Raw genomic sequence first — 230,686 nt, forward strand, 5'->3', positions numbered from 1 at the left:
GGCGTAAGCTCCGTTTGTATCTTCACCTGATACAAGAAGCGTTACTTTTTCATCAAGAAAATGAAATGTATTTTGATCGTGTGGCGTACGGTGAAAAGCGTTTGTTAGCTGGTTATGAGTTGCTGTCATCCTTTTATCTCCTTTAAAAACATATTTTGAGATTATTGTATACTAATATGAACGTTTTATGTGTGGAATAATAGCTAAAAAGAATTATCTATTTACATTTATTATATTTTTGTAGTTCTATTGTTATTTATTGTGAATTTTTAATAGAATTCCCTCTATCCATTTTCCAAAACTAACCAGTATGCTAACATAAAGATAGAATTTCTAAATGGATAAGTGATATATGAGATGTAAAAGGAGAGTTTCGATGAAGTTGTTTAAAGATGCGTCTAAACGAGAGCATCAAAATTGGAATAAAGCTGTGTCGGCAGGTTTTTATATACTTTTATTGCTGCTGTTTGTGAACGTAATAATGTATACCTATAAAGGTGCCGAGTTAGTGTCGTCATTTTTGATGTTTTGGACAGGGATCGTTGTGACGTTTGGCTATCAGTTTATTTTAAATAGAAAAAGTGAGAAAAAATGAAAAAACAGCCTTGGCACCGTTCAGAAAAATTTCTGATGCTGCTGTGCTTTTTTGCGCCACCCATTGGTTATGTAGCGGTGGTGATGAATAAGAAAAAGCTAAGCCGAGAACAGTGGCTGAGTAACTTAACGGTAGCGACTATTATCATGTCCATATGGCTGCTGAAGTTTTTACCGCATCAGTGGGGAATCATTATTTTGTTAACGGGAGTCGGAATTTACTGGTATCACCGAATGTTGAAGAAGTTTAAGAAGTAGCAGCAGGGATAAAGAAAGTTAAATTTTACGCATTGATATTTTGACAAAAGAAGTTAAAATATTATAGTAATACAAATTTGTTCTACCCATGTAAATAAAAGTATTTATTTGCTGTGTTTTATAATTTAGTTAAGAATAGAGCCAACCAAAGCGGTTGGTTTTTTGCATGAGTTCATTCTTTTTTTGTGGAAATTGAAGAAGAGTATCCGATGTAAAGCTAGAGCATATAGGCAGGTTTTAAAACTGTCGGATCAGTTCTTTAAACAGGAGGCCATCACTAGTGTCGATAAAGAAAAAGTTGTCCGTATTCTTTACTTTGCTGGTATTGTGTATTCTACTAGCGAATAACACCTTGCACTACATTCGATCAAAAAATAGATTAACAGAGTTTAATCAACGGGAAATCACGCTGGTCACAGAAGAAATTGCGTACGAAGTCGAAAATTCTAAAAATAGTGCCTCCTATATGGAAGATCGGATGGCACAGGAATTACGAACGGCTTCGATTGCGATTCAACAGTCTTTGCCCGCTGATTATCATGACGTCAGCAATGACGAGTTAAAACAGTTGGCTAAAAAACTGAGGGTATCTCATATTACATTATTAGCACCCGTAGAAGGTGATATTATAGGCGTAAAATCTTCTGATCCTAAGGAAATCAATATGTCTACAAAAGAGTGGGGCTATTGGTATACATCTTTTCAGCAGCTTCTTTCTCAGCAGCCGGTCACGACAACAAAAGGATTGACTTTACCTCACTATTGGAGCGGGCCGATTGAAGTAGCTTCTAGCAACCCTAATCACATTGACAAATGGGGTTATTATTACGACGGGTCTACTAATTACATTATTGATCCTTATTTCCGGGATCAGCACGTCCTCGATTTTGAAAAAAGGTTTGGCCCTACGAACGTGATGAACCGCTTTACAGAAAATCTTGAAGGCGTTCTTGAACTAACGGCTTTTAACCCGAAAAACTTCGGAAAAAGAAATCAAAACGTATATTTAAACGGCAATAAATATATTAGAATAAAAGATCAGCCGATTTGGTACGGAACGTACACGTATCGAAATACCGAACGTGATAAAAAGTCCATTCAAAAGGCCTTGGAAACGGGAAAATCACAAAGCTATACTGCTGAAATCAACCATAAAAAAGTATTAAAAACATTGGTACCGATTAAAGAAAAAAACTCTCCAGCTTACGTGATAGGTGTAGTGTATGACTACGGACTTATTAAAAAAGAGCTGCAGCAAGAATTAATCAAACATTTACTGCTGTCTCTTCCGTTTATCTTTATTGTCCTTATTATCAGCTTTGTTTTCTCTACATCCATTACGCGGCCGATTAAACATATTATGGAGCACGTAAATCAAATCGCCAAAGGAAATTTTGGCAAGGTGCTGAATGTAAGAAGAAAAGATGAGCTGGGAGGACTTGTAGCAAACATCAACCACCTTTCTCACTTTTTAAAAACATATGTAGACGATTTAAAGAAAAGTCAGGAAGAAAGTGAGTATCATGCGTACCACGACTTTTTGACAGGATTGCCGAATAGAAGATATTTTAAAGAAGAATTAAACAGGCGCTTAATTGAGTCGAAGGAAAAGTCCATTCGTCACGTAGCCGTGTTATTTATGGATATAGACCGGTTTAAAGATATCAATGATACGCTAGGGCACTCAAAAGGAGATCAGCTTATACAGCTGATAGCTAACCGTATTAAAGAATGTCTGCCTTCTGCTAACAGCTTTCTTACAAGGCAAGGAGGAGACGAGTTTGTCATTTTATTCAGTGATTTTACACCGGAAGAAGTTCAAGGTATCACCGAGAAAATCATGGCGTATGTTCAACAACCCTGCTACATTAACAATGATGAAGTGTTCGTCAGTATAAGCAGCGGGTTAAGCTTTTATCCGGAGCACTCTACGAATTTGGACACGCTTATTACGTATGCAGATGTCGCCATGTATGCTTCAAAAAGACAAGGCGGCAGTAAAGTAAGTATTTATCATGATTCATTAAATCAAAAACAAGCTGAAAAAGTTCACATCGAAACGCGCTTGCGAAAAGCGATTCAAAAAGGTGACATTGACGTTTACTATCAGCCGAAAATAGAAGCAACGCGCAATGTAATTACCGGCGTAGAAGCATTAGTTCGCTGGAATGACGCAGAGCTTGGGTTTGTTTCTCCAGAAGCGTTTATCCCTATCGCAGAAGAAGCAGGTTTGATTCAGTCTCTATGGGAAGTTGTCATGAAGAAAGCTTGTTCTCAAGTCAGTAAATGGAACAAGGACCGAAACGAAAAAATGACGCTAGCAGTTAACTTTTCTCCCCGGCAATTCCAGGATCCGATTGTGTTGGTTAAGGAAATACAGCAATTTCTTTCGCTCCATAGATTTGATCCTACATGGTTTGAAATGGAAATTACGGAAAGTACATTGCTGATGAACGCGGAAGAAACAATTAAAGCTTTACATCTGTTAAAGAAATATGGTATATCAATTTCTATCGATGATTTTGGAACCGGATATTCTTCATTGAGCTATTTAAAAAAATTACCAATCGATTGTTTGAAAATCGACCGGTCTTTTATCCAGGATATTCAAGAAGATTACAGCAACAGTGAAATTGCGCAGGCGATTATCAGCTTATCTCAAAGCTTAAAGCTGCAGGTAATCGCAGAAGGTGTAGAAGGAGAATATCAAAAAGCGTTTTTAATGAAAAATGGCTGTGATCATATGCAGGGGTACTTATTTAGCAAGCCTCTGGCTGCAGAAGATTTTGAAGCAGCATTTTTAAATAGCTGAAGCAAAACCATCATTTGAAAATAAACTTACTAAGAAAAGGGAAGAGGACATAAAGAGATGGCACTTAGTACACAAAATTTAATTGCTCAAAAATTTTTAGAAACACTAGGAACAAATTCAACTGAAGTAGATAAAAAAATCGGTCAAGCTGACACATTTATGAATGCAGTGAAAGAACTGATTGATTTATGCGGAGATAATCCGGAAAGAGACGGCCTTGAAGAGACGCCGTACCGCGTGTTAAAGGCGTTTTTAGAATACACGGAAGGCTACAGAGAAGACCCGAAAGCTCATTTAGAAAAAACATTTGATGTGAACCACAACGAATTGGTGTTAATAAGAGACATTGAATTTCACTCAATGTGTGAACATCACTTTGCGCCGTTCTTTGGCGTTGCACACGTTGGGTATATACCGGATAAAAAAATTACAGGTTTATCTAAAATTGCTCGTACGGTAGAAGGATATGCAAAAAGATTTCAAGTTCAAGAACGTCTAACAAATGAAATTGCAGATGCAATCGAAGAAGTGTTAGAGCCGAAAGGAGTGATGGTGATTATTGAAGCAAAGCATATGTGCATGTGCGGAAGAGGAATTAAAAAGTCTTCAGCTTCTACAGCCACTTCATCCGTTCGAGGAACATTTATGGAAAAACCAGAGGTTCGAGGAGAATTTTTATCTCTTTTACAGCGACAAATGTAAAGAAACACAAAGCCATATAAGCTGAGAAGCAGAAGCGAGGTGAGCTGTATGCAACATGTTGACGTACTGATTATTGGCGGAGGGCCCGCTGGCATCTCTGCTGCCGTGTGGTGTAAAAGGCTAGGCGTTGAGTGCTTGCTTCTTGAAGAGCAGGCACAGTTAGGCGGACAGCTGTTTACGATTTATAATGAGATTATTGATTATCCCGGAATACAAGCGGAAAATGGAATTGAGATGCAGCGTAAAATGGTTCAGCATTTTATTGATATGGACTGCTTATATGAAGCGAATACAAAAGTAATTTCCATTGACGAACGTTCTAAAACAGTAAAAGTAAAGCAGCAAGAAACGGAAAAGGAAATTGGCTATACGTATCTTATTTTAGCAACGGGCTCTAGTCAGCGAAAGCTGGGAGTGCCGGGTGAACAGCAAATGATTGACCGAGGAGAAGTATACTCTGCTTCAGCAGACGGAGAACGGTTAACAGGTAAAAGGGTTGCTCTCATTGGCGGAGGAGACCGGGCGTTTGAAGGAGCACATCTTTTAGCATCAAAAGCAAAAGAAGTATATCTGATTCATCGTTCTACGCATTTTAAAGCAAGAGAACAATACGTTGAAAAAGTGCTTTCCGACCCCGGTGTTAAAGTGATGACAGACACAGAAGTGACCGCTATCTACGGAAAGCATCGCGTCACATCAATTGATTTAAAGAGTAAAAACAGTGACAGTGAGAATTTATTGGTAGACGCAGTGCTGATCAGACTAGGCGTAGCGCCTAATGTTGAACTTATTAAAGAAAAAGTCACGACTACACAAAGCGGGCTCATCGTCATCAATGAAGTGCATCAAAGCAGCAATCCATCTATTTATGCCATTGGAGACGCCTGCACGACTCCCTTGTTTTCTAGTATCAGTTCTTCAGCCGGTCAAGGAGCGATTGTAGCCAAGCATTTATCGAGTCTTTTGAAAAAGTCATAATATCAAAAAGCATCTATCAAATCGATAGATGCTTTTTTACGTAATATAGTAAAAGAAACATAGAAGAAGTACGTTAACAGGCAGACAAATCGTTTGGAAAAAAGCAATGTAGTTTTTCGGAGCGGCGCTGATTCTTTTTACTAAAATACACTCGGTAATGAAATTAAAAAGAACCATGATAGAAGCGACCGTTATATATGCCCAGACGTTCTGCTGAAACAAACGAGTAAAAAGAGGTGAGAAAAGAAGCAGAAAAGCAGCGGTTTGAAAGGAACCTCTAGAAAATAAATCATGGTTTTTAGCACTTTGCGTCACGCTATCCCTCCTTTATATGTTTTATTTTACCAAATGAAAAAGACTTTAAAAACCTTTTCGACTATCTTTACCTGAGATGTTCCTCATTTGGGGAAAGTAGGGTAAAATATATGTCAAATGTAACTTATTCTACTAGTATAGAAGAAATAGATAAAAGGAGGCAGCATGAGACCTTGCCAGATAAAAACACGGAGAAGGAGCAGTCGATCATGATCATGAAACATCTTGATCGTTTGAACACGCAGCTTTTAAAAGAATACAGTGAAGGTATTTTTTTTATCAACTGTGAAGGGGATATCATGTTTAGCAACGAGGCAGCCTTCAAGCTAACAGGAAACGAACACAAACAAAAAAGCCAGCAGCTGACAGCTCTTATACATAAGTCGAAACAACAGCAGGCACAAGAGCTTTTTCAACGTGCTTTAAAAGGAGAAAAAGTTCATTTTTCAACGACAATCAATCATAAAACAAAAAAAGAACTTCATTTATATATTACGCTCATTCCTATTATCGTAAATGAGCAAGTTGCGGGTGTTTACGCCATATGCCGAGATGATTCAAAAGAGCAGGAGCGCTCTAATCACATTTCTCAATTAGAAACACATTTGAAAATGGAGCAAAAGCTAGCGAATGTAGGAAGCTGGTATTACGACGTGACGGAAGATAAAAGCTATTGGTCACCTCAGCTGTACAATATTTACGGATTAAATCCTGGTCAGCTCTTTACTCCTTCTTTTAAAGATGTTCTTCAATTTATTAAAGAATGTGACCAAAAAAGATTACAAAAAGCAGTTACAGAGGCACTTTTAACGGGAGAAAGCTATAAAATTGAATACGCGCTGATGCGGCCAAACGGTGAAGAACGTACGGTGTTTGAGCAAGCGGATGCATTAGCAGACGAGCAAGGAAACGTCATACAGCTGATTGGCGTTGTTCATGATATTACCGAATCAAAAGTGATTACGAATGAATTAAAACAAAAAGAACAGCAGTTTCAAACGATTTATAACAATTTGGATGCCGGAATATGGTCCGTTGATGTGCAGCGCAATAAAATGATTGTATGTTCAAACGGTGTTAGCAGTATTTACGGAGAAGATGCGATTAAATTTTTAGAAGATAGAGATCTGTGGGAAAGTTTTGTTCACCCTGACGATAAACCAGCTGTGGAAAAAGCGCAGCATCAGCTGCAAAAAGGAAAAACGATTCGCCAGCAGTATCGGATTTATACAAAAACAGGAGAGATGAAGTGGGTAAAAGATCGATGCATTCCAACACTTGATGAGAACGGTAAGCTGGTACGCATAGACGGGATTGTTGAAGATATTACCGCAGAAAAAAAGTACATGGATCAAGTTGAATATCTTGCGACTCATGATCATGTAACAAACTTGCCGAATCGAAGAAAGTTTGAAAAGAAATTAAAAAATTTCATTCGGCAAATGAAAAAAGAAAAAGATTCATTAGCGGTCTTTTATCTAGGACTGAATCGCTTCAAGCATATTAATGACACATTAGGCCACGACGTAGGCGATCGCTTGCTGCAGTCTATCGCCAGTCGGTTAAAAAAGTTCGTAACGCCAGATGTGATGCTAGCTAGAGTAGGAGAAGACGAGCTTGCGATTTGTTTTTTATCTCTTGCACATATAAATGAATGTCAAAAACTAGCCGCAGCTCTTTTTCAAGAAATCGAAAAAGAAATTACGATTGACGACTTTTCTCTGTACGTCACAGCCAGTATCGGAATCAGTATCTACCCGCATGACGGTGAAGATGTGAAAACCTTATTGACGAATGCCAACCTTGCTATGCGCCGTGCAAAAGAAATTGGGCGAAGCGACTGGCAGCTGTATTCGCCGTTAATGGACAGCGAGACGTATAAAAGCTATCATCTGGAAAAAGGACTGCGGAACGCACTTCTGCAAGATGAGTTTTTTATTGAATATCAGCCAAAGGTTCATACAAACAGCAGAGAGATTGATAGCATCGAAGCGTTAATTCGCTGGAATCACCCGGAATGGGGGCGCGTATCACCAGAAGACTTTATTCCATTAGCGGAAGAAACTCATTTAATTATTGAACTCGGCGACTGGGTGATCGAGAACGTCTGCAAGCAGCTGCAGCAGTGGGAAAATCAAGGATTACAAACCGTGCCCGTTTCGATCAACGTCTCGTCTAAACATTTGCTGAAACGAGGGTTTGTAGAGCACGTTCAACAAACGTTAGCTCACTACAACATCGACCCTTCATTTATTGAATTTGAAGTAACGGAAAGCTCTATTATTCAGTATGAAGAACACGTAAAAAAAGTCATGGACGAATTAAAGAAAATCGGCGTAACGTTTGCTTTAGATGATTTTGGCACCGGCTTTTCTTCGCTATCACATTTAAAAGACTTCGAATTTAACACGTTAAAAATCGATAAAACGTTTATTCAACATGCGACCGATAAAGGAAAGCAGCAGGCGATTACAAAAAGCATTTTGTACTTAGCTCATGCTCTTAATATGAAAGTAATCGCAGAAGGCGTTGAAACAAAAGAGCAGCTCGCTTTTTTACAAAAGCACGAATGTTCCTTTATTCAAGGCTACATTGTTAGTCAGCCGGCTGCTCCTCAAAAAATCGCCGACTATTTAAAGAAACGATTTCTATAAAAAAAGTGATGTCTCTGTCGAGACATCACTTTTTTACGCTTGAATAGGTTTTCGAAGCGTCCAAATTTGGTAAAACATATAAAGAGACTGATAGATGGTCAAATACGTCAGCAGAATCCAGCCGTTAATTAAGTACGGATAAATAGCTTGCTGTACGGGAGGGCTCGTTAAGTAATCACGGAAATAGATGCACAGGACAACAATCATGCCTGTAAACGCAAAGCCTGTTAAAATGCCTTGCCCTAATTTACTACGCGTCTTCCCGTTTTCTGCGTTGTATTGATTCGCCCATCCGTCTTTTTTATTCGCCGCAAGCCTTTCCATCCATACTTGACCAAACGTAATCAAGTTCACCCATAAATAAATTTCCGGACTAATCAAAAGGCCGGCCAGTATTACATCAATCGGCCTGTGCATCGGCGTTTTGACAGCGAGCATAATATTTAACACAGAAGCTAACGCGATTGGAATGATCCAAAGCCACGACCAGTAAAATTGATCGGTCGCAAGCGCAGCCGATAACAATACAATAAACAGCAGGCGAATAAGTAAATCACACAGCGTTTTGATCTGTGAACGCCATAGCTTTCCTTTATGCTTGGTTCTGACGTCCAAGTTTCCGTTTGTTAGTAAATCCACGGTCCCGGACTTCCATTTATTACGCTGTTCACGGTACGTATGATAGCTTCTCATCGAGTCCACAAAGCAGCGAGCGCCTGGACTGATTAACGTTTTCCAGTTGGATTTTTGCAGCTGCCACGTCAGCAGCATATCTTCAACGTCGCTGTCATTTTGCCAAGGACCGTCAAGCTTATTTTCTTCCACTATATTTTGAAGCGCTTCAGGGCGAAACAGCGTAGCCTGGCCGCCAAGTACGTACGTGCTTCCGCCGTGATACTGAAGATCCAGCAGCCAGCTTGCCATATCCTGCTTCTGCTGATGCGTCCACCACCGGGCTATCGGTCCGCCGTACTCGCCGCTTGCAAGCTTTTCCTCGTAGTGCACATCATCTTTTGAAAGCGAGCTTTTCTTTTTAGGCATTCTCATCGTATATTTTGCCATCACGCCGCCGATGTTTCGCGACGTCATCAAATCTTCCCATAAATTAATGAGTGCTTTTGGAGCCAAGCGGCTGTCTGCATCCATCCCTAAAATCGCTTTAATCGACTCTTTATACAGCTGCTGATATTTCGTCAGCGTCGTATTATATAAATCCAGTGTATCTCCATATATCTTTTTCCAAGCCGTATTTAACGCGCCGACTTTTCGTTGTTTATTGCCTTCAGTGACCAGTACCTTTACATTTAAATCAAATTCATCTCCGGCCAGCTCCGCTTTTTCTTTCGTGCGGTCCGTACAGTTATCTGCAATCACAAATACATCGAGCTCCACATTATTTGGAAGAAGCTGATCGCCTAAACCTGCCAAGCAGTCGCGAATTGATTTTTCTTCATTGTGCGCCGGAATAAAAGCCACGATGCGCGGCCTCATATACGAAGCTCCAATACTTCCAGTAACGACACGCTGATTGTTCATGTTTTCCTTTACCCCCTGATATATCAGGAAACCCAGCTATCCTAGTCCTAAAGACCTTAGACCTGAAGTTTTGCGTCCCAGCCTTTCGACTGGTTTGCCTTTAACTGAACAAGTTAAGTTCACTACTCTTTGTTTTCTTTAAAGAACGAAATATCTAAAATGATACTATATAACGAATATCTTTTTAGATTTTACCATAAAAATAGGTTGAATTACCCTAAAAAAGATTCGACAAATTTCGATAATATATTAGAAAAACAATTGTATAAGTAACTTTAATAAAGTCAGGAAGTAGGGATTGATAGTTAAAAGAAGTGGTTTTAGGAACGTGGAGTCTTGGCTATTGTTTTTAACAAAAATATTCCTCATATTATTTTAAACCTGATTCATACTTTAGTAGAAGAAAAACAAGGTTTGCACAGTCTTGTCCGCGATATTGACATGCTAATACAGATGTTGGAACCTGATTTAAGCAGCGGGAGGATGGATAAAGACAATTACCTTTATATCACTGCAACGTATGAATACTAGAAATAATAAATTAAATGATTTATATGATCATATCCATTCGAAGCTTGATGGCTTGTCAGAGAGTGAAAGACAAAGCGAGATGTTTTTCTAGAGGTAGCGCCTTTTTGAACATCATGGGTTGATTCTTAAATCATAGGTGTTGAGTAATTTATATCTGTAAAAAAACATACTAGTTTTATAGTTAGATAGATTAAAAAGACAGGATAGATGTCTATCCTGTCTTTTTTACTATTTACTTATTTAACGTATGTAAAAATTCACTTAATTTTTTTCTGTTTGAAACTTAAATGAATAACCAAAAGAAATCGGCTGTTTGCCTCCGTTTAATCTCTTTGGAAAACGTTTTAAAGCTGTGCTATGGATTTTTCCATCACTTTGACTTAAGTCAATATCAAATGAAAGAGGGCTTACTGCAAGGTTTATCTCTTTTGTTGGCAGTAAATATACAATATCTTCAGTCTCTTGATGCTGATATTCAAGCCCTTTTGTTGTTTCGTTTGTTAGTGTGAAGTTATGAGTTTCGAAAATGTGTTGGAGATTGTGCATGAGTAGGGCTCCTGTCTTTTTAGTAATTATGCATATTTTACAAGAATTTGAGAGATTTTTAAAGAAGAGATTAGTAAAGTATTTTTTAAATAGTAACTAAACAAAATCTAAGCCTAGCAACAGGATCAATAAAATTCTAAAAGAAAATGAACGGAGAATATAAACAACTTATCTCCTTTGTCGATATATAGTATGAACATATTTCCTAGAGGTATATGTTTGATTACTGTCACTCCTCGCTTAATCATTCAGTAAGCGAGAAACTTCTTGAATACAAGGATGTAATTAAGAAGTAAAACAATTATATGGAGGTAAAGGAAAATGAGAATTAATCACAATATTACAGCACTTAACACGTATCGTCAGTTTAACAATGCAAACAATGCCCAATCAAAATCAATGGAGAAGTTGTCTTCGGGGATGCGTATTAATAGTGCTAAAGATGACGCAGCAGGTCTTGCTATTTCAGAAAAAATGCGTGGGCAAATTCGTGGATTAGAAATGGCTGGGAAAAACTCACAAGATGGTATTTCTTTAATTCAAACTGCTGAAGGAGCGTTAAATGAAACTCATGATATCCTTCAACGTATGCGTGAACTTGCTGTTCAAGGAGGTAATGACACAAACGTAACTGCTGACCGTCAAGCGATTCAAGATGAGTTAGGTCAAATGATGTCTGAAATTGACAGAATTTCAAGTACTACTGAATTTAATAAGCAAAATTTGCTTGGTGGGTCCTTTTCAGGTACTCTCCAAATTGGTGCCAACAGTGGGCAAGTTATTAACCTTCAGATTTCTGCAATGAATACTGCTGGATTAAGTTTGTCTACTTCAATTATATCTATTACAAATAATGCAGGAGCTAGTACAGCTATCAATGCATTAGATAATGCGATTTCACGCGTTTCTACACAACGTTCTAAATTAGGTGCGATGCAAAATCGTTTAGAACATACCATTAACAATTTAGGCACTGCTCAAGAAAATATTACATCTGCTGAGTCACGAGTTAGGGATGTAGACATGGCTAAAGAAATGATGGAACAAACTAAAAATTCTATTCTATCTCAAGCTTCTCAAGCAATGTTGGCTCAGGCAAATCAACAGCCACAAAGTGTTTTGCAATTATTACGATAAAATAATAATATCCTTAAAGAAATATCGTGCTTTTTATATACAAGCACGATGTTTTCATTAAGGTTATTATTTATATAGGAGATGATTAGAGTGCACCCTTTTCTTTCATTGTGCATGATTGTAAAGAATGAAGAGAAAGTAATAGATAGATGTTTGTCTTCAGTAGCTCATTTAGTAGATGAAATAATAATAGTAGATACGGGATCAAATGATAAGACTAAAAAAATTGTTCAACAATTTACTGAGCATGTATATGATTTTGTGTGGGAAGATGATTTTTCTGCAGCAAGAAACTTTGCAGCATCCAAAGCTAGTGGAAAATGGTTAATTGTGTTGGATGCTGATGAATATGTAGATGAAGAAAACTTCAGAGAGTTTATTAAAGAAATTAAAGATGATAAAGATAAATTTGATACGTATGAAATAAAAATATTAAATTTCGCCGGACAACGAGGGGAAACATTACTTCAAAATTACCATCATAGAGTTTATAAAAATAATGGTGAGATTATTTACTATAGAAAAATCCATGAACAGTTTACACATGTTTATAAAGATAATAACTTTACTAGTAAAAGATCTTCACTTGTAATTTTTCATTCTGGTTATCTCAACAATACGGTTCAAGAAAAAGATAAACAACAACGCAATAAACAATTATTAGACAGAGAGTTATTAAGGGGGAAAAACAAAGCTTTCGATTACTATAATTTAGGTAATGAATACTTTTCCCTCCAAGATTATTCAATAGCATTGGAATGCTACAAAAAGTCTTATCAATTACAGAGTGATTTTAGAGTTTTGTGGGTCTCTTCTACGTTGATGCAAATTGTCAATTGCCTTATTCATCAACAACGTTATAACGATGCCCTGACGGTAATCTATGATGCTGAACAAGTGTACTCTGAGACACCAGAATTTCAATATTTAAAGGGAGAAATTTATTATTTAAAAGGTCAAATAGAAGATGCAAAGCTTGTTTTTAATTATCTCTTAAATAATCAAAAAAAATATAATAATGTAATTTTAAGGCCAGACTGGAAAGATCAAATGCCTTACAAGAGATTGGGTGAAATATCTTTATACGAAAACAACTATGAGGAAGCTATTTATAATTATATTAGTGTATTAAATATCAATAAATACTGTAAATTAAGTATTGAAAAAGTCTTGTTTTTGCTAAATAAATTTCATTCAAACGAAGAAATATCTAATTTTCTAGAAAACAACCAATTAATAGATGAAATGAACATAATAGATTATGTCAAAATATGCTTTGATTTAGGTAATCCTGAATTAAGCATTCTTCTTTTAAAAGGTACTAAAAATGATTTCTCTGTGTTATATAAAGTGGCAGAAATAAAAAAGATTGCTTTAGGTCGTACAGGAAACTTATATGATTTTACAGGCTCAATAAATGAACACTTCATTCAAGAACTTAATAAATCAGGGTGGTTAAATATTATAGATATATTTACTTTGAATGAATACTTAGAAGAGTCGTTTGATTCGGAATGGAATTTAAATGTCTTCAAACAAGATCCAAATTTCGAAATATTATTTAATTTGAAAGATAATAGCCTTGCCTATAACAGAATAGACGAGGGAGTGTTTATAGTCTTTTTTAGAATCTTTACTGCTTATAAAAGGTTTGACTATGTTAATTTACTATTAAAATATGCAACCAATTTATCAGCACATCTTACTCCTGCTATTGCGGCTATTTTATATGAAAATGGATTTAAAGTAGAAGGGTTACAATTATATGAAAAAGGAAATTGGGATACATTTAGTAAAGAAGATTTTCTAAACATTATTTCTAGTTTATTAGAGACGGAAAATGAACTCGGTGCATCTCAGGTGGCTGAATATGCAAGAGCTTTATATCCAGATGACTTTAGATTTTATAAAGTTATTTTAGAATACCCTACTAACGAAGATACGGTCTCGCAGATATTACCAGTTGTTTCTCAAAGGTTCCCAAAAAGTACGTATATGGAAAAATACTATATTTGATATTAATATTAAGTTTGAATTTAATTCCGATGATTTAAAAGATTATAAAAGTGGATGTGTGAAAAATGTTAATTGATATTGTACTCGTATACGCTGCAGGACGTGGGGGTCTAGAAGATGTTATTACCAATGTAAGTAGAGAATTAAAATGTAAAGGACATAAAGTAAGAGTTTTTCAAGCTTATCCCCCAGAGCATAGAGAATGGGAAAGAAACTTGCCAGAAATTCACTACTATAGTTCCAAGAAGAATTCATCAGAAGAGACCCTAGCTTCGTTAGCTAAAGGATATAGTAAGGCTCTAAGTCGTTATGGCACCCCGGATATTATATTAGCAACACATGCTCCAAGCTTGAGTTTTATTTGCAGAGAAGCAGTTGCAAATGTAGAAGGAGTTATGCCGCCTATTATCTCTTGGTTGCATGGTCCTCCAGAATATTTTGGTAACGAGGAATTATTGAGATATAGTGATGCTCATTTAGCCATTTCTACACAAATAGGTGAAAGTATTAAAAACTATATTTATCCAGAAATTCCGGTCTATTATGTTGGAAATCCAGTTTCTTTGGATGAAACCAAAGAGATAAAGGTAGTAGATAATGCAATACATTTGTTCTATATCGGGAGAATGCACCAACATCAAAAAAGGTTAGATATTTTATTTAAGGCACTAAGTAAGTTTAAATATGATTGGAAGTTGACTTGTATAGGTCAAGGTCCTGATGAAGAAGCTATAAAAAAATTAGCAACACAACTTGGTATAGAGATGAATATAGAATGGTTGGGTTGGAAAGATAATCCTTGGGAATATGTTAAAGAAGCTACAGCTTTAGTACTATCCTCAGATTATGAGGGATTTAGTATAGTAATGCTAGAGTCGTTGGGGAGAGGGTTGCCTGTAATTTCTACTAACTGTAGCGGTGCTGTAGATATTATTGATGACGGTGAAAATGGATTTTTATTTCCTATAGGTGATTATGATGGATTGACTGAAATTCTCAATAAAATTATAGAGAAAACGGTTGAACATCCTTCTTCTGAAAAATGTAGGCGCTCTGTTCAAAAATTTAAACCTAACGTAGTAACCAACAACATAGAGATGGTATTATCCTACTTTTTCTACAATGGAAATAAGGAATTAGATGGAATTCAAAATTACCTAGTTAAAGATCAAATGTATTCACATACTCACACTGCAGGAGCATTATTTAATACACTAATTAGCGGTGTAGAGTATTTAGGTACAACTCAAAGAGAAGTAGATTTTAAGTACTTGAAACAATTTTTTACTCTTTCTTTTCTAGATCAGCTTCAATTTGATACCGAAGATAATACAAAGGCTCTTGTGTGTTATCCGAAAATTACTATGTTAAATTATAAACTCTCCAAAGCTGTTATTAATTTTACATTGCTAAATGAAGTAATAGATCAAGAGGGTTTCTTTACGGAACGAATAAATTATAACGCAAAATTAATAAATGAGAATGGCTATTGGAAAATAAATCAATTACAACTTGAAGAAGCCGCCCTTCCTCAAGTAAGTGAGAGATTGCCCAAGAATCTAATAAAGAAAGTACTGTTAGTGAGTACGAACAATAGCGGTTCATCTAATACTGTGGCACTGTATAAGCAAATCCCTCAAGATGTTCTCCAACGTTTTGATGTGGAACTGTTCACACAAGAAAATACAGATGCATATATACAGAAAGTTCAATCTGCAGATATCTTAGTTCTTACAGAAGCAAATGTATTACAAGATAAAAATTATTATAATCCTTCTCAAATAATTATTGACTTATGGCATGGATTTCCTTTAAAAGCTATGGGATATGCTGCCAAAAATGAACCCTACAAAAACAATATAACGGATAGATGGCAACATATTAATTATGTGGGCTCTTATTCACAAATGTTTAATGAATTAATGACTAAATGTTTTCAAGTGGATAAGGGTATATTTAAAATTACAGGGATGCCAAGAAATGATTTTTTATTTAAAGACATCACGTCAAATGTAAAAAAACTTTTTAATAAAGAATTAAACCTATCTATTAATGGAAGAAAAAAAATAGCTTTTTTTCTTCCAACCTACAGGCATGTAGCTTTTAATAATAGGAAAGATACTTCCTTAAACAGGAACAACCTTTTTGGATTTAATGAGTTAAATTCTACAGAACTAAATCATTTTTTGGAAAAAAACGATTTAGAATTAGTGGTTAAACTACACCCTGTAGATAAGGAAAATTTAAGAGATCAAATAAGTACTAGTAAAAATATTCATTTTTTAACGGATGAAATGTTAAGAAAATATAGTTTAGATTTATACGAAGTTTTGAATGTTTCTGATTTGTTAATTACAGATTATTCTTCAGTATATTTTGATTACTTGTTAACGAAAAAACCTATTTTATTTATTTCTGTAGATATTGAAGAATACATTAAAAATAGAGGGTTTATTATATCTGAATATGAAAAATGGATGCCTGGACCGAAAGTAAAAGATCAGAAAAGTTTTGAAAGAAATATAATTCAATTATTAGAGGATGTTAGTTTTTATCAAATGGAAAGAGAGTGGGTTTTAGAACAAATACACTTTTATAAAGATGCACAGTCTTCTCAAAGGGTATGGGATTTTATAAGCAATATAGCAACATCAATTTGATGTTTTGGAGGGCTAAAAGAATTGAAAATTTCTTTGGCAATGATTGTGAAAAATGAAGAAAGGTTCATTAAAAGATGTTTAGATAGTGTAAAAAGCCTTGTAGATGAAATTATAGTGGTAGATACAGGTTCTACTGATAATACTTTATATATTATTCAAGAATATTCAAGCGTTAAGTTATTTCATCATACTTGGAATAATAATTTTTCTACAGCACGAAATTTTTCATTAAGTCAGTGTTCAGGAGATTATGTTTTAGTATTAGATGCTGATGAATATGTTTCAGTGGGAGATAGGCAAGAACTAGAGATTATAATGAAATCTAATGTCATAGGGAGAATGAAGATTTGTAGTCCTTTTAAAAAAGAAGGGCAAACTTTTACGTCGAACTCCTATGTATCAAGATTTTTTCCTAAAGAACTAAAGTATAAGGGTATTATTCACGAGCAACTTGATAGTGATTTATCTAGACAAAAAATGAACTTTGAGATAGAACATAGTGGTTACATGGACGTTCGAAAAGACCAACGTAATATTCCTTTGTTACTTAAAGCGTTAGAACAGGAACCTAAAGATTCATACTACATGTTCCAATTAGGAAAAGAGTATCGAATAGTTGAAAATTATGAGCGTGCTTTCCATATATTAAATGAATCATATTCTTTACTAACGGGTGAAGAAGAGTATTATACCGATCTAGTTGTTGAGTTTATTTACAGTGGTAAAGAGATTCAAAATAATTCTATAAGTAAGAGAATCTTAGGAGTTATTGAAGATAATGAAGAACATTTGAAAAAAGTTGCGGACTTTCATTTCGCAAAGGGTTTATTCTTTCTAGATTACAGTTTGAAGTTGCGTAATAGAGGATTTGCATATCTACCTGCTATCGAACAGAGTTTTTTAAAGTGTTTACAATTAGAGAATAGTAGTCATGTTGAAAGTGTAGTTGGAACAGGAAGCTTTTTAGCAGCCTATAATTTGGGTGTGTTTTATGAAGTGATAGGAAAAATAGATGAGGCGGAAAAATATTATCTACTATCGTTTGAAAGAGGTTATATCCCTGCTCAAAAAAGACTGAATGTGTTGAAGGTATCGAAATGAAGAAAGGCTGTATTCTTTCTAGTTTTATAATATCTACTTCTAGGATAAAGTAAAAATGATTTATGAATATGAAGAGGGGTAGACATGATGAAAAAAGTAATTACTTATGGAACTTTTGATTTGATTCATAAAGGGCATATAAACTTGCTGAAAAAATGTAAAGAAATGGGGGGATATGTAGTTGTAGGTCTTTCTACTGATGAATTTAATACATATAAAAATAAAACAGCGTGCTATTCTTATAAGCACAGGAAGTATATTCTCGAAGCTATTAAATATGTGGATGAAGTAATAGCTGAAGACTGCTGGGAACAAAAAATAGATGACGTTATTAAGTATAATATAGATTTATTTGTAATGGGGGACGATTGGAAAGGGAAGTTTGATTTTTTAATACCTTATTGTGAAGTGAAATATGTTCCTAGAACAATTGGTATCTCAACTACTGAGATAAAAACTAAAATTGAAAATAACCTCTCTAATATTAAATGAAGATCTGGTTTGAGAAATACTAAAACACAAGTTCTTGACTGTTAGACAAGAACTTGTGTTTTGTCATCAATTAAACCTACTTCAACAATTCCAAAACCCCTTGAGGCATTTTCAAGGATTGAGATAGCATAGCCTGTGAACTTTGCGTTAAGATGGCGGTTTTTGTTTGTTCCATTAGCTCTTTTGCCATATCTATATCTCGAATTCGTGATTCTGAATTAGTTAAGTTAACAGAATAGGTATTAACGTTTGTCATGATATGTTGGAGAGCATTTTGATAGCTGCCAAATTTAGAACGAGCAGTTGAAATAGTCTGCATAGCTTGGTCGATTGAATCGATTGCTGTTTGAGCTTCTGCTGTAGATAGGACATTGAGTTCTTGAATTCCAAGGGTTTTAGTCCTTGCATCTGTCAATTCTACTTTGAATAGGTCTTTAGCATTTGCGCCGACTTGAAAGGAAAGTGTAGGCATATCATCATCTTCTATAAAGGAACCTGCTGATTCACCGATTGTGTCTCCAATAACGGTACTAATTTCTGTTCCCCAAGTTGGTGAAGAAAGGTCTACAAATTTTCCATCGGTACTTTGGACAACAGCATCTAAAGGAGCGGTACCGGAATATTTTTGATACACACCGTGTACGTGAATGCCTTTTCCTTGCAGATTAGCTAATGTAGAGGACAGAAATACAGAATCATCAGCAGTTTCATTGGTAACAAAAACAACATGTTTCGTTTGAGCTCCGTTTTCCTTATATCTAAAATCATAATTGTCAGCAGCCGTGTTAAGAGCGGTCATCGCATTTTCAGTTCCTCCTCTGTTAGTAGAAGCTAAGCGTAAAATTTCATTTGAAATTTCTTCTTGGTTAGAAGACCATTTACTGCCGTTAAAATCACTGAGTAAAAACTCGTCATCCGTATACTCCACAATTCCCATTCTAATATCTGAAACGCCTCGCCCACTAATACTAGTGATTAAGCCGCTGAAATTATTAGCAATCGTCGTTTGAATGCCCGCCATACTAGCCGTATTGTCTACGACGAAGACAATATCAGCCTTTCCGCTGCCCGGAGTTCCTGGTTTAGAAATTACAGGGGGGCGCAATACTTTCTGTGTATTAAATTCCGTGTTGGTTGCAATTTCATCAATTCCGCTAATTAACTGTGAAACTTCATTTTGAATAGCTTGTCTGTCTTCAGCTGTGTATGTAGCGTTTGAAGCTTGAACAGCTAACTCACGAAGCCTAAGAAGATTCGGATCAGCAATCTGGCTAAGGCCGCCTTCAGCTGTTTGAATTAATGAAATCCCATCTAAAATATTTCGATCAGCTTGGTCCAAGCCGCGAATTTGGCTTCGCATTTTTTCTGAAATAGATAGTCCGGCAGCATCATCCGCAGCTTTGTTGATACGCAAACCAGATGAAAGCTTCTCCATAGAAGTTTGATTTTTTTTTATTTGTTTATTGTATACATTTAACGCTACAATATTGTTCATAATTCTCATAAAGTTCATCGCATTCACTTTAATATAGGCATATAAATATTACTTTTTATAAAAAAATAAACATTTTATGTAATTAAATGATTCATAATACCTAGTTAGTACGAAAGTAAAATTTAATTACTAAACTACTGAGATATTACAGTCTAAGAAGAAGGGAATACAATTGAAAGATAAAGGTTTTCGAAAGCTACTCCTACACATTTAAGCGTCTAAAATAATGGAAGCTAATATCCCAAGAAATAAAAAAACGAATCTTTTCCAATAGAATAAGGTCCGTTTCTACAAGGATATTTTTAATGCGTAGCTCCACCAGAAACCACAACATCCTCCTCAACCAAAATTGTCGTCTTCACCACGCTAAGCAGTCCCTCCACAATCAAATCCAACGACATACTCGCTTTCCCTGGATGATTCACACCTTGTTCAGGAAGGTAAGGAATATGAACAAATCCACCTTTAATACAGCAGTTTTGAATCATGTTCATGAGTCCGTAAAACACGTGGTTACAGACAAACGTTCCAGCAGTTTGAGAGACGCTGCTTGGAATGCCAGCTTGGCGCAGGTTTTCGACAGCTGCTTTGATGGGCAGTGTCGAAAAGTATGCGGCGGGGCCGTTTTGGATAATAGGACGATCAATGGGCTGCTGGCCAATGTTGTCAGGAATTCGCGCGTCGTCTACGTTAATCGCAACGCGTTCGACCGTAATTCCTTCTCGGCCGCCGGCTTGTCCAACGCAAATGACGATGGAAGGGCTAATTTCTTCTATATACGTATGAAGCTTTGCGATTGATTCACCAAACACAGTAGGAAGAGGCTTAGCAATAATGTGATAGCCTTCAACAGCTACACCGTCCAAAGCCTTTACAGCTTCTAAGGACGGGTTAATACTTTCACCTTCAAATGGTTCAAAGCCAGTTAGTAATACAGTTGTCATTCTACTAGTCTCCTTTAAAAGTGATATACAAGGTAGTACATTAATAGCGTATTCACAACAAAAACGGATAAAGCAATTGGCACTTGAGCTTTAATCACGGCGTTTTTATCTTTTAATTCAAGCAGCATGGCAGGTACGATGTTAAAGTTGGCTGCCATTGGCGTAAGAAGCGTGCCGCAGTACCCAGCAAACATGCCGAGCGCTGCCATAATGGCTGGATTTCCGCCGTGCATATGTACAATCAGCGGAAGTCCAATACCTCCAGTGATAACGGCAAACGCAGCAAAGGCATTTCCCATGACAATCGTAAATAGCAGCATTCCTAGACAATAAGCCAGCACAGCCACAAACGCATAGTTAGTCGGAAGAACATCACTTACAATATCTGAAACGACTGTTCCAACGCCTGATTTTGAAAAGATGCCGCCAAGAGCTGCGAGCATTTGCGGTAAAATAACTGCCCAGCCAACTGCTTGAAGCAAGCGGCTTCCTTCTTTAACAGGCACGTCCATTTTTGCTTTGGTGACGCCCATTGAAGCAATAAAAGCAATGACAGCTGCGATTGCCAGTGAAATTAACGTGACTTTTTCTGGGTCAATTAAAGCCCAGTTTCCAAATTTAATTTTGCCAAAAAGAAGGGTACCAATAATCGTAAAAATAGGAATAAATAAAGCCGGTAAAAAGATTTTGTTTTTTAATCGCTGTGCGTGAGCCACTCGTTCTTCAGCAGGCGTTTCGGCTTCATTAGACTTAGTTACACGATTAAATGAAGCAAGCAGCACCATGATAATGACCAAACATCCTACATAAAAAGGCGGAATCACGTTGCCAAATAAAAACGTAATGGAAAACAGCGCCCAGAATAGAGAAGATCCTAAACGATTAGGATGGTTGTGATCGCGTGCGATTCGAATCGCGATAAAAGCGACAATAATACCTAGTAAGTAGTAAATCGTATCAAGCGTCAGGATGCTTTTCATTTAACTCGCCTCCGTCTTTGAAGATGATGTTGGTTTGTGCTTCGTCATTTTTTTGTGAATTCTTCGGTCTAATTGACGGAAGCGAATGGCACTGATCAGCAGTGCTGCGATAGCTGTTGGAATACCCCAAAGAGCCATATCCCAGACGTCAACGCGAATACCTACAGAGTCAAAGAATCCTTTCATTAAAAGAATTCCACCCGTTGCGATAAAGATATCTTCACCGAAAAACCAGCCCGTATTTTCAGCAGCTGCTGCGTGAGCGCGAATATCTTCTTTTACTTTAGGCGGAAGCTCTCCGTACTTGGCACGAGCTGCGCCTTCAGACATAGGTGCAACTAAAGGCCGCACGGATTGAGCATGTCCTCCGATATTTAAGCCGACTGCGGCTGAGACTTCACGGATAAAAAGATATATAAGTAAAACATTTCCAGAAGAAGCGTTTTTAGCTTTTTTGATCAATACTTCCGCTTGTTCCTTTAACCCGTATTTTTCTAACACGCCGAATATAGGAAGAGTCAGTAAAATAGCCATAGACATATAGCGGTTATCTACAAAGAACTGACCGAACATCGTAATCACTTCATGCAGTGACAAGCCTGACACAAGGCCCGTCACAATGCCTGCGACGATCACTACAAGCAGCGTGTTTAGACGAAATAAAAACCCCACTGCCACTAGCAAAACCCCAATTAATTTCAACATAAAAAATCTCCCTCCAGTATGTATAGACCGTGCTGCAAAGTCACCTTCATTGCTTTTCTAAAAAAACAAAGATGTTTTGAGTATAAACAATTCTGAAAATTAAAACAAGATACTTAAAGCACAAAATTATTTAAACAGTAAAACAAAAACAACTGGCTGTTAAAGGCCGCTTGCTGTCTACTTGACTAGAAATTCATAATTTTGTAGAAAAAAGAAGTTTAAAAATGGAAATTAAAGGGTTTTGTACTAATGAGGGGATACTTTTTTAAAGAAAAAAACGATATACATATTGAATAAAAATGAATAAATAGTAAAATGATAACTGGATTTCTAAAATAAATCTATCCAGTATGAATATTCCTTCTAGTGGATTAGTAAAAAATAGAGAGAAAGAACTACCTATTTGTCTGATAATCAGAGTATTTCTTTGGAATATAAGGTAAATAGTTGTGTTGGCTGGTGAAAGAAGGGGCATGTATTGTCATGTAGGCAATACACGAAATTACATAGTTAGGTGGAATGATATGCTTTTGTCAGTAGTAGTACCTTGCTTTAACGAAGGTAGTAACGTTCATTCATTTTATGAATATACGACCAATATTTTAGCAAGGGAAGATTTTCAGTATGAATTGGTTTTTGTGAATGATGGAAGCTCGGATGATACGCTTAGCTGCTTAAAAGAACTTTCAGATAGATACGAGGAAGTGTCTTATATTTCATTCAGCAGAAACTTTGGAAAAGAAGCGGCAATGCTGGCTGGGCTGCAGTACGCAGAAGGAGATGCGGTCGTTTTAATGGATGGAGATTTACAGCATCCTCCAGAATTAATTCCACAAATGGTTCATTATTATAGCAAAGGCTATCATCAAGTCATTGCTAAGCGGAATCGAAAAGGAGATGCGGTCATTAAGTCCTCTTTGTCTAAGCTGTATTATAAAATGATGAATAAGTTTGTTGATGTTTCCTTGGTGAATGGAGTGGGAGATTTTCGTCTTTTAAGCAGAAAAGCGCTGAATGCCTTGCTTTCTTTAAATGAGTATAACCGGTTTTCAAAAGGATTGTTTTCATGGATCGGATTTAAAGAATACACGATTAACTATGAAAATGTCGTTAGAGAAGAAGGCGAAAGCAAATGGACGTTTAGTAAATTATTAAACTATGGAATTGACGGGGTAATTTCATTTAATAATAAGCCGCTGCGCGCATCGATTTATATGGGAATGGGTGTAACGGTTCTCGGGTTTATATACGTTCTGACAATGCTTGTGAAAATTTTATTTGCAGGGATTGACGTCCCAGGCTATTTTACATTAATATCCGCTATTTTAATTATTGGCGGCTTGCAGCTGACGTTTTTAGGCATTATCGGGGAATATATTGGACGCATTTACTATGAGTCTAAAAAACGCCCGCACTATATTATTGAAGAGGAGACAATGACGGCAAAACATGAAAATCATCAAAAGTGGCATACCCATGCTTAATGCTCAGTTTATACGTTTTGTGATTGTAGGATTTTTAAATACATTTAATTACTACGTGATTTATTTGATTTGTAATTATCTTTTTCATTTTGAATACTTAGTTTCGCATATTATTGGATTTGTGATTAGTATGATTGGCTCGTTCTTTTTAAATTCTTATTTTACATACAAGATTAAACCGACGCTAGCGCAGTTTTTTCAATTTCCTTTAACCTATGTAGTAAACATCACGGTATCAACTAGCGCACTCTATTTATTGGTTGATTTAATGCATATGAACGAAACCGTATCGCCTATTTTGGCTTCGGTTATTGCTATTCCTTTTACGTTTGTTATTTCAAAAAAAATCTTAGTTCAAAAAGCATAGAGTAGTAGAAATCTGACAAAGGGCGTCTTTTTGTCAGATTTTTATATGCAGTGTTCACTTTGGCTAAAAATAAAAGGCAGGTAACGCAGTTATGTTTGATCGAAAGAAAATTGGGATGCACGTTGTGGCGGCTGTCATCTTTATGCTGACCATCTTTAGCGTGTATTTTTATTTCTACTTATCCGAAGGTTATATGACCACACGGAATACGGATGCAACGGTTCAACTGCTGTTCTTTCGTTATTTTTTACATGAACAGTTTTTACATGGCGATTTCTTTTGGTCATGGAAGTACGGTTTAGGAGGAGATGTGTTTGCCAATTTCAGCTATTATTATTCAACGTCCGTCTTTTTCCTTCTTACTTTATTTCTAAAATTAGATACGTTAAAAGATGTCCTAGCGTTAAATACAATCATCAGCGCATTAAAGCTTTTTTGTGCCATGATGTTTATGTATGCTTTGCTTCAATACAATAAGCGTTCGTACACGGCTTCCATTGTAGGAGCAATGATTTACGGAGGCTCTAGCTTTTTTGCCGGCTATTCCAACCGGTTTGATTTTATGGCAGAAGCATTTGTGTGGCTGCCGCTGTTGATTCTTTCATATGACCGCTTAGTGGATCAAGGTAAAAAAGGGCTGTTCATTTTTGCAGTATTTGTCGTGATAACGACGAACTTTTACTTTGGCTTTATGAGCAGCGTGTATTTAAATATTTATGCCGTATTCAAATATTTTTTAGCTTCGTCATCTTATTCGTTTAAAAGCTTTGTAAAGTATTATATAACGCTCATTAAATACTATATTGTTGGGTTTTTACTTTCAGCTTTTGCGTTTATTCCAACCGTATATGCATTTCTGCATGCAGGTCGATTTGATAAAGAGTATGATATTCCGCTATTTTATACAAACATTTTTTATCATAATGTGGTGTATAACTTCTTTTATCCTTACTCGGCTTCGCAAACGCTTGGAATGTCGATTGTTGGGTTGATTGCTATTTTGTTAAGCGTACTGTATATCAAACAAAAAGAAATGCTGATTCGAGTATGCTTATTACTCTTTATGATTGGACTGTATTTCTTTCCGTATGCTTATTCATTCTTTAACGGTTTGTCGGCTATGCAGCCAAGATGGATTTACATGCTGATTTTTACCTGTGGAATGGTAGCGGCATATGCAATTGACTATGATAAAAAAGGATCGAAAGTACGAACGGTTTATTTACTGCTTCTTCTTCTGGGCTTTTTATGGTACACAACCTACGTACCATCACCAAAAGAGCTTCCGAACGATGGAGTTGAGATTGTTTTTTTTATAATTGTACTGTTCGCTTTTTTACTTCGTTTTCAATTAAAAAAAGCTGTCTTTTTTGTATGCGTAACAGCCGTTGCTATTGGCAGTATCGGATATAACAACTTTATGATGTTTACGCAGGATCTAGGAGACGTGCTTGCTCAAAAAGAGTCAACGCTTCAAACGTTTTCAGGAAGCGGATATGACAGTGAAACGGATCAAGAAGTTATTAACTACATTACCCAAAGAGATGATTCGTTTTATCGCGTGATGTGGAATCAAATTAATAAAGAAAATATTCCGTTGTATTATAATTATCATGGATTCAGCAGCTATCAAAGTCTGATTCCAGATAATGTTCACAGCTTCTTTAAAGAAACGTATAATATTGCGCAAATGGACTCACCAAGCCGGTACAGTAATTTAGATCAGCGCCTGTATGTAGAAACAGCGCTTATGAACAAATATTATATCGTTAAAAGCGGTGATGCTTTCCAGCCGTACGGTTTTACGTTACTAAAAGAGTTAAACGGATATAAAATTTATAAAAATGATCATTTCCTTCCTATTGGATTTATGTACAATCAAGCAGTTTCGACAAATCAATTTAATGAATTGAATGAAGTACAAAAAGATCAGCTGATGTTAAAAGCTGCAGTAGTTGAAAAGCAAGGGAACTTACCGCAGTTTGATTTGAAAAAGCTTAAAAGCAAACAGCTGTTTGAAGGAATGGAAAATGTAAAGCTTGAAAATATCGATAAAAACGGAAATGTGTACACAGCACGCGACAATGCAGTTATGCGAATTCCGTTAACGACAAAAGAAACAGGTTCAGGCGAAACGATTCTTAAAATGACCTTTAAAAACCTTACAACAGGTTCGTTAAACTTAGTGATTAACGGAAGAAATTTTGAAAAACGTTCGGTCAATAACATTTATTCATATCCAAAAGACAGCTATGCATTTAATATTCAAAATGCCCAGCGTAACGGAGAAATTACAATTGGGCTATCACCTGGGCGGTATGAGTTTGACGATATGCAAGTGCTTTTTAACTCCTATAAAAACTATGCAGCATCAGTTGATGAGTTAAAACAGTCTGCGCTTCAACATGTGAAGTATGATGAAAACTCTCTGCAAGGTGACATACATGCTAAAAAAGCAGGGATGTTATTTCTATCCGTTCCATACAGCAAAGGCTGGCATCTAAAAGTAGATGGAAAAGATGCTGACTTTGAACAAGTGAACGGAACATTTATCGGAGTGCGTGTACCTAAAGGGAATCATGAAATTTCGATGAAGTATACAACGCCTTATTTTAAAGAATCGCTGACAGTTTCACTTCTAACAGCCGCAGCAATAGGAATTGTTTTCTTTGTTAAACGAAGAAGAAAAGACAACAATGCTATAGCAGAAAATGAAGTTGCTTGATAAATAATAATGTTTGCCAAAAAAGGCTTCGGAACTAAGTTCCGAAGCCTTTTTAACAGAAATCAAACCCAATACCTGGGATACTGCCGATCTTGAAATAAATTGTTATACACGGTAGAAATCAATACAACTACACACGCACAAATCATAATAATACCTAAATATCCCCAGCCTGCTTGAGTATTAATGGCTACAATCGCGCTAGCTGCAGCGGGAGGATGAACGGTTTTAGTAAGAATCATTAAAATAAGAACGAAGGCAAGCACAATCGCTATGGTGATTAGACTTCGATGAAATAAGCTCCAAATAATAAGTGCAGAAACGGTTGCGAGCAAGTGCCCTCCAAGCACGTGGCGCGGCTGTGATAAAGGACCTTTGTGCGCCCCAAAAACAAGCACGCAGCTCGCGCCAATCGGAGCAAGAGCCATTGGATAACCAAGCGCTAGTGCAATCGCGCTGCTGATGATAATCGCAATTAAGCCTCCAATAGAAGAAACAACCGCGTCTCTATAATTGATTTTCGGTTCTTCTTTTAGTTCTCCTTTCATCTTTTTAGCATAAGAGCTTAAGTAAGACAGAAAGGGGCTTTTTGTTTGAGCAAAACTTTTTTCAATCTGCATTTCTTCTTTCCTTTCTCCTTTGTAAGTAAAAGTTGTTTGTCAAGTTGTATGTCAGAACATCTGCTATATTAAGTTAGTTTATAAGAAAACATGGATTACTGGAAGAGGAAAAATGTCTTTTTTTATTGGAAATACTTTTTATGAACAAAAAAAGGTGGGATAAGCGGTAGAAGGGTCTCTATGTGCAGTAAGAGTAAGAGAGATGTATAATAAACCTAGAGGTGACTAAATTATGTATCTAATAGACTACCATCATCACACGAACAATTCATTTGACTCCCAGGCAGTCATGAAAGAAGTGTGCGAACAAGCTGTAAAAAATGGCATAAACGAAATTTGTTTTACCGAGCACTTTTCATTAAATCCATTAGCGCCAACATACGGTCATATGGATTTTGATAAATATGAACGAGAACTAGTAGAATGCAGAGATCAATTTCAAGGCCAGCTAGTGATTAAAAAAGGAATTGAAATTTGTGAACCGCACTATTTAAAAGAGAAGTATCAGGAAACGATGAAGCAAGAGAACTTTGATTTTATATTAGGGTCGGTCCATAACATTAATAATATCAAGCTTCGTAAACATTTGGAGCTAAACGATAAAGAAGCGATTTACCGCGCTTATTTTAATGAAATGTATAAGCTAGTAAGTGAAGCGGATATTGATGTATTGGCTCATTTAGATTTAATGAAGCGCTATGCGTTTGAACAGTACGGCATTTACGACTTTCATCAATTCAAAGATATTCTTGCAGATATTTTGAAAAAAGCAATTGATCGTAATATCGGAATTGAAATCAACACTTCAGGTATAAGAGGGAAGCTGGGCGAAGCATTGCCGGCACTTGAAGTTGTTGGACTGTACCGCGATTTAGGCGGAGAAATCTTAACGATTGGATCTGATTCACACTTTGCTGAAACCGTAGGAGCTCATATGAAAGAAGCGGTTGAAATGGCGAAACAGTGCGGATTTACGGAGATTTATACATTTGATGAGCGTCAGCCAAAAGGAATTCGTATTTAATAGAAGCGGATTTTACTTTCTTCTAGAATAATAATAACTGAAAAAAGCACGCTCTGATTAGAGCGTGCTTTTTTAATTTAGTTCCGCTTAAGCTCCGACAAAAATCTCCGGACTTCTTCGATAGTCAGCCCCAGCGCGCGAGCTGATTCCATAAGACTTACCCACTCTTGATCGATTGACAGTACATGTTCTTTTTTCATTACGACTCATCCACCCTTTGCCAGGGAACCCAGCTATCGTAGCCAAAAGCGGCCTTAGACCTGAAGCTTTGCGTCACTATTTTTCAATAGTTTTGCCCTTATCTGGATAATTTGTAATAGTATTCTTAGTATACAGTTATTTTACAAAATAATATTTGTAAAAGATGTCGAAATAGGTCGATTACAACAAAAAAATTAAACGTTTATGAATGGATCTATCAGTTTGTTTTACGGAACTTTAAATAATACTGAAATTCAATAAATTCTTCTTTGGTCATGCCGTCTTGAATGGCTCGCTCAATTAAATGCAGCCACTCTAAATTGAGGGATGGCTTTGAAGTTAGAGCTGCACAGCTGATGTCTCCTTCGATTAATTCGTCAATCGTTGTATGAAGAGAAGACGCGATTTTATCAAGCATTTGAAGGGAAGGATTATTATTTAACCCTTTTTCTAAATGAGATAAATATGATTTTGAAATATGGGCTTCCTCAGCTAAGCGTGTAATAGAATACCCTTTTTTTAGTCGCAAATTCTTAATCTTTTTCCCTATCACATTCAGTTCATCCTCTGCTTATGGATTTTTTGTTCATTATAACGCATAAATGTCCATTTTGTGTAGATATAAATATAAATTTAATAATATATTGTTCTTTATAAAGAATAAAATAGGTTAAAATACCTATTCTTGATACGGGTATATCATGCTATACTTCACTTACAAATTGTTCTTTATTAAGAATATTTGTCGATTAATCACCTTTTTATTCGCTATAGTGAACGTTTCATATAGTATGCTAGCACTATTTAAGATGAGCACTGTACGATGAAGGGATGACATCATTTATTACATTTTGGATAGGAGATTACATGGAAAAAAGATATGTAGAACTTGATGCGTTAAGAGGATTAGCAGCTCTTTTTGTTGTGATAAATCATTATCTCATGATTTATCCAAGCTTCAGTGAGTATAGGTATGACGGTGATTCTTCTTTTTTACTGTCCATGGTAAAAGAGAGTCCGCTGCGGCTATTGTTCAGCAGTGGAAATGAATCAGTTGTTTTGTTTTTTGTCTTAAGCGGATTTGTTTTAGCACTGCCGTTTTATGGCCGTTCTTCTTTTCGATATGAAAACTATCTTGTAAGAAGAATTTGCCGAATTTATCTTCCTTACTTGTTTGCAGTGTGTGTGGCTATTCTATGTAAAATCTTATTTAGTCAAGGCGGGATCTCACAGGTAAGCCACTGGTTTAATAACTCATGGATCACAAACGAGTCGCCAAGTTTACTTCTTCAGCACTTCTTTTTAATTGGCACATTTAACACAGATGCTTACAACAATGTTATTTGGTCGCTTGTTCATGAAATGAGAATTTCAATTATTTTTCCTCTTTTAATGATTCTTTTGCTGCGAATGGATGCAAAAAAAATCGTAATGCTATTGTTTTTCGTGTTTGTTTCATCATCAGCGCTATTACTGCTTAATCAATCAAACTTAGAACCTACGAACTTCCTGCTTTCTTATCATTATTTGCTTTTATTCGCCGCGGGTGCAGTTACGGCGAAATACCGAGACTTTTTTATTCAACTTTATCTGAAAATTGGCACATTTAAAAAGGGTCTTATCGTTCTGATTGCATTTACCTGTTATTTATCTGAAGGCATTATGGGGAATTACGCGATCACCAATAACTTTTTATGCCGCAATCTGGCAGTGATGGTAGGCAGCTGTATGTTTATTATTATCGCTTTAGCATCGCCGACAGCTTCAAAGGTTTTACGCACAGGAGTGCTGTCGTTTCTAGGTAAAGTTTCGTACAGCTTATATTTAACTCATCTCATTGTGCTGTTTTCGTTGATGTATTTGTTACACGGGCTTTTGCCGTACTGGAGCATTTTAAGCATTTGTTTCCTTTTATCACTGGCGATGGCTTCCGTCACGTATCATTTTGTTGAAAAGCCTTCCAGCAGATTAGGAAAATTCCTCACAAGAAACAAAGTTGTTTTCGGCGGAGCAGTGAGTCGTAAGTAACAGAGAGATAAAGCGTATGGAGGTGAGTTTACGATGCAAGATAAAATTCAGCTAAAGGATTTTTTTCGAATTTTAAAAAGAAGATGGCTTACGATGCTTTTAGTCATAGTCATTACGAGTATGAGCATCACAACTATCTGTTTCTATCTATTAAAACCTACGTATCAAGCATCTACTCAAGTACTTGTTAATCAAGCAACATCTAAGAATGTAGATGAAATTGCTAATATTACGCAGCTGAATACCCAATTAATTTCTTCGTATATCGATTTTATTAAAAGTCCGATGATCATAAACGGTGTAAAAGACGAATTAAATTTAACTATTTCTAATAAAAAGCTGAGTGAACAAATTACGATTGATCATAACGAAAATTCTCAATTTGTCACGATTACCGTAAGAAACGAGAATTCGAAAACAGTAAGTGAAATCGCAAATAAAGTAGCTCTTCTTTCAAAAGATCAAGCGATGAAGTTAATGAAAGGAAGCAACATTCAAGTATTAACCGAGCCGTCGCAGAGCCTTAAAGTATTCCCAAAGCCGCTGCCGGTTGCAGCTATTACTATATTGGTCAGTCTGTTGGTAGGAATAGCGGGAGCGATGCTAAGAGAATATCTTGATAGCACAGTTCGAAATGAACAAGATATTCAAGAACTTATCGGACTTCCGGTTATTGGACATATCGAGCTGGAGCCTCGAAAAATGAAGCGAAATCAAAAGCAAGGCAGTGATCAGGAAAAGGCAAGGAGGGAGAACCTTGAGTTTTAAACAAAAAAAGTATCCATTTTCACTGTATCAAGATGCCAAAACGATTAACCAAACAAATATGATTCGAAAAAATGTTGAGGTGCTGCTGAATAATGAAGTCAAATGCCTGACAATCACATCAGCGGAAGTGAACGATAAAAAGCCGCTTATAACGGCAAAGCTAGGGATTTCATTTGCCGAACAAGGGAAAAACGTTCTTCTTATTGATGGAAACGTACATTGTCCTTCTCTTCATCAGCTCTTTGACCTTGGAAGTTCAGAAGGGTTAACGGATGTGTTAGTAAACGGGAAAGGCCGTCATGTACCGATTAAACAAACGTCATACAAAGGACTGGACGTACTTCCGGCCGGATCTCACTTTCGAAACGCATCCACACTATTTGTTTCCAAGTATTTTGATGAGCTCATAAAAAGATGGAAAGAAGAATACGATTTGATTCTTTTTGAAACGCCTCAGTTTTTAGAAGAGACGGATTCTCATATTCTTGCAGCAAAATGCGATGCAACCATGCTCATTGTGGAAGAGCGCAAAACGAAAGCAGATGCCGTTGTTAAAACGAAAAATATGCTGGAGAAAGCGCGCATTCATGTGCTAGGCGTTATTTGGAGTCCGTCTCACTAGCTCCTCATTTTATATAGAAGGAAGTGAAACGATGAATCAAATTGTCTCGAAAACGATCGGTGATTCCGATGTGCTAAAAAAAGAATTTCCGCTTTTTTACTCGTTGTGTAAACGCGTATGTGATATTGCAATTTCGCTTATGGCACTTGTGGTATTACTGCCTGTTATTTTGTTATTTGCGCTCATTGTGATGATTGAAACACCGGGTTCACCTTTCTTTCTTCAAGAGCGTTTAGGTCAAAGAGGCAGACCATTTACCATCATGAAGCTGCGTTCGATGTACAGTGACGCGGAAAAAAACGGAGCGCAGTGGGCGGTTAAAAATGACAGCCGCGTTACCAAAGTAGGAAAGCTGATTCGCCAAACGCGAATCGATGAACTGCCTCAGCTGTGGAATGTATTAAAAGGTGATATGTCGATTGTAGGGCCCCGACCTGAAAGAGCCGTATTTATAGAAGAATTCCAAAAAACACTTCCTTCGTTTAGCCAGCGGCTTGCTGTTAAGCCGGGACTAACAGGCTGGGCGCAAATTAACGGAGGATATGAGCTAACGCCAGCAGAAAAGCTGAAGCTCGATCTTTACTACATTCAACATACGACTATACGGTTTGACGTGAAGATTATGATAAAAACGCTAAGAGTCATTGTAACAGGAGACGGATCAAGATAGGAGAGGGATAACATGAAAAGAGTATTAGTTACAGGCGGATGCGGTTTTATTGGATCCCATATGGCAGAGCTTCTTTATCAAAATGGATTTGAAGTAAAGGTCATTGACAATCTATCAACGGGGAAAATAGCAAACTTAGAAAATCGAGGCATTTCTTTTCACTACGGAGATATTGTGAGTGAAGAATTAGATAAAGTATTTGCCGAGTTTAAACCTCATTATGTTGTTCACCAAGCGGCTCAAGTGAGCGTGGCTCATTCCGTTACTAATTTTCATCATGATGCCAATGTTAATATTCAAGGAACGATCAACATTATTAATGCATGCAAAAAGTACGGAGCTGAAAAAATCATTTTTGCTTCATCAGCTGCCGTGTACGGAAATACGAACGTTACTCCCATTACGCTTGCTCACCCAACGAGTCCAGCTTCACCGTACGGACTGTCAAAGTTTACGTCTGAAGAATATCTTAAGCTTGCTAAACAGCTGTATGATATTGACTACGTCATTCTTCGCTACAGCAACGTGTATGGCCCACGGCAAAATTCACAGGGCGAAGGTGGCGTAATTTCAATCTTTTTTGACCGGTTTGTTACGAACCAGCAGCCGATTATTTACGGAAGCGGCCGTCAAACAAGAGATTTTATTTACGTGGAAGACGTGAGCCAGGCATGTTTACGTGCCATTCAGTATGAAGGATGCGGCACGTTTAATATTTCCAATAACAGCAGCATCAGCATCAACGAACTCTTTTTTACGATGAAAAGCATATCCGGCAGTCACTTAACACCTGCTTATCACAGCGTGCGTGAAGGTGATATTGCAGACAGCAGACTGTGCAACAAAGAAAGCATCAAAGTATTAAAGTGGTCGCCTGCTTTTACGTTTGAAAAAGGATTAGCTAAAACGTATGACTACTATCACGAAACGCTAGCTCAGCGATTTGCTAAAACGATGGAGTAAAAGGGATGTATGAAGAAAAACTCTATTTGGAAAAACATTGTTCACTTATTTATTAGTACCGTTGTATCACGATTGTTAAATGCAGCTGCGCTTATTGTGCTGGCACAGTATTTAAGCGCAGCTAGTTACGGCAGCTTCAGCGTAGCGCTAGCTTTTGCGATGATATTAGGCTACTTTACCGACGTTGGTTTAAGCAATACGGTGCTTCGCGAAGGGTCTAAAAAGCAAGCGGACGTGGATCATCTTTTGTCATCGTATGTGAAAATGAGAATTTTGCTTTTGCTTGCGACGTTTGCAGGGGCGTATATAGTGATTTCCTTGTTTTATCACGAAGCATCACTTGTAAAAATGATGTACTACTTGATTGTGCCGATGGTAACAGGCCTTGCAATGCAAAGCATCGGGATTACGTATTTCCAGCTTACTGAACAAATGCATCACTTAGGAGCTATTCGAATCTATTCAGCTCTTTTGCTGGTGGTTCTGCTGACGGTTGGAATGCTGATGCATACAAGCGCGTTTTTTATTTCGTTTTTGTTTGGCTTTTCCTATCTTTTAGCCGGAGTGTACGGACTGTGGATGGTGGGGAAAAGAGTATCGTTTAATTTTAAAAAGAAAATTCAACGCGGGCTGCTAAAAAATATCGGCTCATTTATTGTAAGCGGACTGCTGATTATGCTGCTGCCGCAGCTTGGTCCAATCGTATTAGAAAATACAATTCCACTTGCAGCCGTCGGCGTGTTTGCCGTTGCCTATCGTATTCCATCGGCACTGTATCAAGTTCCAGGAATTGTGGCGGGTGCTTTTTATCCAGTATTGTTTCGTCATTACAATCATCAGCAGGCGGACAAACATCTAGAGTTAAATATTCTGCAAGTGAAGCTTATGAGTTTAGTAGGAATGCTAACGGCGCTTCCTTTTTATCATTTATCCGATTTGGCCGTGTCGTTATTGTTTGGAGATAAATGGGCTACAGCCGGAGATGCGTTAAAGTGGCTGTCGCTGATGCTGATTTTCCAAGGCTTAAGCGTAGCACTAGCAGACGGCTTAACAACAAAAGGACTTCAAGGAAGAAGAACGGGCGTTCAGCTCGTTTCTGTTGTATCGGGAATTGCTTTTTACTACTTTTTAAGCTCTGCTTATTCTGTGATAGGAGCCGTGTATGCTGCGCTTTTAATTGAAGGAATTTTATTTATCGGCTGCTGGTTATGTAATCCGGAAAGACTGATCATCATGCGTAAAACCTTTCCGATTTTTGTTTGTTTATTTGGCAGTACGATTGTATTTACCCCGCTGCTATTTTCACAGCACCCGTTTATTGCGCTGTGTGTAAACATGCTCCTTGTGTTTGTATTAACGCTGCTAGATAAAGAGATTAGAAATCAAGCGTTAGGCTACCTGCAAAAAAACAAACCAGTAAACGTAGAGAACAGAAAGGAGGCGCAAAATGGATAGTGTATATATACAAAATCGAAAACCGACCGTTTTGTTTTGCCTTTTTGTTCTCGTTACGTTAAGCAAATATAACGTCAATATTGGTTTTGCATTAAAGCCGTACATGATTTTTCTATTTGCACTTCTGCTGCTGAGCTTTGCTTCTTTTTACGTTTATAAACTTCAGGCGTATGAAGTGCTGCTGCTTTTATTTTATCTTTTTTACTGTATGACCGGAGCGTTTTCTCTGTACCCAGAAGCGAGTCTTCGTATTATGCTAGGCGTTTTGCTTATCCTTGCCTGCTACTTTTTAATGAAATATGTGATAGCAGAGTTTCATAGCGGCAGCATCAAACGTGCGTTAACTGGGGCCGGCATTCTTTTTAACGGCGTGAGCTTGCTGCTCTACATTGCGGGTCTTCAAGCCGTTCATTTTCAATTTGCCTCCGAAGTAGAAATTATTAAATGGGGCGTGATGATTGACCGCAGCTATCCCCGTTTGATTGGCGTACTGGATGACCCTAATATTTATGTATTTTATAATACGCTGTTTTTTACTTACTTTTTAACGAATAGCGATAGTACTAAAAATAAAGTAGGACTTTTACTGAGCACATTAGCCAGCGTGTTAACGTTTTCCCGTGGGGGATTAATTGCTATGGTCGCTGTGTTGATTCTGTATTTGCTCATTACTCGTTCGCTTAACAGTCTCAAAACAGTTCTTTCGTTTGTGTTTTTATTTGGTGTACTTGCTCTTATCGCTCATTTTATGACGAATTTTAACGTGTTCACCATTTTAACCGAACGAGCTGATGATTTTTTACATGACGGAGGAAGCGGAAGGTTTTCGCTGTGGAGCCGGGCATTTGAGTTTTTTTCCTCGCATCCATTTGCCGGAATCGGCGCTTTTAACTTTTCAGAGTATAACTTGTTTTACTACGGCGAAGCGCTGTACGTTCATAATACATTTTTAGAGATTTTATCAGAGACGGGTATGATTGGCTTTTGCTTATATTTTAGCTTTTTGCTTCTTGTGTTGCTTCAGCTTTTAAAACAAAAAATTCATAAACAAGAGCCGTACTTATTTTTAACGTTTGTTGGTTTTTTGCTTCAAATGATGTCGCTTTCGTTAATTGTAAATGAGCTGTTCTTTTTATACTTAGCGCTGCTGTCAGGCTATTTACGAAATCACCAAAGTGAGGAGAGTGCAAAATGAATAACTTCAAATCTCAACCGGATCAGCCCCTCGTTTCAATTGTTACACCTGCCTATAACTGCGCAGCCTTTATTTCATCCACCATAAAATCCGTTCAGCAGCAAACCTACCTCAACTGGGAGCTGCTTGTAATTGACGACTGTTCGACAGATGAAACGGCTGAAGTAGTAAGGGAATTCAGTAGAAAAGATCAACGCATTCAGCTGCTTCAGCTTACAAAAAATTCAGGAGCCGCAGCGGCACGCAACGAAGGTATAAGCGCAGCAAGCGGAAGATTCCTTGCTTTTTTAGACGGCGATGATCTATGGAATAGGAAAAAACTTGCAAAACAAGTGGCCTTTATGCTTGAAAAAAACTGCGCTTTTTCCTATACGGGCTACAGCATTATCAATGAAAAAGGTGAAAAAACAGGTGTTGAAGTAAACGTTCCGAAAAGTGTTGACTATAGAATGCTAGCGGGTAACACCATTATCGGCTGTTTGACAGTGATGCTTGATAAAAAACAAATTTCAGAGATTTTAATGCCAAACATTCAGCCGGAAGACACGGCGCTTTGGCTGTCGCTGCTGAGAAAAGGCTATACAGCATACGGTCTTCAAGAGTCACTTGCTTATTATCGTCTTGTATCTCACTCTGTTTCTAGCAACAAGCTGAAAGCAGCGACAAGGTATTGGAAGCTACTGCGCAAACAAGAGCGGCTGCCGCTATGGAAAAGCGCCACTTATTTTGTCCAGTACAGCGTGAATGCGTACGCTAAAAGCAAAAACCTCTCAAAATCGTAAAGGATGTGAAGTCTTGAAAAACGTACTTTTAATCACGGATAAATTGATTACAGGAGGAGCAGAAACGTATTTTTGCAAGCTCGAAAATCAGTTGAATCATCCAGACATTACCGTATACACAGCAGCTGCGATGGGAGAACTGTACAGCAAAATTCAATATAAAAAACGGTTTACGCCTTTAAGCAGAAAAAATCATCTTCACAATCTTTATGTGCTTTGGAAAAAAGTGCGAACGTGTAAAATTGACATCATTCATGCCAACAGCCTGCGTATGGTGATGTATGCAGTGTGCGTAAATCGAGTGCTGCGAAAAAAAGTAAAAATACTTTATACAAAGCATAATGTAACGGTGCTTGAACAAAAAGCAAAGGGTCTATTTTGTAAACTCGTAAACTCTTTTGTGCATGGAGTAATTACCGTCAGCCGCTTTGAACAAGAACAGTTGATGAACCTCGGCGTAAATAGCGGTAAAGTAACAACGATTTATAACGGAGTGGATTTGAATCAGTTTGTATTTAAAGAAAAGTCTGCTTCACTTGATTGCCATATTGGCCTGTTGGCACGAGCTTCAAAAGAAAAAAATCACGAGCTGTTTATCGAAATTGCCTCACTGCTGAAAGGTAACGAACATATGAAGTTTCATATCGGAGGAGGAGGTCCTGAGCTGCAACGGATTCAAGAGCTTATTCACCAGCAAGGCTTATCTGAAAAGATAAAGATATGGGGAGAAGTAGAAGACCCAGAAGCATTTATTACAAAAATGGATATGCTTCTGTTAACTTCTCATCGTGAAGTCTTTCCAATGGTTGTTTTAGAAGCAATGGCCGTTGGTACACCGATGATTTCAATTGATGTAGGAGGGGTGAAAGAAGCAATAGCAGACGGAGACACGGGCTATTTGATCCCCACTTATTCACCTCAAGCATTTGCTGAGAAAATCACTGAGCTATACGCCGAGCAAGAACAAAAGCAGCGTTTTGCTAAAGGAGCAAGAGAAAAAGTCGAGCAGCACTTTACGTCGAGTCAAATGATTGCGTCCACTGCTAATCAATACGTAAACGTGAGCGGAAAAAGCTTCTAACACGGAAGCTTTTTTTCTATGGAAACAGTGAACCACAGGTAGTCAAAACGCATAAAGTAATAGAAGCAGTACATGCTTTACAGCTGCTGAGAAAGCGAGATGAATTTAATGGAAAACTGCAGTGAAGAAAGAATAGTCGACGCCGCTTGTTTTGGTGTAAAAAGAGACGGCGTGACGGATGATGCACCTGCGATACAGCAAGCAATTGATTACGCAGCAAGCAACAAATTATCACGAGTATTATTAACAGGAGACTATACGTACGCCATCGCATCACCACTTGTGATTAAACCGTCTATTTCGTTTGAAATGGACAGCGGAACCAAACTTAAAGTAACGGGAAATTATCATGTATTTACCCTTCAAAAAGATGCCTCCATTTCAGGTGGAACCGTTGAAGTGACCGATCCATCATTTACCTCTTCGGTCATTTACCTTCACGGATCGCAGCAATTAGAAACAGGAAACAAAACGACGATAAGCAACATCAGCATGATTAATACGTCAGGTGCTTATAATGGAAAAGGCATTTATTTTTACTGCCAGAAAGCGTGGGACTTTATCAGCTTTGTGAACGTATCGTTTGTACACCTTCGTAACTTTGAAAGGGGCGTGCTGCTGCAAACTGAAAAAATCACCAACATCAATACGCCTGCATGGATCAACGCGAATAACTTTAGCTATTTATCGATTGACGGCTGTCAGTATGGAATTGACGTAGCCGGTATCAGTGACGTGCCGTATGAAACGTCAGGAAACAGCTTTGTTCATTTTCAAATGCAGTGCCGCAGCCAAACAAAACGAGCAATTAAATGTTCAGGTGCTTACAATACGTTTGAAGGGCATATTTGGGATACGTATTTAATGAACGGAGGAGAACCGCCCGTAGAATTTACGAGCATCTCACATCGAAATCAGCTTGCCTCTAATCTTTTATCCACATCAATTTTAAACAACGGACAGTATAATGACATTACGTCTCCTTTTGAACAAACCCGAAATATATTTGCGCCAGGTCTTCCAGGAAAACCTGATATCATCGGCAATCAAGACGATATTTTCGTACAAGCTGATAAAAAATATACCGTCAAACAAATTGCTGGAAAAGCCCCTTACGGAGGTAGCATCAGCAACTGCTTCAGCTTAATTGATGAACAAAGCATGAATTACCTCGACGTGCCGGCTTCAGCTCCCGTTGTGATTGAAATGGACTTTACTGCAAATCCAATTAAAATGCTAAATATGGCCGGCGTTTCATTTGGGTGGGGTGAGTCACCTAAAAATATTAAATTTGAATATCTAACAGCACTAGACGGCGCGTGGACAACGGCAAAAGACGTAAAAAACAACTTAGGAAACACGGTAACGGCAGAAGTGCGAGCCAATACGCTGTATAAAATGAGACTTACGCTAAGCGAATATACAAAAGACCACAAGCGTTTTCGAATTAACCGTATATTCGGTACGTCTTCTATGATGCCAGGTTCCTCTTGGGTGGCAACGTCCGGAAGCAAAATGTATGGAAACCTGGAGTTTCAACAAGGAAACAGCCTGATCCTTAAATCTCCTGACGGACAAAGCTGGAAGCTAAGCGTTGATAACACAGGGAAAGTCTCCGGAACAAAAATCTAAGTAGAGAAATTATTTTGAAACCAGCTTCTTTTTACGAGAAGCTATTTTTTATGCCGATAAAAAGTCACGAGCGTACTATGGATAGAACAGCCCCTATGACCGATAGATATAAAGAAGTGTAAAAGTGAAAGCAGAAGAATACATCAGCGAAAAGGGGAAATGTTATGGGGGCATTACGAAATCTGAGTATCTATCGAAAGCTGCTAGTCATGGTTATCATTTCAACAATTTCACTTATTGCAGTCGCCGTGATCAGCTATTTTTACACACAGCGAATTGCTGACAGCTCGGAGTCTATGTACAATGACCGCCTGCAGCCAATCAGGCAGTTAGGGCAAATTCGTACGAATAACCGAGCAATCGATGCCAATACGCTTGAAATGATTTTATCGAAAGATGAAAACTATCAGCGTAAGCGTCTCGATGAAATTCAAGAAAAAGAAGCTGAAAATAACAAGCTTATCGAACAGTATAAAAAGACATTTTTGCTAGATAGTGAAAAAGAAAAACTGGCTCTATACGAAGAAAATATAGGTAACTTAACACAAGCAAGAAGTGAAGCCATACAGCTTGCTCAAGATGAAAAAGGAGACGAAGCCTATAACGTTTTTTCTAAACAAATCGTCACCCTGCGTACAACCATAAATAACACGCTAGATGATCTTCAGACGATAAACAACGAGGAAGCAAAAAGCATTTATCAAAAAAATAAGCAAAGCGTAAAATCAGCCGTTACTACTCTTTTACTCGTCAGCGCGTTGGTCATCCTACTTACAATAGGGATTGGACTTCTGATTGCACGCATGATTACAAAGCCGTTAAACGATATTAAAAACCTCATGGAAACAGCAAAAGACGGGGATTTTCAAGTGCAAGGCACGTATGAATCTCAAGATGAAATTGGCTTACTTACAGCATCATTCAATAAAATGATTGGCGGATTAAAAGAAATGATCATGTCCGTTGGAAACATTTCATCAACGGTTGCCGCTTCTTCAGAAGAACTAAGCGCGAGCGCAGAACAAAACAACAGTGCCATTGAACATATTTCAAGCATTACTGAAAAATTAGCCTCAGGATCTCACCATCAAGTGAATCAAATTCAAGAAAGCTCCACCATTATTCACCGCATTACGAACCAAACATCAGAAGTTGTTGAAAACGTCGAGCAAATCACTAAGCGAGCACTCGACACGGCTGCGATTTCAAATAGCGGAACAGCGACCGTTGAAACAGCAGCCAAACAAATGAAATCAATCAACGAAAATGTCACTGAACTCTCATCTGTTTTTCAAGGCCTTAGCGAACACTCAGCGAAAATTAGTCAAATTAACGATGTCATTACAGCCATTGCCGATCAAACGAATCTGCTTGCTTTAAACGCAGCTATTGAAGCAGCAAGAGCAGGAGATCACGGAAAAGGCTTTGCCGTTGTGGCAAGTGAAGTACGTAAACTAGCAGAAGGCTCATCCAACTCAGCGAATCAAATTAAAGATCTAGTTGCACTCATTCAAAGCGAAACAGCTCGAACTTTGCAGTCGATGACAACCACAACCAAAGAAGTAAAAGAAGGCCTAGCAGTAGTTGAACAAGCGGGTACATCATTTATGCAAATTAACGAAGCTGTACAGCACGTAGTGAATCAAATTCAGCAAATCGGAAGCGCTATTCACAATTTAGCCAAAGATACACATGAAGTCCAGCAGGCGATTCATGAAGTCAACGGTATCGCTGAAGAAGCGGCAGCCGGCACGCAAAACGTATCAGCTACAACGGAAGAACAGCTTGCTTCCATGGAGGAAATTGCTTCATCGGCGATGGATTTAGCCAATATGTCAGAGGAACTGCAAGAATTGATTGCGAGATTTAAAGTTTGAGGGAATTTAAAGGTTTGGAAGCTTCCAAAGCCAAGGGCAAAACTGAAGTAGAAAGATTCAGTAAAAAATAAATTGAGACTAGTAAGACTATCTGTAGCTAATTTCATACATGAAAAAAAGTCTGGTTCTCATTGAGAACCAGACTTTTTTTCGGTTTTATTATCAAGCAAGATATAAAGATATCTCTAGCATTATAGCATGAACAAAGGACAATAGTCATTAAAATATGGAAAATAAATAAAAATATCTTTATTAGATTTTAAAATGATTGTCGCAATTCACTGATGATAGGCAACAAGTCGAATAAATGAAGATAAAGTACTGGAAAATTTAAGGGTTTGCCCGATATTAGAAAAGATGCCTGTAGATTTATATAGTACTAGAAAAGTAGTAAAAGTAAGGAGAGCAGCCAATGAAAAACATGATGAGAATCCTGGTAGCAATCGCTATCATTGTAGTTCCCTTAACGGTTTTTTCGACAGCAGAAGCCGCAGGAACAGAACCCCTTGTATCGGTAGAATTAAGGAACTACTTAGGCAATAAAAGCAGTATTACAATTCACCCCTCAGCATTGTATCGTCTTAAAGATGAGGATGTAACTCTGCAAGCAAATAAAGATTATGAAGTAAAAGCAGAAGGGACGAATGTGGTGCTATATCAGGAAGGGGGAAAGTTAGGAGAGTTTTCTAGCTTTGAAGTTACGCCTTCTACCTATGACGCAAAACTTACTATTAACGGTATGTCTTATTTAGGGGATATAAAGTTTACAAATGAAAGCAGTAAGTATGTTCGCCCTGTCAATACTCTTCCTATAGAAGATTATTTAAAAGGTGTAGTGGGAAAAGAGCTGTATTGGTCTTTTAAAACGGATACGTTTAAAGCTCAAGCAGTAGCAGCAAGGACGTATGTACTTAGTCTTAAGAAATCAGTAATTAACGATACGACAAATTTCCAAGTATACGGAGGCGACTATTGGGATGAACGTATCGGAAAGGCTGTAGATGATACATTCGGACAAGTACTGACATATAAGGGGAGTATTATAAACTCGGTATATTCTTCAAGTAACGGAGGGATTATTCAATCTAATACAAATGTCTGGGGAACTCCAGTTAATACATATTCTCAAGTAAAAGATGATCCTTATGATCCACAAAAAGTATGGACCAAAACGGTTCGGAAAAAACAAATTGATTTATCAGGAAAAGATTTAAAAAAACCAGAAGAATGGTGGAGCAAAACAAAAGAAGCTGATACAGAAATGACCAATCGTCTTAAAGACAAAATGGCGGCTGGAGAACTAAAAGGAAAAGATATTAAGATTACAAGCATTCCAAAAATTAATTTCTACGCTCCTGACTCAGCCAATCGTGTAACAAAAGGCGATATCAGTGTTAAATATATTGTGAAAAATGAGTTTGATAAGAACGGGAATATTGAAGAGAAGCAATGGGATTTAATCGGCAGTTCAGCTGGAACAATCAATTATCTTATTACTGAAGGAGGTATTGGAAGTAAATATGTGACAGATATTAATGATGATGGAACTTCTATTATCATTAAAGGAAAAGGGTTTGGACATGGGATAGGTATGAGTCAATTTGGTGCTGACGCCATGGCTACTGGAGAAAAAAATTATCAAGAAATTCTCGCATTTTATTATCCTACGACTCTTCTAACAAGCGCTTATGACATAGCTTACCCAAGGGTATATAAAGTACTGCCTAATGCCCCAGAAGTAAACGACATCATATCAGAAGATAATAAGGTGATGGGAAAAGCAGCGCCTGGAAGTATTGTGTATGTGAAAAAAGGATCAACGTTGTTAGGGCGTAGTATAGTATCCAACCAAGGTACATATTCTGTATCTATACAGCCGCAGGCAGCTAAAACTAAAGTGGGTGTAGTGATTAAAGATAGTGTAGGATACAGTGCTTATACGTATAAAACAGTTATACAAAAAGTAACAAAACCAGAAGCACCAACCATTAACAAAATCTATGATCAAGATACCTCGGTCAGCGGAACAGCTGAAGCAAACAGTATCGTATATGTAAAAAAAGGGTCAACAGTTCTGGGAAGAGGAGTAGCAACCAAGGAAGGAACATATAGCATTGCCATAGCATCTCAACCCCCTAATACGAAAATAGGTGTAACGGTGAAAAATAGCGCTGGGTATAGTGACTATACGTACATGACTATTTTAAAAACTGTTCAAAAACCAGCTGCTCCCGTTATTCATACAGTAACTGACCAAGATACATATGTAACGGGGACAGCTGAAGCAAATAGTGTTGTATATGTAAAAAAAGGATCCACAGTGCTGGGAAGAGGAGTAGCAACCAAGCAAGGAACGTATAGTATTGCCATAGCACCTCAACCCGCTAATACGAAAATAGGTGTAACGGTGAAAAATAGCGCTGGATATAGTACGTATACCTACAGTACAGTAGTGATAAAATATAAAGCGCCTAATGCTCCAGCTGTCAGCGATATTACGGATGAATCCACAGGTGTGACAGGAACGACCGAAGCAGGAAGTCGTGTATATGTTAAAGCAGGTGCAAATGTAATTGGAACAGGCACTGCGAATAGTAAAGGGGCATTTAGCATTACGATTCCAAAGCAAGCAGTGAATACGAAAATAGGTGTAACGGCAAAAGGAAAAGGCGGATATAGTCCTTACACTTACAAAACGGTGGTATCTTCTAGTCCTTCAGCTCCTAGTGTAAACCGTGTTTTCAGTCTGGCAAAAACAGTGTCAGGTACAACAGAACCTAAAAGTGTTGTCTATATCAAAAAAGGATCTGAGCTAATTGGAAGAGGCGTAGCAGATAGCAAAGGTTCTTTTAATATAGCTATTACACCGCAGGCAGCTAAGACGAAAATCAGTATCATTATTAAAAATCCAAACGGTAAATACAGCCCGTATCGTATTGTGACGATCGGTTAATAAAAAAGCGGACGCATTTAAACTATAAATACGTCCGCTTTTTACTTATTCAGCTTTATAAGAGAAAGTAAGGGGATGAAAAATCTCCATATATCAAGAGAAAAAACAAATTTTTTTCTCCATTTTTTCTTGATTGAGATAGAATAGAAAGAGAATCTACTAATACATAGGGACTAAAGTATTCAGCTGCAATGAGGGTATTCAGCTGATGAACAAGAGGAGTTACGAATGAAACTATCGACTACTGATCTAACAATTGAACTTAAAAACTTTTATCAGCTTCTAGTTACATGCCACGGAGAACACAAACATACAAAAATGTCTTATTACTTAATCAAAGATCAAGAAGTCATTGAAAAGATACCGTATTCTAGAAATCATTCACATACGTTTAACTTACATGAACGAGGAAGATATAGAGTAAAAGTCTTTATCCGTAATGCTGAAGGAGAACGTACAATAAAAAACAGCGAAGATTTTCGCTATAAAGATTTTGAAACGAAAGACCACCCGGTATACCAACAGAAAATTTATTCCATCGTAGGTGTCCACCGAAACGCAGCTTTTATTAAACTATTGATGGAAAAGCACAACCAAATTAGAAGTTTTATTGATCCGACCAATCAATACTGCGGCCAAACTTTTTTTGATCTTCCAGTTGAAAGTCTTGAAGACATTAAAGGGAAAAACGTTATGTTAATTGCGTTAGAAGGTCTTGAACTAGACGATTATCAAACTGAGAGCTACACCTTAAAAGTAAGTGAAACAAATATACTGACAAATAACTTACATCGCTTCTTAGCAATGGATCTCTACAAGTTATCCAGAACCTTTTACGAAAATGGCCTAACAAAAGGAGCGGAATATGTAAAAGACTTTATTCGTCATAAATTCAACTCTTATATTCCATACACGGCAGAAATAGGAGAAGGGACAAAACTAGGCTATGGCGGCATTGGAGTTGTGATCCAAAAATCAGCGAAAATCGGAAAAAACTGCACTATCTCACAAAATGTAACCATAGGCTCGCGCGGAAAGCAGCCGATTATTGGAGATAATGTATATATTGCTCCTGGGGCAATTTGTATTGGAGGCACGATTGGAGATAATGTTGTAGTAGGAGCTAATGCAGTAGTGACAAAAGATATTCCAAGCAACTGTGTCGTAGCGGGAGTGCCTGCTCAGATTATTAGTACGGATATGGAAAAGTACGAGAAATATGTAAAAAAAGAATAGCGGGAACCAAAAAAGATCTCTAAATTCTAGAGATCTTTTTGTATTTATAAAGCAAAAACAAAAATAGCGCCCCGCCAAAGGAGTCAATAGCTACATCAATAATTCGCCCGTCGCGTCCAATAATAAACGCTTGGTGCACTTCGTCTAAGAAAGCAAAGCAAGCGAGTAAACCCCAGGCTTTTACATATCTCCAAGAACTTTTTTTCAAATTCCAGTAAAATAATAGCGCTAATAAGCCGAAAAAAGAAATATGAGCAATTTTACGTAAAATAAACTCTAAATCAAATCCGTATGTATAAGACGTATAAAATTCACTGCCGGGGTGTAACACAGACCAAAGAGTGGCTTTATGATTCCAGACTGAAGCATTGCTCCATGAGTTTGGGTCCGTCACTTGAAGATGAGGCGTGTGGGAAAAATGAGAAATAGCAAGTATCATTGCAACAACACAAATTCTTTTTAATATCATACAAAAAATTCCTTTTATTTTTAGGTTTATCTTCATATCGTAAGAGAAAAGCAGGGAAAATGCAAGAAATATCCTTAAGTGTCTTTCTTCTTATATAAAATTAAGATATTTTCATATAGAAATATTTATTATTCTCACTATTTGTGACAGAAGTTCTAACAACTTGCTAAATATAGAAAAAAGTAAGACTATCAACATTTAACGACATAAAAAGGTCTTTTGAGGCGAAAATATTATCTTTTCATTCAAAAAACTTGTTGTATCGCAAATTTCGACAAAAAATCTTATCCCTCTTTTCCTATTTTTGTGATAACATTAATTTTGCCATTGTGTCATAAGTTATGGGTCTAATGGCTATTTAAAAAAACGTATAGAAAAAACTGAGAATAGATAAGATGAATGAACTATAAAAATCATTGTAGATAAACGTCCCAAACCCTTAGAAACTTGTTGAAATTAAAGACAAGTTTTTAATTTTTTCTAATACAGGATGAATATTCAAAAATAGTAATATAAAGAGCAATATATGGTGATGTCTCTTCTGCCACTATCAAAGGAGGCACTCGACTGCACTGTGGGTAGAAAAGTACCTTAGACGCGTTCGTTGTCAGGAGTGTGGTGTGAGGTGGGGTTAAATGCCCTAATTAATTTATAAGCATTTACCAATGCGCTGTTGATGCAGCTTGTTCGTAAGTGCTTACAAAAAATATATATAAATAGGAAGAAACAAGGAGTGAATGACGATGAAAAAAATTAAAAAAGCTATTATTCCAGCTGCTGGACTCGGCACCCGCTTTTTACCAGCAACGAAAGCCATGCCAAAAGAAATGCTTCCAATCGTTGATAAACCAACTATTCAATATATCGTCGAAGAAGCGGTTCAATCAGGTATTGAAGATATCATCATCGTAACCGGAAAAGGAAAACGCGCGATTGAAGACCATTTTGATTATGCTCCAGAACTTGAAAATAATTTAGTCGAGAAAGAAAAGTTTGATATTTTAGAAAAAGTGCGTCAATCTTCAAATGTAGATATTCACTACATTCGTCAAAAAGAACCGAAAGGATTAGGTCACGCCGTATGGTGTGCGCGTAACTTTATTGGCGATGAACCATTTGCCGTGTTGTTAGGCGATGATATTGTCCAAGCAGAAACACCTTGTCTTCGTCAATTAATGAATGAATATGAACAAACTCTTTCGTCCGTAATAGGTGTGCAAACAGTCCCTGACACTCAAACGCATCGCTACGGCATCGTCGATCCAATTTCAAACGACGGTCGTCGTCACCAAGTGAATACATTTGTAGAAAAGCCAGCCGCAGGTACAGCACCTTCCAACCTAGCAATTATGGGGCGCTACGTGTTCACACCTGAAATCTTTAAGTTCTTAGAAGAACAAGAAGTCGGAGCAGGCGGTGAAATTCAATTAACCGATGCCATTCAAAAGCTAAATGAAATTCAGCGTGTATTTGCGTATGATTTTGAAGGTAAACGTTATGACGTTGGGGAGAAATTAGGGTTTATTGAAACGACGATTGAAGTTGCATTACAACATCCGGATTTAAAAGAAGATTTGTTGAGAATTATGAAAAATTTAGTGGTCCAAGAAGCAAAACATATAGCCATTATTAAATAAAATAGATGTTTTAAACTTTAATTTAAATATCTAATTCAAGGGTGTAACTATTATGTCCTTTTTTTAGATATTTTTCACGATAAAATTTCACATGAGGAAGGTGTCAAATTGAGCTACTCCAAACGAGTGTCGTTGCTAATAGGAATGGATTCATTTATCGTCCTATTTTCAATATTTATTGGATATTATATTTTAAACCCTTACTTTAACATTTACACACTTCAAATGTTGACAATCAGTTCTTTGACTTTATTAGTAAGCCATCATGTATTTGCATTTATTTATCACTTATACCACAAGGCTTGGGAATATGCTAGTGTGGGAGAACTTGTAGCCGTTGTAAAAGCTGTAACATTCTCGATAGGAACGGCAGCAATTGTTCAGTTTCTAGTAAATAGTGATATATACATTCGTGTTTTGTTTATCACATGGCTTCTACATATGTGCCTTATTGGAGGTTCTCGATTTTCCTGGAGAATGGTGAGAGGACGTCTTATTAAGTCAGTTATAGAAAAAGAAAGTGCGCTTATTGTTGGGGCAGGGTCTGCGGGAACTATGCTTGTTCGTCAATTGCTAAAGCATAATGAAAGTGAACTAAAACCAATTGCTTTTGTAGATGATGATGTTGCAAAACAAAAGCTTGAGATTTTTGGAGTTACAGTGCTTGGCAAAACAGAAGATATCCCTGAGGTTGTAGAAAAAAAGGGAATTGGCCATATTATTATTGCAATACCGTCACTTAATAAACTTGAGATTCAAAGGATTTATCAAGAGTGTAGTAAAACAAAAGCTCAAATAAAGATTATGCCGATGATAGAAGATATCATTACAGGAAAAGTATCTGTTAATCAATTTCGGGATGTACAGGTTGAAGACTTATTAGGAAGAGATCCTGTAGAACTTGATATTCAAGGTATATCTAAGAAGTTAACTGGAAAAACAATTCTCGTTACGGGAGCCGGAGGTTCAATCGGATCAGAGATTTGCCGACAAGTGAGCAAGTTCAAACCGAAAAAAATATTACTTCTGGGTCATGGAGAAAACTCAATTTATTCTATCGATATGGAGTTGAGAAATCGATTCAAGGGTAAGTTTGAAATCATTCCTATTATTGCTGATATTCAAGATCGCCAGCGGATTTTTGATGTAATGGACAAATACAGGCCAGATGTAGTCTATCATGCTGCTGCTCATAAACATGTTCCTTTAATGGAATATAACCCTAAGGAAGCTGTAAAAAATAATGTAATTGGTACAAAAAACGTAGCAGAGGCGGCTGATACATTTTCAGTTAGTAACTTCGTGCTTGTTTCGTCAGATAAAGCGGTTAACCCTACAAACGTTATGGGTTCTACCAAGCGGATTGCAGAAATGGTGATTCAAGAACTAGATAAGCATAGCCAGACAAAATTTGTAGCGGTTCGTTTTGGCAACGTTCTAGGTAGCCGTGGCAGCGTAATTCCTTTATTTAAAAAACAAATCCAATCGGGCGGACCTATTACAGTTACGCATCCCGAAATGACAAGGTATTTTATGACAATTCCCGAGGCGTCTAGACTTGTTATGCAAGCTGGGACGCTTGCTCGTGGAGGAGAAATTTTTGTATTAGATATGGGTGAACCCGTTAAAATTGTAGATTTAGCAAAGAATCTAATTAAACTTTCAGGTTATAAAGAAGAAGAGGTTGGAATTAAATACTCAGGAATTCGACCTGGAGAGAAAATGTATGAAGAGCTTCTAGGAAAAGATGAAGTACATGATGAGGCTATTTTTCCTAAGATTTTTATTGGGAAATCTGTAGAGGTGGACTTTTCTCGAGTTTCAACCTTGGTTGACAATTACAATGTCTATGATACAGAGTATACTAGGGATTATGTACTGAATTTAGCGAACGATCGTGAAAGTTTGCTTGTACAAAGTATGAATTAGAGTATTTCTTTGTTATAAAAGAAGGTAGTTTTATCTTTAATAAGATAAGGAGTAAAATATTGTGGCTAAACTATTAATTTTAGGTGCAGGTGGTCATGGGAAAGTAGTATCTGAAATTGCTCAGCTTATGAAACAATGGGAAGAAATCAGTTTTCTAGATGATAGAGAAGATATTTCAGAAGTATTAGGCATTCCTATAGTAGGTAAGTTAACTGACCTACCTACACTAAGGAGTGAATATGAATATGCATTTGTGGCTATCGGTAGCAATAGTGCTAGGCTTAAGTGGGCAAAAAAATTAATTCAACAGGATTTTAAAATACCAATCCTTATTCATCCCTCTAGTACAGTAAGTGTGAAAAGTTCTATAGAAGAAGGAACTGTAATCATGGCGGGATCAGTAATAAATCCAGATGCGAGAATCGGTAGAAGCTGTATCATTAATACAGCTTCTACAATTGACCATGACTGCATATTACAAGATGGTGTTCATACATCTCCTGGTACTCATCTTGGTGGTAGTGTAAAAGTCGGGGAGCGAACGTGGATTTGTATTGGAGCTTCTATTATAAATAATATTAATATTGGCTGTGATTCTGTTATAGCAGCTGGGGCAGTTGTAATTAAAGATATACCAAGCAATGTTCTAGTAGCGGGTGTACCAGCAGTTATAAAGAAATAGTTTTATTAATTGCGATGTAGTAAAACAAACTAAAAAACACCTTACAAAGGAAGGAAGTCCTTAATATGCAAGATAGAATTTTTCTTTCTTCTCCTCATATGAGTGAAGAAGGATATGAAATGGAATATGTAAAAGAAGCTTTTGATACGAACTGGATTGCTCCTCTTGGAGAAAATGTAAATAAGTTTGAAGAAGAGTTAGCAAATAAAGTAGGTTCTAAATCAGCAGCAGCTTTGTCTTCAGGAACAGCAGCCATCCACTTAGCTTTAAAAGCAGCTGAGGTAGAAGCTGGCGATATTGTTTTTTGTCCAACGCTCACTTTTTCAGCTACCGCAAATCCAATAATTTATCAACATGCTACTCCTGTTTTCATTGATAGCAATGAAGAAACATGGAATATGTGTCCTGAAGCGTTAGAGGAAGCTTTTGCAAAGTATCCTACCGTAAAAGCTGTTATTGTTGTGCACCTATATGGACTATCGGCGGATATGGATAAAATTATGGAAATTTGTAATAAACATAATGTACCAGTTATTGAAGATGCGGCTGAAAGTTTAGGGACTTATTATAAAGGTCAACATACAGGTACCTTTGGCGACTATGGTATCTTCTCTTTTAATGGAAATAAAATTATCACAACTTCTGGCGGGGGAATGCTTGTCTCCAACAATGAAGAAAAAATCTCAAAGGCTCGTTTCTGGGCTACACAGAGTCGTGACCAAGCAAGACATTATCAACACAGTGAATTGGGCTTTAACTATCGTATGAGTAATGTTGTTGCAGGTATTGGTCGAGGTCAATTAAAGGTTCTAGATCAACGTGTAGAGAAAAAAAGAGAAATTTTCTCTTATTATAAAGCACAATTAGAAGGTCTCGAAGGAATAAAATTTATGCCCAGCAACGAATGGGATGAACCGAACTATTGGTTAAGCAGTATGACTTTGAACGGCAAAGTGAGACCTCTTGATGTTATGGAGGCGTTAGAAAAAGAGAATATTGAGTCAAGACCTGTTTGGAAGCCAATGCATATGCAGCCATTCTTTGAAAAATACGATTTTGTTGGTCAAGGTATTGCAGAGAAGTTATTTAAAAATGGTTTGTGTTTACCTAGTGATACCAAAATGACTTTAGATGATTTAAGAAGAATAACAGGAATTATTAGACGTTTATGGATATTATAGTTAAAATTCCACTTTTGATAATTTAAGGTTAAAGCGTAATGTATAATATTTCTTAAATATAATAGCTAAGTTGTTGTAATTTCCTGTTCGAAATTGAATTTTTTATAATGGTCAATACTATAAAGAGTAATCAAATTATTTCTCGTGTTTAGAGCAAAATAATTTAATAATTGATATTTATACATAATATCCCGTTAAAGTTTTAAGTAATGATTAAATAAGGATGATTAAATGAATGGAAAATTAGATTCTTTAATAAGGAAAGTCTTTGGTGTTTTCTTAGGGTCCACAGTCTTCATGGCATCACAATTCTTAATAATTGTAGTACTAGCAAAATTAGGATCTCCTCGAGAAGTAGGGGAGTTTGGTTTAGCAGTAGCTATTACAGGTCCAATATATATGTTTTTTTCTATGCAATTAAGAAGTATGTATGTAACTGATAGAGATCAAAAATACAAGTTTATGGATTATATGTCTCTGTGTCTTGTTAATGCTACTATAGCTCTGGTAGTAACTGTTTTATGTGTATTAAATAAATCTTCTGAAATGGTATTTTTGGTCTTGTTATATTCAATAGCTAAATTTTTACAAACATTAGGAGAAATCATATATGGCAAGATGCAAAGAGAGGAGAAACTTGTACTAGTAGGGGTATCTAATTGTTTAAAGGGCATAGTATCCCTATTTTTTTTCAGTATTATTTTCTATGTAACAAGAGAATTAGTTTTTGCAACTCTAGGAATTGTTATTTCTTGGTTTTTGGTACTATACTTTTATGATTTACCTAAAAGTAATCTTGAAAGAACGACTCAGCTATTTAAAGGGTTAATAAATATTAAATTTCATAATATGAAGAACCTATGGATTTTAGCTCTTCCTTTAGGTTTGATCTCTCTTCTGTATTCTTTCAATACTAATATAACTAGATATTTCGTAACTTACTATTTTGATGAAACTGCTTTAGGTTATTTTACTGCATGTGCATATTTAATGATGATAGGTAACACATTTATTGGTGCTGTGGGTCAAACGTTAAGTTCTAGAATGGCGACTTATTATAATATCTCAACAAGCAATAACAAGTTTAATAAATTACTAATCTCTATGGTTCTGTTTGGTTTATTAATAGGAGTTCTCACTACAATACTAACTAGTTTTTTAGGTAGTGATATATTAACAATCTTTTATGGTAGCGAGTATAGTCATTATTCTATATTGTTAACATTATTAATGAGTGCCACAATTATACGCTATCCAGCAGAATTCATAGGCTATGCTACTATTGCATCAAGAACATATAAATTTGAAGTACCTATGTTAATTATAATGTTGATTAGTAGTGTAATAAGTAGTTGGAAACTAATACCTTTAATGGGTCTCAACGGAGCAGCTTTTTCAATATTACTTTCTTCATTAATAGCAGCCATAGGAAGAGTAGTTATTATTATTAGGGCAAATAAATTAAAAGCGAGTGGTAAAATATATGAACAAACTAAACACATCAGTTAGATATTCAAAGGTACCGTCTGAATATTTATTAGGACCTTTATTAATGCTTCTAATTCTTTCTGTTAGTGTATTTTATATTATAGAGAATAATTACAGTAATATTCTTATAATTATTCCTATTATGATTACTTTCATCTTTCTTGTTCCAAGGCTTTCGTTAATCATAGTAGGCAAACGGCCCCCCTTTGATGTTTGGTCTATATTTACTTACACTGCTCTTTTAGTTTTTATCTACTCTCCTTTATATCATTTAATCGCAGGGAGACCTATTGCTAAAAATTTGCCTTATGACATGACAGAATTGATTTTTTATATAGCATGGACTTGTGTACCAATAATTCCTCTCTTTTATTTAGGATCCTTATTAGTAAAAAAGAAATCCGACTATATTAAACATAGTTATGAAAAAGAACCTATTAATAAATTTATTAATATAGGGATATTCTATATCCTTACAGGCATGTGTGCTAATATAGCTATCATGATTGCCGGGGGAATACCACTCGTAGCAGGTACGTTATTCGTATTAAAAGATTTCTTTAGTGTAGGACTACTTTTGGTTTATTATGGAGTTATAAAAAAACTAACAAATAAAGGAATAAAAGATAAAAAAAAGCATCAAGTATTATGTTTTATTTCATTAATAATCATAATATTTTTAATTTCCTATTTTAATTTAGAAAGGGGAAGTAGGTTTTTTATCTTAATATATGCTTTTTGGGGATTGCATATATATTCAACTCATGTGGCAAAGGTAAATATGGCTAAAATTTTAATAATAATTGTTCTGTTGATACCATTACTTACTCAATACAAGTTGTATAAGTATACAGATTATGATAGTCAATATGTTTTAGATTCTAACTATAGATCCCAAATACAAGAGCAATATAGTCAGTTAACACCTACTTATACTCTAGCTACTGATTTAGGAAGATATTATATTTGGATGTTATATTATCAAGAACTACAGCCAGGTGGAAACATTGATTATCAGTATGGAAAAACATATTTAGATGCCATTCTCACAATGTTTCCAAAATGGATTGTAAAAAATAAGCCACCAGGGATGATTGAACTCTCTCATGATGCTGAATCAGGAAGAGGGTACTATAAAGCCTATCATCCTAGCACTGCTAAAATAGGAGGATTTTGGGCGGAATCTTATGTTAATTTTGGCATAATAGGAGTATGGCTTATGGCCATTGTAGGAGGATATATCTTAGGTCTTTTAGATAAAATAATCAAAGCTAGAAGCTTAGGATACATTACCCCTGTTTTAGCAGGGTTAATAGCTACTTTCGGTTCGGAAATTTTACTTCAAGATTCTAGATTAATTCTTTGGCATTTATCTAAATACGTAGTTACCGTAATTCCTCTAATTGTATTACTAAAATTAAAGACGAGAAGAAAAGGAGAGGCAATATGAAGACAATTTTTGCAATAAGCTCAAAGTACTACATGAATAGAGGGGAAGTTTGGACAACAACTTCATATAACAATGACATGTGGAGAGAATATTTGCAAAACTTTTCTGAAATTCACGTACTAGCTCCAATTATAGAAGTAGATCAATTACCTAAAGGTTGTAAATTAGCAACCATGCCCAATGTGAAGTTTGTAGACTCTTCGGCTTTACATAAAAAAGAATTATCTGGAATTACAAGGTTGTTTAGGATGGTGAAAGAAATTGTTAGGAGTGTGGACTGTGGAATTTTGCATAGTCCATGTTTTGAAGCTGAGCTAGCCTATCGTGCTTTGAAAAAATATAAAAAACCATATATTGTAGAAAATCGTGGAGAACAATCTATGCATGCGGGATTTTTGAAAGCTAAACATCTTCCTTTCCCTAACACCATAGCCAGTGTATTTAAAAAGATGCATTTAAACCACTTGGAAAAAAGTTATGGATGTATTTATGTTTCTGAAACTCTTCGTGAACGTTATTATCCGAAAAATGCTATTCAATCAGCAGTAATTAGTGATTTAAGACTTCCAGACCACTTTATAAAGGAAGCTAGGGAATGGGGAACTTCACCTCATGTATTTAAAATAATTAACGTTGGAAACCTTAGCCCTTATAAAGACCAAGCAACTTTATTGAGGGCTATAAAAGTATTGAAGGAAAAAGGAATAAACAACATTGAGTTACACTTAGTTGGTAAAGGACCATTAAGAGAAGAATTACAAACACAAGCCGAGCAAATGAATATTAAAGATAATGTAATTTTTCATGGTTTTGTTCCCTGGGGTGAAGAGCTGTTTTCTTTATATGATAAAAGTGATTTATTTGTTTTATCTTCGTTAACTGAGGGAATGCCGCGTGTAGTACTAGAATCACTTGCAAGAGGATTACCAGTTGTATCTACTGAAGTCTCAGGCTCAATAGAAGTATTGCCTGAACAATGTATTGTACCAGTAGGAGACTATAAAGAGTTAGCAAATACAATTTCAAAACTAGTTAATTCACCTGACATACTCACCCAACTTTCAGAAGAAGGGGTTAAAATGATGCAAAGTTTTACAGAAACTAGACTTCTAAAAAGGAAAGTGAAATTCTTTTCTGAATTTAGAGAATTAGTAGGAGGTAATTAAGGTGTCTAATCCTTTTATTAGTGTGGTTATTCCAAGTTATAATCCAGGTAAGTTGCTGAATGAAGCTATAAAAAGTATACACATGCAAACTTATAGAAATTACGAAATAATCATTATAGATGATGGGTCAACGGATGGAACAAGAGAATGGTTAGAAAATAATGCAGATAATCTTAAAGTTAAATATATGTTTCAGAGTAATGCTGGAGCAGCTGCGGCCAGAAATAAGGGCGTAGATCTAGCAAAAGGAGATTATATAGCATTTTTGGATGCTGACGACATCTGGTTACCTACAAAGTTAGAATTACAGGTTAAATCTTTAAATAAAGGTAAAGATGAATGTTTGTTATCCTTTACAAACGGATTTGTAGTAAAAGGAGAAGAAACGTTACAAATAATAATGGATAATTTAAAAGATAAAGATAAGCCAACAGAGTTATTTGATTTATATGCAAAACCTCCTGTAAAGGTGGATTTTAACTGGAATTTCAAGATTCATTCTATACCTACTAGTAGCATATTAGTGTCTAGATCTTTGTTCCAAGATGTAGGTGGGTTTCCACATCTTATTCAAGGAGAGGACTTTGTGCTTTTGCAATTAGTATTAAGTAAAACAAATGCTGTTTGCTTACACCAACCACTGATGGGATATAGATCTCATAGCAATAATAGTAGTTCATCTTTAAAGAAAAGTAACTTTAGGCAAAGAATGAGTAAAATTTCCAATAAAGATAAAGCAAGAATAGAGTTATATAATCTATTATTAAAATCTACAAATGTACCACCAGTCCTTAAAAATTACAGATATTCACCGTTTATTGTAAGGTTTCTGAAGCTGCTTCTTTGGAGGTTTTCTTACGGAACCAACAAAGGCAAAATAAAGAAGGATTTTATTAGATATGTAACTGGAAAGGGAGTTTGATTTTTGAGGGGCAGAGACAAAGCACAAAAATATAAAATAGTACTAAACTTTATGACATTTTTCTTTAAGCTCTTTCCTAAGAAATTTAGATATGTTTTTCTATCGATGTTTCGTAATACTTCTGGCTCCTTGGGGCTTGCACTAAGATTTAGTTTATTTAAGACTCTTTGCAAAGATTGTGGAGAGAATATAATGATTTCACCTGGTTCGTACTTTTTTAATTTGGAGAATATATCGTTAGGAGACAATATAAGTATTCATCCTTTATGTTACATTGACGGATACGGCGGTTTAATAATAGGTAATGATGTATCAATTGCTCATAATTGCTCATTAATCACTTTTGAACATGACTACCTATCAGGAGGTATTATTAGGGATAATCCAGTAAAGGGAAATAGAATTATTCTAGGTACTAACATTTGGGTAGGATGTGGCGTGAGGGTTCTTTCTGGATCTTGTATAGATAATAATACTGTGATAGGAGCAGGAGCAGTAGTGAGAGGTGAATTGGGAAAAAACGGTCTTTACGCTGGGGTACCTGTGAAAAAGATTAAACAGGTACCTTAGGATATGGTTGTTCTTCATGAAAAAAATATGTTAAAGATGGGGGTTTAAAAAGAATTGATTAAAGTTGCACATGTTTGTACCTCAGCTGTAAGTCATAAAATTTTAGTTGATAAATTAGATTTATTGATGGAAAAAGGGTATGAAGTTTATTTGATTTCTTCTAATGAAGGATTGAATAAAGAATACATAAGACATAGTAAAATAAAATTTCGGTACATAGATATGAACCGAAAAATTAATCCAATAGATGATATTAAATCAATTACTCACTTATCTAAATTATTTAAAAAAGAAAAATTTGATGTAGTCCATACTCATACAGCTAAAGCAGGAATTTTAGGAAGGGTGGCAGCATCTATAGCTAAAATCCCCTTAATTATTCATACAAGTCACGGTCTACCTTTTTATGAGGGGCAACCTAGGCTCAAATATAAATTATATAGTTCTTATGAAAGATTAGGAGCGAAATTCTCCCACGCTCTCGCATCACAAAATGAAGAGGATATTAGTAAGATAAAAGGGTATGCGTCGAATAAACCAGTGTTTTATGAAGGTAATGGTATAGATATAAATAAGCTAGATACTATAAATACAGATATTAATGATTCTATTCTTGATGAATATAGAAAAAAATATAATATTGATATAGATACTAAGGTAATATTTATGGGGGCGAGGTTTGAACCAATAAAAGACCATGAGATGTTAATAAAAGCCTTAAGTTTTTTTAAAAAAAACACCAAACAGAAGTTTGTGTGTTTACTAGCTGGTGAAGGACCTCTAAGAAGATATATAGAGGAAAAAATTAATACTTATAATCTAAAAGATGAGGTCAAAATAATTGGCTTTCAAAAAAATGTGTACCCATTAATTAAAATGTCGGATATTATTTGTCTAACATCTAAGAAGGAAGGTATACCGAGAATAATTATGGAATCCATGAGTTTCCGTAAACCGGTTGTAGCTACCAATGTACTTGGGACTAAAGAATTGGTAAGTCATAATAGTAGCGGAATATTAGTTGAATATGGGGACTCAAAAGGTATGGCCGAAGCAATCGAAAAGGTCTTTGAAAGTAACACATTAGCAAAAGAATTTGGTTTGCAAGGAAGGAATATTATTACTAATAAGTTCACCGAGCAAATAGTAGTAAACAGGATAGACAAAATCTATAAAAAAATGCTAAAGGAAAACTAAGTTTATTACCACGTATATAATTTAGAAATAATAAAGTTTTAGGTTTAAGGAGGAAAAATATTGAAACGCTTCTTTGACTTCTTTATTTCATTATTAATGATTTTAGCACTGTCACCAATTATTTTAATTGTGGCAGTTCTTATAAAAATTAAATTAGGATCACCTATTATCTTCAAACAGGAAAGACCCGGAATAAATGCTAAATCATTCTATATATATAAATTTCGTTCAATGAACGATAAAAGAGATAATAGAGGAATACTATTGCCTGATCATCTAAGAATCACACCGTTCGGTAATCTATTAAGGAAATTAAGTCTCGATGAACTTCCACAGTTATTTAACGTCTTAAAAGGAGATATTAGTTTAGTAGGACCTAGGCCTTTACTAATGGAGTATATAGAACTTTATACTGTTTATCAAGCTAGAAGACACGAGGTTAGACCGGGTATAACAGGATGGGCGCAAGTAAATGGTCGTAACTCTATATCATGGGAAGAAAAATTCGAGTTAGATGTCTGGTATGTTGATAACCATTCATTTTGGCTAGATATAAAAATATTAATGTTAACGGTAGTTAAAGTTTTTAAAAGGGAAGGTATAAATCAAACAAATCGTGTGACAATAGATAAGTTCAAAGGTACAAAACAAAATAATACTTTCTGAAAAAATATATAATTATAATTTTATTTATTATAGTAATAAAGAAAAATAAAGGCCAGTAAGATTTTAAAGATAACTTAACTTGAAAATGGTATAATAGGGACTTTATTACAATTTATGTTGATTGAGTTAGGCTCAAATATAAATATTTAATAATTAGTAAAGGGAGGAGAAATAATGTATAAGATAGCTGTGGCGGGAACAGGTTACGTTGGCTTAGTAGCAGGCGTATGTTTTGCTGAAATGGGCCATCAAGTAAATTGTGTAGATATTGATCAAAATAAGGTAGAGTTAATGAAATCAGGTATTTCACCTATCTATGAAGCAGACTTACAGCACTTGATGATAAAGAATTATGAAGAAGGAAACCTTAACTACACAACAGATTATCAGTCCGCTTATAAAGATGCAGATGCTATTTTTATCGGTGTAGGAACTCCAGAACAACCAGATGGATCAGCTAACCTTTCTTATATTGCAACTGTTGCAAGACAAATTGCTGAATCAGTAGAAAGGAATTGCTTAGTCGTGGTAAAATCCACCGTCCCAGTTGGAACAAATGATAAAGTAGAACAATTTATCCAAGACTTCTTAATTAATGATGTGAGAGTAGAAGTTGCCTCAAACCCGGAATTCTTAGCTCAAGGATCTGCTGTACATGATACTCTTCATGCGGAGAGGATTATCATCGGAACAGAAAGTAAATGGGCTGAAGAACTTTTACAAGACATCTATAAACCATTTAATCTTCCAATTGTCTCAGTAAACAGAAGGTCGGCTGAGATGATTAAGTATGCTTCAAATGACTTTTTAGCATTAAAAATTTCTTATATGAATGATATTGCGAACCTTTGTGAGTTAGTAGGAGCTGATATTCAAGACGTTGCTAAAGGAATGAGCTTTGATAAACGTATTGGTAGCAAGTTTCTAAATGCAGGTATTGGATTTGGTGGATCATGCTTTCCTAAAGATACAAAAGCATTAGATTACCTAGCAAAGCAAAATGGTTACGAGCTAAAAACAGTACAAGCTGCTATTGATGTAAATAAAGAGCAAAAGACAATGCTTTATAAAAAAGCAAGTCGTCGACTTATTACATTTAATGGTCTAAAAGTTGCTATATTAGGTCTAACGTTCAAACCGGGAACAGACGATTTACGCGAAGCCGCTTCTCTTGAGAATATACCTTTATTATTAGAGCAAGGTGCAGACATTTATGCGTTCGATCCCGTTGGAGCAGCCAACTTTGCGAGAGTACATCCTGAAGGTCGCCATACAGAAGGAAATATTACTTATGTGTCTAATATAGAAGAGGCAATCAAAGATGCCAATGTTTGTTTCATTTTTACAGAGTGGGGTGAAGTAAAAGAAGTTAAACCAAGTATGTATAAGGAACTAATGCGAACTCCATTAGTTTATGATGGACGAAATATCTACAGTATAGGTGAAATGGAACAAGCACAAGTAGAGTATCATTCTATTGGAAGAAAAATAGTAGAAAGACAAAACATGAAGGAGCCAAACCAACGTGAGTTACAATCAATTAGATCTTAGTAAAACATATCTTATTACAGGAGCAGCGGGATTTATTGGCTACTTCTTATCAAAGAAATTACTAGAGCAAGGATGTACAGTTATTGGAATTGATAATGTTAATGACTACTATGATGTAAAGCTTAAACATACTCGTCTTGAGCAATTGGAGCCGTACGATAAATTTAAGTTCCTAAAAATAGATATTTCAGACAAAGAAGCTCTTACAAATGTGTTTAAAGAATATAAACCAGAAATTGTTGTAAACTTAGCTGCTCAAGCAGGTGTGCGATACTCAATTGAAAACCCTAGTGTGTATATGCAAAGTAATGTTATTGGTTTCTACAATATCCTTGAGGCATGCAGACAATATCCAGTAGATCATCTAGTTTACGCTTCTTCAAGTTCTGTGTATGGTTCTAATAAGAAAGTTCCATTTGAAGAAAGTGATTTTGTTGATCATCCAGTATCACTCTATGCAGCAACTAAGAAATCTAATGAACTAATGGCTCATACTTATAGTCACTTATATAACATTCCAGCTACAGGGCTTCGATTCTTCACAGTATATGGTCCATTGGGACGACCAGACATGGCTTACTTTGGGTTTGCAAATAAGTTTTTTGTAAATGAGCCAATTAAAATTTTTAATAACGGTGATTTCGAGAGAGACCTATATAGAGATTTCACCTATATTGATGATATTGTAGAAGGAATTGAACGTTTACTTCCTAACCCTTCAAATGGAGAAAACAACGCTCCTCATAAAGTGTTTAATATCGGAAATAATAATCCAGAGAAATTAATGATTTTTATCGAAACTTTGGAAAAATGTTTAAGTAAATCCCTAGGCAGAGAGGTAGTATTTGAGAAAATATTTGAGCCTATTAAGCCTGGAGATGTTCCGGCTACATATGCATCGACAGAGTTGTTGCAAAGTGCTGTAGGATTCAAGCCAGAAACTTCAATAGAAGAGGGATTGCAAAAATTCTCCGATTGGTATGTAAACTATTATGTTAGAAAATAAACGTTGAAATTGAAAGGTGCCCCAATTTAATTAAATAAGGTAGCATAATAAAACTAAATAATTTTATTATGTTGTCGATATAAAAATAGTAAAGAGAATAAAAGAACTGTAAATTTTTAGTTGTAATATACAAAAACCCATAGTGAAAACAACTTTTGTCAATTATAATAAAAAGTATACAGGTTTTTAGAAGTTATTAAGTTCGGAGGTCAACTATGGAAGAGACAATTAATTTGCGAGAGTTGTTTACAGTGCTTCGTAAGCGTCTTTGGCTTATTGTACTGATTACAATTATCGCTGCAACCGTAAGTGGAGTCATTAGCTTTTTTGTGCTAACTCCTGTGTATCAATCGAAAACACAGATCTTAATTAATCAAGCGAAAAGCGATGAACAGTTGTTATATAATACGCAGGCCGTTCAAACAAACGTGCAGCTGATTAACACTTATAATGATATTATTACAAGTCCAGCTATTCTAGATAAAGTAATTAAAGAATTAACACTTAATGTATCTGCCCAAAGCTTAAGCAGTCAAATCCAAGTAACAAGTTCTCAGAACTCTCAGGTAGCACAGATTGTCGTACAAGATACAAGTGCAAAACGTGCAGCTCAAATTGCCAATACAACGGCTTCTGTTTTCCAAAAGCAAGTGCCTAAGCTTATGAATGTAGACAATGTTAAAGTGCTGTCAAAAGCAACGGTTGGTGAAAGTGCTAGTCCGATTAAACCTCAGCCGCTTTTAAACATTGCGATTGCGATCGTAGTTGGTTTAATGGTAGGTATCGGGTTGTCATTCTTACTTGAATACTTAGACAATACGTTAAAAACGGAGCAAGATATTGAAAATATTCTAGGACTTCCTGTGATTGGAGTCGTCACGAATATTAAGGATGTGCCTAAGCCATCAAACGTATCGCGACCAGATGTAGCTGCTCGCGTACCGCAAAGAGGTGAAACGTATGGCTCGTAAAAACAAAGCTCAAAAAAATGATAAAATGCTGACGTTAAAAAGACGTTTGCTTGCTCATAATAGCCCAAAAGATCCGGTAGCGGAACAGTACCGTACGATTCGTACAAATATTCAGTTCTCAAACGTTGATCAAGATATTAAGACTATTGTTGTTACATCGAGCGGTGCTGAAGAAGGGAAGTCCACAACGACTTCCAATCTAGCAACGGTTTATGCACAGCAAGGGTTAAACGTATTACTCATTGACGCTGATTTACGTAAACCAACAGGTCATTACACGTTCCGTTTGGAAAATCACATTGGTCTTACGAATGTATTAACTCGTCAATCTACGTTAGCGCAAGCGGTTCAAGAGTCAGAAATTCCTCATCTTTCTGTTTTAACAAGCGGTCCTATTCCACCGAATCCATCTGAACTGTTAGCATCTGCTCAGATGGCCGAGTTGTTAAAAGAAATGAAGAAACAGTTTGATATGGTTATTTTTGATACGCCGCCAATTTTAGCTGTGGCCGATGCGCAGATTTTAGCGAATCAAGTAGACGGCACGATTTTGGTTGTCAGTAGCGGTAAAACAGAGAAAGACGCTGCGTTAAAATCGAAAGAGCTGTTAAGCAATGCGCAAGGCAAATTGCTTGGAGTTGTGTTAAATAACCGCAAAGTAGAAGAAGGCAACTACTATTACTATTACGGTACCAATTAATCGAAGCCTCCTCGCTAGCATGTGCTAGCGAGGAGGCTTTTTGGCGTATTTTTATAGAAACAACCTATAAGAAATTATGACTATTGTTATAAAAAGTTTAAAATGTGAGTTTTTTCATGGATAAGGTACTTATGAAAAATTAGTAAAATTTTGCTGTTTGTTAATGTATTTACAAGATAGCTAAAAAGTAGGTTTTTCTTGGTGAACAGCACTTTTTAGGGCTTGTTTAGTAGTTCGAATGAAATGAATAGATATATTCAGACTATTCTTAAATATTTACAGGGCGTTGCTTTGCAGATGTTTCGACAAAAAAAGACATAGAAATACATGATATAATATGCTAACATAAGTATTGCTTTTATTAGGTCTTAAGAAGGATAGGGGTGAGGGTAGATGATTGACTTACATTGTCACATTTTGCCTGAAGTGGATGATGGTTCTGCAAGTAACGAGATGAGTATTGAAATGGCAAAGCGAGCTGTCTCAGAAGGCATTACGGCTATTGTTGCCACGCCTCATCATCAGAATGGCAGATATCTCAATGAAAAAGAAGCTATTTTACAGAGTGTTGAACAATTAAATAGTTTATTAGTTCGTGAAGGAGTGCCATTAACCATTTTACCTGGTCAAGAAAACCGTATTTACGGTGAAATCTTAGACGACTATCATCAAGGCAAGATTCTCACTTTAAACAATACGGGAAAATACTTGTTTGTTGAATTTCCTTCGAGTCAAGTCCCTCGATATGCGGAGCGGCTGCTGTTTGATATTCAATCCCAGGGAATGATCCCTATTATTGTCCATCCAGAACGAAACAGTCGGTTGTTAGAAGATTCTGATCTTCTCTATAACTTTATTAATAAAGGAGCATTAGCTCAAGTTACAGCTTCTAGCTTGGTTGGAAACTTTGGAAAGAAAATAAAGAAATTTTCTCACCAGTTAATAGACGCCAACCTTGTACACTTTGTTTCATCAGACGCTCATAACCTCCAACATCGTTCTTTTCATATGCAAGCCGCAATTGATATGATTGAGAGTGAGCATGGAAGAGATTATTATTATATGTTTCTAGAAAACGCTCAATGCGTTGTAGACGGAACAAGATGCTACAAAGAATCCCCGGAAAAAATTATGCGGAAAAAGTTTCTAGGTATTTTTTAATGCCTAGAGGGTAGAAGCTATTGAGCAGTATAAAAATCATGAAAGAATTTGATCATTTACCTAAGAGTGTAAAAAAGGCTGTGCGGTACATTTACCAAGATGCGTCTTACGATCAGCTGCTGATTTTAAAGAAACATTTAGCACATGCCATTCAGCAAAAAGAACAAGAACTTTATAAAAAAAGAGACTAGTATCTTCTATTAAAAATACTAGTGCTTTTATACATAATTTAATGAAACTAGGTGACTGCATTGCAACAGCGTATTAAAGTAATGACGATTTTTGGAACACGTCCAGAAGCCATTAAAATGGCTCCTCTTGTGTTAGAATTAAACAAACGTTCAGAAGAATTTGAATCTATCGTGACAGTAACAGCTCAGCACCGTGAAATGCTAGACCAAGTGCTGCGTGTGTTTGATATTACACCAAATCACGACTTGAACATTATGAAAGACCGCCAAACGCTTATGGATGTAACAACACGCGGACTTCAAGGACTAGATCAAGTTATGAAAGAAGTTCAGCCTGACATCGTACTTGTTCACGGCGATACAACAACCACCTTCATTGCAGGTCTTGCGGCTTTTTATAATCAAATTAAAGTAGGTCATGTAGAAGCGGGTCTTCGCACATGGAATAAATACTCTCCGTATCCGGAAGAAATGAACCGCCAGTTAACAGGTGTATTAGCGGACCTTCATTTTGCTCCTACTACAAAATCTGCACATAACTTGCTGCAGGAAAACAAAAAAGAAGAAACATTGTTTATTACAGGAAACACGGCAATTGATGCATTAAAAACAACGGTATTAGAAGAATATTCTCATCCCGTATTAGATCGTGTAGGGGACGATCGTTTAATTCTGTTAACTGCTCACCGTCGTGAAAATCTTGGTGAACCAATGCGCAATATGTTCCGCGCGATTAAACGAATTGTAGAGGAACATGATGACGTACAAGTAGTCTACCCTGTACATTTAAATCCTGTTGTTCGTGAATTAGCGGATGAAGTGTTAGGAAATGATCCTCGCATTCAATTAATTGAACCTCTAGAAGTAGTAGACTTCCATAATTTCGCTTCACGTGCTCATATCATTTTAACGGATTCAGGCGGCGTGCAAGAAGAAGCTCCTTCATTAGGTGTACCGGTATTAGTACTTCGTGATACAACTGAACGTCCTGAAGGAATTGAAGCTGGAACGTTAAAGCTTGCAGGTGTAGAAGAAGAAACCATTTATTCACTTGCTAAAGAGCTTCTAACAAATGAAGAAGAATATGCGCGTATGTCTAAAGCATCAAACCCGTACGGTGATGGCTTTGCTTCAAAACGTATTGCCGATGCGATTAGCGAATATTTTAGTGCTCAAAATAAGTAATTAGTAGATGGGGGAAGTTTAATCATGTCAAAAGTAAAAAAAGCAATTATTCCAGCTGCGGGATTAGGTACACGTTTCTTGCCAGCAACGAAAGCAATGCCAAAAGAAATGCTTCCAATTGTAGACAAACCGACTATTCAGTACATCATTGAAGAAGCAATTGAATCTGGTATTGAAGACATCATTATCGTAACGGGTAAAGGAAAACGTGCGATCGAAGATCATTTTGATAATGCTCCTGAACTAGAACAAAATCTTGTGGAAAAAGAAAAGTTTGAGCTTCTGGAAAAAGTGCGTCAATCAGCGAACGTAGAGATTCACTACATCCGTCAAAAAGAGCCAAAAGGATTAGGGCATGCGGTTTGGTGTGCGCGCAAATTTATCGGAGATGAGCCGTTTGCTGTGCTGTTAGGAGACGACATTGTTCAAGCAGAAACGCCTTGCTTGCGTCAGTTGATGAATCAGTATGACGAAACGTTATCTTCTGTGATTGGTGTGCAGACGGTTCCAGAAAACGAAACGAACCGTTACGGAATTGTAGATCCTATTTCAAGCAACGGCCGCCGTTATCAAGTGGATACATTTGTTGAAAAGCCAGCTTTAGGAACAGCTCCTTCGAATCTAGCTATTATGGGACGCTATATCTTCACGCCTGAAATCTTCAAGTTTTTAGAACAGCAGGAAGTAGGCGCAGGTGGAGAGATTCAATTAACGGATGCGATTCAAAAGCTGAACGAGATTCAGCGTGTATTTGCTTATGACTTTGAAGGCAAACGTTACGACGTAGGTGAAAAGCTTGGATTTATTCAAACGTCGCTAGAATTTGCTCTTCAGCATGAAGATTTACGTGATGATTTACTTACATTTATGGATGAGCTATTACAGAGAGAAAACGTAAAAGCTTAATTGATGTTTCACTAGTTCGCTTGGCGAGCTAGTGAAATTGTATTGGAGTGAAGTTGCTTTGACAAAAAGGGTACTTGTGATTTCTCAACATTTTTATCCTGAAATCGGTAGTGCAGGAAATCGTATAAAAAATATATATAAGCTTTTAAAAGATGAAAATTATGACGTAAATGTACTGACGACTGAGCCCACATATCCAAATAAAAAGATCTATCATGACGAACAGTTTTGGGATGATGAGTCAATTGATGAAGAAAATGATGTAACGCGCATTGGTGTGAAAAATCGCAAGTATTCTAGAAGTATTATCAATCGTTTAATGTATTATTTAGAAATTGCTTTTAAAATGATGTTATTCATTTTAACCGACCGAAAAAAGTACGATGTGATTTTCGTTACATCTCCGCCTATTTTTATTGCTGTCGTCGGTCTGCTTGCCAAATACCGTTATCGAAGGCCGCTTATTTTAGACATTCGAGATTTATGGCCTGAATCGTTAAAAGGCGTAGGTGTGTTCAATTACCCAGTCGTCATTTCTGTTTTCAGTCGTCTCGAGAAAATTCTCTATGTAAGAGCAGATCATATTATTGTAAATAGTGAAGGGTTTATTCGTTTTATGACAGAGAAATATGCCATTCCGTTAAACAAAATTCATTTTATGCCTAATGCTGCAAATCGTAATGAAATTTCAATGATTGAATCTGGAAGCGATGTATTTAAAGTCATGTATGCAGGCAATATTGGTTTAGCTCAAGATGTAACGGTTCTAATGGACCTTGCAAAAGAATTACATGAGTATAATATTGAATTGACAGTTATGGGATATGGGTTTAAAAAGAAAGAATTTGTACGTTTTACAAAAGAGCATAAGTTAACAAATGTTCGATTTATTAAGCCAACTACCCGTCAAGAGTGCTTACATATTATTTCTGAACATCATATTGGAATTGTGACGTTGAACGGTAAGCAAGTATTTGAAACGGTTCTTCCTGGCAAGATCATTGATTATATGACGTGTGGAATCCCGATTGTCGCATCGGTTTCTGGCTATGCCAAAGACGTGATTGTTTCACATGAAGCTGGAATTGTATCAGAGACAAATACAGCAGATGAGATGCTTAGACATATCCTGTATTTGTATCAGCACCCTTCTAAAAGAAGTGAAATGTCTCGCAACAGCTTAAATTATGTAAAAAAGCATTTCTTCTGGGAGAAAAATATCGAAGTATTAATACGTTTAATTGAGAATAAAAGTTCTGAACCGCTGCATGTGGAGCAGACAGAATCAGTGGATAAGGTTGAAGTATTATGAGAAAAAATGTCTGTATGTTTGTATGGAATCATTTTACCAATGATGCGCGCGTTCTGCGCGAATGTACGGCTTTATCAGAGAATGGTTACGCCGTTGATTTAATTTGTATTCATGATCCGAACAATCCGGATTTAAAACAGTATGAAGAAGTAAATGAACATTTTCACGTTCATCGCGTAAAGCGTTATCCTTCTTCGCTGCTTTTTATGAAAAAAGCGTACCGTGCACTTCTAAAATATAAAGTGCTCGCTATGATCGCTTTTTTGCTGTGGTTAGGAGCAGCGTACGTAGCTCCTTATGTAGTCCTTCCTATTACAATTGTAGCCGCGTTGTTATTAAAAACAAAGCTGCAAGTAGTTTGGGTAAGAGGAAGCATTATCTTAAGGATGATTTTAAAAGGTAGGAAGAAGAAGTACGATATTTATCATTCGAATGATTTAAATACGCTTCCTCAAGGATTTATCTGTTCAAAGCTTCGCTTTAAGCGTAAGTACCTTGTGTATGATTCTCATGAGGTGCAAACGAGCAGAACGGGCTATGACAGCGGCGTATACGCAAAAATGGAGTCGTTCTTTATTAATAAAATTGACTCTATGATTGTAGAAAATCATACGCGTGCCAAATACAATGAAGATTTATATGGCTTCTATCCAAACGTCGTCTATAACTACCCGTTTCGTCCAAAAACGAAGCAGCAGCAACAAGTGAATTTGCACGAACGTTTAGGACTTCCTGTAAATGAAAAAATTCTGTTGTATCAAGGCGGTATTCAAACGGGACGAGGCCTTGAAAAGCTTGTTCAAGCGGCGCCGTTATTTAAAGAAGGAACGTTAGTCTTTATTGGAGACGGACGCATCAAGCCAGAGCTAGAGCGTATGGTAGCGGAAATGAAGTTAGAAGATAAAGTGAAGTTTATTCCGAAAGTACCGCTGCAAGACTTACCAAAGTATACAAAAAATGCGTACTTAGGTTTTCAAGTATTAAATAATGTGTGCTTCAATCACTACTCGGCCTCTTCAAATAAGTTATTTGAATACATCATGAGCGATGTACCGGTGGTAGCATGCGACTTTCCCGAGATTAAAAAAGTAGTAGAAGGCGAGCATATTGGATTGTGTGTAGATTCGCATGATTACAAAGAGATTGCGAGTGCTGTTAATCAGTTATTACGAGATCCTTTGCTGCGCGCAACGATGAGCAACAACTGTAAAACAGCGAAGTTCAAGTACAACTGGGAAAGTGAACAAGTTCAATTTTTGAAAGTCTATCAAGCAATATAACGTAAAAGGAGGAACTTACGCGTATGGGTGTCAAACTCCATAGCCATGTATCTGTAGAAGTTCTGGAAAAAGAACTTCAAGTGGTTAAATCGGAACTAATCGAACAATTAAACATAAGAGAAAAAGAATTAAAAGAGTACCAAGATTTGCAAAAGCGCTATACGATGCTAGAAAAAAGATATGCGGCTATCAGCCGTTCTTTTCTAGGGAAGTTAACGCTAAAGTACTGGACGGTTCGAAAGCGAATGGGTACAAATAAAGCAACAAAGGGGCATAGATAATGATCAGTGATATTCAAAAGCGTATGAAGTCGATTACGCAAAAAAGAGATTGGGCAAAAGCACATCGCATTCCAAGCCTAGAGTTTTCAGAAGTCGAAGCAAATAGCGGCTGGTTTAAAAAGCATCAAGTTGCTGTTTCATTTAATGAAGACGACCGAAGTTTTACTGTTGATTTGAATTCTAACAACTATACGTATCTAACTTATCGCGAGCAGAATATCGACTTTCGACAAGCTCCTGTAGAAGAAAATATTGCATTTGACTTTTCAAGTCAGCAAACGCTTGTCTTCAAAGGGACAAAAAGTGAGAGTGTCTCCGTCGAGTTATTCATTATTGAATATAAAAATCGTCAAAAAGTAGGTATACATAGATTTGAAATGAACAGTGAAGGTATTATACCGTTCTCTCAATCTACTGATTCTATCCGCTTAGCGCTGCGCGTGAAAGGGCAGGGAACATTTAAAATTGAGAGTATGTTAATTAATGACCGAGGATTCTGGAATCAAAGCGAGCTTTTGACAGAAGGAAATTATATTGTTTTAGAACAAAATCAGTGGTACATGCCTAAGTCCGATCAACTATACTATGATCCATTTAACAAAAAGTTCAACGTAAGTTTTGAAGATAAGCAATTCGCGTATGTAACGCACAGAGAAGGAAATGCTGCTTTCTCTGCTCAGCCTGCAAGTCCAGTGGCTGTTCATGACGATACACTATCGGTTTGCTTCCAAGGTGAGAAAGAGAATGCTGTTGATGTACGTCTTGCTATTGTTTTCTACCTAGACGGAAAAAAAGTAGGAACAGATGAATTAAAGTTAAATAATAAAAAGCTGATTCATTTCCAAGAAGAATATAACTCTATTCGTCTAGCAGTGAGAGTATCTGGTAAAGGTGAGTTTAAACTTGACGATATCATCATTAACAACGTGTCTTATTGGTGGGTTCATGACGTTGAAGTAACAATTCCTAAAATGACGGTTGATGCACCTGTTAAATATGCTCTTAACGAACACTCCCTTAAAGGATGGCAAGAGTCAAATAATGGTGTCATTTATCATCCTTGGAACCAGCTGTTTGAATCGAAGTTAAAAGGACAAGAATTCATTCATTTAACAGCTCAGCACTTTAATACAAGTGAAAATATCTCAGTAGCTGTTGATCATAATTCTACGTATTTGATTACACCAGCAGGTGAATTGTACGAAGGTATTGAGTTAGTTGTATATGCCGTAGGATATAAAAACAACAAGCAAAATGAAATCCATCAGCTTGAGCTGAATGAAAAAGCTGAACTGCGTTTCAAAAAAGATACGGAACACGTTGAGTTTTTAATACGTGTGACGGAGAGCGGATTCTTTAGAGGCTTGCAAATTAACATTCAAGAAAAGCCAATTGAAATTACCAACAGTGCACAGCTAGAGCTACAAGCTTCAGATTGGTTTGCAAGCGCGAGGAAATTAGTACAGCTTTCTGCATCAGAAAAAGGGCTGCGCGGTTCAGTAAATATTGAAGCTGGCAAAAACAGCTATATTTCTTATAAAGAAACAAATAACAGTTTTAAAATGCTTCCGACTCACCATATCATGACGATGCAAAAAGGATTTGAATATGAGTTCACTGTAAAAGGGAAAGCAGATGAAGATGTAGCTGTGATTCCAATGTTTATTGGATATTCAGATGAAGAAAAGCTTCAAGTGCTGCAGCTAAAATTTAACTCAATGACAAAAGTTCAAATTCATCCTGACATTACACAGTTCCGAATTGCTTTACGCGTTTCTGGAAAAGGTGAATTTGATGTTCATACGATTTCTATTAATGAAATGAAAAGCATTGAACGAGAGCAGTCATTAGATTACGTAGCCAAACAAGAAGTAGATGCATTTAACATGCTTCCTCCAAAGCCGATTAAAGAAATGAAGATGGCGGTTATTTTTGACGAATTTACGACGGCTTCTTATGAACATGAGTGTAAATTAATTAAAATGACGCCGGATAACTGGCTTGAGGTTATGACAAAAGAACAGCCAGACTTGTTAATGGTTGAATCTGCTTGGCGTGGTAACGGAGGCGTTTGGAATAAGCGTGTTGGTTACTATGGAGAAGAGAATATGAAGCCTCTTTACTCACTGTTAGCTTGGTGCAAAGAGCATAATGTGCCAACCGTATTCTGGAACAAGGAAGATCCTGTTCACTTTAATCGTTTTATTGAAACAGCTAGACGATTTGATTACATTTTCACAACGGATGAAAACATGGTTCCTTACTACCAAGAAAGAGCTGGACATCAAAACGCATTTGCGCTGCCGTTTGCTGCGCAGCCGGCTATTCATAACCCGATTAAGATCGTGGATGAACGCGAAAACAAAGCGTGTTTTGCTGGATCTTATTATCGTCATCATGAAGAAAGATGTATTGATATGGACCGATTATTAGATGCTGCGGCTAAAGTGGGATTAGATATTTACGATCGAAACTATATTCAAAACTTAAAAGGGCTTATGCCAAATCATCAATTCCCAGATCGCTTTGTTCCTTATGTAAAAGGAAACTTAAAGTATTACGAAATTGATAAAGCATATAAAGGCTACAAAGTTATGATTAACGTAAATACAGTAAAAGAATCTCCGACGATGTTCTCTCGCCGTGTATATGAAGGGTTAGCATGTGGAACGCCTGTTATTAGTACTTATGCACAGGGAATTGGAGAAATTTTCGGTGATCTTGTTTATATGTCTGAAGATCCAACGAATTTGCATGAAGAATTCAAACAGCTGTTAGAAGATGAACGTTACTACGAAGAAAAAGCTTTAACGGGTATTCGAGATGTATTAACTAAGCATACGTATACGCATCGCCTAGAGTACATCATTGAGAAAGTGGGCTTAAACTTTGCTTTTGAACTGCCGACAGTTACGGTAGTCGCGATTGCTAATACGCGTCAAGAGTTTGAGAACATCGTTGATCAATTTAACCGTCAAGCTTATGAAAATAAGCAATTATATATTCTAGTAGATACATTCGATGGCTATTTAGACCTTTACAATAAGTACAACACAAAAACCATTCACACGTTTGTTCGCAGTTATATGCACAACTACTTAAACATTCGCGACTGGATTTCAAGTGAGTATGTAACGTACTTTGGCCAAGACAGCTATTATGGGCAAAATTATTTACTAGACTTAATGCTGAGTACAACGTTTACGGACAGTGACTTTATTGGTAAAACAACTCACTACAGTGTGGAAAACGGAAAGCTTGAAGAGAAAAATGCAGGTCAAGAATACGAGTTTGTAAGAGAGTTATCGTCACAGAGCTCCGTTGCTAAAACAAATGTATACAGCAATCTTTCGCTTGAGCAAGTAATTAATCTCTTTGAACAAGATCAAAGTCTTGCGTCATATGCTAAATACGGCAAGCAGTTCTTTAGTAATGACAAATTTAATTACTTGAAATTAGAAGATAGCAGCAAGGACGACATCACTGCTATGGTAAATAAAATAGAGCTGTGAGGTTACAAAAATGAAAAAGATATTATTTGCAGGACATGATTTAAAATTTGCACGTATCATTATGGACCGTTTGGCAAGCCGTCCTGGGTTTGAAATTAAAACGGACGAGTGGAGTGGCCATAATGCTCATGATGAAGAACAGAGCCAAGCTTGCTTAGAATGGGCCGACGTTATTGTTTGCGAATGGGGACTTGGAAATGCAGTGTGGTATTCTCATCATAAAAAGCCTCATCAGCAGTTAATTGTACGCATGCATCTTCAAGAGCGTGATACGATTTACCCTCATAGTTTTAACATGGAAAATATCGATAAAATTATCGCGATTTCTCCATACGTATATGAAGAGTTTTATCGAACGTTTAATTTTCCGCGTGAAAAGATGACGATGATTTATAACGTAGTAGATACAGAAAAAGTGGATGCTCCTAAAACGGAAGAGGCTAAGTATCACTTAGGTATTATCGGAATTTGTCCACAGCGAAAGCGTCTAGACTTGGCTGTAGATATGCTAGATAAGTTATGGCATCAAGATAATCACTATAAGCTGTTTGTTAAAGGAAAAATGCCGCAGGAATATTCATGGCTGTGGAATAAAGAAGAAGAGCGTGAATATTACGAAGCAATTTTTAATCGTATCGAAAAAGCTCCATGGAAAGACGCTGTTATTTTTGAAGGGTTCGGTGATATTTCTGAATGGCTTTCAAAGGTAGGAATTATTCTATCAACAAGTGATTTTGAAAGCTTCCACCTTTCACCAAGTGAAGGGATGGCTTCAGGTGCTTATCCAATTATTCTCAACTGGGACGGCAGTGATACGATTTATCCGAAAGAGTATCTTCTATCTGATGTTGAGGAAGCAGTAGCGCGTATTCTAGCACTGAACTCAAAAGAAACAGATGCAGAGCTTCAAGCTTCTTTAAAAGAGTATGTAAAGCAGCACTTTGGAGCTGAAAAAGTAGCGAATCAATGGGAAGAGTTAATTGTGAACGTTGCGGAACCTGTTTTAAGTTAATCTATAAGTTCCTTTTGAAATTTATAGTTTGTATGTGTACAGCGCGCATATGAGAAAGTGGGAAATGACTGAATGATAAATACAAAAAAAGCATTAACAGCATTGGATGAAGAAAAAATTCAAAAGCTGATGAGGATCTTACCGAAAAGTCGGAATAAAGATCCGCTAGCAGCTGCTAAAAACATTATGGGTAATAAATATCCGCTTCCGCCTTTTGGGGTCATTCGATACCCAAAAGGAATTCTATGGAATGAAGATAAATCTAGAAGTTTTTTACGCTTGATTCACGGTCATACTTTTTTAGGGTGTTTGACGGATGCTTACGAAGAGACAAAAGAAGAGCAGTATAAAGATAAAGCCATTGGGTTAGTCAAAGATTGGATTCAAAAAAATCCATATCCTAATGGTTCAAATGAAATGGCTTTTCACGATGAAACAACGGCAATGCGTTTGCAGTATTGGCTGAGGTTATACATTTTAGCGAAGGACAAGCTTGCTTCGTCCGATGAACAGCTTATCGTAGAGAATATGGCTAAAACGGCTAATTTACTGTCTCAAGATGACTTTCATTCAACAAATACAAATCACGGCATGTTCCAAGATATTTCTTTGCTTGCTTACGCGATGTATTTCGAGGAGGCAGATAATGAGTCGGATCGTTATCGTGATATTGCATTAAAGCGTCTCGTTGATTACTTTACCTATGTGTATACAGAAGAAGGCGTACATAAGGAACATTCGCCGTCTTATCATTTTCTTGTATCCAATTATTTAAATAAATTGGTCGTATGGCTGAAAGATTTGAGCCCTAACCACGCAAAGTTTTTCGTTGATTTATTTAAAAAGACGGAAAAATATGCAACCTATATTATTCGACCAGACGGATTATTCCCGCCTCTTTGTGATACAGAGTCTAAGCCTGTTGTAAACAGCAGCTACCGAAGCTTGTACAAAAGTGAAGAGTTTCTATATGCAGTCCACCAAGGTAGAGCTGGGAGAATCCCTGTAGAAAAAGATGCGGTGTTCAAAGACTCCGGTTATGCAATTTTCAGAAGCGGATGGGAAAGAAAAGAAAAAGAAACGTACGTACTGTTTTCTGCAGCTTATCACACTAGTTATCATAAGCACAGTGATGACTTAAATATGCACATTTATTCAAACGGTGATATCATTACAGAAGCTGGGCCAAATGGATATAATTACAAAGATAAGTTTACGAAATATGCTTATTCTTCATTTGGACACAACACGCTGATCGTGGATGGCCGCGGTCTTCCTCGAGTGGATCATCAGCACGAAAAAGTATATATAAAAGATTATCAGCTAACGGAAGACTACTCAGAAGCAACGGGAGTGAATGAACGTTATAGCGGAGTTACTCACACACGTAACGTACGCTATAACAAACAGCTTGAGCATATCACTGTACGTGATCAAGTCGCTTCAGAAGATACTCATCAATACAAGCTGTTTTGGCATGTGGCTCCAGACTTAGAAGTTCACGTAAGAGATCAAATTGTTGAGTTGTTTAGAAACAATAACAAAGTAGCTGAACTTGAAATTACGTGTACTACAGATGTGAATATACGAGCTGTGCGTGAACAAACAGTTCCGCACGTGCAAGGATGGGTATTTCCTAAAATGGAAGCGAAAAAGCCTGCCACTGTGCTTGAGCTGGATTTCAGCAGCGGCAAAGAGTCGGTTGAAGTAGTGACAGAGTTCCGCTTAGCGAATTATAAAATCGCAGCAAGAGATCAAGGGCCATTTGAATTAGAGTCACATTACCAATCTATGAACGGTGTGAAGTATCACTTTGTTCCAGCAGCTGACGAGACATTACAGGATAAATTGGTTATTGTCTTTTCTGCTTTAGCTAATAAATATCATTATGTATATAATTACATGAAAACGTTAGATGAAGTTGGAGCGAATAAGCTATTTATTTTAGATGATTTTGGTGAACAAGGCTCTTACTACTTAGGCAAAAATAGAAATCATCTCATTGAAACAAGCGTATCTTCGCTTATTCAATATATTATGTCCAAGCACGGTTTTACGCACAAAAATGTCATGACCGTAGGTTCGTCTAAAGGCGGCTATGCGGCGTTATACTATGGAATCAAGTATCATTTTGGACAAGTAATTGCCGGTGCTCCTCAAAGTAAATTAGGAGACTTTTTGATTGATCAGGCAGAGCATGTCAACATTGCAGAGTATATTTCGGGCTCTGATAATGTAAACAAAGAATACTTAAATCAAATTCTATTTAACTTACTAGATCAGCCTGTAGATAGCGCACCAGACATCCGTTTGTATGTAGGAACGTGGGATTATCATCATAAAAGTCATGTTCTGCCGCTGTATCATCAGCTAAAAGACAGAGGATATAAAGTAACGTTAGATTTAGAAGATCGAGCAAATCATAAAGATTTAAAAGGTTATTTTCCTCTGTATCTTGGCCGAACGATTAGCGAAATTTTAGACGTGCAGTATGTTGAACATGTGCCATTTAAGATTAAAAGAGCTCTTTTAAAAGATAACGAGAGCTACTTTATCGTACGATGTGACACAGAAGGCCAGGGCAATTTAGAGTACGCGTATTACATTTATAAAGACGATAAAATCGTTCACAAAACTTCTTACATCGAGGAAGAAATTTTCCGCTATAAGCCAAGAGCTAAAGGCGAATACAGATGTAGAATTTTTGTAAGAAATCAATACAAACAAAAAGCGGTTAGAGACACAAATAGTGTCTTTATATAAAACATTATTAAGCAGTTAACACAGGAGGAAATAAAATGAAACTTTGTACAGTAGGATTAGGATATATTGGATTACCAACGTCTATTATGTTTGCAAAACATGATGTGGACGTTGTAGGTGTGGACGTAAGTCAACGCGTAATTGAATCATTAAACAACGGGAAAATCCATTTAGAAGAGCCTGGTCTGCAGGAAGCATTAAATGAAGTAATTGAAAAAGGTACATTCCGCGCAGCATTACAGCCGGAAAAGGCAGATGCATTCATCGTAGCTGTACCAACACCAAACCATGATGATCAACATAAATCTTGTGATCTATCATATGTATTAAGTGCTGTAAGCAATGTTATTCCTTACTTAGAAAAAGGAAACGTATTAATCGTAGAATCTACAATCGCACCGCGCAGCATGGATGACCATGTGAAACCGTTAGTAGAAGCAGCAGGCTTTGAAGTTGGAAAAGACGTGTTCTTAGTACATTGTCCAGAACGTGTACTTCCAGGACAAATCCTTCACGAATTAATCCACAACAACCGTATTGTTGGAGGACTTACGCCAAATTGTACAGAAGCTGGTGCAATGGTATACAGTACATTTGTACAAGGTGAAATCATTAAAACAGATGCAAAAACAGCAGAAATGTCAAAACTAATGGAAAACACATTCCGTGACGTAAACATCGCGTTAGCAAACGAATTAACAAAAGTATGTAACGAATTAGAAATCGATGCGCTAGAAGTTGTTCAAATGGCTAACAAGCATCCGCGTGTAAACCTTCATACACCAGGACCGGGTGTAGGCGGACACTGCTTGGCTGTAGATCCATATTTCATCGTTGCGAAAGCGCCTAAAACAGCTCAGCTTATTAATCTAGCAAGAACAATTAATACGTCTATGCCTCAATACGTAGTAGACAACACAAATGCTCTAATGGAAAAAGTAGACGGCCGCGTTGTGACAGTATTTGGTTTAACGTATAAAGGAAACGTAGACGACATCCGTGAAAGTCCGGCAATGGAAATCTACGATCTATTAAAAGCAGAAGGTAAATATGAAATTCGCGCATTTGATCCTCACGTAGAACAAGATTGGGTTGAACAAGATATCAAGGAAGCTGTACGCAACTCTGACCTAGTTCTTGTGTTAACAGACCATAATGAATTCAAAGAATTAAATTGGAGCGAATTAGAAGGTATGGCAACAAAACGTATTTTCGATACGAAAAACGTGGTAGCTAACCGTTCTGACGATTTCGGTTACATTAACTATGGTAACCTACATGCATTCCTTAAGAAGGAAGAAGTAATGGCATGAATTCTGTAGGGAGGATTTTGAAAGAACAATCCTCGAATTTTCATTTAATATTGAGATTATCTCTTTATGATGCAAAAAGTAAATACCAAATGCACTATCTTGGAGCTGTATGGCAGTTTTTAGGACCTGCCATACAGATTCTTCTGTACTGGCTTGTTTTTGGATTAGGAATTCGTGGAGGTGCACCCGTACACGGAATTCCATTCTTCGCGTGGCTAATTGCAGGGTTAATCCCTTGGTTTTTTATTAGTCCTTCCATTACTCAAGGTTCAAACAGTGTGTATGCAAGGGTAAGTTTGGTTTCAAAAATGAAGTTTCCAGTCAGTGTACTGCCAACTGTCACGATTGTCAGTAACAGTTTTCAGTTCATCATCATGATGCTGGTTATGGGAGTTATCTTCGTCATTTATGGAATTAATCCGGGATGGTATTTACTTCAATTGCCATATTATTTAGTAGCATTATTTGTGTTTTTATTTGCGCTTACGCTGCTAACATCAACTATTTCAACGCTAATAAGAGATTTTCAGCAAGTATTACAATCATTAATGAGAATGGTGCTTTACTTATTGCCTATTTTATGGGATACGTCTAAATTGTCACATGTATATGAAACGATTTTAAAATTAAATCCACTCTTTTACATTGTGCAAGGATTTAGATATTCATTGTTAGGTTACGGTTGGTTTTATGAGGATTGGATATACACATTATATTTTTGGGTTATCACATTATTAATACTAACAGTAGGATCAATCCTGCATTTAAAATTCAGAAATAAATTCATCGATTACTTGTAATCTAGGAGCGTAATCTATGGCACTAAAAGTTCAGTTTGAGAACGTTAGTAAAAAGTATGTTTTATATAAAAAAAGATCCGATAAACTGCTTGAAATTTTCTTTCCAAAAAAGAAAAATGAAAGCTTTTATGCACTAAGAAACATTTCTTTTTCCGTAAATGAAGGAGAAACAATTGGTGTTGTAGGAATTAACGGATCTGGAAAATCCACTCTTTCTAACTTGCTGTCGCAAGTTGTGCCTCAGACGTCAGGTGATATTAAAATCAATGGTGAAACATCATTAATTGCTATTTCGGTAGGGTTAAATAATAACTTAAATGGATTAGAAAATATCGAGTTGAAGTGTCTGATGCATGGATTAACGAAAGAAGAAATTAAAAAAATTACTCCTGATATCATTGAATTTGCTGATATCGGAAAGTTTATTACTCAGCCGGTAAAAAACTATTCGAGCGGTATGAAATCAAGGCTTGGATTTGCCATTTCGGTTCATACCAATCCAGATATATTGGTAGTAGATGAGGCGTTATCAGTTGGAGATCAAACATTTTACGATAAATGTTTGAAAAAGATTAATGAATTTAAAGAACAAGGTAAAACTATTTTCTTTATCAGTCATTCGTTGACTCAAATCCGCAGTGTGTGCAACAAGGTCATGTGGATTCACTTTGGAGAGTTAAAGCAATTTGGCGGCACTCGTGTTGTTTTAGAAAAATATAAAGAGTTTGTTAAATGGTTTAATGGATTAACTGATGAAGAGAAAAAGCAGTATAAACTAGATATGCTGGCTAATCAGGCAAAAGATGAATATGCTTTGATGAATGAAAAGAGTGAGTATACTAAGCCATTATACTCGTTAGAGCAGCGTACAAAGCGACGTGAACGAAAAAAAGAAAGACGAAAAACGTTTAAGCTGTATTTTCAAGTAGGCATTCTATCTATGCTGTCTTTGTTTTTAGCGATTTTAATGTTTTATACATAAGATTTATAAAGCATTTTAATAATATTGAGAATAGATATGTAGATTGATATATCTACTATTCGAGGAGGATCTCTAATGAAAGCAAAAGTATTAATTCCAATCGTAGCAGGTGCATTATTATTTACAGGCTGCAGCAATGACAAAGAGACTGCAAGCAAACCAACTAAAACGGAACAAACTCAACAAGAAAAAACAGCATTAAACAAAGTCTCTATTAAAAACGTAGGAGACAAACGCTTAGAAGTAAAAACAACAGCGGAAGGGAAAGACCTTAAATACGCTTATTCCGTTTATAAAGACGGTAAGCTATTCCAAAAAATCCCTTACTCTTCAAAAAAAGAGTTAGCTTATAAGCTAACGAAGTCTGGCGACTATCGTGTACGCGTATACGTGAAAGCTGGAAAAGAAAAAGCTGTTGCAAAAAGCACAGAATTAGTAAAAGTAACAAAATCATAATAAATAAAAAAGATCACGGGATGCATCCCGCGATCTTTTTTTATTTTAGATTTAAACTTTCTTTTAATTCAGTAGACAGCTGATTGCGAGTGTCATCAGACACGGCATAATAGTAGATACCATTAATTTTTTCGCCTTTTCCATCTATTTGAAGCTGCTCTGAATTTTTACGTGCGTCTTTATAGTTTGATTGAATCTGTTTCATATCATCAAATGTAAGGTTTGTTTTTACATTTTGACCAATCGCATCTAAAATCGTACCGTAGTTTGTTAAAGACTGAACGCTAGCTCCTTCGTCAATAACGCCCTCAATCACTTGACGCTGACGCTGCTGACGTCCGAAGTCACCACGAGGGTCTTGTTTACGCATACGTGTGAAAGCCAATGCTTCTTTACCATCTAATTTCAAAGGCCCTTTTTGGAAGCTGTAGCCGTCGTAATTAAACGCAAGGTTATTGTTTACAGTTACGCCGCCAACAGCGTCTACAATGTCTTTAAAGCTTTCCATATTCACTTGAACATAATAGTCTACAGGAACGTCTAAGAATTTCTCTACCGTATTTACAGCCATATCTACGCCACCAAAAGCGTAAGCGTGGTTAATTTTATCTTGTGTTCCTTTTCCGACAATTTCAGTTCGCGTATCACGTGGAATACTTACCATTTTCATAGACTGTGTCTTTGGGTTTACCGTCATTAAAATAGTAGAATCTGAACGTCCTCGGTCACCGGCACGCTGATCTACTCCTAATAGTAAAATAGAGATAGGATCTCCATTTTCCAAGCTTACTTTGCTTGAACGTTTTTCAGATACATCACGTTTTAATGGCTCGTGAGTTTGTGTGAATGTCTTTTCAACGGAATGCCATATGCTATATGCATAGCCTGCTACACCTAGAATTAATACTAAAATAATACCAAGAATAATTTTGAACGCGCGTTTCTTTTTCGGTTTCTTTCGTTTGCGTCTGCGCGCGTTTGAAGGTTGTACTTGTTCTTCCATGTGGAACCTCTCTTCCTTTTCCTTATGTATTGATAAAATAAATGTCTTCTATGTAAGCCATTATTCTTATCTTTTTCATCAGAAAATACGTCAAAATGATTAAAAAAATGACAAATTTGATCAAATTTCTTCATGTACTTTAAAATTATATTATAATAAAAGAAAAAAAGAAAGATATAGTAAGGGAGACAATTTATGAAAATTTTAATTAACGTATTTGCTATTCTCATCTTTGTTTCATCTTTAGTAGCAGGAAAGATGTACTGGAATCACCAATTAGACAAGCAGTTTGAAACAAAGCCCACGAGAGTAAGCGCAGTCGAAACAAAAAATGATATGCAAACCGAGACTAAGAATCTGCCGGAATCAATTGTAAAGAAATTAGAGAATGCAAAGAAAACAGGAAATCCTGTAAAGCTTGTAATTGTAGGATCCGCTCCTGAGAAAGATGTAAAAACATGGGGAACTTTATTGAAAGATAAAGTAGAAGATACATATGGAACGGATTTAATAACTGTAGAGTTGTATGAATACAAACAAATGAATACATTACAATTTGTGAAATCGAAAACGTATGAAGACATTACAAAAGCAAAGCCTGATATCTTGCTTTTTGAACCATTTTTATTAAATGATAACGGCGTAGTAGGTATTAACAATACAATTGATAACTTGCAAATTATTATGAAGCATATTGAAAGTGAAAATAAAGAATTAGTTACTATTTTTCAGCCATCAGCGCCGGTCTATCAAGCTCAAAACTACCCTAATGACGTAAAGGCCTTAGAAACCTTTGCTAAAGAAAATGGATACGTGTTTGTAAATCACTGGAGTGCATGGCCAGATTATAACGGGGAAGACATTTTAAAGTATTTATCTGATGAAAATGGTCAACCGAACGAAGAAGGGGAGAAGGTATGGTTCAAATTTCTCTCTGAGTATTTTACCAATTCATAATGAAAAAGCACGCTACCTTATAAAAAAAGGTGCGTGCTTTTATTTTTTGATTTGTTACAGCAGGTAAAAGTAAAGCGTTAAGCTGTTCTAACAATCTTGCATAGTGTGCTGGCTAAGAATGCCTTTGCGTAAGGCCCCATTTATTTATGCTTTTCATCTGACATAAACGCTTGGAGGTAAGTAATGTATGTTGTTAATCTATGCATACATATACTTCAATTGTTAAATGGGACGTCGGATTTTGGACTCAATACGGAGGCCGTTAAGGGAAAATCCAATTAACATTTAGGTATATTTACTCATAATGATGCTCTGAATATTTTAGTTCATTTTTTTTTAACATTTTCTTCAAGAAAAGAATGCTACATTTCAATACAAAAGGAACGTCTATCAATCCCAAAAGAGAGCATGAGCAAAAATAGATACTTATGCTAGAAGATAGAAAAAAAGCCCTGTGATATAATATAACTCATGGAATACTATCCATGATCTGAGGCATAGAAAGAGGAGAAAAAAATGATAGATATATATACCAATATCTTGCCAAATGTGAACAGTGGTCCCAAAAGTGTAGAAGAATTTTTAGAAATGGCAAATGTATTAGTGAAACAAGGAGTAACAGAAGTCGTAGCAGCACCTCTTTATGACGGAAAAGATTCCAGCTGTAGAGAAAGTGTTGATCTTGCAAATGAATGGTTAAGAAAATCTTCTATTTCGTTAAGCGTTTTACCAGGTCAAAAAGTAATTGCCTCTGCCAATATGATTGTATCAAATGAAGAGTATTACACGATGACAATAAATGAAAATGAAAAATATATGTTTTTACACATTCCACAAGACGTGGAAATTGAAGTGTTAGAAAATATTGCTTACGAGCTTCAGCTAAAAGGTATTGTACCGGTTTTAAATGAGCCTGAGTGCCATTCATTATTTGTGGAGAATCCTCCGCACTTGTACAAGCTCGTAAAAAATGGAGCAGTCGTTCAGCTGTCTGCGCAAAGTGTGCTTGGAGGCAACGGCAGTAAAGCTAAAAAAGCAGCTTATCAGTTCATTGATCACGGATTAGCACACGTTATTGCATCAGGCGTGAATCGTGAAAATTACCAGCAGTACGGCCTGCAAAAAGCTTATTCTGCCGTGTCCAAAAAATACGGCAACAGCAAGCTTTATCATTTCATGGAAAATGCTGAAGCCATTGCGAGTGGGAAGGCTGTTTATAAACAAGAGCCTGAACGCATCAAAAAAACAAAATTCCTAGGAATCTTTTAAATTTTCCCTTTGTACCCTGATTAACTTCTGTTTAATCAGGGTATTTGCATACAAAGACCTATTTCAATCCCTTCTTTTATCATCATTATTTGGAGTTATTTTACAAATTATGTTTGCGTTTTCACATAGAGTGATAGTAAAATATTGTTAGTTAAGTAGATGACAGGAAAGTACGCGGTTTTCCGGGGTTCGTGGTGGTAAATGTCGAGAAGAATACATAGTTTCACACTAGAAATCGTCGTAGAATAGAGCTATACAAAGCGCAGGGAGGGAAATAAAGTGATTGATATTCATACGTACATATTGCCTAATATCGATAGCGGACCTGAGGAAGTAGACGGCTTTTTGAAGATGGCGCGCTCCTTAGCGAATCAAGGCGTTCAGTCCGTCGTGGCGACGCCGCTTTATGATAGCGATCAAGAGTTTATGAAACACCATTTATTTCTCTATGTGAACGCAGCTAATGAATGGCTCACGAATTCATGTATTCCTCTTCAAGTATTACCGGGTCAGCTTGTCCCTTTATCGCCTCAACTTCTGCGAAACTATGAGCGAAATCAGCTTCTTACGCTTAATCACACCGATAAATATTTGTTTCTTTCACTGCCTGACTATGATGTCTCACCTTATTTTGAAAAGATACTGTCTGATCTTCTAACAAAAGGCGTTGTGCCTATTCTTCGTTCACCAGAATGTCATCCAATTTTCCGAGATCACCCTGAGCGTTTGTATGAGCTTGTTAAAAAAGGCGTACTTGTTCAGCTAAGCGCGGCTAGTATTCTTGGTTTAAACGGAAAAAAAGAAAGAAAAGCGGCGTGTACGTTTATTAAATACCGCTTAGCCCACGTGATTGCCTCTGGCGTTCATGCTCGCAATTACCACGACTATTCACTTTCAAAAGCGTATGATTACATTTCCGATATGTACGGTGCGTCAGAACTTTATTTTTTTATTGAAAATGCAGAAGCGATTATCGACGGTCGTCCGGTGCATCAATTAGACCCTGAGCCGATGAAAAAATTTAGTTTATTTAAATTATTTAGCTGAAAACAAGGGACTTTTCCACAAAAATGGGAAAGTCCCTTGTTTTGTCTTTCTTTCATTGTGGTATGGAATAGAAACAAAGTTAAAGAAAGGAAGGCTGAATATGATAAAAACTACAGCTGGAAAAGCAGCTATGTCGGTATTAAAAGAATGGAAGATTGATCACATTTTCGGTATGCCGGGAGATTCAATCAATCATTTTATGGACAACCTGCGCAGTGAAAAAGATGAAATCGAGTTTATTCAAGTCCGTCACGAGGAAGTAGGCGCACTTGCGGCATCTTCTTACGCTAAGATCACGGGTAAAATCGGCGTATGTCTGTCAATTGGAGGACCGGGTGCGATTCATTTGTTAAACGGTTTGTATGATGCTAAAGCAGACGGTGCACCGGTGCTGGTGCTAGCCGGACAGGTGCCTCGCGCGAAGCTTGGCAATGAATCGTTTCAAGAAGTGAACTTAGAACGTGTTTTTGACGATGTGTCGGTGTTTAATCACCGAGTAGATTCCCCTGAATCATTTCCGCATCTGCTGCAACAAGCCATTCGAACGGCTTACGCGAAAAAAGGCGTTGCGGTATTAGTCATTCCAGATGATATTCCGTCTTCAGCGATTAAAATTGATGAAAAAACGCCAGTTGCCAATGTATCAAAATCCATTTCTCACAGTGACCCTGAAGATGTAGCTAAAGCGCTTCTAGCGATTAAATACGCTAAGAAACCAGTTATTTTAGCAGGAACAGGTGCAAAGCACGCCAAGCTTGAGTTAGCGCAGTTTGCGGAGGAAATTGCGGCGCCGATTATCTTTACGCTTCCGGGTAAAGGAATACTGCCTGATCATCATCCTTACAACTTAGGTCAGCTCGGGCAGATTGGTACAAAGCCGGCGTATGAAGCGATGGAAGAAACCGACTTATTGATTATGGTGGGGACATCGTTTCCGTACCGTGAGTTTTTACCGGACGGGGTTGAAGCGATTCAGCTGGACTCTGACGCCACACAAATCGGCAGACGCTATCCTGTATCGATTGGATTAGTCGGAGACTCGAAAACGACGCTGTCGCAGCTTGCGCATAATTTAGATTATCAAGAAAACCGCCGTTTCTTAGAAGAGTGTCAAGTTAATATGGAAAACTGGTGGAAGCACGTAGAAAAAGAAGAAAATGAAGTGAGTACGCCAATCAAGCCGCAGCAAGTTATTCCTAAGCTGCAAAAAATCGTAGATGATGATGCGATTGTATCTGTTGATGTCGGGAACGTGACGGTATGGATGGCGAGACATTTCCGCATGACAAATCAAAAATTTGTGATTTCAAGCTGGCTGGCAACGATGGGCTGCGGACTTCCGGCTGCGATTGCAGGAAAGCTTGCTCATCCTGAAAAACAATCGGTAGCCGTATGCGGTGACGGAGGCTTTACGATGGTCATGCAAGACTTTGTGACGGCTGTGAAGTACAAGCTGCCGATTGTTGTTGTCGTCCTTAATAACAGCGAAATCGGGATGATTAAATATGAACAAGCCATTCAAGGTCACTTGGATTATCAAACGCAGCTTGGTGAAATGAACTTTGCGAAGTTCGCTGAATCGTGCGGAGGAATCGGCTACCGTGTTGAAAAATACGAGGAGCTCGAAACCGTTTTTGAAAAAGCAGCGCTTGCGAATGTTCCTGTTGTGATTGATGTCGTTGTCGCAGATGAACCGCCGCTTCCAGGCAAAATTTCATTCGGACAAGCGGCCAATTATTCGAAGCACATCATGAAAAAGTTCTTTAAAGAACATGAGCTCGAAATGCCGCCGCTTCGTAAAGGACTAAGCAGAATGCTTTAATCAGTGACTCTCCGTACAGGAGAGTCTTTTTAGGAGGGATATCATGGGAGTGTTTGAAATCATTTTACTTATTTTTGGTACGGTCATGATGTTTGTAATTGTAGTGCCGGTTATTATTGCTATTATTCTTTGGATGAAAGATGAAAAACAAGAAGAGCATTCGGTTTTGAGAAATTATCCGCTGCTCGGGAAAATGCGCTATATTTTTGAGAAAATGGGGCCTGAACTGCGTCAGTATTTATTTTTAAATAATAATGATGGCAAGCCGTTTTCTAGAAATCAATACGAGCAAACCGTTAAGTCAGGTAAATACCTTAACCGAATGATGGGATTTGGCTCAGAGCGTGATTTTAGCGAACCAGGATACTATATTCGTAATGCGGTATTTCCAAAGCAGCGCGACGAAATGAAAGCGGATAATACGCAAAAAATTAAAACGAAAGTATATAAAATGGACGCCGATAACTTATTCAGCCGAAGAGAGCACCGAGAAGAAAAAGAAGCGGATCCGTTTTATTTGCGGGATGAAGAGGCGATCGTTATAGGTCCTTCATGCAAAAAGCCGTTTGTTGTAAAAGGATTAATCGGTCAATCCGGAATGAGCTTTGGAGCGCTTGGTGACCACGCGATTACGGCTTTATCACTAGGATTAGGACGTGCAGGCGGCACGTGGATGAACACGGGAGAAGGCGGACTGTCACCGTATCATTTAAAAGGAAACGTCGATATCATTTTTCAAATTGGGCCAGGGCTTTTTGGCGTTCGAACAAAAGAAGGCGAATTTTCATGGGAAGAATTTAAAAAGAAAAGTGAAATGAAGCAAATCAAAGCGTTTGAAATTAAGCTCGCTCAAGGAGCTAAAACGCGAGGCGGTCACGTAGACGGTTCAAAAGTAACGGAAGAAATCGCTGAAATCCGCAACTTAAAGCCAGGAGAATCGGTAGACAGCCCAAACCGCTTTAAAGAGTTTGCGTCGTATCCTGAAATGTTTCAGTTTATTGAAAAACTTCGAGATATAGGCGGCAAGCCAGTAGGCATTAAAATGGTTGTCGGAAACACAAATGATCTTGAAGAAATGGCGGCGTATATGAAAGAGACGGGAAGCGGTCCTGATTTTATTACGATCGACGGAGCAGAAGGAGGAACGGGCGCATCGTTTCAAGAATTAGCGGACGGAGCGGGCGTACCTCTGTTTTCAGGACTTCCTTTTGTGGATGAACTGCTTAAAAAGTATGGCGTTCGTGATGAAGTAAAGCTTTTTGCATCGGGCAAGCTGTTAACGGCTGATAAAATTGCGACGGCTTTATCACTGGGTGCCGACTGCGTAAATATTGCCAGAGGCTTTATGTTTTCTGTCGGCTGTATTCAAGCGCAGGTTTGTCACAATAATCGTTGTCCAGTAGGCGTAGCGACAACGGATCCGAAGCTGCAAAAAGCGCTTATTATTGAAGAAAAATCATACCGCGTGTGCAACTACGTGCTGTCATTACGTGAAGGATTGTTTAATTTAGCCGCAGCAGCCGGTATTGATTCGCCAACGAAGTTTTCAAAGGAACACGTGGTGTTCAAAAACAGCAGCGGACAGTTAGCTGATATTTCTGTAAAAGAAAAGATGTACGTATAAAAAAAGCTGCCGATTGGCAGCTTTTTTATTGTCTTCTTTGAAGTAAATGCAGGCAAAACTCTAAGTCTTTTTGAAGATGCTCTTGCATTAACGCTTCCGCTTTTTCAGCATTGCGTTCTTTAATAGCTTTATAAATTTCTTCATGTTCGTCAATTAAAAACGGGCGGTTGTAAAATACGACCGTATGACGGAATAAGTAAATGATCGACTGCATGCGGTCGATGATATTAATCATGACGTCATTGTTGCTTGCGTTCACAATAATGGCGTGAAAACGTTCATTTGCGCTCATGATTTCTTCAAACGAGCCGTTTCTTCCTGTGTCTACGCATTCCTTTAATTCTTCTAATTCGTTATCAGATAAAAAAGTTGCGGCAGCTTTAGAAGCTGAGCCTTCTAGCAGCATTCGCACTTCAAACAAGTTGCGTAGATCTTTTTCTGTCGGCGACACCACTTTTTTTCGAACAATCAGTCCTTCATATTCTAAGCGTCTAATGGAATCACGAATCGGCGTTCGGCTGAATCCAAGCTCGCTCGCTAATTTTTCTTCGACGATTTTTGTACCGCCTTCAAGCTCACCGTTTAAAATTTTATCTCGAATCATCTCATAAGAAGGGTGATGAGACGAACGAGAACCTTGATTTCTTAACATACTCTACTTCACCTCTAGCATTCGACACGAGGAAATCTCGTCTCTTTCTCTCTTTATTTTTTATCATTTTGTACGCGTATACCCAAATCATACTATAACTTGTGAAAAGGTGGGACGGAAAGTTTCGTTTTTGGAAATAAATTTCATTTGAAAAAAGGCTAGACAAATAAATAAAATGCGAATATGATGAGTGTATACAAAATTATCAGAAATGTATACAAAAAATATTTTAACGTATACATTATTTTTTAAAACGTATTTGAAAACGTATACAACAAGGGGAGGAAACGAAATGACAAAACGCGTTGGATTTATTGGACTTGGAATTATGGGAAAACCGATGACACTCAATTTATTAAAAGCAGGCTTTGAGGTAACGGTTTACGATATTAATAAAGCAGCAGTAGAAGAAGTGAAAGCAGCAGGAGGATTTGGAGCAGAAAGTCTTGCTGAAGTTGCAGTGAACAGCGACGTGATGATCACGATGCTTCCGGCTTCACATCATGTAAAAAGCGTAGTTCTTGGAGAAGAAGGGTTGATTCATAGCGCCAAAGAAGGAAGCGTTATCATCGATATGAGTTCCATTTCACCGGTAGCATCAAAAGAAATTGCCGCTGAGCTTGCACAAAAAGGAATTCACATGCTAGACGCTCCCGTTAGCGGCGGAGAACCTAAAGCAATTGACGGTACGCTTGCGATTATGGTCGGAGGAAATGAGCATATCTTTGAAAGCGTTTCACCTATTCTTCATGCGATGGGAGCAGAAATAACGCTTGTTGGAGACAACGGAAGCGGCGTAACGGCTAAGCTTGCAAACCAAGTGATTGTAAACTTAAACATTGCAGCGATGTCTGAAGCACTTGTACTAGCAGCCAAAGCAGGCATTGACGTTGAAAAAATGTATCAAGCGATTCGCGGCGGATTAGCAGGAAGCGCTGTATTAGATGCAAAAGTACCGCTGATTTTAGACCGCAACTTTGTAGCAGGCGGACGCATTGATATTAACTTAAAAGATATGACAAACGTGATGGAAACGGCTCATGACATTGGCGTACCGCTTCCGCTTTCAAGTCAGCTTGTGGAAATTTTCCATGCGTTAAAAGTAGACGGAAAAGCAAGCGATGATCACGGCGGAATTGTACAGTACTATGAAAAGTTAGCAAATGTTGAAGTGAAAAAGAAGGTGGAAGCATGATTAAACAGCAGGAAAAACGTCTTGTAAGCGATGTGTTTAAAGACATTCCAGCGGTCGATGAGGCACTTGTACAAAAAATGCTCGACGAAGAGCTACTGACGTTTAATCAAAAAATCATCGTACTGGATGATGATCCAACGGGTGTTCAAACGGTTAACGGTATTTCCGTCTATACAGACTGGAGCAAAGAGAGCATCAAGCAAGGATTTTTAGAAGAAAACTCCATGTTTTTTATTCTAACGAATTCACGCGGATTTACCGCTTCTGAAACGGAAAAAGCCCACGCGGACATTGCCGCTGTTATTACAGAAGTAGCGGCTGAAGTAGATAAAGAGTTTTTAATTATCAGCAGAGGTGATTCGACTCTTCGCGGTCACTATCCGTTAGAAACAGAAGTGTTAAAGAAAACGGTTGAACAGCATTCCAATCAAGTGCTTGACGGCGAAGTGATCTTTCCTTTCTTTAAAGAAGGCGGACGATTCACAGTTGATAACATTCACTACGTGCAGGATGAAGACTACTTAGTGCCGGCAGGAGAAACGGAGTTTGCAAAAGACCGTACGTTTGGCTACAGTAAATCTCATTTAGGCGAGTGGGTGGAAGAAAAGTCAGAAGGAAAATTCAAAGCAAGTCATACGACGTATATTTCGCTCACGAGCATTCGTGCCCTTGATTTAGTGACGATTACAAATCAGTTAATGGAAGTGAAAGACTTTAACAAAGTAATCGTGAACGCAGTGGATTATGTGGACGTGAAAGTTGTGACGATTGCGCTTCTTCGCGCGATGAAGCTTGGAAAGCACTTTATGTATCGAAGTGCTGCAGCTTTAACAAAAGTAATGGGCGGCGTGAGCGACAAAGACCTTTTAACAAAAGAAGAGCTCATTAAAGAAAAGTCGTCAAACGGCGGATTAATTATGGTTGGTTCGCATGTTAAAAAAACAACAGAGCAGTTAGAAGAATTGAAGAAATGCAGCTTCATTGAATTTATTGAATTTGATTGTCATCTTGTCTTAGAACCTGAAAAGTTTGAAGAAGAAGTGAATCGTATTATCAATGAAGCAGAGAAGCTTATTTCACAAGGTCAAACGGTAGCTGTGTATACAAGACGCGAGCGCTTAGATCTTGGCGAAGGCAAAAAAGAAGAAGAGCTTAAATTATCGGTAAAAATTTCAGATGCGGTTACAAGCATTGTTCGCCGCTTAAACGTTCGTCCAAACTTTATCGTCGCAAAAGGCGGCATTACGTCAAGTGATATTGGCGTAAACGGCTTATCCGTAAAGCGCGCGACGGTTGCTGGCCAAATCAAACCCGGCATTCCGGTATGGGTAACAGGAGAGGAAAGCAAGTTTCCAGGCATTGCGTACATCATTTTCCCTGGAAACGTCGGAGCCAAAACAACGCTTCGTGAAACGGTTGAATTACTAAGTAAATAGGAAGAAGTGAACGTACGAGGTGCGTTCACTTTAGAAAATATTTGAAAGCGTATACATTATTTGGATGTACGTACATGAAAAATGGTCACACTAAGGGGATGAACATATGAATTCAGTATTCGGATTAAGTCATGAAGCAAGTCTTTTGCTGTATGCAATTGTATCGATCGTTGGACTTATCTTTTTAATTGCTAAGTTTAAAACAAATCCGTTCGTAGCGCTAATTCTCGCGGCCTTGTTTATGGGTCTTATTTCAGGAATGAAGCTGCCTGATATCGTAACGGCTTTTCAAGAAGGAGTAGCGAGCGTCTTAGGATTTATCGCGATTGTTCTTGGTCTTGGAACGATGTTAGGTAAAATGATGGCAGAGTCAGGCGGAGCCGAGCGTATTGCCCGCACGTTAATTAAAGTATTTGGTGAAAAGAACGTACACTGGGCAATGATGGTTGTAGCCGTTATTTGCGGTATCCCGGTCTTTTTCCAAGTTGGTGTTGTGTTATTAATTCCGCTTGTGTTTGTAATTGCTAAGCATACGGGTACGTCACTTATTAAAATCGGTTTATCACTAATTGCCGGTTTAGCCGTTGTTCACAGTTTGGTACCTCCACATCCAGCAGCGATGCTAGCGGTGGATATCTTTAAAGCAGATTTAGGTAAAACGATTTTGTATTCATTAGTTGTGGCATTTCCAGCTGCAGCCGTGGCAGGTCCGATTTACGGATCGTTCATTTCACGCCGTGTTCACGTAGAGCCAACGGGTGAAATTATGGAGCAGTTCACAGAGTCAAAGCATAAAGATCTTCCTGGCTTCGGAATTACGTTATTCACGATTTTACTACCGGTACTATTAATGCTTTTAGCAACAATCACTGGGTTTGTTTATCCAGAAACAAGTACGATTCGTTACGTAACAAACTTTATCGGAAGTCCAATCGTTGCGCTATTGATTTCTCTAGTGTTTGCTTTCTATTCGTTCGGTTTTGCAAGAGGATACAACAAAGATGATTTATTAAAATTCACAAACGAATGTCTTGGACCGGTTGCTTCGATTATTTTAATCATCGGTGCAGGCGGCGGTTTTAATAAAATTTTAACAGCAAGCGGTGTAGGTGACGCAATTGCAGGATTTGCTCAAGATGCACATCTTTCTCCTATCGTACTAGCGTTTGTGATTGCAGGGTTAATTCGTGCAGCAGTTGGTTCAGCAACAGTAGCAATGACAACAGCAGCAGGTATTGTAGCACCAATTGCAGCAACAATGCCAAACGTAAGCCCAGAGCTATTGGTGCTAGCAACAGGCGCAGGTTCTGTAATGCTATCACACGTAAATGATTCTGGCTTCTGGTTAATTAAAGAATTCTTCAATATGTCAGTGGCTCAAACGTTAAAAACGTGGACAGTGATGGAAACGATTCTATCATTTGCAGCGTTTGCAATGGTTCTTATTTTAGACATTTTTATTTAAAAGAAAAGCGCTGAAACCAGCGCTTTTTTCTTTAATACAAAATAAATTCATAATATTTCAAATAATGAGAAAAAAGACTAGATTTTCCCCTTTTCGATAGTATAGAATAGTTATAAAGTAGCAAAAGGGGGTAGATGTATGACAAATGTTGAAAATTATCAAATTGGTTTGACGACAAAAGCATTAATTCCAGTGAATGATCCTATTCACCGCACAAAGGTTTTGGATGCAGCAGGAGAATACATGCTAAGAAAGACGTGTAAGCAATTATTAGAAGAAGCGTGCATTCGAGAATTAAGTACGTTTAAGGGGTCCATTGCCGCCGTTAGAAAAATGTTTCCATACAAACAGCTTACGCCGCTTGTTATTAATCGTTCACAAGCCCTCATTGCGTTTCCGACATCTTCGCCAAACGACTATAGCTGCGCCTGGATTTTTGCCTCTCATGTTCATACTTCACGTACGCTTGCTTCAGTTCATTCACCCTCTATGCTGATTCACTTCAAAGACGGAACGTTCATCCCAGTGAAGCTTTCTTATTATAGTTTAGAAAAAAAGCTGGCCAGAGCGGCTGTGATTCGCAATTATTGTTTAGAAAGTCCGCTTGTCTTGGCATAATGCGTTCGATTTATCGAATAAACTTGTCCTACATATGAACAATCGTTTGGACTACACATATGAACGGAAGGAGGAAGCTTATGATAAGCTTCCTCCTTTTCTTACTCCTGAAGAAGCGAGGTCTTTAGCTTTTTGCGAGCTGCTTTTCCCCAGTTTTTAACGGCTCCCGTGGAGACTCCGTATTTGCAGGCAATATCTTTATACGAGTAGCCTTCTAGCAGATGTTCAATTACATAGATTTTTTCTCTTCCTGTTAAGTGTTCGATATGCTGCTTGATGATTTCACTTTCTAGCGGAACGGGAAGAGCGGGATCTTCATTTAGTGAAAGCAGGTTCTGCTCAGCCGGTGTTTCGCGTTCTTCGTATAAAATGGTGCCTTTTAAATGAGAAAGGATCGTACCGCGCACGGTTGTGTAGGCATAAGCAGAAAAAGATCCTTTGCTTTCGTCAAATTTTTGATACGCTCTCCATAAACCAATCAACGCAACTTGATAATATTCGTCGTAGTCTTTGTAAATATGAAATTTTTTAATCATCGACACAATTAATGGATGAAAAGATGAAGCGATTTGATCAAACGAGCTTTTTTGCATGTGGCATTCCTTTTTCAAAAACGCGTTTTTGCTGTATTCCGCCGGTATCTCTACTGTACAAGGGGAAGATCACATGTGCGAATGAACGTACATTATGTTTTCTTTTTAAGAAACGTGACGTAATTTCCCCGGAAACTTCACGTTTCGCTAGGAAATATGCGAAGTATACGTGTATTTGTAGAGATTTTACGTACGAAAGGTCCCCCATTCCAAATTCTACTAATCTATACTGTTTATATATCTATTATCGATGTAGCGACTCTACCATCAAGGAAGAGCGGTGATGGTAGAGTTGCTAGACCTATCCGGATAGGTACCTATCCGGATAGGTGGACCTTTGAGGGGATATTCGCAGGAGCTACTAATTTTGAGTTCTTCTTTATGAAAGCAATTTGCTGAGATTGTAAGAAGAACTTGTAAAGGGGAGATTGAATGAAGGCGATGGTTGGGGTAAATGTGGCGGCGGCTGTTTTGTGCGGTGCGGTGATGTATGCGGGGACGCAGCACTGGCAGGAGCAAACGGAAGCGCAGGCAAGTGAAGTAAAAACTGCTGTTGTACATAAAGAAAAACAGTTTTCTGATGTATCTGCTTATACAAAAAATCTTCCAGACTTTATCACAAAGCAAATCCAGTCATCTATCGCAAATAAAAAGCCTCTGACTCTTGTAATTGCCACATCCGCAAAGGAAGCAGGGTGGCCTCAGCAGTTAAAAAAAGAGCTAGCAGCTACATATGGAAGCGATGTATTTAAGGTTAAAACACTTTCATATGGTAACGGCACAACGGATGAACTGTTATCCTCACATATTACCGATCAAATTGATCAACTTCAGCCAAACATTATTCTGTTTGAAGCACCTCTTAAAAATGATTATCAGCACCTTGCGCTAGATGAGACGCTTGAAAATACAGACAAGCTCATTCATCAGCTCAAAGACTTGAAAAAAACCCTTATGGTTCAGCCGTCACAGCCATATATTTCACAAACGGAGTCCTATGAAGAAGGGGTAGAAGCGATCAGAGGAGTCTCTGAAGCAAACTGGGTATATTATATGAATCACTCGCTGATTTGGCCGTTTCATTTGGGAGAGTATATAAATAAAGACAGCGGTAATTTAACGAAAAAAGGAAATGAAGTGTGGGGAGAGTACGTTGTGAATTGGTTTACGGGAAAATAAAAAACAAGCCCTATTTGAAAAGGAATAGGGCTTGTTTTTTATAATTTTATTAGATTATGACTTTTCCTCGTTTTATAGTAATAGCTTTTTGTATCTCTACACTTATAAAGCTTAAAGCCAAAGATCTCTAAAGGAGTCCAAAGTTTTTTAATGTTTACGAGTGGCATTTTAATTCTCCGTTCTGTTCTTTATAAAGGTCTATATATTCATTATAAAGAATACGAGAGTAATAGTAAATACTATAAAGAACGGTTTATTTAAAAAATTCTTTATAAAGAACTTCGTAGTTTTTATTTTTGGCTGATCAACATTTAGGAGTGATTTTTATCATAGCTCAGGTTATTTATTCTTGCTACATTAATGTTGTGAAAAACATCACAAAAAAATGCAAAGGATGATCTCAATTAATACGTAATTAGACCATTTATTTTTTTTGCTTGCTGTTAAAGCAATGGAATCGCATACATACCATAACTGTGTTAGATAATCTAACACATAAGTTGAACGATTCAGAAAATTCATATATCTTAAATGTATCTTTAAAGATGCATAGGAAATATATCTTTGAAACAAGCAGGTATAGACGCCAGGGGAGGAATGGAAGATGCAAAAAAAGAAACTCGTATTGATTGGAAATGGAATGGCTGGAGTTCGAGCGATTGAAGAAGTATTGAAGGTTTCAAGCGAAGCGTTTGAAATTACGATTTTCGGAAGCGAGCCGCATCCGAACTATAATCGTATTTTACTATCAAAAGTGCTGCAAGGAGATACGAATGTTGAAGACATTACGTTAAACGATTGGAACTGGTATCAAGAAAACAATATTACATTATATACGGGCGAAACGGTTACTAGTATCGATTCGATAAAAAAAGAAGTCGCGACAAACAGCGGCAGAGTAGAATCGTATGATGAGTTGATTTTAGCAACGGGCTCTCTTCCTTTTATTCTTCCGATTCCAGGGTCTGATAAAAAAGGAGTTACGGCTTTTCGAGATATAAAAGACACGGACGAAATGCTGCAGGCTTCTCAGCAGTATAAAAAAGCAGCGGTTATTGGAGGCGGACTCCTTGGATTAGAAGCAGCGCGCGGACTGTTAAATTTGGGGATGGACGTATCTGTGATTCATTTAGCTCCGTATTTAATGGAACGCCAGCTTGATCCAACAGCCGGCAAACTGCTTCAAAACGAATTAGAAAAACAAGGCATGAAGTTTTTGCTTGAAAAACAAACGGCGGAAATCGTCGGCGATGAGCGAGTTGAAGGATTATCTTTTAAAGATGGGACGTTTTTAGACGCTGATTTAGTCGTGATGGCCGTTGGAATTAAGCCAAATGTTCAGCTTGCAAAAGCAGCGGGACTTACCGTAAACCGAGGAATTGTTGTAAATGACTATATGCAAACGGATATCCCAAACATCTACGCTGTCGGAGAATGTGCAGAGCATAGAGGAATGGTATACGGGCTTGTGGCACCTCTGTATGAACAAGGAAAAGCATTAGCAAAAGCGATTTGCGGGGCAGAAAAAGTCCCTTATGAAGGATCGGTTTTATCCACGCAGCTAAAAGTATCAGGTGTTGAAGTGTTCTCAGCAGGAGACTTCACGGAAGATGAAGAGAAAAAAGCGATCAAAGTGTTCGATGAACAAGACGGCATTTATAAAAAGCTTGTTTTGCGAGGCAATCAAATCGTAGGAGCCGTTCTTTTTGGAGACAGCAGCGACGGAAATCGACTGTTTTCAATGATTCAAAAGCAAGAAGATGTATCCGATGTCGCAAAAGTGTCGATTTTACAGCCATCTGGCGGTAACGCAGGTGAAAGCTTAGTAGCAAGCATGAGCGCCGATGATATTATTTGCGGCTGTAACGGCGTAACAAAAGGTACGATTGTGGAAGCTATCCAAAAACAAGGATGCTCATCGGTTGATGAAATCAAAGCTTGTACAAGTGCCTCTCGTTCTTGCGGAGGATGTAAACCGCTTGTAGCGGAAGTGCTTCAGCATACTCTTGGCGCTGACTTTGACGCGGCGGTGCAAAAAGAAGCGATTTGCGGCTGTACGACTCTGTCACGAGATGAAGTTGTCGAAGAGATTAAAGCAAAAGGCCTTTCGCATACGCGTGAAGTGATGAATGTGCTCGGATGGAATAATGAAGAAGGCTGTTCGAAATGTCGTCCGGCTCTAAATTATTATTTAGGTATGGTGAATCCAACCGGATACGTTGATGAACGCGAATCGCGATTTGTGAATGAACGCATGCACGCAAATATTCAAAAAGACGGTACGTATTCTGTAGTTCCTCGCATGTACGGAGGCGTCACAAATGCAGAAGATTTACGAAAAATTGCCGATGTTGTTGATAAATATGAAATTCCGCTCGTAAAAGTGACGGGTGGTCAGCGTCTTGATTTGTTTGGCGTTAAAAAAGAAGATTTGCCTAGCGTATGGGAAGAGTTAGATATGCCTTCTGGCTACGCGTACGGTAAGTCGCTGCGGACGGTGAAAACATGCGTGGGCGAACAGTTTTGCCGTTTTGGCACGCAGGATTCAATGGGCGTTGGAATTACGCTTGAGAAAAAATTTGAAGGACTATGGACGCCTCATAAAGTGAAAATGGCTGTATCCGCTTGTCCGAGAAGCTGTGCTGAGTCAGGTATTAAAGATATTGGGTTTATTGGAATTGACGGCGGCTGGGAAATTTACGTAGGCGGAAATGGAGGTACGCATCTTCGCGGCGGAGATTTATTGTATAAAGTAAAAACAGACGAAGAATTGATGGACATCACAGGAGCTTATTTGCAGTATTACCGAGAAACGGCTAATTACTTAGAGCGTACGTCTGCATGGATTGAGCGCATGGGACTTTCGCACATTCAGTCCGTGCTTGATGACGCTGAGACGAGAAGAGAGCTGAATATGCGTATGGACGAAGCGCTATCTACGTACCGTGATCCTTGGAAAGAAATCGTTGAAAGCAAAAAGACGAAAAAAGAGCTGTTCGAAACAGTTGTCACATCATAAAGCTGGGGGGAAATAAAGATGGTGAATAAAAACATTACAAAAGTATGCGTAGGATCGATTCATGATTTTCCGGTAAGCCTAGGTAAAACAGTGAAAGTAAACGGAAAAGAAATTGCGGTGTTTAAGCTATCAAGCGGAAAAATACGGGCAATTGAAAATCGCTGTCCGCATAAAGGCGGGGTGTTAAGTGAAGGAATCGTGAGCGGCGACTCGGTGTTCTGTCCGATGCACGACTGGAAAATTTGCTTGCATGACGGTAACGTGCAAGAGCCTGACAGCGGATGTGTCGATACGTACGAAGCGTCTGTTGAAGGAGATTTACTGTATCTTTTAATTGAAGAATAAGTACCGTGGCGCGTTGATTTTCAACGCGCCACAAAAATTCAAGGGGACACACTAAAAGGAGCGAAGCAAAAATGAGAACAGGAAAAGTGTACATTGTAGGAGCCGGACCAGGAGATCCAGATTTACTAACGATAAAAGCAGCCAAATGTTTAGAAAAAGCAGATGTTATTTTATACGACCGATTAGTGAACCCTGTTCTTCTTCAGTATGCAAAAGAAGGAGCCGAACTCGTCTACTGCGGGAAAAAGCCTGGTGATCACTGCGTTTCTCAAGAGGATATTCATGATTTGCTTGTATTCTACGCAAGAAAAGGAAACACCGTCGTACGGTTAAAAGGCGGAGATCCGTTTATTTTCGGAAGAGGCGGTGAAGAAGCAGAAGTGCTCGCTCAGCATAGAATTCCATTTGAAATCGTTCCGGGTATTACAGCGGGCATCGCGGCGCCGGCTTATGCTGGAATTCCTGTGACGCATCGTGAGCTGAGCCGTTCGTTTGCCGTTGTGACGGGACACTGTTTAAGCGGCAAGCCGGAAAGTATTCGCTGGGAGCATTTAGCAAAAGGAGTTGATACGCTTGCGATTTATATGGGCGTTAAAAACTTGCCGTATATTTGCCGTCAGCTTTTAGACGCTGGAAAAAGCGCGGATACGCCGGTCGCTCTTATTGAACAAGGCACGTCGCTTTATCAGCGCACGGTTACAGGCACGCTTGGTACAATCGTAGATACGGCTGCAGAGCAGCAAGTCAGCAATCCCGCGATGATTGTGATTGGTGAAGTGGTGAAGCAAGCTTCTGTTCTTTCTTGGTTTTTGGAAAAAACAGAAGAAAAAGTATGCGTCTAAGATGAATAAAAGGAGGAAACGCTTTTGCTTAAGAATTCACTGCAGTCAATGAATGAGTTAGCCCGTGAAAAAACGAAGCTTGTGAATGATCATTTACCGAGTTATTTGCTGTTAGCGATGCTTGCGGGTGCTTACGTAGGGCTTGGCGTTATATTAGCTCTATCGGTAGGAGCGCCTTTAGCTTCTGCTTCTTTACCGGTCGTTTCTCTTGTGATGGGGTTATCATTTGCTGTTGCTCTCCTGCTTGTTGTATTTGCAGGAGCTGAATTGTTTACGGGAAATCATATGATTTATACGGTCAGTACGCTATCGGGAGTCACGACATGGAAAGATACGTTCAAAAACTGGACGTGGTGTTTTATCGGAAATGCGATAGGAGCGTTTGGGCTTTGTTTGTTAATTACCGGAACCGGTTTGTTTAAAGGAATTGAACCGAATCATTTACTCATGACGCTGGCAGCTAAAAAAATGAATTTGCCGGTCAGTGAATTGTTTTTTCGCGGCATCCTTTGCAACTGGCTTGTTTGTCTGGCGATTTGGACCGCTTCGCGCACTAAAAGCGATGCAGCAAAGATCATGCTTATTTTTTGGATGCTGTTTGCATTTGTTGCTTCAGGATACGAGCACAGCGTGGCAAATATGACGTTTCTTGGCCTAGCTTTATTGCTTCCGCATCCTGATGCGATTTCAGCTGCTGGACTATTTCATAATTTAATTCCTGTTACGCTCGGAAACATCGTAGGGGGAGGTCTGTTTGTGGGAAGCATTTACTGGTTCGTGAACGCTAGGCAGCTAAAAGAAAACGCAAAACAGCCGGCTGCTCTCTCACCTGACTTGAGTTCTGCTAAACTGTCTAAATAGCAAAAAACCGCCCTTTGTACCATATAGTCTGCTTTTAAAGCTAACATAACGGTATTTTAGAGCGGTTTTCTTCTATATAATATAAACTGCTTAAAGCGTATTCACATCTATACGTATCGAACAAGCAGTATTGTTCTTCATTTTATAGAAACAGGAAGTCTGTGAGAATTGAATCCGGACAGATTCTGTTGAAATGAATGTGTGAGGGTGCAGGTCTCATCGAAGAGGCAGAGGGCATCTTAGAATTTTAATGTTGTTTGGCATTTTATGCTCTTTTTGAGCATCTTTAAAGCAGTTGTACATTGCTTTGCTGCCTAAGTGATTAGCGGAGTGAATCGTAATTCGATCGGCATATAAATGATGCTTTACCATAAAATGCACGAGCATTAATCCATTCCGTGTCTTGCTGAGTAAATCGTGATCGAGTGACAAATGTTCAACATCGAATGCTCTTAGCAGGTCAATACATTCGTCAATCGTTTCGGCTAAAACATGACCGTCAGGGCACTTGCGATAGTCGTCTAGAAAAACATTGATTTTCATGACTGATTCTCCCTTCCTTGCCTTGTATTTAGTGTAACATACATAATGTCATATACCTACCTAAGTCTATTCGACACGTTTTAAGCTATTCCTTCTTAAATAGGGGTAAAAACACGAATTTTTATCATTATTTGCATATTCACGGCGAATAAACAGGAAATAAGGAAAGAGATGTCGAACGAAAAGTAAATAAATAAACAGTTTAAACTGGAAATTAACTTTTTTTATTCTGTGATCTTTGTTTAACAAGGTCTTTTAAATCCCAGATTTAACAAGGGATGGAAAAGGTTTAATGAATAAAAGATTGTGAGAAAAAAACGATAATTTGCGATTTTTTTAAAATAAATTGGAAATTTCTCTTTACGAAAAAGATGTTTGGGACGTATAATTTGATTTAAGGATTTTTTGGAACATAGTATGACAATATGACAAAAAAGAAAAGTAAGGTGAATAGAATGGGTAAGTTATTTAGTATCGGTGAAGTATTAATTGATATGATTCCAGCTCAAAAGGGTCTTCAATTGAAAGAAGTGGAATCGTTTACGCGTGTGCCAGGCGGAGCGCCGGCAAACGTTGCAGCAGTTGTTGCTACATACGGTAATGAGTCAGCGCTTATTACAAAAGTTGGAGAAGATGCGTTTGGAGACTTTCTAGTAGACACGCTTCGTGAAGTAGGAGTAGGTACTGATATGGTCTATCGTACAGAAGAAGCAAACACAGCTTTAGCTTTCGTTTCACTGCGTGAAGACGGAGAAAGAGATTTCAGCTTCTATCGTAATCCTTCAGCAGATTTATTGCTAACAGAAGACGAAATTAACCCTGATTGGTTTGCAAGCAACGATGTTCTTCACTTCTGTTCGGTTGATTTAGTTGAAAGCCCTATGAAATACGCTCATATGAAAGCGATTAAAAGCATGAAAGAAAAAGGCGGCGTTATCAGCTTTGATCCAAATGTACGTCTTCCACTGTGGAAAGATCATGAGCTATGCCGTCAAACAATTTTAGAATTTATTCCTCAAGCGCACATTGTCAAAATTTCAGACGACGAGCTAGCGTTTATCACAGGCATTGAAGATGAACAGCAAGCGATTCAGTCTCTATTTACAGGTGACGTTCAAGTAGTTGTGTTCACAAAAGGTGCAGAAGGCGCAACGCTTTATACAAAAGAAGCTGTCTATGAATCAAACGGTTACAAAGTAGCGGTTGTTGATACAACAGGTGCAGGAGATGCGTTTATTGGCGGATTCCTTTATCAGCTATTAAGCCGAGATGTGTCACAAGAAAACTTAACGGCTATTCTTGACTCTGACCACGACGCTATTTTGCGCTTTGCAAATGCAAGCGGTGCCTTAACGACAACTGGAAAAGGTGCAATCAGTTCGATTCCAGCCAAAGAAGTAGTAGAGCAATTTTGTAAGCCTGTAGCTAACTAAAATGAAAAGGCTTTATCTCTTCTTATTTTCAATCAGCAGAGGCGTCTGTTTCTGCTGATTGCAGATCACATAAGAGGAAGAAGCGAGCTGCGGAGTAAGAAGAAAAAAAATTTTTCTGTTTTTAAAAAATAATCAAAAAAATTTCTAGCTAAATAATAAATGTTCGTGTTAGTATAATACGAGCAGCAAGAAATAGCAGTTTTACCACCATTTATGAAAACGTTATATATTTATCGATGTAGGAAATTTAATAGGATCAAAGAGCGACCCTATTAAATTTTCTAGACCTAAGCGGATGATGCCTCCCTTGCGGGGTAGGCATCATCCGCGTAAGTGGACCTTTGGGGGAATATTCGAGGGAGTATAAGTGCTTGGCTCTTTGCCCTTGATGAGAGAAAAGCAGCAGGTCGTTACATACGATGTACATAGATTAGAAATAGGAAAGTAGGTTAAGAGAAAGATGGATATTTTGCTAGGTGTTCTTCCTTCCGTTGCGTGGGGAAGCATGATTTTAGTTAGTATGAAGATGGGCGGTGGACCTTACAGTCAAACGCTGGGAACAATTATTGGAGCTTTGATTCTTTCATTTGTTCAGTTTATGATTGTGCAGCCGGTGTTAACGCCAACGCTCGTTATTGTCGGAATTGTTTCAGGTTTGTTCTGGTCAGTAGGTCAAAGCAATCAGTTTAAAAGTGTTCCATACCTTGGTGTTTCAAAGTCAATGCCGATTTCAACGGGTATGCAATTAGTATCAACAGCTCTTTTTGGTGTTATTGTATTTAAAGAATGGTCAACGCTTCAAACGATTGTACTTGGATCTATTGCGATTCTTTTAATACTAGCAGGCGTTGTGCTTTCTTCATTAGACGGTAAAAAAGAAGGAGCACAAGGGACTCCAGGACAAACGAAAAAAGGAGTTATCACTCTTATCATTTCAAGTCTTGGGTTCTTAGTTTACGTAGTTATCGCACGTATCTTCAACGTAGACGCATGGGCAGCTTTATTCCCGCAAGCAATCGGTATGTTAATTGGCGGCTTAATCATTACATACAAACATAAGCCATTTAACAAATATACGATTCGTAATATCTTACCAGGTCTAATCTGGGCATCTGGAAACATGTTCTTATTCTTATCTCAATCAAGACTAGGCGTAGCAACAAGCTTTTCATTATCGCAAATGGGTATCGTTATTTCAATTTTTGGCGGTATTGTCTTCTTGGGAGAAAAGAAAACAAAGCGTCAATTATTCTATGTATCTCTTGCGAGTGTACTGATTATTTCAGGCGGTATCTGTATCGGCCTCGCAAAAGCCCACGCTTAATTTATCGATGTAGAAAAACCCCCATGGCTAAAGTACAGCCATGGGGGTTTTTCTAGAACTAAGGGTTTGAGGCACCCCTTGCGGGGTAGCCTCAAACCCTTAGTGAAGGTCAAAACCTTAGTAGAAACCAAATCTTAGTGTTCTTCAGTGCTCTTCGGAATTTCAAGGCTGCATGTTTATGTTGGGGTTTCTCATTCTTAAGGCTGATTGTTTTTCATTCTTTGTTAGGAAGCTGTTTGGTGTGAGATGGCTTATAGTAGGAGAAAAGGATGGAGGAGAGGCTATGATTAAGAGTATTTATGAGACGCATGTGCACGTTCGGAGTTTGGAGGATTCGATTGAGTTTTATAGACGTCTTGGGCTGACGTTTGTTCATCGAGTTGAAGAGAGGCGCTGTGCTTTTTTCTTTGTTGGGGAACAAAAGCAGATGCTTGGGCTTTGGGAAACCGATGAAAAAGAGTTGAAAAGAAGTCATTTTGCTTTTGGTATTGAAGCAGCGGATATTCATGAAGCATTAACATGGCTGCGTTCAAAAGGTATTGAACCGGAAGAGACGTCGTTTGGAAAGCCGCAGATAGAGCCGATTGTTCATACGTGGATGCCGGCAGCGTGCGTGTATTTTAATGACCCTGACGGTAACAGTTTGGAGTTAATTACACTTTTAGATGATAAGCCCGTTATATCTAAGGATTTTCCTTATTTAAGTGAATGGAATAAAGAGACCGGAACGAAATTATTTTAGCTCAAGTGAAAAACGAACCATTGATCAACGTGTTTGATTCGTGGTTCGTTTTTTTAGTTATGGTAAACGTAGGTTTCATGTGTGTAGGTTTTTCTAGCAGTTGATTAGAGGGCAAGGCGAAGACTCCTGCGGGAAAAGCGGAAGGGGTGAGACCCGCAGGAGCGAAAGCGACGAGGAGGCGCAGCGCCCGCCCGCGGAAAGCGAAGTCTTGCATGGAAATTAACTGCGGTGTCATAAGCGATCTATACGAGCTTGTGTATCCCGTTTGTTCATCTTTAGGTTGGATTCATTTCGTTATGTCTCAACTTTTTTATGTATCATAAACGTAAGATTGACATAATAATAAACATATAATATATTTGTTTATAAATTAATAAACAAATAAGAAAGGTGTCTATTTAAATGGTAAACGATTTGTTTTGGGAATCATCTTTTGAAGAGATGAAAAAAGGGTACGGGGAAAGCGAAGATCACTATCACTGCTTACTGTGCGGTGAAAGCATTGAAAAAGGCATTATTTATCCGGTGGAAGGTGTTTTTTATGAAGCAAAACGCTATATGAAGCTTCATGTGGAACAGCAGCACGGATCTGTATTTCAACATTTAATAGAGCTAGATAAAGAGGTAACGGGTCTGTCTGATCATCAAAAAAATTTAGTGAAGTTTTTTAAAGAAGGAAAAAGCGATAGTGATATTCAAAAAGAAATGGGAATCGGCAGTTCATCGACCATTCGGAATCACCGCTTTACGTTAAAGAAAAAAGAGCGTCAGGCAAAAGTGTTTTTAACGCTGATGGAACTGTTGAACGACGGGGAAGAAGAGAAGGCGGTATCCGTAACAAATACGACGCCTAGAAGAAGTCAGCGCTACAGCGTCAGTGATGAAGAACGTGAAAATATTTTAGCGAAGAATTTTCCGCAAGGTTTAAACGGACCTCTTCGCACCTTTCACTTGCAAGAAAAACACCGTCTTATTGTTCTTGAAGAGTTAAGCGGGCATTTTGATGTTGGAACAACGTATACCGAAAAAGAAGTAAATGATAGGTTAGCACCTTTTTATGACGACTACGCCGTGCTGAGACGCTATTTAATTGAGTACGGTTTCTTAGAGCGCAGCGCAGACGGAAGCAGCTACTGGAGAAAAGGAGAGACAGAGATGAGCGAAAAAGACTATAAAAAGCAAATGAAGCAGCTAGCGAAAGAAGTAAAAACAGAAGGCAGCGTGTATCAAATAAAAAACCTTCACAACGATAAGATTTACATTAGCTCTACGCCTAACATCAAAACGTTAAACGGCGTAAAGTTCACGTTAAAGACGAATACTCATCAAAATAAAGAGCTTCAAAAAGAGTGGAATACGTACGGAGCGGATGCTTTTTCAATTGAGATGCTGGAAACGATTAAAAGAGAAGAAGAAAAAGCACTTTCAAAAAAGGATTTGCTGAAACTGGAAGCGAAATGGTTAGAGAAGCTGCAGCCTTACGGCGAAAAAGGCTATCATTCGCCGAAAGCTGATACAAAGGAGAAATAGGTGTGAAGAATCAAGATGTTAAAAGTGAAGCAGTGGAATCAGAAAAATCCGTCAGTAAGCTGATGCTTGTGTTTTTGATTCCGCTCATGTTAAGTAACGCCATGCAGTCAGTTGGGCAGCTGGCGGGAAGTATTATTGTCGGAAGAGCGCTTGGAGTTGATGCGTTAGCCGCTATTTCCGCTTTTTTTCCTCTGTTTTTTCTGCTCGTGTCGTTTTCGATTGGAATTGGTTCAGGAAGTTCCATTTTAATCGGGCAAGCGTACGGGGCACAAAACGAAAAACGAGTCAAAGAAATTATCGGTACCACGCTCACGTTTACCTTTTTAGTCGGAATTGTGCTTGCTGTTTTGGGAAGCATATTTGCTCCGGATATTCTTCGGATTATGGGAACACCGGCTAATATTATTGACGTAACGGTTCACTATGCGCGCATTTTGTTTGTGGCAATTCCTGTATTGTTTTTATACTTTGTTTATACGACGTTTATGCGCGGAACCGGAGACTCTAAAACGCCTTTTTACTTTTTAGTTGTGAGTACGGTCTTAAACATCATTTTCCTGCCGATTTTAATTTTTGGATGGATCGGAGTGCCAAAGCTTGGAGTGTACGGCGCTGCGTACGCAACGGTGTTTTCAACCGTATTAACGTTCATTATTATGATTATCTATTTACGCAAGAAAAATCATCCGTTAAAGTTTGACTCATCTATTTCATTAAAAATGGACGGAACGCTTTTAAAGCTGCTTATGCGTTTAGGGATTCCAGCTAGTATCAATATGATTTTAGTTTCTCTTTCTGAAATTGCGGTTATTACGTTTGTAAATGGATTTGGCTCAGACGCTACAGCAGCGTACGGAGCGGTGAACCAAGTGGCAAGCTATGTACAAATGCCGGCAATCAGCTTAGGAATTGCGGTTTCTATTTTTGCGGCGCAGTCGATTGGTGCCAATAAATTTGAGCGTTTAAAAGAAGTTATCCGCTCTGGAATTATGCTGAATTACGTTATTGGCAGCGTATTGATTTTACTTATTTATCTCTTTTCTAATCAAATTTTAGCTCTGTTCTTAACAAGTCAGCACACGCTCCATATTGCCGAAGAGCTGTTAGTGATAACACTTTGGAGCTATTTGATTTTCGGTCATGCTCAAATTATTACCGCTACGATGCGAGCAAGCGGTACGGTGCTTTGGCCTACGGTCTTTAGTATTATGGCTATTTGGTGTGTAGAAGTACCCGTAGCCTACGTGTTATCGCAGTTTACACCTCTTGCGATCAAAGGAATTTGGATTGGATATCCAGCGGCGTTTGTGGTCAGCTTAATCTTGCAGTACAGCTATTATCAATTTGTATGGAAGAAAAAGAAAATTGAACGTCTTGTCGGATAAAAAACGAGTGGAAACGCTCGTTTTTTATTTTTCCTAATTAAAACACCCTTAGCTAAGAGTTTTAATAGGATAGTGCATATAACTTTTTGATGAAAAGAGGGTATGACACTATGAGTAAATCTGGATTTGTGCCGGATAATTCAAATATCAAAAAAAGCTCAGGAACGCCTAATCTGTCAGTGAATTATAAGCAAAACGTCCTGTTCAAACGAAACGATCAAAATATAGCGTATCAACTAACCTCAACTCAGCTGCCTGCAATGCTCGGAGGAGCGTTTGTTGATTTATATATGACGAAAGGGCATATGAGAGAACCGCACTGGCATCCAAACGCGTGGGAATTAGATGTCGTTGTTTCAGGTGAAGTGCAGGTATCTATTTTAGACCCTGATACAAGCAGCATGCACAATTACCGAATAAAAGAAGGCGAAGTTGTGTTTATACCGATGGGCTGGTGGCATTGGATTGAGCCCTTATCGGAAGAAGCGCATCTTCATCTCTTTTTTAACAATGATCAATTTGAGTCTACAGAAGGATCCGACGTGCTGCGCTTAACGCCTCCGATCGTGTTTCAAAAAGCATACGGAGTAAGCGCGAGCGAAGTAGCAGAAGCCGTTGCTCCGATTACGGATACGGTTATCATTGGGCCGCCTAATGATCATTCTTTTTATCAAAAGAGCTATCTCAAAGATGAACGGGATGAACGAATTGTGGTTAAAATAAATGAAAAAGTAGTGCCTGCTGAAGACAAGTAGCAAAAAAAGAGGCTAGGATAAAAGTCTTTTAGGTGAAGTAAAAAACGAACCATGAATCAAAATGTTTAATTCACGGTTCGTTTTTCTGTTATGGTGAACGTAGATTTCATCTGTTTCATTCCTTCTAGCAGTTGATTGGAGGGCAAGGCGAAGACTCCTGCGGGAAAAGCGGAACAGATGAGACCCCGCAGGAGCGCAAGCGACGAGGAGGCTCAGCGGCCGCCCGCGGAAAGCGAAGTCTTGCACGGAAATCAACTGCGGTGTCACAAGCAGTTCAGCTTATTTATCTCCTTTGGTCGTCTTTAGATTGGTTTCATTTTGTTATGTCCCAGCCTCTTTTTCGTGAGGCGTTTTTATAAAAAACAGCTCGTTGCGTTCTAAATGCTTATACAGCCGCGTTGTGACTTGTTTTTGATTCCATTCGTTTTGCGGAAACTGCTGCTTGTCTACGTGAGAAACGGCCGGTTTATAGGTTTTTTGAATCCGTTTGATATCATTAAACGTTGCGTTGGTTTCAATGTGATCCGCGAGCGTAAATACAAGAGAATGCAGCTTTGCAACATTGGGAATCGTAGCTGCTTGACTAAAAATAGCTTTCGCTACGGACAGCTGTCTTTCATGGGCAGTAAAGATGTCTTGCTCATTACGCTCCTTTAAAAAAACAAGCGCTTCTTTTCCGTTAAGGCGAATCGATCCTTTTGGAAAAACAATGTTGCTCTGTTCAAAAGCACGTTTGTTTGTGACGATAATGCCGCCTAATTTATTTACAGCATCGACGACTGACTGCTGATCCATTTTGACATAATAATCAACAGGAAGCTTTGCATACGTTTCGACGTTCTTTACGACAGCATTCATATTTCCTCGGTGATAAATGGTTCGCAGTGTTTCATTGCCGAGCTGAGTTGATCCTGGCAAGTGGGTCATTTTTATTGATTCATGCTGTTTATTAACAGTCATATATACAAATGACGTATTTGGATGGTTCTCTTGAATTAAAAGCAGGGAAAACGGTTGCCCTTTTTTAAAATTGACGTGTGTTTTGTTACCAAGCTCAAGCGGTACATATGTTTGTTCAACGGCAGCTTTCACCGTATGATAGCCTGCAAATGTGATGCTGACAAAACTGACGAGTAAAAATAGTACGAGACCGCCAATCCACTCTTTTTTTGCTTTGCTGCTCATCGTCTCACCTTTTTCTATCGAAGTCGTTCGTAGTATTGCCATCTTAAAAGGGAAGTAAAACAAATGAGCGCTATTTTTATTGCTTATCTTGCTTTTTCTTGGCATAGGTTTTGAGCTCTGTGATTAAAATCGCTTGTTCTTCCACATCGTTAAACGCTTCGATGCCATAAAGGTATTCGGTGTGCCGTTTTTCTTTCCACACGCAAAGTCCGGTAATATGGATGGGTTTTTCATTTAAATAAAAGCTGATTTTTAGCTGAATTTGATGGTTGAAAATAGGTAAATCAAGCGGCGTGATTATTTTGATTCCTTTTGGTGAAAGGTCGATAACGGACAAAGGACCTGGCTTAGAATCGATTTCTTTGTTGTCGTATTTAGCAATGGAAAACGTTCCAACAATGGGGGTCTCAAATAAAAAGCGAAACGGTTCTTCACGTTTAAAATGCATGTATCATCAGTCCTTTTCGTAATCTAAGTTTGTTAAGTAAGTATTCGATGAAAGTCCAAAAATTCCTACACGTTTTTCCCCATCACACATATAATGTTTATCGGTGTAGAAAATCTCACATGACCAAAGACCGGCCATGATAGATATTCTAGACCTTTGTGGGAAGATTCAAGCGATCTTAGTTATCGATTGCCGATTTTAACTGCTTTTATAGTATCGGAAGTTTTGTTTGAAACTTTAAAAGGTGAGGGAAAGGTTTTGAAAAAAAGCGCTACGCTAGAGTTAGATTGTATGTTAAAATTAAACTTTGTGAAGTAGCTGTATTACAAGTCAGCGTTCCTTCAACTAATTAGGAGGTGAGATGAATGGGCACTGATGACCCCATTTCGATGAAGGTTACTGCAAAACAAGATAGGGGCAACAAAGGTGTATATGTTCCTCTCATTTCAACGAAGGAAAATACTCCTTAATGCCTCAATGATGTGAGGTGAAAAATCAATGATTAAAACATACTTATATGATGATGAAACAAAAGAAATGGTAACGAATCTTGATTTAGGAGACGTGCATGAGAAATTGCGCAATCCTGATAATTTGCTGTGGATTGATTTGTATGATGTCCACGGACAAGAGCTTGCTCAAATTGCTAAATTATTCGATTTTCACCCATTGGCGATTGAAGACTGCTTACACGACAGTCCTCGCGCTAAAATGGATGATTACGAAGACTATAAATTTTTCGTTTTTCACGCGCTTCGCTATAACGAAGAAAGTGATGACGAGATTACGACGCTTGAGTTAAATGCCTTTGTCGGATCCAATTACGTAGTGACGATTCATAAACATAAAATGGGCTGGCTTCGCAAAATGGATGCTGTTTGCTCACGCTATCCAAAGTTTATGAACCGCGGCGCCGACTTTTTACTGTATGCTTTGATTGATGGCATCACAGACGAATACTTTCCGATTTTAGACCGAATTGACATGCGTATTGATGAATTAGAAGATGAAATCTACAACAAAGAAGTGCGCGGAGTGACGGAAGAGTTCTTGGCGTTAAAAAGAACGATTATTTTAATCCGGCGCGTTATTCTGCCTCAGCGCCGAATTTTCTTAACGGTGAATGGAAAGTGGAAATTCGACATACGAGAAGAAAATGTTCCTTTCTATATTGACTTGCTTGACCACTTAGAGCGTATTGTAGACTCTGCTGAAACATTTAGAGACCTTGTAAACAGTGCACTTGATACGTATTATTCTATTACCAATGCAACTTCATCTGAAAAGCTGAACGTCTTAACGCTGATTTCAACCATTATGCTTCCGCTGACGTTCGTAACCGGATTTTTTGGGATGAACGTACCGATTCCATATCAAAATTCCCACTGGGCTACTGCTGTTATTATTGTTATGTTAATTGTGTTAACGTGGGGAATGTGGAAATACTTTAAAAACAAACAGCTTTTATAACAAAAAGGCACTTGGCCATAAGCCAAGCGCCTTTTTTCTTTATTTTGTCACCGTTTTTGTTGTTGCTTTACTCGTATTATTCGCTTTGTCTTTTGCCGTTACGCTTAAGACTGTTTTTTCTTTTTGCTTTTTAATTTTTACTGAGTATTGTCCTTTGCTGTTAGCAGCAGCAGAGCCAATGCTTTTTTTGTTTACTGTTACCGTTACGGTAGCATTTGCTTCTGTTTTACCTGTTACAGCCGTGCTTTTTGTTGTGACAGCATTGACGCTTGGTGCAGCAGGGGGTGTTTTATCGCTCACTTTTACAGTCGTAGCTTTACTTGTGTTGTTAGCTGCGTCTGCTGCTGTTACGCTAATTGCTGTACCTGCTTTTTGTTTTTTAATGGCAATGCTGTACTGGCCTTTTGCGTTGGCTTTTGCTTTGCCGATTTCTTTATTGTTTACTTTCGCTACAACAGATGCATTTGCTTCAGCTGTTCCTTTAATAGCTGTATCCGCGTCGCTGACCGGATTTACTTTAGGTGCACTTGGAGCAATAACGTCACGCACCGTTACTTTTACTTCTTCACTTTCTTGTTTTTGGCTGTTTGTAGCCGTAATGTACAAGACTGTGTTTTCTTTTTGTTTTGGAATTTTTACTTTGAACGCGCCTTTTGCGTCAGCTTTTCCTGAAGCAATCACTTTCTTAGCGCTGTTTTTAACATTTACCGTAAAATTCGCTTTAGACGTTCCTGTTACGTACTCATCTTTATTCGTTACGGCTTTTACCGCTGGTTTGGCAGGTGCTTTTTGAACAACTGCACGAATGCTCGTACTTGCTTTTCCATTTGTGACAACTACTTGTAAAACGGTATCAGCTTTTTGAGCTGGAATGTTCAAAGAGAACGTATTTTTTGTATCAGCTTTCACTGTGCCAAGTGTTTTTGAGCCGTTCAATACTTTAACAGTTGAACCGCTTTGAGCTTTACCTGTAACAATTTTTTGCGTGCTGACAAATGTATTTACCTGCGCTTGCAGCTGCTGTGCACTTACCGCGCTGTACGCATTTAAACGTCCCCATCCTGATACGTAATCGTAGCCTGGAGCAGGGGGTTCTGCTGGACTTTCTTCATCATCGTATACAGGAGCATCTTTTTCATCAAATTTAATATCTTTCGCTGTATCCGTTAGGCGTTTTTCAACGTCTTTTGGCTTTAAGCCTGGGTTTTGTGATAGCAATAATCCCGCAACGGCTGCCACGTGAGGCGTTGCCATTGATGTTCCGCTTAAATAAGTGACGTTTCCGTCTGGAACAAGACTTGGAATATCAGAGCCAGGAGCTGTAATATCTAATCCTTTTCCGTAATTTGAGTAGTCAGATACGATATCTAAACGGTTTGATGCGCCTACTGAAATCGCATAGGCAGATGAAGCAGGGTAAGAGAGTTCTTCCATACCGTCGTTTCCACTTGCAGCTACAACCGTTACGTTATGATCGTATGCGTATTTTAACGAATATTCAAGCACGCGGCTGTAAGATCCGCCAAGGCTTAAGTTAATGACTTTTGCACCGTGATCAACCGCGTATTTAATACCGTACGCAATTTGTTCTGTATCTCCGCTTCCAGATGCGTCTAAAATTTTAACCGGTAAAATTTTTGCATGAGAATTAATGCCGGCCATTGAATAGTTATTGTTTGCAGAGGCTGCGATAATACCTGCTACGTGAGTTCCGTGTCCGTTGTCGTCTGTTGCATTCGACGAACGATCCACGTAGTTATAGCCTGTTTTTGTATCCACTACGCCTTTTAAATCAGCTAGTGATGAATCGACACCCGTATCCGCAACGGCAATAACCGTATCTTTTAATTTTTGACCGTTTAGTAATTTTTCAAGTGATTCGTATTGAATATCGGCATGCTGCGTACCGTCATTTTTACCCGTATTGTTTAATGACCATTGATACGGATATTGTGAATCCATTGAAAGAGCGTGGTACTCTTGAACCGGCTCGATAAATTCAGTTTCAGGAAGTGCCTGAATTTGTTTTGCCGTCATTTTACCTTGAGCAGATGACGTGCTGAAGCTTTTTGCATTGCTGTCATCTAATTGAATAACAAACATATTATCAAAAGAAGCAGCTGATTGTTTTAATGGATTAATAGATTCAATGCTTGCTGATTTTGACTGTGCTTTTGTTTTGAATGATTTAGCATTTGCACCATCTTTTAATTTAACAATATAGCGAGTTTCAGCTTTTGTTGAAACGCTGTTTGCGCTGACTAACTTAGCTCTTACTAATACAGACGATACGTTTAAGTCCGTTACGTCTTTTAATTTTGTCTGTGCTGCTACTTTTTCTAAGTCTTTCTTTAAAGCAGCCGGAACGGATTTATAAGCGATGCTGTATAAATCATTGATTGCTTTTTGATCAGCACTTGTAATCATGTACGTGCTTGATGCGCCGTTTTTCGCCACATCTGTAAATAGACCTTTTAGCTGAACTAAATCTTTGTATACTTGTTCGCGCATTGATTTGTCGATAATTATTTTAGAGCTGATAAACGGAGCGGCTTTGTAATAAAGAGAAGAAAGGTCTTTTCCGCTTGCTGTTTTTGAAAGCACAGCGTCGCGAATCGTACGCAAATCTTTTAAAATACCTTTTCCATTTTCTTTTTGGCTTGTACTTAATTCAGCCGGGCATTCTTCTGCCTCCATTTGAGAAGGGGGAAGTGAAGCGCCTTCATAGCTGATTGTGTAAGGAACTTCTGTTTTTAATTCCGGTTGAGGTTCAGAAGGTGTTTTTCCATCTTCTTCTGTATCGTCTTCGATGATGATATCTTCATCTCCATAATACTCAACTTTCACATAATAAGGGCCAGTCCAGGCGATTGGAAAATCAAGCTGAGCAGGCTCGTCTTTGTAGGAGTATCCCATATAACGGTCAAATGCCACGTTGTTTTTGGCATTTTCAAGACTAGAGTAAACCGTGATGTTTACTTCATCATCACTTTGAAGCTTAATTCGGTAGTGTGAAAACTTTGCTACCTCTTGCTTAGAAGGATTAATTTTGTACCAATGTGTTTGTTCTGGTTCTGTAAATGTTCCTTTTGCTGCTTTATCAATGTTTAATGTTTTTTCATTAGCAGGTGGATTGCCTGCCGCTTGTGTTTTCAGTAAGCCTAATTGGCTAAAACACAAGGTGAACATTAAAGCAAAAGCAATAAAACGATAAATTGACCCTTTTTTCATGTTAAACCTCCAAAAAAATATAGTAAAAAACAGGAATTACATACCTATTAAACCATAAAGTTTAAAAATTTGTAAATAATTACTGTTGCTTATTTTATTATTTTGTCAAGTTATTAATCTCGCATAAGAAATGGTGAGATAAGTCCTAGTTGCAAAAAGTAGAAAAAATTGGAATAATAAAGATTGAGCCTGTTTATAAGAGGCGAGAGTACGCTGAAAAGGGAAGAAGGGAATGAGAATTATTTTTCAAAGCAGAATTCACTGGAGAAAATCTGATCGGTTTCTTTTTACCTGTGTTTATAAAGAGGAAATCGGGCTATATAAATAAAGATTGGAAAAATTTTCAGTCTAATTAAGTTCATTTGTAGCATATAATACGAGCTGGATTTCTTTTATAATAAACAAAAGCAAAGAAAGAGCAAATGGTGAAAAGGAGTGAAAGAAGTTGTCAAATGTGATGCAACGACAGGAAAAACGAATGAAGTTTGATGCCGAACAGCTTGCACCCCTTGATATTGATGAAGAGACAAAGAAGTTGCTAACAGAAAAAGGATTGCCCAAAGAAGCTTCACCATTTCTAGAGTTCGTTTCATCCAAAGGAAAGCTAACAACATTATGCGAAACATTTGAGTTATCATCTCGCTACCAGCACTATTGGTTTTTAGGAACAACAGGCGCTGGAGATCCAATTTGTCTTCATCAAAAAAACGGTTCGGTTGTGCTGCTCGATACGTCCAACGATGACTGCGAGCGTTTCGTGAATACAACTTTTCCGCAGTTTTTAGCATGCTTAGATGTATTTGAAGAGCTAGTAGAAGAAACGATTCAAGCTAACGGAGAATCTGCATACTTAGAGAGACACATTCCTGCTGAGGTGCTGCAGCGATGTAAAAAACGTATGAATGAAATTGATGAAGCTTGCTTAGCCCCTTATTCTTTTTGGTTCAAAGAACTTTCTTTTTAATATAGTAGAAAAATAGACATGGCCGTTTTGGTCATGTCTATTTAGTTGTGGCTGCAGGGCTATTAATATAGATAGAATAAATAAAAATGATAGTATATAATGGATATAAATTCCTTTTTTAAAAGTAAGGAGGAGGGTGTAAATGATTTCTTTATTTGGATTAATGGGTGCTTTCTTTGTTCTGCTTTTTGGTGCGTCGTATTTCTTCTATAGAAAGAACTCACCCGTGCAGTACGGAATTTCACTTAGCAGCATGCTAATAAGCATATTTCTATTTCTATATAGCATATTTGGAGTTGGCGGCTTTGAAGGAATGGGTCTTGGTGCTTTAGCGGCTGCTTTGTTCTTGGCATCGGTTCTGAGCTTGTTCGTCAGTGTTCTTTTTAATATCATAAATAGATACGGGAAAGGTGCTGTGTGAAATGGGAGAAATAACCTTTAGAGAAGCGGTGCGGGAAGATTTAGATCAAATTGTTGAAATGCTTGCTGATGATATGCTTGGAAGCAAACGAGAGCGCTACGAATCACCGCTTCCCGCCTGTTATGTTCAAGCATTTCAGGCAATTGATGCGGATCCAAACAATGAACTGATTGTCGCATGTAAAGATAGTGAAGTAATAGGTGTTCAACAACTAACCTTTACGCCTCACATTGCACGACAAGGCGGGTGGAGAGCAACGATTGAAGGAGTTCGAACCGCTTCGTCACAGCGCGGTAAAGGGGTTGGATATCAGCTCATTACATGGGCGATTGAACGAGCGAAAGAACGTAATTGTCAGTTGATACAATTAACAACCGACAAGCAACGGTCAGATGCTTTGCGTTTTTATCAAAAGCTCGGATTTACTGCTTCTCATGAAGGATTAAAGCTCCATTTGTAATTCGCTGTTAATGGTTGTATCCCTGTGATAAGAATTTTTTGATTAAAATGAATTTTTTAGTTTAGTTCAATTGAAACGTGGTATACAGATAGTACAGAGCTGATAGAAATTTTTCTAAGGCTACTGTGAAAGGTAAATACTTAGCTTCATGAAGGGACTGGTTTAGTTTTGGAATACTTAACAGCAACTTCAGCAAACGTATTACCTCACATGAAAAGCAGATATTCTGATCTGACAATTGGCACTCTCGTTATGAACCGATATACGTAGCGAAAGGGCCTCACAAGGGCAAATGAACATGAAATAATTAGCATGATATGAAGGGAAGAACCTGCATCAGTTTTGATGCAGGTTCTTTTTTGTGAGATGCACAATAAAACTTATATAAAGCTTCGGCAGGGATTTACATGTAAAATTTATAGGTATGGTAAACTATTCGAAATTGTATCGGCACGAAAAAGGAAGGAGGAGTTCTATGGATACATGCGAGCTCTTTTATTATATTTATCAAAAGAGTGTCACAGCGGAAAAACATTATTTACCATGGGCACTTTCTATGCTGGAGCATGAACAGGATTCTTTATCTCTTTCTATTTTAGCTTCTCTCCAACCACCTTATAATCTCTTTGAAATAGAAGATTATTTTCAGCGTACTTTAAAAGAGCTTTTCTTATTGAAACCGAGTGAACAGGAATGTACAGATTACCTGATTTATACGCGGCTTCAAACGATTGTGCAGCATGAAGAGAGAGCGCTAACAGAAGCCAATCACTTATACAACATGTTCATTGAACTCGACTGTCCGACGAAGTTAGTAGGTTGGCTTGAAATTAGTGATATGATAGATGACTATCAGTACGGAGACAATTATTTTAACATTACGGATGAAATCATACATACGACAATTATGAAAGAAGCTAAAAGCCAGCTAGAACATTACCGTAAAAAAATCTTCAAATGAATGCCCTACGAAATTTCTTATAACTTATTTGACACCTAAGGTATAAAAGAGTATACTTATGTTAAACATAGTAATTATGTCGGATAAGTAGGTTATGGTGCTGTGAACAAGACTTCTACTGATAAAGAGGAGATCTAGTCCAAATCGTACAGTCCGACTTTGATGAGATGCTTTCAAGCATCTTTTTTTTGTGTGCAAAAAAACAGCCACAGGGGCTGTTATAGGGCAGTAATTCTTCCTTTGTAAGCATCAATCAATCGCTGGTTATGTTCATCTGAACCTTCCATGTTTCCGCTTAAAAAGATAGGAGGGGTGATGCCGCGACTGAGCAGTTTTTGAATGGTTCTAGATAAGATATCGTTTAAGATAGCGCCTCCAATTACTGTCGAGCCAGAAGCGAAAGAAATGTCTTGCTGATGAAGAAGAACGTCTCCTTTTGGAATGTGATTATTAATAACAAGATCCACGACATCATGAAGGTATTTTCCGCTTTTATGTCGCGAAGCCCGGCTTGTGGCATAAGAAGGAGAGGTAAGCCCGATCACAAAGGCGCCTTTTTCTTTTGCAATTAAAGCCACATCAATCGGAACGGGATTTACGCCCGACGTAGAAATGACGATCATGATATCACCTGGTACGATATCTTCTTTTTCCATAAAGGTATTTGCATAGTCGTTTTTACGCTCTAGCTGTGAAGAGCGCGAAGCTCCTTTATGAAGCATCAGTTCTTCTACAAAAATAGGATGAATCGGTGCAAGCCCTCCGGAACGGTAAAACACTTCTTCCGTTAAAATATGAGAATGACCGCACCCAAATAAATGAATGAGGTGATGAGAAGCTAGTTGCTGTGAGATTTTCTCGGCTGCGGATTCCATTGCCTGCTGTTCATGCGCCTCCACTTTAGCAAGCAGTTTTGTTAGTTCCTGTAGATATAAACTAGACATAAAAAAACTCCTTAGTTAAGATCGTGTCATGTTAATCGTAAACTTATAGCGGTCTGCTCGGTACGAAGACTTCACCACTTCAAGCGGCGTACCGTCTTGCAAATACGTATTTCGTTGAATCAGTAGAACCGGTGAATATGAGCTGATTCCAAGATGCTTCACTTCGGTTTCAGAAGCTAAAATGGATTCTAGCGTTTGATTGGCTTCGCCAATTTTCAGCCCGAGCTCTTCTTCAATATAGCGATAGAGAGAGTCGTTAACAATGGATTCTGTTAAGCCTTTGACTAAGTTAGCGGATACATACACGCTTTCAAGCGCCATTGGCACGTCGTCAGCTAAACGAATACGCTTGATTTCATAAACAGGTGCATGAAGAGAAATGTGCAGCTGATCGGCAATTTTTTCTGAAGCCGCAATAATTTCAAAGCTCAGCAGCTTGCTGCTTGGTACCATTCCGCGCGCTTTCATATCTTCTGTAAAACTCGTTAATCCAACGAGCTGCTGCTCCAGTTTTTTTTCAGATACGAAGGTGCCGCGACCTTTTTGACGGTATAAATAACCATCGTTTACTAAATTGTTAATCGCTTGGCGAACGGTCATTCTGCTGATTTCAAATCGTTCTGCAAACTCTCGTTCAGAAGGAAGCGAATCATTTGGTTTTAACTCTCCGTTTTCAATTTGTTTTTTCAACTGTTCTTCAATTTGATAATAAATCGGAAGAGGTGAGCTTTTATCAATCACTTAAGTTCTCTCCTTTATGTAAACCTCCTCATCTAAAAAAGACGAGGAGGCTATAAATTAAACCGTAGTCGATACTTTAGCTAAAGCTTCTTGGTCCGCAATAATTGTAACACAGTGATGCTTCTTTAAAATAGAAGCAGGGAAGTCTTCTGTAATTTCTCCGTTAAGCAGCTGATACATCGCTTCTGCTTTGGCTTCCCCGGAGATAAGCAGTAAAATTTCTTTGCTTTTCATAATCGATTCAATGCCCATTGTAATAGCCTGAGTAGGCACTTCGTCAAGAGAATTAAAGTAGCGCGCATTCGCTTTTCGCGTTGACTCTTCTAACGTCACAATATGAGTAGGAGAGTTGAATGACGTACCAGGTTCGTTAAAGCCAATGTGTCCGTTTTGGCCGATTCCAAGAATCTGAAGGTCAATGCCTCCGTGATTTTGAATCATTTCATCGTAGCGGCGGCATTCTTCTTCAGGCGTATCAGCTAGGCCGTTAGGAACGTGCGTGTTGCTTACGTCAATATCAATGTGATTAAATAACGCATCTGCCATATAGTAGTGATAGCTGTTTGGATCTTGCGGCTTCATTCCGACATATTCATCTAAGTTAAAGGAAGTAACGTGTTTGTAAGACGTGCCGTGCTCTTTATGATCTTGAATTAAACGATCATACAATCCTTTCGGCGTACCTCCCGTTGCAAGTCCCAGATTCATATTTGGTTTTTCATGAAGTTTGCTAATCAGCATATCAGCTGCTTTTGCACTCATTTCACTGTAGTTTTTCACTTGGATGATATTCATTGTTAGTCCTCCTTTTGAAAGCTCAATGTGCCTCGGCAAAATGTCATTTCAACATCTAAGTTTTCATTTAACACCACGATATCCGCATCTTTTCCAATTTTAAGGCTTCCTTTTGTATCGAACAGATTAAGCTGTTTTGCTGGGTTTTCAGCGGTCATTTTTATGATGTCTTCTAATGAGCAGTTCGTAAAGCTCATCGTGTTTTTAATCGCATCGTTCATCTTTAAGATGCTTCCTGCTAACGTTCCGTCTGCAAGGGTAGCAGTCGTGTCATTTACGTGAACAGGCTGTCCTCCTAAATCATACGTACCGTTTTTTAGCCATTTGGCACGAAGAGAATCCGTGATAAGAATCATGCGTTCACTTGTAATTTGATCGTACGCAAGCTTGACCATTTCAGGTCGGCAGTGGATGCCGTCTGTAATCAGCTCTACAAATAATTCAGCTCTCAAATAAGCGGCCCCTAATACGCCCGGCTCTCTATGGTGAAGACCGCGCATGCCGTTATATAAATGCGTAATATGAGAAGCTCCTGCTTCGATGGCTTCACCAACTTGATCATATGTGCTGTCGGAGTGGCCAATAGAAGCGACGACGTTTGTTTCTTTTAAATAAGAAGTAAGCGCTAAGCCGTTTGGCTGCTCCGGAGCTAATGTTACAAGTTTAATATGTCCTCCGGCTGCTTTTTGCCATTCTTGAAACAGTGCCACATTCGGATCTTGAATGTGAGTAGGGGGCTGTGCACCCGCACGTTTTGGTGAAATAAACGGACCTTCTAAGTGAATACCAACTACTTCAGCATCCGCATCCGTTTGTTCTTCGATATAAGCGCCCGCGTTGCGAAGCGCTTTTTCAATCGCTTCATTCGACTGCGTCATAGTAGTTGCTAAAAAGCTTGTTGTACCTTCTTTTGGGAGCGTGCGCGCCATTGTTTTTAATGCTTCTGCTGTACCGTCCATTGCATCGGCATTGTTAACGCCATGAATATGCACATCAATGGCACCAGGAATCACTTTATAGGAAGGAGAAAGCTCAATCACATGATCATTCGGCTGACGGACGTATTGATGTGTCTCTCCGATTTCAGTAATTTTCTTGTTCGTTAGTTTAATATACCCGTTTTTTAATGTCTGATTTTCACTATAAACGGTTACATTATAAATAATGATGGATGAATGTGTATCCATACATACACTCCTTTGCTCGTTGTATTGATTTAAGTGTAACGCTTTTTGGAATAGTTGTCTAGACCAGTTGAATCTTTTTTGTGAACTAGAAAGTTTTGTAAGGGCTTTTAACATTGATATAGAGAGGTTTTTAAAAAGAAAATTGGTATAGACAACTATATATTTTATGTGCTAGTATGAGTCCATGCAGTAAAACCGCCGTTATTTCAGCTAATGATGTAATCATAGGCCGGGGATGAATGCGGTAACTTGTCATCCGATAAATATTGTTACGAAAATCCTTGCTCGTAACATCGGGTTAAATACGTTATACAAAGGGGATAGAAACATGCTGAATTTTTTACAACGTATTGGTAAATCGCTTATGCTGCCAATCGCAGTATTACCTGCTGCGGCATTGCTTCTTCGTTTGGGTCAAAAGGACTTATTGGATATTCCATTTATGGCTCAAGCCGGAGATGCAATTTTTGCGAATTTAGCACTACTGTTTGCACTCGGTATTGCTGTAGGGCTTTCAAAAGATGGAAGCGGCGCAGCAGCACTTGCCGGAGTGGTCGGTTATTTTGTGTTAACAAAAGGTACTGTAGCTATTGATAAAGATATTAACATGGGTGTACTCGGCGGGATTGTCTCGGGGGTAACGGCTGGTTTACTATACAATCGTTTCTCAGCCATTAAGCTGCCAGAGTGGCTCGGCTTCTTTGCAGGAAAGCGGTTTGTACCGATTATTACGTCAGTCGTTATGCTCGCGCTTGCAGGAATCTTCGGGGTTATCTGGCCGCCGATTCAAGATCAAATTAACAACTTAGGAACGTGGATTACAGGAGCAGGAGCGCTTGGTGCAGGTATATACGGATTTTTAAACCGTCTGTTGATTCCAATTGGACTGCATCACGTGTTAAACAGCTTAGTATGGTTTGTATTCGGAGACTATCACGGCGTAACGGGAGATTTGAATCGCTTCTTTAAAGGCGATCCAACGGCAGGAACATTTATGTCTGGATTCTTCCCGGTTATGATGTTTGGTTTACCGGCAGCTGCGCTTGCGATGATCGCAGCAGCTAAAAAAGAAAAGCGCAAACAAGTCAGCGGTATGTTAATCGGACTTGCGGTTACTTCTTTTTTAACGGGAATTACGGAACCAATTGAATTTCTATTTATGTTCGTAGCACCGTTATTATACGTTATTCATGCCGTTTTAACAGGAATATCAATGGCTTTAGCCGTTGCTCTTGGTATTCACGCTGGATTTGGATTTTCAGCAGGGGCCATTGATTTCTTCTTAAACTACGGAATTTCACAAAAACCGCTGCTGTTAGCGGGAATTGGAATTGTATATGCAGTGGTTTACTTTGTCATTTTCTACACGCTGATCAAAGCATTAAATTTAAAAACGCCGGGACGTGAAGATGATGAAGAAGTAGACACATCAAACGAAACGGTTGTAGCAACAGGCGATAAATATGTGGATATGGCATCGTATTTTATTGAAGATTTAGGCGGAAAAGAAAACTTAACCGTAATTGATAACTGTGCGACTCGTCTTCGCTTACAAGTAGCTGATGCCGGCAACATTAACGAAGCAGCCTTAAAGCGTCACGGAGCGAGAGGAATCATGAAGCTCAGCAAAACAAATGTTCAAGTCATTGTCGGAACAGAAGTAGAGTTTGTTGCAGACGCAATGAATCAATTAGTTAAATACGGCACAGCGTCAACCGCTGCACCTGTTGAACAACAGGCTGTTCAAGCAGACGTACACACAGAGTTTGTGTTACCGTTTGAAGGCGTTGTAAAGCCGCTTAGTGAAGTAGAAGATCAAGTGTTTTCACAAAAAATGATGGGCGACGGCTTTGCGATTGAACCTGTTGAAGGAACGCTCGTATCACCGATTAACGGTGAAGTTATGACCGTGTTCCCAACAAAACATGCGATTGGCTTAAAAACAGTCGAAGGAATTGAAATCCTCATTCACGTTGGATTAGATACCGTGAATTTAAAAGGCGAAGGATTTGAAGCGCTTGTTCAAGAAGGCGACAGCGTTCAACAAGGGACGCCGCTTTTACAAGTGAATGTAGACTATGTTAAAAAGCATGCACCGTCTATTGTGACACCAGTTGTATTTACCAACTTGCCAGCGGATAAAGAAGTAAAGCTGTTAAAAACAGGCTACCAAAAGCAAGGCACAAAAGACGTTATTACATTTTAATAAGAGGGCTGGAACAAACCTGTTCTAGTTAAAAGAAGATCCGAACGATGAAGCGTTCGGATCTTTTTATTGTGATGGTGAACGTAGATTTAATCTATTTAGTTGCTTCTGGCTGTTGATTGGAGGGCAAGGCTCAGCGCCCGCCCGCGGAAAGCGAAGCCTTGCACGAAAATCAACAGCGTTGTCGCAAGCAATCAGCTCATGTATCCTATTTGTTCGTTTTTATATGGGGGTAATCTAGTTACGTTTCAATCTCTTTTTTCTTTTCTTCATAATTGAAAGAATTTTATGTTAAAATTTAGTGTGTTTGATACAGCTAGTGCGGAGCAGAGAGGGAGTAGAACAAATGAAAAAAGAAGCGGCATTATTCATGGTAAAGGTGACGGCATGTTTATTATAGGAGCATTAGTCAATGGATTAGCAATTGTTGTAGGAACATTAATGGGCAAGCTTGCTCACCGCATTCCTGAAAAAGTAAGCGTGACGGTGATGCAAGTGATGGGGTTATCCGTTATTACGCTCGGTTTGCAAATGGGCTTTAAAAGTCATCAGTTTTTAATTGTGATTTTGAGCTTAGCCATTGGAGCGGTTATTGGTGAGTTCATTGATTTAGATGAAAAGCTAAACCTTCTAGGCAATATGATTGAACGAAAATTTCAATCACAGCAAAATGACAAGCAAACATTCAGTATGTCACAGGGCTTTGTAACAGGGACATTAATTTTTGTCATTGGAGCGATGGCGATTGTAGGGGCATTAGACAGCGGAATACGCGGCGATCACAGCGTATTGTTTACAAAAGCGGTGATGGATGGGTTTATCTCCTTATTATTAACGACTACGCTTGGAATAGGCGTCATTTTCTCAGCAGTGCCCGTGTTTCTATACGAAGGCATCATTGCGTTATTTGCCACGCAAATTAATGCGGTTGTACCGCAAGATTTAATGAATAGTATCATTGCCGAAGTCACAGGAGTAGGGGGCGTGTTAATTTTAGCGATTGGAATTAATTTATTAGAAATTATTAAAATTAAAGTTGCGAATTTACTGCCTTCGATTTTAATTGCGGTTGTGATTGTAGTTGTACAGCATACATATTTTTCATGAAGAAAAAGCTTGTGAATAGTATTCGCAAGCTTTTTTGTATATATGGGCAAAAGTTAAGGGAATAGCAGGTATAAAATGATACGTGGATAATGGTATAGAATGGACCAAAACCAAAAAGGAGGATTAAAAATGTCGAGTCCTGTCTTCAATAAAATGAATACGGTATTTATCCACGTATCTCATTTAAAAACTTCAGTAAAATGGTATAGCGAGTTACTGAGTCAAGAATACAAGATGAGCGAGGTGAAGGACCCCGTTTATAATCTTAACATTGATGGAGAAACGGGGTTAACACTAGACGCGGGTCCTGAAGGAACAGAAAAACAAATAGTGGCTAGCCCTCATCCAATTTTTAATTTCCATACGGAAGATATTAAAGAAGCGTATGAATTTGTTAAAGGGATGGACTATACGATTGAGTCTCCGATTACTTCTTTTGATGATTTTTCGTTTTTTACGATAAAAGATCCGGATGGACATGTGGTCATGATATGCACAGGTTAAGTCGTTAGCTCCAGAAGTTTAAGGTATAGTATACTAATAAGAAAACCCTAATGAGATGAAGTAAGGAGAAATACTGCTTATGGAAGACAATCAACCGATTACAGCTCTTATTGCTGCACAAGTGGAGAAGTTAGCACATCAATTTGGCTATGATTTTTTATCTGAAAAACAAGGGAATCAAACGCTATGTCAAATTCTTCAGCGAGATGAAGATGGATCTATTTTGGCGACGCCGCTTAGTTTTCATTTACATATGAATGAAGACAAAGGGATAGGAGATATTATTTACTACCATGAACAAGGAGAATTTAAGCGTCAGCAGGTTAATGTATATGAAGAAAACAGCCTTGTGAACGTGTTGTTATTTATCCAAGAGCGCTTAAAAGTCAATCGATAGAAGCGAGTTTCCTAACATATGCAAGAAAAAAAGCAGGGAGTTAGTTTCCTGCTTTTTTCTATGAATTGATATAGCGCAATCCTACGCGGTTATTAAAAATTTGGTTGTGATTTTTGAAGACAAAAGCACCTGCTGCGTGATCAATTACCAGCTCATTGTCGTATACTTCTTCCATGTCGTCATCAACAATAAATTCTAAGTCTTCAACCGTTATAACTTTTTCATAGGGTTGAAGGCTGCGCTTTGAGATGATCTTCATTTCATAAATCGTATTAACAATATCGCAGCTTCCTCGATCAAAAGAAAGCTGAATCATTTGATTTTGTTCTACGTTCCGCAACGCTTCTTTTGCAGAAGGAGTGACGCGTATATTCATAATGATATCCTCCTTTTTCTATCCTCAAATTAAATTGTGTAAAATGTATTTAGCAATACTTTACTCGATTTTTACATCACCGGCAAGAAAAAAGCTTTCTTATATATTATTTCCCTTTCGAAATGGAACAAAACGCTGCTTTTTTATCATCTTTTCATAAAGGCGTACATAGATATCACCTGTATGTGATTAAAGGAAAAAGAATCGACTATAGAAAAACGCCGATTCGTAATTCTTAGGTGTAAATGCTTAAAAATAGGAATATATTGTAATAAAATAAGAAGTTAAGTCATTTACCTATTTTAATAGTTATTGAGATAGTTTTGAATAATTGGTTTTATTTTCAATATATTGGGTACTTAAGTAGAGTACTTTGCACACGATATTGCACCGAAAGACATCGGTTTATCGGACTAATTATTGTCTTATTTTGTCGAAGTAGTAGAATTTATGGAAACCATTCCTTATCATGTACAAAGTGAGTAACAAAATACATAGGAGGTTCTGGTGTAGATGAGTGAGAAAGATCAAAACAGAACAACAGACGAAACAGCGGCTTCGCTAGAAACAGCGCCCGCTCCCAAAAAAGCGCCGGCTAAATGGATTATCATTTTAGCAGCTTTAATTGTGATTATTGGAGGAGCAATTACATTTGCTACGGTATTTAAAAAATCTCCTAAGCAATTATACTTAATTTCTGAAGTAAACACGTATCAAAAAGCAGCTGATGAATTAGAAACAAAGTACAGTGAAACGATGGCTTATCAGGAAAAAGCGATGAAGCAGCCTTCTACTACAAATGCTACTATCAAAGGCGGCTTTAACATGGATTCACTTTCATATGATCCAAGCTTTAAAATGATTCAAGACCTTATCAGTAAAGCTGAAATTAAAATTAAAGCGGAACAAGATCCGAAAAAAAGTGAAGGATACGGTTCACTGGCTCTTAATATCGGCGGTTCAAAAGCGCTTGATCTAGAAGGTTTTCAAACGAAAGAAAGAATAGGCTTTAAAGCCCCTATTCTAGCAAATGAATATTTCTATTTAAACTTAGACGAATATGGGCAGGTAGCGCGTAAGTTCGATCCTTCTTATTCAGGTCCTGAAACGCTTGATATTAACACAAGCAACGTGAGTTTAGAAGACTTAAAGTTAACGGAAAAAGAAAAGACTTACATTGCAAAAGAGTACGGAACGTTCATTTATGATCAGCTAGACAGCGATTATTTTACAAAAGAAAAAAATGTGGATTATAAAACAAATGGCAAAACGCTTCAGTTAACAAGCGTGACGCTTAACATGTCTGATAAAGAAACAAAACAATTTATGGATAAGCTTATTGCGAAGGTAGCAAAAGATGACAAGCTTCATACCATCTATGCAAATCACGTATCTAAGCTGTTTAAATCTTCGGCAGCAACGAATCCAGAATTAAAAGATATGGCAGATCCAAAAGAATTGAAAAAATCAGTAAAAGAAAGTCTTCAAGACTTCCAAAAAGAAGCAAAAGATACGACTTACCCTGGCGGTGTTAAATCAACTGTGTACGTTCAAGATGATGTTGTGGTAGCTCGCGATATGGACATGGGTGTAAAAAATGCTTCTAACGATAAAGGCAAACTTAACGTAGTGACTAAAAATATTCCGTATGAAGATAACAAAACGGCTAAGCAGTTTAAAGCAGTTCTAACTGATAGCACTACCGATGATGCGTTTACGTTTGATATGAAAAATGACGTAACAACGGAAAGTGAAAAACGAAAAGAAAACATGTCTATTCATTTGTTAACAAAAGATTCAAAAGATGAAGACACGAATATGACGTTTAAAATGGATTCAGTAATCAATGGTAAAACCGATGCGAAACAAACGGCTGACCGTACTTTCTCTTTAGACTTAGGTGATCAAGAAGATCTAGTAGTAAACGGGGAAGTAAAGCAGAATCAAGCAATAAGTGCTTCAAAAGGAAAAGCAGATTATTCGTTTGATATTCGTACAAAAATAGGACCAAAAGCAGATCCGGCAAACGTTACGTTAAAAATTGACTCTGCTTCTCAATTAAAAAAATCAGCAGCTATTCCAGAGCTTGACGCATCTAATGCGACAAACGTAAAAGATGTAACGCCTGAAGATATGCTGTCAATTCAAGAAAATTTCGCTAAAAATGTTCAAGGTCTCATGATGAATATGGGAACAGCTGGTTACTAAAAGGTGCAAAGCAGATGAAGATATATTTCTCTTTGACTCTTTTTACATGTAAAGCTCTATTGAAAAATATAAAATCTCTCATACTGCTAATAATGATCCCTGCTCTGTTTTTACTTGGAGCAGGGATCATTATTAGTCAGACCATGCAAGGTGAGGAGAGAGTAAATCGGTTCCCCGTGGCAATTGTGGATAAAGATGATACTGCACAAACGAAGTACGTCATCGAACAGCTGACTGAAGGTAAGCTTCGCAAGATCATGAAGCCTCTTTACACGAATGAACAGAAAGCTAAACAGCTGCTGCAGCAAAATAAAGTGGCAGCCATTGTGACGCTGCCAAAAGGTTTTAGTCATGATATTGCTCATGGAAAAAATCAGCCTTTACACGTCATTGGAAATAGCAATAAGCCGCTTCAGTCACAGCTCTTTCGTTATGTGATGGAAAGTGCAGCCGACTACACATCAGCTGCTCAAAGCGGTATTAATACGGTTGATACCTTTTTAGAAAAAGAAAATGTTTCCGATAAAAATAGACGCGCAGAGTTTAAGAAAAGCTTGGTGACGTTTGGGCTTCACGTGTTAGATCGAGGAAGTTTATTTGATGAACAAATAGAAACGAGTTTCTTTCAGCAGGATATGAAGCAATATTACGTCCTATCTTTTGCTGCTTTGCTGCTTATGATTTGGAGCTACGGCGGCTGGCTGCTTGCTAGTGAAACGCAGACTTCTCCCGTGCTGGCTCGAATGAAAACAAGAGGTGTATCATTTGTCCACATTTATTTAGCGCAGCTGACGGCTCTGTATGTTCTTTTGCTACCGGTATCCGTCGTTTTGTTTGGAAGCCTTCTTAAAGGATTGAAACTTCCTGTAACCGGTACGTACGGAGAGCTTTTTTTAGGGGTAAGCGGAATTTTGTTTGCTTTTTTATGTTTGTTTTTACTGCTTCGGGTTCTTTTTTTATCACAAAAAGCTTATCAAATAACCGGTTTGCTGTTTATTTTGCTGAGTGCGATTTTAAGCGGACATGTTGTGCCGGTCGTCTATTTACCGGACTGGGCGAGTGGTTTCCAGAAATGGTCACTCAACACCCGTGTCTTGGAGCTGTTATTTTATGAGTTTGATGGATATAACACAAACGAAGCTTTTCTTCACCTTAAGCCTATTCTCATTACGGCAGCAGGAAGTTTTGTTCTTGCTGTTGGCTACGTGATGACTTTGCAAAGGCGGTGGAGAAAATGATCAGTGAAAAAATAAAGCAGCTGCTGAAGCGCCCTATGCTTGTTATTATGATTTTCTTTTTACCTTTAATAGGAACGATTATTAGCAGCTCGTTTTTAGCAAAAGTACAAAGTGATTCGAAAATACCTGTTGCTCTTGTCGATCAAGATCACAGCAAAATGTCTAAACAAGTGATGGATCGACTACAGAAAACAACAGAAATTCAGTTTCTTTCTCTGAACGAAGAACAAGCGAGAAAGCAGCTGGCAAAAAATAAAATTGACAGCATTTTTATGTTTCCTAACGGATTTCAACAAGAAGTAGAAGCGGGGAATTATCAAGGGGTCATTGATTTGCTCACGCTGCCTTCTTCCGTTGCCACAGAAGCGGTTCGAGAAGTTGTGGCGAGTGAAGTGACAAGGTTAACGACAAATGTTAAAGCGGCAAATGAAGTGCGTTTTTTATATAAAGTCTATAACATTCATGCAGAACCGGATTTATGGAAAGAAGCGTATCGTTATACTGATAACCAGTGGAAGCCAAAGCCGCTGATGACAATTGATTACGAGGCGCAAGGAACGAAGCCTACGAAGCAAGGGAACGTTCAAATGACCGGATACGTGCCGCTATGGGGATTCTTTACGCTTTTACTTTGCTGCATCACATCAGATTGGATGATTAAAGAGCGGAAGCACCTTTTCAAACGAATGAAAACGATGCAAAAAGGACTTTACGGTTATATTCGAAGCGCCAGCGCCGCTTATGCTGTGCTATACGTGCTTCAAGCTCTCATAAGCTTTACTCTATTTAAATGGCTTTATGGAGTAGAGTCTTACGGTGTGCTGCTGTATATGTGTATCTATGTGATTGTGTGCGTTGCTTTTAGCACGTGGCTTGCAAGTGAAAGTAAGCGAGTTGGATCTTATTATATGATCAGCGTTGTTATGGTCACAGGACTCAGTATAATAGGAGGGAGCTTTTTCCCGGTAGGAGAGCTTTCTGCAACGATTGAAAGAATAAGTCAGTGGCTTCCGCAGCATCTGCTTCTGTATCAGCATGCACTGCCGCTTACGTTCATTTGGAAAGAGATAGCTGTTTCCATTGCATGTATATGTTTGTGCGCGTTTAAACTAGTGTGGAATGTGAGGAGCATCAAATGATTGAAATTAACAATGTTAGCAAAACATACGGAAAAAAACGGTCGTTAGCAAATGTTACGCTGACCGTAGAAAGTGGAGAAGTCATTGGTCTTTTAGGACCAAACGGCGCTGGTAAGTCGACGCTTCTGTCTATTTTGTCTACCATTACGGCTCCTTCAAGCGGGAAGGTCACGATTGGAGGCTTATCGCTTAAGAAAAATCAAAAAGCGATTCGAGAAGTCATTGGCTACGTTCCACAAGACATAGCGCTGTGGGAAGAGCTTAGCGTAAAAGAAAACATGAAAATGTGGAGTAAAATGACTTCACGCTCTCTGTCGAATGAACAGCTTCAGTCTCTTTGCTCAGCTGTTCAGCTCGAAGGAAGATGGAAGGAAAAAGTGAAAAATTTATCAGGAGGCATGAAGCGAAAGCTCAACATAGCCGTTTCACTTATTCATGAACCGTCCGTTTTGTTAATGGACGAGCCGACGGTCGGAATTGATTTGCAGTCCAAGCTTGAGATCATTCGTTATATTAAACAGCTGGCGGCAAAAGGAAAGACGATTATCTATATTACCCATGATTTGAATGAAATCTTAGATGTGTGTCATCGGTTTGCGGTCTTAAAGGAAGGAAAGCTGGAATTTGTCGGCACGATGGACCAAGCGAAGGAAAAGACTGGGGAAGAGGCAGAAGAGAACGTTGTGTATAAGCTGCTGCATAATTAAGATAAAGTAATAATAAAAAAAGAGCCGCTTTATAAAGAAGCGGCTCTTTCTATTATGCTTGTGTAACTTCTTGTTCTGGTGAATGACTTTCAGGCTGCACGCGTTCTTCTTCAGGAAGGGCACGTACTTCTACTTCTTTCATTTGGTGACCGTCCATTTCTTTTGCGATAAACTCGTATCCGAAAAGTTTGAACGATTCGCTTTCCTGGATATCGATATTTTGCATTAGCATCCAGCCGCCAATTGTATCGATATCGTCGTTTTCAATTTCGATATGAAGCACTTCGTTGACTTCTTCAAGCAGTACTTTTGAGTTAAAGACAAAATGCTGATCGCTGATTTTTTGAACAAGCGGCTTTTCATCTGTATCAAATTCATCTCGAATTTCTCCAACGATTTCTTCTAAAATATCTTCAACGGTAACGATACCAGCCGTACCGCCGTACTCGTCAATCAACACAGCCATATGCGTACGTTTCTTTTGCATCGAGCGCAGTAGGTCTTGAATCGCTACGGTTTCAATTACTTGAATAATAGGATTCATATAAAGCTTCACGCTTTGCTTTTTTAACGCATCGTTAATTACGACATCGTTTAGAATCTCTTTAACGTTGACTAAGCCGATAATGTTATCTTTGTCTCCGTCAACGGTAACAGGGTAGCGAGTGTAGCGATCTTCTACAGCAAGCTTTAAGAAATCTTCAATGCTGTCGTCTTCAGAAACAGCTGAAATTTCTGTTCTTGGTACCATGATTTCGCGAGCAACACGGTTATCGAATTCGAAAATGTTGTTCACGTACTTATATTCAGACTGGTTAATTTCCCCGCCTTTAAAACTTTCTGATAAAATAATGCGCAGCTCTTCTTCACTGTGCGCAAGTTCATGCTCTGAAGCTGGCTTTAATCCAAACATCCCAGTTAATAAACGGGCAGAACCATTTAGTAACCAAATGAAGGGGAACATAATTTTATAGAATAAAATTAACGGACGAGCAAACAATAACGTAACTGTTTCAGCTTTTTGAATCGCAAATGTTTTTGGCGCTAATTCACCAACGACTACGTGAACAAACGTTACAAGCGCAAATGCGATAATGAATGAAAGAATATGTGTTAAAGATGCAGCAACACCCATTTTTTCAAACAGGGGTTCTACAATCTTCGCAACAGTCGGTTCTCCTAACCAACCGAGTCCTAAAGCAGTAATCGTAATACCAAGCTGACACGCAGATAAATATTCATCTAAGTGTGTCGTCACGGTTTTAACCGCATTCGCTCCTTTTTTTCCTTCAGCAACAAGTTGATCTACCCGTGAACTACGAAGCTTCACAATTGCAAACTCTGAAGCAACGAAAAAAGCAGTGAGTACAATTAAAATCGCAAAAATAATTAAGTTAATGGTTATCAATGAATATACTTACTTTATAATGCTATAAAGTAAGTAAACACCTCCTGTAAATAATAAATTTACGACAGCAGCAGCAGTAAAGAGTGCAAAAGAGTGACGCTTTCTGGTGAGAGCCGATTCATCATTACTTTTCGATCTTCTTCATTCAGCTTTTCCATAAGCGGTGCAACTTCTTTTAAACTGTCGTTTAGTACGTAAAATTTGGATGCTAATTCGTCTTTGGAGTGGCTATTCTCGGATTGCTCTATAGAAAATAGAGAAGAAATCTCTTCAAGAGAACGGCCTTCGCTTTTTAATTTTTCAATTAAGTAAAGACGTTTCAGCGCTTCTTCGTTATAAAAGCGATAGTTAGAAGCAGAGCGTTCTGCTTTTAACAAACCAATGTTGGTATAATAGTCAACCGTGCGTTTCGTTACATGTGCCATCTCTGCAAGTTCGCCAATTTTGTATGTCGCAACCCCATCAGAATACCACCTCCTTTAACTATGTCAACCATCACGTGATGGTTTTTATCTGCGTAACTATTTATCTTTTATCCTATCGTAATTAAGTATACGCGCGTAAGATCAAAAAGTTTCATTTTTTTATTAGCATTCAGTATATCTCAAAATAAGGTAGTTTGACAAAGATTTTATAAAAAAACTCGCTTATATTAAGCGAGTTTTTTAGTAGGATGACGTACGATAATGTGCATGCGTTCATACACATATTGAATACGTTCAGTATATTCTATGAACTCAGGGCTCATTGGAGATAGCTGATCAGCAATACGGTGCATAATAGACGCTTCTTCTTTTAACGAATCTAAATTTTGAGTTCGGTCAATTCTTGCTTTAAATGTTAACGAAATCATGTTATTCACCTCGTTGTTATGTTACTCGTTATGAGGCGCTATGTCCGTGACTTTTATCACTCTCGTCAAAGGTGATAACGTAATTATTTGATGTTTGCCGGCATTTTGTGTAGGATGATTAGAAAAGGGTTTTTATGGGAGAATGAAATGAATTTAAAACGAATGCACCACGTAGCCATTATAGGAAGTAATTATGAACGTTCAAAAGCTTTTTATGTAAATGTGTTAGGATGCAAGATTATAGAAGAAACATATAGAAAAGAAAGAGATTCATATAAGCTAGATTTAGAAGTAGCTCCTGGCTATCAAATTGAGTTGTTCTCGTTTCCAAATCCGCCACAGCGTCCTTCAAGGCCTGAAGCGTGCGGCTTACGACATTTAGCTTTTGCGGTTGAAAGCGTAGAGGATTCTAAGCGTGAACTAGAGCAGCAAGGGATTGATGTGGAACCTATTAGGGTAGATGAACTAACGGGAAAAAAATTCACTTTTTTTGCTGATCCAGACGGGTTACCGCTAGAGCTTTATGAAGAGAAAGAGGGGGAATAAGGAGTATGTGCAATTATTTATTTGTATACGGAACGCTTCTTGAAGGAGAAGGTAATCACGGATTGCTGCATCATGCGCGCTCTATTGCCAAGCAGGCAAAAACGAAAGGGAAATTATATGACACAAAGCAAGGCTATCCTATGCTCGATATCGACAGTGAACATATTGTATACGGAGAAGTATATGAAGTGACCGATCAGCTTATGTGGAAGGCTCTTGATGAATTAGAAGGATACATTCATGAAGGTCATAAAGACAATGAATATGATAAAGTTGTGCAAACGGTTGAAACGGACCAAGGTGAATTTGAAGCCGTTGTGTATGTGGCAAGCGACCGTTCGCTGCTGCACGAATTTATCCCGAGCGGAAACTGGCGCGTGTGGAAAGAAGATTTATTAGAAGGTATGCTGTATTTCGCTTACGGTTCATGTATGGATAACGATCGTTTTATTAAGCACGGGGTGGATCAGCATTTCCAAGACTGTCTCGGCAGAGCTGTTTTCAATGGCTATACGCTTCGATATAACCACGTTATTCATGACGGAGGACGTGCAGACATGGTTGAAGAAGGCGGAGTCGTTGAAGGCAAATTGTACCGCGTGCCGCCTGAAGCTATTACGTACCTGTATGGCAGAGAAGGCGTAGATAATAACGGCTATCGTCCTGCTATTATTTCTGTCGAGCATGAAGGTAAGATGGTGGATCATGTGCTTACTTTTTTTGTGTTAAATAAAGAAAAAGAAGTCGCACCTCCCGATCACTATTCGACTGAAATTATTCGAGGAGCAACAGGTGTACTCAGCGAAGAATACGTTCAGAAGCTAATAGAGCAAGTCCATGCGCTAAAAAATAGCGATGTTGTAAATAACTAATATAAAAAGAAGCAGGGACAAAAGCAGTTTAGTTGAAGAAAGCTCCGAACGAGTAATCGTGCGGAGCTTTTCATTGTTATGGCGAACGAAGAATTGCACGGAAATCAACAGCGGTGTAACAAGCAGTCCAGCTCATATATCCCATTTGTTCGTCTTAAGATTGGATTGATTTTGTTATGTTATGTGTTTGTTGCATCAACTAAAGGCAACAGAGAATTCTGTGTGAAATACACCGTCTTTTGATAAACGGTTGATGCCTAATTTTTCTTTGAAATTTCCGTTGTGGTCATGCGTATCTGCAATTCCAAACCAAGGTTCGATGCAAAGAAAAGGAGCGATTGTATGATTTTCTGCATCATACTTTGACCAAATACCGACATACGGGAAATCATTAAACTGAACGTTAATTTGATTTTCATTAACCGCAGATTTAATCGTAATTCCGTCAATATGGCTAAAAATTAACGCATCATTTGCAAATAAATCTGCGCTTAGCGGCAGCTGATGCACATTTTCTGCAGCTCCTTTTTCATGAATAAGAGCGTCTTTTAATATAAATTCCTTCGGCGTAGTTTCAGAAGGCTCTATTTCTAAAAAGTAATCAGAAATCTGCTCGTTTTCACGTAACGGAATACGAAAAGCAGGGTGGGCTCCAATTGAAAAATACATATCGTCTTTATCTTCATTCACTACTTTCCACTGAAACGTTAATCGGTTATTTTCCAGACGGTAGCTGATTTCAACTGAACATTCAAACGGATATACGTCTTTAAAACGGCCGTTTGTAGCAAATTGCAGCCGTGCCGTTTCGTTTGTTTGTTCGATCACGCTAAAAGCAGAATCACGTAAAAAGCCGTGCTGCGGCAAAGAGTATTCGCGCTGATCAACGGTATACTGATCATTTTTTAATCTGCCTACGATTGGAAACAATACCGGGGATACTCGTCCCCAATAAGCGGGGTCTCCGCTCCACATGAACTGCAGGTCTTTTTCTTTATGAAATACTTCTACAACTTCCGCTCCTTTTTCTTGAATGCTGACTTTCATTTTGCTATTTTCTAGTACAATCATTACAACATCTCCCAAATCATTCTTGTACGCTCGAGCAGCCTCAAGCGTACTGGCTTTGCCTATATTATACCCTTCTTGGCAAAAAAGGTATTAATTTCCCTATTTTTGTTCAAATTAATATAGAAAAAGGAGGGTTCAAATATGAATCATGCAACATTATTGCTCATTAAATTTGCAGCGGCACTTATTGCGTTTGGTATAGGCCTTGATTTGTTTTTTGATGCAACCATCGGAGATATTATTTCTTTTAGCTTGCTAACGACAGTTGTGACATATTTAGTAGTGGATCGAATTGTACTGCCTCGAGTGGGCAACCGTGATGCCATTATTGTTGAATTTGTTCTAACCTATATGAGCGTATGGATTTTTGGAACATTGTTATTAGACAGCTACGTTCAAATTGCTTGGGGAAGCATTATTTCTGCAGCTATTATTACATTTGCCGAGGTTTTTGTTCACCGCTACTTATTCAACCATATTGAAACGAAACATACGGCGAGAACGCGTCCCGCTTTTAAGCGAAAACTAGCGTATGACACAGAATTTGCAGAAGAACAGCATGTAGAAAACAAGGAAAATCCAAAATAAAAAGAAAGCTCACTTTTGAGCTTTCTTTTTTATGTGTTAATGCATAAAAGTCATTTCCTTTAAAGGCCAGTATTTCATATTGACTTCTCCCATGATCGAAGAAATCGGAGTGAGGCCAAAATGCCTGCCATCTCGGCTAATGCGTCTGTTGTCACCTAGCACTAATACGTATCCATCCGGTATCGTGCCGTCTGGAGACAGTTCGTACGTGGAAAAATTTTCAGTGAATCGCTCGTAAGCAGGAACTTTGGATAAATATTTATGGAGATGCGGTTCTTTTTTGACTTTGTTATTTATATACAGAACATCATCTTTGTATTCGACCGTTTCTCCTGGTAAGCCCACGATGCGCTTTACTAGAAAATCACTGCTATAGGGAGCTTGCAACACGACAATATCAAAGCGCTCCAGCTTGCTGTGTTTGTTAATAATAATTCGATTGCCTTCGTGCAAAATAGGCTTCATAGAATCGCCTTTTACAGTGTAGGGCTGAAACCAATAGTGCTGAACGACAACAGAAAGCAAAACGGTGCCGAGGATGACGCTTGTGTATGTAAGAATTTCACGCTTTATTTTTTTATTGACCATAATGGATGAACACCTTCTTAACGGTAAGACTGTCAATTTAAGTTTTTCATAGAGATATAACAGTGTTGATTGTACCATTCAGAACTAAAGTTTTCCATATCTATCTATTTATGCGTATATGCCAAAAATATGCTGGGCGGAACCAAAAAATGAGAAGAGCCGCTATTCTCTAGAATAACGGCTCTTCTTTATTATAACTGAGCGCGCTCAGTTCGAGTAGCTGGTTGATTTGGTTCTTCTTCCACAACAGGCTCAACAGGCTTATGCTGCTTGACTTCTTCTTCCAGCTCAGCAATTCGCTTGTTTTTCTGTTTCACTTGTCCTCTTAGTTGAACAATTTTCACAAAGCTCAATGAAGCAGCAACAACTCCTCCAAACACGGCCGTTGTTAAGATAATTAAAATAAGAGGCCATTTTTGTGAACCAAATACATAGTTAAATTGTACAGGATCGTTGTTAATTACAGCTAAAACAGCAATGATAAGAGCAAATATAAGTCCTAAAATAAAAAAGCTCTGTCCTTTCATAAGCTGCACTTCCTTTCTTTACATGGTCATTACAACTTTTATAGCGTAACCACTCATCTTAAGTGTTTGCTATCTTGCTTATAGGTATACGTATCCACATTTAAACAAAATCAAACATTTTCTTGATTATATATATCTTTCTTTCAAGACACAATATATCGATTGGTGTAGAAACTTTGACATGTCCAAAGACCTGGTATGTCGAACTTTTGGAATAAAGAGCTCGCATATCCTTTTTTGCTTAAGCAGAGGGAGAGACTGGCATTTAACTCATATATGCACAAAGAGACCTTTATCTATTAAAGGTCTCACTGTTAATAAAGGGGTATAAACACAAGATGAAAATCAGTTCAGAAGCTGAGACTTTGGCTTAATTGCATTAAACTATTTCATTATCTATCGCCCGGAGCAGGATGGTCTACACCTTTGACATGATGCCGATGCTGGTTGTCTTCGCTGGTATAAAAGTCATAATAGTGAACATGCATACCGTTGCCAATGGGAATAGCGGGACCAGAGTAGGCTTTGTAATGATGTGTATGTCCGTCTTCAAAAACAACATAGCCTTCTGTATAGTGAATGTGGCTTCCATCCTCGCTTTGAATTGGAGGAGACGTTACATCGAGGCACTGATGGACATGTCCTGACGCAACAGAAGTGTAGTCCACTGAGCCATGATTATGATGAGGAACAAACCCTGAAATAAAATCATCCTTGCCTATTTTTTTCATTTTACTTCCCCCTATAAATTCAATTTAAAAAAACTGCTTAAGTAAATTTTTTAAATGGCATCTAAATTTCTCTGTTTAGTTAAATTCAAAAATACATGCTATTGATATGAACAAAGAAAAATAAATATGACTTTTGATAATCAGGATTTATAAAATGGGTAGTTTTCCTGTGTGTTTGCCGTTTCTACTTGATAACTTTCACATATATTTATTAAAGTAGGACAAGTTATTACAAGAGAGGAAGTCAGCATAATGAGTTGGGAAAATAAAAAGAGTCTATGTCAGGAGTTTGCGAGAATTCTAGGTGGACAAGGCAGTTTAGATGAAAATGGCGTTTGTTTAGTACAAAAATTTCGGACGATTCGTTTTAAAATTTTAGGGCGTCCAACACGCTCTCCGTTAGTTACTCCTCAATTTTTTACTTTTGAAGATTTAGATAGCAAGGGAAGAGCGCTAAATCTAGGTGAAACCGTGCTTTTGCAAGAAGAGGTAAATCCATTATTAACGGAGCTTAGAAAAAGAGATATTAAGGTTACGGCCGTTCACAACCATTGGCTATTTGAAGAGCCGAGAGCAATGTATATGCATTTTGAATCTGTAGAACCACCGTTAGATTTTGCACGAAAAGTAAGAGAAGCGTTTAAAGTATTAAAAGGATAGAAAGCAGTTTTTTATAGAATCAGTTTATTCTTACTTACTGCTTTTAAAATTAGATTAATAAAACTTTAAACATGTATATTATATATTGGTTTATAAACTGCGCTTGAATGAACCTATCAGATTAACTAATTTTTGAGGAGTGAGATTATTCGGGTACTTCTATCCAAATAAAAAAAGCACGCGTTCGCCGCGTGCTTTTTTTATGTATAAACTTAAAATGCGTTTAGGGTGTTATCGCTTAACCACTGTTTGCGTTCAGCTGCATCTTCGAATAACTCATCTGCATTTGTAAATTGAGAAGCAATGACATATTCAATTGTTGCAAGAGGAGCTGTTAGCAAACGCCAGTTTAATACGATTGTATTATCTTGAGTCGTAGCGTATTCTTCACCTAACTCGTCCCACTTAACAGATTCAGGAGCATTGTCTGCAGTTTTTTTAACAGATTTCAAAGCTTCTTGGAATTTTTCACCTGTGCGGCCTTGGTACCATTCTGTTAACAGTTGTCCAATACCTTCATTTGTTTGCTGCTCGTTCCAGCTTTCAGGTACTGTAGCAATGAATTTTGCACGGAATGTCATTTCAGCCTTTGCTACATCTCCACGAACGATGTTTAAGCGGTATTGACGTCCTAGGTAAGGGAATTTGTCTCCCTCTTCAAAAGAACCAGTTTTAGCTGCAGAAGCTGCTGCTTTAGGAGCCTCTTTTTTAGCTGTTTCTTTTTTTACTGCTTCTTTCTTTGGAGCAGCTGGCTTTTCCTCAGCTGGCTGTGAACCGTTTAGTTGTTTTAAAATCCATGTTGCTTTGCGTGCGATAATTGAACGCACATTGTTTTCATTAAGACCTCTAGGGATAATAACTTTTACCCCTTCTTTGTCACAAATTTGCACCGTGATATCGGTTCTATTTGGAACGACTTCAATTTTGTAGTCAATTGTTTGATTGCCTGTTTGATACGTATACATAAAATTTTTCGTACTCCTTTCTACAAATCTTCATTTTATAAGCAAAGGTAGAGTTTGGTCAAATGAAAGAATAATCAGACAGTTATCAACTGCTGTTGCAGCGCCTTGCAGAATGATATGTATTCCAATGTTTAGTGGAAAAGCGCCAATAATAATTGTTTCAATTCTTCTTTAGTTTTTACAAAAAAATATAAAAATATGCCGATACTACTAATATAGATTAGACATTCTATGTCTTTAGATTGTATAGGGGATGAAAAAATGAAAAAAGTTTTTCAAAGTTTACGCATGAAAATGCTATGTATGATTGCAGCCATGGTGGCCATAACATCTACTGTAATTGAAGTAACAAATTATTATCTTATTGTGAAACAAGAGCAAGCAGCTTCGATTACGCTAGTGATTACATTTCTGTTTGTTTCTTTTACAACTACCGTGTTCTATTTTATCATACGTCGCTACATAATTGCGGTTGAAAATTTATCAAAAACAATGAAAGGGATTTCAAACGGTGATTTATCTGTAGATGTTGTTCCTTTGAAAGGGAAAAATGAGATTAGTACACTCATATCTTCATTTAATGAAATGATGACTCACATGAGAATGCTGCGTCAGAAAATAAGTAAAACAAAGAACACGGTCAGTCACTCCTCAGAGCAATTGCTTGCAAGCATGGAGGAAACAAAAACAGCTGTGACAGAAGTTACGATGTCTATTCAAGAAATTGCTGCGGGTTCTGATAAGCAGTTGCTAAATGTGGTTGAAACCGAGCAAGCTATGGTGGATATGGCTAAGCTGCTTCAGAAAATGACTGATCATTCTTCAAAGGTACAACAATCGATGAACAGAGCCTCTGAACATGCTTCCACTGGCAATGTTTCGGTGAAAGAGGTGACGAATCAAATGAATAAAATCTATGAATCAGTTAAGATATCCACCAGTGAAGTAAAGGGACTCGAAGATCGTTCTACAGAGATTGGACGAATTATTGACACGATTACAAGAATTGCTGAACAAACAAACCTTCTTGCACTTAATGCTGCTATTGAAGCTGCAAGAGCTGGGGAACATGGAAAAGGTTTTGCTGTAGTAGCAGGGGAAGTACGTAAGCTAGCGGAAGAATCTAAAACGTCCGCTATACAAATCAGTCATCTGTTAAAAGAAATTGAAGCGCAGGCAAAGCAGGCTTATCAAAACATGGAAGTCAATACAGAAGAAGTCACACTTGGGATTGCCACTGTCGAAGATGTAACTGAACAATTTTCCACAATCATGGAAGATGTCTTTGCTGCTCAAGAACAAATGAACAAAATGACAAGGGCAACAGGAGAGATTGATGGGTATTCGTTCAAGGTAATGGAGTCTGTCATGGGGCTTTCAGAGGTTGCCAAACAAGCAGCTGCTTATGCTGAAGAAGTAGCCGCGGCTTCACAGGAGGAATTAGCATCTATAGAAGAACTTGTAGTGTTGGCAGCTAATTTAAAAGCTACGGTAAGTGAGTCCTAAAATTTGTCTTGATATGTAACAAATACGCGCAGAAAACTGCGTGTATTTGTTTTATTTATACCCTTTATAGAAAACGATAAATAGAATTGACACGTTATAAAAGCAGCTGTATAGTGAGGCAAGGCGGCAGTCTGTCTTTTTTAATTCTTAGTAAACTTATAAGTTAAATAAAATATTTAAGCACTACATAAGGAGACGAAGAGATGAAAAATGAATTCCGTTTGGCAACAAATGACGACGCAGATAGCTTATTGAACTTAACTCTGCAAGCATATAAGCCTATTCGAGAGCTAGGCATTCCTTTCTTAGCAGCTACTGCTGATCTTGCCCTCGTTAAGAAAAATATTTCTCAAAACCTTTGCTATGTATATGAAGAAGATAAAAGAATCGCTGCAACTGTGTCTATACGAATGCCTTGGGGAGAACATCCAGGTCCGTTTGCAGTTCCGCATCTTTGGTGGTTTGCAGTAGACCCGTCGTTTGCCAGGAAAGGCGTTGGATCTAAGCTGCTGCATCTAGTAGAGGAAGAGATAATAAAAAATATGTTTAAATCACCAGGTGTGTCTTTAGGAACAGCAAAAGAACATCCTTGGTTAGTTGAGATGTATGAACGAAAAGGATATGTTCAAGATAAAGAAAAGCACCTTGCAGAAGGTTATACGACCGTATTTCTTTATAAAAAATTCAATAAGGTACACTTTTTGTCGTAAAAGATAAAGAAGTGATCCAAATTAAGAAATGTGAAAGAGTGATAAATATGACAGATCAATTACTACTAAACGAGTTAATAGACATACGCCGTGAGCTGCATCGGTTTCCAGAGCTTTCAATGAAAGAATATGAAACAACTAAACGTATTAAAAAGTGGTTAAAGCACTATGATATTTCTACAGCGGATACATTCCAATTAGACGTAGGAGCAGTAGCAGAAATTGTAGGAGGAAAGCCGGGACCTACTATCGCTATTCGAGCTGATATTGATGCGCTGCCAATTGAAGAAAAAACCAATCTGCCATTTGCTTCTGAAGTGAACGGTGTTATGCACGCGTGCGGCCATGATTTTCATACGGCTTCTATAATCGGAGCAGCTATCCTTCTTAAAGAGCGTCAGCAGGAGCTTTGCGGCACGGTTCGATTTATCTTTCAGCCAGCTGAAGAAACGGCTTCTGGGGCAAAAATGCTAGTTGAAAAAGGTGTGCTCGAAGGAGTGGAAGCGATATTTGGGATGCATAACAAACCGGATCTTCCTGTAGGAACCATTGGTATCAAACCGGGACCTTTAATGGCAAGTGTTGATCGTTTTGAAATTGACGTCAAAGGAGTAGGAGGTCACGCGGGTATTCCTGAAAAAACAATAGATCCGATTGCTGCTGCTGGTCAAATTGTTACTAGTTTACAAACCATTGTCAGCCGTAATCTCAGCCCCTTTCAAAATGTTGTTGTCAGCATAACTCAAATCCATGGAGGGAGCTCGTGGAACGTCATTCCTGACAAAGTAACGCTTGAAGGAACGGTGCGTACCTTTCAAGAAGAAGCGAGAGAAAAAATACCGGCTCTTATGAAACGAACTGCTGAAGGGATTGGGGCAGCTTTCGGGGCTTCAGTAGACGTTAAATGGTATCCATATCTTCCTGTAGTCAACAATGATGATACGCTGGAAAAACTGGCTACTAAAGCGGCAGAGGATCTTAGTTACCAAGTCGTAGAAGCTGAACAATCGCCTGGAGGAGAAGACTTTGCCGTATATCAGCAGCATGTACCAGGATTTTTTGTATGGATGGGTACAGCTGGAGAATATGAATGGCACCATCCTTCTTTTTCATTAAATGAAGAAGCATTACTTGTAGCAGCTTCTTATTTTGCTAATCTAAGCTTTCATTTTTTGAATTCATTCCATTACCGAAAAAATTAAAATATTTTTATTTTTCTATTTACGCGGATGGAATTGTTTGATAAAATAAATTTTAAATTAAAAAGTTATCACGAGTGGACGAGAGATCTGGCTCTTTGACTCCACAGCAACCTACGAATGTAAGGTGCTCCTACCAGCAAAGCATGTGCTTTGGGTGATAAAACGGGTGAAAAACTCATTTTGCATCAAAGCAAAATGAGTTTTTTTTATTTTTCTAAAAGGAGAGGGTTTTATGGGTCATACAGCAGTTGCAGCACATACAGGAGAGAAAGCATTAAAGGAAGCAGTGAAATTATTAGGAAAGCATTATCAAGTAGCTTATCGTGAGTTAGAAACATTTTATGAAATTGTGGTCGAAAACCATGTTCGTACATATGCTGTAGGCATAGATATTAAAGATGTACAAAAAGCAAATGAACTAGAAATTTATTCATCATGCTGTTCCAAGCTTGAGCGAGTAGGCTGTCTTTTATAGAAGTCTGCTCGCGCCTCTATTTTTTAAGTGTTTTTAAATAGAAAGCATGGTTTTTGACAAGCAAAGAATCTGGTGGGTATAATCAATACTCACTAGGTTTTAAAATTAATCATAAATTGTCGAAATTTTTACACAAATTAAAGGTTACATTCGAAATGAATTGTGGTATGTTATAAAACAAGAATATTTTATGAAAGGAGCATTGAAATGGAAATGTCTCTTGAACACGGAAACGATGCAGGAAGCGAACAGCTTATTGATCGTATCCTAGACTTTTTAGAAGATGACCAAAAGTAAAAAAAGAGTGTGCGGTGCTATCCCTAGCCGCGCACTCTTTTTTTATCATGTGTGTAAAGGCAGCGCCATACTATGATACATAGGGATAGAATGAAAGGGTCTCTGTCAAAGGGATTGACGAATGGTTTTGTTTGATAGAAAATTTAGAAAAAGGAAAGAGATGAAGGGTATGTCGAACAAAACATCTTTGTATCAAACAAAAGAACAGTTAAAAAAACTTGTAAGCGAATTGGTTTCTATACCTAGCGTGACAGGAACGATGGCAGAAGTTGAAATGGCTGAATCGATAGCGTCGTATTTATTGAAGCTGCCTTACTTTCAAAAAAACGAGCAAGTCGAGCTTCATTCAACAGGAGACGGACGATCGATTGTCACAGCTTTTGTTCAAGGGAAAAATACGAATAAAACAGTTGTACTCGTAAGTCATTACGATGTAGTGGATGTACAAGATTATGGACAGTGGAAAAAGGATGCTTTTCACGCTGATACATTAACGAGTACTTTTTATAACCATATGGAACAAGTTCCGGCGCACGTACAAAAAGATATGATAAAAGGAGACTGGCTTTTTGGCCGAGGAACGATGGACATGAAAGCAGGCATTGCCCTGCATATCAGTATGGTTGAACGAGCATGCAACGGAGAGTTTGACGGAAACATCCTGCTGCTGTCGGTACCGGATGAAGAAGTAAATTCGCTTGGGATGAGAAAAGCAGTGCCTGTTCTTTTAGAACTTGCCCGCAAACATCAGCTGGATTTTTCTCTCATGCTAAATGCAGAACCGGTGTTCAGCCGCTATCCTGGAGATCTAACGAACTATGTGTACTCAGGATCAATTGGAAAAATCATGCCAAGCTTTTTGTGTTATGGAAAAGAAACTCATGTAGGGGAACCGCTAGCTGGTTTAAATGCTAATTTACTAGCTTCTTATTTAACAAAAGAAATAGAATTAAACGTTGATTTTTGCGAAAAAATAAGAGATGAAACGAGTCCGCCTCCTACGGTGCTGATACAAAAAGATTTAAAAGAAGAGTATTCAGTTCAAGTTCCGCATTCTGCCGTTGTCTTATTTAATTTATTTATGTTAAACCGCTCTCTTAAAGAAGTAACAGATCTGCTGTTGAAATCGGCTGACAAAGCGGCTTTGAATGTGAAAAAACATTATAATAAAGCCGCTAGGCAGTACGCTGCGGGAATGGAGGGTTCATCTCTTGACGTGAACGTATGGACGTATGAAGAACTTTATACTCATGCAGTCAAACAGCACGGCGAAAAATATGTGCAAGAAATGGAAGCAGCACTTTTGGAACAAGAGGATGATGATAGAAATAAAACCATTAACTTAGTAAACTCTTTAGCTGGTTTATGTAAAGAAGCAGCTCCGATGATGGTCTTATTTTTTACGCCGCCTTTTTATCCGGCCGTTTGTTCACATGATGATCCCTTTGTACAAGAGATTTTGTCAAACGTACAGGCAACTGCCAAAGAGCAATTCCAAGTGGAGCTAGTTGAACAAAGTTATTTTGGCGGAATTTCGGATTTAAGCTATGCCAGCCTGCAGCATCCGCTTCATACATTTAACACGTTAGTAGCCAATATGCCGCTATGGAATAAAGGGTATCATATCCCGCTAGAAGAGCTAGAGGAGCTGAAGATGCCGGTGCTGAACATTGGACCGCTGGGAAGAGATGCGCATCAATGGACCGAAAGATTAGACGTTCAGTATTCCTTTGAAATTTTGCCTCATTTCATTTATCAAGCTATAAAAGAAGCGCAGAAATAAACATCCGCCTGCGGATGTTTATTTGTTGAATTTAAAAGAAGCTCCTTGTACGGTAATTTGTTGCGGTGTTAGAGCGTGATCCAATTCAACCAAAAATGGACGCTCTCCAACTTTTTTTAATGTATCATGGACAACACCTTGTGTTCCGCTGCAAAAAATAAGGTTTCCTCCATTGACATATAGTTTTTGACAACGTGCATCAAGCAAAGAGTCTTTGTAGCTTTCGCCAGACTGAACGTCCAGCAGTTTCGTCCACTTGCTGATGGATTCTTCGAGGTTATGTACAGCACAGTAAATATTTTTTAGCTGCAGCTGACCAGCTTGGTGAGAAGAAAGATCTGCTAGCTTTGGCTTGCGTTTTTCTTCTGGTTCACCCCATTCAATAAAAAAAGGAAGAGGCAGGGAATCGTGATCAGCTTCAATAAAACACATTTTCCATTGAAGTCTTTCTCCATCATTGGTTTGGCGAGAACCCGCTACAGGACCTTTTACAGTGACGTTCTTGTTTTCCAGCTCTTTTATCAGCAAATCCATATCATCTGTACGAAGTGCAAATCGGCCAAAATGACCAACCGGTGTATGTTCGTTAACAAGCTGCTGAATAAGGTCATTATCTGTAACGTTTTGAGCTAACGCGATATCTCTAAGCCCAAGCCATTCAATATAGCTGAGGTTAAAATAAGCCAACGTGTTAAAAGTGCCCCATTTTTCATGGGTGCCGCCTTTAATGACATGTATTCCGTATTCGTTTAGTTCTTTCTGAGCTTTAATAGGGTCAGGTGAAAAATGAACAAGATGATCAAAAGATAAGTGCATGGATAGGCCTCCTTTTAAAAGAGATTCTTTCCCATTATTATACGTTGTTTTCCTTTTCAAGAGGAGTAAAACGAATGATTATGTAAAATGAAAATCTTAAAAAAAGCAAGCCGCGTATGTTTTAAACTCGACTTGCTTTAGATTTAGTTAGCGACGACAGCCATGCCCCTTATAGCAGCATCCAAATGATTTATTAAACCATGGATATGAGCAGCAAGGTGAACCGCAGCGACAGCGGCGACGGCTAGAACGACGAGTAGAACGGCGAGTAGTGCGGCGAGTAGTGCGGCGAGTAGAACGACGAGTAGTGCGGCGAGTAGAACGACGAGTAGAACGGCGAGTAGAACGGCGAGTAGTGCGACGAGTAGAACGGCGAGTAGAACGACGACGAGAGCGCCTGTGAAGAGCAGTTGGCTCTTGGTACATAAATGTTTCAAGCTCAGTAGAAGCAATCGCTTCTGTTGCTTCTCTAATTCTTTCAGCAGTGATATGCATATAAACACCTCCTGGCTAATTCGGTACATAATACAATATGTACAAGGAAGGCGTTTGGATATAGTGAAAACATGGAATTTGTCTAAATTTGTGAAAGAAATGGAGTGGTTTTCATGCTTCAAATCCTCGAACATCAAAGAGTGGATATCGCTCTTCAAATAGTAGCTGTGCAAGTAGAAGCTTATCAAGAAGAAGCAAGGCTCATTGGTTTTTCAGATATTCCTCAGCTTACAGAAAGCAAAGAAGATATTATGAAAAGCAAGGAAGTGTTTATCGGAGAAATGATTGAAGGTAAGCTAGCAGGAGTGCTGTCGTTTGAAATAGAAAATGAGCGATTAACGATTTGCCGCCTTGTTGTGCGTCCTCATTACTTTCGAAAAGGAATAGGAAGCCGTCTTTTAACACATGTACTTCAAAGATATTCAAAATGTGAATGTATGGTGTCTACAGCCGAAAAAAATACACCTGCGATTAAGCTGTACAAAGCGCATCAGTTTTCAATTATAAAACACACTGCAGCTGCTGATAATCTTGTGTTAGTAACGATGAAAAGAGATTGAGACATCGTTAAATTAATCCAAAGACTAACAAATTAGCGACATAAGCTAGTAGGGATTGGCTGGTGATTTCTGTGCAAGACCTCGCTTTCCGCGAGAGCTGAGCCTCCTCGTCGCTTCCGCTTATCCTGCAGGAGTCTCCGCCTTGCTCTCCAATCAACCACTAGAAGTATCTACATACATGAAACCTACGTTCACTATCACCATGAAAAAGATCCGAACGATTCATCGTTCGGATCTTCTTTCAACTAAAATAATATTGTCCCAGCCTCTACGATGAGAGTGTTTGCTCAGAATAATCTAGAGCTGTATGGCGCTGAATCAGCAGTAAAGCAGCTAAAGTGACAACCGCTCCAATAATAAAAGGCAGCGTCATATTGAGTTTAAAGGCAAATGCACCAAGCAGAGGCCCAAAAATACGCCCTAAGCTATCCATTGAGGCGGTTAACCCCGAAGCAGAGCCATATCCTACTTTGGTTCTCATTGTAATTAATGAGAGGACACAAGGACGAATAAGGGCATTACCTGCTGTAAATATGCACAAAAATAAGGTAGCATTAACGGCACTAGAAGATAACAAAATAGATGTAAATCCTATTGCTGAAACCAATAAGCCAATGGCCATCAGCTTTTTTTCATTTCCTTTTTTAAATCGCTGCAGCACACCGCCTTGAATCAGCGCTTGAGTTAAACCGCTCGCCATAAACATCCATCCGATTGTCGTAGGAGTAGCATTGATTTTCGCTATTTGAAAAAATTGAAAAGTAGCTTCTAAACCAGCGAGCGTAAAAGTCGCTAAAAATGAAAGAACATATAAATACTTCATAGCTCCTTGAAAATCTGACGTGAAGTCATGCCATCTCGATGTCTGTACTTTATCAGCAGATTCTTTTCGTAAAGATTCTTTTAACGTAAAGAATGAGAACGCTGTCATAATCAGTGACAAGATACCAGAGATAACGAAGGGGAAAAACAAGCCGAAAGATGAAAGGACGCCGCCTAATGCCGGTCCAAAAATAAAGCCTAAGCCAATCGACATTCCTAACAGTCCCATTGCTTTCGTGCGGTTTTCTTCATCTGTACTATCAGAAGCATATGCAAAAGCACAAGGAATAACAGCTCCTGCGAACAAACCTCCGATGATGCGGGACGTATACATTAAAGTCAGAGAGTTTTCTGCCACCGAAAAAAGAAAAAAGCTTGCGCTAAAGCCGAGTAAGCCCCAAAGTAAGATGGGACGCCGGCCTTTTATATCGGAAAGCTTCCCCCAAAAAGGTGCAGTAATAAAAGATGCGATCGAATAGCTAGCCATTAGTATTCCTAAATTGACCGTGCTTGCACCCGTGGCACGAATAACTTCAGGTACGATGGGGATGATCACTCCAAAGCCGACAAATACCATAAAAATAACAAACATTAATGTTCCAAGCTGTTTGTTCATATGCAATTAAGCCCCTTTCTCTGTAGAACATGCCGTGAGTTTAGTATACCAAATACAAAGAAGTTTTTTACGTATATTTGGTAAAAAACGTTTTATTTACAAATGGATAAATATGTTAATATTTACCTGTTGTGCTGAGGATGATACAATTAAAAGGAAAGGGACGTGAAGCGATTGCCAATATGGATTGTATTTGCTGGGATCATAGGCGGTCTTCTAGGATTTGGGGCGCTAGTGGACTATATAGCTAAAAAGAGAAGTATCGAGTTAGATCCAGCAGAAGGAATAAAGAATGCTTCTGATGCAGAACAAATCTATGTGGAAAATTATCTTTATCAAACAAAAGAAAATAACAATCACTTTCAATAAAAAAAGCTTGGAGAGAAATCTCCAAGCTTTTTTAATGCGGTAAAAAGATGAGCTGATAGAGAAATAGAACAGCAAAGACATACACAAGCGGATGGACTTGTTTGCCTTTTCCTTTTACCAGCTTCATTAACGGATAAGAAATGAAGCCAAGCGCAATTCCTGTTGCAATACTTGATGTAAGAGGCATCGCTAGAACAACTAAAAAGGCAGGGAACGCTTCATCAAAGTCATTCCAATTAATTTTAGCTACAGCACCCATCATCAAGCTTCCGACAATAATTAATGCAGGTGAAGTAATAGCTGCTACGCCAGAAACCGAGCTTACAACCGGACTAAAGAACGCTGCAACAATAAATAGAATGGCTACCGTCACGCCCGTTAGACCTGTGCGTCCGCCTGCTGCTACACCAGATGAAGATTCAACGTAAGCCGTTGTTGGGCTTGTACCAAATAAAGCTCCAATCGTTGTACCAAATGAGTCAGCAAGCAATGCTTGACGTACGCGAGGCATCTTATTACCTTTCATAAGACCGGCCTGTTGAGCTACGCCTACCATTGTACCTGTTGTATCAAAAATCGTCACAAGTAAGAAAGAAAAAACAACTGTGTACAGATCATGATGAATAACATCTCCAAAAGCAGCAAAAGGATTTGAAATCATTAAGCCGTCTGGAAGGTGAGGAGAAGCAAACAAACCTTTATCAAATGAAAGCTGTCCTCTAAAGAAAGCAATTAACCCCGTAATAATCATACCGAAGAATAAAGCGCCGTTTACATTTAGCGTATATAAAATGATTGTAATCGCAAGTCCAATCAGTGTTAAAACTACTTTTTCAGACTGCAAATCACCAAGTCCAATTAAATTTGACTTATTTGCAACAATAATACCGGCTGAACGAAGCCCGATAAAAGCAATAAATAAACCGATACCAGCACTAATCGCGTGCTTTAAATTGTTTGGAATAGCTTCAATTAATTTTTCACGAAACGATGTTAACGATAGGATGATAAAGATAATACCCGCTACGAATACAGCTGAAAAAGCAGTAGCATAGTCGATGCTTCCATTTGAACCAACAACTAAAGCAGCAAAGTACGCATTCATTCCCATACCGGGAGCAATCGCGATTGGATAGTTAGCTGCAAGAGCCATCCATAGCGTAGCTACGACTGCTGAAATAATAGTAGCTGTAAATACTTGATCAAAAGGAACGCCGGCGCTGGACAAAATAACTGGGTTCACAATGACGATATAAATCATGGTTAAAAACGTTGTAATACCAGCTAAAATCTCCGTTTTAGCATCCGTGTTATATTCTTTTAACTTAAACATAAGTAACCTCCAAAAATAACGAACATTAAAAGCAACATGATATATAATATTCGTTTTTTACTTGAAATGCAATAGATTTGCATATAAAAAATCAAAAACTGAAAAAGTGACGATAAAAGAGCTAAAACAAGTGTGAAATATTTCTTTTTTTCGGTGCTTTTTATAGTGTGTGCGTATAGAAGAGGCTCATACGAAAAAAAGCCGCTTGGTCTGCAGCGGCTATGTTGCTTGTTTTGAGGCAACGACTATTGGAAATTTTATTTTAATGGAAAGAGTTAAATCGTGATACGTATATTCCAAGCGTCCGTGGTAGTTGGAAACAAGTTCAGAAATGATCCACGTGCCAAGGCCTTCGTGGCGTTCTTTCTTTTCTGTAACATGAAAAGAAGTAAACAAGTGATCTTGACGTTCTCGTGATAAAGCAGCGGTAGAATTGCTGACTTCTAAAATGTAAATGCCGCTTCGAATCATACTCGAAACGGTTATCTCCTTTTTCTCAGAAGAATGAGCGGCTTCTAAAGCATTATGCAGTAAATTCATGATGAGATTCATTTGGTCAAGGTGGTTTAAAGGCAGCTGTGATAATGGTGAATCTAATTGAACATTCATATGTATTCCCCACGTATGTGCTTGATTCTTGCTTTGATGGACAACAGAAGCAACGTGCGAATGTTCACCTTGAATATATGAATGGGTATCATTCAAAGCTTCAACGTAATCTTGAATATACTCTTGTGCCTGCTGCCTTTGATTTGTTTCTAAAAGATAGGATACAGCACTGACATGTTTAATAAAATCATGTCTTTCAGCCCTTAACGCTTGAAAAAGCTCATTGTTTTTTTGAATTTCACGTGAAGCACTGCTTTCCCGGTTGGTTACAAATATGTATTGTTGATAAGAAGAAAACATGTCAGTCATATAACCAATCATTGCGATAACGGTTAAGCTAACACTAAAAGGTGAAGATAGGCTAAATAAAAGCAGGAAAAAAGACGTCAGTACGATTGCTTTTTTTATCGTTAGTGAAGGAGCCGTTTGATATTTCTTTCTCCATATAAAAAATGAACCAATTATAAAAGAACTAAGTAGGAGATGTAAACTAACAGGCAGGTCTTTAAAAAAGAGGAGCACGAAAACAGTTAGTAAAACTAATGTGTAAAATAGTTTCATTTTAGATAGTCCCTCCTTTAAAAGTATTCTCTTTGCAAGATGTCTAAATTTGGTTTCGTGATTAAAGCTGTTTTTTCGGTGCTTTGAAACATCACTGAGTAGGAGTGCTTAGTATATAGGGAGAAATTTTGAACATAGGAAATGTTTATAATAAAAGCTCGATGCGACCTTAGAAAATGACTCGCTGTTAATTCTTTTTCAATTTCGTTTAATGATTGATAGGTACTAAATTCTCCATTTGTCGTTATGATTGTGGTAGAGCGACCCGTTCGTTCTGCAAATATAATATCTTGTTTGTTCAGCACTTGCATTTCGGTTTTTTGTTTTAAAATAAGCTTATCTCTTGTGTCAGTTGATTGTTTTTTTTGATGAAAACGCTGAATGCCTTTTAACAGACGCTCTTTAGAATAAGGCTTCATAATGTAGTCTAAAACGTTGAGTTCAAATGCATGAACGGCAAAGCCGCTGTGCCCAGTGACAAAGATGACTTGAATATCAAGTGCGTAAGCATTGATAAAGTCTGCAAGCTCATAACCTGATAGCTTTGGCATTTCAATATCTGTAATTAATAAATTAATTTCATTTTTTTTAATTTCGTTATAAGCTTCCTCCGCGCTGCTAGTCGAAAAAAGGATGTCTATATCATCTTCTCTTTCTAAAGAAATCCTCAATTTCTCTAAATCATATGAATGATCGTCCACTAATCCTACTTTCATAAATAAAAACCCTCTTTGTTTCATTCTATTGGATATTACCACACTATTTTACCATGATTTACAAGGTGGAAAGGACGTTTCGCGACATAAAAAACCCTCTTTATGACAAGATGGAAGATGCTGTATGAAAAATAAGCTAATATATAGTCAATCACAGTAAAAGGGGAGAGCGGATATGATTGAAATCAAAGGTGTTACGAAATATTTTAAAGAGAAAAAGCAAACAATTGCAGCAGTTCAAGATATTCATGTAACTATCTCACAAGGAGAAATTGTAGGGCTATTAGGTGAAAATGGTGCGGGGAAAACAACTCTTTTACGTATGCTGTCGACTGTACTTGAACCATCGGAAGGTAATATGTTCATTCATGGAATTAACATTCATAAACAGCCGGATAAAATAAAACAAAGAATTGGCGTGCTTTTTGGCGGTGAAACAGGTTTATACGACCGTTTAACCGCTCGTGAAAACTTAGCTTATTTTGCTAAGTTTTATGGCATGAGCAAACATGAAACAAAGATAAGGATCGAGGAACTGGCCAAACGTTTTGGAATGAAAGACTACTTGGATCGCCGGGTCGGAGGCTTTTCAAAAGGAATGCGTCAAAAAGTAGCCATTGCACGCACTATTCTTCATAACCCGGACGTTATCCTATTTGATGAGCCGACTACAGGATTAGACATTACATCAGCAAACATGTTTCGTGAGCTTATTAAAAGTCTGCAAAGAGAAGGAAAAACGATTATTTTTTCCAGTCACATTATGGAAGAAGTGGAGATGCTGTGTCAGTCTATCATCATGATTCATAAAGGGAAAATGATTTATCAAGGAACAAACGAACAGCTGTATAAAGAAGAGGAAAGCACAGACTTAAACTATATCTTTATGTCGCGTATCGTGAGGGGGGCTTAATATGATTTGGCATATTTATAAAAAAGAGTTAATTGATTGTTTGCGAGATCGAAAGACGATTATCTTTAGTGTGTTGATTCCGATTTTGTTAAATATAGGGATGCTGTTTTTTGTAGATAGAATGATGTCTAGTGATCAATCTGATGGTATGTCTATAGCTGTTGAGAAAGGCTCAGATAAAAGTGTAGTGGAATGGTTGAAGGGAGATAGAAACCTTCAAATTATTGAAAGCGAAGATCCACTTCAAACAGTAGAAAAAGGCAAAGCATTAGTAGCTTTAAAAGTTGACAAGAAATTTTCCGATAAAATTTTCCATACGCAATCTCCAGATGTGACGATTTATACAAGTCCAAGTAGTGTAGAATCTTCAGGGGCGACAGAGTACGTTACAAATATACTAAACAAACAGAGAGAAGGCATCGTAAAAGAACGTTTAAATCAATTAAATATTAATAATCAAACGATTGAGCCCTTTCATGTAATTGAACAAAGTGTTTCAAAAGAAGATACCAGTTCACTATACATGGTAGCAATTTATGCCCCCCTAATTATTATTATAGGTATATTAGGAGGTATCTTGCCTTCCGCTAATGATATTTTTGCAGGAGAAAAAGAGCGAAAAACGATGGAAGCTCTACTCATGGCTCCTGTTAAACGACTACATTTACTAGTAGGGAAATGGTTCACTATTTCTACATTTGGTGTCTTAAGCGGAGTTCTTTCTACTATTTCATTTGTGCTTTTTGTACGCTACTTTACCGTGACGTTAAATGATGCCTTGAATCTAACCAATCACCTCGTTGCTTTTGGCGTTTCATTACTAGTAGCTATCACTTTATTTGCTTTATTAGCAGGACTAATTCTTTGTATCTTTAGTCTCTTAGCAAGCTCCGTTAAAGAAGCGCAAAGCTATACATCACAAATCATTACAGTAGCGATGCTTCCATATTTCCTAATGATGGGGAAATCTGTAAACGAGCTGCAGTCAAGTGCCTTTTTAATTCCTATTTATAACGTATTTGCACTTATGAAACAGCTTCTCTATGGTGTCTATGACATGCAGAGTCTTGCGTATACAGCAGGAAGCTTGTCGGTTTGCATTATTGTTTTATTTACGATTGGTTATACGATGTTTACCAAAAGCCGTTGGGTGCTTGGTAAAGGGTAAGAGACTGGGCAAAAGTAATTTAGTTGAAGAGAAATCCGAACGAGTAATCGTTCGGATTTTTTTATTGGAATGGTGAACGTAGGTTTCAAGTAGGTAGTTAGCTGCTTCTAGCTGTTGATTGGAGGGAAAGCCGGAGACTCCTGCGAGAAAAGCGGAACAGGTGAGACCCCGCAGGAGCGGAAGCGACGAGAAGGCTCACCGGCCACCCGCGGAAAGCGAAGTTTTGCACGGAAATCAACAGCGGCGTAACAAGCGCCTCATAATAGCTCATTTACCCCAGTTGTTTGTCTCTAGATTCAATTGATTTCGTTATGTCTCAACTTTTTTGTAGGGAAATAGAAATTAAAAGAGAATATGGAAAGAAAGGAGAGTGAAACAGCTGTATCATATTATAGTAGAAGAAATTTCTCATTCGATAAAAAAGTATGTAAAGCAAATCGAAAAAGTGACGTTTCCAAAGCAAGGATGTACCTCGAATGTTGGTATCCTTCATACGGCTAAAGGAAAGTATGTTTTAAAGCGGACAAAAGGGGAAAAGTACAGAAAATGGTTATATAGGGAATATTATGTATTAAAAAATATACGGGCACTGTCGGACTTTCAAAGCCCGAGTGCTTACAAATTTGTTCAAACAGCTGTTATTGGCTGGAGCGGAGGAACCTGCGGAGATGCCCGTTATGATATGGCTCTTGCTGTTCGCTTTGAAGGCGGAATTTTTACCGGTAAAGAGCGCGCTGCTTTTTTTAAGGGATACGGCAAGCAGATTTCACAGCACGAATTTTGTTATTTTGCAGAAGGATTGTACGAGTTTTTCTAAGCAATAATGACATCATTTTCTTCATTTGTTGAACGTCCACTTTCTTTGACGAATTCATACTAGTTTTGTCACGTATGAAGGGATTTAAAAATTTCTCTCGAAATGGCTAGTAAATGAAAAAATGGAGGGATGGAACATGACGATGAAAACGGTAGATGTGGCAAAAGCGCTGGGAATACATCCAAGTACGGTATTAAAGTGGGTCAAAATGGCGGATATCGAGCTAGAGAGAAATGAATCGGGACACTGTGAGTTTACAGAAGAAAACATTGAAGCACTTAGAAACTTTCAAAAAAACCGCAATCGTCAAGCCGTCGTCAAAGTGGTAGAAAAAGTAGTAGAAAAAGAGGAAGTCGTTATATCTGATGAACGTGCGCAAGACATGCAAAAGCAGCTTGATCAGCTTTTTTTAAGGCTGATTGAAAATGAAAAGCGTACAGAAGAAAAAGCGGGAGAAGTAGTGACGTTTCAAATTTTAGAGCATCGTTCAGAAATCGATCGATTAAATAAAGTTATTACGAAATTAGAAAATCGAGTAGTGGAACTTGAAAGTCAGTTAAAAAGTGAAGATAGCTTAAAAGGTAAAAAGCCTGTTCCGAGATGGAGAAGCTTTTTAACCGGTATTTTTAGCTACTAGCAGCGATTTACCATAACGGTAAATCGCTTTTTTTATGGAATTTTATGAAAAATACATCAATTCGTACAGGTTTGTGGAAAAAAATCTCAATAATAGTTGACGAAACGCTTAGTAATTTGATAAAACTAATTAAGTTAAGAAAGTGAAATACTTTCGTAAATACATATTCGTTATCATGCAATAGCGATAAGGAGAGTGACAAGTGAAAAAAAGAGAAGAGCTCGTTCAAGAAATGGAGACGCTGTTTCGCTTTGTGTTCAGACAGCTTCGCCAAGAAATTAATGAAGTATACAATTCAGAGCTATCAACAAATGAATTTATGGTGCTTCGTATGCTGGTTGATTCCGGCAGGCAGCGATCAACTGATTTATCAAAGTATCTTCAAGTGTCAGCAAGCCACATTACGGCGGTAACCGACTTGCTTTTATCAAAAGGCTACATTGCACGCAAACGGTCTGAAAACGATCGGCGTATTATTGATATCGAACTGACCAAGGAAGGACAGGATATTTTTAATGCTATTCAAGAGAAGAAACGAGCCTATTTCCTTGAGCGTTTTGAGCACTTTACCGATAAAGAAATTGAAACGATGAATAAACTGTTTCACAAAATTAAAGGCGATCAAAAATAAAGCGCTTTAAATACGGAAGAATAATCAGTGAATATGGCCTTCACTGATTATTTTTTTGTCTTAAAACGCAAAGAGTATAAAAGGCAAGTTAGTTGGTGAGAACATAAAATCAGCGTATAATAATAGAAAGAACACATGAAGGAGGTCATCTTTTTGACAGAACAATATGAAGTAGCAACTTTTGCCGGCGGCTGTTTTTGGTGTATGGTGAAGCCTTTTGATGAACAGCCAGGCATTATAAAAGTTGTATCTGGCTATACAGGCGGTCACAAAGAGAACCCGACGTACAAAGAAGTATGCTCAGAAACAACGGGCCACTATGAAGCGGTCCAAATTACCTTTGACCCAGAAGTTTTTCCATACGAAAAGCTTTTGGAACTATACTGGCCTCAAATTGATCCAACGGATGCAGGCGGACAATTTGCCGATCGAGGCGACTCGTATCGAACAGCAATCTTTTATCACAATGAACATCAAAAGGCACTAGCTGAAGAATCCAAACGACAATTAGAAGCAAGCGGTCGTTTTTCTGAGCCGATTGCTACCCCAATTCTACCGGCAAAACCGTTTTATGAAGCCGAAGAATACCATCAAGGTTATTATAAGAAAAATAAATTCCGCTATGCTATGTATCGACGAGGATCTGGACGTGATCGTTTTATTAAAGAAAACTGGAAAGACTTTGGACGGGACGAGCAGCTGAAAACGATATTAACGCCCATTCAGTATGAAGTGACTCAAAACGACGCAACGGAACCTCCGTTTCGCAATGAATTTTGGGATCATACGGAAGATGGTATTTATGTAGATATCGTATCAGGAGAGCCGTTGTTTAGTTCAACTGATAAATATGATGCCGGATGCGGATGGCCGTCTTTCACAAAAGCGATTAATAAAGATGAAGTAAAAGAAAACATGGACGTTAGTCATAATATGGTTCGTACAGAAGTACGAAGCAAAACCGCTAACTCTCATTTAGGTCATTTATTTGATGATGGTCCGCAAGATGCAGGCGGCTTGCGTTATTGCATCAACTCAGCAGCTCTTCGCTTTGTTCCGAAGGAAGATTTAGAAAAAGAAGGATACGGGGAATACGCTGTTTTATTTAAGAAATAAAATAATATGAAAAAAAGAGCGTGATTCAACTTAAAGTTGGCTCACGCTCTTCTTTTTGTGCTTTCTTTTGTTTTATTTTAGCTCGAATGAGGCTATAGAGAAAAAGGAAAGGAATGTAGCCATAAATAAAGTAAAAGCCGGTCATGGATAATCGTGTATTAAGCTGATCGATGGTTTCTCGATCATCAAAGAAAATAGAAAAACCAAGAAGGGCAATCAGAACTAATATAAGAAAAAGCGTAGGCGGCTTATTAAATGTTTTACTAAATCCACGAATTGTACACCATACGCTGACAGCAATCGTAGGAAGAACCACTATAAGCCACAGAGCAATTAAAATATATTCAAAACGCTGTAAAAACGGAATTTCAATAATTTTGGCCATCGTTAAAGTTGGCCAGATTGTATGCATTAATTGTCCTTGGCTAAAGTAGGAAAATGAAACCAATGCTGTGAATAAATACAAAAAAGCACTGAACAATATCCCAAGTTGACCCCATTTTTGGCTAGTAGCGCCATTTTTTATAAAAGGATAGAAAAAAAGCACAGATTCAAATCCTAAATTCTCAAAAGTCATCATCTTAGTTGAAATTAAAAATTCCCATATCGTGTGGTCAAACAAAGGAAATAAATTATTAAGGTGCCCGTATTTCAGAGGGTAAATCAATGCAAGTGCGAGCGGCAAGGGAAGCATAACCCCAAAAAAAGCAATTCCAGTAATCACACGAAATCCACCGGAAACTGTATAGTAAATAATAGGTAAGTAAACAAGTGATACAATCCATGTTTCCAGCTGTGGAAACATCCATATTTGTAAAATTTCTACGTACGTCCGGTAAATAGTTAACGCAAAAATAAAATAATAAGCCGATGCCGCAAGAGTTAAAGCTCCTCCAAGGTATTTCCCAAAGTATAACCGATGGATATCGACAATATCGCTGTTTTCACGGGTTAAAATATTAAAAATCATCGCTAATAAAATACAGACGCTGATCGCAGCAAGGAAAATAGATATCCAAGCTTCATATCCAGCTCCTTTAATAATATAACGCTGAAATCCTAGTATTCCAACACCAATTTGCGTAGAGTGGACTAAGAAAAAAAGAAAAGAAGGGGAAACTTGATTTTCTTCTTTAATTGTATTGTGCATCTTTTCTTCCTCCTAGTTGCTAATCCCGGTTTGAATAAGGTGAACGCGAGCTTTTACTTCAATATTCATATCCGGATATTGTGCTTTGAATTTTTCACTGTTAAATCCTCGCGTTTTACTTCGAACGTAATCTGTAAAACAAATGGGGTCGATTTTGTGCCGCTGAAGTTTCTTAATAAAGGCATCCCCATCTTTTTCAATATCTTTTTGAAGCGTTTTTTCAACCATTTTAATACTAGCTGGATCTGTTAAATTTATCCATCCGGGAAACTCTTTTACAAGACCGTCGATAGTTAAGTGCGCAACAATACTTGGATGTTGATGATTTCCTTTAATTTCATACTTTGTTTTGGTTCGCAAGTTCTGCAGTATAATTTCGCCTTTACGGTCACTTTCTTTAATTGTTACTGAGTAGCGGCCATGTTTTGTTCCGCTTGTTAGCAGCTTAAATAGAAACGTTTCTTTCATTCCGATGGTTGTAACGACTTTTTGTTTTTTGAAAAGCGCCAGTCCCTTTAATTTAATAGCATCTTTTTGCTGCGTTAAAACAGGAAGATAAGGGTCGCGGTCGTCGCTGAAAAAACTGAATAAAAAAATTTGTAAATTAGTGTTGGGCAAATTTTCTGTTCGGATATTTTGTTCGATCAAATTAGAAATAAACTGATAGTCCTTAATTTTCTTTTTGGTAACGGAGCTCAATAATTCATGTGCGTTGCCATCTGCAATGCTTAATTTAATATTACGTCCAAGGTCTGGATTTCTAGCAATCGTGTTTACTAATTCATCCACGCCATGTGTTGCAAATTCTTTTCCCATGACGATGCTCCTCAGCTGCCCAAAAGCGACCGGAAGAGATGATTTATTGTTTAAGCGAAGTGGAATATCAAATGATGAATTAGCAGTAGCTGCAATAATACTTGGTTCTTCCGTTGGTCCATATTTATAGATAGGGTATAAAATGGTTCCTCTGACTTTATTGCTTTGAGGAATATAATCATATCCTATAGAGTTAACTACTTGAATTTCGTCAATCGTTTCACGGTCTGCACAGCTTGTTAAGAAAGTAAGGCAAGTGCATAAAATAAGTATTTTCTTCATGACGTTTCCCCGCTTTACTCATTATCTAGATTACTTTTTCGTTTAGTCTTATTCGCTTTATTAGGGTTATAGCGAAAGCGTTCTAAAGGACGCAAGTAGCTTGGTCGCTTAGCCGTATGACTATAGGGCAATCGCAGGAAGGTGTCCCTATACTCTGTTGGACGAAACGGAAAAAGCGGAACAAGATAAGGCATGCCCAAAGATTTTAAACGAAGCAAATGAACCAGTAAGAAACAAAAACCAAAGGTAATGCCGACTAAACCGAACGCAGTGGCAAACAAAATAAACGGAAAGCGTAGCAGCCGGATGGTATTAGACATTTTAAAAATAGGCGTTGTAAAAGAAGCTAAAGCTGTCAGTGAAACAATAATAAGCAAAATATTGCTTGTTAACGCCGCTTCGACTGTTGCTTGCCCAATAACAATCCCTCCTACGATTCCCAGTGTTTGCCCTACTTTTGTTGGAAGTCTGGCCCCGGCTTCGCGAAGCAGTTCAATGGTGATTTCTAAAAAAAGTACTTCGATGACCGGTGGAAAAGGAACGTTTGTCCTTGAAAAGATAATAGGCCCCAGAAGATCTTTTGGAAGCATCTCATAATGATACGTAACAATGGCTACATAAAGAGGCGTAGCAAAAATAGAGAAAAAGACGCCAAAAATACGAATAACTCGGAAAAATGACCCTAGAACCCACGGTAAATAGTAGTCTTCAGGTGAAATAAAGAAGTCAAGCAGCGTTGACGGACCTGTAACTGCGTAGGGTGAACCGCTTGAGAAAAAGGCAGCTTGGCCGTTTAACAGACTGAACAAGACCCGGTCGATCCGCTCTGTTGTTAAAAACAGAGGAAACGCCGTAGAAGAATTATCGGAAATTAATTGATCAAGCATTGTACTATCAAAAATGACGTCGAAATCTATATCTTTCAGGCGCTGCGTCATAGTGTCCACGTGCTGAGGGTTCGTTACGCCTTCTAAGTAAACAAGAACGACACGCGTTTTTGATTTATTTCCTACGGTGAGTTCTTTAAAAATAAGGTTTTCGGAAATGACCGTTTTTCTCATTAAATAGAGATTGACATCTAAATCCTCTACAAAACCAATTTTAGGACCAACGACGCTGAACTCATTTTCTGTTTCATTTTCTTTTCGAAACCCTGTATCAAAGCTTTGAACTTTAATAAGAGCTACTAGCTTATCGTCTTTATGTAATTGAAACATTACGTAGCCGCGCAGCATCTTTTCTAAAATTTCTTTTGTATCTTTTGTGACTGAAATATCTTCAATCGGCAGAACATTTTCAACTTCATATATACTGCTTAACGTGAAGTCTAGTTTTTGAAAAGGCTCGAGTATTTTATCTTCAACACTTTGCATGTTTACGAGCTGCTTAAAATAAGTAATGATGTACTTTCGATGCTGCGAACCAATGGCTAATGTTGTGAAATCACTTGATTTTTTAAATTGTTTAATCAGTTCATCCAATGTTTTTTTGGGCTGATCGTCTGCATTCTTTTTTTTAAATAAATGTTTAAACATAACCGTGCCCCTCGCATGACTTTCTATTACTGGTAGTTTGTTCATGTACTTCCTTTTTATTCGACTATTTTTTCTCAAGAAGAAAGGAAGAATATAAAGACAAACTTTACACTCTTTTACAGCAGATAAACAGTGGATTTACGTTTGAATGGTAACTTTAGACATGTTGAAGACAATTAAGTAAAGGAGCGGGTACATTTATATGAAGAAAAAATTAGCAGGTATTACACTGGCAGGAGCAGTAGCATTGGCCTCGTTTGGTGTAGGAAACTCACTTATTCAAACGGAAGCAAAAGTGGAGCATAAGTCAGCTAAGAAGCCTCAAAATGTCATTATGATGGTAATGGACGGGACGAGTTCAAATGCTACTACACTCGCAAGATGGTACAAGGGAAAACCGTTACATATGGATCAGCTGATGGCTGGGGGAGTACGTGCGTATTCGGCAGAATCTGCTATTACAGATTCCGCTCCGGCAGCTACTGCTTTAGCAACAGGAAATAAATCAAATTCAGGTTATGTAGGTGTGCTTCCTTCAGTAGTGAACACACCTGGGGTTAAATCCGTAGAAAAAGAAAATCAATTTCGTCCCGTAGCAAACGTTCTAGAAGGAGCAAAGCTTTCAGGGCGCGCGACAGGAATTGTGGCTACTTCTGAAATCCAGCACGCTACACCAGCTGGTTTTTCAGCCCACAACTATAGCCGTGATGATTTTCAAACGCTAGCGGAGCAGCAAGTGTATCAAAACATTGATGTAGTGCTTGGAGGAGGCAAGCAATCTCTTCTTCCAGGAAAAGAAGAAAAAAGCCGGAAAGACGGTGAAAACTTAGTCGATGTTTTGAATACAAGAGGATATGACTTTGTAGAAAATAAAAAGGAATTAGAGCAGTCACACGCCCAAAAAATCTGGGGGAGCTTCGCCGACCGTGACTTAGCGTATGATATGGACCGACCGCAGACAAAAGCAGAACAGCCAAAGTTGTCCCAGATGACAAATAAAGCAATAACAACACTATCCAAAGATAAAGACGGTTTTTTCTTATTTGTTGAAGGAAGCAAAACGGATTGGGCAGCTCATGCGAATGATCCAGTAGGAATGATTAGCGATGTATTAGCGTTTGATGAGGCAGTAGGCAAAGCAGTAGAGTTCGCTGAAAAAGATGGAAATACGATGGTTATTGCGATTGCTGATCACGGAAACAGCGGTCTTTCAATCGGTAATGCAAATACAACAAAAGGGTACGATACCACACCTGTTTCTGCTTATATTGATCCGTTAAAAAAAGCAAAAATGACGTTAGAAGGTGCTACGTCTAAATTAAAAGAAGATTTATCAAATAAAGAAGAAGTGGCTGCTTTGTATGGTTTGTCCAATCTAACTTCAGAGGAAAAAGCGCAGCTGACTAAAGCAAGAGATAAAAAAGAAATCAGTGCTGCACTATCGAAGTTATTAGCCAACCGAGCAAACCTTGGATTCACAACGGGTGGTCATACGGGTGAGGATGTATTTCTGTATTCGTACGGTGTAAATCGACCAACAGGGCACTTTGATAATACGGATATTGCCAAACATATGGCTAAATCAATGAATATTAACTTAAACAAGTTAACAAATGAATTATTTATTGAGGCAAATAAAGCTTTTAAAGGCTCAAAGGTAGCGGTTGATTCAAAAGACAAAAACAACCCTGTGCTGGTTGTTACAAACAATAAGCGAACGGTGCGTTTCCCAGTAAACAAAAATATTGCTATTGTAAACGGAAAAGAAATTCAAATGGACAGCGTGGTGGTACAGGATAAAAAGAATCGCTTTTTTGTATCGAAACAAGCACAGCAAATTGTAAAAAATGAAAAATAAGAAATGAATACAAAACAGGCCGGGTTATAACTTTAGGCCTGTTTTTTTACAAATAATAGATGGTTAATTAGGTTATGTAGCCTTTATAGAGGAATGAAGCTATTTATTTTACAAATAAATAGCTTTGAACACTTAAAGAAATGGAAAGTCTTCACGTTTAACTATATGTGATTTGTACTATGAAATGGTATAATAATCATAGTTTTAAAAGGAACTAGTTCGGAATACATATGTAAGTTCATACCTTTGTATGCTAGAATTTTTATAATAAAATGAATAAAAAATACATAAATTCTTTTGGCTGAAATCACAAAGTCATGGTTATTAAGGACAATATGTAAGTAATTACCTTGAATAAAAAGTAAAAAATGAATAAAAGTATGGGTGAAAGAGCGTAGAACATGTTTTAATAGTAAGAGAAAACAAAATGATTGAAAAAAGCGTGTCGTCTTTATCGAAAATAGTAAATAAAGATTTTGGCATGCTGATTTACAGATTATAAAAAGGGTATTAAATCATTGTTAGGAAAATAAATGATAATAGATAAACGGTTTTTATGTCTTCTTCTAGAAAACCTACAATTATTGCAATATTCCCCATGAACAATCGTTGTGCGTTCCATTAACGATTAGCGTCCGTGTAGATCATTCATCTCAACATAAAAACACTATAACTATGTGTAGACATGCATAAAACAGAATGGGCAATAGTTCGTACTATACTTTAACATTGTATCCTAGGGGGAGTCAGGATGAACAAAATTAACTTAATTATTGCCGATGATAACGAAGATTCGGTTGAAATTTTAGATTATTTTATAGAACAGCTTCCGGAATTTGAAGTGATTAGCACCTGCAAAGACGGAGAGCAGCTTGTACAGGAAGTGATGGCTAAGAGTCCAGACCTTTTGCTCGTAGACATTAATATGCCTACGATTAACGGTGTAGATGCCATAAAAAAGTGCCTGCGCATTAAGCCGAATTTAAACTTCATTTTTATCACCGGTTATGATGAATTTGCTGTAAAGGCATTTGAGTTGTCAGCACTGGATTACATTGTAAAACCGATTGAAAAAACCAGGCTTTATATGGCGTTAGAGCGGGCAAAAAACTCCATTGGAATTGATAAAAATCAGTCAAAAAAGCCAGGTGAGCAATTAAAAAGACTGCCTGTAAAATTTAATGGTTCTACTTATTACATTCCAATTGATCAAATTATTTTTATCGAGAAATCCGGAAAAAAATGCTTAATTTATACTCAATCACGTGTCTATGAGACATATGAAAATATTAGTGATATCTATATGTATTTGAACCCTTCTGTATTTAGTCAAACACACCGGTCTTATATCGTGAATTTACAGAAAGTTTCGCACATCACACCAAAAAACGAAACATATCTTGTTTATTTCTTAGAAATTGATGAATATGCTCATATCTCAAAATTAAAAATCCAAGACGTTCAAAAACAGCTGCATCAGTTAATGACGAATTAAAAGATGCTGCTGCTTCTAAAATAGCTATGTTGATGAAAGGACGAAGCTTATGTAAGTTTCGTCTCTTTCATGTGTCTGCTTTCGGAATAAATGATCGTAATATAGTTCTTATGAGAAGAGTTAGATAGAAGACGTAACGTTGAATTGAAAGGAAAGAAAATGATTTCAATTACTGGTAACTATAATGAATTTACCGTATTTCTTGCTGTCATTGTAGGGATTCTTGCCTCTTATACAGCACTTGATATTATGAGCAAAATGATAAAAGAGAAGCGGAACAATTATTTGTGGCTTACACTGTCAGCAACTTCAATGGGGCTTGGAGTGGGGGCGATGCACTATATTGCGATGCTTGCTTATTATGTTCCTGTTAGCTTTCATTTTGATCCTGTACTTTCTGTCCTTGCTTTAATAATAGCGATCAGCGGATCATTAGTTGCGTTTTGGACATTCTGGAAATGGCGCACGTCGGTATGGTCAGGGCTTATTTTAGGAAGCAGTATTCTGGGTACGCATTACATTGCAATGGCAGCAATCGAAACAGAAGCACGTATTCATTATGCCGTGCTATCTGTTTTGCTTTCCATCATCATCGCCCTGGTCGTTGCATTTTATGCGATGCACTTGTTTTTTCGTTCGAAAAGCGTGAAAGCTAATCCGTTTCTTAAACTTGTTAGCTCTATTTTGCTGGGTATTGGAATTTCAGCTATGCATTTCATCAGTATGTATGGAATGAAGCTCCATATTGCACATTCAGTTGCTAGAAGGTGGGGCCAGTGGCTGCCGTATCAAGCGCCATTTTCCAATATTATTGCAAGCATCACAATTACACTACTCATTGTCTTCCTGCTCGTTGCTGCTTTTAAGCGGCAGGAAGAAGTGAGGGAAAGTCAATTAAAAGAAGAGTATTATCAATCTCTTTTTAACTACAATCCCAATATTGTGTGTGCGGTTGATTTGTACGGCAATATTCAAACGATTAATCCAAAAGGAACAGAGCTAACAGGATACACGTTGCATCAAATGGAGAAAATTCCGTTTCCTTATATGTTTAGAGAAGCTGAAAGAGCTGAAGAATATATGTGGAAATCTCTGAGCGGAGACTCTGTGTATTATGAGGCAACGCTCATTCGCAAAGATAATCAGCCTGTATACGTTGAAGTAACGCAAATGCCTATTATTGTTCATGGTCAAATTAAAGGCAGTTACGTTATTGCCAAAGATGTGACAGACCGAAAAAAGGCTCAACAGCAGCTGTTGGATTTACAAGAAGATTTAAAACGCACGCTTTCACAGCAAGATGGCGCTATTTTTAAATTTGTGAAAAACGATAAAGGGTATATTCATACCATGTGCGAAGGAAAAATGGTTCGTGAAATGGGATATAAGGAAATAGATGTTGTTGGTAAAACACTTGAAGAATTTTTGCCTGAATCCTACGCGAAAGAAAATAAGAGATACTATGAGAAAGCATGGGCGGGAGAGAAAGTGTCTTATGAAGTACTTATGAACGACTTTGCTTACTATACGAAGTTAATACCTCATATCTACAAAGGAGAAGTACAAGAAGTTATTGGTTCTATAGTAGATATCACTGATCTTCACGAGGCAAGAGAAAAGCTGGCTAAAAGTGAAAGCATGTATCGCTCCGTTCTTTCTACAATGTCAGAAGGTGTGGTGTTTCATGACCTTGAAGGTAACTTAATTGCTGCCAATGCCTACGCTGCTAAAATTCTAAACGTGCCTTACGACCAAATGTTATCGGTTAACCCGTTTGGTTTAGACTGGGAAATTATTCATCCTGACGGTACACCTTTTGCACTGGAAGACATTCCATCTGTTCGATGTCTTGACACAAAAGAGGCTGTGCGAAATACAGTTATGGGTATTTATTTAGATGAGAAAAAGTTGACATGGCTTTCGGTGAATGCTGAACCGCTTCAAGAAAGCAAATATTATAAAGGCGTAGTTGTCACATTTTATGATATTACAAAACAGCAGGAACAAGAACAAGATTTGCTTCATTCTAATCAGCAAATGATTATAGCAAAAGAAGAAGCCGAAAAAGCAAATCAAGCCAAGTCTGAATTTTTATCAAAAGTAAGCCATGAGCTTCGTACGCCGTTAAACAGTATTTTAGGTTATGCACAGATATTGGAAGAGCAAGGGGAAAAAGATTTAACAGAAAAACAATTGAATCGTATACGAAAAATTTTAAAAGCAGGTAATCATCTTCTTTATTTGATAAATGAAACGCTTGATTTATCGAAAATTGAATCAGGTCACTTAGCGATTAATCTTGAACCGGTGTCGGTAAAAGAGGCAATTGAAGACGCCCTTAAAATTATGAAACCACTAGCAAAAAATAAGCATAGTATACTTTATACTCGCTTTCACGCATACCAAGAAGTCTTTGTTGAAGTAGATGAACTTCGGTTTCAGCAGATCTTATTAAATCTGCTTACAAACGCCATTAAATATTCGCCCGCTTATCGTGATATCACTATCTATACTGACATCACTCAGGATCACGTAACTATATCGATTGAAGATAAGGGCTTTGGAATTCCAGCTTCAGAATTAAATCGGATTTTTGAGCCTTTCTACCGTGTAAATAGACTAGAAAAAGACGGAACAGGAATTGGGTTGGCGCTTGTAAAACAGCTTGTTGTATTAATGAATGGAACGTGCGGAGTCCGAAGTGAAGAAGGCAAAGGCAGTACATTTTGGGTGCGTTTTCCCATAGTCCATCCACCTGTTCCTAAACGCTTATCCGATGAAGGAGAAGCCGAGCCGTTTTTAGGTTTTTCCACGCCAATTTCAATTGTGTATATTGAGGATAATGATACAAATATTGAGCTTATGCAATCGATTCTTTCTCCATATAAAAACGTTAAGCTTTTAATTGCTAAAACAGGAGAAAATGGCATCGGGCTAATCAGGTCTATTTCACCGGATATAATCTTAATTGATATTGATCTGCCTGATATGAATGGTTTTGAGGTATGCACACAGCTTCAGCTAGAAAAAGAGTTGAAGCATATTCCCCGAGTCGCCCTGAGTGCAAGCGCGATGCAAACCGATATCGATCAAGCTTTTTTAGTCGGTTTTAGTGAATACGTAACAAAGCCTATTCATCTTGCAACGTTTTTGAATGTATTAAAACGCTTAACAAACGCTTAACAAACGCTTAACAAAAGTTTAGAGGGCTTTTAATTGACTTATTAGTGAACTCTTTGTAAAATAAAAACAACTTAATACATTTACTTCTTAAGGAGTAAAGGGGAGTAGCGTCAGGGAAACCTGAAACAAAGTCGTCATTACATGGAGTATTCCATCGGCTTTGTTGGCATAATGATTATGCTTAGCAAGACCTTTGCCATATTTGGCAAAGGTCTTTTTGTGTTTTATTCCAGTAATGAGGATAAATAAACTTATACAAAGAAACGAGAGGGGATTTTTATGGATGCATCACTTTTGTTAGAGTATGGATGGGTATTGCTAGTGCTGGTTGCATTAGAAGGAATTTTGGCGGCGGATAATGCTCTTGTGATGGCCATTATGGTCAAACATTTACCGGAAGAAAAACGCAAGAAGGCATTATTTTACGGACTAGCCGGTGCCTTTATTTTTAGATTTGGTTCATTGTTCTTGATTTCATTTTTAGTCGACGTATGGCAGCTTCAAGCTATAGGAGCCATTTACTTATTGTTCATTTCCATTAATCATATTGTGAAGCGATATATGAAAAAAGACGATCATGAAAAAGTGAAAGAAGCAGACGGGAAAAAGGGCTCAAGTTTCTGGATGACGGTTTTAAAAGTAGAAATAGCAGACATTGCTTTTGCCGTTGATTCAATTTTGGCTGCTGTAGCTCTTGCCGTTACATTGCCAACAACAAATCTTCCTCAAATTGGCGGACTGGACGGTGGACAGTTCTTGGTGATCTTCGCCGGAGGAATTATGGGATTAATTATTATGCGTTTTGCTGCAACTTGGTTCGTCAAGCTATTAAATACGCGCCCAGGCCTAGAAACGGCGGCTTTTGCTATTGTAGGCTGGGTAGGGGTTAAGTTAGCGGTCTATACCCTTGCTCATCCGGAGTTGGGTATTATTAATGAACATTTCCCTGAATCAAAAGTGTGGAAAATTACGTTTTGGATTGTGTTACTTGCCATAGCAGCTTCAGGCTGGTTTCTATCTAAAAATAAAGAACAAACTGATCTTGAAAGCTCAGAGAAAGAAAAAGAATCGTTAAAAAAAATTGAAAATCAATAATAAAAAAACGCGCTTTCAATGCTAATTGAAGGCGCGTTTTTTATTTTTGAGACAAAATACCTAGTTTGGATTGTTTAGATAAAGGGTAAAAGAACTAACTAATGTTTAATTATTTTATATCCGAATGTTTTGCTTTTTCGTTCATATTCTGTAGAGAACAGAAGCACCCATGAGTAATTCAGTTCAATGAAGTTTATTTCAGTTTATAAACATATATTTCAAATGTATGTTAATTGGTAAAATTGAGCTATTATGGGTTATAATAAAGGGAAATTAAAAGGAGCAGAGCGCTTCTCAACCCTGTTCGTCATCAAAAGAATGGATATTAACATGGTATAAAGCAACTGAGTATAGTAAAAGAGGTGAAGCCAATGCTCACAAAAGTTCAAACGCCTCCATCGCTTGAAACGCTTGTACTGACGATTCAGCAAGGGGATAAACAATTACATAATGAAATGATACAACAGTATAAACCGTTTATTGCTAAAGTTGTTTCAGCTGTATGTAAACGTTATATAAGTGAAGCTGATGATGAATTTAGCATTGGTCTAATTGCATTTAATGAAGCCATTGAAAATTACACAGTCCAAAAAGGACGATCTCTTCTTGCATTTGCCGAACTTATTATTAAAAGAAGAGTAATCGACTATATTCGAAAAGAAAAGAGAAATCAAACGCTGCTCTATAGCCGAATTGAAAATGAAGGTTTTATTCAAGGTAAGGTAGAAAGGGACATATCGCTTTCTAACTATAAAAGGCAAAGTGAAACTTCATATATTCAAGAGGAAATGACTTATTTTTGTCAGGCGTTAGAATTGTTTAAATTAACTCTTGAAGACATTATTAACACGTCTCCTAAACATAAGGATGCAAGGGGAAATGCAGTCGAAGTTGCATCATTTATCGTCAATGAAAAAGAATTAAAAGATAAGCTGTTTTTAAAGCGGCAGCTTCCTATTCGCTTGATTGAAAAACATGTCAAAGTGAGCCGGAAAACAATTGAAAGAAACCGTAAATATATTATCGCGATGGTTATTATATTAGCGGGGGACTACGTATATTTAAAAGACTATATTATGTAAGAAAAAGGCACACGCAGGTGCCTTTTTTTTAGCCATGTTATGAAGTTAAGTTTTATTTTTGTGTGCTGCCGCTTAAGTGAGCTTGAGCTTGTTGCACCAAGCGTTTTGTGATTTCTCCGCCTACTGAACCGTTGCTGCGTGCAGCAGTGTCAGAACCTAGAGTTACCCCAAATTCTTGAGCGATTTCATATTTATATTGATCTAAAAATTGTTCTACGCCTGGTGTTAATAGTTTATTTGTTCTAGCCATGATTAGTCATCTCCTTTTTTAGTGGTACAGCAGTTCACTGCTGTATCTGTATTATTTGTTGTTTCCTATTTTGCATACTGGTAATGGTTTGCAAGAAAGTATAAAAAAGCCCAGCTTCTTTGAAAGCTGGGCTTTTTTATATATTATTTTACAACTGCATATTGCTCAAGAGACTGAGCAAATGACTTTTGAAGAGATTTTACTTGTTCTACGTATGCATCAGATACGTGTTGGAATTCTTGGCGCGTTTTCTTTTGCTCTTCTACTAATTGTGTTACTACTTGATGATATTGTTCTTGAGCTTGCTTTACTAAAGAATAGCTTGATTTGCTTTGGTTAAGAGAAAGCTCTTGTAATTTATTTAATGCTTCATGCGTGCGGTTTGTCCATTCTTCATAAGAATCGGCAACAGCGTTTCCAGCTGTTTTACGTAAGTTTTCAACTGTTTTTTGTTGAAGGTCTTCTAATTCAGCTTTCCATTGTTTGTCTGTTGCTTGAAGCTGTTCAACTGCTTTTGTTACAAATTCTTGCTGTTGCTCAAGTGCTTTTAACGTCCATTGCTCAATTTGTTTGTTTCCGTCTGCAATGTTTTGTAACCCCTTTGTCCATTGTTCCCACATTGCATCAATTACTGTATCATACTTTACTGTTGACATAATCAAATTCCTCCTTGAATAATTTGGTCTGGCGAACAGTTATCGTAATGAACAAAACGTTAAAGAAGAAATTCGTAGTTGTGTGATAAACCTAACATTCCGCGCTCGCTGGTTGACCGTGAAATTTTACATTATATTAGGAAACGCAGATGTACTGCGTGAATCCCTTTAATCGTTTTCTTCCTCTTTTGATTCTTTTGACTTTTTAGAAGAAGAAGAGCTAAAAGGGAACAACATGTCGGTATACATGTGAAAAAATGAATCTAACATGTTTTGATACTGTTCAAGTGAATTAGCCCACATGCTTAAATATTGTTCGCCGGCATCTGTTAATGAATAAATCCGACGTGCAGGGCCTTCAGCTGACGTATCCCATTGCGATGTAATCAAGTTGTCTTTTTCAAGCTGTCTCAGCGTGCGGTAGACATTTCCCTGATCAACTGATGTGAATCCAAAGCTCATTAGTTGCTGAATGAGCTTGTAACCATGTAGATTCCAACCTCTTAAACTTAAAAGAAGAAAAGGAACCATCAAGTTTTTTGGTGCACCGCTAATCGATTTTTCTAAGTTGTTTGAATTAGAGGTGTTATCTTTTTCACTTGATCCCAAGGTAATCACCCCTTCGAAAAAAGAGAATTTGTTTTCCATATGTGTAATTTACACCTAGATGAAAAAATTGTCAACACTTTAAAACAGGTCTTTCAAATACAGGAAAAAAGAACGATTTTTTGGATTTCGACAAAAAGCGTCAAAAAAATTCAAAAATAAACAAAGATTTAGAATTGTTTATTTCGGAAAACGTATTTATAATAGTACATGTAGGTAATTTTTATAACATTTATAATTTGTTGGTAAGTGAATTGTGAAAAGATTTACATTATCCAATAAATAAACGCAAAATTGGTTGCGTTTACTTAGAGCTTCTAATATGTCGCTTGTCACATTAAGTGTCCATATTGAAAGCCATCACTTTTAACGTACACAAGAAAGGAGATGGAGTTTTGGAACAGCAAAAAGTATTTGATCCGTTTCAAGCATGGAAAGACGTATATGACAAAACCGAATCTTACTGGGGTAAAGTTATTGGGGACAATATGAATCGTGAAGAATTTTCCCAGCTCATGGGAAATGTGCTAAATATGAACCTTCAATATCAACAAGCAGTAAATGAAGTAACGGGGCGCTATCTGCACCAAGTAAATGTACCAACAAAAGAAGATGTAGCAAACGTTGCGTCATTAGTCATTAATGTGGAAGAAAAAGTAGAATTATTAGAAGAGCAATTTGACGATCGTTTTGATGAATTAGAAGCACAGCAAGAAAGTGCATCTGCTTTGAAAAAAGATGTCACTAAGCTGAAATCTGATGTCAAATCGTTAGACAAAAAACTCGACAAAGTTTTATCTCTTCTTGAAGGGCAGCAAAAAACACAAGACGAGTTAAAAGAAACTATTCAAAAACAAATTAAAACTCAAGGTGAGCAGCTTCAGGCTCAGCTGTTAGAAAAACAAGAAAAATTAGCTGAAAAGCCAAAGGCAGAAGCTAAATCTGAAGCAAAACCGTCAAACGCTCAAAAAACTGAGCAGCCAGCTCGCAAGTAAGGTATAGGGGATTTTATAACAACATTAACTGCTGTATTTACAGTAAAAATCATAGCTGAAGAAGCAAGGGGGAAATTTTTCATGACAACATTACAAGGTAAAGTAGCAATCGTAACAGGCGGATCTAAAGGTATCGGGGCAGCAATTACACGTGAGCTTGCTTCTAATGGAGTAAAAGTAGCAGTAAACTATAACAGCAGTAAAGAATCTGCAGAAGCAATTGTCAAAGAAATTAAAGACAACGGCGGAGAAGCTATTGCGGTTCAAGCTGATGTGTCTTATGTAGATCAAGCAAAACACCTAATCGAAGAAACAAAAGCTGCGTTTGGTCAATTAGACATTCTAGTAAACAATGCTGGAATTACGCGCGACCGTTCATTCAAGAAGTTAGGTGAAGAAGATTGGAAAAAAGTAATTGATGTAAACTTACATAGCGTATACAACACAACATCAGCTGCGCTAACGCACCTTTTAGAATCTGAAGGTGGTCGTGTTATCAATATTTCATCAATTATTGGTCAAGCGGGCGGATTTGGTCAAACAAACTACTCAGCTGCTAAAGCAGGTATGCTAGGATTCACTAAATCATTAGCTCTTGAACTAGCTAAGTCAGGCGTAACAGTTAATGCAATTTGCCCAGGATTTATTGAAACGGAAATGGTAATGGCAATGCCGGAAGAAGTTCGTGCAAAAGTTGTAGCAAAAATCCCAACTCGTCGCTTAGGCCACGCTGAAGAAATTGCACGCGGAGTGGTTTACTTAGCAAAAGACGGCGCGTACATTACAGGACAACAGTTAAACATTAACGGCGGCTTATACATGTAATAGATGCTGGCCCTGACTTTTGTCGGGGCTGTGCTTGTTAACTAACTACTAATGAAATGAAAGGGTGTGTATATTCGTGGCAATTCCTTACGTGCAAGAGTGGGAAAAATTAATTAAATCAATGCCAAGTGAATATAAAAGTTCTGCAAGACGTTTTAAGCGTGCATATGAAATTATGACAACAGAAGCAGAACCGGAAGTTGGATTAACACCAAAAGAGGTTATTTGGAAAAAGAACAAAGCGAAATTATACCGCTATACGCCAGTAAAAGATAACCTGCATAAAACACCAATATTACTCGTATATGCATTGATCAATAAACCATATATTTTAGATTTAACGCCTGGAAACAGCCTTGTTGAATACTTATTAAACCGCGGTTTTGACGTGTATTTACTTGACTGGGGAACTCCGGGGCTTGAAGACAGCAATATGAAGCTAGATGATTATATTGTGGATTATATTCCAAAAGCGGCGAAAAAGGTGCTGCGCACTTCTAAATCTCCTGAGTTGTCTGTTCTTGGTTACTGCATGGGCGGAACTATGACATCTATTTTTGCTGCATTAAATGAAGACTTGCCGATTAAAAACTTAATTTTTATGACAAGTCCATTTGATTTTTCGGATACAGGTTTATACGGGGCATTCCTAGACGATCGCTACTTTAATTTAGATAAAGCAGTAGATACATTTGGAAATATCCCTCCAGAGATGATTGACTTTGGAAACAAGATGTTAAAACCAATCACGAATTTCTACGGTCCATATGTAACGTTGGTGGATCGTTCGGAAAATCAGCGTTTTGTTGAAAGCTGGAAGCTCATGCAAAAGTGGGTTGCTGACGGCATCCCATTTGCTGGTGAAGCTTATCGTCAGTGGATTCGTGATTTCTATCAACAAAACAAATTAATCAATGGTGAACTTGAAGTTCGCGGACGCAAAGTAGATTTGAAAAATATTAAAGCTAATATTTTAAACATTGCTGCTAGCCGTGATCATATTGCGATGCCGCATCAAGTGGCAGCTTTAATGGACGCTGTTTCAAGTGAAGATAAAGAGTATAAATTGTTGCAAACAGGTCACGTATCTGTTGTATTTGGTCCAAAAGCAGTGAAGGAAACATATCCTTCAATCGGCGATTGGCTAGAAAAACGCTCTAAATAAAATAAAGACGAGGCTGGACAAAAGTATTTTAGCCGACGTGAAAAACGAACCACTGAGATTAGTGGTTCGTTTTTTTGTTATGGTAAACGTAGGTTTCAAATATATAGTTGCTTCTAGCTGTTGATTGGAGAGCAAGGCGAAGACTCCTGCGGGAAAAGCGGAACAGGTGAGACCCCGCAGGAGTGTCAGCGACGAGGAGGCTCACGGGCCACCCGCGGAAAGCGAAGTCTTGCACGGAAGTCAACAGCGGTGTCACAAGCGGTTCAGCACATGTATCCCATTTGTTCGTCTTTAGATTGGATTCATTTAATTATGTCTCAACCTCGTTTTTTTTTGTAAACAGACAATATTGATTGACGGTTCTTTATGCGGGCTGCTGGAATGTATGATATCTAATGACAAGTGAGGTGACTTCTTTTATACTAATGTAGTCACCTTCTTGAACATGGGATTTTTTACATGGATATTGCGATCCGTGTAACAATGAGTATGCTTTGGGAAGAAAGAAGAAAACTATTAGTATTATAACAAAAAAGGAATGTCAGATTATGCCGCAACCATGGAAACGACGAGTAAGGCAGATGTCTTCAGCTCAAATTATTGTTACATTTTACATAGTGGCTGTTACGCTTGGATTTCTATTACTTAGTATTCCAGAAGCTTTAAAGCCGGGAGTGAAGTTAGCATTTATTGATCGCTTATTTATTGCCGTCAGTGCGGTAAGTGTAACAGGGCTGACACCTGTCTCTACTCCGGATACATTTAGTACGACGGGCTATTTTTTACTCGCTTTTATTTTTCAAATCGGTGGTATTGGTGTAATGACACTCAGTACATTTATTTGGATGATTTTGGGTAAAAAAATCGGTTTAAAGGAACGTCAGCTCATTATGACGGACCATAACCAATCCCGCTTATCAGGGTTAGTTGACTTGATGAGAAATATTTTATTTATTATTTTTGCCATTGAACTAGTTGGCGCCATTATTTTAGGATTACATTTTCTCCGTTATTATTCGAGCTGGACAGATGCGTTTCTGCATGGTTTCTTTGCTTCTGTCAGCGCTACAACAAATGCTGGCTTCGATATTACAGGATCTTCATTTATTCCGTATGCCCATGATTATTTTGTACAAGTGGTAACCGTTATTTTAATTACGCTTGGAGCGATTGGATTCCCTGTATTAATTGAAATTAAGCACTATTTTTTAACATTTAAAGATAAGCGTAAATTTCAGTTTTCGCTATTTACGAAGCTAACGACTATTATGTTTTTTCTGCTGTTAGCAGGGGGGACAATCTTGATTCTTGTGCTAGAGCATTCAGGATTTTTAGCAGATAAGTCTTGGGATGAATCGTTTTTTTATGCGTTTTTCCAATCCGCTGCTACAAGGAGCGGAGGAGTAGCGACCATGAATATTAATGAGTTTTCGCTTCCCACGTTAATTATGATGAGCGCGATGATGTTTATCGGGGCTTCACCGAGCTCAGTAGGTGGAGGAATTCGTACGACGACGTTTGCATTAAATATTCTTTTCCTGTTTTATTACGTAAGAGGAAATAAGACGATTAAAATTTTTCGCCGCGAAATTCATGAAGATGACATTATTAAATCAGTAGCTGTATCGATGTTAGCGGTAATCATTTGCTCGATTTCTCTTCTTATTTTAAGTATTACAGAACATTTTTCTCTCATTGAGCTTATTTTTGAAGTGTGTTCAGCTTTTGGGACAACAGGTTTATCAATGGGAATTACAGGAGGGCTTTCTGATATCGGTAAATGCGTTATTATGATTTTAATGTTTATTGGCCGAATCGGCATGTTTTCATTTATTTTAATGCTTCGCCGTCCAACGTCTGGACCGGATTATCACTATCCGAAAGAACGTATTATTATTGGATAAAAGAGGCTGAGGTAAAAATATGTTAGTTGAAGAAGAATCCGAACGAGCTTAATTCTTAATCAAGCTCGTTCGGATTTTTTTATGATGGTAAACATAGGTCTCATATGTTTAGCTGCTTCCAGCTGTTGATTGGAGGGCAAGACGAAGACTCCTGCGGGAAAAGCGGTTCAGATGAACTCATGTATCCCATTTGTTTGTCTTTAGATTAAAGTAATTTCGTTATGTTTCAACCGCTTTTTTACAGCTTTTTCTGCTTATATTGCGCATCAGAAAGTGCATTCTAAGAAAAGGAAGTTCAATGGACTTCCAAGCATAGGAGGGATATATGATGGCAAAGCGTAAAGTAGGGTACAAATCAGCACTGACTAACAATAATACACCAAAAGAGAGCCTTTCAGATGCAGAATTTGCTGCTGAATATGCTGGCGGCGAGGAGCCGGCTAAAGGCGCGAATCGTAATTCGAAAAAAGGAAAGCAAGGTAAGTAACGATGAGCAAACATAAACAAAATAATAAGCATATAGCAAGCACCGAAGCAAAGCAAAAGCAATTACTGCAAGAAGAGTTCGGAGCGGAAATGGGCGATCCTAACGCAGCTAAAATATATGAATCCTTAGGAAAGACAAAGTCTGATAAAGAGCAAAAAAAGAAAAAAGAATGTTAAAGAAAAAAACCTCGGATATCCGAGGTTTTAGCTTACAACTGGAAGGCCAAATGCCTCTACAGGTGCTGAATAAAGTTTTGTATCATTTGCTTTTTGATCATAATAAGCAAGAAGAACAGATGGTTGTTCATTTATTTTTCCCGTTTGTTTATAATACATATAGTCAAATGGCAGAATCTCTAAAACAGTGTGCTTGTATAATTCTTTTTCAGCGAGCTGTTCAGCTTCAAAAGCCTGTCCCATAATAGAAGGGTTAGCAAGCATTTGCTGATAGTAATGAGAGCGGACTTGTTTTTCTACTTTATCGTCCCACCAAGGTTTACGAGGCTTATGCTTTTGGTTTTGTAAATAATCAATTTTCATAAACCCTTCAATCATTTCTTCATTTGAAAAATTCTCTGTTTCAATATACTGTCTAAGGCGTCTGAATAAATCTTCAAGCTGATGGCCGATTCGAACCCAGCCCATTTCATCCCAATACGTCCCGAAGTTTTGGAAGAAATCAAAAGGTGTATCATAGCAGTGCTCTACTAAAAACTCTATTGTTTCATCCATTCGATGGTCATTCCAAAACTTTTCTAAAATATCTTCTACATGTTTAATACGTACGACATCTGAAAATGGCAAGACGTTATTGCTTAAAATTTCATAAGGCGACTGATCCATGTATTGATAATTATAGCGAGGCGCACTTAAGCGTAAGCCGGTGCCGCGAAGCATTTTCAAAAAGCCTAGCTGAAGCTCTTCAGGGCGAAGTGCAAATACATCATTAAACGTATTCTTAAATGAGTTATAATCTTCGTCTGGCAGTCCCGCGATTAAGTCTAAATGCTGATCGATCTTTCCGCCTTCTTTTACCATTGTTACGGTACGCGTTAATTTTTTAAAGTTTTGTTTGCGTTTGACTAGTTCATTGACAGCATCATTTGTAGATTGAACGCCAATTTCAAAGCGGAATAATCCTTTTGGCGCATGATCGTTTAAGAACTGAATAACTTCTGGGCGCATAATATCGGCAGTAATCTCAAATTGAAATACGGTGCCTTCACGGTGTTCATCAATTAAAAATTGGAACATTTCCATGGCGTAGCTGCGGCTGATGTTGAACGTGCGGTCTACGAACTTAATTGTGCGGGCTCCGTTATCCATTAAATAGCGAATATCCTCTTTTACCTTTTCTCTATCGAAATAACGAACGCCTACTTCAATAGAAGAAAGACAGAACTGACAGCTAAACGGACAGCCGCGGCTCGTTTCAATATACACAACGCGTTTTGAAAGTTCTTGGCGGTCTTCTTCAAAACGGAAAGGAGAAGGCATTTCGCGCAGATCAATTTTATTGCGCTGCGGGTTTACAACTGGTTTTCCTTCTTTTCGGAAAGCCACGCCGCTTACGTTTTCAAACTGACGCTCTCCGTGAAGTTCGTCCAACAGCTGCTTAAATGTTTCTTCTCCTTCACCGATCGCGATAAAGTCAGCTTCAGGAATACGCTCTAGCCAGTGAGTTACATCATAGGTTACTTCTGGTCCACCGAATATAATGATGAGCTCGGGATTGATCTTTTTAAGCATTTGGGCCACTTTAATCGTTTCTTCAATATTCCAAATGTAACAGCTGAAACCAATAATATCTGGGTTGCGTTTATATAAATCCGTGACAATGTTCATAGCAGGATCTTTAATCGTATATTCGGCCATATCCACTTTATAGTCAGGCTCTGCATAGGCTTTTAAACATCGAAGGGCTAAAGAAGTATGGATATACTTCGCATTCAATGTACTGACAACAATGTTCATTCAAAAAGCTCCTTTTAACTCGTAATATGAAATCAATTTACTATTTTAGCACATTTGAGAAATAAAGTATAAATACCTTGCTACTTTTGTTGTGGAGGGGAAAGGATTTCGGTAAAATGTAACAGAAACGTAAAAGAAGAAAGAGTCTCGGTTAATGTAAACCTTGGTGAACGAAAAAAATGAGGTGGAAAACGTGGAATATAAGCGAATTAAGCCAAAAAAAATATACGAAGAAGTAGCTGAAACGCTTCTTGAGAATATAAAAGAAGGCAGTTTAAAGCCTGGTGACCGTTTGGATTCAGTGCAGCAGCTGGCGGAAAACTTTCAGGTAGGGCGCTCAGCTATTCGTGAAGCTCTTAGCGCTTTGCGGGCGATGGGGCTGCTCGAGATGAAGCAGGGAGAAGGCACCTTTGTACGCGAATTTAACTCCGATATGCTGTCTTTGCCTGTAACTAGCGCTGTATTAATGAATAAAAATGATATTGAACATTTGCTTGAAGTGAGAAAAGTATTAGAAATTGGGGCTGTTCGAGCGGCAGCTCAAAAGCGAACGGATGCGGATCTTAACCAGCTGTCCGATAGCCTGGAACAAATGAAAGGAGCGTTTGGCAATGAAGAGCTGGGAGAGAAAGCAGATTTTGCTTTTCATTTAGCCATTGCCAAAGCATCCCAAAACCCTCTTTTAGTGAAGCTTATGAATAACGTATCAGAAATGATGATTGAAACGATGAAAGAGACAAGACGCATCTGGCTTTATGCAGAAGAAAAAACGGCTGAACGGATTTATAAAGAGCATCAGCAAATTTATGAAGCTATTCTTTCTCAGCATGCAGAAGACGCTCAGCATTTTATGATGAGTCATCTTGATAATGTTGAACACGTGTTAATGAAATACATACCAGAAGAAAAATAATGCCATTTCAGGTAGAAAAGTGTGCACCAAATAACAGAAAAACTAAAATTCAAGCACCTTCCGATAATTTATGCTTGCTCTATTGTGAAAAGATTTACATAATAGAAACTAGGATTGTCAAATGGAGGGTTACAAAGTATGAAAAAGCAATATAGAGATGATAGTTTAGCTTTGCATACAGATTTATATGAACTGAATATGGCACATACGTATTTTAAAGACCATATTCATAAACGCCGTTCTGTATTCGAAGCTTACTTTCGTCGGATGCCGTTTGAAAGCGGTTATGCTGTGTTTGCCGGGCTAGAAAGAGTAATTGATTTTATTGCTAATTTTAGGTTTAGCGAAACGGACTTAGATTATTTATATGAAGAATTGCATTATGAAGCGGAGTTTATCGACTATTTAAAGCAAGTTCGCTTTAGCGGTAATGTTCGTTCGGTTGTAGAAGGCGAAATGATTTTTGCTAACGAACCGATGCTGCAAATTGACGCTCCTTTAGCGGAAGCGCAGCTTATTGAAACGCCGCTTTTAAATATTTTAAATTTCCATCCGCTGATTGCGACAAAAGCATCGCGTATTCGCCTAGCCGCGGGAGAAGATAATTTATATGAGCATACGGGTACGAATCAGCTTATGGAATTTGGCTCAAGAAGAGCACACGAGATGGACGCTGCATTTTACGGAGCGAGAGCTGCTTATATTGGAGGCTTTGATGCAACCAGTAATGTCAGAGCGGGGAAAGTATTTGGAATTCCTGTATCCGGCACTCACGCTCATGCGCTTGTTCAAGTCTATCGTGATGAGTACAGCGCGTTTAAAAAGTATGCGGAATCACACCGTAACTGTATCTTTTTAGTAGACACATATAATACGTTAAAATCAGGTATTCCCAATGCTATTAAAGTAGCAAATGAAATGGGAGATCGCATTAATTTTATCGGTATTCGATTAGATAGCGGAAGACTTCCATATCTTTCTCAAGAGGCAAGAAAAATGCTTGATGAAGCTGGCTATCATGATGTGAAAATTTTTGCTTCGAATGATCTCGATGAGTACAGCATTCTAGATTTGAAAGCGCAAGGTGCCAAAATTGATGGATGGGGAGTTGGAACAAAGCTCATGACGTCCTTTGATCAGCCTGCGCTAGGAGCGGTGTACAAGCTGGTTTCGATTGAAGATGATCATGGAAACATGGTGGATACGATTAAACTGTCAGAAAATCCAGAGAAAATTTCCACTCCTGGTTTAAAAGAAGTATACCGAATTGTAAACCAAGTGAACCACAAATGGGAAGGCGATTATATTACGATGCAAGACGAAGTGCCGAACGAAGAGCAGCACTTAAAAATGTTTCATCCGATTCATACGCACGTCAGCAAGTTTGTCACGAACTTTAACGCACGTAAAATTCACCAGCCAATCTTTGCGCAGGGAAAGCTTGTGTACGAGCAGCCTACAATTGAAGAAATGAGAGCCTACTGCTTACAAAACTTAAAGCATCTATGGGATGACTACAAAGTCATTACAAAATCGAACGAAGATGTATTCCGTCCTACAGAGTATCCGGTAGACTTGAGTACAAACTGCTGGGATAACAAAATGCAAAATATTGAAGAGACTAGAAGCAAGTTACTATCTGATACCGTACTTGTGTAGATTCCGTCAGCTAGTAATGAGAGGAGAGTTTTTTTATGAAAGAGCTACAAAAGCAAATTATTGAAGAAATGCACGTCCAAAAAGAAATTAATCCCGTGGAAGAAATTCGCCGCAGCGTTGATTTTCTGAAATCCTACATGAACAAATATCCTTTTTTACGTTCGTTTGTACTAGGTATTTCCGGCGGCCAAGATTCTACGTTAACTGGAAAGCTGGCGCAGCTAGCGGTTAATGAGTTGAACGAAGAGGCCGGAGAAGAGCGCTATCAGTTTATTGCTGTTCGTCTTCCATACGGTGTGCAAGCAGATGAAGCAGACTGTCAAGATGCCCTTGCTTTTATTCAACCAACAAAATCTATTTCTATTAACGTAAAACCAGCAGTAGATGCGATGCTTTCTGCTGTTGAAGAAGCGGCAGATGATAAAGTTTCCGACTTCAACAAAGGAAATGTAAAAGCACGTGAACGAATGATTGCGCAATATACGGTAGCGGGCATGTACAGTGGAGTCGTACTCGGAACGGATCACTCTGCTGAAGCTGTTACAGGATTTTATACAAAATTCGGTGACGGAGGAGCTGACTTAGTACCTATCTTCCGTCTGAACAAGCGACAAGGAAAACAAATGCTAAAAGAATTAGGCTGTCCCGAGCATCTATATATGAAAAAACCAACGGCTGATTTGGAAGAAGATCGTCCACAGCTTCCGGATGAAGAAGCGCTTGGCGTAACGTATGAGCAAATCGACGATTATTTAGAAGGCAAAGATGTAGGTGAACATGCAAGTCACGTCATTGAAGGTCACTTCTTAAAAACGCAGCATAAACGCCAATTGCCAATCACAGTATTTGATGATTTTTGGAAATAAATAAGTAAGAAGCTAAGACAAACGTAGTTTTTAGTTGAAGGAAGATCTGACCGGTGAAGATTCTTGATAGAGAATCTTCACCGGTCGGATTTTTTTAATGACATGGCAAACGTAGGTTTCACGTATCTCAATTTCTTATTTTCTATGAAAAAAGATAGCAAACAAAGAAAGGTATTTTTGAAAAACTAGTGAAATTAGAAAAACATAGGAGTATAATAGCATTAAGTCATCTGATGACCTGTTAACTAAAAGAAGTAAAATGATCAGCTTGGAGGGAGCAAATGATGAAAGTATCTTTATTTGCCACATGTTTGATTGATATGTTTCAAACAAATGTAGGAAAAGCGACGGTAGAATTGTTAGAACGATTAGGATGCGAAGTGGATTTTCCAAAGAGTCAAGTTTGCTGCGGACAGCCTGCATATAACAGCGGTTATGTAAAAGAATCAAAAGAAGCGATGAAAAACATGATAAAAGCGTTTCAGCATGCAGAGTACGTTGTATCTCCGTCTGGCTCGTGTGTGACAATGTTCAAAGAGTATCCCCATCTTTTTGAAAGTGATGCTGCATGGCATGAATCTGCCGTGAAACTTGCTGATAAAACGTATGAGCTAACGGATTTTATTGTAAACGTTTTAAAAGTGGAAGATGTAGGCGCCAGCTTAAATGGTAAAGCCACTTATCATTCTTCTTGTCATATGACGCGTTTGCTAAACGTAAAAAAAGAACCTTTTACACTATTAAACAATGTAAAGGGGCTTGAAATGGAAAACCTTGAAAACAGTCATAACTGCTGCGGATTCGGCGGGACGTTTTCGGTTAAAATGGGGCAAATCTCTGAACAAATGGTCGATGAAAAAGTGGGCTGTATAGCTAAGACAAACGCAGAGTACTTAATTGGAGCCGACTGCGGCTGTCTTATGAATATTGGAGGAAGAATTGAACGAAAAGGACAGCCTGTAAAAGTGATGCATATCGCTGAAGTATTAAATAGCAGAATGTAAAGAAGGGAGAATGCCGAATGTCTATGAAAATAGGAAACGACCAGTTTAAAAAACGTGTTGATGATGGAGTCAATAATGCGTTTATGCGCTTTGCGGTTTCAGGTGCTCAAGAGCGCTTAAGAAGCCGTAGATTAGATGCGGCAGAAGAGTTAGGAAACTGGGAAGAATGGCGAGCGCTTGGTGAAGAAATTCGTCAGCATACGCTTGAAAACTTAGATTACTATTTAGAACAGCTGACAGATAATGTAGCTAAACGCGGAGGCCACGTTTTTTTCGCTCAAACAGCTGAAGAAGCGAATGAGTACATAAAAAATGTAGCGAAGCAAAAGCAGGCAAAGAAAGTGGTTAAATCCAAGTCAATGGTTACAGAAGAAATTCATATGAACGCTGCTTTAGAGGAACTAGGCTGTGAAGTTATTGAAACGGACTTAGGAGAATATATCCTGCAAGTAGATGATCACGATCCGCCTTCTCATATCGTAGCTCCTGCACTTCATAAAAATAAAGAACAAATTAGAGATGTATTTCAGGAAAAGCTTTCGTATAAAAAAACAGAAAAACCTGAAGAACTAGCTCTTCATGCCCGGGAAATGCTGAGAAAAGAATTTTTATCAGCAGATATTGGCATCACGGGATGTAATTTTGCGATTGCAGAATCTGGATCTATTTCACTTGTAACCAATGAAGGAAATGCAAGGTTAACAACTGCCCTTCCTAAAACGCAAATTACGGTTATGGGAATGGAAAGAATTGTGCCAACGTTTGAAGAGTTTGAAGTGTTGGTAAGCCTGTTAACTAGAAGTGCAGTAGGTCAGCGGCTCACAAGTTATGTAACAGCGCTTACAGGGCCTAGACTTCCAGGGGAAGTAGACGGACCGGAAGAATTTCACCTAGTGATTGTAGATAACGGGCGATCTGCGATTTTAGGAACTGAGTTTCAATCTGTTTTACAGTGTATTCGCTGTGCGGCATGTGTGAATGTATGTCCCGTGTATCGCCATATTGGAGGGCATTCATATGGATCTATTTATTCAGGTCCGATTGGAGCTGTATTATCTCCTTTGCTTGGAGGCTATGAAGACTACAAAGAGCTTCCCTATGCATCAACGCTATGCGCAGCCTGTACAGATGCCTGTCCGGTCAAAATTCCGCTGCATGAGCTATTACACAAGCATCGTCAGCGAATTGTCGAAAAAGAAGGAAAAGCACCTATTTCGGAAAAGCTGGCGATGAAAGCATTTGGCTTGGGAGCAGCTTCTTCTTCTCTATATACAGTGGGCGCTAAAGTAGCACCGGCAGCTCTTACGCCTTTTATGTCAGGAAGCAGTATTTCCAAAGGACCTGGTCCATTAAAAGCGTGGACGGAAAGCAGAGAGTTTCCGGCACCTACAAAAGAGCGCTTACGAGATTGGTTTGATAAAAGGAGTGATGATGATGAACGGAAGCATTCAAAATAGAGACAGTTTTTTAGACAATGTTGCTGCTAATCTTAAGCGAAACAGGCGAACAAGCGGCGTAGTAAAGCCACAATGGAAGCACGCTCCTCAGCATGAGGTCTACCGCAGCTATTCGCCGGATCAATTAAAGAAAGAGCTTGAAAACCATTGCGAACGTATTCATACTCGCTATGTAGAAACATCATCACAACACTTGCCAGCTGTCCTTGAGGAAGCCGTAGCGAACTATGGAAATGGTCTTGTGAGCACGTGGGATGATCCTAGATTTTCCGAATATGGATTGAATCTGCTGATGGAGAAATGGGAAACAAGCAGTAGCCTTCATGTATGGAATTCTGCAAAAGGCGATGAGAATATTACACTAGCTGAACAAGCAAACGTCGGCATTACCTTCAGTGATTTGACGTTAGCGGAATCTGGAACAGTTGTTTTGTTCAGCAGCGCTGAAAAAGGACGATCGGTCAGTTTGCTGCCCGCCACTTATATTGCAATCATTCCTCAAAGCTCAATTGTTCCTCGCATGACACAAGCCGCTGAAATGATTCATGAAAAAGTAGAGCGAGGAGAAACGATTGCTTCTTGCATTAACTTTATTACGGGACCGAGCAATTCAGCCGATATTGAAATGAATTTAGTCGTTGGCGTGCATGGACCTATTCAAGCCACTTATATTGTAGTGAATGATCGATGAGGCTGGGACAAACGTATTTTAGCCGAAGTGAAAAACGAACCGTGAATCAACATGTTTGATTCACGGTTCGTTTTCTTTGTTATGTTGAGCATAGGTTTTAGCTGTTTCATTCCTTCTAGCAGTGGATTGGAGGGCAAGGCAAAGACTCCTGCGGAAAGCGAAGTCTTGCACGGAAATCAACTGCGGTGTCACAAGCGGTTCAGCTAGCTCATGCATCTCATTTATTCGTCTTTAGATTGGATTCATTTTGTTATGTCTCAGCCTCTTTTATTCATGCTCCATTTCTAAATAGCGGGATAATGTGAAGAAATGTCGCATTTTGAATAAACGTGCCTAATTTTAAAAAGGTAAAAAGCAAATCTTGTAGAATATTAAGTCTATAGATAAAAGGTGGGGAAATGGGAAGTGCAAAAGAAAGGAGCAATGAGCATGTCACCACATAGAGAATTAACATCTGAAGCTGCGCAAAAGCAGCAAGATGAATTACAGCAGCTACGAGCTATTTTTAATGACGTATTAGATGCCATTGTCGTATTTGATGAGTATTTTCAAGTTATAAATGCAAATGAATCAGCCTGCGGGCTGTTTGAAAAAACAAAGGATGAGCTATTAACGTATCAAATGAAAGATTTTCTGATGTATTTTCCGTATGACATGATTGAAGCATATTATCCAGCACTTTTAGAAGAAAGCTATTTCAAATATGAAGGCGCGATGACGCTTCGAAGCGGCATGATGAAGCATGTTGAATTTACTTCACACAAACATAGTCACATGTCGGGCATTATTGTGTGTACATTTCGGGATATTACGCAGCACAAAATGATGGAAAATGAACGGTTTATTAGTCATCATATGTTTATGGATGTATTTAATGAAGCGGTAGACGGAATTGTCATTTTTGATCGAACGGGTCAGCTTATCGACGCGAACCCTTCATTTTGCGAACGATTAAATTATACAAGAGCACAGCTTCTAACCAAAACATTAGAAGAGCTTGTAGAACCTACTTATCATTATAAGGTGAAAAAATTATGGAGAACTCTGCATCAAGAAGGAAAGACAAGCGGCGAGCTACCGATCAGGCTCGAAAATGGAGACGTTACTTTTTTTGAATTTACCACAACGGCTAATATATACAGTCAATACTATATGTCCATTATGAGAGACGTGACGGAAAAACGGCTGATGGAGCAGCAGCTGTTGAGAAGCGAAAAAAATTTCAGGGCTATTTTTGAAAATGCGATTGAAGCGATCTTGATTTGGAGAGATGATGGTGAAATCTTGAACGCTAATCTTGCTTCTTCGCGTACATTTGAGCTGCCGTTAAACAAATTAATTGGAAGCAATTTGTATACGTTTATCGATACAAAAAGCTTTAGTGCGTTAAAGGTGCTCCAAACGTTTCAAACAAAAGGAGAAATTCGCAATCAGCTTCCTTTTTACATGCCAAATGGAGAAATCAAGCAGTTGGAATTCACAGGGAAAAAAGGCATTATAGAAGGAGACCATTTAACGATTTTTCGAAACATCAGTGAACGTACAAAAATCGAACAGGAGCTTCGAAATAACGAAGAGAAATTCAGACAGATTTTTAATGGTTCGATCGATGGGTTAGTTTTATGGGACGGCAAGCGAAATATTATTGATGTAAATTCTTCTCTTTGTGATATTCTAGAACTCAGCAAAGAGGAGATTTGTGCGCACTCCATGGAGGATTTTATTTCTTCAGCGAATTTAGATGCGGTCATTGAGCATAAAGAAACGATTGAGCAAAAAGGGGAAGCTGAAGGAGAGATTACGTACGTTACGGGGAACGAAAAAGTTAAAAATATCGAATTTTCCACGAAAAAAGATATCTTGCCAGGTCTATATATGACGCTTTTACGAGACGTAACGGAACGAAATCAAATGCAGGAGCAGATTCGAAAATCGGATACGCTTCAAGTAGTCGGACAGTTAGCAGCTGGGATTGCGCATGAAATCCGCAACCCAATGACAGCTTTAAAAGGGTTTGTTCAGCTGTTAGAAAGCAGCATTCAAGAAGATCATTCTCTTTATTTTGATATTATTAAATCCGAATTAAAAAGAATTGAAACCATTATTACAGAGTTTCTAGTACTCGCTAAGCCACAGGCAGTAAAGTTTGAAAAGAAAAATCTAGATGCGGTTGTGAAAGAAACGATCGATTTATTAAATGCTCAGGCGCTTTTAGAAAATATTCAGTTTGAACTAAGTGTGTCCCCTCAGCTGCCAATGGTATACTGCGAGCCGAACCAAATTAAGCAAGTACTAATAAATGTCATTAAAAATGCAATTGAAGTCACGTCAAACGGAGGAAAAATTTTTGTTGATGTCTCCTCTACAGAGCCGCACTACGTGACGGTCTCCATTCGAGATCAAGGAGACGGAATGCCCGAAGAGCGCATCAAGCGCTTAGGAGAACCATTTTATACGACAAAAGAAAAAGGAACGGGACTCGGTTTGATGGTCTCATATAAAATTATCGAAGAACATAAAGGGCGCATTGAAGTGGAAAGCAAAATAGGAGAAGGCACAGCTTTTCATGTTATTCTTCCAGCCTAAATAGAAAGGATAAGCAAGTATGTACTATGGAGAAATGAATTTATTTTCTGATTTGAAAATTTATATTGTAGCCTCGGAAAAAGGGGTTCAACATATTTGGTTTGATAGCGATGATCATAATGAGCAGCTTAAAAAACTTGTCCATGACGAGGATTATCACCATGTGAAAGAAGCGAAGCGACAGCTGCAGGATTATGCTGAAGGGCGCACGCTAACATTTGATTTGCCTTTGGATATAAAAGGAACAGACTTCCAAAAAGAAGTGTGGTTAACGCTTGAACATATACCTTATGGACAAACGTGGTCTTACAGTGAGGTAGCGGAGTCTGTTAATCGCTCTAAAGCCGTAAGAGCTGTGGGACAAGCGAATCGTCGAAATCCACTGCCTATTATTTTGCCTTGTCATCGTGTGATTGGCAAAAATGGAGCTTTAACAGGTTATGCAGGCTCGCAAACTCATATAAAAGAGAAGCTATTAATGCTTGAAAGAAATGTAGCAAAAGGTGCTCTGGAGTTAAAATAACTATTCACCGTCCAATTTCCAGCCTTCTCCTTGCACGAAAACACCGTCAATTTGCTGAGGAGAAGGGAGGGAATTTAGTTCTTCATCTTTGGATAAATCGAATAGCTGATATTGCTGCTTACGATTCAGCGCTTTGTTTTTATCCGTTTTTTGCTCTGAACTCATATTTACTCTCCCCCTTATTCAAAAGAAATCCCCTATAATATATGTAGAAAAAGAAGAGAGTACTGTTACAATTGTGTTACAAATGCAGGTGGAAATCAGTGCTCAATAAAAAAAGCCGCATAGCAGCGGCTTTTTTTATTGAGCAGATTGCAGCAAAACGTTTTGAATGGATTCAAAAGACGGGGCATGGATAATTCCATGCTCTGTAATAATGGCCGTAATCAGTTCGCTTGGCGTCACATCAAAAGCTGGATTGTACACAGAGATTCCGTCTGGAGCAATTTGCGTATCCCCAATGTGTGTTACTTCTTTAGGTGAACGTTCTTCAATAGGAATGCTGCTGCCGTCTTGAATAGATAAATCAAATGTGGACTGCGGCGCTGCTACGTAAAATGGAATACCGAATGCTTTCGCTAAAAGAGCAAGTCCATATGTTCCAATTTTGTTAGCCGTATCGCCATTTGCTGCAATGCGGTCAGCACCTACAATAATCCCATTAATTCCTTTTGTTTTAATGGTATGAGCGGCCATATTATCCGTAATCAGCGTAACGTCCACTCCCGACTGCTGAAGTTCCCATGCTGTTAAGCGAGAACCTTGAAGAACGGGTCTTGTTTCGCAGGCAAATACTTCAAGCGGAATATCGCGCTGCTTAGACAAGTGAAAAGGTGCTAAGGCTGTTCCATAATAAGCTGTAGCAATTGAACCAGCATTACATATTGTCATGATTTTATCTTTCTTTTTAAATAAAGAAAGAGCATAATCTCCAATTCGGTAGCACGTTTCTTCATCTTCTACTTGAATTTGAATAGCTTCATGAACAACTTTTGTTTTAGCTTCATTAACGGACGAAGCGGATTCAGCGCTTTTCGCTACGCGCTCCAATGCCCAAAATAAATTGACGGCAGTAGGGCGTGAACTAGCTAAATACTGTTGATCAAGAGCTAGCTTTTTGTTAAATTCCTTGACTGAATCTGTGTCATAGCTAAGCGCAGAAAGAGCAAGACCAAAAGCCGCCGTAATGCCAATTGCAGGGGCTCCGCGTACTTTCAAGGTAGTGATAGCATCCCATACGTCTTTAATGGTTTGCAGCTTAATATATTCAACTTTGCCAGGAAGCTGCTGCTGATCTAATAAAGTAATATATGATTCATTCCATTCCACTGAGCGCGGAAGTGATAGTGTATTTGTCATGCTGATACCGATCCTTTCATTGTGTACATTATTCGTTATCGAAGTAAATGTTCAAATTCATTTGGTGAAACGTCTTGTTGGTGCAGAAGCAAATAGCGTCCAATTTTTAACGCAGTACGTTTAGCGTTAATTTTTCTTTCCTCTGAAGAAATTTCGTCTAAGTCCGCCACGTGAGCTAAGCCAATCGTACGTCGAATGATTTCACATCCTGCATATCCAACAGCATCTTGCCACGTTTGCGTTAAAATTTCATGTAATAAGCGCTCATCTTTAGCGAAAGGTTCAGTGCTTTCAGAATGCCAAAGCGCAGTAAAGGTATCTTTGAATACGTTCCATGTGTTCGTAATGTGTGCAAATAACGGTTCGCGATTTGTTTCTCGAGAAAGAGCATTTAAAAATAAATTCGCAACAAATTGTCCTAAATCGAATCCAAACGGACCGTAGAAAGCAAACTCTGGATCAATCACTTTCGTTTCTTGACTGCTAGCAAAGATGCTGCCTGTATGTAAATCACCATGGATTAGCGTTTGCGCATTTGTTAAAAATTTATATTTTAATTTTGCTGCTTGTAGCTTTACATCACTATCATTCCACAATTCTTCTACATCAGGACGCAGCGCTTTTTCAAATTCATTTGTATCAATATCAAAAAAAGGATCTGTAAAAACTAAATCTTCCGTAATATTGCATAAGTCAGGGTTGCTGTACTTAACAACTTCTTCTTTTTTATCCTGAGGCTTTAAGGCGAAATCAGACGTTTTGAACGCAATATGTCCTAAAAAAGAACCGATATGCTGTGAGAGCAGAGGATAACTTTCACCTTGAATAAGTCCGGCACGAGAAATCGTTAAATGAGACAGATCTTCCATGACCGTAACAGCAAGCGTTTCATCGTGGTAATAAACAGCGGGAACAAGTTCTGGCGTAAATGCACCGAATTGCTTGAGCGCATTGCTTTCAATTGTGGCACGGTTCAAGGATAGAGGCCAGCTTTCGCCTACAACTTTTGCATAGGGAAGTGCTTGTTTGACGATAATGGATTTATTCGTTTGATCATTTATGATGTGAAAGACGAGATTTAAGTTACCGTCACCAATTTCACGGGCAGTCAGTGCTTCTGTAGCATCAAAAAGACCTAGCTTTTTCACAAGTTTGATTGCTGAAATTTCTGTTAAAGGCTGATACTTCTCTGTTTTTGTTGTTGACATCGGAATCCCTCCATAGTTTATTAAACTGATTCGTTTACTAAGTTAATAGGTTTAAGAATATATGGAGGCTTTTATAATTTTAGAAAATATAAAAGCCTCTTTCGTTGGAAAGAGGCTTGATTGTAGTGTTCAAACCTCTTATCTGCCAGAAAAAATTACTTTCTGTTGGAATTAGCACCGTGCCTTTGTAAAACATGTTTTACGGGTGTGATCCATCTTAGGATGGAATGACGGTCGGTTGCTGGGCTTCACAGGGCCAAATCCCTCAGCCAACTCTTGATAAGAGTACGATTACTTATTCAATTTTGATTTGTTTGAATATTTTATGATATCTGGTGAAAATCGTATCATGCAAAAAAACGGCTGTCAATACATAATTAATAAAATTCTGTACGGCGATCTGTAAAGACAGGAATTTGTTTACGAATTTCTTTTACAAGTTCCAGGTTAACGTCAGCACTTAAAAGTTCTTCGCTATCGCCAGCTTCAGCGATTATTTCTCCCCACGGATCGATGACTAAGGAATGTCCGGCAAATGTGTTATTAGGATCTTGGCCTACACGATTACACGCGATTACATAGCATTGATTTTCGATTGCACGGCTAATGAGCAGGGCTTTCCAGTGGGCAAGTCTTGGAGCCGGCCACTGAGCGACAACAAACAAGACTTCTGCTCCGCTGCTAGTATGAACCCGTATCCATTCTGGAAAACGAATATCGTAACAAATAACTCCTGCGCACAGTGACTGTTCAAGTGTAAAAAGATTTTTTGTTGTTCCTGCTTCTAAATACAGGTGTTCATCCATTAATTTAAATAAGTGCAGTTTACTGTATTGTGATACTTCACGACCTTTTCGGTCAAAAATATACATCGTATTCGTGACACCTTGCTCTGTTTTTTTCGCAATCGAACCTGCCACAATATTTACTTCGTTTGTTTTAGCAAACTGAGAGATTAATTGCTTGGCTTGCTGCCCTTCATCATCTGCAATTTCGTCTAGCCGAGTCAAATCATAAGCTGTATCCCATAGCTCAGGAAGCACAAGGATATCAGGGTTTTCTTTCAGGGCTTCCGTCATTTTTTGTTCGATATATTTTCGGTTTTTAGTTGGGTTTCCAAACGCAATATCAAGCTGTAAACACGTAATTTTTACACTCACTTTATCATCCGTCCTTTTTTTAGTAGTTGAAAAAAATGACTTTACAAGTTGAGTATTACAATATATTATTTGTGACTAGAATTTCAAGAATTTTTTGAGAAGGTGTGCGATGATGAAACAATTTGAGCAATCGGAACTATTAAAAAGTTTACCAAAACAATTTTTTGCATCACTTGTAGGCAAGGTAGGAAAAGTAATGGCCCAAGGGCACGACGTTATTAACTTAGGGCAGGGAAATCCCGATCAGCCTACTCCTTCACATATTGTAGAAACACTGCAAAAAGCAAGTGCTAATCCTATGAATCATAAATATTCTCCATTTCGGGGGCACCAGTTTTTAAAAGAGGCCGTTGTGACTTTTTATAAACGAGAATATGGCGTTGATGTGGATCCTGAAAAAGAAGTAGCTATTTTGTTTGGCGGGAAAGGTGGACTTGTAGAAATCCCGCAGTGCTTATTAAACCCTGGAGATACGGTGCTGGTTCCCGATCCTGGATATCCTGATTACTGGTCTGGAGTAGAGCTTGCAAAGGCAAAGATGGAAGTGATGCCGCTCACGGCTGAAAATCATTTTCTACCCGTATACGAAGAGATAAGTGAACGTGCTAAAGAACAGGCAAAGCTCATGTTTTTAAACTATCCGAATAATCCTACTGGTGCAGTAGCAACGGCAGAATTTTTTGAAGACACCGTGGCGTTTGCTGCCAAGCACGATATTTGTGTGGTACACGACTTTGCCTACGGAGCAATTGGATTTAATGGTAAAAAGCCAATCAGTTTTTTACAGACTCCTGGTGCAAAAGAGACGGGAATTGAAATTTATACTCTTTCTAAAACGTATAACATGGCGGGATGGCGAGTTGGATTTGCTGTAGGAAATGCAAGTGTTGTAGAAGCTATTAATCTTCTTCAAGATCATATGTATGTCAGTCTCTTTGGGGCGGTTCAAGAGGCAGCAGCCGCAGCTCTGTTAGAATCTCAACAATGTGTGAATGATTTAGTTAAGCGCTATGAATCTAGACGCAATACCTTTATTCAAGGGCTTCGAGAAATTGGTTGGGATGTTACATCTCCAGCGGGCTCCTTTTTTGCATGGCTAAAAGTTCCTGAAGGATATACTTCTGAACAGTTTTCAGATTTACTTCTTGAAAAAGCTCACGTTGTAGTGGCGCCTGGAGTAGGCTTTGGAACATATGGTGAAGGCTATGTGCGCGTAGGACTGCTGACGGATGAAGAGCGTATGAGAGAAGCCGTATCTCGAATAAAAAAATTAAATTTATTTTAAAAACGCATTGACAATCCTTTTTGAGTTGGCTTAATATGTAAGAAGTTAACGAGATTAATAACCGATAAATCCTAGCGGTATTTTTTATTTAGTATATAATCTATGAATTTAATTTAAATAAATAGCAACTTTCTTATTAAGAGTAGGTGGAGGGACTAGCCCGATGAAGCCCGGCAACCGACTTAACGCATGTTAAGCACGGTGCTAATTCTTGCAGCAGCAGCTGAGAGATAAGAAGAGCAACGAAAGCCTCTTCTTAATCACAGAAGAGGCTTTTTTATTAACGATATTAAACAGCAAGGGAGTTTTTAGCATAATGAGTGAAATCGTTGCAAGCTACTTACTACATGATAATAAAGGAAATTTTTATAAAAAAGCGGAAGGAATTGCTTTAGGACTAACCGTCGGCTCATGGACAGATCTGCCGCTTTTAGATCAACAGCAGCTTCAAAAGCATAAAGGGCGCGTCGTGTCCGTAACTGAGCTTCAAGATTGCGAACGTGTAAACGGATATTTAGGCGGAGAAATTAAGCAGGCAATTGTCAAAATTGCTTATCCAACTGCCAACTTTTCAAGAGATTTACCGGCTATTTTAGTTACGGTTTTCGGAAAACTATCACTTGATGGAAAAGTGAAATTATTAGACTTGGATTTTCCTGATGAATTATTAGCTCAATTCCCAGGACCGCGCTTTGGAATAGAAGGTATCCGAGAGAAACTAGGCGTTTACGACCGTCCGCTTGTGATGAGTATTTTTAAAGGCGTGATTGGAAGAGATATGACGTACTTAACAACTCAGCTGCGTGAGCAAGCGCTTGGCGGAGTGGATTTGGTTAAAGACGACGAGATTTTGTTTGATAGTGAACGAACACCTTTTGAAGCTCGCGTTACAGAAGGGAAAAAAGTACTGAATGAAGTATACGAAAAAACGGGACACCGCACGCTGTATGCTGTTAATTTAACGGGTCGAACGTTTGAATTAAAAGAAAAAGCGAGAAAAGCAGCTGAGCTAGGAGCCGATGCTCTTTTATTCAATGTATTTGCTTACGGGTTAGACGTACTGCAGGCACTTCGAGAAGACGATGAAATTAACTTGCCGATTATGGCACACCCAGCTGTTAGCGGAGCGCTTACGCCATCAGAGTTTTACGGTTTTTCAAATTCATTACTGCTTGGAAAGCTATTGCGTTTAGCCGGAGCGGATTTCTCTCTGTTTCCATCACCATACGGAAGCGTAGCGCTTTCTCTTGAAGATACGACAGGCATTGCCTACGAATTAACGCGTCCTGTATACAAATATAAGCAGTCTTTCCCGGTTCCTTCAGCAGGAATTCATCCTGGAATGGTACCGCAGCTTGTGAAGGACTTTGGAATCGACAGCATTATTAATGCAGGAGGCGGAGTTCACGGTCATCCAGAGGGAGCTATCGGAGGAGGAAAAGCATTCCGTGCGGCGATAGATGCAGTACTCTCTCATCAAACATTAGCCGAAAAAGCTGAAGAATCAAAAGAGTTGCAAAAAGCTTTGCAACTATGGGGAACAGTAGAGGTGAAAGCATGACATCGTTAAAAATCTTTTGTGACTTTGATGGAACAATTACAAATAGCGATAACATTATTGCTATTATGAAACAATTTGCTCCTCCGGAGTGGGAAAGTATTAAAGACGACGTGTTGGCACAGCGCGTCTCCATTCAAGAAGGAGTAGGGCAAATGTTTGCCTTGCTCCCCGTGGAATTAAAAGAAGATATTATTTCTTATATTTTAGAGACGTCTGCTATTCGAGAGGGATTTGATGATTTTATTGCCTATACAAAAGAGCACCATATTCCGCTTTATATTGTAAGCGGAGGAATTGACTTTTTTGTAAAACCACTTTTGGAAAATCGAGTTGCAGAGGAAATGCTCTACTGCAATGGATCTGATTTTTCCGGTGAGCATATTTCCATTACGTGGCCTCATACATGTGATAAACAGTGTACAAATGACTGCGGCTGCTGTAAGCCAACGATTATTCGCCATCTTGCAGATGAAAGAGATCATACGGTTGTTATTGGCGATTCCATTACGGATTTGCAGGCTGCCAAATTAGCTGATACGGTCATTGCACGTGACTTTTTAATTAAAAAATGTGAAGAGCTATCTCTACCGTATCGTCCTTTTTCTACTTTTTATGATGTAATTCATCATTTACAAGAATTAACAGAAGAGGTGAAAGCATGAGTATCATGGCTCAGCAAAGGTTGCATGAGCTTGCGGATATAAAAGATGAGCTGGCAGAGCGCGATTGGTTCTTCGGTACAAGCGGAAACTTAGCAATTAAAGTGGACCAAAATCCAACAACTTTCTTTGTATCAGCAAGTGGAAAAGATAAACGAAAACGTACAAATGAAGATTTTTTATTAGTTGATCAATACGGAAAGCCTGCAGAAGACACGCATTTAAAGCCTTCTGCTGAAACGCTTCTGCACGTTAAGATTTACAATTTAACGAATGCTGGGTGCAGCCTTCATGTACATACAATCGACAATAACGTGATCTCTGAACTGTACGGAGATGAAGGCGTTATTTCATTCAAAGGTCAAGAAATTATTAAGGCGCTAGGTATTTGGGAAGAAGATGCGGAAATTACTGTTCCGATTATTCCGAATTACGCAGATATTCCGACACTAGCAGAAGAGTTTTCTCATCATATAAAAGACGATCAAGGCGCGATTTTGATTCGTAACCACGGGATTACGGTATGGGGGAAAAATGCATTTGAAACAAAAAAAGCGCTAGAAGCCTATGAATTTCTATTTAGCTACCACGTTAAATTACTGTCACTTAAAGGCATTAAGCCAAAGGTGCATTTATAAAAGGAGGAAACAACAATGGCGCACATTCGCTTACATGTAAACAATAAAAGAATTGAAACTCAAGAGGAAGTATCAGCTTTTCTGGCAAACAATGAAGTTATTTATGAAAACTGGGACATTACAAAACTTCCAGAAAATCTTCGTGAAAAATATGATTTAACTGATGAAGAAAAAACAGAAATTTTAAACGCTTTTGGTGAGGATATTAAAGATATTTCTGAACGCCGCGGCTATAAAGCTCAAGATGTTATCTCGTTATCGGAATCTACACCAAATATTGATGAATTGTTAAAAAACTTTCAGCGCAAGCATATTCACACAGATGACGAAGTTCGCTTTATTGTAAGCGGTCATGGAATCTTTGTTATCCAAGGAAAAGACGGCGAATTTTTTGATGTTGAATTAGAGCCGGGCGATTTAATTTCAGTACCAGAAAATATTCTTCATTACTTTACACTAATGGAAGATCGTAAAGTAGTCGCTGTCCGAATTTTCGTGACAACTGAAGGATGGGTACCTATTTACGCATAACAATTACTTGTAAAGCATAGGTCATCATCACCCCGCTTTTACATCTAAAAGCGGGGTATTCTTTGGACTATTATAAAACTAACTATTTTTATATGAATAATAAGTTTAATGGGAGGAACACCATGAAAAAGAGTAAAAAAATGCTGTGGCCACTTACTTTGCTCGTGCTTCTAGTCTTTGCGCTGGCTGCCTGCACGAAAGAACAGCCAAGTCTAAACGAGAAAGCACAGGCAGCTCCAGCGCAGCAAGCGGCTTCTGCTAAGCCTGTACAGCAAGAAGGAAAAAAGGTTACGAAAGATACAAAAATTGCGCTTATTTCTGAATTTACGTCAGGCACTCACGCTGCTCAGTACATAACAGGTGTGACAAAAGCGGCTAAAAAAGCAGGGGTACAGCTATCCGTTTCTGATTCAAACAATGATCAATCCAAAATGGCTGCTTATTTAGACACGGCTATTAACCAAAATGTTGACGGTATTATGATTGACCACGGCCGGGCTGAAACTCTTGAACCTGGCGTGAAACGCGCGATTGCAAAAGGAATTCCCGTTATTGCAACAGACGTAGAATTAAAAGTAGAAGGCGTTACAACAATTGACCAAGACGATTATATGCTTGCGCTGCAGGGTCTAAAACAAATGATGCAGGACATTAATGGAAAAGGAAACATTGTATATGCGTTTGTTGGAGGCTTTGCGCCGATGGAAAAGCGCGACAGCATTTATAAAATTATGATGAATCGCTACCCAGATGTAAAACAAATTGCTACGTTTGGAAGCGCAACGGACAACACCTCATTAGACACACAAAATAAAATGGCAGCTGTGTTGAAGCAGTATCCAAATAAAGGAGACATCGCGGCCGTTTGGGCACCTTGGGACGAATTTGCAAAAGGAGTAACAAGAGCGATTAAAGAAGCGGGACGAGACGAGATTAAAGTGTACGGAGTGGACTTATCTGATGAAGATCTGCAAATGATGCAGGCAAAAAACAGTCCGTGGAAAGCGTCAGCTGCCGTAAATCCAGCTTCAGTAGGAGAAAAGCAAGTTGATCTGCTTCTTAAAAAGATTTCCGGTCAAGAGATTCCTCGCTACTATTCATTTGATCCGGTTTTAGTCAAACAAACAGACTTGCCTAATCAAACGATTAATATGGATCAGCTTAGTCAGTACGTAAAAGAATGGGGCAATAAAGAATAGAAATGGAGGGACAGATATGACGAATGAGCTTTCAATGAAGAACATTACAAAAAACTTTGGTTCTTTTCAAGCGCTGAACAAAGTTGATTTTACTGTTCAAAAAGGGGAAATCCATGCTTTATTGGGAGCCAATGGTGCCGGTAAAAGTACGCTGATGAAAATATTGTGCGGAGCTTACGATGAGTACGAAGGAAAAATATTCAAAAACGGAGAAGAAATCTCCATTTCTTCTCCTAAAGAAGCTAAGCGCCACGGCATCGGCATTGTACATCAAGAAGTAGATGTAGCGCTGATTCCTTCGCTGTCAGTAGCTGAAAACATTGTGTTAGACGTGCAGACTTCTAATAAAAGTAAGACATTTGTAAACTGGAAATCTATTTATAAGAAAGCGGAAGAAGCTCTTTCTTTACTTGGCTCTTCTCTATCCGTTAAAAAAAATGTCGTTGACCTAACTCTATCAGAAAAACAGCAGGTGCTTATTGCACGTGCAATTGTACAGAATGTTGATTATTTAATTTTGGATGAACCAACCGCACCTCTTAGTGTGGAAGAGACGAAACAATTGTTTTCTGTGATGAGAGAGCTGAAGAAAAGCGGAGTAGGCATTATTTACATTTCACATCGCCTTCAAGAAGTGGTTGATATTTGCGACCGTTTAACCGTTTTAAAAGACGGACGCTATGTAGCTACAAAAGAAACTTCACATACATCGATTGAAGACGTGATTACGCTCATGTTAGGAACGTCTTCTGTAAAACAATGGGTCAAAAAATCAGTAGAAATTGGAAACGAACTGTTACATGTAGAAGCATTATCTCTTCCAGGGCGCCTTTCTAATATCTCTTTTCATGTAAAAGAAGGAGAAGTAGTCGGTATTGCAGGGCTTGTTGGAGCGGGGAAAACGGAGCTTTGCCGCAGTCTATTTGGTTTAGAACAATATGTGAGCGGCAACGTTCGATTAAAAGGCAAGAAATTAAAGTTGAATAAGCAGCCGTATTATTATATTGCACAAGGTCTTTCTCTTGTTCCTGAAGAACGAAGAAAAGAAGGAATTTTTGTTCATGAATCCATTGCCGATAACTTAGTTTTGCCAAGTCTGTCCCGCTTTACAAATTATTCATTTCTAAAGCGGGGAAAGATCAAAGAAAAAGCGCAGAAAACGACTGGGCAAGTTGGCGTAAAGTCTCATTCTATCGAGCAGTCAGTTGGAACGTTAAGCGGTGGAAATCAGCAGAAAGTAGCAATCGGAAAATGGCTTGTTACGGACTCTAGCGTGCTGTTGTTTGATGAACCAACTAAAGGGGTCGATGTGGGCTCCAAACGAGAAATATTCGACTTAATTACAAATCTTGTGTCACAGCAAAAAGGCGTTGTTTATGCAACCTGTGAATTCGAGGAACTGCTAGGGGTAGCGGATCGAATTTATGTTATGTACAACGGGAAAATCGTGAAAGAATTATCCAAAGAAGAAGCAACTAGTGAAAAATTATTTTATTATACAGCAGGAGGAGTAAAAGGATGAGTGCGGAGTATGTAACAGAACCTGTAGCGAAACCAAAGAGAAAAATAAGCGTTTTCGACTTTTTTTATAAATATGGGACAGTCTTAATGATTTTTGTTATTATGATTATCTTCTCCATTGCCACACCTAACTTTTTAACAGGAGAAAACATTAGTGATATCCTGCGCTCTATTTCCATTGTTACCTTAATAGCGCTTGGTGTAACGATATCGTTAACCGTCAACGGACTCGATTTATCTGTAGGGTCTACGGCTGGGTTAGCCACTATTTTATCAGCCTCTATGCTTGTTTTACACAGACAAGAAATTGCAGTCGCTATCATTGTTCCGATTATTGCATCGCTTCTTATCGGGTTAATAAATGCTTTTTTAGTAGTGAAAGTAAAGATTCCTGATATTTTAGCCACTCTTTCCATGATGTTCATCGTACAGGGGATTTTATTAACGTATACAAAAGGCTCAGCTATTTATACCAATATGCCTTTACCAAGCGGAGACAGAGCTCCGGGAATTTTTATTCCATCTTTCCTTGCGCTGGGGCAAGGTCACTTACTAGGTATTCCTGTTCCTGTTATCATTATGCTGCTGACTGTGCTGCTTGTTCATATCGTTTTTTCCTATACGAAGTTTGGGCGTTTTTTCTACGTAACAGGAGGGAACATAGAAGCAGCAAGACTTTCGGGCGTACCGGTTAATCGTTACCGTATGTATGCCTATATGTTTTCAGGTTTGCTTGCTGGAATGGGAGGAGTCGTTTTAGCTGCCCGTATTGGAGTAGGAGAAGTAAACGCGGGTTCACCATTTTTAATGGATGCCGTAGCTGCTACATACATTGGCTTTTCCGTATTTGGAGCAGGGAAACCGAATGTATTCGGGACACTGATTGGCTCTATTTTAATTGGTGTGCTGTTAAATGGGTTAACGATGCTAAATGTTCCGTATTATATGCAAGACATTATTAAAGGAGCTGTATTAGCAGGAGCCTTGGCTTTAACATATTACCGCTCGAAACAAACATCTACGGCTGTGTAAACAGCCGTTTTTTTTCGTTTGAAATCGGGAAGAATAAGGAAAAACAATAGTATAGCTTATTATTTATGTAGAAAGAGGGAGTATAGATGAAACGTGTCGTCATTATAGGAGGAGTAGCCGCCGGAATGAGCGCAGCTTCACAGCTTCGCCGGATGAAAGAAAAAGAAGAAGTGGAAATCCTTGTGTTTGAAAAAGGTGGAGATATCTCTTACAGCGCATGTGGCATGCCTTACTATCTGTCAGGAGTTGTAAAAGAAAAAGACGATTTGATTGCTCGGACGAAACAAGAATTTGAAGAGCGAAACATCTCCGTCCATCTTTTCCACGAAGTTAAAGAAGTAAATCATACAAAAAAATACATAGTAGTGCAAGATGTAAAGACGTCAACGGAAAAAGAGATAACATATGATGAACTCATCATTGCAACTGGAACAACGGCTGTTAAACCCAATTTTATGAGTGATCACATGCCGAATGTATGCACATTAAAGTCATTAGAAGACAGCGAAAGAATCTATACATATCTACAGGCTCACTCCGTAGAGAAAGTCACCATTATCGGCGGAGGATATGTCGGAATGGAAGTAGCTGAAGCAATGAAGGCTTTGGGAAAAGAAGTACGGGTTATTGAACAGGGAAAGCAGATTCTATCTATTTTAGATCAAGAAATGGCAGAGCATTTACAAAAGCAGCTAGATGACGATATTTTATTTCATTTCGAAGAAGAAGTGGAAGCATTGCTGCATTCAGATGGTTCCATCACTCACGTTCAAACAAACCGTCAAACGTATCAAACAGATTTAGTGATTGTAAATGTAGGAGTTCGTCCGAATACGCAATTCTTAGAAAGAAACGGACTAAGGATGCTTGAAAATGGAGCTATTTTAGTAAATGAGAAGTTGGAAACCAACGTGCCACATATCTACGCAGCAGGAGATTGTGCAACGAGCTATCACCGCGTATTAAAAAAAGATGTTCATATTGCTCTTGGAACCATTGCCAATAAGCAGGGAAGGGTTCTTGGTTACCGATTAGGGGGAGAAAGTCGAGAATTTCCCGGTGTTATAGGTACAAGTATTGTCAAAGTGATGGACTATGAAATCGGAAAAACCGGCATTTCAGAAAGAGAAGCAAGAGAAAATTCTCTTTTATACAAAGCCGTCACAGCCGAAGCTCCGAGTCATGCTTCTTACTATCCAGGAGCTGAAAAGATTGTGATAAAACTTGTTTATCATCCTGAAACAAAAGAGATTTTGGGGGTTCAAATGATTGGGAAAGAAGGAGTAGCAAAACGAATCGATGTATTTGCGACAGCTATTACTTGCCGCCTCACAACAGATGAAATAACCATGCTAGATCTTTCGTACGCTCCTCCTTTTGCTACGGTATGGGATGCTGTACAAATTGCTGCTCAGAAAGCTGAATAAAAAAGAGGCTGGGACAAAAGTAGTTGAGTCCAAGTAAAAAACGAACCATTCATCAAACTGTTTGATGAGTGGTTCGTTTTTTTTTTTGTGATGGTGCACATCGTTTTATTTGTTTCGTTCCTTCTAGCAGTTGATTGGAGGGCAAGGCGAAGACTCCTGCGGGAAAAGCGGAACAGGTGAGACCCCGCAGGAGCGAAAGCGACGAGGAGGCTCAGCGGCCGCCCGCGGAAAGCGAAGCCTTGCACGGAAATCAATTGCGGTGTCATAAGCAGTCCAGTTCATGTATCTCATTTGTTCGTCTTTCGATTAGATTTATTTCGTTATGTCTCAATCTTTTTTCGATTCGACAAGCAGCATCTTTTGTCGAAAAACAAGTTGTAAAAAAAAGATAAATGGTATTCCTATAGTAATGTAAGCGTTTGTAAATTCCGACAAAATAATTTTTTTGCAAAAAAAATGTCTATTATTGCGACTCTATTTACATATTTAGTAGAATTTGTAATAATGCGTTATAAGCTAATTTCTTTGTCATAGGAGAGGATTTTGTGTTTGGAGTGAGAAATAGAACGAAATCAGAGAGATTATTAGTAGAAATCGTCCAAAAAAGACAAAAGATGGTGCAGCTCGGAGAAGAAAAAGGTTTGACTAATGAAGAAACCGTTACCTGTAGTCAAGAGCTTGATCAGCTCTTACTCGTTTATCAAAAGCAGCGTTTAAAAGAAGAGGAAGAAAAGACATCGTTTGCCACACTGATTAGCCGCTTTTTATCTTTTTCAAAGCTGTAATGCAGGACAAGCATTCGGGATCGGGCAGTAAAACAATTATGCTGCCCGTGGCCTCTCTTCACCTTTAAAAAATGTTAATTAAAAAGATCATAAACAAAATACCAAAAATAAACGAATAAGTAGCAAATCTTTCGTTTCCATCGCCGTGACTTTCCGGAATCAACTCTTTATAAATAATAAAAAGCATGGCTCCAGCAGCAAAAGCTAATCCATATGAAACGAGAGAATCAACAAAATTAGTTAAATAAAACCCGAGTAAAGATGTTACAATCTCAACAGAGCCTGTAAGGGTAGCAATTAAAAATGCTTTTATTTTACTGATATTTTGCTGAGCTAAAAATAGCGCGACCAACAGTCCTTCAGGTGCATTTTGAAGACCGATTGCAAGGGCGATTAAGTTCCCTGTATTTTCAACATTTGAAGCGTAGCTAACACCAACAGACAGTCCTTCAGGAAGGTTATGCAAAGTAATAGCGGAAACAATTAAAAGTGCTTTTTCATCAAATTGAATGCCGGTTTTAGAATGTTCAAGGTCAATGTGAGGAATATTCTGCTCCAAGAGTGTTAATGTTACAACTCCAAGCAGTAAGCCAATTGCTAAGGAAAAAAATCCGCCGCTTTGAAGAGATTCTGGAATCAAGCTCATAGTAGAAGCAGCTGTCATAATACCTGCAGTGAGCGCAAGAAGTATATCTTTCCAGCGATGAGTGAGTTCTTGATTCAAAAACAGAATAGGCAAAGCGCCTACTCCAGTCGATAGCGCAGAAAGAATGCTTCCAATTAGTACCTCAGTCATAAACCGTCTCCTTTTACGTATTCTTCTTTTTATCCTCAATTCACATCGTTCTTTTAGTGTATGTTTTTTTGTTTTCTATGAGCATGACTATTTTAAAAATGAATAGCTTTATGCAATAACCTTACAAAAAAGTTGAACCAGTGAAGGTTCAACTTTTTAGGTGAAGTACAGCTCCTGAACTTGGTTAGCAATGTGCTCAAGCTTATTGGAAACTTGAGGAATGCCATATCCTACATACAAAGGAGATGTGGCAAAGCGAGGAATGATTTTCGCCGCAATTTTGCCGTTTTTAAGGTTATAAAAAAATAAGTTATAGCTCGTGCAGCTACGATGAAAATGATTTAATAAATAGTGAGCAGCCGTTTGAAGATAATCTGCAAATGCGTGCATCTCTTTGTCAAGCTGATCCGTTATCACGTTAAATTCAAAAAAGCCCATTCTAGGTTTTGCAGATAAATTAAATGTGACGTGTTCATTTTGGGCAATTGTGACTCCTTCAAACTGCTCTAGCTTCACATTTTCATTTACATCCATCTCATTTAAACCAATAATTTGCATATGAGGATGTCGTAATGATCCTCCGGACATGGGGCCGTGGTTTTTGAAGAAAAGAACAGAAGCATATTCACCACTGTTCATCATCGATATCCATCGTTCAGTAGCAAAGCTCAGCAAGGTGTACAGATGTTCTTTTGGATAAATAGACAGTTCTGAAGAACACTCATCGGTCTCAATAATAACCGTCTGATAAGCATCTTGCAGAACGGGAAATTTATTTTTCAGCCAAATGATAGGTCCTTGTTTTTCAATAATGCCAGTAAGAGATTCTACGTCGCAAAAGGGACAGGGGTTTTGCCGGTTAACGATTGTTTCAGGCTTTTGTGAACCAATCGCGGAATTAAATAATAAATGGGTTGGTTTCATAATCATTCACCTTTTTATGTAATGGTCATATGTTTATTGTATTAAAAGCATATGTATAAATCCACTTATATACATTTTTCATCGAAAAAATTGTACAAGCGGAGAGAATAACCGATGAAATAAGTCTGCTTTGATTGACTTTGAAGGGAAATTTTAGTATTATCTTGATATCAAGATAATATTAAAGGAACTGATTAAAATGACGAATGATGTAACTAGAGAAGAGTTAGACCAATCTCTTAAATTATTTATTGTACTATCTCGTGCCAATCGTTCAATTAATGATCATGTGCATAAATTTATTCAACAGCATGGAATGAATCCAACCGAATTTGCTGTCCTAGAGTTATTGTATCACAAAGGTCAACAGCCTCTGCAGCAAATTGGCGGAAAAATTTTACTCGCAAGCGGCAGTATTACGTATGTAGTAGACAAGCTTGAGAAAAAAGGCTTCTTAGAGCGCGTTGCTTGTCCGAACGATCGCCGTGTAACCTACGCAGCGATCACTCAGCAAGGCAAGGAAATGATTGAAAGTATGTTTCCGAGTCATGAAAAAAGAATTCATGATATTTTATCCGTCCTGTCTAGCGAAGAAAAGGAAGTTGCTATTTCGATGCTTAAGAAACTGGGGCACTATGCAGATGAATTTTTACCGGAATCGACTAATTAATTAAGGAAAGCTCGTTTGTTTCTGTTGAACAAACGAGTTTTTTCTATGACTTCTTTCATAGCCAATCGACATAAAAAATAAAAAGTGACAAAAAATTGAAATTAACAGGAATACAGCTGGATAAAAACGAATTAGGTTACATACAGACAATAGAGGAAGGGGTACAAATGATGAAATTTGAGAATTATACATATACGCGACCTGATATGAATGAAATTGAAAAGCAGTTTGAAAAGGCCATTACACACTTTACGGAAGCAGCGTCAGTCAGTCAGCAAAACGAGGCAATTCGTCTAGCAAATGATGCGTATTCCCAGTACAGCACAATGGGGAACATCTGCTATATTCGTCATTCTATCGACACAGCGAATGAATTTTATAAGGAAGAACAAGACTATTTTGATGAAACACAGCCGCTTTTAGAAGGATATGTAGAGAAATTTTACAAAGCGTTAATCTCTTCGCCTTTTAAACAGCAACTAGAAGAAAAGTGGGGCAAGCAGCTGTTCTCTCTTGCTGAAATGCAGTTAAAAACGTTCTCTCCGGAAATAGTAAAAGAGCTTCAGGAAGAAAATAAGCTATCGTCTCAATATACGAAACTAGTGGCGTCAGCTAAAATTTTATTTGAAGGAGAAGAAAGAACGTTAGCTCAGCTCGATCCGTTTATGGAGTCACCTGATCGAGAAATGAGAAAAAAAGCAGCAGAAGCAAAGTTTCAATTTTTCACCGATCATGAAGAGGAATTTGATGATATTTATGACAAACTTGTAAAAGTGCGGACCAAGCTTGCTGAAAAATTAGGCTATAAAAATTTCGTAGAAGTGGGCTATGCTCGTATGTCTAGAATAGGCTACGATGCTGAAATGGTTGCCGCTTTTCGCAAACAAGTAAAAGAGTATATTGTTCCCCTTACTGAAAAACTAAAAAAGCGTCAGCAGGAAAGAATTCAAGTAGAGAGCTTAACTTATTATGATGAACCGTTTCAGTTTGAAACAGGAAACGCAGTGCCAAAAGGTGATGAAAAGTGGATTATTGAAAATGGACGGGTTATGTATAAGGAGCTTTCTAAAGAAACGGACGAATTTTTTTCGTTTATGCTTGAAAATAATTTGATGGATTTAGTCGCTAAAAAGGGCAAAGCAGGCGGAGGCTACTGTACGTTTATTGAAGAATACAAAGCACCGTTTATTTTTTCGAATTTTAATGGAACATCAGGGGATATTGATGTGTTAACGCATGAAGCAGGGCATGCTTTTCAAGTGTATTCCAGCCGAGATATGGAAACCAATGAGTATCACTGGCCTACGCATGAAGGAGCTGAAATTCATTCGATGAGCATGGAGTATTTTACATGGCCTTGGATGGAGTTGTTCTTTAAAGAAGACAAAGATAAATACCAGTTTTCTCATTTAAGCTCAGGCTTAACTTTCTTGCCTTACGGGATAGCAGTAGATGAATTTCAGCACGCTGTATACGAACGCCCTGAGATGACGCCTTCGGAACGAAAACAAACGTGGCGAGAAATTGAAAAGAAATATATGCCTTCTAAAAACTATGACGGCCATCACTATCTAGAAAGCGGGGGCTTCTGGCAGCGCCAGCTTCATATTTACACGTCTCCGTTTTATTATATTGATTACACGCTCGCTCAAATTTGTGCATTTCAATTTTGGAAAAAAGATCGAGAAAATCATGAACAAGCATGGCAAGATTACGTTCATTTGTGTAAGCTTGGCGGAAGTAAGCCGTTTTTAGAATTAGTAGAGGAAGCGAATTTGATCTCTCCATTCGAAGAGGGCTGCGTGCAGTCTGTAGTAGATGAAATTGAAAACTATTTAAATAGTATTGATGATAAAAAGCTATAAAAAAAGAGATTGAGACACAACCAAATCAATCCAATCTAAAGACGAACAAATGGGATAAACAATCTAGTATGAATCGCTTGTTACACCGCCGTTGATTTCTGTGCAAGGCTTCGCTTTCCGCGGGCGGCCGGTGAGCCTCCTTGGCGCTTATGCTCCTGCGGGGTCTCACCTATTCCGCTTTTCCCGCAGGAGTCTTCGCCTTGCCCTCCAATCAACAGCTAGAAGCACCTAGATTAAATCTACGTTCACCCTCATAATAAAAAATCCGAATGAGTTTGATTCTTAATCAAGAAACAAACTCGTTCGGATCTTTCTTCAACTAACATACTTTTGTTCCAGCCTCTTTTTTAATGATTAATTTCTTGTTCCCATAAAGGAATCGTAAGGGAAACGCTGGTTCCTTCGCCAACAGTGCTTTTAATCTCAAATGTTCCTTTATGCTGATACAAAATGTTTTTAATCACAACAAGTCCAAGACCAGTACCTGAGGGCTTCGTGGTAAAAAAGGGCTTTTGAATGTGCGTAAGCAAATGTGAAGGAATGCCGACTCCTGTATCTTTAATGAAAATAGTAAGATCTTTAGTATGCTGAGTAACGTTTAAATGAATTTCTCCTCCGCTAGGCATAGCTTCGAGCGCATTTTTTAACAAATTAATGAGTACTTGCTTAATTTGATTGGCATCACAGCAGATGTATGTATGCGGGGCTTCCACCTGCGTTTTAACTACGACATTTTTTAATACACATTCTGATTCATACAGAAGAATAACGTCATTTAAAATAGTAGAGAATGCATGCTTTTTCATAACCGTATCATGAGGTTTAGCGAGCAATAAAAATTCTCCAACGATTGAGTTAATACGATTCAGTTCACTAAGCATGATGGTTGTATAAGAATGATAGCGGCTGCTGTCTTCATGAATAAGCTGAATAAACCCATTCAGAGAAGTAAGCGGATTTCGAATTTCATGAGCGATTCCCGCTGCCATTTCGCCGGCTAGAGATAACTTATCGGTTTGGCGAAGAAATTTTTCTGTTTCCTTTTCTTCGGTAAGATCGCGTGAAATACCAAAAAGCGCAACGACCTGTTTATCACGATTAAAAATAGGTGAAACAGTGCTTTCTACATCAATTATTTTTCCGTCTTTTCGCTTGTCCTGGGTTTCAAAGGCTACTAGCTTTTCTCCTTTTTTAACCCTTTCTAATCGGCTTTCAGCGTCGCCTTTTAAGCCGGCAGGAATAAATGGAATGGCTTTTCCCACAATTTCTTCAGCTTTCCATCCGTATATTTGCTCAAAAGCATCGTTTACTTTAATCACTTTACCGTCTAGACTGAACACGGCAATGGCGTCGCGATTGTATGTAAAAAAAGATTGTAAATACTCTTGAGCTGAATACAGTTCATCTTCGGTTTTGTTCATTTTGACTGTCGTAATAGCAATCAGTTTTTTAGAGAAATGAGCACAGTACAACAAAATAATCATTGTGATCAGCGTAAACAAAATGAAATAAACGATATCTAATTTCACGAAAGTTACAGATGTAAAAAGAGTGTTGCTTACATAAAAGTACAAAACAATTATTATGGACATTAATGTAGAAATTACAATAGCGACATAGCTATAATAAATAAAGCTAACAATAATTCCAAGAAACAAAAATAAATAATTAATAACAGCAGGTTCAATAGATGTCATGTACGCAATATAGGCATAATAGCATATAAAAAAAGAATACATAATGATAGCAGGATGAAAACGAAAGTAGTACATAGCCGTCACTATTAATAATAAAATTCCTCCGCTTATAAAAACAATCATATGAGGATCAGCTGCAATAAAGTGGTATAACACAATGTGGACAAAATATAGCAGCCAAAAAATAAGTAAAAGAATAAAATTCCGTTTTTTTATGAGGTTGTGTGATTCCATAAAAAATCCCTTTCTTAAATGGTGAATAATTTTATAGGAGAATAACTTTATAGTCAGCTAGTCGCACGATATAGTGATATATCACTCATATTAGCATAGTTACAACTGTGTGAATAGCCGAATTGAGCACTTAGACCAAGGAAGATAGATCTAGAATACAGCTAGTCATAAACTATTAAGGAAATATGAGGGGAATATGAACGAAATGAAGGGGATGTAAAGCTTTTGTGATAACCTTGTAAAAATGAACTTTTTTCTAATTGGATAGGCTATACTGCCAGTAGAGCCATATGAATGGTGACTACATAGAGGCTCAGATGATTCGAAGGGAGACGGTAAAATGAACAAAAGTTTATTAGTCAAGTTATTTGGATCACTTCTAGCAATTATGTTAATCACAGCATGCAACTCACAAACGGATGAAAAAGACGCCACAGAACAGCAAACAGAACAGTCGGATGATACTCAAGCGGAGGATACAACGACAGATGATTCACAGGAAACAATGAAGCAAGACGAAGCAGATGATTCATCTGGGGATGAAGCAGCTGATGATCAAGAAGAATCAACGGATAGTGCTGACGAAAAAACAGATGAAAGTAAATAAACGTAAGTATTTCTATAAAAAAAGCGACTCAAGTAGAGTCGCTTTTTTTATTAGTTTTGTACGGTGATTTCGCTTGCTTCATTTAACGTTACGTTCACTGTCGATACGTCTGCGTCATCTAAAAGTAAGTCTGTAATTCGATCTTCAAGCTGTTCTTGAATTGCTCGGCGGAGCGGTCTAGCACCGAATGCAGGGTGATAGCCAAGTTCAGCCAGTTTTTCTTTTACCTCATCTGCTACGCTCAGCGTAATGTTTTGTTCTTGTAATGTTTCTTTTAATTCAGCAAGCATAAGGTCCACGATTTTAATCAAGTTGTCTTTTTCAAGATGATTAAATTCAATGATTGTATCAAATCGGTTTAAAAACTCTGGTTTGAAATAAGATGAAAGTGAATCTAAAACGGATGCCTGTTTAAGTGCGTCATTTTCTGCGTCAAACCCAACCGTAATTTTCTTTTCACCTACACCAGCGTTACTTGTCATAATGATAACTGTGTCTTTAAAGCTTACTGTGCGACCTTGACTATCTGTTAGACGTCCGTCTTCTAGAATTTGCAGAAACATATGCTGAACGTCTGGATGAGCTTTTTCAATTTCATCTAGTAAGATGATGGAATAAGGATTACGGCGTACTTTCTCTGTTAATTGTCCTGCCTCTTCGTGACCTACGTAGCCAGGAGGTGAACCGATTAATTTAGACACCGCGTGTTTTTCCATATATTCACTCATATCTAGACGAACCATAGCATCTTTTGAGCCGAATAGTTCTTCAGCTAATGTTTTGGTTAACTCTGTTTTACCGACACCTGTTGGGCCGACAAATAAGAATGAACCAATTGGGCGATGCTTCGCTTTCAATCCAGCGCGAGAACGTCGAATCGCTTTTGCTACTTTTTCTACAGCTTCCTGCTGTCCGATTACTTTTTGAGCTAAGTGCTCTGCTAAATGCTTCATTTTTGCTGATTCATTTTCTTGAAGTTTACCAACAGGGATACCCGTTTTCTTTTCAATAATTGCTTGAATGTCAGCGATATCCACATTCATTTTTTGCTGTTCTTCGTTTAGTTGTTTTTCAAGAGCAGCTTCTTCATCGCGCAGTTTTGCCGCTACTTCATATTTTTCATCCTTTAGCGCCTGCTCTTTTTCTTTTGTAATTTCTTTTAAGCGAGCGGCCGCGTCGTCTTTATTTGTAATGCCTGCCTGTAAGTTCATTTTTGAACCTGCTTCATCTAGCAAGTCAATTGCTTTATCAGGCAAGAAGCGATCTTGAATGTAGCGGTGTGATAAATTTACACAAGCGCGGATCGCTTCATCTGTATAGCTAACGCCGTGATAATCTTCATATTTACTTTGGATTCCTTTTAGAATTTCAACGGCTTCTTCTACAGACGGTTCGTGAACCATAACCGGCTGGAAGCGTCGTTCAAGAGCCGCATCTTTTTCAATGGAACGGTACTCTTTTAAAGTTGTCGCTCCGACTACTTGAAGTTCGCCTCGTGCAAGAGCTGGTTTTAAAATATTGCTTGCGTCCATTGAACCTTCCGCTGAACCAGCTCCTACAAGAAGGTGAATTTCATCGATAAATAAAATCACGTTTTTTCGCTGTTGAAGCTCAGAAATTAACTGCTTCATGCGCTCTTCAAATTGACCGCGCACGCCGGTATTAGCTACGAGAGATGCTACATCTAACAGATATACATCTTTATTTAGCAGCTTGGCAGGAACTTTTCCTTCCGCAATTTTTAAGGCTAACCCTTCAACAACAGCTGTCTTACCAACACCAGGTTCTCCGATTAGCACCGGGTTGTTTTTATTTCTTCTATTTAAAATTTCAATGACGCGCTCTACTTCTTCTTCGCGGCCAATAACAGGGTCAATCAATCCCGTTTTCGCAATTTGAGTTAAGTTTCGACCAAATTGATCTAAAAAGCCGCCGCCATTTCCTTGCTGTGGCTGCTCCGGTGCAGCTTGTTCGTGCGCCATTTGATTGAATAAATCATCGATGTTCATAAAGCCGCCACCTCCAAAACCTGATGGGATTTTATGTTCTTTCATTAGTGCTTGATAACATGTATGACATAAACGATATTGAGATTTTTGGTTATTTGTTTGTACATTTAATTGAATAGATGCTTCACGTTTATTACAGTTTTGACAAATCATTTAATTAGCCTCCCTAAATGATTTTAATCGAAGATCAGCAGGTGTTTGACCTTTCTTGACCTTTCGTAATTTTATTATACTTTGACCTTTTTTGACTTTCAAGTCTTTTGCTTAAAAAATTTTTGAAGGAAGTTCCTCGCTTATGTACAAAAGGCAGTACATTAAAAAAAGATGTGTTTTATGTGTACCCGTTCTATACATGTAAAAACATAAGAGGCATTTTGTACAATGATCTGCTTGGAGAGGGAATTAATATTAATAAGAAGAAAAGTGGAAAGATGAGTGCAGAGCTTACCGTTGGATAAAATAAGTTATTGACAGCAAGAAGGATAAAAATTATACTCAAGAAGGTTTGCACTTAACTGCATAAAAGCATAAAAGCGTTTAAGTGAAAAAGAAAGATAGAAAGGGAATACCTCATGAAAAAAGAAATTTCATTTATACAATCAATAGCGGTGGTTTTGGTTCTATTAGCTATTATTTTTGTTTCATTATTTACATTAAAGCTGCCGCCTCATATTCCGCTGATATTTGGTGTAGCATTTATTAGTGTGATTGGCTTTTTGTTGAAATATAAGTGGACAGAAATGGAGAAAGGGATTTTAGACGGTGTTAGACTGGGCATTAAGCCTATCCTTATTTTAATGCTGATCGGGATGCTTATTGCGATTTGGATGGTAGGAGGAACGATACCGACGATTTTATCCTACGGTTTCCACTGGATTTCACCGCAGTACTTTTTAATTAGTGCTTTGGTTATTACCGTATTAGTTTCAACATTCACGGGAAGTTCATTAACAACCGTCAGTACGGTAGGGGTCGCTTTATTTGGCGTAGGAACTGCTATTGGTGTACATCCAGGGCTAGCAGCGGGGATGATTGTTTCAGGAGCTGTGTTTGGAGATAAGATGTCTCCCTTGTCTGATACAACAAATTTTGCTTCTGGTATCGTTGAAGTCCCGCTTCCTAAACATATTCAGCACATTACGTGGACGACGGTTCCAAGTATTGTTATTACAGCAATCATTGCACTGGTAATCGGAATTAACGGAAATCAGGAAAGCGTCAATTACGGGGAAATTCAAGGAATTCAAGACGCATTAAAACATACGTTTAATTTACACGTGTTAACGTTGCTTTCTCCACTTTTAGTTCTTATTTTTTCGATGAGAAGAGTCGATGTACTGCCAACGTTAGTTTTAGGTATTGTAACGGCCATCATTACAGGAATGGTCACACAGCATGAATTTACGCTGAGTCAATTGCTAGGCGTTCTTCAAAGCGGGCCGGCAGTAGAGTCAGGAAATAAAGTAGTGGATGCGATTGTGAATAAAGGGGGACTGCAGTCCATGATGTTTTCTATTTCCCTTATCATGATTGCCTTGTCGCTAGGTGGCTTGATGAGAGCCGTTGGAATTATTGATGCTTTGTTAGAAGGATTAGCAAAACAAATTCGCCGCAGCGGAGACGTTATTTTTGCTACGCTTCTATCTTCAATTGGAGTGAACGTTATTACAGGCGAACAGTATTTATCGATTCTCTTGCCTGGACAGACGTTTAAGCCGCTGTATGAAAAATGGAATTTAGATCCAAAAAACTTATCACGAACGCTTGAAGACGGCGGAACGGTTATTAATGCTATTATTCCGTGGGGTGTCAGCGGTGCTTTTATTTCAACTGCATTAAATATTCCCGCAGCTGACTATATTCCATTTACATTCTTTAGCATTCTCTGTCCGATCTTTTCAGTTATTTTAGCATATACAGGCATAGGCATTGCCAAGAAAAAAGCTCAGTCTTAACTGGGCTTTTTTTTTGGAAAAAGGACAGGTAAAAAACGACAAAAAAAGTATCATTCCACTTTTCAAATCTATAATTTAATAATACAATTTACTATACGTCTTTCTTGTTAATGTATTTGTATGAATTCTTATTTCTTTACAGATGAAGAAATTTGAGTTTTGCGGTATGATAAATAAGCTGTATTGGCGATGGGATGAATGCCCTTTTTAGCAAACATTTAAGAAGGGTAAAGCCAAATGAAAACACTCATTATAAAAGAGAAAAGATATTTATTGAGGAGAGGGTTTCTGTTGAAAAAATGGGGCATCATTGCATTAATCACTGTAGCTGTGCTCGGTGTGACAGCGGTTTTCAACCGAGCTGAAAGTGATGATGTAAATAAAGAAAAATTGAATTTATTATCGCCTTATTCAAATAAAGTAGATGTATATAGCATTACGTATCCTAGTGATAATTTAAAGATAAAAGGGTTTTTAGTACAGCCTAAAGACATTGCAGACAAACATTATCCGCTTTTAGTATATAATCGCGGAGGAAATCGCGAACATGGCATGATTCGCGCAAAAACACTGCAGTACTTATCATATTGGGCAAGTAAAGGCTACGTGGTGGTTGCGACTCAATACAGGGGAAATGGCGGAAGTGAAGGTACAGAGACGTACGGCGGTAAAGATATTGACGACGTGTTAAATCTTATTAAGTGGGGAGAACAGCTTCCTTATGTAAATCACCAGCAAAAGGTAGCGCTAGGATATTCACGCGGCGGCATGATGACGTATTTAACGATGAAAAACGGCGTTAAATTTGATGCAGTTGTCGTACAATCAGGTATTACAGACATGTTTCAATTCTATGATCAAAGAGGGCCTGAAATGAAACAAGTGCTGCGGACGATTGTAGGAGATCCGGCGCAGTATCCGGAGAGGTATAAAAGTCGTTCTGTTGTTTATTGGAGCGATAAAGTAAATTCACCTCTTTTGATTTTACAGGGTGATCATGATCGTAAAGTTCACCACACGCAGGCTGAAAAGCTTGTGAAACAATTAGATGAGCAGGGAAAAGAATACAAATATGTACTGTACAAAAACGGAGACCATCCGCTAACTGCTTATTATGATCAATATAACGCGGAAATTGATAAATGGTTTAAAATACATTTAGCTAAGCAGTAAAGAAATTGGAAGCAGTTTTGATGAATGGAAAAGAGCAGCTTGTTTGATCCTACTACATGTAAGCATATAAAAAGGGGATGAAGCAAAATGACTCAGTCTAAAAGTCAAAAAGAGCGTCAGTGGAATGTGCGAAAACAATCACAAAACCCATCGCATGGAAAAGTGAAATCTTTTGAAGAACTATCAGAAGAAATCACGCCTAAACGTAAATAAGGTAACCACCATATAAAGGAAGATACAAAAAAGGAGAGCTGAAGCTCTCCTTTTTCTATATTTGTTTATGGATTTGTGGACCACATGCCCGCAGATTTGATAAAAATACGAGGATGCAATTTTAATTGTGCGACCATAATTTCTGCTAAGTCTTCAGGCTGCATCACTTTATCAGGATTGCCATCCGTTAAGTTTTCTTTATACGCTAATTCCGTTGCTACTGTACTTGGTGTTAGAGCTGTTACACGAATATTGTGTTTGCGCACTTCTAACGCTAGAGATTCAGTTAAGCCGAGCACGCCAAATTTTGAAGCGCTGTAAGCACTTGTAACGGGAGCGCCTTTTTGACCAGCAGTGGATGAAATATTGATAATGTCTCCACCATTTTTTTCGATTAATTGAGGTAGAACGGCGCGCGTTACGTAGTAAACGCCCATTAAATTCACATCAATGATTTGTTTCCACTCAGCTGGGTCTAGCTCTAAAAAGCTTCCGAATTTACCGATTCCTGCATTGTTGATTAAGATATCCGTTGCCCCTAATTTTGTATGTAGATGCTCAACTGCTGCGTTTACTTCTTCCATAGAAGAAACATCTGCTGTTGAATAAGCAACTTGTACATCAAATGCTTCTAGTTCAGAAGCAACAGCCTTTAAATCTGCCTCTGTACGAGCAATTAAACCGATATTTACGCCTTCTTTTGCTAATTCAATCGCAGTTGAACGACCGATGCCTTTTCCTGCTCCTGTAATAAGAGCTACTTTGCCTTTAAGTGATTGTGCCATGTATAGACTCCTTTCAATGTTCCGCATAAACATTCTTCATAATAACAAAGAATTATCCATTACTATCCTATAGAAATGCACAAATGATGTCAAAAATAAAGATTATTAAAATGGCTTCAAGTATAAATTTCCTTTTCATACAAAAACTATAGAGACTAAAAAGAAGAAATTCCGTTTCTTTTCGTTCAATGTAGTGGAGGATGAACAATGCGTATAAAAAAACTATCTGAGTTAACGAATAAATCCAAACAGCGGAAAGAAAAAGCTGACGAATCGAAGGACTCGAAGGACACTAAGGATACTAGTGCTTCTTCTACACAGGAAGAGCAGAAATTATCTGAGAGGGCGGGAGATAATTTATCCCGCATGAAAAAAGCATTGGGACAGAGCACGGATTTAGTTGTGCGAGAGTTTCGAATTTCGATTGAAGAAAAATTTACTTTAGGTGTTGCTTACATCGACGGATTAGTAAATAAAGACGAAGTTGAACACTATGCGCTAGACTCCATTATGCACTATCACGATGAACATTTAACACATGATGATGGCATTGTTAATATGTACGAATTGATTAAAAGCTATAGTTTGGCAGCGGGTGAAATCATGGAAGCAAAGACATTGGATGATGCTCTTCTTCATGTGTTATCAGGAGATACCGTACTGTTTTTAGAAGGATATCAAACGTGTATTGTGGCAAGTACAAGAGGGTGGAGAGACAGGGCTGTTTCTGAACCACAGTCTCAAACCGTTGTAAGAGGGCCTCGAGACAGTTTTACAGAAACACTGCGAACCAATACCGCATTGATTCGGCGCCGAATAAAATCTCCAAAACTTTGGATTGAATCACAGCAAATAGGAGAGTTTACAAAAACGGATATTGGGCTCGTTTATATAGACGGCATTGCGGATGAACAGGTCATTCAAGAGGTAAAGGAGCGTCTTTCCAAAATTGATATAGACGGTATTTTGGAGAGCGGATATATCGAAGAGTTGATTCAAGATGAAGATTATACACCTTTTCCTACTATGCATAACACGGAGCGTCCAGACTCGGTGGCAGCAGGTCTTTTAGAGGGGCGAATAGCCATTTTAGTAGACGGTACACCTTTTGTATTAATGGTTCCTGCCTTATTTATTCAATTTTTTCAAGCGGCCGAAGATTATTACCAGCGCGCAGATATTAGTACATTGATTCGCTTAATGCGCTACATGGCATTTTTCTTAGCTCTTTTAACACCTTCTGCTTACATTGCTTTAACTACTTTTCATCAAGAGATGCTTCCTTTTGCTTTGTTAATTAGTATTGCAGCTCAAAGGGAAGGTGTTCCGTTTCCTGCTATTATTGAAGCGTTTATTATGGAAATTACGTTTGAAATTTTGCGAGAAGCGGGAGTCCGATTGCCTCGAGCAGTAGGTTCAGCTATTTCGATTGTGGGAGCACTCGTTTTAGGAGAAGCCGCCGTACAAGCGGGATTAGTTTCACCTGCAATGGTTATCGTTGTATCCATCACCGCTATTAGTAACTTTGTGTCACCCGTGTATGATATGGCTATTGCAGTAAGGATGCTGCGCTTTATCTTAATGGTTTTAGCAGCTACTTTTGGCTTGTTCGGTATTATCCTGGGGCTAATTTTAATGATTTTACATTTATGCAGCTTAAGGTCATTTGGAGTCCCTTATATGACACCTATGGCTCCATTTGTGAAGCGTGATCAAAAGGATGTTCTGATTAGACGTTCGATTAAAAAAATGAAAACAAGGCCAAAGCTTATTAACGAGAAGAATATTTCACGTCAAAAGACGCAAAAAAACTAAACTGTGTAAAGGTGGCCGTTTACTATGAAAGCATTTCTAATGTTATGTATCTGTTCATTGCTATTAAGCGGCTGCTGGAGCAGCCGAGAGTTGAATGAGCTAGCCATTACGGTTGCCGTCGGAATTGATAAAGCAGAAGATGGCATCATTGTAACAGTTCAGCTGATTAACCCTGGTGATATTCAGGCCAAAACCCCTACAAACGGGCCTTCTGTTACCACATTTTCTATTAAGGCTTCGTCTGTAATGGAGGGGTTAAGAAAAATAACGACAAAATCTCCGCGGAAAATTTATCTTTCTCATTTACGAATGCTAGTGCTTAGCGAAAGCATGGCGGAAGACGGTATTGCTGAAGTGCTTGATTTCTTTGCTCGGGATCATGAAGTGCGTACCGATTATTTTGTTGTTGTGGCTAAAAACACGAAAGCATCGAGCGTTTTGAACGTATTAACAACAATCGAAAAAATACCAGCTAACCATATGTTTGCTTCATTAGACGTGTCACAGCGTATTTGGGCACCTACTAGAGGAGTAAAGTTAAATGAACTGATCAGTAACTTAACCAGCGAGGGAAAGCAGGCGGTATTATCAGGGGTATTGGTGAAAGGCAATGTGAAAAATGCAGGAGATATGTCCAGCATTTCTCGCACCAATCTTTCCACACTGCTCAATTTCAAAGGATTAGGTGTCTTTCAAAATGATAAGCTTATCGGCTGGTTCAATGAAGACGAAAGTAAAGGATATAACTATATTACAGGAAATGTAAAAAGTACGTTGATTGTTATTCCATGCGAAAAAAAAGAAAAACAGCATGATATCATTGGAGTAGAAATGCTTCGAACGAATGTCAAGGTGACAGCTACGATGAAAAATCATAAACCTCATATTCACGTTGATTTAAAAGGAGAAGCGAACGTGGCTGATGTAGAGTGTCAAGTGAATTTACAGGACCCAGCTGTAATCAATATGCTCGAACGAAAAACAGCAGCTGACGTGAAAGAAAAAATGAATGATGCAGTAGAAAAAGCTCAAAAAACCTATAAAAGCGATATCTTTGGTTTCGGCGAAGCGTTTTACAGACAAGATGTAAAGAGATGGTACAAAATGAAAAGAGACTGGAACAGAATTTACGCAGAGAATTTAACCGTCGATTTAGATGCAAAAGTTCAAATCCGTCGCTTAGGCACGTTAAATAACTCATATATGAAGCAAATGAAGCATTAAGGAGAAAGAAAATGGAGGGATTTATCGCCTTACTTGTACTGCTTGCTTATTTGACTAAAAAAATAATGATCAACTTCCGAAAGGAAAAGTATTATCGTGAGATAGTCGTCTACCTTTGTCTTATAGGTTTGGGTCTATTCTTTTGGGGAGCGATTACACTCCGTAAAGAAGTTCCTACGCCTCTGTACTTTTTAGAGGCACTAATTAAGCCTCTTACTAGAACCGTTCATCATTTGTTATTCACGTGAGCAAGCATGTAGGAGAGAAGGTGTGTATGATGCAAATAAAAGAATTTATTAGTCCGAAACAATTTCTTTTTCTCATTTATGTTTTTTGTATCGGAAGCGCCATCTTGGCAGTTCCCGCTACATTATTAGAGACGAATAGACAAAATGCGTGGTTTTGCGGTGTGCTTGCTATTGGCTTTGCACTTTTAATCGTTGCGGTGCTTTTATGGCTGATTCAGCGTTACCCTCAGCAAACATTCATTCAAATAGCTAAAAAGGCGCTAGGTCCTTATGCAGGAACGTGTATTTCTCTTATTTACATTTTCTTTATGTTCATTCAGTCTACGTTTTCGCTTCGAGATATCAGTACATTCATGACGACTCAAATTGTCCCTGAAACTCTGCCTACGTGGATTCATGCTCTTGTTCTTTTAGCTGTTATATACGGAGGGTATCTAGGTATTGAAGTGGTAGCAAGAACCGCGGAAATCTTTTTGCCTTGGATTGTGGTCCCCTTTTTATTGTTAATTGTTTTAAATATTCCTCAGATGAAAATTGATCGTCTTTATCCTTTTTTTGAATTTAACATGGATGATTTAGTATTAGGGACCACTTATTTTTTAGGAAACCCGTTTATGGAATTGGTTTTTATTCTAATGATTACGCCTCATATAAAAGATGGAAAAAAGGTAAAAAGAATGTTTGTTATCGGCACTGTCGCATCGGGCTTGACGATTACGATTGCAGTTGCGGCTTGTATATTAGCTCTTGGCGCGAATATTGCATCGATGCACAGCTACCCAGTTTATTTATTAGGAAAAATGATTTCGTTAGGTGCAACGATTCAGCATGTTGAAGTATTAGTAGCTATTATTTGGATGTTATCTATCTTTTTTAAAGTTGTTATTGTGTTCTATGCTATTCAGTTAAGTATCGTCCAATTGTGTAATTTACGGGTGCGCAATTTTTTAAGCTTTCCTTTAGGTCTAATTATTACAGGCGTGGCGTATTACATTATTCCTAATACAGCGTACTTCAATTATTTTGAAAAATATTACTGGCCGTTTTATTTATTTGTACTAAGCGTCTGTTTTCCGGTGTTATTTATTGCGCTTTCTTATATAAAGAAACATAAGGCAGCTAAAGGCGATAGAAGCCAACAAACATAGCATTATTCATACGCATGTGGTATAATACGATGACAATTCAAGAAGAAACGCCGTACACGTTTGTATATGTACGGGAGAGGTTCGAAAACTCCCTCTATAAAAAACTAAGATCATCGTTGATGACAAAAGACACGGTTTTAGCGTGTCTTCTTTCACGTGCTTTTCTATCAACGCGTCTTTTTGACGTGTATGCTGGCGAGGACGTGTATCTTAGTTGCTTTTTAGGGAGATTGCTGGAAAAGAGCAGTCTCTTTTTTGTGTTATAAAATTAGTCACAAAGGGAACGAACGGTTCAATAAAGTTTCTTCTTCTTTTGATTTCAATCAAAAAGGAGACGAACAATAATGATGAAAAATGAAAAAGCTATTGTTGTATTTAGCGGAGGTCAAGATAGTACAACATGTCTATTTTGGGCTTTGAAAAACTTTAAAGAAGTAGAAACGGTTACTTTTCAATACGGTCAGCGTCATAGTCAAGAGATAGAGGTAGCAAAAGCTATCGCAGCTGATTTAGGTGTGAAGCATACCGTACTAGATATGTCACTTTTAAATCAATTAGCACCAAATGCCTTAACGCGAGATGACATTGAGATCGAGCAAAAAGAAGGAGAGTTGCCTACAACGTTTGTGGACGGCCGCAATCTGTTATTTTTATCATTTGCAGCCGTACTGGCTAAAAACAGCGGAGGCCGTCATATCGTAACAGGCGTTTGCGAAACTGATTTTTCAGGATATCCAGACTGTCGAGACGTATTTGTGAAATCGTTAAACGTCACGCTTAATTTATCAATGGACTTTGAATTTGTGATTCATACGCCGCTTATGTGGATTGATAAAGCAGAAACGTGGGCGTTAGCCGATGAGCTAGGGGCGCTTGAGTATGTGCGTGAAAAAACATTAACGTGCTACAACGGTATTGTTGCTGACGGGTGCGGCGAATGTCCCGCATGTCAATTGCGAAAACGCGGGTTAGATCAATACCTGCAAACAAAAGAAGGAGGAGAGAAATAATGCTGCAACAAATGTATCCTCAAGTATTTCATGACTATGAATATGAACTGAACAAAGATATGCAGTTTGCTGCGGCACATTTTGTTCCTCACACAGAAGCAGGTAAATGCCGTCAAGTCCATGGACATACGTATTTTGTAAATCTAACTGTTGCCGGAGATACATTAGACGAAGCGGGCTTTTTAGTAAACTTTGCGCTATTGAAAAAAATTGTTTCTGGTCAATTTGATCATACATTATTGAACGATCATTCTATCTTTAACGAAGAAAATCCAAATGATTTTCCTACAACTGAAGTTGTTGCCCGTAAAATTTATGAGTTGGTTCAAGAATATCTAGACACACTACCAAATAAGCCTTCTTGCGTACAAGTATTCGTGCGGGAAACGCCGACAAGTTACGTAGTTTACCGCCCAAAGAAGGTGAAAAAACGTGGCTAATACAATTCCAGTACTTGAAATATTCGGACCAACGATTCAAGGGGAAGGAATGGTTGTAGGACGTAAGACGATGTTTGTTCGTACCGCAGGCTGTGATTATTCCTGCAGCTGGTGTGATTCAGCTTTTACGTGGGATGGATCAGCTAAAAACGATATTCGTCAGCTAACAGCAGAACAAATTTGGACGGAGCTAAAAGAAATTGGAGGAGATTGCTTTGATCACGTCACCATTTCTGGAGGAAACCCTGCGCTTATCAAGGCGATTGGTTCACTTGTAGAGCTTTTGCACAGTCATGGGGTAAAAGCAGCTCTTGAAACACAGGGAAGCCGTTATCAGGATTGGTTCCTAAAGATCGATGATTTAACGATTTCTCCTAAGCCTCCAAGTTCATTAATGAAAACAAATTTCTCCGTATTAGACGATATTATAGAGACATTACTAAAGGAAAAACGCATGGCGCATATAAGCATAAAAGTCGTTGTATTTAATGATGAGGACTTTGAGTATGCAACGTCTGTTCATGAACGTTATCCTGAGGTTCCATTTTTTGTTCAAGTAGGCAACGAGGACTTAACGACAATCGATAATGCGTCGTTAACACAAGAATTGCTTAAAAAGTATGAGTGGTTAATCGATAAGGCAGTGGCAGCTAAAAACATGAACGATGTAAGAGTTCTGCCGCAGGTTCACGCCCTTGTGTGGGGAAATAAACGAGGCGTGTAAGCGCATAGCAAAAAATTTACAAAGAAAAATAAAAACAGATATATACAAAATAAAAAAACGCTGTTAGAATGACAATCGTAGAAAGAGAGGAAATGCAAATGAGCGGTCGAAAAGATGAAGAATTAGAAGGTGTATCACTCCTTGGAAATCAAGGAACAAACTATTTGTTTGAATATGCACCAGAGATTCTAGAAGCATTTGATAACAAACATCCAAATCGTGATTATTTTGTGAAATTCAACTGTCCGGAATTTACGAGCTTATGTCCAAAAACAGGTCAGCCGGATTTCGCAACCATTTATATTAGTTACATTCCAGATGAAAAAATGGTAGAAAGCAAGTCGTTAAAGCTTTATTTGTTCAGCTTCCGTAACCATGGAGATTTCCATGAAGACTGTATGAACATTATTATGAATGACTTAATTAAACTGATGAATCCAAGATATATTGAAGTATGGGGAAAATTCACACCACGCGGCGGGATTTCAATTGATCCATATACAAACTATGGCCGTCCCGGTACGAAGTATGAAGAAATGGCTAATTATCGCCTGATGAATCATGATTTATACCCAGAAACAATTGATAATCGTTAATTCGAACAAACAGGTTGTGTATGCAACCTGTTTTCCATTGCAAAAACAACAGGTGAGAAGGTGAAAGAATGTCACAGAGATCAGCATTAGTATTAGGTGCAAGCGGACTTGTTGGTCAAGAACTTTTAAAAATGTTATTAAGCAACAGCTTATATAACCATGTGACAGTGTTTGTTCGAAAAAAGCTACCAATCGAACACACAAAGCTACGTCAGCTTGAAATTGATTTTTCAGAGCTTGATAAGCACGAAGAATGCTTTGCAGTTGATGATGTGTATTGCTGTTTAGGCACGACAATGAAAAAAGCAAAAACAAAAGCGAAATTCATTAAAGTGGACTACGAATTTCCTTTAAAAGCGGCTAAATGTGCAGAAAAATATCGCTGCAAAAACTTTTTAACGATCACAGCAATTGGTGCTGATCTTCGTTCGCCATTCTTTTACAGTAAAGTAAAGGGGCAAGTAGAAGAAGATATCGCAAGCTTGTATATCCGTTCTACTCACTTTTTCCGCCCATCCTTATTATTAGGGAAGCGTCAAGAGTTTCGCCTATTTGAAAAGATTGGGGGATACACGTTAAAGTCGTGTTCATTTTGCCTTGTAGGAAAGTGGAGAAAGTATCGTCCAATTAAAGCGTATAACGTAGCCAAATCGATGATGAAAGCTGCTCTTGAAGATAAATGTGGCGTTCATGTACATGAAAGCCAAGACATTTATACAGGTGAATGCTATTATTCGTTTACCAACGGCAAGCGAGTATTATCAAAATAAAGAAAAGCCTCTTCATAAGAAGGGGCTTTTTTTCTATCTTCCGTCACTATCCGCATCTCCATCTCCACCGCTATCTCCATCTCCATCACCATCATGATCGTGGTTAGAAGCAGATTCACTCCAGCTTGTGTAGGAGTTAGAATCTTCTTCGGCATAATTCATGGGTTCAACGGATGTTTTTTTATTTGAAGTTTGTTTGCGTTTAAAAACGAACTGCACGATGAAAAAAAGAATGACAATAAGAGCAACGATAAACAATACAGTATCAAACATGCTAGTAATTCCTTTCGGTAAGAAGATAGTAGTAGCTTGTTCTTATTGTCACACGAAAATAAGCCCCTTTCAAGAAAAAATGGGGCCTGTTTTTGTTTCTTTAAGGAAACTTTTTTTATCTCAGCCATATATTATTGTATAAAGAAACATTTTAGAAAAGAGGGAGTACAGTGAAAAAAAATTCGAAGGATGTTAAGGTGCAACAGTATATTTACCTCATGTATAAGCTGGGGATTATTACAGAAGAACAAAAGAATCAATTCTTTCAAAACCAATAAAAAAGCAACCGCTTTTGCTTTCCGGCTGCTTTTTTCCTTTACATAGCTGGATTAATGATGATGTAGTTTTTGTGGTTGACAACAGTTCGCTGTTCTAAGTCTAAATCGCGGTAGTTTGTCATGTAAGTCAAATCTACAATCACGGAGTTTTCATTTACTTTTTCAACAATGCCCTGTAAGCCATTTTTAAATTCTATCAAGTTTCCTACCTCTGCTATTTTCATGATTTATCGCTCCTTTGTTTTAAATTAGTTCATTATAAATTTTTTAAATAATTTTAATTTTAAAAATAGTAAAACTAGTTAGCGTTTTCTTTTTTACAATTTTGCCTTAAAACTGGGAATTAGTAAAGAGTTTTTTGAAAAAATATAAAATAAAATTGAAAAAATAAGTAAAATGTGCTGAGAAATAAAAGGAATTGGTAGCTTTAATGAAAGAGAGAAGCAGGACAGTTCCATCTTTGTGCATCTTTCGTTATAATAAACGAGGTATAAACTTGTCATAAATTATAAGAATTAGAAGGTGTAGAAATTGAAAGATACTGGACTCGTGCTCGAAGGAGGCGGTATGAGAGGCCTTTATACAACTGGAGTTTTAGATTACTTTATGGAAAGAAATCTGTACCTTCCGTATGTAATTGGCGTTTCAGCCGGCGCTTGTCATGCCACTTCTTATTTATCTAGACAAATAGGAAGAAGTCGCAAAGCTAATTTAGATTTTTTAGAAGATCCTCGCTACTTGTCGTGGAAAAATTATTTTAAAACAAAAGAGATATTTGGAATGGATTTCGTTTTTGATGAAATTCCTAATCAGCTTCTTCCATTTGACTTTGAGGCATTTGCTGAGCGTACAGAGAAGCTTGTAGTAGGAGCAACGGACTGTGTGACTGGAGAACCCGTTTATTTTGATGAGTATGGCCGGGACATTTTGACAGCGGTTCGCGCTTCTAGTTCCCTTCCATTTTTAGCACCTGTCGTTACATATAAAGGAAAAGAGCTGTTAGACGGAGGAATCAGTGATCCGATTCCAATCAAAAAAGCAGTGCAGGATGGATATAGAAAAAATATTGTTGTGCTAACGCGAAACGAAGGATATCGAAAAAAGAAATCAAATATGCTTTGGTTATTGAAGCGCCAATATCGTCATTATGATGGGCTGACTCGTGCGCTTGAGAACCGCTATAAATTGTATAACGAAACATTGTCATATATTGAAGAACAGGAAAGACAGGGGAATATCTTTGTGATTCGTCCGCAAACCCCTCTTGTAGTAGGGAGAATTGAGAAGAATCGTGAGCGTCTTGACGCTCTTTACAACCAAGGATATAAAGAAGCTGAAGCTCAATTTGCATCTCTGCAAAATTGGCTGAACAGTTAAAAGCGAGGTGAAACTGAATGGATGAACAAACAGCAATAAACATGTTGAATGAGTTAAGTGAAGGAAAAGTAACCGAAATTAAAGTTAAAAAAGAAGACTTTCTTGCCTTTCGCCCTTTTTTAGTAAATCGCCCTGATTTCAAACATTTTCGTGGAATAGCTGGACGCGGTGGGGATTTTACCTATACGTATCTAGAAATTCCTAGGAGCTAAACGAAATGATGGCATTATTTGATTATGCCTTATATAATGGATGTATGAGCCTGTACAGTAGAGAATATACTGTTACAAGTGCTTGTGCGTTTATTTAGTAACGTACGGTAAGAGCGAATAAACGTGTTTAGTTATAGGAGGGATATTATGGATGAGTTTCGAAAAAGTACAGCACCTTTTTATTTTGCAGATCATATATGGAAAGATAAAAATGGAATGACGACTTATGGGATGCTGTTAACGAACCGGCCCGAAGATGACGGGGACTATGACCTCCATTCGTTATTAGAAGAAGCATATGTAGATCATAAAAAAATTCTAATTACTACTGTTTACGACAACAGTGAACAGCAGTTGACCGGATACGTGATACATTTATCAGATGATCAAGACGTCTTTACGTTTATGGATGATACGGGTGCTAAGCTAGTGATTGATTTCTATGATGTTGTAGAAATTGAGATCGAAGATTAAAAAGAGCTGAATGTTGATTACAACATTCAGCTCTTTTGTGTAAAAGTAGATGAATTTAAATGTTTATCATAAGAATTATAAGGGAAAAACAAATGAAGAAATTTCTGATTAAACTGAAAAAAAACCGGGAAAATATACCTGTATTTCAGAAAAATTACCGTGATTATGACAAAAAACAAGGTACAATGTCATAATTGTGTTCCGAACGTAATTTTGTTCATCAAACTTAAAGAAATGTAATTGAATCGTTCGGTGAAACCCCTATATAGCTATGATAGAGTAATACCATACGAAATTTCAGGAGGTATTACCTATGAAACATAGTTATATGAAATCAATGGTAGTAGCTTGTTTAGCTACTCTTTCATTTATAGGTTTTAATGCAACAGCTACGGCTGCAACTAATTATAAAGTAGTCAAAGGCGATAGTCTTTGGAAGTTAGGTAAAAGATATAGTGTAACAATTGACGATATTAAAAAATTAAACAATCGTCAAGGAGATATGATTTATATTGGTGAAACATTAGCGATTCCGAGTAAGACAAAAGTGCTGGCTGCTGAAACAACGGAACCTTCAACGGCAGCACCGGCTAATACAGCCAAGTCAGAACCAAAACCGGAACCGAAACCAGAAGCCAAACCGACGGAACAGCAAACACCTGCAGTTTCGATTTCAGCAAGTGAAAAAGATTTATTAGCGCGCTTAGTAGAAGCTGAAGCAAAAGGCGAATCATATGAAGGAAAAGTAGGGGTAGCAACAGTGGTGTTAAACCGTGTAGATTCTCCGAAGTTTCCAGATACGGTAACAGGAGTTATTAAACAAGTTGTCGGAAAAGCATACGCTTTTTCACCGGTCCAAAACGGATCAATTAACAAACCTGCTTCAGAAGATTCGAAAAAAGCAGTAGAGCAAGCATTGACTAGAAAAGATCGTTTAGACGATTCCATTTACTTTTATAATCCAAAAACAGCTACCGATAACTGGATTCGTTCACGTGCTGTAATTAAAACAATTGATCATCATGTATTTGCTAAATAAAAAAGAGCCGTTATGGCTCTTTTTTTAGTCTAAAAAAATATCTCGTTCCAAACTGCCTTCAGAACCTGTTAAAACCAGACCAATATCGGTATCAGCTTCTAAGTTCTGAACGATAGTAAAAGGCACTTTATGTTCGTTAGCCGCTTGAATATAGGGGGAGAGGTATGAGTAAGACAAGGAGCCATTTAAAAACAAATGACCGTCTTTCACTTTTTTTAAAAGAGGCTTTATTTTTACTGCATCTTTTTTCATGACTTGCCCTTTTTTTAGCGCAAGTTCAATATTCTCACGTAGAGCAGTTAAGAAATATCTTCTTTCGTCTCTTTTTGTTTCCTTTGCTCCGTACATTCCTCGTTCTAAGTATTCTTCTAGTTGATCAGACATTGCGTCACTTCCTTTCGTTATAAACTATAAACGATTATGGCTATAAGTAAAAGGGAGAGGAAAAAAGGAAAATCACTGTGCTATATCACCTGTTTTTTTGCTGAGTACAAAGAAAAACAAAAAATGTGTTGAAATTTAGCCTAAAATATTGTTTAATGTAAATAGATAGAAAATCCTATCGGTTTTTTATTAAAGGTTTGTAAGCGATTACAGATATACATACATAGCAGCGTTTGGGGAGACGCTCCTATGATTTTATGTTCAAAGCGCATTGTATAAAAAGGGGATTATATAGCTTTAGGGCATATACGGTCAAGCAAAGGGTCAGATAAATTAATAAAAAATCGCTATGTATTTTCGTAAGAAGAACGGTCAACATTTTTGTTGAGCGTTCTTTTTATGCGTTCATATTATGTTTATTCCTTATTGCAGCAGGTGCTGGAAATTACAAAGGTCCATTCCTCGTTTCATCTCTCTTATTTTACATAAGTTACATGTAGTATGTTTCAAAGCCTTAAAAAATATATGTCTCTACGCTTGTTTAATCCTAACGAGGTGGTAGAAAAGGAATATTTTTTAAGAAATCACAAAAAAAGAGGCGATCGCCTATGCAAGAGGTAGGTGAATAACATATGTAATAAAGAGAATGAAATATAATTTGAGGAGGCATGTATCATGCAAGAATTTGATATTAATGACATAAGAAGACCATTCGGTGGTTTTGGAGGCTTTGGTCGTCCAGGATTCGGTTTCGGTCGCCCGGGTTTTGGTTTCGGTCGTCCTGGTTTTGGCTTCGGCCGTCCGGGGTTCGGCTTTGGCTTTGGTCGCCCGTGGGGTTGGGGCTTTGGAGCTCCATTTCTTGGAGGATTAGTTCTTGGAAGTGCATTAGGAGGTCCAGGTTATTACGGTTATCCAGCACCATATTATCCGCCGTACCCACCATATTATCCTTATTATTATTAAAACAATGAGCGCTGATAAAGCGCTCTTTTATTATGTCCAGTCCAAGGTGTATATAGAATGAATGCAAGACGTTACGTTTAGAAAATGATAACAGTTTTAAATAAGGAATGAACGCTTAAGCTAAAGGAGACAAGTTTTCCTTGCAACAATTGTTGATTTTGCTATAATAACTTCGGTGGCATTTTTGGCCACTGGGTGGGCGAGGGATAGATGAAAAGAAGGAAATTAGATTGAACGCATTATTTGAAAAGTTGTTTCGTTTAAACGACCACCAAACAACTGTTGGAAAAGAAAGTTTAGCTGGGGTCATTTCATTTCTTTCCATCGTGTATATTATTGCTGTTAATTCAACCATTTTGTCTGATGCCGGTATTCCGCTGGAAGCAGGAATATTCGCAACAGTAGCTTCGGCTTTTGTAGGCTGTGTTATTATGGCTTTTTGGGCAAATGCGCCTCTTATTCTGGTGCCAGGTATGGGGATTAATGCATTGTTTACGTATACGATGGTTCAATCAATGGGGTTATCTTGGCAAGAAGGGTTATTAGCAGTAGTGATATCCGGCTTTCTTTTTATAGCATTAGCTTTTTCACGACTGTCTGCCAAAATTGTCTCTTCGATTCCGCATTCGCTAAAAGAAGCGATAACAGTCGGTGTTGGCTTATTTTTAACATTTATCGGTTTGCAAAAAGGGAAGCTTGTAGTTCCAAGCGAAAACACTTTTGTAGCACTTGGAGACTTGTCAGATCCGTTTGTGATCAGTACGCTGTTGACGTTAATTATCACAATCGTACTATTTATCCGAAATGTGAAAGGTAACTTTTTGTTAAGCATGATTGCCGGATCAGTCCTTGCCTTCTTACTTGGTGTAAGAAGCGGTGCAGAAAAAGGACAGTCCGCTGGGAGCGTGAACGACTTCTTTAGCAGCTTTGGCACATTGTCTTTTGGAGCTATTGGAGACGTTGCGTTTTGGGCAGCTGTCTTTTCATTAACAATGGTATTGATTTTTGAAAATATCGGTTTGCTGCATGGTCAGCTAGGTATGATGAATCAAGATGGCAAATTTCCGCGGGCCTTTCAAGCAACAGCCGCCTCAGCTTTGCTAAGCGGCGTGTTTGGAACAAGTCCAACGGTGTCTTCTGTAGAAGGAGCATCTGGTATTGCAGCAGGAGGGCGAACGGGTTTAACATCGCTGAT

The 230,686-nt window shown here is 38.1% G+C and carries 220 protein-coding genes and 7 riboswitches (2 of these 227 running past the window's edge); of the genes, 162 read left to right on the plus strand and 58 right to left on the minus strand.

Annotated features, from left to right (window positions below; all coding sequences use genetic code 11):
• Positions 1-129: the 5' end (the start) of a cupin domain-containing protein gene (locus tag AC1D0Y_RS07870; protein WP_253352295.1), read on the minus strand. 387 nt of this gene lie to the left of the window's left edge; the window shows 129 of its 516 coding nt (coding positions 1-129); its start codon is at positions 127-129; its stop codon lies off the left edge, out of view.
• Positions 130-376: 247 nt separating this feature from the next.
• On the opposite strand from AC1D0Y_RS07870, the gene AC1D0Y_RS07875 reads away from it, so the two are divergent.
• The 5 genes from AC1D0Y_RS07875 (at position 377) to AC1D0Y_RS07895 (ending at position 5,344) form a co-directional block, all read left to right on the plus strand.
• Entirely contained in the window at positions 377-595 is a 219-nt protein-coding gene (locus AC1D0Y_RS07875) for a hypothetical protein (RefSeq protein ID WP_253352297.1), read from the plus strand.
• Positions 592-852: a hypothetical protein gene (locus AC1D0Y_RS07880; RefSeq protein WP_253352298.1), complete on the plus strand. Its 261-nt coding sequence runs from the start codon at positions 592-594 to the stop codon at positions 850-852. The genes AC1D0Y_RS07875 and AC1D0Y_RS07880 overlap by 4 nt, the downstream gene beginning before the upstream one ends.
• 280 nt (positions 853-1,132) lie before the next feature.
• The gene (locus AC1D0Y_RS07885; protein ID WP_477707437.1) at positions 1,133-3,664 is read left to right on the plus strand and encodes an EAL domain-containing protein; all 2,532 of its coding nucleotides are present in this window, start codon (positions 1,133-1,135) and stop codon (positions 3,662-3,664) included.
• A gap of 57 nt (positions 3,665-3,721) precedes the next feature.
• Positions 3,722-4,366 carry a GTP cyclohydrolase I FolE gene (gene folE, locus AC1D0Y_RS07890; protein ID WP_060746535.1) on the plus strand — a complete coding sequence of 215 codons (645 nt, stop codon included), beginning with the start codon at positions 3,722-3,724 and terminating at the stop codon, positions 4,364-4,366.
• Between the two features lie 48 nt (positions 4,367-4,414).
• Positions 4,415-5,344, plus strand: a complete 930-nt coding sequence (locus AC1D0Y_RS07895; protein WP_060746534.1) for an NAD(P)/FAD-dependent oxidoreductase — start codon at positions 4,415-4,417, stop codon at positions 5,342-5,344.
• A 36-nt stretch (positions 5,345-5,380) separates the two neighbouring features.
• Here AC1D0Y_RS07895 and AC1D0Y_RS07900 read toward each other — a convergent pair whose 3' ends face one another.
• Positions 5,381-5,659, minus strand: a complete 279-nt coding sequence (locus tag AC1D0Y_RS07900) for a hypothetical protein (RefSeq protein ID WP_060746533.1) — start codon at positions 5,657-5,659, stop codon at positions 5,381-5,383.
• A gap of 209 nt (positions 5,660-5,868) precedes the next feature.
• On the opposite strand from AC1D0Y_RS07900, the gene AC1D0Y_RS07905 reads away from it, so the two are divergent.
• Positions 5,869-8,313 carry a sensor domain-containing protein gene (locus tag AC1D0Y_RS07905; protein ID WP_477707438.1) on the plus strand — a complete coding sequence of 815 codons (2,445 nt, stop codon included), beginning with the start codon at positions 5,869-5,871 and terminating at the stop codon, positions 8,311-8,313.
• 33 nt (positions 8,314-8,346) lie between these two features.
• On the opposite strand, the gene AC1D0Y_RS07910 is transcribed toward AC1D0Y_RS07905, so the two are convergent.
• Positions 8,347-9,849, minus strand: a complete 1,503-nt coding sequence (locus tag AC1D0Y_RS07910; protein WP_060746531.1) for a glycosyltransferase family 2 protein — start codon at positions 9,847-9,849, stop codon at positions 8,347-8,349.
• A gap of 23 nt (positions 9,850-9,872) precedes the next feature.
• Positions 9,873-9,958, minus strand: a riboswitch (cyclic di-GMP riboswitch).
• Between the two features lie 227 nt (positions 9,959-10,185).
• On the opposite strand from AC1D0Y_RS07910, the gene AC1D0Y_RS07915 reads away from it, so the two are divergent.
• Complete coding sequence (locus AC1D0Y_RS07915) at positions 10,186-10,380, plus strand: hypothetical protein (protein WP_060746530.1); 195 nt, start codon at positions 10,186-10,188, stop codon at positions 10,378-10,380.
• Positions 10,381-10,641: 261 nt separating this feature from the next.
• Here the strand turns inward: AC1D0Y_RS07915 and AC1D0Y_RS07920 are convergent, their stop codons facing one another.
• Positions 10,642-10,926, minus strand: coding sequence for a hypothetical protein (locus AC1D0Y_RS07920; protein WP_060746529.1), 285 nt, complete (start codon positions 10,924-10,926; stop codon positions 10,642-10,644).
• Positions 10,927-11,247: 321 nt separating this feature from the next.
• Between AC1D0Y_RS07920 and hag the strand changes: the two genes are divergently transcribed.
• The 5 genes from hag to tagD all read left to right on the plus strand — a co-directional run bounded on the left by hag (position 11,248) and on the right by tagD (position 18,332).
• Positions 11,248-12,063 carry a flagellin Hag gene (gene hag / locus AC1D0Y_RS07925; protein ID WP_060746528.1) on the plus strand — a complete coding sequence of 272 codons (816 nt, stop codon included), beginning with the start codon at positions 11,248-11,250 and terminating at the stop codon, positions 12,061-12,063.
• A gap of 90 nt (positions 12,064-12,153) precedes the next feature.
• Complete coding sequence (locus tag AC1D0Y_RS07930; protein WP_060746527.1) at positions 12,154-14,079, plus strand: glycosyltransferase; 1,926 nt, start codon at positions 12,154-12,156, stop codon at positions 14,077-14,079.
• A gap of 65 nt (positions 14,080-14,144) precedes the next feature.
• Positions 14,145-16,739 carry a CDP-glycerol glycerophosphotransferase family protein gene (locus AC1D0Y_RS07935; RefSeq protein WP_477707439.1) on the plus strand — a complete coding sequence of 865 codons (2,595 nt, stop codon included), beginning with the start codon at positions 14,145-14,147 and terminating at the stop codon, positions 16,737-16,739.
• A gap of 21 nt (positions 16,740-16,760) precedes the next feature.
• Entirely contained in the window at positions 16,761-17,840 is a 1,080-nt protein-coding gene (locus AC1D0Y_RS07940; protein ID WP_060746525.1) for a glycosyltransferase family 2 protein, read from the plus strand.
• A gap of 87 nt (positions 17,841-17,927) precedes the next feature.
• A complete protein-coding gene (gene tagD / locus AC1D0Y_RS07945) occupies positions 17,928-18,332 on the plus strand; it encodes a glycerol-3-phosphate cytidylyltransferase (protein WP_060746604.1) in 405 nt (134 codons plus the stop codon).
• Positions 18,333-18,408: 76 nt separating this feature from the next.
• On the opposite strand, the gene AC1D0Y_RS07950 is transcribed toward tagD, so the two are convergent.
• The 4 genes from AC1D0Y_RS07950 to AC1D0Y_RS07965 all read right to left on the minus strand — a co-directional run bounded on the left by AC1D0Y_RS07950 (position 18,409) and on the right by AC1D0Y_RS07965 (position 22,456).
• The gene (locus AC1D0Y_RS07950) at positions 18,409-19,845 is read right to left on the minus strand and encodes a flagellin N-terminal helical domain-containing protein (RefSeq protein ID WP_477707440.1); all 1,437 of its coding nucleotides are present in this window, start codon (positions 19,843-19,845) and stop codon (positions 18,409-18,411) included.
• Positions 19,846-20,129: 284 nt separating this feature from the next.
• Positions 20,130-20,771: a pyroglutamyl-peptidase I gene (gene pcp / locus AC1D0Y_RS07955; RefSeq protein ID WP_060746523.1), complete on the minus strand. Its 642-nt coding sequence runs from the start codon at positions 20,769-20,771 to the stop codon at positions 20,130-20,132.
• A 14-nt stretch (positions 20,772-20,785) separates the two neighbouring features.
• Positions 20,786-21,751, minus strand: a complete 966-nt coding sequence (locus tag AC1D0Y_RS07960) for a DUF979 domain-containing protein (RefSeq protein ID WP_014461213.1) — start codon at positions 21,749-21,751, stop codon at positions 20,786-20,788.
• Positions 21,752-22,456, minus strand: coding sequence for a DUF969 domain-containing protein (locus AC1D0Y_RS07965; protein ID WP_477707441.1), 705 nt, complete (start codon positions 22,454-22,456; stop codon positions 21,752-21,754). It abuts the gene before it with no gap.
• A 524-nt stretch (positions 22,457-22,980) separates the two neighbouring features.
• On the opposite strand from AC1D0Y_RS07965, the gene AC1D0Y_RS07970 reads away from it, so the two are divergent.
• From AC1D0Y_RS07970 to AC1D0Y_RS07980, 3 genes are all read left to right on the plus strand, one after another.
• On the plus strand, positions 22,981-23,940 hold the full coding sequence (locus tag AC1D0Y_RS07970) for a glycosyltransferase family 2 protein (RefSeq protein ID WP_060746521.1): 960 nt from the start codon (positions 22,981-22,983) through the stop codon (positions 23,938-23,940).
• Positions 23,933-24,307, plus strand: a complete 375-nt coding sequence (locus tag AC1D0Y_RS07975) for a GtrA family protein (protein WP_053074066.1) — start codon at positions 23,933-23,935, stop codon at positions 24,305-24,307. Before AC1D0Y_RS07970 ends, AC1D0Y_RS07975 begins: the two co-directional genes overlap by 8 nt.
• A 91-nt stretch (positions 24,308-24,398) precedes the next feature.
• On the plus strand, positions 24,399-27,032 hold the full coding sequence (locus tag AC1D0Y_RS07980) for a YfhO family protein (protein ID WP_477707442.1): 2,634 nt from the start codon (positions 24,399-24,401) through the stop codon (positions 27,030-27,032).
• Positions 27,033-27,094: 62 nt separating this feature from the next.
• Here AC1D0Y_RS07980 and AC1D0Y_RS07985 read toward each other — a convergent pair whose 3' ends face one another.
• Positions 27,095-27,652, minus strand: a complete 558-nt coding sequence (locus AC1D0Y_RS07985; protein ID WP_043979915.1) for an HPP family protein — start codon at positions 27,650-27,652, stop codon at positions 27,095-27,097.
• A gap of 232 nt (positions 27,653-27,884) precedes the next feature.
• Between AC1D0Y_RS07985 and AC1D0Y_RS07990 the strand changes: the two genes are divergently transcribed.
• A complete protein-coding gene (locus AC1D0Y_RS07990) occupies positions 27,885-28,676 on the plus strand; it encodes a histidinol-phosphatase HisJ family protein (protein WP_477707443.1) in 792 nt (263 codons plus the stop codon).
• Between the two features lie 77 nt (positions 28,677-28,753).
• Here the strand turns inward: AC1D0Y_RS07990 and AC1D0Y_RS07995 are convergent, their stop codons facing one another.
• Positions 28,754-28,876: an anti-repressor SinI family protein gene (locus tag AC1D0Y_RS07995; RefSeq protein WP_098333700.1), complete on the minus strand. Its 123-nt coding sequence runs from the start codon at positions 28,874-28,876 to the stop codon at positions 28,754-28,756.
• Between the two features lie 20 nt (positions 28,877-28,896).
• A riboswitch (cyclic di-GMP riboswitch) is annotated at positions 28,897-28,983 on the minus strand.
• Between the two features lie 111 nt (positions 28,984-29,094).
• Entirely contained in the window at positions 29,095-29,430 is a 336-nt protein-coding gene (locus AC1D0Y_RS08000) for a helix-turn-helix domain-containing protein (RefSeq protein ID WP_477707444.1), read from the minus strand.
• A gap of 314 nt (positions 29,431-29,744) precedes the next feature.
• On the opposite strand from AC1D0Y_RS08000, the gene AC1D0Y_RS08005 reads away from it, so the two are divergent.
• The 13 genes from AC1D0Y_RS08005 (at position 29,745) to AC1D0Y_RS08065 (ending at position 46,139) form a co-directional block, all read left to right on the plus strand.
• Complete coding sequence (locus tag AC1D0Y_RS08005; RefSeq protein ID WP_477707445.1) at positions 29,745-30,905, plus strand: acyltransferase family protein; 1,161 nt, start codon at positions 29,745-29,747, stop codon at positions 30,903-30,905.
• A 33-nt stretch (positions 30,906-30,938) separates the two neighbouring features.
• Positions 30,939-31,673, plus strand: coding sequence for a YveK family protein (locus AC1D0Y_RS08010; protein WP_477707446.1), 735 nt, complete (start codon positions 30,939-30,941; stop codon positions 31,671-31,673).
• The gene (locus tag AC1D0Y_RS08015; protein WP_477707447.1) at positions 31,663-32,295 is read left to right on the plus strand and encodes a CpsD/CapB family tyrosine-protein kinase; all 633 of its coding nucleotides are present in this window, start codon (positions 31,663-31,665) and stop codon (positions 32,293-32,295) included. Before AC1D0Y_RS08010 ends, AC1D0Y_RS08015 begins: the two co-directional genes overlap by 11 nt.
• A 31-nt stretch (positions 32,296-32,326) precedes the next feature.
• Positions 32,327-32,965, plus strand: a complete 639-nt coding sequence (locus AC1D0Y_RS08020; RefSeq protein WP_477707448.1) for a sugar transferase — start codon at positions 32,327-32,329, stop codon at positions 32,963-32,965.
• Between the two features lie 12 nt (positions 32,966-32,977).
• Positions 32,978-33,928 (plus strand): NAD-dependent epimerase/dehydratase family protein, encoded by a 951-nt coding sequence (locus AC1D0Y_RS08025; RefSeq protein ID WP_477707449.1) that lies wholly within the window; start codon positions 32,978-32,980, stop codon positions 33,926-33,928.
• A gap of 9 nt (positions 33,929-33,937) precedes the next feature.
• Positions 33,938-35,383, plus strand: a complete 1,446-nt coding sequence (locus AC1D0Y_RS08030) for an oligosaccharide flippase family protein (RefSeq protein ID WP_477707450.1) — start codon at positions 33,938-33,940, stop codon at positions 35,381-35,383.
• Complete coding sequence (locus AC1D0Y_RS08035) at positions 35,376-36,578, plus strand: O-antigen ligase family protein (RefSeq protein WP_477707451.1); 1,203 nt, start codon at positions 35,376-35,378, stop codon at positions 36,576-36,578. The genes AC1D0Y_RS08030 and AC1D0Y_RS08035 overlap by 8 nt, the downstream gene beginning before the upstream one ends.
• The gene (locus tag AC1D0Y_RS08040; RefSeq protein ID WP_477707452.1) at positions 36,575-37,360 is read left to right on the plus strand and encodes a glycosyltransferase family 2 protein; all 786 of its coding nucleotides are present in this window, start codon (positions 36,575-36,577) and stop codon (positions 37,358-37,360) included. The genes AC1D0Y_RS08035 and AC1D0Y_RS08040 overlap by 4 nt, the downstream gene beginning before the upstream one ends.
• Positions 37,323-38,441 (plus strand): glycosyltransferase family 4 protein, encoded by a 1,119-nt coding sequence (locus AC1D0Y_RS08045; protein ID WP_477707453.1) that lies wholly within the window; start codon positions 37,323-37,325, stop codon positions 38,439-38,441. Before AC1D0Y_RS08040 ends, AC1D0Y_RS08045 begins: the two co-directional genes overlap by 38 nt.
• A gap of 108 nt (positions 38,442-38,549) precedes the next feature.
• The gene (locus tag AC1D0Y_RS08050; RefSeq protein ID WP_477707570.1) at positions 38,550-40,073 is read left to right on the plus strand and encodes a pectate lyase family protein; all 1,524 of its coding nucleotides are present in this window, start codon (positions 38,550-38,552) and stop codon (positions 40,071-40,073) included.
• A gap of 164 nt (positions 40,074-40,237) precedes the next feature.
• On the plus strand, positions 40,238-41,950 hold the full coding sequence (locus AC1D0Y_RS08055) for a methyl-accepting chemotaxis protein (protein WP_477707454.1): 1,713 nt from the start codon (positions 40,238-40,240) through the stop codon (positions 41,948-41,950).
• 412 nt (positions 41,951-42,362) lie between these two features.
• A complete protein-coding gene (locus AC1D0Y_RS08060) occupies positions 42,363-44,903 on the plus strand; it encodes an Ig-like domain-containing protein (protein WP_477707455.1) in 2,541 nt (846 codons plus the stop codon).
• A 228-nt stretch (positions 44,904-45,131) separates the two neighbouring features.
• On the plus strand, positions 45,132-46,139 hold the full coding sequence (locus tag AC1D0Y_RS08065) for a serine O-acetyltransferase (RefSeq protein WP_477707456.1): 1,008 nt from the start codon (positions 45,132-45,134) through the stop codon (positions 46,137-46,139).
• A gap of 19 nt (positions 46,140-46,158) precedes the next feature.
• On the opposite strand, the gene AC1D0Y_RS08070 is transcribed toward AC1D0Y_RS08065, so the two are convergent.
• Positions 46,159-46,608: a VanZ family protein gene (locus tag AC1D0Y_RS08070; RefSeq protein ID WP_477707457.1), complete on the minus strand. Its 450-nt coding sequence runs from the start codon at positions 46,606-46,608 to the stop codon at positions 46,159-46,161.
• 743 nt (positions 46,609-47,351) lie between these two features.
• Here AC1D0Y_RS08070 and galU (AC1D0Y_RS08075) point away from each other — a divergent pair.
• From galU (AC1D0Y_RS08075) to AC1D0Y_RS08215, 29 genes are all read left to right on the plus strand, one after another.
• Positions 47,352-48,245 (plus strand): UTP--glucose-1-phosphate uridylyltransferase GalU, encoded by an 894-nt coding sequence (gene galU / locus AC1D0Y_RS08075; RefSeq protein WP_477707458.1) that lies wholly within the window; start codon positions 47,352-47,354, stop codon positions 48,243-48,245.
• 108 nt (positions 48,246-48,353) lie between these two features.
• A complete protein-coding gene (locus AC1D0Y_RS08080; RefSeq protein ID WP_477707459.1) occupies positions 48,354-50,174 on the plus strand; it encodes a polysaccharide biosynthesis protein in 1,821 nt (606 codons plus the stop codon).
• A gap of 61 nt (positions 50,175-50,235) precedes the next feature.
• A complete protein-coding gene (locus AC1D0Y_RS08085) occupies positions 50,236-50,856 on the plus strand; it encodes an acetyltransferase (protein ID WP_274155910.1) in 621 nt (206 codons plus the stop codon).
• 65 nt (positions 50,857-50,921) lie between these two features.
• Entirely contained in the window at positions 50,922-52,037 is a 1,116-nt protein-coding gene (locus tag AC1D0Y_RS08090; RefSeq protein ID WP_274155909.1) for a DegT/DnrJ/EryC1/StrS family aminotransferase, read from the plus strand.
• 231 nt (positions 52,038-52,268) lie between these two features.
• Complete coding sequence (locus AC1D0Y_RS08095) at positions 52,269-53,546, plus strand: MATE family efflux transporter (protein ID WP_274155908.1); 1,278 nt, start codon at positions 52,269-52,271, stop codon at positions 53,544-53,546.
• Positions 53,521-54,975, plus strand: coding sequence for a hypothetical protein (locus tag AC1D0Y_RS08100; RefSeq protein ID WP_477707460.1), 1,455 nt, complete (start codon positions 53,521-53,523; stop codon positions 54,973-54,975). Before AC1D0Y_RS08095 ends, AC1D0Y_RS08100 begins: the two co-directional genes overlap by 26 nt.
• Positions 54,972-56,141: a glycosyltransferase gene (locus AC1D0Y_RS08105; RefSeq protein ID WP_477707461.1), complete on the plus strand. Its 1,170-nt coding sequence runs from the start codon at positions 54,972-54,974 to the stop codon at positions 56,139-56,141. The genes AC1D0Y_RS08100 and AC1D0Y_RS08105 overlap by 4 nt, the downstream gene beginning before the upstream one ends.
• A 1-nt stretch (position 56,142) precedes the next feature.
• Positions 56,143-57,063: a glycosyltransferase family 2 protein gene (locus tag AC1D0Y_RS08110; RefSeq protein ID WP_477707462.1), complete on the plus strand. Its 921-nt coding sequence runs from the start codon at positions 56,143-56,145 to the stop codon at positions 57,061-57,063.
• 3 nt (positions 57,064-57,066) lie between these two features.
• Positions 57,067-57,633: an acyltransferase gene (locus AC1D0Y_RS08115; protein ID WP_477707463.1), complete on the plus strand. Its 567-nt coding sequence runs from the start codon at positions 57,067-57,069 to the stop codon at positions 57,631-57,633.
• A 54-nt stretch (positions 57,634-57,687) separates the two neighbouring features.
• The gene (locus AC1D0Y_RS08120) at positions 57,688-58,830 is read left to right on the plus strand and encodes a glycosyltransferase family 4 protein (protein ID WP_477707464.1); all 1,143 of its coding nucleotides are present in this window, start codon (positions 57,688-57,690) and stop codon (positions 58,828-58,830) included.
• A gap of 60 nt (positions 58,831-58,890) precedes the next feature.
• A complete protein-coding gene (locus tag AC1D0Y_RS08125) occupies positions 58,891-59,496 on the plus strand; it encodes a sugar transferase (protein ID WP_274155902.1) in 606 nt (201 codons plus the stop codon).
• A 174-nt stretch (positions 59,497-59,670) separates the two neighbouring features.
• Positions 59,671-61,047, plus strand: coding sequence for a UDP-glucose dehydrogenase family protein (locus AC1D0Y_RS08130; protein WP_477707465.1), 1,377 nt, complete (start codon positions 59,671-59,673; stop codon positions 61,045-61,047).
• Positions 61,022-62,053: an SDR family NAD(P)-dependent oxidoreductase gene (locus tag AC1D0Y_RS08135; RefSeq protein ID WP_274155900.1), complete on the plus strand. Its 1,032-nt coding sequence runs from the start codon at positions 61,022-61,024 to the stop codon at positions 62,051-62,053. The genes AC1D0Y_RS08130 and AC1D0Y_RS08135 overlap by 26 nt, the downstream gene beginning before the upstream one ends.
• A 215-nt stretch (positions 62,054-62,268) precedes the next feature.
• On the plus strand, positions 62,269-63,024 hold the full coding sequence (locus AC1D0Y_RS08140; protein WP_477707466.1) for a YveK family protein: 756 nt from the start codon (positions 62,269-62,271) through the stop codon (positions 63,022-63,024).
• Entirely contained in the window at positions 63,014-63,724 is a 711-nt protein-coding gene (locus tag AC1D0Y_RS08145) for a CpsD/CapB family tyrosine-protein kinase (RefSeq protein WP_477707467.1), read from the plus strand. Before AC1D0Y_RS08140 ends, AC1D0Y_RS08145 begins: the two co-directional genes overlap by 11 nt.
• Before the next feature lie 393 nt (positions 63,725-64,117).
• Positions 64,118-64,885: a tyrosine-protein phosphatase gene (locus AC1D0Y_RS08150; RefSeq protein ID WP_477707468.1), complete on the plus strand. Its 768-nt coding sequence runs from the start codon at positions 64,118-64,120 to the stop codon at positions 64,883-64,885.
• Positions 64,886-64,923: 38 nt separating this feature from the next.
• Positions 64,924-65,076, plus strand: a complete 153-nt coding sequence (locus tag AC1D0Y_RS08155; protein WP_170959563.1) for a hypothetical protein — start codon at positions 64,924-64,926, stop codon at positions 65,074-65,076.
• 60 nt (positions 65,077-65,136) lie between these two features.
• Positions 65,137-66,261, plus strand: a complete 1,125-nt coding sequence (gene wecB / locus AC1D0Y_RS08160; protein ID WP_335707077.1) for a non-hydrolyzing UDP-N-acetylglucosamine 2-epimerase — start codon at positions 65,137-65,139, stop codon at positions 66,259-66,261.
• Positions 66,262-66,285: 24 nt separating this feature from the next.
• Entirely contained in the window at positions 66,286-67,167 is an 882-nt protein-coding gene (gene galU / locus AC1D0Y_RS08165) for a UTP--glucose-1-phosphate uridylyltransferase GalU (RefSeq protein ID WP_043979854.1), read from the plus strand.
• Positions 67,168-67,225: 58 nt separating this feature from the next.
• A complete protein-coding gene (locus tag AC1D0Y_RS08170) occupies positions 67,226-68,479 on the plus strand; it encodes a glycosyltransferase family 4 protein (RefSeq protein ID WP_477707469.1) in 1,254 nt (417 codons plus the stop codon).
• Positions 68,473-69,759 (plus strand): glycosyltransferase, encoded by a 1,287-nt coding sequence (locus tag AC1D0Y_RS08175; RefSeq protein WP_477707571.1) that lies wholly within the window; start codon positions 68,473-68,475, stop codon positions 69,757-69,759. Before AC1D0Y_RS08170 ends, AC1D0Y_RS08175 begins: the two co-directional genes overlap by 7 nt.
• Before the next feature lie 23 nt (positions 69,760-69,782).
• Positions 69,783-70,040, plus strand: coding sequence for a hypothetical protein (locus AC1D0Y_RS08180; RefSeq protein WP_043979847.1), 258 nt, complete (start codon positions 69,783-69,785; stop codon positions 70,038-70,040).
• Positions 70,040-73,552, plus strand: a complete 3,513-nt coding sequence (locus AC1D0Y_RS08185; RefSeq protein ID WP_477707470.1) for a CgeB family protein — start codon at positions 70,040-70,042, stop codon at positions 73,550-73,552. Before AC1D0Y_RS08180 ends, AC1D0Y_RS08185 begins: the two co-directional genes overlap by 1 nt.
• A gap of 10 nt (positions 73,553-73,562) precedes the next feature.
• Complete coding sequence (locus tag AC1D0Y_RS08190) at positions 73,563-74,564, plus strand: glycosyltransferase family 4 protein (protein WP_477707471.1); 1,002 nt, start codon at positions 73,563-73,565, stop codon at positions 74,562-74,564.
• 72 nt (positions 74,565-74,636) lie between these two features.
• A complete protein-coding gene (locus AC1D0Y_RS08195) occupies positions 74,637-77,327 on the plus strand; it encodes an accessory Sec system protein Asp2 (RefSeq protein ID WP_477707472.1) in 2,691 nt (896 codons plus the stop codon).
• A 35-nt stretch (positions 77,328-77,362) separates the two neighbouring features.
• Entirely contained in the window at positions 77,363-78,640 is a 1,278-nt protein-coding gene (locus AC1D0Y_RS08200; protein WP_095379792.1) for a nucleotide sugar dehydrogenase, read from the plus strand.
• Positions 78,637-79,440, plus strand: a complete 804-nt coding sequence (locus tag AC1D0Y_RS08205) for an ABC transporter permease (RefSeq protein ID WP_098239344.1) — start codon at positions 78,637-78,639, stop codon at positions 79,438-79,440. The genes AC1D0Y_RS08200 and AC1D0Y_RS08205 overlap by 4 nt, the downstream gene beginning before the upstream one ends.
• A gap of 16 nt (positions 79,441-79,456) precedes the next feature.
• Positions 79,457-80,422 carry a teichoic acids export ABC transporter ATP-binding subunit TagH gene (tagH, locus tag AC1D0Y_RS08210; protein ID WP_280170416.1) on the plus strand — a complete coding sequence of 322 codons (966 nt, stop codon included), beginning with the start codon at positions 79,457-79,459 and terminating at the stop codon, positions 80,420-80,422.
• 75 nt (positions 80,423-80,497) lie between these two features.
• Entirely contained in the window at positions 80,498-80,878 is a 381-nt protein-coding gene (locus tag AC1D0Y_RS08215; RefSeq protein ID WP_043979836.1) for a triple tyrosine motif-containing protein, read from the plus strand.
• A 40-nt stretch (positions 80,879-80,918) separates the two neighbouring features.
• On the opposite strand, the gene tagU is transcribed toward AC1D0Y_RS08215, so the two are convergent.
• Positions 80,919-81,881, minus strand: coding sequence for a polyisoprenyl-teichoic acid--peptidoglycan teichoic acid transferase TagU (tagU, locus tag AC1D0Y_RS08220; RefSeq protein WP_477707473.1), 963 nt, complete (start codon positions 81,879-81,881; stop codon positions 80,919-80,921).
• Between the two features lie 195 nt (positions 81,882-82,076).
• Between tagU and AC1D0Y_RS08225 the strand changes: the two genes are divergently transcribed.
• From AC1D0Y_RS08225 to AC1D0Y_RS08245, 5 genes are all read left to right on the plus strand, one after another.
• Complete coding sequence (locus AC1D0Y_RS08225) at positions 82,077-82,838, plus strand: SGNH/GDSL hydrolase family protein (RefSeq protein ID WP_477707474.1); 762 nt, start codon at positions 82,077-82,079, stop codon at positions 82,836-82,838.
• A gap of 516 nt (positions 82,839-83,354) precedes the next feature.
• Entirely contained in the window at positions 83,355-84,107 is a 753-nt protein-coding gene (locus tag AC1D0Y_RS08230) for a CpsB/CapC family capsule biosynthesis tyrosine phosphatase (RefSeq protein ID WP_477707475.1), read from the plus strand.
• Between the two features lie 279 nt (positions 84,108-84,386).
• Positions 84,387-85,154 carry a tyrosine-protein phosphatase gene (locus AC1D0Y_RS08235; RefSeq protein WP_477707476.1) on the plus strand — a complete coding sequence of 256 codons (768 nt, stop codon included), beginning with the start codon at positions 84,387-84,389 and terminating at the stop codon, positions 85,152-85,154.
• A gap of 100 nt (positions 85,155-85,254) precedes the next feature.
• On the plus strand, positions 85,255-86,976 hold the full coding sequence (locus AC1D0Y_RS08240; protein WP_477707477.1) for a pyruvate oxidase: 1,722 nt from the start codon (positions 85,255-85,257) through the stop codon (positions 86,974-86,976).
• A 43-nt stretch (positions 86,977-87,019) separates the two neighbouring features.
• A complete protein-coding gene (locus AC1D0Y_RS08245; RefSeq protein WP_477707478.1) occupies positions 87,020-88,600 on the plus strand; it encodes an FMN-binding glutamate synthase family protein in 1,581 nt (526 codons plus the stop codon).
• Positions 88,601-88,625: 25 nt separating this feature from the next.
• Here the strand turns inward: AC1D0Y_RS08245 and AC1D0Y_RS08250 are convergent, their stop codons facing one another.
• Positions 88,626-89,252 carry a GntR family transcriptional regulator gene (locus AC1D0Y_RS08250; RefSeq protein WP_028407811.1) on the minus strand — a complete coding sequence of 209 codons (627 nt, stop codon included), beginning with the start codon at positions 89,250-89,252 and terminating at the stop codon, positions 88,626-88,628.
• A gap of 292 nt (positions 89,253-89,544) precedes the next feature.
• Here AC1D0Y_RS08250 and garR point away from each other — a divergent pair, with 292 nt between their 5' ends.
• The 4 genes from garR to AC1D0Y_RS08270 all read left to right on the plus strand — a co-directional run bounded on the left by garR (position 89,545) and on the right by AC1D0Y_RS08270 (position 93,966).
• Positions 89,545-90,447, plus strand: coding sequence for a 2-hydroxy-3-oxopropionate reductase (gene garR / locus AC1D0Y_RS08255; RefSeq protein ID WP_028414246.1), 903 nt, complete (start codon positions 89,545-89,547; stop codon positions 90,445-90,447).
• Entirely contained in the window at positions 90,444-91,883 is a 1,440-nt protein-coding gene (locus AC1D0Y_RS08260) for a four-carbon acid sugar kinase family protein (RefSeq protein ID WP_477707479.1), read from the plus strand. Before garR ends, AC1D0Y_RS08260 begins: the two co-directional genes overlap by 4 nt.
• 106 nt (positions 91,884-91,989) lie before the next feature.
• On the plus strand, positions 91,990-93,348 hold the full coding sequence (locus AC1D0Y_RS08265; protein WP_034271198.1) for a GntT/GntP/DsdX family permease: 1,359 nt from the start codon (positions 91,990-91,992) through the stop codon (positions 93,346-93,348).
• 138 nt (positions 93,349-93,486) lie between these two features.
• The gene (locus AC1D0Y_RS08270; protein WP_407819092.1) at positions 93,487-93,966 is read left to right on the plus strand and encodes a competence protein ComK; all 480 of its coding nucleotides are present in this window, start codon (positions 93,487-93,489) and stop codon (positions 93,964-93,966) included.
• Positions 93,967-94,067: 101 nt separating this feature from the next.
• Here the strand turns inward: AC1D0Y_RS08270 and AC1D0Y_RS08275 are convergent, their stop codons facing one another.
• Complete coding sequence (locus AC1D0Y_RS08275) at positions 94,068-94,559, minus strand: sigma-70 family RNA polymerase sigma factor (RefSeq protein ID WP_050691772.1); 492 nt, start codon at positions 94,557-94,559, stop codon at positions 94,068-94,070.
• Positions 94,560-94,991: 432 nt separating this feature from the next.
• Here AC1D0Y_RS08275 and AC1D0Y_RS08280 point away from each other — a divergent pair, with 432 nt between their 5' ends.
• The 5 genes from AC1D0Y_RS08280 (at position 94,992) to AC1D0Y_RS08300 (ending at position 100,805) form a co-directional block, all read left to right on the plus strand.
• Positions 94,992-95,738: an SGNH/GDSL hydrolase family protein gene (locus AC1D0Y_RS08280; RefSeq protein WP_050691771.1), complete on the plus strand. Its 747-nt coding sequence runs from the start codon at positions 94,992-94,994 to the stop codon at positions 95,736-95,738.
• 604 nt (positions 95,739-96,342) lie between these two features.
• Entirely contained in the window at positions 96,343-98,757 is a 2,415-nt protein-coding gene (nirB, locus tag AC1D0Y_RS08285) for a nitrite reductase large subunit NirB (protein ID WP_477707480.1), read from the plus strand.
• A gap of 18 nt (positions 98,758-98,775) precedes the next feature.
• The gene (nirD, locus tag AC1D0Y_RS08290; RefSeq protein WP_013055862.1) at positions 98,776-99,102 is read left to right on the plus strand and encodes a nitrite reductase small subunit NirD; all 327 of its coding nucleotides are present in this window, start codon (positions 98,776-98,778) and stop codon (positions 99,100-99,102) included.
• Positions 99,103-99,173: 71 nt separating this feature from the next.
• Positions 99,174-99,944 (plus strand): uroporphyrinogen-III C-methyltransferase, encoded by a 771-nt coding sequence (gene cobA, locus AC1D0Y_RS08295; RefSeq protein ID WP_477707481.1) that lies wholly within the window; start codon positions 99,174-99,176, stop codon positions 99,942-99,944.
• Between the two features lie 24 nt (positions 99,945-99,968).
• Entirely contained in the window at positions 99,969-100,805 is an 837-nt protein-coding gene (locus tag AC1D0Y_RS08300) for a formate/nitrite transporter family protein (RefSeq protein WP_328249274.1), read from the plus strand.
• Between the two features lie 216 nt (positions 100,806-101,021).
• Here AC1D0Y_RS08300 and AC1D0Y_RS08305 read toward each other — a convergent pair whose 3' ends face one another.
• On the minus strand, positions 101,022-101,348 hold the full coding sequence (locus AC1D0Y_RS08305) for a cyclic-phosphate processing receiver domain-containing protein (protein WP_098332225.1): 327 nt from the start codon (positions 101,346-101,348) through the stop codon (positions 101,022-101,024).
• A 455-nt stretch (positions 101,349-101,803) separates the two neighbouring features.
• Between AC1D0Y_RS08305 and AC1D0Y_RS08310 the strand changes: the two genes are divergently transcribed.
• The 7 genes from AC1D0Y_RS08310 (at position 101,804) to AC1D0Y_RS08340 (ending at position 108,876) form a co-directional block, all read left to right on the plus strand.
• Complete coding sequence (locus AC1D0Y_RS08310) at positions 101,804-102,781, plus strand: carbohydrate kinase family protein (RefSeq protein ID WP_016763311.1); 978 nt, start codon at positions 101,804-101,806, stop codon at positions 102,779-102,781.
• Positions 102,782-103,241: 460 nt separating this feature from the next.
• Complete coding sequence (locus tag AC1D0Y_RS08315; protein ID WP_014461163.1) at positions 103,242-104,105, plus strand: GRP family sugar transporter; 864 nt, start codon at positions 103,242-103,244, stop codon at positions 104,103-104,105.
• A 283-nt stretch (positions 104,106-104,388) separates the two neighbouring features.
• Complete coding sequence (locus tag AC1D0Y_RS08320; protein WP_477707482.1) at positions 104,389-104,847, plus strand: VOC family protein; 459 nt, start codon at positions 104,389-104,391, stop codon at positions 104,845-104,847.
• Positions 104,848-105,249: 402 nt separating this feature from the next.
• Complete coding sequence (locus AC1D0Y_RS08325; protein ID WP_477707483.1) at positions 105,250-106,377, plus strand: DUF2087 domain-containing protein; 1,128 nt, start codon at positions 105,250-105,252, stop codon at positions 106,375-106,377.
• 62 nt (positions 106,378-106,439) lie between these two features.
• Complete coding sequence (locus AC1D0Y_RS08330; protein ID WP_286128302.1) at positions 106,440-107,762, plus strand: MATE family efflux transporter; 1,323 nt, start codon at positions 106,440-106,442, stop codon at positions 107,760-107,762.
• 110 nt (positions 107,763-107,872) lie between these two features.
• Positions 107,873-108,517, plus strand: a complete 645-nt coding sequence (locus AC1D0Y_RS08335; protein ID WP_274155875.1) for a cupin domain-containing protein — start codon at positions 107,873-107,875, stop codon at positions 108,515-108,517.
• 131 nt (positions 108,518-108,648) lie between these two features.
• Positions 108,649-108,876, plus strand: a complete 228-nt coding sequence (locus AC1D0Y_RS08340) for a hypothetical protein (RefSeq protein WP_477707484.1) — start codon at positions 108,649-108,651, stop codon at positions 108,874-108,876.
• Here AC1D0Y_RS08340 and AC1D0Y_RS08345 read toward each other — a convergent pair.
• Both AC1D0Y_RS08345 and AC1D0Y_RS08350 read right to left on the minus strand, forming a co-directional pair.
• Entirely contained in the window at positions 108,839-109,702 is an 864-nt protein-coding gene (locus tag AC1D0Y_RS08345) for an LCP family glycopolymer transferase (RefSeq protein ID WP_477707485.1), read from the minus strand. The genes AC1D0Y_RS08340 and AC1D0Y_RS08345 overlap by 38 nt on opposite strands.
• A 76-nt stretch (positions 109,703-109,778) precedes the next feature.
• Positions 109,779-110,150 carry a PilZ domain-containing protein gene (locus tag AC1D0Y_RS08350; RefSeq protein WP_028407825.1) on the minus strand — a complete coding sequence of 124 codons (372 nt, stop codon included), beginning with the start codon at positions 110,148-110,150 and terminating at the stop codon, positions 109,779-109,781.
• A gap of 498 nt (positions 110,151-110,648) precedes the next feature.
• Between AC1D0Y_RS08350 and corA the strand changes: the two genes are divergently transcribed.
• Positions 110,649-111,620: a magnesium/cobalt transporter CorA gene (gene corA / locus AC1D0Y_RS08355; RefSeq protein WP_013055874.1), complete on the plus strand. Its 972-nt coding sequence runs from the start codon at positions 110,649-110,651 to the stop codon at positions 111,618-111,620.
• 39 nt (positions 111,621-111,659) lie between these two features.
• Here corA and AC1D0Y_RS08360 read toward each other — a convergent pair whose 3' ends face one another.
• On the minus strand, positions 111,660-114,851 hold the full coding sequence (locus AC1D0Y_RS08360; protein WP_477707486.1) for a S8 family peptidase: 3,192 nt from the start codon (positions 114,849-114,851) through the stop codon (positions 111,660-111,662).
• A 454-nt stretch (positions 114,852-115,305) separates the two neighbouring features.
• On the opposite strand from AC1D0Y_RS08360, the gene AC1D0Y_RS08365 reads away from it, so the two are divergent.
• The 4 genes from AC1D0Y_RS08365 to AC1D0Y_RS08380 all read left to right on the plus strand — a co-directional run bounded on the left by AC1D0Y_RS08365 (position 115,306) and on the right by AC1D0Y_RS08380 (position 117,657).
• Positions 115,306-115,815 (plus strand): SUKH-4 family immunity protein, encoded by a 510-nt coding sequence (locus AC1D0Y_RS08365; RefSeq protein ID WP_225049769.1) that lies wholly within the window; start codon positions 115,306-115,308, stop codon positions 115,813-115,815.
• Positions 115,816-115,957: 142 nt separating this feature from the next.
• A complete protein-coding gene (locus AC1D0Y_RS08370) occupies positions 115,958-116,236 on the plus strand; it encodes a YesK family protein (RefSeq protein ID WP_377257950.1) in 279 nt (92 codons plus the stop codon).
• Between the two features lies 1 nt (position 116,237).
• Complete coding sequence (locus AC1D0Y_RS08375; protein WP_477707487.1) at positions 116,238-116,696, plus strand: N-acetyltransferase family protein; 459 nt, start codon at positions 116,238-116,240, stop codon at positions 116,694-116,696.
• A gap of 475 nt (positions 116,697-117,171) precedes the next feature.
• Positions 117,172-117,657: a hypothetical protein gene (locus AC1D0Y_RS08380; RefSeq protein ID WP_477707488.1), complete on the plus strand. Its 486-nt coding sequence runs from the start codon at positions 117,172-117,174 to the stop codon at positions 117,655-117,657.
• A 218-nt stretch (positions 117,658-117,875) separates the two neighbouring features.
• Here AC1D0Y_RS08380 and AC1D0Y_RS08385 read toward each other — a convergent pair whose 3' ends face one another.
• The 4 genes from AC1D0Y_RS08385 to nagA are packed head-to-tail and all read right to left on the minus strand — an operon-like array spanning position 117,876 to position 121,324.
• Positions 117,876-118,601, minus strand: a complete 726-nt coding sequence (locus AC1D0Y_RS08385) for an SIS domain-containing protein (protein WP_477707489.1) — start codon at positions 118,599-118,601, stop codon at positions 117,876-117,878.
• A 15-nt stretch (positions 118,602-118,616) separates the two neighbouring features.
• Positions 118,617-119,342 (minus strand): GntR family transcriptional regulator, encoded by a 726-nt coding sequence (locus tag AC1D0Y_RS08390; RefSeq protein WP_028407832.1) that lies wholly within the window; start codon positions 119,340-119,342, stop codon positions 118,617-118,619.
• Positions 119,343-119,399: 57 nt separating this feature from the next.
• Positions 119,400-120,137, minus strand: coding sequence for a glucosamine-6-phosphate deaminase (gene nagB, locus AC1D0Y_RS08395; RefSeq protein ID WP_033578330.1), 738 nt, complete (start codon positions 120,135-120,137; stop codon positions 119,400-119,402).
• 2 nt (positions 120,138-120,139) lie between these two features.
• Positions 120,140-121,324, minus strand: coding sequence for an N-acetylglucosamine-6-phosphate deacetylase (gene nagA / locus AC1D0Y_RS08400; RefSeq protein WP_477707490.1), 1,185 nt, complete (start codon positions 121,322-121,324; stop codon positions 120,140-120,142).
• 328 nt (positions 121,325-121,652) lie between these two features.
• Between nagA and nagE the strand changes: the two genes are divergently transcribed.
• The 4 genes from nagE (at position 121,653) to AC1D0Y_RS08420 (ending at position 125,538) form a co-directional block, all read left to right on the plus strand.
• On the plus strand, positions 121,653-123,530 hold the full coding sequence (nagE, locus tag AC1D0Y_RS08405; RefSeq protein ID WP_477707491.1) for an N-acetylglucosamine-specific PTS transporter subunit IIBC: 1,878 nt from the start codon (positions 121,653-121,655) through the stop codon (positions 123,528-123,530).
• A 387-nt stretch (positions 123,531-123,917) separates the two neighbouring features.
• Positions 123,918-124,637 (plus strand): DUF554 domain-containing protein, encoded by a 720-nt coding sequence (locus tag AC1D0Y_RS08410; protein WP_028414221.1) that lies wholly within the window; start codon positions 123,918-123,920, stop codon positions 124,635-124,637.
• 129 nt (positions 124,638-124,766) lie between these two features.
• Complete coding sequence (locus AC1D0Y_RS08415) at positions 124,767-125,141, plus strand: VOC family protein (RefSeq protein ID WP_477707492.1); 375 nt, start codon at positions 124,767-124,769, stop codon at positions 125,139-125,141.
• Between the two features lie 79 nt (positions 125,142-125,220).
• A complete protein-coding gene (locus tag AC1D0Y_RS08420) occupies positions 125,221-125,538 on the plus strand; it encodes a hypothetical protein (RefSeq protein ID WP_060746677.1) in 318 nt (105 codons plus the stop codon).
• Between the two features lie 58 nt (positions 125,539-125,596).
• Here the strand turns inward: AC1D0Y_RS08420 and AC1D0Y_RS08425 are convergent, their stop codons facing one another.
• Positions 125,597-125,914, minus strand: coding sequence for an iron-sulfur cluster biosynthesis family protein (locus tag AC1D0Y_RS08425; protein WP_477707493.1), 318 nt, complete (start codon positions 125,912-125,914; stop codon positions 125,597-125,599).
• Between the two features lie 513 nt (positions 125,915-126,427).
• Between AC1D0Y_RS08425 and AC1D0Y_RS08430 the strand changes: the two genes are divergently transcribed.
• Genes AC1D0Y_RS08430 through AC1D0Y_RS08445 form a run of 4 tightly spaced genes read left to right on the plus strand, consistent with a single transcriptional unit; the run spans position 126,428 to position 131,206 of the window.
• Positions 126,428-128,122 (plus strand): DUF6583 family protein, encoded by a 1,695-nt coding sequence (locus tag AC1D0Y_RS08430; RefSeq protein ID WP_060746678.1) that lies wholly within the window; start codon positions 126,428-126,430, stop codon positions 128,120-128,122.
• Positions 128,123-128,136: 14 nt separating this feature from the next.
• Positions 128,137-129,360: an ABC transporter permease gene (locus AC1D0Y_RS08435; protein WP_098333634.1), complete on the plus strand. Its 1,224-nt coding sequence runs from the start codon at positions 128,137-128,139 to the stop codon at positions 129,358-129,360.
• The gene (locus AC1D0Y_RS08440) at positions 129,357-130,499 is read left to right on the plus strand and encodes an ABC transporter permease (protein ID WP_477707494.1); all 1,143 of its coding nucleotides are present in this window, start codon (positions 129,357-129,359) and stop codon (positions 130,497-130,499) included. Before AC1D0Y_RS08435 ends, AC1D0Y_RS08440 begins: the two co-directional genes overlap by 4 nt.
• A complete protein-coding gene (locus tag AC1D0Y_RS08445; RefSeq protein ID WP_477707495.1) occupies positions 130,496-131,206 on the plus strand; it encodes an ABC transporter ATP-binding protein in 711 nt (236 codons plus the stop codon). Before AC1D0Y_RS08440 ends, AC1D0Y_RS08445 begins: the two co-directional genes overlap by 4 nt.
• A 52-nt stretch (positions 131,207-131,258) precedes the next feature.
• On the opposite strand, the gene AC1D0Y_RS08450 is transcribed toward AC1D0Y_RS08445, so the two are convergent.
• The 3 genes from AC1D0Y_RS08450 to AC1D0Y_RS08460 all read right to left on the minus strand — a co-directional run bounded on the left by AC1D0Y_RS08450 (position 131,259) and on the right by AC1D0Y_RS08460 (position 133,467).
• On the minus strand, positions 131,259-132,614 hold the full coding sequence (locus AC1D0Y_RS08450) for a hemolysin family protein (RefSeq protein WP_013082163.1): 1,356 nt from the start codon (positions 132,612-132,614) through the stop codon (positions 131,259-131,261).
• Positions 132,615-132,673: 59 nt separating this feature from the next.
• The gene (locus AC1D0Y_RS08455; RefSeq protein WP_013055894.1) at positions 132,674-133,039 is read right to left on the minus strand and encodes a MerR family transcriptional regulator; all 366 of its coding nucleotides are present in this window, start codon (positions 133,037-133,039) and stop codon (positions 132,674-132,676) included.
• Between the two features lie 227 nt (positions 133,040-133,266).
• Entirely contained in the window at positions 133,267-133,467 is a 201-nt protein-coding gene (locus AC1D0Y_RS08460) for a hypothetical protein (RefSeq protein ID WP_014461135.1), read from the minus strand.
• A gap of 147 nt (positions 133,468-133,614) precedes the next feature.
• On the opposite strand from AC1D0Y_RS08460, the gene gloA2 reads away from it, so the two are divergent.
• Together gloA2 and AC1D0Y_RS08470 are read left to right on the plus strand one after the other, a co-directional pair.
• Complete coding sequence (gene gloA2, locus AC1D0Y_RS08465; RefSeq protein WP_014461134.1) at positions 133,615-134,013, plus strand: SMU1112c/YaeR family gloxylase I-like metalloprotein; 399 nt, start codon at positions 133,615-133,617, stop codon at positions 134,011-134,013.
• A gap of 5 nt (positions 134,014-134,018) precedes the next feature.
• Positions 134,019-134,885, plus strand: a complete 867-nt coding sequence (locus tag AC1D0Y_RS08470) for a gamma-glutamylcyclotransferase family protein (RefSeq protein ID WP_028407845.1) — start codon at positions 134,019-134,021, stop codon at positions 134,883-134,885.
• A 195-nt stretch (positions 134,886-135,080) separates the two neighbouring features.
• Here the strand turns inward: AC1D0Y_RS08470 and AC1D0Y_RS08475 are convergent, their stop codons facing one another.
• The gene (locus AC1D0Y_RS08475; RefSeq protein WP_477707496.1) at positions 135,081-135,956 is read right to left on the minus strand and encodes an aldose 1-epimerase family protein; all 876 of its coding nucleotides are present in this window, start codon (positions 135,954-135,956) and stop codon (positions 135,081-135,083) included.
• 141 nt (positions 135,957-136,097) lie between these two features.
• Between AC1D0Y_RS08475 and AC1D0Y_RS08480 the strand changes: the two genes are divergently transcribed.
• Positions 136,098-136,544 (plus strand): YndM family protein, encoded by a 447-nt coding sequence (locus AC1D0Y_RS08480; protein ID WP_016763336.1) that lies wholly within the window; start codon positions 136,098-136,100, stop codon positions 136,542-136,544.
• A gap of 36 nt (positions 136,545-136,580) precedes the next feature.
• Here the strand turns inward: AC1D0Y_RS08480 and lepB are convergent, their stop codons facing one another.
• The 3 genes from lepB to AC1D0Y_RS08495 form a co-directional block, all read right to left on the minus strand.
• Entirely contained in the window at positions 136,581-137,132 is a 552-nt protein-coding gene (gene lepB / locus AC1D0Y_RS08485) for a signal peptidase I (RefSeq protein WP_013055900.1), read from the minus strand.
• A 191-nt stretch (positions 137,133-137,323) separates the two neighbouring features.
• Positions 137,324-137,659, minus strand: coding sequence for a LapA family protein (locus AC1D0Y_RS08490; RefSeq protein ID WP_050688244.1), 336 nt, complete (start codon positions 137,657-137,659; stop codon positions 137,324-137,326).
• 392 nt (positions 137,660-138,051) lie between these two features.
• On the minus strand, positions 138,052-138,390 hold the full coding sequence (locus AC1D0Y_RS08495; RefSeq protein ID WP_013055902.1) for a YmaF family protein: 339 nt from the start codon (positions 138,388-138,390) through the stop codon (positions 138,052-138,054).
• 252 nt (positions 138,391-138,642) lie between these two features.
• Between AC1D0Y_RS08495 and AC1D0Y_RS08500 the strand changes: the two genes are divergently transcribed.
• Positions 138,643-139,050 carry a DUF1259 domain-containing protein gene (locus tag AC1D0Y_RS08500; protein ID WP_025749486.1) on the plus strand — a complete coding sequence of 136 codons (408 nt, stop codon included), beginning with the start codon at positions 138,643-138,645 and terminating at the stop codon, positions 139,048-139,050.
• Between the two features lie 212 nt (positions 139,051-139,262).
• Here AC1D0Y_RS08500 and AC1D0Y_RS08505 read toward each other — a convergent pair whose 3' ends face one another.
• A complete protein-coding gene (locus AC1D0Y_RS08505) occupies positions 139,263-140,015 on the minus strand; it encodes a M48 family metallopeptidase (protein ID WP_477707497.1) in 753 nt (250 codons plus the stop codon).
• Between the two features lie 261 nt (positions 140,016-140,276).
• Here AC1D0Y_RS08505 and AC1D0Y_RS08510 point away from each other — a divergent pair, with 261 nt between their 5' ends.
• The 5 genes from AC1D0Y_RS08510 (at position 140,277) to AC1D0Y_RS08530 (ending at position 145,988) form a co-directional block, all read left to right on the plus strand.
• Complete coding sequence (locus AC1D0Y_RS08510) at positions 140,277-141,521, plus strand: methyl-accepting chemotaxis protein (protein ID WP_051421047.1); 1,245 nt, start codon at positions 140,277-140,279, stop codon at positions 141,519-141,521.
• 203 nt (positions 141,522-141,724) lie between these two features.
• Positions 141,725-142,231, plus strand: coding sequence for a GNAT family N-acetyltransferase (locus AC1D0Y_RS08515; RefSeq protein WP_060746686.1), 507 nt, complete (start codon positions 141,725-141,727; stop codon positions 142,229-142,231).
• A gap of 47 nt (positions 142,232-142,278) precedes the next feature.
• Positions 142,279-143,433: an amidohydrolase gene (locus tag AC1D0Y_RS08520; RefSeq protein ID WP_477707498.1), complete on the plus strand. Its 1,155-nt coding sequence runs from the start codon at positions 142,279-142,281 to the stop codon at positions 143,431-143,433.
• 62 nt (positions 143,434-143,495) lie between these two features.
• Positions 143,496-143,597, plus strand: a riboswitch (SAM riboswitch).
• A gap of 68 nt (positions 143,598-143,665) precedes the next feature.
• Positions 143,666-143,908, plus strand: coding sequence for a hypothetical protein (locus AC1D0Y_RS08525; protein WP_028407851.1), 243 nt, complete (start codon positions 143,666-143,668; stop codon positions 143,906-143,908).
• A gap of 466 nt (positions 143,909-144,374) precedes the next feature.
• The gene (locus AC1D0Y_RS08530) at positions 144,375-145,988 is read left to right on the plus strand and encodes a M20/M25/M40 family metallo-hydrolase (protein WP_060746687.1); all 1,614 of its coding nucleotides are present in this window, start codon (positions 144,375-144,377) and stop codon (positions 145,986-145,988) included.
• 18 nt (positions 145,989-146,006) lie between these two features.
• Here the strand turns inward: AC1D0Y_RS08530 and AC1D0Y_RS08535 are convergent, their stop codons facing one another.
• Both AC1D0Y_RS08535 and AC1D0Y_RS08540 read right to left on the minus strand, forming a co-directional pair.
• Entirely contained in the window at positions 146,007-146,804 is a 798-nt protein-coding gene (locus AC1D0Y_RS08535) for a VOC family protein (protein ID WP_060746688.1), read from the minus strand.
• A 147-nt stretch (positions 146,805-146,951) separates the two neighbouring features.
• Complete coding sequence (locus AC1D0Y_RS08540; protein WP_081085290.1) at positions 146,952-147,299, minus strand: CotG/ExsB N-terminal domain-containing protein; 348 nt, start codon at positions 147,297-147,299, stop codon at positions 146,952-146,954.
• A 113-nt stretch (positions 147,300-147,412) separates the two neighbouring features.
• Between AC1D0Y_RS08540 and AC1D0Y_RS08545 the strand changes: the two genes are divergently transcribed.
• Positions 147,413-147,859 carry a GNAT family N-acetyltransferase gene (locus tag AC1D0Y_RS08545; RefSeq protein ID WP_477707499.1) on the plus strand — a complete coding sequence of 149 codons (447 nt, stop codon included), beginning with the start codon at positions 147,413-147,415 and terminating at the stop codon, positions 147,857-147,859.
• Between the two features lie 268 nt (positions 147,860-148,127).
• On the opposite strand, the gene AC1D0Y_RS08550 is transcribed toward AC1D0Y_RS08545, so the two are convergent.
• Positions 148,128-149,297: an MFS transporter gene (locus AC1D0Y_RS08550; RefSeq protein WP_028407856.1), complete on the minus strand. Its 1,170-nt coding sequence runs from the start codon at positions 149,295-149,297 to the stop codon at positions 148,128-148,130.
• Between the two features lie 165 nt (positions 149,298-149,462).
• On the opposite strand from AC1D0Y_RS08550, the gene AC1D0Y_RS08555 reads away from it, so the two are divergent.
• Positions 149,463-149,666 (plus strand): hypothetical protein, encoded by a 204-nt coding sequence (locus AC1D0Y_RS08555; protein ID WP_231504471.1) that lies wholly within the window; start codon positions 149,463-149,465, stop codon positions 149,664-149,666.
• Positions 149,667-149,697: 31 nt separating this feature from the next.
• On the opposite strand, the gene AC1D0Y_RS08560 is transcribed toward AC1D0Y_RS08555, so the two are convergent.
• The 3 genes from AC1D0Y_RS08560 to AC1D0Y_RS08570 all read right to left on the minus strand — a co-directional run bounded on the left by AC1D0Y_RS08560 (position 149,698) and on the right by AC1D0Y_RS08570 (position 152,885).
• Entirely contained in the window at positions 149,698-150,999 is a 1,302-nt protein-coding gene (locus AC1D0Y_RS08560; RefSeq protein ID WP_013055916.1) for an NCS2 family permease, read from the minus strand.
• A gap of 219 nt (positions 151,000-151,218) precedes the next feature.
• Positions 151,219-152,169, minus strand: a complete 951-nt coding sequence (locus AC1D0Y_RS08565; RefSeq protein ID WP_477707500.1) for a sensor histidine kinase — start codon at positions 152,167-152,169, stop codon at positions 151,219-151,221.
• A gap of 17 nt (positions 152,170-152,186) precedes the next feature.
• Positions 152,187-152,885, minus strand: coding sequence for a LytR/AlgR family response regulator transcription factor (locus AC1D0Y_RS08570; RefSeq protein ID WP_477707501.1), 699 nt, complete (start codon positions 152,883-152,885; stop codon positions 152,187-152,189).
• Between the two features lie 175 nt (positions 152,886-153,060).
• Here AC1D0Y_RS08570 and AC1D0Y_RS08575 point away from each other — a divergent pair, with 175 nt between their 5' ends.
• From AC1D0Y_RS08575 to msrA, 7 genes are all read left to right on the plus strand, one after another.
• A complete protein-coding gene (locus tag AC1D0Y_RS08575) occupies positions 153,061-153,798 on the plus strand; it encodes an ABC transporter ATP-binding protein (protein WP_028407859.1) in 738 nt (245 codons plus the stop codon).
• A 1-nt stretch (position 153,799) separates the two neighbouring features.
• Entirely contained in the window at positions 153,800-154,966 is a 1,167-nt protein-coding gene (locus tag AC1D0Y_RS08580) for an ABC transporter permease (protein ID WP_477707502.1), read from the plus strand.
• Between the two features lie 114 nt (positions 154,967-155,080).
• On the plus strand, positions 155,081-155,215 hold the full coding sequence (locus AC1D0Y_RS08585; protein ID WP_268798911.1) for a hypothetical protein: 135 nt from the start codon (positions 155,081-155,083) through the stop codon (positions 155,213-155,215).
• Positions 155,216-155,336: 121 nt separating this feature from the next.
• Positions 155,337-155,783 (plus strand): hypothetical protein, encoded by a 447-nt coding sequence (locus AC1D0Y_RS08590; RefSeq protein ID WP_477707503.1) that lies wholly within the window; start codon positions 155,337-155,339, stop codon positions 155,781-155,783.
• Between the two features lie 136 nt (positions 155,784-155,919).
• Positions 155,920-156,420 carry a MerR family transcriptional regulator gene (locus AC1D0Y_RS08595; protein WP_028407862.1) on the plus strand — a complete coding sequence of 167 codons (501 nt, stop codon included), beginning with the start codon at positions 155,920-155,922 and terminating at the stop codon, positions 156,418-156,420.
• Positions 156,421-156,622: 202 nt separating this feature from the next.
• On the plus strand, positions 156,623-157,051 hold the full coding sequence (locus AC1D0Y_RS08600; protein ID WP_028407863.1) for a MarR family winged helix-turn-helix transcriptional regulator: 429 nt from the start codon (positions 156,623-156,625) through the stop codon (positions 157,049-157,051).
• A gap of 153 nt (positions 157,052-157,204) precedes the next feature.
• Complete coding sequence (gene msrA / locus AC1D0Y_RS08605) at positions 157,205-158,167, plus strand: peptide-methionine (S)-S-oxide reductase MsrA (protein WP_477707504.1); 963 nt, start codon at positions 157,205-157,207, stop codon at positions 158,165-158,167.
• A 25-nt stretch (positions 158,168-158,192) separates the two neighbouring features.
• Here msrA and AC1D0Y_RS08610 read toward each other — a convergent pair whose 3' ends face one another.
• Genes AC1D0Y_RS08610 through AC1D0Y_RS08620 form a run of 3 tightly spaced genes read right to left on the minus strand, consistent with a single transcriptional unit; the run spans position 158,193 to position 161,950 of the window.
• Positions 158,193-159,317: a GerAB/ArcD/ProY family transporter gene (locus AC1D0Y_RS08610; RefSeq protein ID WP_060746697.1), complete on the minus strand. Its 1,125-nt coding sequence runs from the start codon at positions 159,315-159,317 to the stop codon at positions 158,193-158,195.
• Positions 159,318-159,329: 12 nt separating this feature from the next.
• Complete coding sequence (locus AC1D0Y_RS08615) at positions 159,330-160,415, minus strand: Ger(x)C family spore germination protein (RefSeq protein WP_060746698.1); 1,086 nt, start codon at positions 160,413-160,415, stop codon at positions 159,330-159,332.
• A 14-nt stretch (positions 160,416-160,429) separates the two neighbouring features.
• Complete coding sequence (locus tag AC1D0Y_RS08620) at positions 160,430-161,950, minus strand: spore germination protein (protein WP_477707505.1); 1,521 nt, start codon at positions 161,948-161,950, stop codon at positions 160,430-160,432.
• Positions 161,951-162,152: 202 nt separating this feature from the next.
• On the opposite strand from AC1D0Y_RS08620, the gene AC1D0Y_RS08625 reads away from it, so the two are divergent.
• The 5 genes from AC1D0Y_RS08625 to sigI all read left to right on the plus strand — a co-directional run bounded on the left by AC1D0Y_RS08625 (position 162,153) and on the right by sigI (position 170,663).
• Positions 162,153-163,808 (plus strand): alkaline phosphatase, encoded by a 1,656-nt coding sequence (locus AC1D0Y_RS08625; RefSeq protein WP_477707506.1) that lies wholly within the window; start codon positions 162,153-162,155, stop codon positions 163,806-163,808.
• Positions 163,809-164,559: 751 nt separating this feature from the next.
• Positions 164,560-165,303: a LytR/AlgR family response regulator transcription factor gene (locus AC1D0Y_RS08630; RefSeq protein WP_028407869.1), complete on the plus strand. Its 744-nt coding sequence runs from the start codon at positions 164,560-164,562 to the stop codon at positions 165,301-165,303.
• A 159-nt stretch (positions 165,304-165,462) separates the two neighbouring features.
• The gene (locus AC1D0Y_RS08635) at positions 165,463-168,486 is read left to right on the plus strand and encodes a PAS domain S-box protein (protein ID WP_477707507.1); all 3,024 of its coding nucleotides are present in this window, start codon (positions 165,463-165,465) and stop codon (positions 168,484-168,486) included.
• 87 nt (positions 168,487-168,573) lie between these two features.
• A riboswitch (yybP-ykoY riboswitch) is annotated at positions 168,574-168,669 on the plus strand.
• A 96-nt stretch (positions 168,670-168,765) separates the two neighbouring features.
• A complete protein-coding gene (locus AC1D0Y_RS08640) occupies positions 168,766-169,581 on the plus strand; it encodes a TerC family protein (RefSeq protein WP_028407871.1) in 816 nt (271 codons plus the stop codon).
• A 371-nt stretch (positions 169,582-169,952) separates the two neighbouring features.
• Positions 169,953-170,663, plus strand: coding sequence for an RNA polymerase sigma factor SigI (gene sigI / locus AC1D0Y_RS08645; protein WP_477707508.1), 711 nt, complete (start codon positions 169,953-169,955; stop codon positions 170,661-170,663).
• A 52-nt stretch (positions 170,664-170,715) separates the two neighbouring features.
• On the opposite strand, the gene AC1D0Y_RS08650 is transcribed toward sigI, so the two are convergent.
• From AC1D0Y_RS08650 to phaQ, 3 genes are all read right to left on the minus strand, one after another.
• The gene (locus tag AC1D0Y_RS08650; RefSeq protein ID WP_013055933.1) at positions 170,716-170,913 is read right to left on the minus strand and encodes an alpha/beta-type small acid-soluble spore protein; all 198 of its coding nucleotides are present in this window, start codon (positions 170,911-170,913) and stop codon (positions 170,716-170,718) included.
• A 143-nt stretch (positions 170,914-171,056) separates the two neighbouring features.
• Positions 171,057-171,569, minus strand: a complete 513-nt coding sequence (phaP, locus tag AC1D0Y_RS08655; protein WP_014461097.1) for a polyhydroxyalkanoic acid inclusion protein PhaP — start codon at positions 171,567-171,569, stop codon at positions 171,057-171,059.
• Between the two features lie 168 nt (positions 171,570-171,737).
• Positions 171,738-172,217, minus strand: coding sequence for a poly-beta-hydroxybutyrate-responsive repressor (gene phaQ, locus AC1D0Y_RS08660; protein WP_013082201.1), 480 nt, complete (start codon positions 172,215-172,217; stop codon positions 171,738-171,740).
• A 353-nt stretch (positions 172,218-172,570) separates the two neighbouring features.
• On the opposite strand from phaQ, the gene phaR reads away from it, so the two are divergent.
• The 7 genes from phaR to AC1D0Y_RS08695 all read left to right on the plus strand — a co-directional run bounded on the left by phaR (position 172,571) and on the right by AC1D0Y_RS08695 (position 177,727).
• Complete coding sequence (phaR, locus tag AC1D0Y_RS08665) at positions 172,571-173,170, plus strand: polyhydroxyalkanoic acid synthase subunit PhaR (protein ID WP_013055937.1); 600 nt, start codon at positions 172,571-172,573, stop codon at positions 173,168-173,170.
• A gap of 81 nt (positions 173,171-173,251) precedes the next feature.
• A complete protein-coding gene (gene phbB, locus AC1D0Y_RS08670) occupies positions 173,252-173,995 on the plus strand; it encodes an acetoacetyl-CoA reductase (RefSeq protein ID WP_014461095.1) in 744 nt (247 codons plus the stop codon).
• A gap of 76 nt (positions 173,996-174,071) precedes the next feature.
• A complete protein-coding gene (locus AC1D0Y_RS08675; protein ID WP_028407874.1) occupies positions 174,072-175,160 on the plus strand; it encodes a class III poly(R)-hydroxyalkanoic acid synthase subunit PhaC in 1,089 nt (362 codons plus the stop codon).
• A gap of 120 nt (positions 175,161-175,280) precedes the next feature.
• Complete coding sequence (locus AC1D0Y_RS08680; RefSeq protein ID WP_081085292.1) at positions 175,281-175,499, plus strand: hypothetical protein; 219 nt, start codon at positions 175,281-175,283, stop codon at positions 175,497-175,499.
• 185 nt (positions 175,500-175,684) lie between these two features.
• Positions 175,685-177,064 (plus strand): TrkH family potassium uptake protein, encoded by a 1,380-nt coding sequence (locus AC1D0Y_RS08685; protein WP_255256020.1) that lies wholly within the window; start codon positions 175,685-175,687, stop codon positions 177,062-177,064.
• A 328-nt stretch (positions 177,065-177,392) separates the two neighbouring features.
• Positions 177,393-177,551 (plus strand): hypothetical protein, encoded by a 159-nt coding sequence (locus tag AC1D0Y_RS08690; RefSeq protein ID WP_025749458.1) that lies wholly within the window; start codon positions 177,393-177,395, stop codon positions 177,549-177,551.
• Between the two features lie 2 nt (positions 177,552-177,553).
• Positions 177,554-177,727 carry a thiamine pyrophosphate-dependent enzyme gene (locus AC1D0Y_RS08695; protein WP_013055943.1) on the plus strand — a complete coding sequence of 58 codons (174 nt, stop codon included), beginning with the start codon at positions 177,554-177,556 and terminating at the stop codon, positions 177,725-177,727.
• Between the two features lie 27 nt (positions 177,728-177,754).
• Here the strand turns inward: AC1D0Y_RS08695 and AC1D0Y_RS08700 are convergent, their stop codons facing one another.
• Positions 177,755-179,524, minus strand: a complete 1,770-nt coding sequence (locus AC1D0Y_RS08700; protein WP_060746702.1) for a B12-binding domain-containing radical SAM protein — start codon at positions 179,522-179,524, stop codon at positions 177,755-177,757.
• A 193-nt stretch (positions 179,525-179,717) separates the two neighbouring features.
• Here AC1D0Y_RS08700 and AC1D0Y_RS08705 point away from each other — a divergent pair, with 193 nt between their 5' ends.
• From AC1D0Y_RS08705 to AC1D0Y_RS08740, 8 genes are all read left to right on the plus strand, one after another.
• On the plus strand, positions 179,718-180,437 hold the full coding sequence (locus tag AC1D0Y_RS08705; protein ID WP_014461089.1) for a FadR/GntR family transcriptional regulator: 720 nt from the start codon (positions 179,718-179,720) through the stop codon (positions 180,435-180,437).
• Between the two features lie 138 nt (positions 180,438-180,575).
• The gene (locus AC1D0Y_RS08710) at positions 180,576-182,096 is read left to right on the plus strand and encodes a nicotinate phosphoribosyltransferase (protein ID WP_060746703.1); all 1,521 of its coding nucleotides are present in this window, start codon (positions 180,576-180,578) and stop codon (positions 182,094-182,096) included.
• A 35-nt stretch (positions 182,097-182,131) separates the two neighbouring features.
• A complete protein-coding gene (gene nadE, locus AC1D0Y_RS08715) occupies positions 182,132-182,962 on the plus strand; it encodes an ammonia-dependent NAD(+) synthetase (RefSeq protein WP_060746704.1) in 831 nt (276 codons plus the stop codon).
• A gap of 284 nt (positions 182,963-183,246) precedes the next feature.
• Positions 183,247-183,966 carry a (Fe-S)-binding protein gene (locus AC1D0Y_RS08720; protein ID WP_028407881.1) on the plus strand — a complete coding sequence of 240 codons (720 nt, stop codon included), beginning with the start codon at positions 183,247-183,249 and terminating at the stop codon, positions 183,964-183,966.
• A gap of 17 nt (positions 183,967-183,983) precedes the next feature.
• Complete coding sequence (locus AC1D0Y_RS08725) at positions 183,984-185,423, plus strand: LutB/LldF family L-lactate oxidation iron-sulfur protein (protein ID WP_028407882.1); 1,440 nt, start codon at positions 183,984-183,986, stop codon at positions 185,421-185,423.
• On the plus strand, positions 185,401-186,114 hold the full coding sequence (locus AC1D0Y_RS08730) for a LutC/YkgG family protein (RefSeq protein WP_081085293.1): 714 nt from the start codon (positions 185,401-185,403) through the stop codon (positions 186,112-186,114). The genes AC1D0Y_RS08725 and AC1D0Y_RS08730 overlap by 23 nt, the downstream gene beginning before the upstream one ends.
• 429 nt (positions 186,115-186,543) lie before the next feature.
• The gene (locus tag AC1D0Y_RS08735) at positions 186,544-188,700 is read left to right on the plus strand and encodes a PAS domain S-box protein (RefSeq protein ID WP_225049643.1); all 2,157 of its coding nucleotides are present in this window, start codon (positions 186,544-186,546) and stop codon (positions 188,698-188,700) included.
• A 19-nt stretch (positions 188,701-188,719) separates the two neighbouring features.
• Positions 188,720-189,223, plus strand: coding sequence for a methylated-DNA--[protein]-cysteine S-methyltransferase (locus tag AC1D0Y_RS08740; protein ID WP_060746707.1), 504 nt, complete (start codon positions 188,720-188,722; stop codon positions 189,221-189,223).
• On the opposite strand, the gene AC1D0Y_RS08745 is transcribed toward AC1D0Y_RS08740, so the two are convergent.
• From AC1D0Y_RS08745 to AC1D0Y_RS08760, 4 genes are all read right to left on the minus strand, one after another.
• Positions 189,224-189,388 carry a hypothetical protein gene (locus AC1D0Y_RS08745; RefSeq protein ID WP_013055953.1) on the minus strand — a complete coding sequence of 55 codons (165 nt, stop codon included), beginning with the start codon at positions 189,386-189,388 and terminating at the stop codon, positions 189,224-189,226.
• Between the two features lie 135 nt (positions 189,389-189,523).
• The gene (gene mtnA, locus AC1D0Y_RS08750; protein WP_098332267.1) at positions 189,524-190,582 is read right to left on the minus strand and encodes an S-methyl-5-thioribose-1-phosphate isomerase; all 1,059 of its coding nucleotides are present in this window, start codon (positions 190,580-190,582) and stop codon (positions 189,524-189,526) included.
• A gap of 35 nt (positions 190,583-190,617) precedes the next feature.
• Positions 190,618-191,790 carry an S-methyl-5-thioribose kinase gene (gene mtnK, locus AC1D0Y_RS08755; protein ID WP_028407887.1) on the minus strand — a complete coding sequence of 391 codons (1,173 nt, stop codon included), beginning with the start codon at positions 191,788-191,790 and terminating at the stop codon, positions 190,618-190,620.
• A 135-nt stretch (positions 191,791-191,925) separates the two neighbouring features.
• Positions 191,926-192,076, minus strand: a riboswitch (SAM riboswitch).
• A 91-nt stretch (positions 192,077-192,167) separates the two neighbouring features.
• Entirely contained in the window at positions 192,168-192,950 is a 783-nt protein-coding gene (locus AC1D0Y_RS08760; RefSeq protein WP_060746709.1) for a carbon-nitrogen family hydrolase, read from the minus strand.
• A 112-nt stretch (positions 192,951-193,062) separates the two neighbouring features.
• Here AC1D0Y_RS08760 and AC1D0Y_RS08765 point away from each other — a divergent pair, with 112 nt between their 5' ends.
• The 11 genes from AC1D0Y_RS08765 to AC1D0Y_RS08815 all read left to right on the plus strand — a co-directional run bounded on the left by AC1D0Y_RS08765 (position 193,063) and on the right by AC1D0Y_RS08815 (position 203,588).
• Positions 193,063-194,235 (plus strand): pyridoxal phosphate-dependent aminotransferase, encoded by a 1,173-nt coding sequence (locus AC1D0Y_RS08765; protein WP_060746710.1) that lies wholly within the window; start codon positions 193,063-193,065, stop codon positions 194,233-194,235.
• A gap of 130 nt (positions 194,236-194,365) precedes the next feature.
• Positions 194,366-194,472: riboswitch (SAM riboswitch) on the plus strand.
• Between the two features lie 79 nt (positions 194,473-194,551).
• Entirely contained in the window at positions 194,552-195,796 is a 1,245-nt protein-coding gene (gene mtnW / locus AC1D0Y_RS08770) for a 2,3-diketo-5-methylthiopentyl-1-phosphate enolase (RefSeq protein ID WP_060746711.1), read from the plus strand.
• Positions 195,793-196,458, plus strand: a complete 666-nt coding sequence (locus AC1D0Y_RS08775) for a 2-hydroxy-3-keto-5-methylthiopentenyl-1-phosphate phosphatase (RefSeq protein ID WP_060746712.1) — start codon at positions 195,793-195,795, stop codon at positions 196,456-196,458. The genes mtnW and AC1D0Y_RS08775 overlap by 4 nt, the downstream gene beginning before the upstream one ends.
• The gene (locus tag AC1D0Y_RS08780) at positions 196,455-197,093 is read left to right on the plus strand and encodes a methylthioribulose 1-phosphate dehydratase (RefSeq protein WP_060746713.1); all 639 of its coding nucleotides are present in this window, start codon (positions 196,455-196,457) and stop codon (positions 197,091-197,093) included. The genes AC1D0Y_RS08775 and AC1D0Y_RS08780 overlap by 4 nt, the downstream gene beginning before the upstream one ends.
• 15 nt (positions 197,094-197,108) lie before the next feature.
• Complete coding sequence (locus AC1D0Y_RS08785) at positions 197,109-197,624, plus strand: 1,2-dihydroxy-3-keto-5-methylthiopentene dioxygenase (protein WP_013082223.1); 516 nt, start codon at positions 197,109-197,111, stop codon at positions 197,622-197,624.
• A gap of 122 nt (positions 197,625-197,746) precedes the next feature.
• Positions 197,747-198,823, plus strand: a complete 1,077-nt coding sequence (locus AC1D0Y_RS08790; RefSeq protein ID WP_060746714.1) for a sugar ABC transporter substrate-binding protein — start codon at positions 197,747-197,749, stop codon at positions 198,821-198,823.
• A 16-nt stretch (positions 198,824-198,839) separates the two neighbouring features.
• Positions 198,840-200,345 (plus strand): sugar ABC transporter ATP-binding protein, encoded by a 1,506-nt coding sequence (locus AC1D0Y_RS08795; RefSeq protein ID WP_098332271.1) that lies wholly within the window; start codon positions 198,840-198,842, stop codon positions 200,343-200,345.
• Positions 200,342-201,376: an ABC transporter permease gene (locus tag AC1D0Y_RS08800; protein WP_060746716.1), complete on the plus strand. Its 1,035-nt coding sequence runs from the start codon at positions 200,342-200,344 to the stop codon at positions 201,374-201,376. Before AC1D0Y_RS08795 ends, AC1D0Y_RS08800 begins: the two co-directional genes overlap by 4 nt.
• An 86-nt stretch (positions 201,377-201,462) precedes the next feature.
• Positions 201,463-202,803 (plus strand): CoA-disulfide reductase, encoded by a 1,341-nt coding sequence (locus tag AC1D0Y_RS08805; RefSeq protein WP_060746717.1) that lies wholly within the window; start codon positions 201,463-201,465, stop codon positions 202,801-202,803.
• Between the two features lie 130 nt (positions 202,804-202,933).
• The gene (locus AC1D0Y_RS08810; RefSeq protein ID WP_165573317.1) at positions 202,934-203,071 is read left to right on the plus strand and encodes a hypothetical protein; all 138 of its coding nucleotides are present in this window, start codon (positions 202,934-202,936) and stop codon (positions 203,069-203,071) included.
• Between the two features lie 277 nt (positions 203,072-203,348).
• Complete coding sequence (locus AC1D0Y_RS08815; protein WP_013082228.1) at positions 203,349-203,588, plus strand: aspartyl-phosphate phosphatase Spo0E family protein; 240 nt, start codon at positions 203,349-203,351, stop codon at positions 203,586-203,588.
• Positions 203,589-203,652: 64 nt separating this feature from the next.
• Here the strand turns inward: AC1D0Y_RS08815 and AC1D0Y_RS08820 are convergent, their stop codons facing one another.
• Positions 203,653-204,384, minus strand: a complete 732-nt coding sequence (locus tag AC1D0Y_RS08820) for a ZIP family metal transporter (RefSeq protein WP_016763389.1) — start codon at positions 204,382-204,384, stop codon at positions 203,653-203,655.
• Positions 204,385-204,540: 156 nt separating this feature from the next.
• Positions 204,541-205,308 carry a DUF4931 domain-containing protein gene (locus tag AC1D0Y_RS08825; RefSeq protein WP_098964521.1) on the minus strand — a complete coding sequence of 256 codons (768 nt, stop codon included), beginning with the start codon at positions 205,306-205,308 and terminating at the stop codon, positions 204,541-204,543.
• 199 nt (positions 205,309-205,507) lie between these two features.
• On the opposite strand from AC1D0Y_RS08825, the gene AC1D0Y_RS08830 reads away from it, so the two are divergent.
• Positions 205,508-205,978: a MarR family winged helix-turn-helix transcriptional regulator gene (locus AC1D0Y_RS08830; RefSeq protein WP_028407897.1), complete on the plus strand. Its 471-nt coding sequence runs from the start codon at positions 205,508-205,510 to the stop codon at positions 205,976-205,978.
• Positions 205,979-206,148: 170 nt separating this feature from the next.
• Positions 206,149-207,843: a M3 family oligoendopeptidase gene (locus tag AC1D0Y_RS08835; RefSeq protein WP_060746719.1), complete on the plus strand. Its 1,695-nt coding sequence runs from the start codon at positions 206,149-206,151 to the stop codon at positions 207,841-207,843.
• 80 nt (positions 207,844-207,923) lie between these two features.
• Here the strand turns inward: AC1D0Y_RS08835 and AC1D0Y_RS08840 are convergent, their stop codons facing one another.
• Together AC1D0Y_RS08840 and AC1D0Y_RS08845 are read right to left on the minus strand one after the other, a co-directional pair.
• Positions 207,924-208,058 (minus strand): hypothetical protein, encoded by a 135-nt coding sequence (locus AC1D0Y_RS08840; RefSeq protein WP_255256572.1) that lies wholly within the window; start codon positions 208,056-208,058, stop codon positions 207,924-207,926.
• A 132-nt stretch (positions 208,059-208,190) separates the two neighbouring features.
• Positions 208,191-209,774, minus strand: coding sequence for a PAS domain S-box protein (locus tag AC1D0Y_RS08845; protein WP_028407899.1), 1,584 nt, complete (start codon positions 209,772-209,774; stop codon positions 208,191-208,193).
• Between the two features lie 340 nt (positions 209,775-210,114).
• Between AC1D0Y_RS08845 and AC1D0Y_RS08850 the strand changes: the two genes are divergently transcribed.
• The gene (locus AC1D0Y_RS08850) at positions 210,115-210,381 is read left to right on the plus strand and encodes a hypothetical protein (RefSeq protein WP_013055972.1); all 267 of its coding nucleotides are present in this window, start codon (positions 210,115-210,117) and stop codon (positions 210,379-210,381) included.
• Positions 210,382-210,431: 50 nt separating this feature from the next.
• Here AC1D0Y_RS08850 and AC1D0Y_RS08855 read toward each other — a convergent pair whose 3' ends face one another.
• On the minus strand, positions 210,432-212,543 hold the full coding sequence (locus AC1D0Y_RS08855; protein ID WP_060746720.1) for an ATP-dependent Clp protease ATP-binding subunit: 2,112 nt from the start codon (positions 212,541-212,543) through the stop codon (positions 210,432-210,434).
• Between the two features lie 419 nt (positions 212,544-212,962).
• Here AC1D0Y_RS08855 and nhaC point away from each other — a divergent pair, with 419 nt between their 5' ends.
• From nhaC to AC1D0Y_RS08870, 3 genes are all read left to right on the plus strand, one after another.
• Entirely contained in the window at positions 212,963-214,345 is a 1,383-nt protein-coding gene (gene nhaC, locus AC1D0Y_RS08860; RefSeq protein WP_477707509.1) for a Na+/H+ antiporter NhaC, read from the plus strand.
• 291 nt (positions 214,346-214,636) lie between these two features.
• Positions 214,637-215,518, plus strand: coding sequence for an alpha/beta hydrolase family protein (locus AC1D0Y_RS08865; RefSeq protein WP_014461062.1), 882 nt, complete (start codon positions 214,637-214,639; stop codon positions 215,516-215,518).
• Positions 215,519-215,605: 87 nt separating this feature from the next.
• Entirely contained in the window at positions 215,606-215,731 is a 126-nt protein-coding gene (locus tag AC1D0Y_RS08870; RefSeq protein WP_013082238.1) for a DUF6254 family protein, read from the plus strand.
• Positions 215,732-215,796: 65 nt separating this feature from the next.
• On the opposite strand, the gene AC1D0Y_RS08875 is transcribed toward AC1D0Y_RS08870, so the two are convergent.
• Positions 215,797-216,516: a 3-ketoacyl-ACP reductase gene (locus AC1D0Y_RS08875; protein WP_060746722.1), complete on the minus strand. Its 720-nt coding sequence runs from the start codon at positions 216,514-216,516 to the stop codon at positions 215,797-215,799.
• Positions 216,517-216,723: 207 nt separating this feature from the next.
• Here AC1D0Y_RS08875 and AC1D0Y_RS08880 point away from each other — a divergent pair, with 207 nt between their 5' ends.
• The 9 genes from AC1D0Y_RS08880 (at position 216,724) to AC1D0Y_RS08920 (ending at position 224,491) form a co-directional block, all read left to right on the plus strand.
• Positions 216,724-218,331, plus strand: a complete 1,608-nt coding sequence (locus tag AC1D0Y_RS08880; protein ID WP_060746723.1) for a spore germination protein — start codon at positions 216,724-216,726, stop codon at positions 218,329-218,331.
• 24 nt (positions 218,332-218,355) lie between these two features.
• Entirely contained in the window at positions 218,356-219,555 is a 1,200-nt protein-coding gene (locus AC1D0Y_RS08885; protein ID WP_060746724.1) for a Ger(x)C family spore germination protein, read from the plus strand.
• Between the two features lie 11 nt (positions 219,556-219,566).
• Positions 219,567-219,803 carry a hypothetical protein gene (locus tag AC1D0Y_RS08890; protein ID WP_013055980.1) on the plus strand — a complete coding sequence of 79 codons (237 nt, stop codon included), beginning with the start codon at positions 219,567-219,569 and terminating at the stop codon, positions 219,801-219,803.
• Between the two features lie 26 nt (positions 219,804-219,829).
• Positions 219,830-220,951 (plus strand): GerAB/ArcD/ProY family transporter, encoded by a 1,122-nt coding sequence (locus tag AC1D0Y_RS08895; RefSeq protein WP_477707510.1) that lies wholly within the window; start codon positions 219,830-219,832, stop codon positions 220,949-220,951.
• Positions 220,952-221,021: 70 nt separating this feature from the next.
• Positions 221,022-221,065, plus strand: a riboswitch (PreQ1 riboswitch).
• A gap of 230 nt (positions 221,066-221,295) precedes the next feature.
• Complete coding sequence (gene queC, locus AC1D0Y_RS08900; protein ID WP_028414148.1) at positions 221,296-221,961, plus strand: 7-cyano-7-deazaguanine synthase QueC; 666 nt, start codon at positions 221,296-221,298, stop codon at positions 221,959-221,961.
• Positions 221,961-222,401 carry a 6-carboxytetrahydropterin synthase QueD gene (queD, locus tag AC1D0Y_RS08905; protein WP_013055983.1) on the plus strand — a complete coding sequence of 147 codons (441 nt, stop codon included), beginning with the start codon at positions 221,961-221,963 and terminating at the stop codon, positions 222,399-222,401. The genes queC and queD overlap by 1 nt, the downstream gene beginning before the upstream one ends.
• Positions 222,394-223,125: a 7-carboxy-7-deazaguanine synthase QueE gene (gene queE, locus AC1D0Y_RS08910; RefSeq protein WP_477707511.1), complete on the plus strand. Its 732-nt coding sequence runs from the start codon at positions 222,394-222,396 to the stop codon at positions 223,123-223,125. Before queD ends, queE begins: the two co-directional genes overlap by 8 nt.
• Positions 223,126-223,223: 98 nt before the next feature.
• The gene (queF, locus tag AC1D0Y_RS08915) at positions 223,224-223,721 is read left to right on the plus strand and encodes a preQ(1) synthase (RefSeq protein ID WP_013082243.1); all 498 of its coding nucleotides are present in this window, start codon (positions 223,224-223,226) and stop codon (positions 223,719-223,721) included.
• A gap of 68 nt (positions 223,722-223,789) precedes the next feature.
• On the plus strand, positions 223,790-224,491 hold the full coding sequence (locus AC1D0Y_RS08920) for an NAD(P)H-binding protein (RefSeq protein ID WP_013055986.1): 702 nt from the start codon (positions 223,790-223,792) through the stop codon (positions 224,489-224,491).
• Between the two features lie 33 nt (positions 224,492-224,524).
• Here AC1D0Y_RS08920 and AC1D0Y_RS08925 read toward each other — a convergent pair whose 3' ends face one another.
• Together AC1D0Y_RS08925 and AC1D0Y_RS08930 are read right to left on the minus strand one after the other, a co-directional pair.
• Positions 224,525-224,764, minus strand: a complete 240-nt coding sequence (locus AC1D0Y_RS08925) for a hypothetical protein (RefSeq protein ID WP_477707512.1) — start codon at positions 224,762-224,764, stop codon at positions 224,525-224,527.
• 316 nt (positions 224,765-225,080) lie between these two features.
• Positions 225,081-225,266 (minus strand): YkvS family protein, encoded by a 186-nt coding sequence (locus AC1D0Y_RS08930; RefSeq protein ID WP_013082245.1) that lies wholly within the window; start codon positions 225,264-225,266, stop codon positions 225,081-225,083.
• 307 nt (positions 225,267-225,573) lie between these two features.
• Here AC1D0Y_RS08930 and AC1D0Y_RS08935 point away from each other — a divergent pair, with 307 nt between their 5' ends.
• The 4 genes from AC1D0Y_RS08935 (at position 225,574) to AC1D0Y_RS08950 (ending at position 228,144) form a co-directional block, all read left to right on the plus strand.
• Positions 225,574-226,419 (plus strand): patatin-like phospholipase family protein, encoded by an 846-nt coding sequence (locus AC1D0Y_RS08935; RefSeq protein WP_081085295.1) that lies wholly within the window; start codon positions 225,574-225,576, stop codon positions 226,417-226,419.
• A 17-nt stretch (positions 226,420-226,436) separates the two neighbouring features.
• Positions 226,437-226,631, plus strand: a complete 195-nt coding sequence (locus AC1D0Y_RS08940) for a hypothetical protein (protein WP_013055990.1) — start codon at positions 226,437-226,439, stop codon at positions 226,629-226,631.
• Between the two features lie 147 nt (positions 226,632-226,778).
• Positions 226,779-227,105: a hypothetical protein gene (locus tag AC1D0Y_RS08945; protein WP_013082248.1), complete on the plus strand. Its 327-nt coding sequence runs from the start codon at positions 226,779-226,781 to the stop codon at positions 227,103-227,105.
• Between the two features lie 313 nt (positions 227,106-227,418).
• On the plus strand, positions 227,419-228,144 hold the full coding sequence (locus AC1D0Y_RS08950; protein ID WP_050689417.1) for a cell wall hydrolase: 726 nt from the start codon (positions 227,419-227,421) through the stop codon (positions 228,142-228,144).
• 24 nt (positions 228,145-228,168) lie between these two features.
• Here the strand turns inward: AC1D0Y_RS08950 and AC1D0Y_RS08955 are convergent, their stop codons facing one another.
• Positions 228,169-228,528, minus strand: coding sequence for a YueI family protein (locus AC1D0Y_RS08955; RefSeq protein WP_028407910.1), 360 nt, complete (start codon positions 228,526-228,528; stop codon positions 228,169-228,171).
• Positions 228,529-229,203: 675 nt separating this feature from the next.
• On the opposite strand from AC1D0Y_RS08955, the gene AC1D0Y_RS08960 reads away from it, so the two are divergent.
• Together AC1D0Y_RS08960 and AC1D0Y_RS08965 are read left to right on the plus strand one after the other, a co-directional pair.
• Positions 229,204-229,491 carry a hypothetical protein gene (locus tag AC1D0Y_RS08960; RefSeq protein WP_013055995.1) on the plus strand — a complete coding sequence of 96 codons (288 nt, stop codon included), beginning with the start codon at positions 229,204-229,206 and terminating at the stop codon, positions 229,489-229,491.
• 230 nt (positions 229,492-229,721) lie between these two features.
• A protein-coding gene (locus AC1D0Y_RS08965) for an NCS2 family permease (RefSeq protein ID WP_028407911.1) crosses the window boundary here: on the plus strand, positions 229,722-230,686 show its 5' portion. The gene runs 334 nt beyond the window's last position; 965 of the gene's 1,299 nt are visible here — the first part of the coding sequence; its start codon is at positions 229,722-229,724; its stop codon lies off the right edge, out of view.

The organism is Priestia sp. P1_B12_1 (assembly GCF_056406695.1).

Excerpts from the sequence above, each read along its gene's own strand:
- AC1D0Y_RS07875 (WP_253352297.1), top strand. The coding sequence starts at position 377 with ATGAAGTTGTTTAAAGATGCGTCTAAACGAGAGCATCAAAATTGGAAT.
- AC1D0Y_RS07880 (WP_253352298.1), top strand. The coding sequence starts at position 592 with ATGAAAAAACAGCCTTGGCACCGTTCAGAAAAATTTCTGATGCTGCTG.
- folE (WP_060746535.1), top strand. The coding sequence starts at position 3,722 with ATGGCACTTAGTACACAAAATTTAATTGCTCAAAAATTTTTAGAAACA.
- AC1D0Y_RS07895 (WP_060746534.1), top strand. The coding sequence starts at position 4,415 with ATGCAACATGTTGACGTACTGATTATTGGCGGAGGGCCCGCTGGCATC.
- AC1D0Y_RS07905 (WP_477707438.1), top strand. The coding sequence starts at position 5,869 with ATGATCATGAAACATCTTGATCGTTTGAACACGCAGCTTTTAAAAGAA.
- AC1D0Y_RS07910 (WP_060746531.1), bottom strand. The coding sequence starts at position 9,849 with ATGAACAATCAGCGTGTCGTTACTGGAAGTATTGGAGCTTCGTATATG.
- AC1D0Y_RS07920 (WP_060746529.1), bottom strand. The coding sequence starts at position 10,926 with ATGCACAATCTCCAACACATTTTCGAAACTCATAACTTCACACTAACA.
- hag (WP_060746528.1), top strand. The coding sequence starts at position 11,248 with ATGAGAATTAATCACAATATTACAGCACTTAACACGTATCGTCAGTTT.
- AC1D0Y_RS07935 (WP_477707439.1), top strand. The coding sequence starts at position 14,145 with ATGTTAATTGATATTGTACTCGTATACGCTGCAGGACGTGGGGGTCTA.
- tagD (WP_060746604.1), top strand. The coding sequence starts at position 17,928 with ATGAAAAAAGTAATTACTTATGGAACTTTTGATTTGATTCATAAAGGG.
- AC1D0Y_RS07950 (WP_477707440.1), bottom strand. The coding sequence starts at position 19,845 with ATGAACTTTATGAGAATTATGAACAATATTGTAGCGTTAAATGTATAC.
- pcp (WP_060746523.1), bottom strand. The coding sequence starts at position 20,771 with ATGACAACTGTATTACTAACTGGCTTTGAACCATTTGAAGGTGAAAGT.
- AC1D0Y_RS07960 (WP_014461213.1), bottom strand. The coding sequence starts at position 21,751 with ATGAAAAGCATCCTGACGCTTGATACGATTTACTACTTACTAGGTATT.
- AC1D0Y_RS07965 (WP_477707441.1), bottom strand. The coding sequence starts at position 22,456 with ATGTTGAAATTAATTGGGGTTTTGCTAGTGGCAGTGGGGTTTTTATTT.
- AC1D0Y_RS07970 (WP_060746521.1), top strand. The coding sequence starts at position 22,981 with ATGCTTTTGTCAGTAGTAGTACCTTGCTTTAACGAAGGTAGTAACGTT.
- AC1D0Y_RS07975 (WP_053074066.1), top strand. The coding sequence starts at position 23,933 with ATGCTTAATGCTCAGTTTATACGTTTTGTGATTGTAGGATTTTTAAAT.
- AC1D0Y_RS07980 (WP_477707442.1), top strand. The coding sequence starts at position 24,399 with ATGTTTGATCGAAAGAAAATTGGGATGCACGTTGTGGCGGCTGTCATC.
- AC1D0Y_RS07985 (WP_043979915.1), bottom strand. The coding sequence starts at position 27,652 with ATGCAGATTGAAAAAAGTTTTGCTCAAACAAAAAGCCCCTTTCTGTCT.
- AC1D0Y_RS07990 (WP_477707443.1), top strand. The coding sequence starts at position 27,885 with ATGTATCTAATAGACTACCATCATCACACGAACAATTCATTTGACTCC.
- AC1D0Y_RS07995 (WP_098333700.1), bottom strand. The coding sequence starts at position 28,876 with ATGAAAAAAGAACATGTACTGTCAATCGATCAAGAGTGGGTAAGTCTT.
- AC1D0Y_RS08005 (WP_477707445.1), top strand. The coding sequence starts at position 29,745 with ATGGAAAAAAGATATGTAGAACTTGATGCGTTAAGAGGATTAGCAGCT.
- AC1D0Y_RS08010 (WP_477707446.1), top strand. The coding sequence starts at position 30,939 with ATGCAAGATAAAATTCAGCTAAAGGATTTTTTTCGAATTTTAAAAAGA.
- AC1D0Y_RS08020 (WP_477707448.1), top strand. The coding sequence starts at position 32,327 with ATGAATCAAATTGTCTCGAAAACGATCGGTGATTCCGATGTGCTAAAA.
- AC1D0Y_RS08025 (WP_477707449.1), top strand. The coding sequence starts at position 32,978 with ATGAAAAGAGTATTAGTTACAGGCGGATGCGGTTTTATTGGATCCCAT.
- AC1D0Y_RS08030 (WP_477707450.1), top strand. The coding sequence starts at position 33,938 with ATGAAGAAAAACTCTATTTGGAAAAACATTGTTCACTTATTTATTAGT.
- AC1D0Y_RS08035 (WP_477707451.1), top strand. The coding sequence starts at position 35,376 with ATGGATAGTGTATATATACAAAATCGAAAACCGACCGTTTTGTTTTGC.
- AC1D0Y_RS08040 (WP_477707452.1), top strand. The coding sequence starts at position 36,575 with ATGAATAACTTCAAATCTCAACCGGATCAGCCCCTCGTTTCAATTGTT.
- AC1D0Y_RS08045 (WP_477707453.1), top strand. The coding sequence starts at position 37,323 with ATGCGTACGCTAAAAGCAAAAACCTCTCAAAATCGTAAAGGATGTGAA.
- AC1D0Y_RS08050 (WP_477707570.1), top strand. The coding sequence starts at position 38,550 with ATGGAAAACTGCAGTGAAGAAAGAATAGTCGACGCCGCTTGTTTTGGT.
- AC1D0Y_RS08055 (WP_477707454.1), top strand. The coding sequence starts at position 40,238 with ATGGGGGCATTACGAAATCTGAGTATCTATCGAAAGCTGCTAGTCATG.
- AC1D0Y_RS08060 (WP_477707455.1), top strand. The coding sequence starts at position 42,363 with ATGAAAAACATGATGAGAATCCTGGTAGCAATCGCTATCATTGTAGTT.
- AC1D0Y_RS08065 (WP_477707456.1), top strand. The coding sequence starts at position 45,132 with ATGAAACTATCGACTACTGATCTAACAATTGAACTTAAAAACTTTTAT.
- AC1D0Y_RS08070 (WP_477707457.1), bottom strand. The coding sequence starts at position 46,608 with ATGATATTAAAAAGAATTTGTGTTGTTGCAATGATACTTGCTATTTCT.
- galU (WP_477707458.1), top strand. The coding sequence starts at position 47,352 with ATGAAAAAAATTAAAAAAGCTATTATTCCAGCTGCTGGACTCGGCACC.
- AC1D0Y_RS08090 (WP_274155909.1), top strand. The coding sequence starts at position 50,922 with ATGCAAGATAGAATTTTTCTTTCTTCTCCTCATATGAGTGAAGAAGGA.
- AC1D0Y_RS08095 (WP_274155908.1), top strand. The coding sequence starts at position 52,269 with ATGAATGGAAAATTAGATTCTTTAATAAGGAAAGTCTTTGGTGTTTTC.
- AC1D0Y_RS08100 (WP_477707460.1), top strand. The coding sequence starts at position 53,521 with ATGAACAAACTAAACACATCAGTTAGATATTCAAAGGTACCGTCTGAA.
- AC1D0Y_RS08105 (WP_477707461.1), top strand. The coding sequence starts at position 54,972 with ATGAAGACAATTTTTGCAATAAGCTCAAAGTACTACATGAATAGAGGG.
- AC1D0Y_RS08130 (WP_477707465.1), top strand. The coding sequence starts at position 59,671 with ATGTATAAGATAGCTGTGGCGGGAACAGGTTACGTTGGCTTAGTAGCA.
- AC1D0Y_RS08140 (WP_477707466.1), top strand. The coding sequence starts at position 62,269 with ATGGAAGAGACAATTAATTTGCGAGAGTTGTTTACAGTGCTTCGTAAG.
- AC1D0Y_RS08145 (WP_477707467.1), top strand. The coding sequence starts at position 63,014 with ATGGCTCGTAAAAACAAAGCTCAAAAAAATGATAAAATGCTGACGTTA.
- AC1D0Y_RS08150 (WP_477707468.1), top strand. The coding sequence starts at position 64,118 with ATGATTGACTTACATTGTCACATTTTGCCTGAAGTGGATGATGGTTCT.
- AC1D0Y_RS08155 (WP_170959563.1), top strand. The coding sequence starts at position 64,924 with ATGAAAGAATTTGATCATTTACCTAAGAGTGTAAAAAAGGCTGTGCGG.
- galU (WP_043979854.1), top strand. The coding sequence starts at position 66,286 with ATGTCAAAAGTAAAAAAAGCAATTATTCCAGCTGCGGGATTAGGTACA.
- AC1D0Y_RS08180 (WP_043979847.1), top strand. The coding sequence starts at position 69,783 with ATGGGTGTCAAACTCCATAGCCATGTATCTGTAGAAGTTCTGGAAAAA.
- AC1D0Y_RS08185 (WP_477707470.1), top strand. The coding sequence starts at position 70,040 with ATGATCAGTGATATTCAAAAGCGTATGAAGTCGATTACGCAAAAAAGA.
- AC1D0Y_RS08190 (WP_477707471.1), top strand. The coding sequence starts at position 73,563 with ATGAAAAAGATATTATTTGCAGGACATGATTTAAAATTTGCACGTATC.
- AC1D0Y_RS08195 (WP_477707472.1), top strand. The coding sequence starts at position 74,637 with ATGATAAATACAAAAAAAGCATTAACAGCATTGGATGAAGAAAAAATT.
- AC1D0Y_RS08200 (WP_095379792.1), top strand. The coding sequence starts at position 77,363 with ATGAAACTTTGTACAGTAGGATTAGGATATATTGGATTACCAACGTCT.
- AC1D0Y_RS08205 (WP_098239344.1), top strand. The coding sequence starts at position 78,637 with ATGAATTCTGTAGGGAGGATTTTGAAAGAACAATCCTCGAATTTTCAT.
- tagH (WP_280170416.1), top strand. The coding sequence starts at position 79,457 with ATGGCACTAAAAGTTCAGTTTGAGAACGTTAGTAAAAAGTATGTTTTA.
- AC1D0Y_RS08215 (WP_043979836.1), top strand. The coding sequence starts at position 80,498 with ATGAAAGCAAAAGTATTAATTCCAATCGTAGCAGGTGCATTATTATTT.
- tagU (WP_477707473.1), bottom strand. The coding sequence starts at position 81,881 with ATGGAAGAACAAGTACAACCTTCAAACGCGCGCAGACGCAAACGAAAG.
- AC1D0Y_RS08225 (WP_477707474.1), top strand. The coding sequence starts at position 82,077 with ATGAAAATTTTAATTAACGTATTTGCTATTCTCATCTTTGTTTCATCT.
- AC1D0Y_RS08230 (WP_477707475.1), top strand. The coding sequence starts at position 83,355 with ATGATAGATATATATACCAATATCTTGCCAAATGTGAACAGTGGTCCC.
- AC1D0Y_RS08240 (WP_477707477.1), top strand. The coding sequence starts at position 85,255 with ATGATAAAAACTACAGCTGGAAAAGCAGCTATGTCGGTATTAAAAGAA.
- AC1D0Y_RS08245 (WP_477707478.1), top strand. The coding sequence starts at position 87,020 with ATGGGAGTGTTTGAAATCATTTTACTTATTTTTGGTACGGTCATGATG.
- AC1D0Y_RS08250 (WP_028407811.1), bottom strand. The coding sequence starts at position 89,252 with ATGTTAAGAAATCAAGGTTCTCGTTCGTCTCATCACCCTTCTTATGAG.
- garR (WP_028414246.1), top strand. The coding sequence starts at position 89,545 with ATGACAAAACGCGTTGGATTTATTGGACTTGGAATTATGGGAAAACCG.
- AC1D0Y_RS08260 (WP_477707479.1), top strand. The coding sequence starts at position 90,444 with ATGATTAAACAGCAGGAAAAACGTCTTGTAAGCGATGTGTTTAAAGAC.
- AC1D0Y_RS08265 (WP_034271198.1), top strand. The coding sequence starts at position 91,990 with ATGAATTCAGTATTCGGATTAAGTCATGAAGCAAGTCTTTTGCTGTAT.
- AC1D0Y_RS08270 (WP_407819092.1), top strand. The coding sequence starts at position 93,487 with ATGACAAATGTTGAAAATTATCAAATTGGTTTGACGACAAAAGCATTA.
- AC1D0Y_RS08275 (WP_050691772.1), bottom strand. The coding sequence starts at position 94,559 with ATGCAAAAAAGCTCGTTTGATCAAATCGCTTCATCTTTTCATCCATTA.
- AC1D0Y_RS08280 (WP_050691771.1), top strand. The coding sequence starts at position 94,992 with ATGAAGGCGATGGTTGGGGTAAATGTGGCGGCGGCTGTTTTGTGCGGT.
- nirB (WP_477707480.1), top strand. The coding sequence starts at position 96,343 with ATGCAAAAAAAGAAACTCGTATTGATTGGAAATGGAATGGCTGGAGTT.
- nirD (WP_013055862.1), top strand. The coding sequence starts at position 98,776 with ATGGTGAATAAAAACATTACAAAAGTATGCGTAGGATCGATTCATGAT.
- cobA (WP_477707481.1), top strand. The coding sequence starts at position 99,174 with ATGAGAACAGGAAAAGTGTACATTGTAGGAGCCGGACCAGGAGATCCA.
- AC1D0Y_RS08305 (WP_098332225.1), bottom strand. The coding sequence starts at position 101,348 with ATGAAAATCAATGTTTTTCTAGACGACTATCGCAAGTGCCCTGACGGT.
- AC1D0Y_RS08310 (WP_016763311.1), top strand. The coding sequence starts at position 101,804 with ATGGGTAAGTTATTTAGTATCGGTGAAGTATTAATTGATATGATTCCA.
- AC1D0Y_RS08315 (WP_014461163.1), top strand. The coding sequence starts at position 103,242 with ATGGATATTTTGCTAGGTGTTCTTCCTTCCGTTGCGTGGGGAAGCATG.
- AC1D0Y_RS08320 (WP_477707482.1), top strand. The coding sequence starts at position 104,389 with ATGATTAAGAGTATTTATGAGACGCATGTGCACGTTCGGAGTTTGGAG.
- AC1D0Y_RS08325 (WP_477707483.1), top strand. The coding sequence starts at position 105,250 with ATGGTAAACGATTTGTTTTGGGAATCATCTTTTGAAGAGATGAAAAAA.
- AC1D0Y_RS08330 (WP_286128302.1), top strand. The coding sequence starts at position 106,440 with ATGCTTGTGTTTTTGATTCCGCTCATGTTAAGTAACGCCATGCAGTCA.
- AC1D0Y_RS08335 (WP_274155875.1), top strand. The coding sequence starts at position 107,873 with ATGAGTAAATCTGGATTTGTGCCGGATAATTCAAATATCAAAAAAAGC.
- AC1D0Y_RS08345 (WP_477707485.1), bottom strand. The coding sequence starts at position 109,702 with ATGAGCAGCAAAGCAAAAAAAGAGTGGATTGGCGGTCTCGTACTATTT.
- AC1D0Y_RS08350 (WP_028407825.1), bottom strand. The coding sequence starts at position 110,150 with ATGCATTTTAAACGTGAAGAACCGTTTCGCTTTTTATTTGAGACCCCC.
- corA (WP_013055874.1), top strand. The coding sequence starts at position 110,649 with ATGATTAAAACATACTTATATGATGATGAAACAAAAGAAATGGTAACG.
- AC1D0Y_RS08360 (WP_477707486.1), bottom strand. The coding sequence starts at position 114,851 with ATGAAAAAAGGGTCAATTTATCGTTTTATTGCTTTTGCTTTAATGTTC.
- AC1D0Y_RS08370 (WP_377257950.1), top strand. The coding sequence starts at position 115,958 with ATGATTTCTTTATTTGGATTAATGGGTGCTTTCTTTGTTCTGCTTTTT.
- AC1D0Y_RS08375 (WP_477707487.1), top strand. The coding sequence starts at position 116,238 with ATGGGAGAAATAACCTTTAGAGAAGCGGTGCGGGAAGATTTAGATCAA.
- AC1D0Y_RS08380 (WP_477707488.1), top strand. The coding sequence starts at position 117,172 with ATGGATACATGCGAGCTCTTTTATTATATTTATCAAAAGAGTGTCACA.
- AC1D0Y_RS08385 (WP_477707489.1), bottom strand. The coding sequence starts at position 118,601 with ATGTCTAGTTTATATCTACAGGAACTAACAAAACTGCTTGCTAAAGTG.
- nagB (WP_033578330.1), bottom strand. The coding sequence starts at position 120,137 with ATGAATATCATCCAAGTGAAAAACTACAGTGAAATGAGTGCAAAAGCA.
- nagA (WP_477707490.1), bottom strand. The coding sequence starts at position 121,324 with ATGGATACACATTCATCCATCATTATTTATAATGTAACCGTTTATAGT.
- nagE (WP_477707491.1), top strand. The coding sequence starts at position 121,653 with ATGCTGAATTTTTTACAACGTATTGGTAAATCGCTTATGCTGCCAATC.
- AC1D0Y_RS08410 (WP_028414221.1), top strand. The coding sequence starts at position 123,918 with ATGTTTATTATAGGAGCATTAGTCAATGGATTAGCAATTGTTGTAGGA.
- AC1D0Y_RS08415 (WP_477707492.1), top strand. The coding sequence starts at position 124,767 with ATGTCGAGTCCTGTCTTCAATAAAATGAATACGGTATTTATCCACGTA.
- AC1D0Y_RS08420 (WP_060746677.1), top strand. The coding sequence starts at position 125,221 with ATGGAAGACAATCAACCGATTACAGCTCTTATTGCTGCACAAGTGGAG.
- AC1D0Y_RS08425 (WP_477707493.1), bottom strand. The coding sequence starts at position 125,914 with ATGAATATACGCGTCACTCCTTCTGCAAAAGAAGCGTTGCGGAACGTA.
- AC1D0Y_RS08430 (WP_060746678.1), top strand. The coding sequence starts at position 126,428 with ATGAGTGAGAAAGATCAAAACAGAACAACAGACGAAACAGCGGCTTCG.
- AC1D0Y_RS08435 (WP_098333634.1), top strand. The coding sequence starts at position 128,137 with ATGAAGATATATTTCTCTTTGACTCTTTTTACATGTAAAGCTCTATTG.
- AC1D0Y_RS08440 (WP_477707494.1), top strand. The coding sequence starts at position 129,357 with ATGATCAGTGAAAAAATAAAGCAGCTGCTGAAGCGCCCTATGCTTGTT.
- AC1D0Y_RS08445 (WP_477707495.1), top strand. The coding sequence starts at position 130,496 with ATGATTGAAATTAACAATGTTAGCAAAACATACGGAAAAAAACGGTCG.
- AC1D0Y_RS08455 (WP_013055894.1), bottom strand. The coding sequence starts at position 133,039 with ATGGCACATGTAACGAAACGCACGGTTGACTATTATACCAACATTGGT.
- AC1D0Y_RS08460 (WP_014461135.1), bottom strand. The coding sequence starts at position 133,467 with ATGATTTCGTTAACATTTAAAGCAAGAATTGACCGAACTCAAAATTTA.
- gloA2 (WP_014461134.1), top strand. The coding sequence starts at position 133,615 with ATGAATTTAAAACGAATGCACCACGTAGCCATTATAGGAAGTAATTAT.
- AC1D0Y_RS08470 (WP_028407845.1), top strand. The coding sequence starts at position 134,019 with ATGTGCAATTATTTATTTGTATACGGAACGCTTCTTGAAGGAGAAGGT.
- AC1D0Y_RS08475 (WP_477707496.1), bottom strand. The coding sequence starts at position 135,956 with ATGATTGTACTAGAAAATAGCAAAATGAAAGTCAGCATTCAAGAAAAA.
- AC1D0Y_RS08480 (WP_016763336.1), top strand. The coding sequence starts at position 136,098 with ATGAATCATGCAACATTATTGCTCATTAAATTTGCAGCGGCACTTATT.
- lepB (WP_013055900.1), bottom strand. The coding sequence starts at position 137,132 with ATGGTCAATAAAAAAATAAAGCGTGAAATTCTTACATACACAAGCGTC.
- AC1D0Y_RS08490 (WP_050688244.1), bottom strand. The coding sequence starts at position 137,659 with ATGAAAGGACAGAGCTTTTTTATTTTAGGACTTATATTTGCTCTTATC.
- AC1D0Y_RS08495 (WP_013055902.1), bottom strand. The coding sequence starts at position 138,390 with ATGAAAAAAATAGGCAAGGATGATTTTATTTCAGGGTTTGTTCCTCAT.
- AC1D0Y_RS08500 (WP_025749486.1), top strand. The coding sequence starts at position 138,643 with ATGAGTTGGGAAAATAAAAAGAGTCTATGTCAGGAGTTTGCGAGAATT.
- AC1D0Y_RS08505 (WP_477707497.1), bottom strand. The coding sequence starts at position 140,015 with ATGTATACGTATCAAACAGGCAATCAAACAATTGACTACAAAATTGAA.
- AC1D0Y_RS08510 (WP_051421047.1), top strand. The coding sequence starts at position 140,277 with ATGAAAAAAGTTTTTCAAAGTTTACGCATGAAAATGCTATGTATGATT.
- AC1D0Y_RS08515 (WP_060746686.1), top strand. The coding sequence starts at position 141,725 with ATGAAAAATGAATTCCGTTTGGCAACAAATGACGACGCAGATAGCTTA.
- AC1D0Y_RS08520 (WP_477707498.1), top strand. The coding sequence starts at position 142,279 with ATGACAGATCAATTACTACTAAACGAGTTAATAGACATACGCCGTGAG.
- AC1D0Y_RS08525 (WP_028407851.1), top strand. The coding sequence starts at position 143,666 with ATGGGTCATACAGCAGTTGCAGCACATACAGGAGAGAAAGCATTAAAG.
- AC1D0Y_RS08530 (WP_060746687.1), top strand. The coding sequence starts at position 144,375 with ATGTCGAACAAAACATCTTTGTATCAAACAAAAGAACAGTTAAAAAAA.
- AC1D0Y_RS08535 (WP_060746688.1), bottom strand. The coding sequence starts at position 146,804 with ATGCACTTATCTTTTGATCATCTTGTTCATTTTTCACCTGACCCTATT.
- AC1D0Y_RS08540 (WP_081085290.1), bottom strand. The coding sequence starts at position 147,299 with ATGCATATCACTGCTGAAAGAATTAGAGAAGCAACAGAAGCGATTGCT.
- AC1D0Y_RS08545 (WP_477707499.1), top strand. The coding sequence starts at position 147,413 with ATGCTTCAAATCCTCGAACATCAAAGAGTGGATATCGCTCTTCAAATA.
- AC1D0Y_RS08550 (WP_028407856.1), bottom strand. The coding sequence starts at position 149,297 with ATGAACAAACAGCTTGGAACATTAATGTTTGTTATTTTTATGGTATTT.
- AC1D0Y_RS08560 (WP_013055916.1), bottom strand. The coding sequence starts at position 150,999 with ATGTTTAAGTTAAAAGAATATAACACGGATGCTAAAACGGAGATTTTA.
- AC1D0Y_RS08565 (WP_477707500.1), bottom strand. The coding sequence starts at position 152,169 with ATGAAACTATTTTACACATTAGTTTTACTAACTGTTTTCGTGCTCCTC.
- AC1D0Y_RS08570 (WP_477707501.1), bottom strand. The coding sequence starts at position 152,885 with ATGAAAGTAGGATTAGTGGACGATCATTCATATGATTTAGAGAAATTG.
- AC1D0Y_RS08575 (WP_028407859.1), top strand. The coding sequence starts at position 153,061 with ATGATTGAAATCAAAGGTGTTACGAAATATTTTAAAGAGAAAAAGCAA.
- AC1D0Y_RS08580 (WP_477707502.1), top strand. The coding sequence starts at position 153,800 with ATGATTTGGCATATTTATAAAAAAGAGTTAATTGATTGTTTGCGAGAT.
- AC1D0Y_RS08595 (WP_028407862.1), top strand. The coding sequence starts at position 155,920 with ATGACGATGAAAACGGTAGATGTGGCAAAAGCGCTGGGAATACATCCA.
- AC1D0Y_RS08610 (WP_060746697.1), bottom strand. The coding sequence starts at position 159,317 with ATGCACAATACAATTAAAGAAGAAAATCAAGTTTCCCCTTCTTTTCTT.
- AC1D0Y_RS08615 (WP_060746698.1), bottom strand. The coding sequence starts at position 160,415 with ATGAAGAAAATACTTATTTTATGCACTTGCCTTACTTTCTTAACAAGC.
- AC1D0Y_RS08620 (WP_477707505.1), bottom strand. The coding sequence starts at position 161,950 with ATGTTTAAACATTTATTTAAAAAAAAGAATGCAGACGATCAGCCCAAA.
- AC1D0Y_RS08625 (WP_477707506.1), top strand. The coding sequence starts at position 162,153 with ATGAAGAAAAAATTAGCAGGTATTACACTGGCAGGAGCAGTAGCATTG.
- AC1D0Y_RS08630 (WP_028407869.1), top strand. The coding sequence starts at position 164,560 with ATGAACAAAATTAACTTAATTATTGCCGATGATAACGAAGATTCGGTT.
- AC1D0Y_RS08635 (WP_477707507.1), top strand. The coding sequence starts at position 165,463 with ATGATTTCAATTACTGGTAACTATAATGAATTTACCGTATTTCTTGCT.
- AC1D0Y_RS08640 (WP_028407871.1), top strand. The coding sequence starts at position 168,766 with ATGGATGCATCACTTTTGTTAGAGTATGGATGGGTATTGCTAGTGCTG.
- sigI (WP_477707508.1), top strand. The coding sequence starts at position 169,953 with ATGCTCACAAAAGTTCAAACGCCTCCATCGCTTGAAACGCTTGTACTG.
- AC1D0Y_RS08650 (WP_013055933.1), bottom strand. The coding sequence starts at position 170,913 with ATGGCTAGAACAAATAAACTATTAACACCAGGCGTAGAACAATTTTTA.
- phaP (WP_014461097.1), bottom strand. The coding sequence starts at position 171,569 with ATGTCAACAGTAAAGTATGATACAGTAATTGATGCAATGTGGGAACAA.
- phaQ (WP_013082201.1), bottom strand. The coding sequence starts at position 172,217 with ATGGAAAACAAATTCTCTTTTTTCGAAGGGGTGATTACCTTGGGATCA.
- phbB (WP_014461095.1), top strand. The coding sequence starts at position 173,252 with ATGACAACATTACAAGGTAAAGTAGCAATCGTAACAGGCGGATCTAAA.
- AC1D0Y_RS08690 (WP_025749458.1), top strand. The coding sequence starts at position 177,393 with ATGGCAAAGCGTAAAGTAGGGTACAAATCAGCACTGACTAACAATAAT.
- AC1D0Y_RS08695 (WP_013055943.1), top strand. The coding sequence starts at position 177,554 with ATGAGCAAACATAAACAAAATAATAAGCATATAGCAAGCACCGAAGCA.
- AC1D0Y_RS08700 (WP_060746702.1), bottom strand. The coding sequence starts at position 179,524 with ATGAACATTGTTGTCAGTACATTGAATGCGAAGTATATCCATACTTCT.
- AC1D0Y_RS08710 (WP_060746703.1), top strand. The coding sequence starts at position 180,576 with ATGAAAAAGCAATATAGAGATGATAGTTTAGCTTTGCATACAGATTTA.
- nadE (WP_060746704.1), top strand. The coding sequence starts at position 182,132 with ATGAAAGAGCTACAAAAGCAAATTATTGAAGAAATGCACGTCCAAAAA.
- AC1D0Y_RS08720 (WP_028407881.1), top strand. The coding sequence starts at position 183,247 with ATGAAAGTATCTTTATTTGCCACATGTTTGATTGATATGTTTCAAACA.
- AC1D0Y_RS08725 (WP_028407882.1), top strand. The coding sequence starts at position 183,984 with ATGTCTATGAAAATAGGAAACGACCAGTTTAAAAAACGTGTTGATGAT.
- AC1D0Y_RS08730 (WP_081085293.1), top strand. The coding sequence starts at position 185,401 with ATGAACGGAAGCATTCAAAATAGAGACAGTTTTTTAGACAATGTTGCT.
- AC1D0Y_RS08735 (WP_225049643.1), top strand. The coding sequence starts at position 186,544 with ATGTCACCACATAGAGAATTAACATCTGAAGCTGCGCAAAAGCAGCAA.
- AC1D0Y_RS08740 (WP_060746707.1), top strand. The coding sequence starts at position 188,720 with ATGTACTATGGAGAAATGAATTTATTTTCTGATTTGAAAATTTATATT.
- AC1D0Y_RS08745 (WP_013055953.1), bottom strand. The coding sequence starts at position 189,388 with ATGAGTTCAGAGCAAAAAACGGATAAAAACAAAGCGCTGAATCGTAAG.
- mtnA (WP_098332267.1), bottom strand. The coding sequence starts at position 190,582 with ATGACAAATACACTATCACTTCCGCGCTCAGTGGAATGGAATGAATCA.
- mtnK (WP_028407887.1), bottom strand. The coding sequence starts at position 191,790 with ATGTCAACAACAAAAACAGAGAAGTATCAGCCTTTAACAGAAATTTCA.
- AC1D0Y_RS08765 (WP_060746710.1), top strand. The coding sequence starts at position 193,063 with ATGAAACAATTTGAGCAATCGGAACTATTAAAAAGTTTACCAAAACAA.
- mtnW (WP_060746711.1), top strand. The coding sequence starts at position 194,552 with ATGAGTGAAATCGTTGCAAGCTACTTACTACATGATAATAAAGGAAAT.
- AC1D0Y_RS08775 (WP_060746712.1), top strand. The coding sequence starts at position 195,793 with ATGACATCGTTAAAAATCTTTTGTGACTTTGATGGAACAATTACAAAT.
- AC1D0Y_RS08780 (WP_060746713.1), top strand. The coding sequence starts at position 196,455 with ATGAGTATCATGGCTCAGCAAAGGTTGCATGAGCTTGCGGATATAAAA.
- AC1D0Y_RS08785 (WP_013082223.1), top strand. The coding sequence starts at position 197,109 with ATGGCGCACATTCGCTTACATGTAAACAATAAAAGAATTGAAACTCAA.
- AC1D0Y_RS08790 (WP_060746714.1), top strand. The coding sequence starts at position 197,747 with ATGAAAAAGAGTAAAAAAATGCTGTGGCCACTTACTTTGCTCGTGCTT.
- AC1D0Y_RS08795 (WP_098332271.1), top strand. The coding sequence starts at position 198,840 with ATGACGAATGAGCTTTCAATGAAGAACATTACAAAAAACTTTGGTTCT.
- AC1D0Y_RS08800 (WP_060746716.1), top strand. The coding sequence starts at position 200,342 with ATGAGTGCGGAGTATGTAACAGAACCTGTAGCGAAACCAAAGAGAAAA.
- AC1D0Y_RS08805 (WP_060746717.1), top strand. The coding sequence starts at position 201,463 with ATGAAACGTGTCGTCATTATAGGAGGAGTAGCCGCCGGAATGAGCGCA.
- AC1D0Y_RS08820 (WP_016763389.1), bottom strand. The coding sequence starts at position 204,384 with ATGACTGAGGTACTAATTGGAAGCATTCTTTCTGCGCTATCGACTGGA.
- AC1D0Y_RS08825 (WP_098964521.1), bottom strand. The coding sequence starts at position 205,308 with ATGAAACCAACCCATTTATTATTTAATTCCGCGATTGGTTCACAAAAG.
- AC1D0Y_RS08830 (WP_028407897.1), top strand. The coding sequence starts at position 205,508 with ATGACGAATGATGTAACTAGAGAAGAGTTAGACCAATCTCTTAAATTA.
- AC1D0Y_RS08835 (WP_060746719.1), top strand. The coding sequence starts at position 206,149 with ATGAAATTTGAGAATTATACATATACGCGACCTGATATGAATGAAATT.
- AC1D0Y_RS08845 (WP_028407899.1), bottom strand. The coding sequence starts at position 209,774 with ATGGAATCACACAACCTCATAAAAAAACGGAATTTTATTCTTTTACTT.
- AC1D0Y_RS08850 (WP_013055972.1), top strand. The coding sequence starts at position 210,115 with ATGAACAAAAGTTTATTAGTCAAGTTATTTGGATCACTTCTAGCAATT.
- AC1D0Y_RS08855 (WP_060746720.1), bottom strand. The coding sequence starts at position 212,543 with ATGATTTGTCAAAACTGTAATAAACGTGAAGCATCTATTCAATTAAAT.
- nhaC (WP_477707509.1), top strand. The coding sequence starts at position 212,963 with ATGAAAAAAGAAATTTCATTTATACAATCAATAGCGGTGGTTTTGGTT.
- AC1D0Y_RS08870 (WP_013082238.1), top strand. The coding sequence starts at position 215,606 with ATGACTCAGTCTAAAAGTCAAAAAGAGCGTCAGTGGAATGTGCGAAAA.
- AC1D0Y_RS08875 (WP_060746722.1), bottom strand. The coding sequence starts at position 216,516 with ATGGCACAATCACTTAAAGGCAAAGTAGCTCTTATTACAGGAGCAGGA.
- AC1D0Y_RS08880 (WP_060746723.1), top strand. The coding sequence starts at position 216,724 with ATGCGTATAAAAAAACTATCTGAGTTAACGAATAAATCCAAACAGCGG.
- AC1D0Y_RS08885 (WP_060746724.1), top strand. The coding sequence starts at position 218,356 with ATGAAAGCATTTCTAATGTTATGTATCTGTTCATTGCTATTAAGCGGC.
- AC1D0Y_RS08890 (WP_013055980.1), top strand. The coding sequence starts at position 219,567 with ATGGAGGGATTTATCGCCTTACTTGTACTGCTTGCTTATTTGACTAAA.
- AC1D0Y_RS08895 (WP_477707510.1), top strand. The coding sequence starts at position 219,830 with ATGATGCAAATAAAAGAATTTATTAGTCCGAAACAATTTCTTTTTCTC.
- queC (WP_028414148.1), top strand. The coding sequence starts at position 221,296 with ATGATGAAAAATGAAAAAGCTATTGTTGTATTTAGCGGAGGTCAAGAT.
- queD (WP_013055983.1), top strand. The coding sequence starts at position 221,961 with ATGCTGCAACAAATGTATCCTCAAGTATTTCATGACTATGAATATGAA.
- queF (WP_013082243.1), top strand. The coding sequence starts at position 223,224 with ATGAGCGGTCGAAAAGATGAAGAATTAGAAGGTGTATCACTCCTTGGA.
- AC1D0Y_RS08920 (WP_013055986.1), top strand. The coding sequence starts at position 223,790 with ATGTCACAGAGATCAGCATTAGTATTAGGTGCAAGCGGACTTGTTGGT.
- AC1D0Y_RS08925 (WP_477707512.1), bottom strand. The coding sequence starts at position 224,764 with ATGTTTGATACTGTATTGTTTATCGTTGCTCTTATTGTCATTCTTTTT.
- AC1D0Y_RS08930 (WP_013082245.1), bottom strand. The coding sequence starts at position 225,266 with ATGAAAATAGCAGAGGTAGGAAACTTGATAGAATTTAAAAATGGCTTA.
- AC1D0Y_RS08940 (WP_013055990.1), top strand. The coding sequence starts at position 226,437 with ATGGATGAACAAACAGCAATAAACATGTTGAATGAGTTAAGTGAAGGA.
- AC1D0Y_RS08945 (WP_013082248.1), top strand. The coding sequence starts at position 226,779 with ATGGATGAGTTTCGAAAAAGTACAGCACCTTTTTATTTTGCAGATCAT.
- AC1D0Y_RS08950 (WP_050689417.1), top strand. The coding sequence starts at position 227,419 with ATGAAACATAGTTATATGAAATCAATGGTAGTAGCTTGTTTAGCTACT.
- AC1D0Y_RS08955 (WP_028407910.1), bottom strand. The coding sequence starts at position 228,528 with ATGTCTGATCAACTAGAAGAATACTTAGAACGAGGAATGTACGGAGCA.
- AC1D0Y_RS08960 (WP_013055995.1), top strand. The coding sequence starts at position 229,204 with ATGCAAGAATTTGATATTAATGACATAAGAAGACCATTCGGTGGTTTT.